The sequence below is a fragment of the Tabrizicola flagellatus genome (genome assembly GCF_008271465.1).
Classification (GTDB): Bacteria; Pseudomonadota; Alphaproteobacteria; order Rhodobacterales; family Rhodobacteraceae; genus Tabrizicola; species Tabrizicola flagellata.
The window spans coordinates 55,669-276,130 of sequence record NZ_VMDU01000002.1 but is presented as its reverse complement, the minus strand read 5'-3'; the positions used below and the strand labels follow the sequence as shown (position 1 = coordinate 276,130).

Here is a 220,462-nt window from a genome sequence, read left to right as displayed (position 1 = left end):
CGCCAAGGCGGCGGGGGTGTCGAAGATGACCGTCAGCCGGGTCTTGCGCGGCGGCACGGGGTTTTCCGACGAGACACGAGACCGGGTGGTCAAGGTCGCGGAAAGACTGGGATATGTCCCGAACAAGCTGGCGGCGGCCTTCGGTTCTTATCAGGCGAGCACGCTGGTCGGGATGTGCGTGCCGCGCCTGACATCGGGCCTGTTCGCGCATGTGCTGGACGGGGTGGACCGGGCGCTGAGCCGGCTGGGATACCAGCTGATGATCGGGGCCAACAATCATTCCACCGCCGAGGAGGAGGCCTGGGTACGCCAGATCGCCAGCTGGCGTCCGGCGGGACTGATTCTGTCGGGGCGGAACCATACGCCGGCGACGGTGGACCTGCTGCGGCAGGTGGCGGTGCCGGTGGTGGAGATCTGGGACCTGACGACCAGCCCGATCGACATGTCGGTGGGATTCTCGCACTACGACTGCGGGGTGGAGATGGGGCAGTTCCTGCTCCGCCGCGGGCGGCGGCGGGCGGGCTATGTGGGCGCCTTGGCGCGGGCCGACGTGATGGGCCAGGCGCGGCTGGAGGGGTTCCAGGCGGTGCTGGCGCAGGCGGGCGCGCCTTTGGTGGACCGCGAGGTGCTCTTGGACATGCCGGGGTTCTATGCGGGGTATTACGGGCTGGAGGTGCTGCTGACACGGACGCCGGACCTGGACGTCGTCTATTTCCACAACGACGACATGGCGGTGGGGGGCCTCGCCTATGCGCAGGCAAAGGGAATCCGGGTGCCGGAGGACCTGGGGATCGCCGGTTGGGGGGGGATGGAGGCGGCGTCGATCCTGCCGAAGCGGCTGACGACGACAGTGGTGCCGACGACGGCCATCGGGAAGGCGGCGGCCGAGGCGCTGGTGGCGCGGCTGAAGGGAGAGCCGGGGCAGGAGGTGACGGTGGTCCCGACACGGCTGGTGCCGGGCGAGACGGGGTAGCGGGGCGCGGAGTTTTCGAAAACTCCGCGACGGAGCCTTTGAAGGCTCCGGTCCGATTTCTTTGAAGAAATCGGTTACGCCTGCGCCCAGGGGCCGTGGTGGAGGTCCTTGCCGTCCAGCCGGTCGAAGCCGTGCAGGCCGAAGAAATCACGCTGCGCCTGGATCATGTTCGCTGTCCCCCGCGCGGTGCGCATCGCGTCGAACCAGGCGAGGCCCGCCGACAGCGCGGGCAATGCGTGGCCGTGCAGCGCCGCTGCCGCCACGATGCGGCGGAGGGCGGGGAGGCAGCGCTTGATCTCGGCCGTGAAGCGGGGGGCGAGGATGAGGTTGCGCGCGGGGTCTTCGGTCAGGGCTTGCGCCATGGCGTCGAGCATCGAGGACCGGATGATGCAGCCCGCGCGCCAGACCCTTGCGATGGCGGGCAGTTGCAGGTCCCAGCCGAAGGCGACCCCGGCGGCGGCGGTCATGGTGAAGCCTTGGGCGTAGCATAGGATCTTGCCGGCGGTGAGCGCATCCTGGAGGTCGGCCAGCGTCACCCCGGGCGTGGGTTCCGGCGCGGGTCCATAGACCGCCTCGCCCGCGCGGCGTTCGTCGAGCCGGGCCGAGATGTTGCGGGCGGCGACGGCGGCCTCGATCACCGGGATCGGGGCAGAGAGGTGCTGCGCCTCGATCGCGGTCCAGCGGCCGGTGCCCTTCTGCCCCGCCTTGTCGAGGATCACGTCAAGGAGTGCGGCTCCGGTGAGCGGGTCCTTCGCGGCGGCGACTTCGGCCGAGATTTCAATGAGGTAGCTTTGCAGGACGCCCCTGTTCCAGTCGGCGAAGGTCTCGGCGATGCGGTGGGCGGAAAGGTGAAGGCCGTCGCGCATGATGCCGTAGACTTCGGCGATCATCTGCATGTCGGCGTATTCGATGCCGTTGTGGACGGTCTTGACGAAATGGCCGGCTCCCGCCGGACCCATCCAGTCGGCGCAGGGCTGGTCCTTGTGTTTCGCGGCGATGGCGTGAAGGACCGGGGCGATGCGGTCCCAATCCTCGCGCGCGCCCCCTCCCATGATCGCGGGGCCGTGGCGGGCACCCTCTTCCCCGCCCGAGACGCCCATGCCGAGGAAGCGGAACGGCAGGCCGGCGGCGGCGCGGCGGTTGGTGTCGTGGAAGTTGGCGTTGCCCGCGTCGATCACCAGGTCGTCGGGGGAGAGGTGCGGCGTCAGCGCAGCGAGCATGTCGTCCACGGCGGGGCCTGCGGGGACCATCAGGATGATGGCGCGCGGCGGGGCCATGGCGGCAACGAGGTCGGCGAGGGAGTCGGCGGGGGTGATGCGGTCGGCCAGCTCTCCGGCGCCGGCCTTGAAGGCGTGGGTGACGCTGGTCGTCCGGTTCCAGACGGCGATGGGAAAGCCCTTTTCGGCGATGTTCAGCGCCAGCGCCGCGCCCATGGTGCCAAGGCCGATCAGGCCGGTCTGCGGTTTCGTCACGGCCATTGCACTCCGTTGCGGTTGAGGACGACGGAATAGAGGCTGGTCGTCGCGGTGATGAACAGCCGGTGCTTGGCCCGGCCGCCGAAGCAGATGTTGGACACGATCTCGGGCACCAGGATCTTGCCGAGGAGCCGCCCGTCCGGCGCGATGCAATGCACGCCGTCCCCGGCCGAGGACCAGACGTTGCCGTCGCTGTCCACCCGGATGCCATCGGCGCAGCCCCGGTCGATGGTGTGAAACAGGCGCCCGTTCACCGGACGGCCATTCACCATGTCGAAGACGCGAATGTGCTGCGGGTCGCTTTCATGCATCCGCCCGGTGTCGGCGACGTAGAGCCGGCTTTCGTCCGGGCTGAAGGCCAGGCCGTTCGGGCAGGCCATGTCGGTGATGACCCCCTCGATCCCGCCCGAGGGATCCACGCGATAGACCGAACAGGGCAGTTCCTGCGGCGACTTGAAGCCTTCGTAGTCGGTCATGATCCCGTAATGCGGGTCGGTGAACCAGATCGCGCCGTCGCGGGCGACGATCACGTCGTTGGGGCTGTTCAAGGGTTTGCCCTGATAGCTGTCGGCGATGACGGTGATCTGCCCGTCCCATTCCGTCCGCGTTACCCGCCGCGCGCCGTGCTCGCAGCTGACGAGCCGCCCCTGCCGGTCGCGGGTATGCCCGTTGGAATAGTTCGAGGGCTGGCGGAAGGTGGTGATCCCGTCCTCGGTCCAGCGCAGGATGCGGTTGTTGGGGATGTCCGAGAAGAGCAGGCACCCCTGGTCGCCGAACCAGACCGGCCCTTCCGCCCAGTCGAACCCGGTGGCCAGTCGCTTCAGCGGCGCGTTGAACATCACATAACGGGCGAAGGCCGGGTCGTGGGTTTCGAAGAATGACATGGGGGGCTCCTTCTTCTCTTGCTGCGCCGGTGTCGCCGGGCGACAGGGTGTGCGCGCGGCCGCGTCCCGGTCAAGCCGGGAAGTCGATCTGTGCCTTCATCGCCCGGCTGCGGTCCGAGGCGAGGCGGAAGGCGTCCTCGGCCTGCGCCAGGGGCACGGTATGGGTGATGAGCGGCTTCACGTCGATCAGGCCCTTCTGCATCAGGCCCACGCCCACGGCGAAATCTGGGTGAAAGCGGAAGGATCCGCGGAGGTCCAGTTCCTTGGCGGTTATCGCCATCATCGGCAGGGTCATATCGCCGCCGAGACCGAGTTGCAGGATCACCCCGCGCGGCCGCAGAGCGGCGATGCCCGAAGCCAGCGCGGCGGCGACCCCGGTGCATTCGTAAAGCACGTCGAAATGGCCCTTGTCGGCGCCGTAGGCGGCGAGGGCCTCCGGGTCGGTGCCGGTGTTGATGACCCGGTCGGCCCCGACGCGGGAGGCGAGGGACAGGGTGAAGTCCGACAGGTCGGTCGCCACGATTTCGGCCGCACCGGCGCGGCGGGCGGCGAGGATCGCCAGCGTGCCGATCGGGCCGCAGCCGGTGACGAGGACGCGCTTCCCCAGCATCTCTCCGGCCCGGCGGGTGGCGTGTAGCGTGACGGCGAGCGGTTCGGCCATGGCGGCCTCGCCCGGGGTCAGGCCGGTGGCATCGACGCATTGGCTGGCGTCGGCGGTCAGGATTTCTCGGAAGGCGCCCTGGATGTGGGGGAAGGGCATCGCGCTGCCGTAGAAGCGCATGTTGAGGCACTGGTTGGGCAGGCCTTCGAGGCAGAACTTGCAGGTGCCGCAGGGGCGCGAGGGGGAGACGGCGACGAGTTGGCCCTTGGCGAAGGCACTGGTGCCGGGGTCCTCGACGTAAGCCGAGACCTCGTGGCCGAGGATCATCGGTTCCTTCAGCCGCACGGCCCCGAAGCCGCCGTGGTTGTAGTAGTGCAGGTCCGAGCCGCAGACGCCCCCCGTGGCGAGGCGGAGGCGGAGTTGGCCGGGGTTCAGGGGCTCGGGGTCACGGTCCTCGATGCGCAGGTCCTTCGGGCCGTGAATGACGATGGCTTTCACGGCAGCACCGGCGTGATCAGGGGTTGGCCCGCGAAATGGGCGGTCAGGTTGTCGCGCATGAGTTTGCCCATCGCCTTGCGGGTATCGACCGTGCCCGACCCGTGGTGGGGTTGGAGGAGGACGTTCGGGGCGGACAGGAAGCGGGGGTTGAGGTTCGGCTCGCCCTCGAACACGTCCAGCGCGGCGCCGGCGATCTGGCCCTGTTCAAGCGCGTCGAGGAGGGCGGTTTCGTCCACGTTCGCGGCACGGCTGATGTTGATGACGGTGCCGTCGGGGCCAAGGGCCTTCAGCACTTCGGCGTTGACGATGTGGCGGGTCTCGGGCGTGGCGGCCAATGCGACGAACAGGTGGTCGCAATTGCGGGCAAGCTCCACGGCGTCGGGGATCCAGGTCCAGCCCTCGGGCCCCGGTTTGGGGCTGCGCGCGGAATAGGCGATCTTCATGCCGAAGCCTTCGCAACGCCGGGCGATGGCCGCCCCGATCCGCCCAAGACCCAGGATGCCCGCGCGGGTGCCCGAGACCTTGCGGGTCAGCGGGAACATGCCCTTGGCCGCCCAGTCGCCGGAGCGGACCCATTGTTCCGCAGGCCCGGTGCGCCGCACGAGCGCCAGCAGCATGGCCAGCGCGATGTCGGCCACGTCCTCGGTCAGGACGTCGGGGGTGTTCGAGACCTTGATGCCCCGCGCCTTGCAGGAGGGCAGATGGACGGCATCGTAGCCCACGCCGAAGACCGCGATCATTTCGAGGTTGGGACAGGCGGCGATCATCGCCTCGGAGGCGCCAAGGTCGCCGCGTGTGGCGATGGCGCGGATGTCGGGGCCGACCCTGGCGAGGAGGGCGTCCTTGTCGGCGGTCTCCCACCAGCGGTGGATGGTGTAGGCAGCGTCGAGAGGGGCTTGGTCCCATTCCGGGTAGGGGCCGACCTGGAGAACCTGCGGTTTGGCCATCTTGTCCTCAGCGCGCTTGACAGGGTGTGTTATCGATAACATAAACGAGTCGAAACGCGCTTGTCGAGAGCGAAGTGAGGGGACGGAAGGCATGGGACATCGGCTGTTCGATCTTACCGGGCGACGGGCGCTGATTACCGGGTCGTCGCAGGGGATCGGGTTTGCGCTGGCCGAGGGTTTGGCCGAGGCGGGGGCTTCGGTCGTGCTGAACGGCCGGGATAAGGGGAAGCTGGCGGCAGCGGCGGCGCGGATCGCGGGGGCGGAGGTGCTGGCCTTTGACGCCACGGATCATGAGGCGGTGCGGGCGGCGGTGGATGCCTTCGAGGCCCAGGGCAAGCCTATCGACATCCTGGTGAACAACGCCGGGATGCAGCATCGCGCGCCCCTGGAGGAGTTTCCGGCCGAGGCCTTCGAGCGTCTGTTGCAGACCAACATCGCGAGCGTGTTCCATGTGGGCCAGGCGGTCGCGCGGCACATGATCGCGCGGGGGCGGGGCAAGATCATCAACATCGCCAGCGTCCAGACCGCGCTGGCCCGGCCGGGAATCGCGCCCTACACCGCGACCAAGGGCGCGGTGGGGAACCTGACCAAGGGCATGGCGACGGATTGGGCGAAGCACGGGCTGAGCTGCAACGCCATCGCTCCGGGCTATTTCGACACGCCGCTGAACGCCGCGCTGGTGGCGGACCCGGCCTTCAGCGCCTGGCTGGAGAAGCGGACGCCGGCGGGGCGCTGGGGGAAGGTGGAGGAGTTGCAGGGGGCCTGCGTGTTCCTGGCCTCGGAGGCGGCGAGCTTCGTCAACGGGCATGTCCTGTATGTGGACGGCGGGATCACGGCCTCGCTATGACCTTGCGCGTCATCATCATGGGGGTGGCGGGTTGCGGCAAGTCGTCGGTGGGCGAGCGGCTGTCGGCGCGGCTGGGCATCCCCTATCGCGACGGCGACGACCTGCACAGCCCCGAGGCGGTGGAGAAGATGCGGGCAGGCATCCCGCTGACGGACGAGGACCGCTGGCCCTGGCTGGACCGGGTGGCGGGAGTGCTGGCGGCGGAAGCTCCGGTCATCGTCGGCTGTTCGGCGTTGAAGCGGGTCTATCGGGACCGGATTCGGGCTGGCGCCGGCGGGCCGGTGCGGTTCGTCCATCTGGCGGGCAGCCGCGAGGTGATCGCCGCGCGGATGGCAAGGCGGACGGGGCACTACATGCCGACCTCGCTTCTGGACAGCCAGTTCGCGGCGCTGGAGCCCCCAGGCCCGGAGGAGGCGATGACGGTGGATATCGACCAGCCTTTGGCGGCGATTGTGGATGCGGTTGCCGCAAAGCTGAGGGGAGAGACGCCATGACCGTTGCGCTGATCGGAGCGGGGGCGATGGGCGGGGCCATTGGCGCGCGGCTGCTGGCCACGGGGGCGGCGCTGCGGGTGTTCGACCTGGACCCGGTGAAGGTGACGGCTTTGGTGGACCTTGGGGCGGTGGCGGCGCCCTCGGCAGCCGAGGCGGCGCGGGGTGTGCGGGCGGTGATCCTGTCGCTGAACGCGGCGCATATCGTGCGGGCGGCGGTCTTCGGGCCGGGGGGCGTGGCCGAGGGGGCGGCGCCGGGGACGCTGGTGATCGACATGTCCTCGATCGACCCGGTGGCAACCGAGGCACTGGCGGAGGATGCGGCGGAGAAGGGGTTGCGCTGGGTGGACAGCCCCTTGTCCGGGGGTATCCCGAAGGCCGCGACGGGGGAGCTGACGCTGATGCAGGGCGGTGCGCCGGCGGACGTGGCGGAGGCTCAGGAGGTTCTGCGTGGTGTCGCGTCGAACCAGACGCGGATGGGCGGACCGGGGGCGGGGCAGACGACGAAGCTGATCAACCAGGTGCTCTGCGGGCTGGGGTTCCTCGCGGTGGCCGAAGCGACGGCGCTGGCCGAGGCGGCGGGGGTGGATGCGGCGATGATCCCGAAGGCCTTGGCCGGCGGTCGGGCGGATTCGGCGATCCTGCAGGAATACATGCCCCGCATGGCAGCGCGGGATTACCGGCGGACGGGGCGGATCGACAACATGGTCAAGGACCTGAACGGGGCGGCGGACCTCGCGCGGGCGACCGGGACGGCGATGCCCTTGACCGCGCTCTGCGCCGAAGTGCACCGGATGCTGACGGCGGCGGGGCTGGGCGGCGAGGACCAGGCGGCGCTGATGGAGTTCTTCAGGGGACCGCGAAAGGACCTGGCATGATAACCCGCTATGCCCTGTTCGAGGGCACCCTGCACGAGGGGCACGAGGAAGCCTTCCGCCGCGATGTGCTGGCGGAGATACTCCCGGTCTGGCGGCGGTTTCCGGGGGCCCTGGCGATTCATGTGACGTTCGCGGAGGACCGCGACGAGGGGGCGCCGGAATACCCGCTGATCCTGGCGATCGACTGGCCGGACATGGCGACGGTCGAGGCATTCCTGACCCACCCGATCCGCAAGGAGGGCCGCGCGGCGACGGAAGCAGTGCTGGCGCGGCATTTCACGGGCCGTATCCACCACCACGTCACCTCGGCCCACACCTTCGCGCCGACATGACGCAAGCCCGCAAGACCCCAACCATGGCCGATGTCGCCCGGATCGCCGGGGTCTCGCCCATGACGGTCAGTCGGGCCTTCAAGCGGGACACATCCGTCAGCGAGGCGACGCGGGATGCGATCCTGAAGGCGGCAGAGGAGTTGGGGTATGTGTTCGACTCGACGGCCTCGTCCCTGCGGTCGCAGCGGACGGATTTCGTCGCGGTGACGATCCCCTCGATCAACAACGCCAACTTCGCCGAGACGCTGCGGGGCCTGTCCGAGGGGCTGAAGGCGCGGGGGTTGCAGATCCTTCTGGGCTATACCGACTATGACATCCACGAAGAGGAGCGGCTGATCGAGCAGCTTCTGCGCCGGCGGCCCGAGGCGATCGTGGTGACGGGGGGCCGGCATACTCCGCGCGCAAGGCGGCTGTTGGAGAACGCGGGCCTTCCGGTGATCGAGACCTGGGACCTGCCCGCCCAGCCCATCGGGCATGTGGTGGGGTTTTCCAACGCCGATGCGGTGCGGGGGATGATCGACCATTTCGTCCGGCAGGGCGCGACGCGGATCGCGTTCATCGGCGGCGATGCCGACCGCGACACGCGCGGCACTGACCGGCGCGATGGCTTTGTCGCCGCGATGCGGGCGCATGGTCTGGACGCCAGCCGCCTGATCGCCGCCGGGGCCCCGCCGATCTCCATGCGCGAGGGGGCGGTGGCGATGGGGCGGCTTCTGGACAGCCTGCCCGATACCCAGGCGGTGATCTGCGTGTCGGACCTGTCGGCCTTCGGCGCCCTGACCGAATGCCAGCGGCGCGGCGTCCGGGTGCCGGAGGACATCTGGATCGCCGGTTTCGGCGATTACGAGATCGCCGAGGTCTCGGTCCCCGCGCTGACCACGATCAACCCCTTCCCGCGCGAGATCGGCGCAAGGGCGGCGGCGCTGATCCTCGAGGTGCTGGACGGCCGGCAGACCCAGCCCGCGACGCTGCGGATCGCGCCGGAACTGATCGTGCGGCAGTCCAGCCGCTAGGCGGTCAGAGGATGCCGGCGGTTCGCACGTCCTCGGCCGCGAAGTCGATCAGCGCGCGGATCTTGCGCGGCAGGACGCGGCCTTCCAGCCAGACCGCACTCAGCTGGCCCTCCTCGCCCGGCCAGTCGGCCAGCACCGGGACGACCGCCCCTGCCTCCAGTGCCGCACGGGCGGCAAAGCGGGGGGCATAGACCAGCCCCTGCCCCGCCGCCGCCAGTTCCACCGCCGCGCGGGCCGAGTTCACCCGGAACCGGCCCTGCACCGCGACGGGGACGGGCGGGCGCCCGAAGGCCCAGCGCCGGGGATCGCGGCGGTTGGTGTCGAGGATGCAGTCATGCGCGGCCAGGTCCTGCGGAGACGCGGGCGTCCCGCGCCGGGCGAGGTAATCGGGGCTGGCCACCAGCACAGACCCGAAGCCGCCGAGCCGGCGCACCTTCAGCGTCTGCGTGTCGGTCCGGCCCATGCGGAAGGCAAGGTCGATCCCCTCGGCCGCAAGGTCCACATGGCGGTCGTCGAGCCTCAGGTCGAAGGACAGCCCCGGATGCAGCCGGCCGAAACGGTCGAGCATCCCGGCGACATGGAGTTCGCCGAAGGTGACGGGGGCCGAAAGCCGGATCACCCCGGAGAACCCGCGCGAGCCTTCGGCGACCCCGGCGATCAGGTCGTCGAGATCGTCCAGAAGGGCCGGCGCGCGGGACAGGAGATCCTCGCCCGCCGGCGTCAGCCCGACCTTGCGCGTGGTGCGCTGCAACAGCCGCACGCCCATCCGCGCCTCGAGGCCGGCCACATATTTCGAGGTCAGGCGGTTGGAGGTGCCCAGCTGCTCTGCCGCGGCGGTGAAGGATCCGGTCTGCGCGGTGGCGACGAAGGCCTTCAACTCGTCGATCAGGTCCATCGGCGCGGCTTTCGGAATGAAATGTGGATGGTCAATCCACAATGTCGCCATTTCATTCCCAAGCGTCAAGACCTAGCTTTGCCTCATCGCATCCGCCGCCGGACGGGCGGCCCCTTGATAGGACCCCGAGATGACCCCTAACTCCGATTACGCCGCCCTGATCCTGCGCGTCGCCAGCGGCGCACTGTTCGTCGCCCATGGCCTGATGAAGGTCATGGTCTTCACCATCCCCGGCACGGTGGGCTATTTCGAAAGCCTCGGCCTGCCCGGCTTCCTCGCCTATCTGACGATCCTGGCCGAAGTCGGCGGCGGCCTTGCCCTGATCCTGGGCGTGGCCACCCGCGCGGTGTCGCTGGCGCTGATCCCGGTGCTTCTGGGCGCGACCTGGGTCCATGCCGGCAACGGCTGGGTCTTTTCCAGCGAAGGCGGCGGCTGGGAATTCCCGCTGTTCTGGGCCATCGTGCAGGGAGCCATCGCGCTGCTGGGTTCGGGCGCCTATGCGCTGAAACCCTCCACCCGCGCGCTGGCCGCGGCCTGAACCCTCCGGGCTGCCCCGACAGGGGGCGGCCCCTTCGCCGAAAGGACAGGACCATGAGCGCGATCACCGACCTCAACGCCCTCCGCGACCGGCTGAAGCCCTCGGCCCGGATGCCCGTGGTGTTCCTGGGCCACGGCAGCCCGATGAACGCGCTGGAGGATACCGCCTACAGCCGCGCCTGGAGCGCGCTGGGACAGGCCCTGCCGCAACCGCAGGCGATCCTGGTCGTCTCGGCGCACTGGATGACGCGCGGCACGACGCTGGTCGATGTCTCGGCCCTGCCGAAGACGATCCACGATTTCTACGGCTTTCCCGACGCGCTTTACGCGATGGATTACCCCGCCCCCGGCAACCCGGAGCTGGCGCGCGAGGTGGTGAGCCTCCTGGCCAGCCACCATTCCGCCGAGGACGATACCTGGGGCCTGGACCACGGCGCCTGGACGGTGCTGAAGTTCCTCTATCCGCAGGCGAAGGTGCCGGTGTTCCAGGTCTCGATCGACATGAGCCGGGGGCTGGAGCACCAGCTCGAGGTCGGGCGGACTCTTGCCGCGCTGCGCGACCGGGGCGTGCTGATCCTGGGCTCGGGCAACGTGGTCCACAACCTGCGCGCCATGCGGTTCGGCGGACAGCCGCTGGACTTTGCGCTGGAGTTCGACCGCCTGTTCGCCGACCGGCTGGAGGCGCGCGACCTGAAACCCCTGGCCGACCGCGAGGGGCTGGGCAGCCTGCTGACCATGGCGCATCCGACGGTGGATCACTACATGCCGGCGCTGACCATCGCCGGCGCCTCGGACGCCAGGGACCGGCTGACCTTCATGACCGACGCCATCGACCTCGGCTCGGTCTCGATGCGGTCCTTCGTCTTCCACGCCTGAGCCAAGCCCCCTCCCCGCCCGCGCAACCCGCGCTTGACAGAATCGGTCGAGTTGTGACACCGATGTCATGACACCGATGTCATAGCCGGACACCGCGCGGAGGGGAGGCCTCGCATGTCGACGATCTACGATGTCGCACGCCTGGCCGGCGTGTCGCCCAAGACGGTCAGCCGGGTCCTTAACGGCGACGGGCCGGTGGGCGAAAGGACGCGCGAGGTGGTCGAGGCCGCGATGCGCGAGCTGGGCTATGTCCGGTCGAACGCGGCGCGGATGATGCGTGCGCAGAAGTCGGGGATCGTCGGGCTGATCACCGGGGCGATTTCCACCAAGAACCAGCCTTCGACCCAGCAGGGCCTGCCGGACCTCTACATCGTGCAGGGCATCCAGCGGGCGCTGGATGCCTCCGGCATGACGCTGATGATCGCCGATACCGGGGGCCGGCAGGACCGTGTGCCCAAGCTAATCGACACCTTCCTGTCGCACCGGGTGGAAGGGCTGATCTATGTCGCCGAGTATCACCAGCCGGTGGACCTGCCCCCGGTGCCCGAGGATACGCCGCTGGTCCTGGCCAACTGCTATGACGACCGCGGCACCCCCGCCGTCCTGCCCGACGACCGCCGCCTGCAGGCCGACCTGGTGCGGCGCCTGATCGGCGCGGGGCACCGGCGGATCGCCATGCTGGCCCTGCGCCCCGACATGGCCGCCGGCCGGCTGCGGCCGCTGGGCTACCGCGATGCGCTGGCCGAGACCGGGATCGCCTTCGACCCCGCCCTGCTGGCGCATGTGGATTTCGACCAGCCCGAGACCGGGCCGCAGCTGCTGTGGGACACGATCGACCGCCTGCTGCGGCTGGATGCTCCACCCACGGTGCTGTGCTGCGGCAACGACCAGATGGCGCTGATGGTCTATGGCATCCTGCGCAGCATGGGCCGCAGGGTGCCCGACGAGATCGGCGTCGCCGGTTTCGACAACTATCGCGCCATCGCTGAGACGCTCTACCCGCCGCTGACCACGGTCGAGCTGCCCTACAACGCCATGGGCGTCCGGGCGGGCGAGCGTCTGTTGCAGCTGATTTCCGGCGAGGGCCGGGATGACCACCGCCCGGTCCTGGTGGCCGGGCCTGTGCACTGGCGCGGTTCGGTCAACGAGCTTCGGACCGCGACTGTCGTTTCACTGATGACCCAGAGGGAGGAAACCAAATGAAGATGTTCACCGTCGCGGCTTCGGCCGCGATCCTGGCCTGGGCCTCGGCCGCCGAGGCGCAGCAGACGCTGACCATGTGGTACCATGGCGCCGGCAACGAGGTCGAAAGCAAGATCATCAACCAGATCATCGCCGACTTCAACGGCAGCCAGTCCGACTGGAAGGTGGAACTGCAAAGCTTCCCGCAGGCGGCCTACAACGATTCCGTCGTCGCGGGCGCGCTGGCCGGCAACCTGCCCGACATCCTGGACGTGGACGGCCCGGTGATGCCGAACTGGGCCTGGGCGGGCTACATGCAGCCCCTGAAGATCGACGAGTCGAAGATCGCCGACTTCCTGCCCGGCACCAAGGGCATCTGGAACGGGCAGCTCTACTCCATCGGTCTCTGGGATGCCGCCGTGGCGCTGGTGACGCGGCAGTCCTATCTTGACGAGCTGGGCCTGCGCACGCCGACGCTGGAGCAGCCCTGGACCAAGGACGAATTCATGGCCGCCCTGGATGCGGCGAAAGCGTCGGGCAAGTTCGAATACGCCTTCGATCCCGGCATGGCCTGGACCGGCGAATGGTATCCCTATGCCTTCTCGCCCTTCCTGCAGAGCTTTGGTGGCGACATCGTGGACCGTTCCACCTACAAGACGGCGGAAGGCGCGCTGAACGGCGAGGCGGCCCTGGCCTTCGGCGAATGGTGGCAGAGCCTGTTCAAGAACGGCTATGCGCCCGCGACGCAGGACCCGGCGGATCGTGACGGCGGCTTCGCAGCGGGCAAGTATGCCTTCTCGTGGAACGGCAACTGGGCGGCGCTGAACACGCTGAAGGCCTTCCCCGACACGGTGTTCCTGCCCGCGCCCGACTTCGGCAACGGCCCGAAGATCGGTGCGGCCTCCTGGCAGTTCGGCATCTCGGCTTCGTCCAAGCATCCCGAAGGCGCCGCGGCCTTCATCGAGTTCGCCCTTCAGGACAAGTATCTGGCGGCCTTCTCGGACGGCATCGGGCTGATCCCGCCGACCAAGACGGCAGCCGCGATGACCGAGCACTACAAGCCGGGTGGCGCGATGGAAGTGTTCTTCGGCCTCTCGGCCGCCCAGGCTCTCGTCCGTCCGGTGACGCCGGGCTATGTCGTGCAGGCCAAGGTGTTCGAGAAGGCGCTGGCCGACATCGCCAGCGGAGCCGACGTGGCGGCGACGCTGGACGCGGCCGTGGACGAGATCAACGCCGACATCGAGAAGAACGGCGGTTACGGCCACTAGGCCGACTGGCCCCGGAGCGGATCCGGGGCCGGGTTCTCCCCAGAGCCCTGGCTGGCGGTTTGCGCCGCCAGCCCTTTCCCCTCTCACGCGACGAGGCGATCATGGCGTCGAAGTTCACCGTGTCGAACCGGACGGGCTGGCTGATGGCGGGCCCTGCGGTCCTCTTGATCGCCGGGTTCGTGATCCTGCCCTTCTTCCTGGCCTTCTACTTCTCGTTCACCAACCAGCGGCTGGTCTCGCCCAATCCGACCGAATGGGTGGGGCTTGCGAACTATCGCCAGCTTCTGGGCGTGACGACCCTGACGCTGGAGCCGGTGCGCGACGAGGCGGGCGCCATCGTGATGAAGGACGGCGCGCCGGAATATCCCTCGATCCGCACGCTGACCCGCAACAACCCCGACCGGCCCGACCTGGCGGGGATGCGGGAATGGTTCAGCTTCAGCCTTGGCGGGGACAGCCGGACCTATGTCCTGGCGCGCGACGTCGTGTTCATGAAGGCCATCGTCAACACCTTCATCTTCGTGCTGGTCGTCGCCCCGGTGCAGGCGGGCCTGGCGCTGGGCCTGGCGCTTCTCATCAACCAGCGCCTGAAAGGCATCAACGTCTTCCGCGCCATCTACTTCATGCCGGTCGTCGTCTCGATCGTCGTCGTCTCGCTGTTGTGGCGGCTGATCTATGACGGCCAGTCGGGCCTGCTGAACAATCTCCTGGGCGCGATCAGCTTCGGCCTGATCCCGCCGGTGGACTGGCTGGGCAACCCGTCCACGGCCCTGGGTGCCATCATCGCCATGTCGATCTGGCAGGCCGTGGGTTTTCACATGGTGATCTGGCTCTCGGGCCTCCAGACCATCAGCCCCACCCTCTACGAGGCCGCCGCCATCGAGGGCGCGTCGAAGTGGCAGGTGTTCCGCTACATCACCTGGCCGGGCCTCAGGAACACCGCCGTCCTCATCCTCATCGTCATCACCATGCAGGCCTTCGGCCTGTTCGCCCAGATCGACGTGATGACGAACGGCGGGCCGCTGGACAGCACCCAGACCATCGTCTTCCAGGCCGTCGAGCGCGGCTATGGCAAGCAGGACATCTCGGGCGGGTCGGCGATCTCGGTGATCCTGTTCGTGATCGTGCTGTCGATTTCCCTGATCCAACGCTGGCTGACGCGGGAGAAGAGCTGATGGCCATGATTTCCGCCGACAACCGCGGCCTGCGCCTGGCCACCCGCTATGCGGTGCTGGTGCTGATCGCGCTGATCTTCATCTTCCCGCTGGTCTTCATGGTGATGTCCAGCCTGAAGCCGGACCAGCAACTGTTGCAGGATTCCGGCAGCCTGCGCGCCTTCCTTCCGGTGGGCGACATCAGCCTGTCGAACTACTTCGCCGCCTTCCAGCGGGCGCCGGTGGGCACCTTCGTGTTCAACTCGGTCCTCGTCACCGGGGTGACGGTGGTCCTGTCGCTGCTGGTCTGCTCTGCCGCGGCCTTCGCCTTCGTCTTCGTCGGCTGGAAGGGGCGCGACGTGCTGCTGTCGATCCTGCTGGCCACGCTGATCCTGCCCTTCGAGACCATCGCCATCCCGCTTCTGATGATGGTGGCGCATTTGCCCTGGCTGGGGATGGACGGGCTGACCTGGGGCTGGCTGAACAGCTACCGGGTGCAGATCGTGCCCTTCATCGCCGACGGCCTGACGGTGTTCCTGTTCGTCCAGTATTTCAAGGACCTGCCGGGCGAGCTGATCGAGGCCGCGCGGGTCGAGGGTGCCTCGTGGTTCCAGATCTACCGCCGGATCGTGATGCCGCTCTCGGGGCCGATCCTGGCAACGGCGGCGATCCTGAAGTTCCTGGTGATGTACAACCAGTATCTCTGGCCGCTGATGGTGACGCAGGCGGAGGGCTACCGTCCGGTCATGGTGGGCCTGCAGTACTTCTTCCAGCTCAACGTCGCCTGGGGCGAGGTCATGGCCTACCTGAGCCTGATCACTGTCCCCGTCCTTGCCTTCTACCTTTACCTGCAGAAAGCCTTCATCGCGTCGATCGCCTCGACCGGCGTGAAGGGCTGAGGAGACGTCATGACCTTCAAGCACAAGGATCTCTGGTTCTGGGACAGCTGGTATGTCCAGGACGGCGACATCTGGCACGGCTATTTCCTGCAGGCGCCGAAATCGCTGATCGACCCCGACGCGCGGCACCTGAACGCGACCCAGCGCCATGCGGTGTCGCGCGACCTGACCAACTGGACCGACATGGGCACCACGTTCGAGCCGCAGCGGGACGGCGCGGCCTGGGACGACAGCACGACCTGGACCGGGTCGGTGGTGAAGGGCGACGACGGGCTGTGGCATCTGTTCTACACCGGCACACGGAAATCCGAGCAGTCGCTGTATCAGCGGATCGGCCATGCCACCTCGCGCGATCTGCACAACTGGACGCGGGTCGGCGACGGGCTTGCCCTGGACCTGACCGGCCCCAACGCCGACTGCTACGAGAAGGACCACGCGATCGGCCACTGGCACGACCGGGCGATGCGCGACCCCTGGGTGATGCGCGACCCGGACGGCAAGGGCTGGCTGATGTATTTCACCGCCCGCGTGCCGGGCGTGCCGGAACCCAACGCCGGCGGCGCCATCGGCTTTGCCACCTCGCCCGACCTGATGACCTGGACCCTGCAACCCCCGGTCTTCCACGGCGGCTTCGGCCAGCTGGAGGTGCCTCAGGTGTTCCAGGTGGGGAACCACTGGTACTGCCTCTTCTGCACCTCGTCGCACCACTGGTCGGAACAATACCGCCGCGACAACCCGCAATCGCCCGTCACCGGCACCCACTACCTGATCGCCGACCACCCGCGCGGCCCCTGGCGCATCGCGCCCGGCCCCTTCCTCGACGGGGCAGAGCCCTGCCGCCGCTATGCAGCCCGCATCGTCGAAGGGCCGCAGGGCCTGGTGATCCTGGGCTTTGCCGACGGCGGCAAGGCGCGTTTCGGCGGCTTCATCATGGACCCCGAGCCGGTGACCATAGGCCCCGACGGTCTTCTGCACGTTCAACCCCTCGCACAGGCGGCGGAGTAGCCCATGGCCCGGATATCGCTGAAGAACGTCAGGAAAAGCTATGGTGCCACCCATGTCATCAAGGGCGTGGACATCGAGATCGAGGACGGCGAGTTCTGCGTCTTCGTCGGCCCCTCGGGCTGCGGCAAGTCCACGCTGCTGCGCATGATCGCGGGGCTTGAGGACATCACCTCGGGCGAGTTGCGGATCGGCGAGACGCTGGTCAACGACCTGCCGCCCAAGGATCGCGGTGTCGCCATGGTGTTCCAGTCCTACGCCATCTTTCCGCACATGACTGTGTGCGAGAACGTGGCCTTCGGGCTGACCATCGCGGGCGCGTCGAAGGAGGAGAAGGAGGCCAAGGTCGCCGAGGCCGCGCGCATCCTGCAGATGGAGCACCTGCTGGACCGCCGTCCGTCGCAGCTTTCCGGCGGCCAGCGCCAGCGCGTGGCCATCGGCCGGGCCATCGTGAGGAAGCCCCAGGTGTTCCTGTTCGACGAGCCCCTGTCGAACCTCGACGCCGCCCTGCGCATGGACATGCGGATGGAGATCGGCCGGCTGCACCAGCAGCTTGGCGCCAGCATGATCTATGTGACCCACGACCAGGTCGAGGCGATGACCCTGGCCGACAAGATCGTGGTGCTGAAGGACGGGCAGGTCATGCAGATCGGCGCGCCGATGGACCTGTATCACGACCCGGCGAACCTGTTCGTCGCGGGCTTCCTCGGCGCGCCGTCGATGAACTTCGTCAAGGTGACGGTGCAGGGGGTGAACGGGAACAAGGTGCTGGTGTCGAACGCGGCGCTGGACCCGGTCGAGGTTTCGGGCAAGCGCGGGCCGTTCAAGGTGGGGGATCAGGCGATCCTGGGCCTGCGCCCGCAATATCTGTCGGTGGCCGAGGGCGCGGGGCGGCTGCACGGCTCGGTGGCGCTGACCGAACGGCTGGGGTCGGAAACCGTGGTCGAGGTCACGCTCAAGGATGGCAGCCCGCTGATCGCCGCCCTGTCGCATGACGCGGTGTTCGACATCGGGTCGCAGATGAACCTGGAGTTCGACCCTGCCCAGGCGCATCTGTTCCCCGAGGACGGGACCGCGACCTCTTCACGCCACTGAGGGACGCGAGCGCAGGAAGAGATAGAGCGGCAGCCCGCAGCTGACGCCGATGCAGAAGGTCGCCGGGATCGCCACCAGGCCCAGCCAGTCCCGGCGGCCGAGGCTTTCGGCCAGGACCCAGACCGTCAGCGCGATGGCGGCGATGGTCAGGTCCCAGGTCAGGCCCGTGGTCGAGGCGTTGACATACCAGGCGTCGATCAGGCCTGACAGGCCGGTTCCGGTTTCGCGCATGTGTTTCACGAACCAGAACATAGGATGCACCGCGCCCCAGATCGCGATTGCCAGGAAGGCAAGGCGCAGCGGGCTCATCGTGCGACGACGCCCATCTGCACCTCGCCGGTGACGGCAATCCCGCGCGACGGCGGTTCCGGCGCGCCATCGGCGCCGCAGGCGGCTAGGAAGAGCGAGGCGAGAAGCAGAAACCGGGGCATGGCAGGCCTTTCCTCAGGGGTCGATGGACACCGTGGCACCGCCGATCTCGCCGGACAAGGTGGGGTTTACCTCTACCCCGCCGGTGCCGAAGGTCAGGTTGGTGGCCAGCATGGGGTTCTTGCAGGCCGCCAGCGCAAGGACCGGGATCAGAAGCCAGAATTTCATTGGATGCTCCCCTGGAACGCTCAGCCCAGCTCCGCCTTCCAGCGGGCGAGCTGCGCCCGCACCTGATCCGGCGCGGTGCCGCCATAGGACATGCGGCTTCGCACCGAGTTTTCCACCCCCAGCACGCCGAAGACCTCGGCGGTGATGCCGGGATGGACCGATTGCATCTGGGTCAGCGTCAGGTCGGGCAGGTCGCATCCCTGCGCCTCGGCCATGGCCACCAGCGCGCCGGTGACGTGGTGCGCCTCGCGGAAGGGCAGGCCCAGCGCCCGGACCAGCCAGTCGGCGAGATCGGTCGCGGTGGAAAAGCCCGAGGCGGCGGCGGCGCGCAGGGCATCGCGGTTGGCGGTCATGTCCGCGACCATGCCGGTCATCGCGGCAAGGCCCAGCATCAGCGTATCGGCGGCGTCGAAGACCTGTTCCTTGTCCTCCTGCATGTCCTTGGAATAGGTCAGCGCGAGGCCCTTCATCACCGTGAACAGCGCGACCGTCGCCCCGAGGATCCGCCCCAGCTTGGCGCGCAGCAGTTCCGCCGCGTCGGGGTTCTTCTTCTGCGGCATGATGCTGCTGCCGGTCGTCCAGCGGTCGGACAGCCGGACAAAGCGGAACTGGGCCGAGGACCAGATCACCAGCTCTTCGGCAAAGCGCGACAGGTGCATGGCGCAGATGCTGCTGGCGGCCAGGAACTCCAGCGCGAAGTCGCGGTCGGAGACCGAGTCGAGGCTGTTCGCGGTCGGCCGGTCGAAACCCAGTGCCTTTGCCGTCATGTGCCGGTCGATGGGAAAGGAGGTCCCGGCCAACGCGGCGGCGCCGAGAGGGCATTCGTTCATCCGCCGCCGCGCGTCCTGGAACCGGGAACGGTCACGGGCGAACATCTCGACATAGGCCAGCATGTGATGGCCCCAGGTCACCGGCTGGGCGGTTTGCAGGTGGGTGAAGCCCGGCATGACCCAGTCGGCCCCGGCCTCGGCCTGGGCGAGGAAGGCGCGCATCAGGCCGGTCAGCCCCTCGATCGCCGCATCGCACTGGTCGCGCACCCAGAGCCGGAAATCGACGGCCACCTGGTCGTTGCGGGACCGCCCGGTGTGCAGCCGCTTTCCCGCCTCGCCGATGCGGTCGGTCAGACGGGCCTCGATGTTCAGGTGGATGTCTTCCAGATCGGGTGTGAATGGGAATTTCCCGGCCTCGATCTCTGACAAGATCGCGAGCAGCCCTTCCCCGATCGCCTCGGCATCCCTAGAAGAGATGATGCCCTGCGCGGCCAGCATCGCCGCATGGGCCCGGCTGCCCGCGATGTCCTGGGCGTAGAGCCGCTGGTCGAACCCGATCGAGGCGTTGATCGCCGTCATGATCGCGCTTGGACCCTCGGCAAAGCGCCCGCCCCACATCGTGTTGGCGGACTTGGGATCGGGGGCGTCTGACATGGGCGGGGCTTTCGCGGCAGGATGGGCGGGGTGGGAAACGTGCGGAAAATTCTGGTGGTCCTTTATACGGCCTTGGCCCTCGGTGCAAATCCGGTGCTCGCCGATGCGGCCAGCCTGCGCGAGGGCGACATGAAGAAGCTGGTGCTGCACGAGGCCCCGGTCGCGGTGCCCGAGGCGGTGCTGCTGGATGCCGAGGACGGCGAGCACGCGCTGGCCGATTACCGGGGCAAGTGGGTCGTGCTGAACTTCTGGGCCACCTGGTGCGCGCCCTGCCGGAAGGAGATGCCCTCGCTCGACCGGCTGCAGACGGCGATGCCGGACCTGGCGGTGGTGCCGGTCGCCACCGGACGCAACGCGGTCGAGGGGATCAGGCGGTTCTTCGAGGAGGCCGGTGTCACCGCGCTGCCCATCCTGCGCGACCCCCAGTCGCAGCTGGCGCGTGGGATGGGAGTCATGGGCCTGCCGGTCACCGTGATCCTGAACCCCGAGGGGCAGGAGGTCGCCCGGCTGATCGGCGATGCCGAATGGGACAGCGAGAGCGCCAAGGCCGTGCTGGCGGCGCTGGCCTCGGGGTCCTGACAAATTCCTTCGAAGGAATTTGCAAATCCTTTCGAAGGGATTTGCGCCTAAAGGTCAAACGTCGCAAAGACCGGGACGTGGTCCGAGGGCTGGTCCCAGCCCCGCACGGGGCGCAGGATGCGGCTGCCGTGGCCCGCACCGGCAACGTCGGGCGTGGCCCAGATGTGGTCGAGCCGGCGGCCCTTGTCGGCGGCGTCCCAGTCGGGGCTGCGATAGCTCCACCAGCTGTAGAGCCGGCCCTCGGGGATGTCCTGCCGGGTGATGTCCCGCCAGCGCCCGGCCTCCATCACCTGACCCAGATGCTCCACCTCGACCGGAGTGTGGCTGACAATCTTCAACAGCGCCTTGTGATCCCAGACATCGTCCTCGCGCGGGGCGATGTTCAGGTCGCCGACAAGGATCGACATTTCCGGCCGCTCGGAATGGAAATGGTCGCGCATCTGGGTCAGGTAGTCGAGCTTCTGGCCGAACTTGAGGTTTTGCTCGCGATCCGGAATGTCGCCGCCGGCCGGGACGTAGAAATTGTGGATCGTGACGCCGTTCTCCAGCCGGCCCGCCACATGCCGGGCATGGCCGAGTGCGGCGAAGTCCTGCCCGCCGACATCCCGGATCGGCAGTTTCGACAGGATCGCGACGCCGTTGTAGCCCTTCTGCCCCCGGGCGATGACATGGGTGTAGCCCAGCGCCCGGAACCCCTCCATCGGGATCAGCTCGACCGGGCACTTGCATTCCTGGAGACAAAGGATGTCGGGCGACTCTTCGGTCAGCAGGCGGGCGACCAGCCCCTCGCGCAGGCGGACCGAGTTGATGTTCCAGGTGGCTAGGGTGAAGGGCATGGGCGCGGCTCCGGGTTGCCGGGCGACCGTAAGACCGGGCCGCGGCGGGCTCAAGGGTGGGCTCAAGGGCCGGGCGGAAAAAGAAGGCCGGGCGCGAGGCCCGGCGCAAGGGGAACAAGGGAAGTGGGGCCAGGATGCAGGCCCCGGCAGGCCCCGCGCCTTGATCTGGCGCAAGCACAAAAAAAGGCCGGGCAAGAAGCCCGGCCAGGTCCAACAGGGAGGATGCCGCGCCATAACCCCGACGCGACCAGGGGAACTTGCTGCACAACCGGTGCATGCGAGAAAGGTAGCAAGCGAATCCGGCAACAATAAGCCCTAAGCGGCAAGATTTCGTGTTTGTTGCATGGCGGACTCATCAAAGCGTTGCCGCCACGCAACAATCCCTTCAGGCCACCAGCCGGTAGCCGCCGCTTTCCGTCACCAGGAGCCGCGCGTTCGAGGGATCGGGCTCGATCTTCTGGCGCAGGCGATAGATGTGGGTCTCCAGCGTATGCGTGGTCACGCCCGCGTTGTAGCCCCAGACCTCGTGCAGGAGCACATCCCGCGCCACCACGCCGCTGGTCGAGCGGTAGAGATATTTCAGGATGTTGGTTTCCTTCTCGGTCAGGCGGATCTTCCTGTCCTTCTCGTCCACCAGCAATTTCTGCGCGGGCTTGAAGGTGTAGGGCCCAAGCTGGAACACCGCGTCTTCCGACTGTTCGTGCGTCCGCAGCTGCGCGCGGATGCGGGCGAGGAGCACCGGGAACTTGAAGGGCTTGGTCACATAATCGTTGGCGCCCGCGTCCAGGCCAAGGATCGTGTCGCTGTCAGTGTCATGGCCGGTCAGCATCAGGATCGGGCATTTCACGCCCTGCTTGCGCATCCGGCGGCACAGCTCGCGCCCGTCGGTGTCGGGCAGTCCCACGTCGAGGATGACAAGGTCGAAGAGACCGGCCTTGACCTTCTCCATTCCCTCGGCTCCGGTTCCGGCCTCGAAGACATCGAAGTCCTCGGTCATCACCAGCTGCTCGCTCAGCGCCTCGCGCAGGTCCTCGTCGTCATCGACAAGCAGGATCTTCCGCAGTCCGGCCATGGGGTCCTCCATTGCTGATTGCGCTTCAGATGCGCCCCGATCACGAAGCCCGCAAGATTTGCAACGGAATCCTCACGCGGTCGTGTCGCCGGCGCGGGAATTGTTTCAAGCGGTCAGGTGGCGTTCTTCGTCTCCAGGTCGGACAGGACGGCGTCCAGCCGCTCCGCGCTCCAGCCTTCGCGGACCGCCTCGGTCAGGAAATCGGCCATGGTCCGGGGGGCGAGGCCGCCGATGGGAGGGTTGCGGTCGAGGTTCGTCGGGAAGGGATAGCCCTCGGCCGTGGCGGCGATGACATTGGCGACGTCGATCCCAGGCCCGCCCTGCCGCAGCACCGGAAAGACGGCGCGGCACATCCGGGCGCGGTTGACCGATTCCATCGCCCGACCAAAGGCCGAGGAGACCTGGAACAGGTTCACCATCCGGTAGCGGTCGGTGGTGCGGTTGGTTCCGGCACCGTGCATGACCGCGGGGTTGAAGAACAGCATGTCGCCCTTGTGCAAGGGCAGCTGGACATGGTGACGTGCGAAATGCTCCTGGAATTCGGGGCGCGAGAAGGCGAGGTAGCCCTCGTGGAACTGCTGCGAGAACGGCAAGAGCAGCGTCGGCCCCGTCTCGACCGGCATGTCGCAATGCGCCAGCGCGCCCTGAAGCGTCAGGACCGGCGAGATGGAATGGATATGCGCGGGAAACTGCGCCATCCGGTCGGGCGACATGAAGCCGAGGTGATAGTCGCGGTGCGGCACCTGCGCCGCCCCGCCGGGGTTCACCCGGTTGACCTGCGCGGTCATCTGGTAGGCCGGGCCGAGCCAGGCCTCGGAAGCAAGCGCCAGTGCATCGGCGCTGTAATAGGCGGCAAAGTTCGCCGGATCGGCCAGACAGTGCTTTTCCAACGAGTTCCAGATCCGGTCGTTTGCCCCTGGCTTCGCGAAATGGTCGCCGCCGCCGCGCCGGGCGGCCTTTTCCTCGGCGATGATCTCCTCGAAGATCCGGCTGGCCCGGTCGACGACCGAGGTGTCCGGCATGGCATCGCGGATGACGATTATGCCGGGGCCGTCGGCCAGCACCCAGGCCCATTCTGCGGTCAGGGCGCGGCGGGCCTGCGCGTCGCGGGCGGCGGCGGCGACGGCCTGCCCGGCGTAGATCGGGATGTTCCGCGCCACCTCGGCCGCCTGCGGCACGTCCTCGGCCTGCGTGCTCTGCCCGACCTGCTGGCGGAACAGGTCGAAATCGCCGCTGTCGGCGCGGATCCAGACCGGGCGGCGGGCGGGGCGGGCGGGGGCGTTCATGGCGACATCCTTTTCGTGGCGGTTGCCCCACCCTGCCCTGCGCGCGCCGCGCCAGACAGTTGCGTTTCACCTCAAAATCACCTCAAACTGCGCCATGTCGCGCCGTTTCGGCATCAAGGAGATCGCCTTTCAGGCGGGGCTCAGCCCGGCCACGGTGGACCGTGCCCTGCACGGGCGCGACCATGTCCGCGCCCCGACCCGCGACCGGGTGGCCGCCGCCATCGCGGAACTGGAGCGGCAGCATGCCGCCAGCCTGGCGCAGGGGCGGCGCTTTACCATCGACATCTTCATCCAGGCGCCCGAGCGCTTCACCTCGGCCGTGCGCGCCGCCTTCGAGGCGGAGCTGCCGCTGGTGCGCCCCGTCGCCTTTCGCGCCCGGTTCCATCTGGCCGAGGTGATGGAGGAGCGCGAGATCATCGCCCGCCTGACCGCCATCGCCCGGCGCGGCAGCCACGGGATCGTGCTGAAGGTGCCGGCCACCCCGGCGATCGAGGCCTGCCTTGAAGGGGTCGCGGCCAGGGGGATTCCGGTCGTGACCTATGTCACCGACATCGCCGCGCCGCTGCGGCTGGCCTATGTCGGGATGGAGAACCGCCGCGCTGGGGCCACGGCGGCCTATCTGATGCAGCACATGCAGCGGCGGGCGGGCTCGCGGGTGCTGATCACCCTGTCCTCGCAGATGTTCCGGGGCGAGGACGAACGGCGGATCGGGTTTCTCGACCATCTGGCCGGGCAAGCCCCCGCGCTGCCGACGCTGACCGTCTCGGAAGGGCTGGGCGTGGACCGGACCACCCGGCGCCTTGTGCTGGAGGCACTGCGCGATCATCCCGACATCGGCAGCGTCTATTCCATCGGCGGCGGCAACCGGGCGATCCTGGATGCCTTTGCCGAGGCCGGTCGCCCGATCGAGGTCTTCATCGCCCATGACCTTGACCGCACCAACCGGCAGCTGCTGGCGGAAGGCCGGCTGACGCTGGTCCTGCACCACGACTTCCGCCAGGACGCCCGCCGTGTGTCGCTGCATTTCCTGCGCCATCACCGGATGGTGCCGCCGGACGTGACCATCGGCCCGACCGACATCCTGATCGCCTGCCCCACCGATCTTCAGCCTTTTGGCCCGGAGCCGCAGCCGAGGCTTCCGCCCGGCGCCGATGCGGCCTAGATAGGGGGCATGTCGCTGGCCCTTTCCATCGCCGAACGTCTGACCCGCGCCCGCGGCGACCTGCGCATGGGGGTGCCCGTCGTGCTGACTGGCGCGGGCGGGGCGGCGCTGGTGGCGGCGGTCGAGACGCTGGACGGCGCGCGACTTGCGGACCTGAGGGGGTTCGGCGCGCCGGTGCTGGCGATCACCGCGCGGCGGGCCGAGACGCTGAAGGCCCGCGCCTATGACGGCGACCTGGCGCGCGTGGTGCCTCCGCCCGATGCGGGGCTCGACTGGCTGCGGGCGGTGGCCGATCCGGCGGACGACCTGCGGACGCCGATGAAGGGGCCGCTGCAATCGCTGCGCGAGGGCCCGGCCGATCTGGCGCGCGCGGCGCTGGCGCTGGCAAAGTCGGCGCATCTTCTGCCCGCCGCCCTCCTGGTGCCGGTGGGCCATGCCCTGACGCTGGCCGGGACGCATGGCCTGACGCTGCTGTCTCTGGACGAGATCGGCCCCGCGCTTGCCGCCCTGCCGCCGATGGACGAGGTGGTCTCGGCCCGCGTGCCGCTGGTGGCCGCCGCGGCAGGCCGGGTGCATGTCTTTCGCCCCGAGGATGGCGGCGAGGAGCATTACGCCATCGAGATCGGCCGCCCGGACCGGTCGCAGCCGGTGCTTGCGCGGCTCCATTCCGCCTGTTTCACCGGCGACGTGCTGGGATCGCTGAAATGCGACTGCGGCCCCCAGCTACGGGCGGCCTTGGCGCAGATGGGCGAGGAAGGCGCGGGGGTGCTCCTTTATCTCAACCAGGAGGGCCGGGGGATTGGCCTCGCCAACAAGATGCGCGCCTATTCCCTGCAGGACCAGGGCTTCGACACGGTCGAGGCCAACCATCGCCTCGGCTTCGAGGACGACGAGCGCGATTTCCGCATCGGGGCGCAGATCCTGCGCAAGCTGGGGTTTTCCAGCGTGCGGCTTCTGACCAACAACCCGAAGAAGCTGGCGATGATGGAGGGCTGCGGCCTGCATGTGACCGAGCGGGTGCCGCTGCGCGTGGGCGAGACGGCCGAGAACCGCGCCTATCTGGCGACCAAGGCCGCGAAATCGGGGCATCTGTTGTGAAGCCGACCGATCTGGTGGTCACGCCCATGGGCCTGCGCTTTCTGGGCCGGGTCTTCCCCTGCACCATCGGGCGCGGCGGCATCGTGCCGCCGGGACGGAAACGCGAGGGCGACGGGGCCACGCCTGCCGGGATGCATCGGCTGGTCGGCATGCTCTATCGCCCCGACAGGCTGACCCGGCCTGCCGACTGGGCGCTGCCGATCGGGCCGTTCGACTTCTGGTCGGACGACCCGGCAGACCCGGACTACAACCTGATGGTCCGCGCGCCGCACGGGTTCGGCCACGAGCGCCTGCGCCGGGCCGATCCGATGTATGATCTGATCCTCATTACCGACTGGAACTGGCCCCAGGCGGAACCGGGCCGCGGCTCGGCGATCTTCCTGCACCAGTGGCGCCGGCCCGGCGCCCCGACCGCCGGCTGCGTGGCCCTGTCGCGCCGCGACCTGCTGTGGATCGCCCCGCGCATCACCCATCAGACCCGGCTGATCGTGCCCGGCTGACCCCTTCCCAAAACGCTTTGGGGTCGCTATTTTGGGCCCGTTCCTGGGAGGAGGACCGCATGGCCCGGACGATCAGCGCCGATGACCGGATCTTCGACCTGCGGCTGGAGCGATCCGCCCCCGACCTGTTCCCGATGCTGGAGGCGCTTTATGGCGCGCACCCCGACTACCCGGCCTTCCGCGAGCGGCTGGTCAAGGTGCTGCGCAAGGCCTGGGCCGAGCGGCCCGAGGATCTGAAGCTTCTGGACCTGAAGCGGGATCTCGAGCCCGACTGGTTCCAGCGTCCGGACATGGCGGGCTATGTCTTCTACATCGACCGCTTTGCCGGCGACCTGAAAGGGGTTCTGGACAGGCTGGACTATCTGGAGGACCTGGGCATCACCTATGTCCACCTGATGCCCTGCCTGAAGCCGCGTCCGGGCGACAGCGACGGCGGCTATTCGGTGATGGACTATCGCCAGATCAACCCGACCTACGGCTCGATGACGGATTTTGAAGCGGTGAGCGCCGCGCTGCGTGCCCGGGGCATGTCGCTGTGTGTGGACCTGGTGCTGAACCACACGGCGAAGGAACATGCCTGGGCGAGGAAGGCCGCCAAGGGCGATCCGAAATATCAGGACTACTACCTGATGTTCGACAGCCCCGACCTGCCAAGGCTCTACGAGCAGACGCTGGTCGAGGTCTTTCCCGACAACGCTCCGGGCAACTTCACCCATTACCCCGAGATCGGCAAATGGGTCTGGACCACCTTCAACGAACATCAGTGGGACCTGAACTGGGCCAATCCGGCGGTGTTCCTGGAGATCGTCGAGGTCATGCTGTTCCTGGCCAACAAGGGCGTCGATGTCCTGCGGCTGGACGCGGTGGCCTTCATGTGGAAGCGGCTGGGCACGCGCTGCCAGTCCGAGCCCGAGGTGCACATGATCCTCCAGGCGTTGCGGGCCTGTTCGCGCATTGCCAGCGCGGCGGTGATTCACCTGGAAGAGGCGATCGTCGCGCCGGCCGAGATGCTGCCCTATCTCGGGCGCGGCAGGCATGACGGCAAGGAAGGCAACCTCGCCTACCACAACAGCCTGATGGTGCAGTTCTGGTCGGCGCTGGCCACCCGCGACACCCGGCTGATGACGCATGTGATGGGGACGCATTTTCCCGACCGGCTGACGAATGCCACCTATGCGACCTACATCCGCTGCCACGACGACATCGGCTGGGCGGTGACGGACGAGGACGCGGCGGCGGTGGGCCTGTCCGGCCACGGCCACCGGGCCTTCCTGTCCGACTTCTACGAGGGCGCGTTTCCCGGCAGCTTCGCCAGGGGCGCGCTGTTCCAGGTGAACGAGGCGACGGGGGACAAGCGGATTTCCGGGTCCTTCGCCTCGCTGGCCGGGCTGGAGCGGGCGACGGATGATGCGGGCCGCGACATGGCGGTGCAGCGCATCCTGCTGGGCCATGCCCTGATCGCGGCCTGGGGCGGGATCCCGCTGATCTACATGGGCGACGAGCTGGCGCTTCTGAACGACTGGTCATACCTTGATCACCCTGACCACGCTCATGACAGCCGCTGGCTGCACCGCCCCCGGATGGACTGGGCGCTGGCCGCCGAGCGGCACCGGGGCGAGACGCCCTCGGCCCGGGTGTTCCGGGGGACGAAGGCGATCCTCGCCCGACGGAAGGCGACCCCGGCCCTGCATGCCGCGCATCCGGTGCGGGTGGTTCCCTCGGGCAACGATGCCGTGCTGGCCGTGCAGAGGCTGGCGCCGACCGGAGTGCTGCTGGGGCTGTTCAACTTCACCGAGCATTGGCAGCACATTCCCGAAAGCTGGGTTCGCGCGCTGGGGGTGACGGCGCTTCGGGACGAGCTGTCCGACGCCACCGTCACCCCGCATGCCGGCCAGGTCGTCCTGCCGCCCTATGGACGGGTCTGGCTGACCTGATCCTGTCCACGGTGGACAATTCCGGATTGTCATTTTGTTTCAATATCTTGAACGCGGACGTTAGGGAATTGTCAACCGTGTGCGCCGGAGCCCCCCGCCCCCATCCCCTCCCCACGAGGGGGAGGGGAAGCGCCTGGCAGGGCTGTCACGCCTCAAGGACCGGGCCTGCGCCTGGGCGTGCGGTCAGAGCCTCCGGCGGGAGTATTTGACAAAGGGCAAACTGGCGGATCAGGTCTGCGGGTAGGCCCGCGCGCCGAAGATGGCGCTGCCGACGCGGACATGGGTTGCGCCATGGGCGATGGCGGTCTCGAAATCGCCGCTCATCCCCATGGACAGGCCGGAAAGCCCGTGATCGGCCGCCAGCCGCGCCAGCATGGCGAAATGTGGGGTCGCATCCTCGCCCTCGGGCGGGATGCACATCAGGCCGACTGGTGCCAGGTCCATTGACCGACAATCGCGCAGGAACCCGGGCAGGTCGCCGGGCAGCACGCCGGCCTTCTGCGGTTCCGCCCCCGTGTTCACCTGGACGAAGAGCTGCGGCAGCGCCCCGCGCGCCTGCCCCAGATTGGCGAGCTTCTGCGCCAGGGAGGGCCGGTCGAGCGTGTGGATCGCGTCGAACAGGTCCACCGCGACCTTGGCCTTGTTGGTCTGCAAGGGGCCGATCATGTGCAGGTCCACCTTGCCGAAACGGTCGCGCCAGGCGGGCCATTTCCCGGCGGCCTCCTGCACATAGTTCTCGCCGAAGACCCGGTGGCCCTGTTCCAGCACCGCCTCGACCCGTTCCGGCGGCTGGACCTTGGACACGGCGATCAGCGTCACCGAGCCGGTGGACCGCCCCGCCGCCGCCTCGGCCGCGCGAACCCGCGCAAGGATGTCTGCCAGTGCCATCACGCCCCCCTTTTGCCGGGCAACCTAACGGGACGGGCGGAAAAGAAAAGAGCGGGCGCAAGGCCCGCTCTTTCCGGTTTCGTCAATCCGCCTGGATCAGAACTTGAAGCTGAGACCGAGGTCAACGGCCGAGGTCGGGTCGGCGCCGTAGTCGATCCGGGAGTAGCCTGCCGCAACCGAAGCGCCGCCGCCCAGATCGTAGGAGGCACCAAGGCCGTAGAAGTCTGCGTCATCGCCTTCGTAGGCATCGGTGCCGCGGAAGTTCGAGTAGAAGGCGGTCAGTGTGAGCGCGTCCACCGCATAGTCAACCGACAGGGCGGTCTGATCCAAGCCCGCGTCGATGTTGTCTTCCGAGTAGCGGGCGAAACGGAGTTTGCCCGTCACCGGCCCGAAGGTTGCATCCGCGCCCAGGACGACCTGCGTCGCACCGTTGCCCCAGAAGGGGGAAAAGCCGATCTTGTCCGGCCAGGCGCTGCCGGGGGTGGAGTCATCCTCGACGCTCTCGTAGCCGATGGCGAACTTGTAGTCGCCGACCGTGTAGCTTGCGCCGAGGCCATAGTTCGAGTTGCCACCGTTCGGCTGCGCCGACAGGTAGAAGGCGAAACCGCCGGTCGAGTATTCGTAGAGCGCCGAGGTATCCTCTTCCCCGAGGATATAGGCGATCTCGTTGTAGTCGCCGAGGCCGGTCAGGCCGACGCCCGAGACCTGGCCGACAGCCGCTGCGGCGGCGCCGTCAACGTCGCCCATCGACAGCTTGCCGAAGGCGCCCGAGATGTAGACGGTCGAGTCGTCGTTCGCGGTGTTGCCCTGTCCCGACTGGTCGGCGCGCACCGAGGCGCCGAAGGACAGGCCGGTGTCAGTTTCGCCCGACATGTCGAACGTAACGCGGACGCGGCTGGTCATCAGAACGCCCACATCGCCGTAATCATCGATGAGGCCCATGCGGGCCGAGCCGGAGATCTTGACCTCAGCCGCGGCAAAGCCGGCGGTCAGGGCAAGGATCGCGGAAGATGCAAGGAACTGCTTCATGATGGATGATCCTTCTTTACCTTGAGGCAACTAGACGCCCGCAAACGCGAACTGGCAAGAGTCCGCCGATTGGCCCGAATCGGATCGGCAAGGAAAGTGTCACGAAAGTCACAGTGCCGTGCCGCAAATGAAAAGAGCGGGCACAAGGCCCGCTCTTTCCGGTTCGTCCGATCCCGAAGGATTAGAACGAGAAGGACAGACCGAGGTCGGCGATGGTGTCGTCGACCGACGGGTCGCCGACGTTCACGATACCGCCGACAACCTTTGCACCGCCGCCCAGGTCGTAGGAAGCGCCGATGCCGTAGTTGTTGACGTCGCCTTCATCGGTGGCGAACACGGTGAAGGTCGCCGCGTCAACGGTGTAGTCGAGCGACAGCGCGTACTGGGTCGCGTCGCCGGCGATGTCGGTGTCCGAAGCCACGAACTTGACGGTCGCGGCGCCGAAGGTCGCCGAGGCGCCCAGAGCGATGTGCTCCACGTCGTTGGCGGTTTCGTAGCCGAGCGCAACGCTGTAGTTCTCGGGCGCGTACTTCACCGCGATCGAGTAGGCGTCATCGTTGGCGGCAACGCCGTCCAGGTCTTCGATCTGGCCAGCCGACAGGCCGAAGGTGAAGTCGCCGGTCGAGTATTCGTACAGGGCGGCGGTCTTTTCGTGGCCGAGGTAGCGCAGTTCGTTCCAGTCGCCGAGGCCGGTGAGGCCGACGCCCGAGACGTGGCCGACGAGGGCGTTGGCAGCCGAGTCGACGTCGCCGAAGGTCAGCTTGCCGAAGGCGCCCGAAACATAGACGGTCGAGTCGTCGTTCTCGGTGTTGCCCTGGCCCGACTGGTCAGCGCGGACCGAGGCGCCGAACGAGAAGCCGGCGTCCGATTCACCCGACATGGTGAACACGACGCGAACGCGCGAGGTCAGCAGGGTGTCTTCGCCGTCGAAGATCAGACCCATGCGGGCCGAGCCCGAGACGGCCACTTCAGCGGCGGCAGCGCCGGCAACCATCACCAGGGCGCTGGTCGCGAGAAGAATCTTTTTCATGTTTCCCTCTTTCTTCAAGGTAAGCCCGCCGCAGGGGAATCCGCAGGGGAATGGACGGGTTTTCGCCGCTGGCGCCCGGGATTGCAACGCCCGCCAGCCGCCATCGGGAAATCGGCGGAAAATTGGTGCAGCAAAGTCACAGGTCGGGGGGGGGGGCATCGCCGCGGGACCAAAGGCCGCGCGCGCGGCGGCGCGATCGCGGGTCAAGGCGCCTCGCATCGAGGTGGACAGGCGCGAGGCGCGCGCGCCCGGAGTCCGGCGCGTCCTGTGACGCCGGGCCGCCGGAACGACCGATCCGCCGAAAGGCCTTGGCACGCCCCCGCCCCTCGGCTAGACAAACGGCAAGAGGTTCCAGGGGTGACCGGATGAACTTGCAGCACTTCGCACGGGTGGCACTGGCCGCTGGACTTGCACTGTCGCTTTCGGCCTGCGGTGGCGGCATCGGCAGCGGCAACCTGTTCGGCAAGCGGACCTCGATCCCCAGCGAAGAGCAGATGACCCGCAAGGAGAAGGCCGATGCGCAACGCGCGGCAATCGCCAGGGCGCGGGGAGAAGAGGAGAAGGGGTCCACCATCTGGGACCTGTTCTCGAACGCGGACAACCCGAACACCACGGTCGAGGTCAACAAGTACATCTGGCAGGCCAGCCTCGAGGTGCTGAACTTCCTGCCGATCGAATCGGTGGACCCTTTCACCGGGGTCATCGTGACCGGCTACGGCCGGCCTCCTGGGGGCGGCCGGGCGTATCGCGCAACGATCTATGTGCAGGACCCGGCGCTGGATGCGCGCAGCCTGAAGGTTGCGCTGCAGGGCCAGGGTGGCGGCGCGGTCGCGCCCGAGACGGTGCGCGCGATCGAGGACGCGATCCTGACCCGGGCGCGCCAGCTGCGGGTGCGCGACAGCAAGCTCTGATCGGCGCCGCATGGGCCGCACCCCCCGGGGCTCTGCCCCGCGTCCACGGTTTATTGAACCCGTGGCGCAACCGTGAACGCACCCGGTGTATTTCCGAAAGGGCAAGACCCCTTGCACCGCTTTACCTTGCGGTGTCAGGCGGTGTAAGCCGCCCGGGCAATTCATGTGAGGCCCCTGATGTCGCGCTATGACCCTTCGGTGATCGAACCCAGATGGCAGGCTGCCTGGGAGGAGACGGGGGCTTTCACGGCGCGGCGCGATCCCGCGAAGCCCAAGTACTATGTGCTGGAGATGTTTCCCTATCCTTCGGGGCGCATCCACATGGGCCACGTGCGCAACTACACCATGGGCGACGTGGTGGCGCGCTACAAGGCGGCGCAGGGGTTCAGCGTGCTGCACCCGATGGGCTGGGACGCCTTCGGCATGCCGGCCGAGAACGCCGCGATGGAGCGTGGCGGCCATCCGAAGGACTGGACCTACGGCAACATCGCCGACATGAAGGCGCAGATGAAGCCGCTCGGCCTGTCGATCGACTGGAGCCGGGAGCTGGCGACCTGCGACCCGGAATATTACGGCCAGCAGCAGGCCATGTTCATCGACATGATGGAGGCCGGGCTGGTCTACCGCAAGGCCGCCGTGGTCAACTGGGACCCGGTGGACATGACGGTGCTGGCCAACGAACAGGTGATCGACGGCAAGGGCTGGCGGTCGGGGGCCCCGGTCGAGCGTCGCGAGCTGACGCAGTGGTTCTTCAGGATCAGCGACTATTCCGAGGAACTGTTGGCGGCGCTGGACGGGCTGACCAACTGGCCCGAGAAGGTGCGCCTGATGCAGGCGAACTGGATCGGCAAGTCGCGCGGCCTGCAATTCGCGTTCGAGACGGTCGGTGCCCCGGAAGGCTTTGAAAGGCTTGAGGTCTATACCACTCGTCCCGACACGCTGATGGGGGCGTCCTTCGCCGCGATCAGCCCGGACCACCCGCTGGCAAAGGCGCTGGAGGCGGACCCGGAAGTGGCCGAGTTCGTCGCCCTTTGCCGCAAGGGCGGGACCAGCGCCGAGGAGATCGAGACGGCCGAGAAGATCGGCTACGACACCGGCATCCGCGTGAAGCACCCTCTGGATCCGACCTGGGAACTGCCGGTCTGGATCGCCAACTTCATCCTGATGGACTACGGCACCGGCGCCATCTTCGGCTGCCCGGCGCATGACCAGCGCGACTTCGAGTTCGCCACGAAATACCGGCTGCCGATCAAGGCCGTCTTCGTTGCCGAAGGCGCCGAGGATGCACCCCTGGCCGAGGCCTTCGTGCCGATGAAGTCGGAAAAGGTCCGCTACATCAGGGGCTTCGCCGGGGCCGAGGTGCAGACCGGTGACGAGGGCGTCGCGGCCGCCATCGCCCATGCCGAGGCGCGGGGTTATGGTCAGGGCGTCACCAAGTACCGCCTGCGCGACTGGGGCGTCAGCCGCCAGCGCTACTGGGGTTGCCCGATCCCGGTGGTGCATTGTGCGACCTGTGGCGTGGTGCCCGAGAAGAAGGAGAACCTGCCGGTCGAGCTGCCCTACGATGTCAGCTTCGACGTGCCGGGCAACCCGCTGGACCGCCACCCGACCTGGAAGCACTGCGCCTGCCCGAACTGCGGCGCACCCGCCCGGCGCGAGACGGACACGATGGACACCTTCGTCGATTCGTCCTGGTATTTCGCCCGCTTCACCGCGCCGCGCGCCACCACGCCCACCGTGCCGGAGGAAGCCGAGTACTGGATGAACGTGGACCAGTATATCGGCGGCATCGAACACGCGATCCTGCACCTGCTCTACAGCCGGTTCTTCGCCCGGGCGATGCACAGGACGGGCCACCTGCCGGCCAAGGCCATCGAGCCGTTCAACGCGCTCTTCACGCAGGGCATGGTGACGCACGAGATCTACATGACCCGCGACGATCAGGGTCGCCCGGTCTATCACCTGCCCGAGGACGTGACCGTCTTCAACGTGGCCGACCGCCGGATCGTCGTACGCGGCACCGAGCCGCCGCCCATCGACATGATCGACGATGTCGATGCCTTCATCCGGGCCCTGGCCGACGAGGGCCTGCTGGTCGAGGTCATCCCCTCGGCCAAGATGTCGAAATCCAAGAAGAACGTCGTCGATCCGATGAACATCATCGCCTCGTTCGGCGCCGACACCGCGCGCTGGTTCGTCATGTCGGACAGCCCGCCGGAACGCGACGTGGAATGGACCAGCGCCGGGGCCGAGGCCGCGTTCAAGCACCTCGGCCGCGTCTGGGCGCTGAGTTCCCGCATCGGCGAGATGCCGGAAGATCACAAGGGCGAAGGCGACGCTGACCTCGCAAAGGCAACGGCCAGGGCCATCGACGAGGTGACCAGAAGCATCGAGGGCTTTGCCTTCAACAAGGCCATCGCCACGCTTTACGGCTTCACCAATACCATCGCCAGGGCCAATGCCTCGACCCCGGTGATGAAGGAAGCCATCCGCACGCTGGCGAAGCTCATGTCGCCGATGACCCCGCATATCGCGGAGTCGATCTGGGCCGATCAGGGCGGCGCCGGTCTGTGCGCCCAGGCGCCCTGGCCCAAGGCCGACCCTGCCCTTCTGGTGGACGATACCGTCACCCTGCCGATCCAGATCAACGGCAAGCGGCGGGCGGAAATCAGCGTGCCGAAGGACATGGCCATTGCAGAGGTTGAAAAGCTCGCCTTGGCGAACGAGGATGTCGTCAGGTTCCTTGCCGGGCAGCCGGTGAAGAAGATCATCGTCGTCCCCGGCCGGATCATCAATGTCGTCGTCTGACCGTCGCCCCCCCACTCCATCCATTCCCCATGCAGGGGGGAGGGGGCCCTTCGATGGCCCCGACGTCGCAGTCCCGGCGCCTCCCTCCCCCCTCGTGGGGGAGGGATGGGGTGGGGGGGCCGCCAACGGCCACCTGTCGCGCCGCGCCATCCTGGCCGCACCCCTTGCCCTGGCCGCCTGCGGCTTCACCCCGGCCCTGGCGCCGAACGGACCGGCGACCGCCTTGCAGGGGACGGTCTATGTGCAGGACCCGACCGACAAGAACGGCTTCGACCTGGTGGAGCGGCTGGAAGAGCGGCTGGGCCGGCCTCGGACGCCGCGCTATGATCTGGCCTACACGATCGTCACCGAAACCGTGGGCGTGGGCATCACCACCGACAACAAGACCACCCGCTACAACCTGAAGGGCGTCATCGACTACACGCTGACCGACCGCGCCTCGGGATCACGGGTCACCGGCGGCCGGGTGCAGAGCTTTACCGCCTATGCCGCCACGGGATCGACCGTCGCCGGTCTTGCCGCCGAAGAGGATGCGAGCCTGCGCCTGATGCGGATCCTGGCCGACCGGATCGTCGCCCGGCTGATCGCGGCCATGGCCAATCGCCCATGATCCTGAAGGGGGCCGAGGCCGCCCGCTATTGCGCGAAGCCCGACCCGGGCCGGGCCGGCCTCTTGATCTTCGGCGCCGATCCGATGCGGGTCGCGCTGAAGCGGCAGGACGCCATCGCCGCGCTGGTGGGGCCGGAGGGCGAGGCGGAAATGCGCCTGACGCGCTTGTCCGGTGCCGATCTGCGCAAGGACGCAAGCCTGCTCTTGGATGCGATCAAGGCGGTCGGCTTCTTCCCCGGCCCTCGCGTCGTCTTCGTCGAGGAGGCGACGGACGGTCTTGCCGAAACCATTTCCGCTGCCCTGAAGGACTGGAAGCCGGGCGATGCGACGATCGTCGTCACCGCGGGCGGCCTGACCGGAAAGTCGGCGCTGAAGACGCTGTTCGAAAAGCACCCGAACGCGGTGTCGATCGGACTGTATGACGATCCGCCCGGTCGGGAAGAAATCGAGGAGGCGCTGCGCAAGGCCGGTCTCGCCGCCATCGACCGCGAGGCGATGGCGGACCTGACCACGCTGGCCCGCGCGCTGGATCCCGGCGATTTCCGTCAGACCGTCGAGAAGATCGCGCTCTACAAGTTCGGCGACGCCTCGCCCCTGACCCCGGCCGATGTCGCGGCCATGGCGCCCGCCACCATCGAGGCCGAGGTGGACGAGCTGATCGACGCGGTCGCCGAGGCGCGCGCCGCCGCCATCGGCCCCCTGGTCCGGCGGCTGGAAGGCCAGGGCGTCCTGCCGGTCACGATCTGCATCGGCGCATTGCGGCATTTCCGTATCCTGCACGCGGCGGCCACCGATCCGCAGGGGCCGGGGGTCGGCATCCAGAAGGCGCGGGTGAACTTCAAGCAGAAGGACGCCATGGCGCGGCAGGCGGGGCAATGGGGCGCGCGCAAGCTGGAGGCCGCCATCGCGATCCTGGTCGAGACCGACCTCACGCTGCGCTCGGCCAGCAAGGCCCCCGGAATGGCGCTGATGGAACGCGCGCTGATCCGCATCGCGATGTCGCGGCGCTAGGCGCCGATCCGGGGGCGAGGCCCGGCACCGACCAGGCCCGGTCCCCGTTGCCTCACGCCCGGCGGATCGTCCCGGTCAAGGGGACGGCAAGGGCGAGCGTATTGGAAATGGTGCCGTATTTCAGGATGTTGCGATGCAGAAGTTCCAGCCGCGCATCGCTTTCCGGCGTGTCGACCACGATCTCGTAGCGGATCGCCGTCAGTTTCGGCGGGGCATCCTGCCGGTCGGCGACAAGCGAGACGCTCATTCCGTCCAGCTGGAACCTCAGCGTCGGACTGACGCGCTCTGCCCCCTTGATCATGCAGGCGGCAAGGGCGGACAGCAACAGCTCTACCGGGTTCAGGGCCTCCTTGCGGCCCTCCATGTCGGTCGCAAGGCGGACCTCGGCGCCATGGCTGGTGGCAAGACTTCCGGTCGCGTCCAGCCGCCGCGCGCTGACTTCGTACTGCATGGGACGCTCCGCGATTGACAGCAGGCTTCGGGCAGGAACAATGCCGGAAATCCTCTGCCAGTCGTTGACCTGGCGCAAGTCGGGGCTGAAGGTGACCGCGTTCTCCCAACTGCATGCAGACTGTGCCGCGCTGGGCACCCGGCTGTTCACCGTGACCGCGCTGGACGAGGCTGCGGCGGTGCACCGCAGGGTCTATACCTCGCATCCGCTGGAATATCCGGTGCAGGGCACGAAGCCGATGGAGAAGGACGCCTGGCATGCCATCTGCGTCGTCGCTCGCCGGACCTTTGTCGCGAACACTCCGGCCGAGTTTGCCGAACATTTCTTCGACCACGAGCTGATCGTGTCGCTGGGCCTGGGGTCTTGCGCCAATCTGCCGGTTGTCGCCGACGGGGTCGTGCTTGGAACGGTGAACCTGCTGGCCGAGGCGGGGCATTTCACGCCGGAGAGGCTGGCCGCCTATCATGCCTTGCTCGGTCGGGCGGAACCGGCGCTCTCGGCGGCGCTGGCCGGGTTCGGACAGACGGCAAGGTCAGGGACATGACCGGCGCTACCGATGTCGAGACCTTCCTTGCGCCGCTGGCCGCCATTGCCCGCAAGCGCCGGCACCTCGAAGGGCTGGTGTTCTGGGGCGGGGCCGACGGCTGGCCGGACAGCCCGTCCGAAGCGCTGGAGGCCGAAGAGATCGCCTTCTATGCCGAGGGCCTGCTGATCGACGGATTCGGGATGCACTGGGCACTGGTCGCGGACGCCTCGGGCGAGGCGGACCACCTGCGGCTCAGCTTCTGGCAGGACGGCCCGCCGCCGCCCGCGCCGCCCCCCGGCTGGACGGTGCTGGAGCAGGGCAAAAGGCCGCCCGCGCCACCCTAGGCGCGCGACAGGATCACGCCCGCCAGCACCAGGCCCGCCGCGGCGATGCGCGTGGGAGTTACCTCGCGCACGGCGACGCCCAGCGCTCCGGTTGCGTCGATCACCATGGCCGCGGTCATCTGGCCGAGGATCAGCGCCGAGACCAGCGTCAGCACCCCCAGATGCGACACGCCCCAGACCGCTGTCAGAACATACCAGGCGCCGAGGCAGCCGCCGAGCAGCGTCCAGGCGGGAACCTTCGGCAGATCAAGGAACACCGCACCCTTGCCCTGCGCCAGGGCGATGACCAGCAGGACGACAAAGCCGACGGCGAAGGACACCGCCGCTGCCGGGACCGGCCCGCCCAGTTCCCGCGCCAGCGCGGCGTTGATCGGGGCCTGCATCGCAATCGCCGTCCCGCCCAGAACCACCGCCGCAAGGATCCACCACATTGCTGCCCCCTCGTTTTCCGGCATCAGACCACCTGCAAGACGCGGCTTCAACCCTTGCACAACGGTCTATCTCTAGGTCAGATACGCACGGTATCCTATCGCCGATTCCGATGGCATTCACCCTGCGCCAGCTTCAGTTCTTCATTGCCGCCGCCGAGGCAGGATCGGTCACGGGGGCCGCGCGCGCATTGTCGATCAGCCAGTCCTCGGTGACCGAGGCGATCCGCGGGCTGGAGGACGACCTGGGCGTCGTGCTCTTCGACCGGCAGGCGCGGGGGATCCTGCTGACGCACAAGGGCTCGGCCTTCCTGCGCCATGCGCGGCAGATCCTGGCCGACGTGGCCACCGCCCGGACCGCCTTCCAGAAGGAGGCCGAGGCCGCGAAGGGCCGGCTGTCGCTGGGGGTGACAAGCCTTGTCGCGGGCTATGTCCTGTCGGACATCCTGCAACGCTATCGCCGCGCCTTTCCGCAGGTCGATCTGAACGTGATCGAGGATTCGGGCGAATACCTGCAACACCTGCTGATCGGCGGCGAGCTGGATGTGGCGGTCCTTCTGACCAGTTCCGTCCACGACCGGATGGCGCTGAACGTCGAGACGCTGCTCGTCTCGCCCTACCGGCTGTGGCTGCCGCTGGGCCATCCGCTGGCGCAGCAGGAAAGCATTGCGCTGGAAGAGCTTGCCGGATCGCCGATGATCCAGCTGATGGTGGACGAGATCGAGGAATCCACCCGCCGCCTGACCGCCGCCCTGCCGGTCAAGCCGCAGATCGCCTTCCGCACCCGCAGCGTCGAGGCGGTGCGCAGCCTGGTGGCAACCGGCGCGGGCCTCGCGATCCTGCCCAGCCTGGTCTACCGGCCCTGGTCGCTGGAAGGCGACCGCATCGAGATCCGCGATGTCTCGGGCGACCTGCCGACGGTGCAAGTGGGCCTGGCCTGGCGCAAGGGCGCGCCGCTGACCGGGCCGGCCTCGAACTTCATCCGGTCGGCGCAAAGCACGGCCGTGGTGCGCCCGGGCTGATCCTTCGCCCTGACGCTGACGGTCAGGCTGCGGCGGGCAGCAGGTTGGTCCCCGCAATGCGGGCCAGATGTTCCATCCGGCGTCGGAACTCGGGCAGGAAGGCATGCGCCTGCGAGAAGGCCCAGGCATTGCGGCTGGCGCGAGTGATCGCATCCGGATCGCGTGCAAGAGCGACCAGGCGTTCGGCCAGCATCTCCGGCTCGCCCAGGGGCGAACCCCAGCCCGCCTGCGCCTCGCCGTTCAGCCTTTGCCACATCCGGTTGTCGTAACTGGCCACCGCGACACCGCAGCCCATCGCCTCGATATAGGTGCAGGAGGGATCGGACTGCCGGTGACAACCGAGGAACACGTCGGCCTGCGTCCGGGTGAAGGGCACCAGTTCGGTCTCGAAATCCACCGCGCCGTGCAGGCGGACCCGACCGGGATCGGCCAGGCGCCGCATGCCGGCAGCGATCTCGCCCTGCAACGAGCCGGTGCCGAAGATGTCCAGCGTGAAGTCCGTCCCGCGCCGTTCCAGGACCTGCGCCACCGGAATCAGGTCCTGCGCCCCCTTCATAGGCTCCAGCCGGCCCGAGAAGATCAGCCGCATCGGGCCACCCGCCGCCCGCCAGACCTCGCGCGCGGCCATCTCGGCCTCGGTCGCGAAGAGGTCTGGCGTCATGCGGCCATCCAGATACAGAAGAGTGTCGGAGCACAGCGGCGCATACTGGTCGTATGCCGGATAGCCGTTCGCCTGGAGCGCCGTCGCCCTGCGGAAGGCACGCTCGCGCCGCTTTTCCTGCTGACGCAGCCAGAACCGCCCGCGCAGCCGGCCCAAAAGGCTGCGGCTGCGGTCCAGATCCATGATCTGCAACCGCGTCTCGTGCGTGTATTCGATCACATAGACCAGCTTCTGCCCGGGATGAAGAAGGTCGGGCAGACCCAGACAGTGGAAGTCATCCCCTCCCGCATAGATCAGGTCGAACCCGGACAGGTGCCGCTGCGTCAAGGCCTCGTCAGGGTCCAGAAGCACAAGCTCGAAGGGAAGCTCGTCAAGGCCATAATCCCGGCCGAACGGAATCGAGGAGACCCCGCGTCGCAGGGCCGCGGTGATCCGACTGGGCCAGAGGCCCTGCTGGACACGCATCCCCTCGACGAACTTGACGTCGAGACGCAGGCGCCCGTCCGACTCGATCACCGGTGCGGGCGCAATCATCAACAAACGCGGCATCAACTCTCGACTCAACTTCCCACCCAGGTGCCATCAGGGCCGAACAATTCGCAGGAGCGCAAGAGGCTTGCATCGATCGGCCCGGAACACATCGGTAAACCCGATATCTGGCTTCAGTTTTTTGTCATTGTGAAACTTTCGTGGCAACCTAGGCTTCTTTTGAAAGTCCGAATGAACGGACCCTTTGCGCATGCAAGAGACACACCAACGGGAGTCAGCCATGAAATCCAGCCTCAGACTGATGGGAACCACGACCCTTGCCCTCTTGACCGGGCTAACCCCGGCCGTGGCCCAGGTGACCGCGATCGGCGCGCCCGAAGGCCAGGTGAACATCGTCGCCTGGCCCGGCTACATCGAGCGGGGCGAGACCGACAAGGCCTTCGACTGGGTGACGAAGTTCGAGGAAAGCTCGGGCTGCAAGGTCAACGTCAAGACGGCGAACACCTCGGACGAGATGGTGGCGCTGATGAACGAGGGCGGGTTCGACCTGGTGACCGCCTCGGGCGATGCGTCGCTGCGGCTGGTGGCCGGCGACCGGGTGCAGCCGATCAACGTGGACCTGATCCCGTCCTGGAACACGGTGGACGACCGTCTGAAGAACGCACCCTGGCACACCGTCGATGGCGTGCATTACGGCGTGCCCTACATGTGGGGACCGAACGTGCTGATGTACAACACCGAGGTCTTCAAGGAGCCGCCGACCTCGTGGAACGTGGTCTTCGAGGAAATGACCCTGCCCGACGGCAAGTCGAACAAGGGCCGGGTCCAGGCCTATGATGGGCCGATCCATGTGGCCGACGCCGCGCAATACCTGATGTTCCACAAGCCCGAGCTTGGCATCACCTCGCCCTACGAGCTGAACGAGGAGCAGTACAAGGCCGCGCTCGACCTTCTGCGCCAGCAGCGCGAGCTGGTCAGCCGCTACTGGCACGACGCCTTCATCCAGATGGACGACTTCAAGAACGAGGGCGTGGTCGCCTCGGGCTCCTGGCCGTTCCAGGTGAACCTGCTGAAATCGGAAGGCCAGCCGATCGCCTCGACGATCCCGCAGGAGGGCGCGACGGGCTGGGCCGATACCACGATGATGCATGTGAACGCCGCGAACCCGAACTGCGCCTATCTGTGGATGGAGCACACGCTGTCCTCGAACCTGCAATCGGATCTCGCGGTCTGGTTCGGCGCCAACCCCAGCGTGCCGGCCGCCTGCACCGACGGGCGCGGCATGTCCACCGCCGAAAGCTGCAAGGCGAACGGCATGGAGGATTTCGAGAAGATCCGCTTCTGGACCACGCCGGTCTCGAACTGCGCCCAGGGCGACGGGGCCTGCGTTCCCTACTATCGCTGGGTGTCGGACTACATCGGCGTGATCGGCGGTCGCTGATCCAGAGCTCGGGTGGGCCCATGGCCCACCCATCGCCACGGTTTCCCTGCACATGGTGCGCTTTAGCGCACCCTACGGATCTCTCATGACTGCTGCCGTCGAATTCCAGAACGTGTCCCGCCATTTCGGCACGGTGAAGGCCGTGGATGGCGTGGACCTGACCATCGCCGAGGGGTCATTCTTCGCCATGCTCGGGCCTTCGGGCTCGGGCAAGACCACCTGCCTGCGGCTGATCTCGGGGTTCGAGAAACCGACGGGCGGAGCGATCCGCATCTTCGGCGAGGATGTTTCCTCCGTCCCGCCGCATCTGCGCAACGTCAACACCGTGTTCCAGGACTATGCGCTGTTCCCGCACATGAACGTGCGCGACAACGTGGCCTACGGACTGATGGTCAAGGGCATGGGCCGCGCCCAGCGCCATGCGAAGGCCGAGGAGATGCTGGCGCTGGTGAAGCTTGACGGCTACGGCGACCGCAAGCCCGCGCAGCTGTCGGGCGGGCAGCGCCAGCGGGTGGCGCTGGCGCGCGCGCTGGTCAACGAGCCGCGCGTGCTTTTGCTGGATGAGCCGTTGGGTGCCCTGGACCTGAAGCTGCGCGAGGCGATGCAGGACGAGCTGAAGGCCTTGCAGCACAAGCTGGGGCTGACCTTCGTCTTCGTCACCCATGACCAGCACGAGGCCCTGTCGATGGCCGACCACCTGGCCGTGTTCAACGAGGGGAAGATCGCCCAGATCGGCACCCCACAGGATATCTACGACCGCCCCGCCACGCGCTTCGTTGCCGATTTCGTCGGTTCCTCGAACGTGCTGCCGCCCGAGCTGACCCGCGCCCTGGGCGGCCCCGCGCAATGGGCGAGCCTCAGGCCCGAGGCGACGCGGCTGGCCACCAGCGGGCCGGTCACCGGCACGGTCACCGCGCTGCGCTACCTGGGGTCGGGCACGCGGGTGGTGATCCGTGCGGGCGAGACCGAGATCGCGGCCCTTGTCCCCGCCGGGCAGCCGGTTCCGGCCGAGGGCGCGACCACCGCCATCGCCTTCGATCCGCAGGCGCTGCACCTGATGGGGGCGGCGTAATGGCTTGCGACCGGACCCGCGCCGGCAGGGGGCGCTGCCCCCTCGCGCCGTGCGTCGCTCACCCCCGGAGTATTTGGGAAAGGGCAAGCGCATGAGCCACAGCGCCGTATTGCCCGCGCGCAGCCTGGCCGACCGGCTGACCGGCACCTTCTGGCGGCGGCCGGGACTGTTGCTCGCGCTTCTGATCCTGCCGCCGCTGCTGTGGCTGGGCGTGGTCTATCTGGGATCGCTCTTCGCGCTCCTTCTCCAGTCCTTCTATTCGATCGACGAGTTCTCGGGCGTGGTGAAGGAGGAATTCACGCTCAAGACCTATGCCGAGCTGTTCCGGGCGCAGAACCTGGACATCATCCTGCGCACGGTGCTGATGGCGGCGGCGGTCACGCTGGCCTGCGCGGTCCTGGCCTTTCCCATCGCCTATTTCGCCGCGCGCTACGCCAAGGGCGGCTGGAAGGCCGCCTTCTATCTGGGCGTGATGCTGCCCCTGTGGTCGAGCTATCTGGTCAAGGTCTATGCCTGGAAGCTGATCCTCGCCAAGGAAGGCGTGCTGACCTGGGCGGCCGAGGGCACGGGCACCGGTTTCCTGATCGACGGGCTGCTGACGATCCCCGGCCTCGAGGGCTCGTCGCTGTCCACCTCGCCCTTCGGCACCTTCCTGGTCTTCGTCTACATCTGGCTGCCCTACATGATCCTGCCGATGCAGGCCGCGCTGGAGCGGGTGCCGACCTCGATGCTGGAGGCCTCGGCCGACCTGGGCGCCACACGGGGGCAGACCTTCCGCACTGTGATCCTGCCGCTGGCCATGCCGGGGGTGATCGCGGGGTCGATCTTCACCTTCTCGCTGACGCTGGGCGATTACATCATCCCGCAGATCGTGGGGAATTCCTCGCGTTTCATCGGGCTTGCTGTCTACCAGTTGCAGGGCACGGCAGGGAACATCCCGCTGGCCGCGGCCTTTGCCGTCGTGCCCATCGTCATCATGCTGATCTACCTGACGCTGGCCAAGCGGGCGGGGGCCTTCGATGCACTCTGATCGCCCGTCCCTGCTGCTGAAGATCACCGCGATCGGCGGCCTTCTGTTCCTGCACCTGCCGATCCTGTTCATCTTCCTCTACGCCTTCACCACCGAGGAACGAACCTACCAGTTCCCGCCGCCGGGGCTGACGCTGAAATGGTTCTCGGTCGCCTGGTTCGACCGGCCCGACATCTGGCCGCCGCTCTACCTGTCGCTGAAGGTCGCGGCCATCGCCACCGTCCTGGCGATGATCCTGGGCACGCTGGCCGCCGCCGCGATGAGCCGGGCGCGGTTCTTCGGGCGCGACCAGCTCTCCCTGCTCATCATCCTGCCCATCGCCCTGCCGGGCGTCATCACGGGGATGAGCCTGCGGTCGGCCTTCGGGATCATGGACATCCCGTTTTCCACCTGGACCATCGTGCTGGGTCACGCGACCTTCTGCATCGTGATCGTCTACAACAACGCGGTGGCCCGGATGCGCCGCCTGTCGGGGGGGATCATGGAGGCCAGCGCCGACCTTGGCGCCAATGCCTTCCAGACCTTCCGCTATGTGCTGCTCCCGAACCTCGGCTCGGCGTTGCTGGCCGGGGGGATGCTGGCCTTCGCGCTGTCGTTCGACGAGGTCATCGTCACCACCTTCACCGCGGGCCAGCAATCCACCCTGCCGATCTGGATGCTGAACGAGCTGGTGCGCCCGCGCCAGCGCCCCGTCACCAATGTCGTCGCCATCGTGGTCTTTGCCGCCACCTTCGTGCCGATCCTCATCGCCTACTACCTCACCCGCGGCGGCTCCGAGACCGCCGGCATGGGCAAATAGGGAGATACCCATGACCATCCAGACCAAGTTCCTCATCGGCAACAGCTTCGAGGCAGGCCAGGAAACCCCCGAGCCGATCCTGAACCCCCGCACCGGCGGGCTGATCCTCGAAGTGCCCGAGGCCTCGACCGCGCAGGTGGACCGTGCGGTTGCAGCCGCCCGCGCCGCCTTCGAGGGCTGGTCGCGGACGACGCCCGCCGAACGGTCGGCGGCGCTTCTGACCATCGCCGACCGGATCGAGGCCGAGGCGGATGCCTTCGCCCAGCTCGAGGCGCTGAACTGCGGCAAGCCGATCAACGCGGCGCGGAATGACGAGATCCCGGCCATCGTGGACTGCTTCCGCTATTTCGCGGGCGCGGTGCGCTGCATGACGGGGACGGTGGCGGGGGAATACCTGTCGGGCCATACCTCGATGATCCGTCGCGATCCGGTGGGGGTGGTGGCCAGTATCGCGCCCTGGAACTATCCATTGATGATGATGGCCTGGAAGCTGGGGCCCGCCATCGGCGGCGGGAATACCGTGGTCTTCAAGCCGTCCGAGCAGACCCCTCTCACCGCGCTGAAGCTCGCGCAGATCCTGGCCGACGTGCTGCCCGAGGGCGTGGTCAACGTGATCGCGGGGCGGGGCCAGACGGTGGGCAGCTACCTCATCAACCACCCGCAGGTGGACATGATCTCGCTGACGGGCGACGTGGCCACGGGCAAGAAGATGCTGGACGCCGCCGCCAAGACGGTGAAGCGCACCCATCTGGAACTGGGCGGCAAGGCCCCCGTGGTGGTGTTCGACGACGCCGATATCTCGGAGGTGGTCGAGGGGCTGCGCGCCTTCAGCTTCTACAACGCCGGACAGGACTGCACCGCGGCCTGCCGGGTCTATGCCGGCAAGAAGATCTACGACAACCTCGTTGCCGACCTGACGACGGCGGCCGAGTCCATCGTTCTGGGCGACGAGGACGACACGAAGAACGAGATCGGCCCGCTGATTTCTCAGCGCCAGCGCGATCGCGTCGCAAGCTTCGTCAACCGTGCGCGCGAGCTGAACCATGTCCAGATCACCACGGGCGGCGAGGCGATGGAGCAGGGCTTCTACTACAAGCCGACGGTGGTCGCCGGTGCCAAGCAGGACGACGAGATCGTCCGCCGCGAGGTGTTCGGGCCGGTCGTTTCCGTGACGCCGTTCAGCGATGTGGACGAGGCCGTGACCTGGGCCAACGACAGCGACTATGGCCTTGCGTCAAGCGTCTGGACGAAGGACGTGGGCCGCGCGATGGCCACGGCGGCGCGGCTGCGCTACGGCTGCACCTGGATCAACACCCATTTCATGCTGACCAACGAGATGCCGCATGGCGGGCTGAAGCAGTCCGGCTACGGCAAGGACATGTCGACCTACGCGCTGGAGGACTACACGGTCGTGCGGCATGTGATGGTCAAGCACGGCTGACCCCTCCTCGTGCGCCTTCGGCTCCTCGTCGGCCCTGTCCGGCGAGGAGTGACGAAGTCATCGACGAGCTTTCGCACGCGCGTTCAGAACCGCTCCGCCCGCAAGACTTCGGCATCGGTGACGCCGATCACGCCGATGTGGCGTTCCACCACGGTGAACGCCGCCTCGAGGAGCGCATCCAGCCGTTCCGGCCGGATCAGGCAGACGACCGCCACCATCCCGCTCCGCCCCACCTGCCCCTCCCGGCTCCACCGCCCCGACCGGCCCGACCCGCCAAGGACCGGCAGCACGGTAAACCCCGTCACCCCGGCTTTCTCGAGCGCGGCGGTCAGGCGGCTTTCCATCGGCGCCTCGATGATGATCTCGACCCGTTTCGCCTTGTGCGTCTGCATCGTCTCAGCCCCCCACTGCCTGCGCCACGGCCACCCAGGCCGGGATCCCCAACACCAGATTGAACGGGAAGGTCACCCCCAGGGACAGCGTCAGATAGATCGACGGGTTGGCGTCCGGCAGCGCCACCCTCATCGCCGCCGGGACGGCGATGTAACTCGCCGAGCCCGCCAGCACCATCATCAGTGCGAGGCCCCCCGCGGACAGGCCCAGCAGCATCCCCGCCGCCAGCCCGAATCCGGCCCCGACCACCGGCATCAGCAGACCGAAGGCCAGGACCCCCGCCGTCAGCACGCCCTTCGCATTGCGCATCCCCCGGCCCGCCACCAGCCCCATGTCCAGCAGGAACAGGCACAGCACCCCCTGGAAGGGCGCGACGATGAAGGCCTCGATTCGCGCCATGCCGGGCTCGCCGGTTACCAGGCCGATCAGGAAGGACCCGACCAGAAGGACGATCGACCCGTTCAGCAGGATCTCGCGCCAGAGGTCGGCATCCATCTTCTCGGCCTGCCCCCCCGACCGGCTGGCGAGGTAGAGCGCCGAGATGATCGCCGGGGCCTCCATCGCGGCGGCGACAGCGACCATGTAGCCTTCGGCCACGAGCCCCGCCCCCTGCAGAACCGACGACCCGGTGACGAAGGTCACGATCGAGATCGACCCGTAATGTGCCGCGACCGCCGCTGCGTCGGTGGCTGAAAGCCGGGTCATCACCTTCAGCAGGGCGAAGGCCGCGAAGGGGATGACGAAGGACAGCACCACCCCCGCCGCCAGCGCCGCAACCAGCCGTGCGTCAAGACCGTGATCCGCCACCGAGACCCCGCCCTTGAAGCCGATCGAGAACAGCAGGTAGATCGACATCCCCTTGGCCACCGCCTCGGGGATGGTCAGTTCGCTGCGCGCCAGGGCTGCGACCAGACCCAGCGCAAAGCACAGGATCATCGGTGTCAGAAGGTTGGCGCTGGCCAGCGCCAGGATGTCTTGCATGTCCGTCCCTCGTTTTCCGCCGGTATGACTTAGCCGCTGAAAAGCGCAAGCCCTCGGCGGACCAGTCCGGTTTCGTTCTTCCCCGACTCGGGGCCGCCTGCTACAGATGGGGGCATGACAGTTCACACCCCCAAGATAACGGGCGCTTCGGGTCGTCCGGTGATCCGGCAACTGGACGAGGCCGCGATCAACCGCATCGCGGCGGGCGAGGTGGTGGAACGTCCGGCCTCGGCGGTGAAGGAACTGGTCGAGAATGCGCTGGATGCGGGCGCGGGGCGCATCCAGGTCGACATCGCCGATGGCGGCAAGACGCTGATCCGGGTGACGGACGACGGCTGCGGCATGACGGCCGAGGACCTGCCGCTGGCGCTGTCGCGCCATGCCACGTCAAAGATCGACGGGTCGGACCTCCTCGACATCCGCAGCTTCGGCTTCCGGGGCGAGGCGCTGCCCAGCCTGGGCGCCGTGGGACGGCTGACGATCACCTCGCGCGCCGAAGGCGAAGCTGCCGCGCAGATCGCCTGCGAGGGCAGCCGCCTGTCCCCGGTCCGCCCCGCCGCGCTGACCCGGGGCACGGTGGTCGAGCTGCGCGACCTGTTCTTCGCCACCCCGGCGCGGCTGAAATTCCTGCGCTCGGACCGGGCCGAGATGCAGGCCGTGACCGAGGTGATCCGCCGCCTCGCCATGGCCGAGCCGCAGGTCGGTTTCACCTTGCGCGACGTGACCGGCGGCGACAGCCGCGTCCTCTTCCGTGCCGACCCGGCGAACGGGGACCTGTTCGATGCGCTCGGATCCCGCCTTGCCACTGTGATCGGTCGCGACTTCATCGACAACGCGCTGAAGATCGACGCCGAACGCGACGGGCTGCGCCTGCAAGGCTATGCCGCGCTGCCGACCTATTCGCGCGGGTCCTCGGCGCAGCAATACCTGTTCGTGAACGGCCGCCCGGTGCTGGACCGGATGCTGTTCGGGGCCCTCAGGGCCGCCTATTTCGACGTGCTGTCGCGGGATCGGCACCCGGCGGCGGTGCTGAACCTGATCGCCGACCCGCAGCGCGTGGACGTGAACGTCCACCCCGCCAAGGCCGAGGTCCGCTTCCGCGAACCCGACGCCGCGCGCAGCCTCATCATCACCGCGCTGAAATCGGCTCTGGCCGGCGCTGGCCACCGCGCGTCGTCCACAGTGGGCGCGGCCACGCTTGACGCCTTCCGGCCTGAGCCGCGCATCTACCAGATGGACCGGCCCAGCCAGCCGGCGCTCGCCCGCGCCTTCGCCTTCCAGGCACCCGGTTTCGCCGAGGCCCCGCAAGCCCCCGCCTTCGCGCCGCCCAGCGAGGAGAAGGCGCAGCCGCACGACGAGCATCCCCTGGGCGCCGCCCGCGCGCAGCTCCATGAAAACTACATCGTCGCCCAGACGGCGACCGGCATCGTCATCGTCGATCAGCACGCCGCGCATGAGCGTCTGGTCTATGAACGCCTGAAGCGCCAGCTGGCCGAGACCGGCATCCGCGCCCAGCCCCTCTTGATCCCGGAAATCGTCGATCTCTCACCGGCAGACGCCAGCCGCCTCCTCGACGCCGCCCCCGCGCTGGCCGAGGTCGGGCTGGTGATCGAACCCTTCGGCGGATCTGCGGTGGCCATCCGCGAGACCCCCGCCGTCCTCGGCCCGGTCAACGGCGCGGCGCTGCTCCGCGACATCCTCGACGAACTCGCCGATCAGGGCGACAGCCAACTGGTGCGTGCGAAGATCGACGCGATCCTGTCGCGCATGGCCTGTCACGGCTCGATCCGTTCCGGCCGCCAGATGCGGCCCGAGGAAATGAACGCCCTGCTGCGCGAGATGGAGGCGACGCCGCTTTCCGGCCAGTGCAACCACGGACGGCCGACCTATGTGGAATTGTCGCTTGCCGACATCGAACGGCTGTTCGGCCGCCGATGATCACGCTTTTCGGCCAGACCTATGCCTGGAACGCCCCCGAGGTCCTCGTCCTCGGCGGCCTCGTCGCGCTGCTCCTCGGCTTCCTCGTCCTGATCCTGCGCACGGCGGCACGGTCGGCCTCGGCCGCCGAACCGCTCGCGCGCGAGGTGGCCTGGCTGTCCAGCCGCATCCAGCAGATCGGCGACGGCCAGCAGCAACTGGCGGGCGGCCTCCACCATGTCTCGGAAGCGCAGGCGGTCAGCCAGACCGCGATGCTGCAGGTGATGGAACAGCGCCTCGCCGAGGTCCAGCGCCAGATGACCGAGGCGCTGCACGGCACCTCGACCCGCACGGCACGCAGCCTTGGCGAATTGCAGCAGCGGCTGGAGACGATCGACAAGGCGCAGGCGAACATCGAGAAGCTGTCGGGCAACGTCTTGTCGCTTCAGGACATCCTGTCGAACAAGCAGACGCGCGGCGCCTTCGGGGAAATCCAGCTGCACGACATCGTGCAGAAGGCCCTGCCGAAGGACGCCTACACGATGCAGGCGACCCTTTCCAACGGCCGCCGCGCCGACTGCCTGATCCACCTGCCGAACCCGCCCGGCCCCATCGTCATCGACGCCAAGTTCCCGCTCGAGGCCTATGAGGCGCTGCGCCGCGCCGACACGCCGCGCCTGGCGCAAGAGGCCGCGCAGCTGATGCGCACCGCCGTGCGTGCCCATATCCGCGCCATCGCCGAGAAATACATCCTGGAGGGCGAGACCGCCGACGGCGCGCTGATGTTTCTGCCCTCGGAAGCGGTCTACGCGGAACTCCACGCCAATTTCCCCGACCTGGTGCGCGAAGGCTTCGCCGCGAAGGTCTGGATCGTCTCGCCCACCACCTGCATGGCGACGCTGAACACGATGCGGGCCGTCCTGAAGGATGCCCGGATGCGCGAACAGGCGGGGGCGATCCGGCGGGAACTGTCGCTGCTTTATGCCGACGTCGAACGGCTGGGCGCGCGGGTGGAGAACCTGGACCGCCACTTCGGTCAGGCGGCAAAGGACATCGAGGAAATCAAGATTTCCTCCGACAAGGCGACCAAGCGCGCCCGCCGGCTGGACAACTTCGACTTCGAGGAACTGGCCCCCGACGATCCCGCGCGCGTCATCGGACCCACGGCCGCCGAATGATCCACCTCACCGCCGCCGACTATTCCCGCCAGCCCTGGAAGAACGGGCGCGGCACGACGACCGAGCTGTGGCGGCTGGAGCGGCACGGGCAGCTTCTGGTCCGCCTGTCGCGTGCGGCAGTGGTCGAGGACGGGCCCTTCTCGCTGTTTCCGGGGATCGAGCGGAACCTGACGGTCCTCTCAGGCCCCGGCTTCCGGCTGACCGGGCCGGGGATCGACCTGCGCTGCGAGCCGCTGGTGCCGGTGGCCTTTCCGGGCGACGTGCCGGTCGAGGCCAGCGAGACGCAGGCGATGCAGTCCGACGATTTCAACGTGATGACGGCCCGCAGCCTGCCGAAACCGCAGGTCGTCGTGGCGCAGAACGACAGCCTGTCCGCCGGCGGCATGCTGGCGCTTTATGCGCTTGGGCCGTGTCTGGTGAACGGTCGGGCCGTGCAGCGCGACGACCTGATCCTGACCGAAGGCGCCGCCCGGCTTCAGGGCGACTGGCCGGTGCTGGCGGTGCGGCTTGACGGTCTGACCTGAGGGCACAACGCCCGAAGCCCAAGAATTTTCGCCGAAAATTCTTGGGCCGCCCGCTCAGATCCGCAACAAGGGCTGCGCCAGCCGCGGGATCAGCCCACGGAACCGCAGCGGCGCATCGGTGGCGGCGAGGCAGATGCAGTCCTCGCCCGCCAGCGCGACCGGCGTGTGTTCCACCTCCTCGTCGGCAATCTCGATGTCGCCGCGACCGAAGCGGTCGTTCTCGTCGGCGAAGGCGCCCTGCAGGACAAGGGTCAGCTCCATTCCCCGATGCCCATGGTCCGGCACCGCCGTTCCCGCCGGGATGTAGAGCAACCGCGCCGAGGCGTCCTTGCCGGTGGGCAGGATCGCCTGCTTCACCCCGCCGCCGACCTTGCGCCAGCGCACGGCGGACAGGTCCCCGCCAACGTAATCCGCCAGCGGGGCCGGAAAGATCCCCGCGGGTTTCAGCGGCTCGGACCGGGTCGCCTGCGGCAGCCCCTCGATCCGTTCCAGCGCGCGGGTCAGGGCGTCCTCGCCCATGGCGATCTCTTCCGCCTCTTCCAGAAGCGCGCCACCCACCGCATCGAAGGACGCCGCCCGCGCCCGGCATTCGTCGCAGAGCGACACATGCGTCGCCACAACCAGGTTGAACGCCTCGGGCAGCTGGCCGGCGGCATAGGCCATCAGCAACTGGTCCGAAAGATGGTGGCGTATCGTCGTCATTCCCGTCCTGGTCCTTACCCCAACTGGTGGCGCAGTTTTTCCAGCGCCAGCCTTATCCTCGACTTGATCGTGCCCAGCGGGAGTCCCGTCTCGGCCGCGATCTCGCTGTGCGACAGCTCGCCGTAGAAGGCGCGCTCGATCAGCACCCTCTGCGATGCAGGCAGGGCCGCAAGAGCCCGCCCCAACCGCTCCGTCTCCTGCTGGGCTTCCATCACCTCGGCCTGGTCAGGCTCGGGATCCGGTCCCCAGTCCAGTTCCTCCGGCTCGGCCCGGCGCGCCTTGCGCAGCGCGTCGATCCGCCGGTTGCGGGCGATGGTAAAGACCCAGGTCGCCACGCTGGCCCGCGAAGGATCGAAGAGATGCGCCTTCTGCCACAGCGTCGCCATGACGTCCTGCGCACATTCCTCGGCCAGCGCGGCCCCCGCCCCGGACTTCATCAGGAAGGCCTTCACCCGAGGGGCGAAATGCCGGAACAGCGCCGCGAACGCCGCCCTGTCCTGATGGTCGCGTACCTTCACCAGAAGGCCGGCCCAGTCCGTCTCATCCGTCGTCGCCAACGACCCGTCCCTCATCTGGCGCGAACCGACCTTCCCACCTATGCCCGAAGGCAGCGGCGGCAAGGCCTGTTCCGTCATAGCGGCTCTCGAGGCGTCAAGCATCATGTGCCTTCTACGCCTGCAACCCGCGAACGGATCATTTTTCAGCGAACTGGAGCGCGCCAGCCACAAGTCAAGGCTTTATGTCAACTTCATTTGACAGCTTCTGCACATCTGTCACGTTAGGCCAACCTGACACGAAACTTTCTTCGATGCGGCCGCGTAGGCGCAGCGAAGGGTGATCCGATCGGGCGCCCGCTGCGTAACTGCTTCAAATCAACGAGGGAAGTCCAAGGAATGCCTTTCGAACAGTTCGGCCCCGCCCCCCGCCGCATCGCCGTGATCGGTGGCGGCATCTCCGGAATGGCCGCCGCCCACCTGCTGGCCGAACGCAACTCGGTCGTGCTGTTCGAGTCCGAGCCGCGCCTCGGTGGCCATGCCCGGACCGTGATCGCCGGCAAGCGCAAGGATCAGCCGGTCGATACCGGCTTCATCGTCTTCAACCGGGTGAACTATCCCTACCTTGTGGGCCTGTTCGAGAAACTCGCCGTCCCCGTCACCGAAAGCAACATGTCCTTCGGCGCCTCGATCCGGGGCGGCGCGCTGGAATACGGGCTGGCCTCGATCGACACCATCTTTGCCCAGCGCCGTAACGCCTTCAACCCGCGCTTCCTGCGGATGCTGTCCGACATCCTCCACTTCAACCGCAACGCCGAGGCGGTGGCCAACGACCCGGCCATGACCATCGGCGAACTACTGGGCCGCCTCGGCACCGGCGCCTGGTTCCGCGACCACTACATCACCCCCTTCTCGGGCGCGATCTGGTCCACGCCGACGCGGGGCATCCTCGACTTCCCGGCGCAGGCGCTGGTGCGCTTCTTCCGCAATCACGCGCTGATGGACTATGACGGCCAGCACCAGTGGTATACCGTAAAGGGCGGCTCGATCGAATATGTGCGCCGCCTGCAGGGCGCAATGGCCGCCCAGGGCGTGGATATCCGCACCGGCGCGCCGGTGGCCTCGGTCCGGCGCGAGGCCGGCTCGGTCTTCGTCCGCGCCCAGGGCGCGGAACCGGAGCTTTTCGACGACGTGGTCTTCGCCACCCATTCCGACATCGCGCTGAAGCTTCTGGCCGACGGCACGCCCGAGGAAACCGCCGCTCTCGCCGCGATCCGCTATCAGCCGAACGAGGCGGTGCTGCATTCCGACCCTTCGCTGATGCCGAAATCGCGCAAGGTATGGTCCTCCTGGTGCTATGTCGAACCGAAGACCGGCCCCGGCGACCGCATCGACCTGACCTACTGGATGAACTCGCTGCAACCGATCCCGCAGGACGATCCGCTCTTCGTCACCCTGAACACCACCCGCCCGATCCGCGACGCGCTGATCCACGACGTGACCACCTTCCACCACCCCGTCTTCGACGTCGCCGCCTTCGCCGCCCAGGCGCGCCTGCGCACCATGAACGGCGCGCGCAACACCTGGTTCTGCGGCGCATGGATGCGCAACGGCTTCCACGAGGACGGCTTCGCCTCGGCGGTGGATGTGGTGCAGGCGATGGCGGAACGGCACGCCTTCCGGTTGGTCGCATGAGCCAGGTGCAGCGCATCCCCGCGGAAACCTTCCACGGCCGCAAGGGCGCGGTGAAGAACGCCTTCCGCTATTCGGTGGATTACCTGCTGCTCGACCCGGCGAAGGTGCAGGGTCCGGCGCTCTTCTCCCGCAACCGGGGCAACCTGATGTCGGTCCACGACGCCGACCATGGCGGCGCTCCCGGCCAGGGGCGCGGCGCGGACTGGGCGCGCGAGGTCCTTGCCCGGCACCACCTCGCCCACGACCGCATCCTCCTCCTCGCCCAGCCGCGCCTGCTCGGCCATGTGTTCAACCCGGTCAGCTTCTGGCTGTCCTACGACCATGTGGGACACCTCCGCGCCGTGATCGCCGAAGTGACCAACACCTACGGCGATCGCCATTCCTATCTCTGCCACCGCGAGGACCGGGCCCCCATCACCCGCGAGGACACGATCACGGCGCAGAAGATCTTCCACGTCTCGCCCTTCCAGCCGGTCGCCGGCACCTACACGTTCCGCTTCGACATCAGGCCCGACCGGATCGGCATCTGGATCGATTACACCACACCGGGCGGCGGCCTCTTCACCAACCTGATCGGTCCGCGCCAGCCGCTGACCAACCTGGGCATCCTCGCCTCTGCCCTGCGCCGGCCCTTCGGCTCGCGCCGGGTCCTGGCGCTGATCCACTGGCAGGCGCTGAAGCTGTGGCTCAAGAAGGTGAAGTTCAATCACCGCCCGACGCCCCCGGCCGAAGACATCTCCCGATGATCCGGCCCCTCCGGCCCGCCCTCCTTCATCTGTCCGCAAATATCCCCGCCGGAGGCAAGCGCCCGAGCCGGTTGCGCGCGCCGCGCGCGCAGAGGCGGGACAAGAGGCTTGCGCCGACAGGCGCTCAATGTCGCAACCGCCGATGACCGCGCGCCTTCCCGCCTGGTCGCTCTTTGCCGCCCTGATCGCCATGGCCGGCCTGCCGATCTACATCCACGCACCGAAGTTCTACATCGACAGCTACGGCACGACGCTGGCCGCGATGGGCCTGACCCTCGCCGGTCTGCGCCTCGTTGACGTTGTGCAGGATCCGCTGCTCGGATGGCTTGCGGAACGGACCCGGCCGCGGCGCCGCCTGACCATCGCCGCCGCCACCGCCCTCATGGCCGCCGCGATGCTTGCCCTCTTCGCCGTCGCACCTCCCATCGCCCCTCTGGCCTGGTTCGCGCTCAGCCTGACAGCCCTCTTCTCCGCCTTCTCCTTCCTCACGATCTGCTTCTACGCCGAGGGCGTCACCAAGGCGCAGACCCTCGGCGCCCAGGGCCACATCCGCCTGGCCGGCTGGCGCGAGGGCGGATCGCTCCTCGGCGTCTGCCTTGCCGCCACCGCCCCGGTGGCGCTGGCCCCGCTCACCGCCACGCCCTTCACCGCCTTTGCCCTGATCTTCGCGGCCTTCGCCCTGGCGGCGACGCTTGCCATGCGCCAAGAATGGCAGGGGGCCGGGGCCGAACCCGCTGCGAACCCCTTCGAGCTGTTCCGCCCGGCGCTAGCCGATCCCCTGTCGCGCCGCCTGCTGCTGATCGCGCTCCTGAACGCCTCGCCGGTTGCCGTCACCTCCACCCTCTTCCTGTTCTTCGTCGAAAGCCGCCTCGCCCTGCCCGGCTGGGAGGGACCGCTGCTCCTCCTCTTCTTCCTCGCCGCCGCAGCCTCCACGCCTCTCTGGAGCCTGCTGGCCCGCCGCCACGGCCCGAAGCCCGTGCTTCTGTCGGCGATGCTGCTGGCCATCGCCAGCTTCCTCTGGACCCTCAGCCTCGGCACCGGGGACCTCGTCCCCTTTGCCCTGATCTGCGCCGCCTCGGGGGCCGCGCTCGGCGCGGACCTCACCCTCCTCCCGGCGATCTTCGCCCAGCGCCTGGCACAGACCGGCACGCCCGAGGCGGCGGCCTTCGGGCTGTGGAGCTTCGTGTCAAAGCTGTCGCTGGCCCTTGCCGCGCTCACCATCCTGCCCGCGCTTCAGACTGCGGGCTTCCGACCAGGCGCCACGAACACTGAATCGGCACTGAGGGCACTCACACTGATCTACGCCGGGCTGCCTTGCGTATTGAAGCTGACCGCCATCGCGCTGCTTGCCCGGACTCGCCTCGACATGACCCCGAAGGACGCCCCCCGATGACCCCGATCCTCTCCGCCCTGATCGGAGCGCTTGTCGTCGTCGCCCTGATCATGCTGCGAACCCGCTTCGCCTCGTTTTCCGCCCAGACCCCCGCAGACTATGCCGGCACCGGCCCCGCCTTCGACCTGCGCCGCCACCTGAACGGCCCGCTGGTCTGCGAGGGCGTGATCTTCGGCCCCACCGGCCGCGTCACCTCGCGCTTCGTGGCCGAGATGACCGGCACCTGGAACGGCTCTGCCGGCACCCTGGCCGAAGTCTTCCGCTACGACAGCGGCACCGTGCAACATCGCGCCTGGACGCTTGTGCTGGCGGCTGACGGCCGGATCACCGCGACGGCACCCGATGTCGAGGGCACCGGCACGGGCCGTGTCGAGGGCTCGGGCGTCCTGTTGCGCTATCGCATCCGGCTCACGCCCGAGGCGGGCGGACATGTGCTGGACGTGACCGACTGGATGTATCTGCTCGACAACGGCTCGATCATGAACCGCTCGCAGTTCCGCAAGTTCGGGATCAAGGTGGCCGAACTGGTCGCCACCATCCGCCCCGCCACGTCAGAGGCACGCCAGTTGGCCGCCGCCGAATGAGGGAGTTCAGGGGCAAGCGCTACTGGCTGGTCGGCGCGTCCGAAGGTCTCGGCCTGGCGCTCGCCCGCCTGATGTCGGAGGCCGGCGCCGACCTGATCCTCTCCGCCCGCAGCGAGGACGGCCTGAAGGCCGCCGCCGCAGCCCTTCCCGGACCGGCGACCATCCTGCCGATGGACGTGGGCGACAGCGCCAGCGTCGCCGCGACGGCGTCGCAACTGCCCGAACTGGACGGCATGGTCTTTCTCGCCGGCGTCTACTGGCCGATGCGCGCCCAGGACTGGGATGCCGAAAAGGCCGAAGCCATGGCGAACGTCAACTTCACCGGCTGCGTGCGCGCCATCGGCGCCGCCCTGCCGGGGATGGTGGCGCGGAACCGGGGGCATGTGGTCATCACCGGCTCGCTCTCGGGCTTCCGCGGCCTGCCGGGCGCCATAGGCTATGCCGCGTCCAAGGCCGGGACCATGGTGCTGGCCGAATCGCTCTACGCCGACCTGCGCAGGACCGGGGTCACCGTGCAGCTGGCCAACCCCGGCTTCATCCGCACCCGGCTGACGGCAAAGAACGATTTCACCATGCCCTTCATCATGGACCCGGAGGAGGCCGCCCGGATCATGTTCCGCCACATGGCGCAAGGAGGATTCAAGATCAGCTTCCCCACCCTCTTTTCCTGGCTGTTCCGGGGCGGCAACTTCCTGCCCGACTGGGCCTATTACCGGATCTTCCCGCCGCGCGGCTGAAGTCTGCCCGCCGCGCGGCCGCGCTTGGCCCTTGCGCCATGCGCCCCGCCGCGTTCAATGAGGCATGGCCGACAAGCTACCCCATCCATCGCTCTTCCTCCGCATCCGCTTTGGCGGCGACGACATGATCGGCCCCGGCAAGGCCGCGCTTCTGGACCGCATCGCCGCCACCGGCTCGATCGCCGCCGCCGCCCGCGACCTGGGGATGAGCTACAAGCGCGCCTGGATGCTGATCGAGACGCTTAACGCCATGTTCGACAGCCCGCTGGTCGAATCCTCGCGCGGGGGCACGGGCAAGGGCGGCGCAGTGCTGACCGACCGGGGCCGCGAAGTGCTGGCCGAATTCCGCGCGGTCGAACAAGCAGCGGCGGCCCATGCCGCTCCGCACCTGACCCGCCTGCAAGGCTGGCTGCGCAGCCCCGAAGAAAAGATGCGACCAAAGGATTGACGCACGCACCGGCTTCACGCGATATGTTTGAAGAAACATATCGAAGGAGCCCCCATGATCCCCCGCCGTCTTGCCCTGGCCCTCGGCCTTCTTGCGCCGCTCGCCCTGACGCTGCCGGCTGCTGCCGAGGACCCCCCGGTGATCGCCGCCGCCGCCGACCTGCAGTTCGCCGTGACCGAGATCGCCGCCGCCTTCACTGCCGAGACCGGGAAGGAGGTGAAGCTGTCCTTCGGCTCGACAGGCAACTTCGCCACCCAGATCCGCGAAGGCGCGCCGTTCCAGATGTTCATGGCCGCCGATGAGAAGTTCATCGCCGAACTCCACGCCGAGGGCCTGACCCGCGACGAGGGCACGCTTTACGCCGAAGGCCGGATCGTGCTGATGGCCCCGCACGGCTCGGCCCTGAAGCCGGACGAAGCGATGGACAACCTCGCCGCGCTGATCGACGCCGGCAAGCTGACCAGGTTCGCCATCGCCAACCCCGAACATGCGCCCTACGGCCTGCGCGCCATGGAGGCGCTTCAGCACCGCGGGCTGTGGGAGAAGATCCAGCCCTATCTCGTGCTGGGCGAGAACGTCGCCCAGACCGCGCAGTTCGCGCTGTCGGGCAATGCCGAGGGCGGGATCATCGCCCTGTCGCTCGCCCGCGCGCCCGAGGTGGCAGCACAGGGCGAATTCGCGCTTATCTCGCACGACTGGCACGAACCCCTGTTGCAGCGCATGGTGCTGCTCAAGAACGCCGGCCCCGTGGCGGAAGAATTCTACGCCTATGTCCAGTCGCACAAGGCACGCGAGGTCATGGTGAAATACGGCTTCATCCTGCCGGATGGCACCTGACCGCCGGCACCGGACCGGATGGCTTGTTCCGACCTGGCGGCGGCCTACTCTTCCCCGCGGTCGCAACCGCAAGAGACACGATCCATGCTGACCCACCTCTCCGCCCGTCTCGCTCCTGCCCTTGCCCTCCTCGGCCTGGCTTTCCCAGCGCTGGCCGAGCCGCCGAAGCTGTCGAAGGGGATCGCCACCGACATCTGGGTGGAATGGCACCGGGTGGGCGAATATCTCGCCGATCCGGCGCTGCGCTCGCCCTATCCCGACTGGCCGCAGCATGTGTCGGATGCGCGGCTGGCACAGCTTCGGGCCGAAGGCTTCGATTTCGTGCGCATGCCCGTGGATCCCGAGCCGATGCTGCTGCTAGACCCCGGCCCCACGCGCGACGCCATGATCGCCGAGATCGTCGCCCGCGTCCGGCAGCTGCATGCCGCCGGGCTGACGGTGATCGTCGATCTGCACACCATCCCGCGCAGCGAGTCCGGCGGGATCGACCGGATCGTCGGCAACCCAGGCACCTGGGCCTTCTATCTCGACCTCGTCGATGCGGTGGGCCGCGCCCTGACCGATGCCGGGCTCGACCCCGCCCGCACCCTGTTCGAGCCGATCAACGAACCCACCAACGACTGCACCGCGATCTGGGAGGGCAAGGGCCCCGCCGCCTGGCCGGCCATGCTGGCCGAGATGCACGCCGTCGCCCGTGCCGCAGCACCCGATCTGACGCTGGTCCTGTCGGGCGCCTGCTGGGGCGGGGTCGAGGGGCTTGAGGCGCTGGACCCCGCCGCCATCGCCGACGACAACGTGATCTGGAGCTTTCACAGCTATCAGCCCTACACCTTCACCCATCAGGGCGCCGACTGGTCCGAGGACCGCGTGGCCTTCCTCAGCGACCTGCCCTATCCGCCGTCGAGGCTGAAACCCGAGGCGCTGGAGCCGCTCGCCGACGCTGCGGTCGCCCGCGCGGCCGAGGCCTGGCAATGGTTCGCGCGCGACTTCACGCGGCAGGATTATGTCGCCGCGCTCGAGGAATACCGCAGCCTGCCCGAGGACTTCGGCGTGCAGGAAATCCAGCGTGCCGCAGCCTGGGCAAAGGCGCATGGCATCCCGACCTCGCGCCTGCTGATGGGCGAGTTCGGCACCATCGGCGGGCAAGACAGCAAGGCGCGGGTGCGGGCCGAGGACCGCTGGCAGCTTCTGGCCGACAAGCGCCGCGCCGCCGAAGAGGTCGGCATCGCCTGGTCGGTCTGGTCCTGGATCTCGGACTTCGGCATCGCCACCGGCCCGGACCGGACCATCGACCCCGGCGCCTGCGCGGCGCTGGGCCTGACGGGCTGCGCGGCACCTACAGGAAACTGACCCATGGACTGGACCGCGCTCACACTCTCGCTGGAGCTTTCCGCCTGGACGGTGGCGATCCTGTTGCCGGTCTCGGTCCTCGCCGGCCGCTGGCTCGCCTATGGCCGGTTCCGGGGCAAGGGCGCGGTCGAGGCGCTGGTGATGCTGCCGCTTGTCCTGCCGCCCACAGTCTTCGGCTTCTACCTGCTGGTGGCCTTCGGGCGGAACTCTCCGGTGGGCGCCTTCTGGCAGGAAACCTTCGGACACCAGTTGGTCTTTACCTTCGAGGGCCTGGTGGTCGCCTCGGTCATCTTCAACCTGCCCTTTGCGATCCAGCCCGCCCAGCGCGGCTTCGAGGCGATTGCAGTCGAGTTGCGCGAGGCCGCCGCGACTTGCGGCATGTCGCCCCTGCGCAGCTTGTGGAAGGTGGAACTGCCGCTCGCCTGGCCGGGGCTGATGACCGCCATGGTCCTGACCTTCGCCCATACGCTGGGCGAATTCGGCATCGTGTTGATGGTCGGCGGGTCCATTCCCGGCGAGACCAAGACCATCGCCATCGCCATCTACGACCGGGTGCAGGGCTTCGACATGCGGGGCGCCGGCATGATGTCGGCGGCGCTGGTCGCCATCTCCTTCTCGGCCATCGCCATCACCTACGCGCTTTCGGCGCGCATCGGGCGGAGGCTGGCATGACGCTGGAAGTCGCCCTTCGGGCCGAGGCGCCGATCCCGCTGGACGTGGCCTTCGCGGTGGCGCCGGGCGAGCTTCTGGCGCTGGTAGGCCATTCCGGGTCGGGCAAGACCACCATCCTGCGCAGCATCGCCGGGCTGTGGCGGCCGACCACGGCAAGGGTCGCGGTGGACGGGGAAACCTGGCTCGACACCGGATCCGGCATCGCCCTGCCCACCCATCGCCGCCATGTCGGCGTGGTGTTCCAGAACTACGCGCTTTTCCCGCACATGACGGCGGCGCAGAACGTCCTGGCCGCCATGGACCGCCCCGACCCGGCCGAGGCCGCGCGGCTTCTGGACCTCGTGAACCTCCACGGCCTGTCCGACCGCAAGCCCGCGCAACTGTCGGGCGGCCAGCAGCAGCGCGTGGCCCTGGCCCGCGCGCTGGCGCGGAAACCTTCGGCGCTTCTCCTGGACGAACCCTTCTCGGCCGTGGACCGGGCGACGCGGGAACGGCTGCATGCCGAGATCCTTGCCCTGCGCGGGCATCTGAAGATGCCGGTGGTGCTGGTCACCCACGACATGAACGAGGCGCAGCTGCTGGCCGACCGGATGCTGGTGATCGAAAAGGGCCGCGTCGTGAGGGAAGGCACCACCGCAGCCGTGATGGCCGACCCGGACGCCCTGCGGGCCATGGGCATCCGCGAGGTCGCGGCCCTGCTGCCCGCAACCGTCGAGGGCGCGGAAGAGGACGGCCTGACCCGCCTGACCACCGCCGCCGGGCCGCTTTACCTGCCCGGCATCGACAGCCCGCCCGGCACCAGGGTCAGGGTGCGGATCATGGCGCATGAGGTGATCCTGTCCCGCTGCCGGCCCGAGGGCCTCTCGGCGCAGAACATCCTGCCCTGCACCGTCTCCGCGATCCGCGCGGGGGAGGGTCCCGGCGTCATGGTCCACCTTGCCGTGGGGGATGACGAGATCCTCGCCCGCATCACCCGCCGCGCGGCTGGGCAACTCGACCTGCGCCCCGGCGACGCGGCCCATGCCGTGCTGAAGTCGATGTCGGTCGCGCGCGATCATATCGCGGGCGCGACCCATGACTGACCCGCGCCGGAGCCTGCCCGCCGCCTTCGCCGCCGGCGCCGGGGTTGGCAGCCTCGGGGGGCTGATCGGCCTCGGCGGGGCCGAGTTCCGCCTGCCGCTGCTCCTCGGCCTGTTCCGCTTTCCGCCGCTCGAGGCCGTGATCCTGAACAAGGCCACCAGCCTTGTCGTCGTCGCCGCCGCCCTGCCCTTCCGCGCCGGCACTGTCCCCTTCGCCGAAATCGCCGCGCACTGGCCGATGATCCTGAACCTTCTGGCCGGCAGCCTTGCCGGGGCCTGGGCCGGGGCGGGCTGGGCCACGCGGCTGTCCTCGACCACGCTCTACAAGGTCATCGCCGCGCTTCTCGTCCTGATCGCCGCCGCGCTTCTGATCGGCCACGACGCCGAAGGCGCGGGCCCCGCCCTGACCGGCCCGGCGCAGATCGTCGCGGGCGTCGCGGCGGGCTTCGGGATCGGGGTCGTCGCCTCGCTGATGGGGGTGGCGGGCGGAGAGCTGCTGATCCCCACCCTGATCCTCCTCTTCGGGGCGGATGTGAAACTCGCCGGCTCGCTCTCGCTGGCCGTCAGCCTGCCGACCATGCTGATGGGCTTCGCCCGCTATTCCCGCGACGAAAGCTTTGCGACGCTGGCCCGCAACGGCCGCTTCGTCCTGGTCATGGCGGCGGGGTCGATCCTCGGCGCCTTCCTCGGCGGGCAGCTTCTGGGGGTGGTGCCCGGAAGCCTTCTTCTGCCCATGCTTGCGGCAATCCTCGTGATTTCCGCCGTGAAAGTCTGGCGCCATGGCTGAAACGGAATTGCCTTTGCGCCCGACTTCTGGCCAAGTCAGCCCATGCAGAACGCCCTGATCTTCGCCGCCGCCGCCTTTTTCGAGATCGCCGGATGCTTTGCCGTCTGGGGCTGGTGGCGGCTGGACAAACCCGCGCTCTGGCTGATCCCCGCCGCGGTCTGCCTTGGCCTCTTCGCCTGGCTCCTGACCTTCGTCGATGTGGAACATGCCGGCCGCGCCTATGCGATCTATGGCGGGATCTACATCGTCGCCTCGCTCGCCTGGCTCTGGGCGGTGGAAGGCACCCGGCCCGACCGCTGGGACACGATCGGATCGGCCATCTGCATCATCGGCGCGGCGGTCATCCTCTACGGCCCCCGCCAGGTCTGACCCTCTCAGGCCAGTCGCCCGCGCAAGGGCAGCAGGCCCAGCGCCGCGACCAGCGCGAAGCCCGCACCCGCAAGGAAGGTCGCCTCCGACCCCAGCCCCTGCCACAACGCCCCCGCGATCACGCTGGCCAGAAGCAGCGCCGCGCCCGTCACCAGGTTGAACATGCCGAAGGCCGTGCCGCGCAGTTCCGCCGGCACCGCCTCGGCCACCAGCGCCGACAGCAGGCCCTGCGTCAGCCCCATGTGCAGCCCCCAGAGCGCGATCCCCAGGGCAAGGCCCGCGAAGCCGGGCGCCAGCGCCAGCACCAGATCGGCCGCGATCAAGAGCGCCAGCCCCGCCATGAGAAGGACAGGCCGACTCATCCGGTCCGACAGCACCCCCGCCGGCCAGGCCGAAACCGCATAGACCGCGTTCATCCCCACCAGCACCAGCGGCACCAGCATCAGCGACAGCCCAACCTCCTCGGCGCGCAGGATCAGGAAGGCCTCGGAAAACCGCGCCAGGGTGAAGACCGTGGCCACCGCCACCACTGCCCAGTAGGTGCCGCCCAGAAGCCGCAGTTCGGCCCGAGCCAGCGGATTGCGAACCTTGCGCAGCCCCTCGGGCCGGGCGGGCTCCTTCACGGCGAACAGGATCAGCCCCAGCGCGAGGAAGGCCGGGATGACGGCAACCCAGAACACCGACCGGAAGTCGTTCGCAAAGGCCCACATCAGCGCGATGGCCATGAGCGGCCCGAGGAAGGCGCCGAAGGTGTCCAGCGACTGCCGCAGCCCGAATGCCGCGCCGCGCCGCCCCTCGGGCGCAAGGTCGGCCACCAGCGCGTCGCGTGGCGCGCCGCGGATGCCCTTGCCCACCCGGTCGATGAACCGCGCCGCCACCACCCAGCCCAGCGAGGGCGCCAGGGGAAAGACGGGCTTGGTCAGCGCCGCCATCCCGTAGCCCAGCGCCGCCAGTTCCTTCCGCCGGCCGATCCGGTCGGACAGCGCGCCGGAAAAGACCTTGGTGATTGCCGCCGTGGCCTCGGCGATGCCCTCGATCACCCCAACCGCCAGGGCCGAGGCGCCCAGCCCGACCGTCAGATAGACTGGCAGAAGCGCGTGGATCATCTCGGACGAGACATCCATCAGCATCGACACGAAGCCCAGCGCCCAGATCCCGGCGGGCAGTCCCCGCCAGAGCGAGGCGGCCTTGGTCCCTGTGGTTCCTGTCATCGCGGGTCTCCGTCGAGGCGTGTCCTGGGGGTCAGTCGTGCCGCCGGGCTTCGGCGTCAGCCTCGGCGCGGGTCAGGCCGATGTCCCTCAGCATCCGGTCGTCCAGCCGCGCCAGGGCGGCGCGCTGGCGTTGCCGGTCGGCCCGGATCATCAGCTGCGACGGACCGGCCGGCAGATGCTCGGGCGGGAAATGCGGGAAGAAGGCAGTCAGGGGTCTGGTCCGGGTCATGCGGATGCTCCTCGCTCAGTCGCTTTCGCCCTTGGCGTCGAAGACGCGGCGGGCATAGTCGTCTAGCACCGCCTCGCAGCCCTTGAGCCGCCTCCGCGCCTCCTCGGCGCGGTCGGCGCCGTAGAAGTCCAGCTTGCCGATCCGGTCCAGCCAGCCCTGCAGCTTCTTCAGGTCGGCGTCGTTCTCTTCCAGTTCGGCATAGCTGTAGTGGCCGGCGGTGATCTCCTTGGCCACCTCGCGTTCGAAATCGTCGCACTTGTCGATGAACTCGGCATAGGCCTCGTCGCGGTCGGCCTTGAACCGGCCGACGACCCGCGCCTCCTGCGCGGCATCCAGCGCAATGGTCTGCAACAGCACCGCCTCGCCGCCGGCCTCGGCGATGTCGTTCTCGATCATCTTCAGCCGGCGCAGATGGTCGTCGGTGCGCGGCAGGACGCAGACCCCGTTCTGCAGATAGACCGCGCCCATGCCCTTCAGCTTGCGCCAGATGGCAATGCGCCTTGCCGAGGGTTCGGCAGGCACCTTGTAGGTCAGGAGAAGCCAGGCAAGCTCGGTCATGCGGACAAAGCTATAGTAACGACGGTTACATCTCAAGTGTCCACCTGCATCACTTCGCGCAACAACGACCCGTCCGGGCCACAGGCCGGGGATCTGATCTTTTTCCTTCGGAAGGTCGGCCGGCCTTCGGCGGGATGCCGCCGATGGCCAGCCTTGCGGGAGGACCGGGCCGCTCAGAACAACCCGTCGCCGCCCTTGTCCTGTTCCACGACCTCGTCGGCGACCACGGCCGCCGCGCCCCCCACCACCAGCGGCGCGCAGCCCGAGGCGAGAAGCCCCGCCATCAGAACCGCCAGTCCAAGCCAGGGTTTCCGCATCTTTCCGCCTCCTGCCATATCCTTGCCAAATCCCTAACGTCCGCGACCAACCTTTTGATCTTTTTGGCGTATCTGCTTTTGTCCACCGTGGACAGGGTCAGAACTCCACACCCGGCTGGCCCTTGATGCCGGCCCGGAACGGATGCTTGATCAGGGTCATCTCGGTGACCAGATCCGCCGCCTCGATCAGCTCGTCCTTCGCATTCCGCCCGGTCAGGACGACATGGGTCAAGGGGGGTTTTTCCGATCTCAGGAACGCCAGCACCTCGCCGATGTCGAGGTAGTCGTAGCGCAGCGCGATATTGATCTCGTCCAACAACACCATCCTGATTTCCGGGTTCCGGATCAGTTCCTTCGCCTTCTCCCACCCCGCCCTTGCGGCGGCGATGTCGCGGGCCTTGTCCTGCGTCTCCCAGGTGAAGCCTTCGCCCATCGCGTGAAACTGGCAGAGGTCGGCGAAATGGGTGGTCAGCAGCCGCCGCTCGCCGGTATCCCAGGCGCCCTTGATGAACTGCACGACCGCGCAGGGCATCCCATGCGCGATGCAGCGCAGGATCATCCCGAATCCGCTAGAGGACTTGCCCTTCCCTGCCCCGGTATGGACGATGACCAGACCCTTCTCCCCCTCCTTCCCCGCCATGATCCTGTCCCGCGCGGCCTTCTTCTTGGCCATCTTCTGCGCGTGGCGGGCCAGGTCATCGGGGGTGGTGGTCGCAACAGGGTCGGTCATGGTCGGTCCTATCCTTGACAAGGTGGGGGTGCTTGCCTCAGGTGGGCTGGCGCTGGTTCCTGTTTATGACAGGCGAAGAGGGAATGCGACAGGCCGGAAGTGACCTGGAAGCAGCCGCCCCCGCGACCGTGACCGGAGAGGTCCCATGGCCACTGGCGGCAGCCGGGAAGGCGGGGGCCGTGGGGCAGATGCCCCGTATCCGCAAGCCGGGAGACCTGCCAGCGCGGAAGGCAACCGGCGGACGGGGTGTTCCGCGACCGGTGATCGGCGGCCCCAGGTATCGGGCGGCCCCTCGCTGGCCCACCCCTTTCGCCTTTGGATAGGCAATGATGGGCACGACCCTTTTCGTCTGCATCACCTGCAAGGCCGGCCAGCCGGTCCCCGAGGGCGCACAGCCCCCCGGTGCGCTGCTTCATGCCGCCCTGACCGCCGGTCCCGCACCCGAAGGCGTCCGCATCGTGGGCGTCGAGTGCCTGTCCGCCTGCAACACCGGCTGCGCCGTCTCGCTGACCAGGCCCGGCGCATGGTCCTATGTCTATGGCCGGCTGACGCTTGACGACGTGCCGGCAATCCTGGAAGGCGCCGGGAAATACGCCGCCACCACGGACGGCATCGTCCCCTGGCGCGACCGCCCGACCGTCTTCCGCAAGCAGAGCATCGCCCGCATCCCCCCTCACCCCCTGCCAGAGGCCGCCGAATGACCGACCTGACCAAAATCCCCGTGACAGTGATCACCGGCTTCCTGGGCGCGGGAAAGACCACGCTGATCCGCCACCTGATGCGGAACCCGCAAGGCAAGCGCCTCGCGATCCTGGTCAACGAGTTCGGCACCGTGGGCGTGGACGGCGAGATCCTGAAATCCTGCGCGGACGAGAACTGCCCCGTCGAGAACATCGTGGAGCTTGCCAACGGTTGCATCTGCTGCACTGTCGCCGACGATTTCATCCCGACGATCGAACAGCTGATGGCCATGCCGCAGCGCCCCGACCACATCCTGATCGAGACCTCGGGTCTTGCCCTGCCGAAGCCCCTTCTGAAAGCCTTCGACTGGCCCGCGATCCGCAGCCGGATCACGGTGGACGGCGTCATCGCGCTGGCCGATGCCGAGGCTGTCGCTGCCGGCCGCTTCGCCCCGGATGTGCAGGCCGTGGAGGCCCAGCGCTCGGCCGATGCATCGCTCGACCACGAGACGCCGCTGTCGGAGGTCTTCGAGGACCAGATCTTGTGTGCCGACCTGATCCTTCTGTCGAAGGCCGACCTTGCCGGGGACGCGGGGCTCGCGGCCGCTAAAGAGGTCATCAGCGCCGAGATGACCCGCCCCGTCCCCATGCTGCCGATGACCGACGGCGTGATCGACCCGCGCGTTATCCTGGGGCTGAACGCCGCCGCCGAGGACGACCTCGCCGCCCGCCCCTCGCACCACGACGGGGCCGACGACCACGAGCATGACGATTTCGACAGCGTCGTCATCGACCTGCCCGAGGTCACCGACCCCGAGGCCCTGTCCGCCGCCATCGTCCGGCTGGCCGAGGAGTTGAAGATCCTCCGCGTCAAGGGCCATGTCGCGGTCGCGGGCAAGCCGATGCGGATGCTGGTCCAGGCTGTCGGCGCCCGCGTCCGCATGCAATACGACCGCCCCTGGGGCACCGAACCGCGCCGGTCGCAGCTGGTCGTGATCGCCGAACACGACGACATCGATGAACCCGCGATCCGCAAGGTCCTGGGGGCCTGACACGATGGCTCTGCCCAACATCGCGTGCAAATCTGACCGCGACCGGCACGCGGGGGTGGGGGCGATATATCGCGCCCGCCCCCCGGGGGCGGGTCGGGCGCGGTCAGATTTGCTTTGGGCAAATCTGACAAGGGAAGGCAACGGCTCCGTCCAGGCCACTTTCGACCCGTGGATGACGAGGGGCTGACATGCACGTCGTCTTCCGCGAAAGCCACGGGCTTGAGGAAACCGAGACCCCCTTCGACCTCGGCCAGGACCCGGCCGACCTGGTGGTGCTTTCCTTCTCCGACAGCGACCTCGGGGCCTTCACGGCGGGCTATGAGCGCGCCCGCGGGGCGGGTTTCCAACCCAGCGTCCGCCTCGCCAATCTCATCGCGCTGAAGCACCCGATCTCGGTCGACACCTACGCGGAACGCACCCTCTCCGGCGCCAGGGCCATCCTCGTCCGCCTGATCGGGGGCGAGGCCTACTGGCCCTACGGCCTCGCCACGCTACAGGACCTCGCCCGCCGCACCGGCACGGCGCTGGCCATCCTCCCCGCCGACGGTCGCCCCGACCCGCGCCTCGACGAGCTGTCCACGCTCCCCGTCTCCACCCTCCGCCGGTTGCAGGCGCTGTGTGACGAGGGGGGCGCGGTGGCCGCCCATGCCGCGCTGGCGCAGCTGGCGCTGGCCGCCGGCATCTACGCCGCGCCGGTGATGGGCGACAAGACCGTACCGCAGATGGGGTTCTACGATCCCGAGCGCGGGGTCATTCCCGTGCCGGAAGCCCCCCTCACCCCTCCCCTCCCCACGGCGGGGGAGGGGGGGCTGCCCGGAAAGGGCACCGTCCTCGTCACCTTCTACCGCAGCTACCTGACCTCCGGCGACACCGGCCCTGTGGACGCCCTGATCCATGCCCTCCGCGCGGAAGGCTTCGCCGCCCATGGCGCCTTCGCCCCCAGCCTCAAGGCTCCGGGCGTCGCGGACTGGCTGTCCGCCCATCTCGCCGCAAACCCATCCATGGCCATCGTGAACGCCACCGCCTTCTCCGCCAAGGCCGACGACGGCGCGACCCCCTTCGATGCCGCCACCTGTCCGGTCTTCCAGGTCGCCCTCTCCACCGCCCGCCGCCGCGACTGGGCGGCCTCTGACCGGGGCCTGTCGCCCGCCGACCTGGCCATGCACGTCGTCCTGCCGGAAGTCGACGGCCGTCTCTTCGCCGGCATCGTCAGCCACAAGTCCCCCGGCAAACGCCACCCGGACCTGCAATTCTCCCGCTTCGCTCACCGCGCCGACGCGGCCCGAATCGCTGCCGTCGTGGGCCGCGTCAGCCGCTGGCACCGCCTGGCCACCACTCCCGCGCCGGACCGCCAGCTGGCCGTCATCCTCTCCACCTACCCCGGCCGCCCGCACCAGATGGCCCATGCCGTCGGCCTCGACGCGCTGGCCTCCACCGACCGCCTTCTGGAAACCCTCGCCGCCGAGGGCTACCGGATCGCCAATGGCGCACCGCTGACCGAGGCCCTGACGGAAACCCTCGCCTGGCCCGTTGCCGACTATCTCGCGGCCCTCGAAACCCTCCCCGAGCCGCTTCGCACCGACCTTCACGAGGCCTGGGGCGACCCCGCCTCCGACCCCTCGGTCCGCGACGGCCAGTTCCGCTTCCCCGCCACCCGGCGCGGCCATGCGCTGATCGCGCTGCAACCCGAACGCGGCGAGGTCGCCAGCCGCGACAGCGACTATCACGACCTCTCCCGCACCCCGCGCCATGCCTATGTCGCCTTCTACCTCTGGCTCCGACGCCAAGGCCTCCACGCGCTGATCCACATGGGCGCGCACGGCACGCTGGAATGGCTGCCGGGCAAGTCCGTCGCCCTTTCCGACACCTGCTGGCCCGAGGCGCTGATCGGCCCCACCCCGGTCATCTACCCCTTCATCGTCAACGACCCCGGCGAGGCCGCCCAGGCCAAGCGCCGTATTGGCGCCGTCACCCTCGGCCACCTGCCGCCGCCGCTCACCACGGCCCAGGTCCCGCCCGAACTCCAACGCCTCGAACGCCTCCTCGACGAATACTCCACAGCCGACGGCCTCGACCCCGCCCGCCGCCGCCGCCTGATCGAGACGATCCGCGACGAGGCCGCCGCCTCCGGCGTCGCCGCCGACCTCGGCCTGTCCGCCAGCGCCACCCCGGCCGAGGCGATCACCCGGATCGACCGCTTCGTCTGCGACCTGAAGGAAAGCCAGTTCGGCCAAGGTCTCCACATCTTCGGCGACGGCCAAGGCGAGACCCAGGGCCTCCTCACCGCCCTCAACGGCCAGCGCGTCGCGCCCGGGCCCGCCGGCTCTCCCCACCGGGGCCGCAGCGACGTGCTGCCCACTGGGCGCAACCTCTTCTCCGTCGATCCCCGCGCCGTCCCCTCGCGCAATGCCCATGCCCAGGGCGTCAAGCTGGCCGAGGAACTGATCCGCCGCCACCTGCAGGACCACGGCGACTACCCGCGCGGGCTGGTCGTCGACCTCTGGGGAAGCGCCACGATGCGCACGGCGGGCGAGGAATTCGCCATGGCCCTGCACCTCGCCGGCCTTGCGCCGAAATGGGACGACGGCTCCGCCCGCGTCTCCGGCTTCGAGATCCTTCCCCTCGCCCTCCTCGGCCGCCCCCGCATCGACGTCACTCTCCGCGTCTCCGGCCTGTTCCGCGACGTGTTCCCGACGCTCGCCCAGCTATTCGAGGCCGGCGCCGAAGCCCTCAGCCAACGCGACGAAGCGCCCGAGGACAACCCCTACACCACAAGGCAATCCCGCGTCTTCGGCCCGAGACCCGGCCTCTACGGCCTCGGCATGGGAACCGCCGCCGACACCTTCACCGACGAGGCCCTCCAGGCCGCCGGCGAAGCCTGGCTCAACGCCTCCTCCTGGGCCATCGGCCCGGACGGCCAGTCGCACGAGGCCCGCGCGGCCCTCGAACAGCGCGTCCTTGCGTCAGACAGCTTCGTCCACGCCCAGGACCTCCCCGAAACCGATGTCCTGATCGCCGCCGACTACGCCGCGCACGAGGCCGGCTTCGCCGCCGCCGTGGCCAGGCTGGGCGGCGCGAAACCAACCCTCTACCACCTCGACGCGACCCGCCCGGACACGCCCCACGCGCGCACCCTCACCGAGGAAATCGCCCGCGTCGTCCGCGCCCGGGCCGCCAACCCGGCTTGGGCCGAAGGCATGATGCACCACGGCTTCCGGGGCGGGGCCGAAATCGCCGCCACTCTCGACCACATGGCGGCCTTCGCGCATCTGGCCCAGGTCGTCCCCCCGCACCTCTTCGACCTCTACCACGAGGCCACCCTGGGCCGCGACGAGGTCCGCGACTTCCTCCAACGCGAAAACCCGCAGGCCCTCGCCGCGATGGAAGACCTCTTCCGCCGCCTCCGCGACGCCGGCCTCTGGCAGACCCGCCGCAACTCCATTGCAGCCCGGCTGGACGGTGCCGCATGACCCGGCCATTTCATCTGTCTGCAAATATCCCTGCCGGAGGCCACCCGAGCCGGTTGCGCGCCCTTCGCGCGCAGAGGCGAGACAAAAGGCGCGCGCGGAACGCGCTCCTTTCAACACCCGTGCAGACCCTGGGGGCCGCCGCATGACCGCCTGGGAGATCAAGGGCTGGTGCCCCGGAGCCCTCCGCCCCATGCCCTCCGGCGACGGCCTCGTCGTGCGCATCCGTCCGCCGATGGGCCGCCTGACCCCGGCGCAGGCCGCAGCCATAGCGACAGCGTCCGAAACCCATGGCAATGGCATCATCGACCTCTCCGCCCGCGCCAACCTGCAACTGCGCGGCGTGACCGAGGCCTCGCATCCGCGCCTCATCGACGACCTCCGCGCCCATGGCCTGATCGACCCCGACATCGAGACCGAAACCCTCCGCAACCTCATCGTCACGCCCTTCCGCGAGACCGAAGGTGCAGGAGAGACGCCAAAATCTTTCGGACGAAAGATTTTGGCCGAGACCGACAGCCTCACCGCCACCCTCACCGCCGCCCTCGCCCAGATGCCGAAACTTCCGGCCAAATTCGGCTTCGCGCTGGACACCGGCCCCCGCCCGGTTCTGACCGGGGCCTCCGCCGACATTCGCGTCGAACGCAGCGCGGACGGCAGCCTGATCCTTCGCCCCGACGGCCACCCCTCCGGCCAGCCCGTCACCGACCTTGCCACAGACGCCATCGCCATGGCCGACTGGTTCGTCGCCAGCGGCGGCATCGCCAATGGCCGGGGGCGCATGGCCGCTCTCGTCGCCCGGGGCATCGTCCCCTCCGGTTGCACCCTTGCCCCCGCCGAGCCGCTCCCGACGCCCGGCCCCGGTCTCCACCCGGACGGCGCCCTCGTCGCCCTCGCCTTCGGCCAGATGCGCGCCGAAACGCTGCACGCCCTCGCCGCCCTTGGCCACGAGATCCGCCCGACACCCTGGCGCATGCTGTTCGTTGTCGGCGCACCGACACTGCCGGCCATCCCGGGCGTCATCACCGCACCCGCAGACCCGATCCTGCGGATCACCGCATGCACCGGTGCCCCCGCCTGCCCGCAGGCGCTTGGCGATACGCGCCGGCTTGCCCGCCAGCTTGCCCCGCACCTGGTGCCCGGCCAGACCCTCCACATCTCCGGCTGCGCCAAGGGTTGCGCCCATCCCGGCCCCGCGCCCCTGACAATCACCGCCACCGGCAAGGGCTACGACCTGATCCGGAACGGAACCGCCCATGACACGCCAAGCCTGACGGGCCTCTCCCGGCAGGCAATCCTCGACCACCTGAAGGCCCCGCATGCCCCACCTCTATGAAACCGATGGCGCCGCGATCTACCGGCAGAGCTTCGCCATGATCCGGGCCGAGGCCGACCTCGCCCGGTTCACGCCCGAAGAGGAAATTGTCGCCGTCCGCATGATCCATGCCGCCGGGATGGTGGAGCTTGCCCCGCACATCCGCTTCACCCCCGGCATGGCGATAGCCGCGCGCGCCGCACTCGAAGACGGCGCGCCCATCCTCTGTGACGCCCGGATGGTCAGCGAGGGTATCACCCGCGCCCGCCTGCCCAGGGACAACGCGGTGATCTGCACGCTGCACGACCCTCAGGTCCCGGCTCTGGCAAAGGAAATGGGCAACACCCGCTCCGCCGCCGCGCTGGAACTCTGGCGTCCGCACCTGGCGGGGTCCGTCGTCGCCATCGGCAACGCGCCCACGGCGCTGTTCCACCTCTTGAACATGCTGGAAGACCCCGCCTGCCCCCGCCCCGCCGCGATCATCGGCTGCCCGGTGGGCTTCGTCGGCGCCGCCGAGTCGAAGGACGCGCTGATGGAAGCACCCCCGGCCCCCAGCCTTATCGTCAAGGGACGCCTCGGTGGCAGCGCGATCACCGTGGCAGCCGTCAACGCGCTTGCCTCCCGTAAGGAATGACCATGGCCCCGCCGGTTCCACTGTCCCGTGATCTGCCCGTTCCGCCCTTGCCCTCCCCCTCGTGGGGAGGGGAGGGGGGTGGGGGGCGCCCGACGAAGATCGAAAGGGGCGCGCCATGGGCCGCGTGATCTGCGCCGGGCTCGGCCCCGGCGACCCGGACCTGATGAGCCTCAAGGCCGCCCGCACCATCGGCGCGGCGAAACATGTCGCCTATTTCCGCAAGGAGGGCCGTGCCGGGCAGGCGCGCCGGATCGTCGAGGGGATGCTTCCCCCGGACGCCGTGGAATACCCGATGGAATATCCGGTCACCACGGAACTGCCCTTCGACAGCCCGGGCTACATCGACGCGCTGGCGCATTTCTATGACGACTGGGCGAACCGCCTCGCGGCGCTGGCCGAGACCGAGGATGTCGTCGTTCTCTGCGAGGGCGACCCCTTCTTCTACGGCAGCTTCATGCACCTCCATTCCCGCCTGCAAGGCCGGGTGCCCGTGGAGGTGATCCCCGGCATCACCGGCATGACCGGATGCTGGACCGCCACCGACATGCCGATCACCTGGGGCGACGACGTGCTGACCGTGCTCATGGCCACGCTGCCCGAGGACGACCTCGTCCGCCACATGGAACAGGCGGACGCGCTGGTCATCATGAAGACCGGCCGCAACCTGCCCCGCGTCCGCCGCGCGCTGGAGCGGGCGGGGCGGCTCGACCGGGCCTGGCTCGTCGAACGCGGCACCATGCCGAACCAGCGCGTCGCGCGCCTCGCCGACGTAGATCCGAATGATTGCCCCTATTTCGCGATCGTCCTCGTCCACGGCCACGGCCGCCGCCCGGAGCTGCCGGAATGAGCGGCTGGCTGGCCATCGCGGGCCTCGGCCCCGGCGACGACCGGCTGGTCACGCCCGAGGTCTCGGCCGCCCTGGCCGAGGCGACGGATGTTGTCGGTTACATCCCCTATGTCGCCCGCGTCGCCCCACGCGACGGACTGACGCTGCACCCGTCCGACAACCGCGTCGAACTCGACCGCGCCCGCGCTGCCTTGCAGATGGCCGCCGAGGGGCGCCGCGTCGTCGTCGTCTCCTCCGGCGATCCGGGCGTCTTCGCGATGGCCTCGGCCGTGTTCGAGGCGCTGGAGGGCCGCGCGGACTGGCAGGCGCTGGACATCCGCGTCCTGCCTGGCATCACCGCCATGCTCGCCGCCGCCGCCGCCGCCGGGGCCCCCCTGGGCCACGATTTCTGCTGCATCAACCTGTCCGACAACCTGAAGCCCTGGGAGGTGATCGAGACCCGCCTCCGCCACGCCGCCCGCGCCGATTTCGCGATGGCCTTCTACAACCCTCGTTCGGCCAGCCGCCCGGAAGGGTTCGTGAAAGCCCTCGCCACCCTGCGCGAGGAATGCGGGCCGGACCGCCTTGTCACCTTCGCCCGTGCCGTCTCCACGCCCGACCAGCGCCTGACCACCGTCACCCTGGGCGAAGCGACACCCGAGATGGCCGACATGCGCACCGTGGTCATCCTCGGCAATTCCGCCACCCGCCGCGTCGGGCCGTGGGTCTACTCCCCCCGGAGCGTGAAATGAGCGCCGAAACCCTCGTCGTTCCCTTCGGTTCCTCCTCGGAGCACCCCCGCGAGGAGTGCCCGAAGGGCTCGACGAGCCGCCCGCTAGAGCCACGCCATGACTTCGGCCACCGTCCGCGCCACCGGGCGGTCGGGCACCCAGGGCCGGTCGATCAGGATGACCGGCAAGCCCAGATCCCGCGCGGCGACAAGCTTGGCCTCGGCCCCCGCGCCGCCCGCGTTCTTGGCCACGATCACCTCGATCCGGTGGTCCGAGAGCAGCGCCCGGTCGCCCGCCACCGTGAAGGGCCCCCGCGCGATCACCGCCTCGGCCAGGGGCAGGGGCAGCGGTTCGGTCGGCGGGTCCACCAGCCGCAAGAGGTAATGGTGCTGCGGCGCCGCCGCGAAGGCGTCAAGGGTCTGGCGACCGATGGCAAGGAACACCCGTTGCGGGGCCTGTCCGAGGGCCGCAACCGCCCCGGCAGGGTCGGGGACATGGGTCCAGCGGTCGCCCTCGCCGGCCTGCCAGGGCTCGCGCTCCAGCGCGATCAGCGGGGTTTGCGTCGCCGCGCAGGCTTTCACCGCATTCCGGCTCATCTGTGCCGCGAAGGGGTGGGTCGCATCGACCAGATGCGTGATGCCCTCGGCGCGGAGATAGGCCGCCAGCCCCTCGGCCCCGCCGAAGCCACCGATACGGACGGGCAGGGGCTGCGCCACCGGGGACCCGGTCCGTCCGGCGTAGGAATAGACCGCCTCCACCCCGGCCTCGGCCAGCGCGCGGGCCATGGCGGCGGCCTCGGTGGTGCCGCCGAGGAGAAGGACGCGCGGCGGAAGGAGGGGGGTCATGGCTGATCCCTGGCTGACGATCATCGGTCTGGGCGAGGATGGACCGCAGAGCCTGTCGACCGCAAGCCGCGCCTCCCTGGCAGGGGCCGAGGTCGTCTTCGGCGGCCCGCGGCATCTGGCGCTGGTCGAGGCGGGGGAGAGGGGCCGACCCTGGCCCGTGCCCTTCGACATCGCCCCGGTGCTGGAGCATCGCGGGCGACGGGTGGTCGTCCTCGCCTCGGGCGATCCGTTCTGGTTCGGGGCGGGCGGCAGCCTGATGGCGCATCTCGCCCCCGGCGACTGGGTGTCGCATCCCGCGCCGTCCAGCTTCCAGCTGGCGGCGAACCGGCTGGGCTGGCGGCTGGAGGAGGTGCAGTGCCTTGGCCTGCACGCGTCACCCTTCGACCGGCTGCGCCCGGTGCTGGGGCGGGGGGTTCGGGCAATCTGCACCCTGCGCGATGGGGCGGCGGTGGCCGAGCTTGCGGCCTGGCTGGCGGCGAACGGGCATCCGAATGCGCGGCTGACCGTGCTGGAGCGGCTGGGCGGTCCGCTGGAGCGGATAAGCCGGGGACTGCCGGATGGCCCCATAGGTGCCCCGGTCTCGGCGGCCATCGAGGCCACCGATCCCGGGCTGCCGCGGGCCGGCGGCCTGCCCGATGCCCTGTTTGACCATGACGGCCAGATCACCAAGCGCCCGGTCCGCGCGCTGACCCTGTCTGCCCTGGCGCCGAGGGTGGGCGAGTTGCTCTGGGACATCGGAGCGGGCTCGGGGTCGGTCGGCATCGAGTGGCTGCTGGCCGGAGGCGCGCGGGTCGAGGCGCTGGAGGCCGATCCGGCGCGGGCCGAGCGCGCCCGGGGCAATGTCGCGGCCTTCGGCCTGTCGCACCGCCACCGGCTGACCGAGGCCCGTGCGCCCGAGGGGCTGGAGCGCCTGCCGCCGCCCGATGCGGTCTTTGTCGGCGGCGGGGCGTCCGAGGCCTTGCTGGCCCGGCTGTGGGAGGTGATGCCCGAGGGTGCCCGGCTGGTCCTGAACGCGGTGACGCTGGAGACCGAGGCGCTGGTCCTCGACTGGTCGGCGCGGGTGGGCGGCAATCTCCTGCGTGTCGAGCTGTCCGAACCCGCCGCCATCGGGCGCAAGCGCGGCTGGCGCGCGGCGCTGCCGATCCTGCAATGGAGCGTCGTGCGATGATCGTGGCGGGCTTCGGGTTCCGGTCGGGGGCAAGTGGTGCGGCGCTGCGCGAGGCGTTGGCCCGCGCGGGGGGGGCTGCGGGCGTGACGCATCTGGCGACGGTGCAGGGCAAGGCAGGGGGGCTGGCGGATCTGGGCCGGGAGCTGGGGCTGCCCGTGATCGCGGTGCCGGACGCGGCGTTGCGCGGCCAGGAGACGGTGACGCAGTCGCAGCGGGTGGCGGCGCGGTTCGGGACCGGCTCGCTGGCCGAGGCGGCGGCGCTTGCGGCGGCGGGGCCGGGCGCGCGACTGCGGGGGCCGCGGGCGGTGTCCGCAGACGGGATGGCGACGGCGGCGATTGCCGAGGGCGCGGCATGAGACACGGGAGCCGAATGGAGCGCCTTGCGGCGCAAGCCTGTGTCTCGCCTCTGCGCGGCCCGGGGGCCGCGCAACCGGCTCGGCCGCGACATGGTATGCTCGAACCAGTGGCGCAAACCATGTCGCACCTCCGGCGGGAGTATTTGGGTAAAGGGCAAATGCCGGGGCAAGCGAGGGTTTTGACATGACCGTCCATTTCATCGGGGCGGGGCCGGGGGCGGCGGATCTGCTGACGATCCGGGGGCGCGACCTGATCGCGGCCTCGCCCGTCTGTCTGTATGCCGGGTCGCTGGTGCCGGAAGGGGTGCTGGCGCATTGTCCGCCCGGCTGCCGGATCGTTAACACCGCGCCGCTGTCGCTGGACGAGATCATGGCGGAGATCGCCACGGCGCATGCGGCGGGGCTGGACGTGGCGCGGCTGCATTCGGGGGATCTGTCGGTCTGGTCGGCGATGGGCGAGCAGCTGCGGCGCCTGCGGGACCTGGGCATCCCCTATGACGTGACGCCGGGGGTGCCGTCCTTTGCCGCCGCCGCCGCCGCGCTGGGGGCAGAGCTGACGCTGCCCGGGCTGGCGCAGTCCGTCGTGCTGACCCGGACCTCGGGCCGCGCCTCGCCGATGCCCGAGGGCGAGAGCCTGGAGGCCTTCGCCCGCACCGGGGCGACGCTGGCGATCCATCTGTCGGTGCATGTGTTGGGCGATGTGGTGGCGCGGCTGATGCCCATCTGCGGGCCGGATTGTCCGGTGGCGGTGGTGTTCCGCGCCTCCTGGCCCGAGGAGAGGGTGCTGCGGGCGACGCTGGCCACGCTGGATGCCTCGGTCGGCGAGGGCGAGCGGACGGCGCTGATCCTGGTCGGGCGAGCGCTGGCGCAGGAGGGGTTCGCGGAAAGCCGGCTTTACGCGGGCGACTACGACCGGCGCTATCGTCCCGTGGGCACCGATCCGCGGTTTCCGGAGACGGGGCGGTGATCCCGGGCCTGATGGTCTCGGCTCCGGCCAGCGGCACGGGCAAGACCACGGTTATGCTGGGGCTTCTGGCCGCGCTGCGGGAGCGCGGGCTGGTGGTGCAGCCGTTCAAGAACGGGCCGGATTACATCGATCCGGCCTTTCACCGCGCAGCCTCGGGACGGGAGTCGGTGAACCTCGACAGCTGGGCCATGCCGGGGGCGATGCTGGACGGGCTGGCGGGGCTGGCCGAGGGCGCCGACCTCGTGCTGGCCGAGGGGTCGATGGGCCTTTACGACGGGGTGGCGGCGCCGGGGGCCTGCGGCAATGGCGCGGCGGCGGATCTGGCCCTGCGCATGGGTTGGCCCGTGGTGCTGGTGATCGACGCGAGCGGGCAGGCGCAGACGGCGGCGGCGGTGGCGCAGGGTCTGGCGCGGTTCCGGTCGGGGCTGCAGCTGGCGGGGGTGATCCTGAACCGCGTCGCCTCGCCCCGGCACGAGGCGCTGCTGCGCGCCGGGATGGAGGAGGCGGGTCTGCCCGTCGTGGGTGCCCTGCCCAAGCGCGCGGCGATCGCGATGCCGGAGCGGCATCTGGGCCTGGTGCAGGCCGAGGAGTTGCCGGCGCTGACCGACCTTCTGCGCGCGGCGGGCGATCTGGTGCGCGAAGCCGTGGACCTCGACGCCCTGATCGCCGCAGCCGAAAGTGCCGTGCGTCCCGCCCCGCCCCTGCCGATCCCCCCGCCCGGCCAGCGCATCGCCCTGGCGCGGGACGCGGCCTTCAGCTTCGTCTATCCGCATCTTCTGCACGGATGGCGCCGGGCGGGGGCCGAGGTGCTGCCCTTTTCGCCCCTGGCCGACCAGGGCCCGGATCCTTCGGCCGATGTCTGCTGGCTGCCCGGCGGCTATCCCGAGCTGCACGGGGCCACGCTTGCCAGGGCCACCCGCTTTCGCGACGGGCTGCGCGGCTTTGCCGACCGCAAGCCCGTGCATGGCGAATGCGGGGGCTACATGGCCATGGGCGAGGCGATCATCGACAAGGACGGCGCCCGCTGGCCGATGGCGGGGCTGCTGGGCCTGGTCACCAGTTTCGAGAAACGCAAGATGCATCTGGGCTACCGGCTGGCGCGGCTGGCGCAGGGCATCCCCGGCCATGCGCCGGGCAGCAGCCTGCGCGGGCACGAGTTCCACTATTCCACCATCCTCGCCCAGCCCGATGCACCGCTGGCCGAGGTGACCGACGCCACCGGCGCGCCGGTCGATGAGACCGGGAGCACTCGACTCCAGCCCGGCGGCGGGCTATCGACCGGCACCTTCTTTCACCTGATCGCGCCTGCCCCATGACCGGATTCGTCCATTTCGTCTCTGCCGGACCCGGCGACCCCGAGCTGTTGACCGTCAAGGCGGTCAAGGCGCTGGAGGCGGCGGATGCGGTGCTGTTCGACGACCTGTCCTCGGGGCCGATCCTGGCTTTGGCGCGGCCGGGGGCGGACATGGTGGGCGTCGGCAAGCGCGCCGGGCGCGCCTCGCCCAGGCAGGACCACGTCAGCCGCCTTCTGGTGGACTATGCCCGGACCGGCGCCCGGGTGGTGCGGCTGAAATCGGGCGATTCGGGCATCTTCGGTCGGCTGGAGGAAGAGCTGACCGCCGTCCGCGCGGCGGGCATCCCCTGCGAGATCATCCCGGGCGTCACCTCGGCCTCGGCGGCAGCGGCGGCGGCGGGGATCCCGCTGACCCGGCGCCAGCACGCCCAGCGCATCCAGTTCATCACCGCCGCCGACGTGACCGGCAACCTGCCGCCCGGGCTGAACCTGCCCGCGCTGGCCGATCCCGGCGCGACCACGGTGGTCTACATGGGCAAGCGGACCTTCCCCGCGCTCGCCGCGGCGCTGGTCGCCCATGGTCTGCCGCCCGACACGCCGGCGCTTTTGGCCGAAGCCGTCAGCACCCCGGACCAGCGCCTGCACCGGACCACCGTCGCCGCCCTGGCCGAAGCCCTGGCCGGCGACCGTTCGCCCCTGCCCGGCCTGATCCTCTATGGCCGCCTGGCCGAAGGCGTCGCGGATTGATCGCGGCCGGTCGCCTTCCACCTTGACCGGACGCCGACAGAGGCGCAGACAGGAAGCTGCAAGGTGTCCCATCAGGCGCAAAGCGCCGGGACTGAAACGGGAATGAGGAGCGGGCCTACCCAACAGGGGGCCCGTGACATCAGCCGCCCCCGCGACTGTCAGCGGTGAGCGGGTTCCACCAAGGCCACTGTCCCCGAGGGGCGGGAAGGCAAGGAACCTGCCGCGATCCGCCAGCCAGGAGACCGGCCCTGCAAGGAAGCAAACCGCCGTCGGGTGTGACGGCAGGAGGGACAGACATGCATATCGAACCGGGCCTCGTCGACGGGGCCAAGATCGCGCTCAGCTACGCCACCGCCGCCGCGGCCGGCGGCACGGCGCTTTACCACATCGCCAAGGCCACCCGCGAAAGCGGCATCGCCTCGGTCGCGCTGCGGTCGCTGGTGGCGACCGTGGGCGTCTTCACCTTCTTCGAGATCCTGCCGCATTTCCCGGTGGGCGTGTCCGAGGTCCACTTCATCCTCGGCTCGACCCTCTTCCTGATCCTTGGCGCGGGGCCGGCGGCGATCGGGCTGGCCATGGGCCTTCTGATCCAGGGCCTGTTCTTCGCGCCCTTCGACCTGCCGCAATACGGCATGAACCTGACCACGCTCCTCGTGCCGCTCTTCGCCCTGCATGCGGTTGCCAGGCGCGTCATCGCCCCCGGCACCGCCTATGTCGATCTGGAATACCGGCAGGTTCTGGCGCTTTCGACAGTCTATCAGGGCGGCGTGGTCGCGTGGGTGGCCTTCTGGGCGATCTACGGCCAGGGCTTCGGGGCCGAGAACCTCGGCTCGATCCTGTCCTTCGGCGCGGCCTACATGCTGGTCGTGCTGATCGAGCCCATCGCCGACCTGGCCGTGCTGGCCGCGGCCAAGGCGCTGCGGGCACAGGGCTCGGCCCTGGTGACGCCGCGGCTCTATTCCGCCGCCTGACCCGATGCGGCGCGGCCTTGCACGGGGCCGCGCCCACCCGTAAAGCCCGGGCCATGACCACGCTTTCCCTGATCGGCATCGGCACCGGCAATCCCGACCATGTGACCGGACAGGCCATCCGCGCGCTGAACGCGGCGGACCTGATCCTGATCCCGCGCAAGGGGCAGGCGAAATCCGACCTCGCCGATCTGCGCCGCCAGATCCTTGCGCAGGTGCTGACCTGCCCTGTCCCCGTCGCCGAATACGACGTGCCCCAGCGCGCCGATCAGGACGACTACCTCGGCGCCGTGAACGACTGGCACGACGCCATCGCGCAGGTCTGGGCCGAGCGCATCGCCGCCCATCCCGGCGCCCGCGAGGTCGCGCTGATGGTCTGGGGCGACCCGTCGCTTTACGACAGCACGCTGCGCATCGCGGCCCGGCTTGCGGGCGTGACCGTCAGGGTCGTGCCCGGCATCACCTCGCTCCAGGCGCTGACGGCGGCGCATGCGATCCCGCTGAACATGCTCGCCGCCCCCGTCACCATCACCACCGGACGGCAGCTGCGCGACCACGGCTGGCCCGAAGGCGCGACGACGCTTGCCGTGATGCTGGACAAGGGCGGCGCCTTCACCGCGATCGACCTCGCCGACACCCATATCTGGTGGGGCGCCTATGTCGGCATGCCCGAGGAATGTCTGATCCACGGCCCCCTCGCCGAGGTGGCCGAGCGCATCCTCGCCACCCGCGCCCGGCTGCGGGCCGAGCATGGCTGGATCATGGATATCTACCTTCTGCGCCGGGGCGGCGATGTCTGACCTGATCGCCCGCGCGCTGCCGCTTTACGGCCTGCCGCCCGACACGCCGCTGACCCTGCTCAACCGGTCCGAGAACGAGACCTGGGCCGCCGGCGATCTGGTCCTGCGGCTGCACCGCGCGGGCTATCACACGAAGGCCGAGATCGCCTCGGAACTCGCCTGGCTGGGTGCGTTGCAGGATCTGCCGGGGCTGAACGCCGTCCGCCCTGTGGCGGGGCGGCAAGGTCTCGTCACCGAGATCGACGGCCGTTTCCTTGTCGCCTTCGCCCGCCTGCCGGGGCAGGAGTTGCAGCCCGGCGACGACCTGTCGCGCTGGTTCGCGCCGCTGGGAGAGATCACCGCCCGCCTGCACCTCCACGCCCGCGCCTGGACCCCGCCGCCGGGGTTCACCCGCAAGCGGTGGGATGCAGAGACAATCCTCGGCCCGCATCCGCATTGGGGCCACTGGCGGCAGGCGCAGGGGCTGGACGGCCCGGGCGCGGCGCTGCTTGCGCGCGCGACCGAAGCCCTGGCCGCGCGGCTGGCCGCCTACGGGACCGGGTCGGAGCGTTTCGGCCTGATCCATGCCGACCTGCGGCTGGCGAACCTGATGGTCGATGGCGAAAGGCTGACCGCCATCGACTTCGACGACTGCGGCTTCGGCTGGTGGGCCTACGACCTCGCCGCCGCCCTGTCGTTCATCGAGACCGATCCCCGCCTGCCCGACCTGATCGCCCGATGGCTGGAGGGCTATGCCCGTATCGCCCCGATGGGGCCCGAGGACCGGGCGATGATCCCCTCGCTGATCTTCCTGCGCCGGGTCCTCTTGACCGCCTGGCTTGCCACCCGGGCCGACAGCGACACCGCCCAGGGCTTCGGCGGGCCGGGTTATACGGCAGGAACCTTGGAACTCGCCGAAGGCTACCTGTCCGGCGGCCTAAGATTTTTCGTCGAAAAATCTTAGGCTTGCGCTATTCTTTCAGCAAGAGCCCCAGGGCCAGCACGGTCAGCCCCACACCCACCAGCACCAGGCCGGGCGGCACCGCGCCATGCAAGGCGATCTCCCACAGGATCACCCAGGAGGGGACAAGATAGGTATAGGCCATCACCTTCGCCGCCGGCAGGCGCAGGCTGGCATATTGCAGCAGGACGAAGGTCAGGGCGCTGGCGGCCACCGCGACATAGACCAGCGTGATCCAGACGATGCCCGGCAGCGCCGCCCAGTCCGTCGCCAGCACCGCCGGCCAGGCGTAAAGCGCCAGAAGCAGGGTGCCGGCCAGCATCATCCCGAAGGTGAAGACCACCGCCGGCTCGCCCCGGTTCAGCTTGCGCACCAGGGGCGCATAGGCGGCATGGGCCACGCAGCCCAGGAAATAGATCGCCTCGCCCCGCCCGATCTCGAACGCCATGAGCGCCCCGAGGTCGGCGCGGAAGATCACCCACAGCGCTCCCAGCGCCCCGATGGCCAGCGCCAGCGCCATCCGCCCCGTCAGCCGCTGGCGCAGGGTCAGCCAGCCGAACCCCGCCGCCATCAGCGGCGTCAGCGTGAACACCGCCGCCGCCGAAACCGGCTGGGCCGTCTTCAGCCCCTCGAACATCAGCACGAAATAGCTGGCCAGGAGGCCGCCCAGCACCAGATAGCGCCAGGGCGCCCGGAGCGCCTGGCGCGGGATGCCGGTCGTCGCCTGCGCTGCCGCCCCCACCAGCACCCCGGCCAGCACGAAGCGCACGACCGACAGGGCGCCGGGGTCGATATGCGGCGCGGCCAGCACCCCCAGCGAGAAGGACCCTGCAACCAGAGCCGAAAACGCCAGCATCGCCAGATGCCCGCGCGCCGGTTGCGAAAGTCGGTCAAGCATCAGGTGCAGAACTTCCAGGACTTCGCGGCCTCTTTCAGATGGGCAAGGAAGGCCTGCACCTTGCGCGTCCGATGCAGATCGACATGAGTGACGATGCGCAGCGCGGACTCCCATTCCGGGCGCGGCGGCAGGATCTCGACCAGATCCGGGTCGTCGGCCGCACGCAGCGTCATGATGAACCCCAGCCCCGCACCCTGCCGCACCGCCTCTTCCAGGGCGGCGGGCTCGGTCGCGGCATAGACGATCTGTTCCGGCGGCACGGTCGCCCGCAGCCAGCGATGGAAGGGCGCGCGCGTCGTGTCCGCATCGGTGCAGACAAAGCGGTGTCCGCCGAACTCGGCCTCCGAGGCGGGTTTCCCGTGCCGTTCCACATAGGACCGCGCGCCGTAAAGCCCCGCCTTCACCCGCACCAAGGGCTGCACCACATTGTCCGGCTCTTCCGGCCCGTTGCCGGCCCGGATCGCCACATGCGCCTCGCCGTAGTCCAGACGGAACAGCCGCATGTCGGTCAGGAAGCGCACCCGCACATCGGGCCATTTCTCCTGGAAACTGACCATCACAGGGGTCAGCAGATCGGCGATCCCGGCGATCGAGGTCACCACCAGCTCGCCCGAGACCGTCTCGCCCTGGCCCTTGATCCGGCTGACCAGATGGGCGAACTGCTCTTCGGTGGTCTGTGCGACGGCCAGGAGGTCACGGCCGGACTCGGTCGCCGTATAGCCCCGCGCGTGGCGCTGGAACAGCTTGACGCCCAGCCGTTTCTCGAGCGCGTCGATGTGCCGGATCACCGTGGCGTGATGCACCCCCAGCACCTCGGCCGCGCCCGAGACGGTGCCCAGTCGCGCCACCTGATAGGCGGTGCGGATCTCGTCCCAGTTCTCCATCTCGCCTCCGACTCCCTGTGCGCATGCGCACATCAGCGCAAATCGCCGGCCAGCACAAGCATGCGGGCGGGAACAGTCGCTGGCCCCGGATGACCCGATGCGCCGCGTTCCGCCCTGGCGGGCTTGACTCGCGGCCCTGGCAGGCGTATCCGCCCCCCAGTTTTCCCGGAGGCTTGCGCTTCCGGTCCTTTGGGCATTGCCCGGGATCGCCACCCGTCAGCGCGGATGCGCCCACGGGTGCGCTTCCGCTTTGCACCGGGGTTCCGCCGCCCCATATCGGGGCAAACGTCTGAAAGGGTGACGCGATGTTCGAAAGTCTCTCCGAACGCCTTGGCGGCGTCTTCGACCGGCTCACCAAGCAGGGCGCGCTGACCGAGGCCGATGTCGTCACCGCCCTGCGCGAGGTGCGCGTGGCGCTGCTGGAGGCCGATGTCTCGCTGCCGGTCGCACGCGACTTCATCAAGCGCGTGACGGAAAAGGCCACCGGCGCGGCCGTGACGAAGTCGGTCACCCCCGGCCAGATGGTCGTCAAGATCGTCCATGACGAGCTGATCCGCGTGCTGTCCGGCGACGGCCCGGCCGAGGCGCTCAAGATCGACAACCCGCCCGCGACGATCCTGATGGTCGGCCTGCAAGGCTCGGGCAAGACCACGACGACGGCCAAGCTCGCGAAGCGGCTGAAGGAAAAGAACGGCAAGAAGGTCCTGCTGGCGTCGCTCGACACCAACCGCCCCGCGGCGATGGAGCAGCTGGCGATCCTCGGCACGCAGATCGGCGTAGATACCCTGCCCATCGTCAAGGGCGAGTCGGCGGTGCAGATCGCAAAACGCGCCAAGACCCAGGCGAACCTTGGCGGCTATGACGTGCTGTTCCTGGATACCGCCGGTCGTCTGCACATCGACGAAGTCCTGATGGACGAGGTCCAGGCCGTCCGCGATATCGCCCAGCCGCGCGAGACGCTTCTGGTCGTCGACGGCCTCACCGGCCAGGACGCGGTGAACGTCGCCACCGAGTTCGACGGCAAGGTCGGCATCTCGGGCGTGGTCCTGACCCGGATGGACGGCGACGGCCGCGGCGGCGCCGCCCTGTCGATGCGCGCGATCACCGGCAAGCCGATCCGCTTCGTCGGCCTTGGCGAGAAGATGGACGCGATCGAGCCCTTCGAGGCCGAACGTGTCGCGGGCCGCATCCTGGGCATGGGCGACATCGTGGCGCTGGTCGAGAAGGCGCAGGAGACCTTCGAGGCCGAACAGGCCGAACGCATGGCCAAGCGTTTCGCCAAGGGCCTGTTCAACATGAACGACCTGAAGATGCAGCTTGAGCAGATGCTGAAGATGGGCGGCATGCAGGGCCTGATGGGCATGATGCCCGGCATGGGCAAGATGTCCGCCCAGGCCGAGGCCGCGGGCCTGAACGACAGGATGCTCCACCACCAGATCGCGCTGATCAATTCGATGACCAAGAAGGAACGCGCGAACCCCGACCTGCTGCAGGCCAGCCGCAAGAAGCGCATCGCCGCTGGTGCGGGCCTCGACGTCGCCGACCTGAACCGCCTGCTGAAACAGCACAAGCAGATGGCGGAGATGATGAAGAAGATGGGCAAGGGCGGCATGATGAAGAACCTCGTCAAGCAGTTCCTCGGCAAGGGCGGCATGCCCGACCCCTCCAAGATGTCGCCCGAGCAGCTTGCGGAACTGGCCAAGGGCGTCCAGCAGGGCGCGGGCGGGCTGGGCGGCGGGCTGCCCCCCGGCATCGGCGGCCTGCCGCTCGGCATCACCCTGCCTGCGGGCCTGAGCGGGCTGATGAAGAAGAAATGATCCATCCGATTGCGCGCCAGTTTGACAATGCCGTGCCGGTCCTGCGGACCGAACGGCTTGTCCTGCGCGCGCCACGGGCAGACGATTTCGACGCCTACGCAACCTACTATTCCGAAGACCGCAGCCGCTTCACCGGTGGCCCGCTCGACCGCGCCTCCGCTTGGCGCGCCTTTGCTGCACAGATCGGTCATTGGCATCTGCGCGGCTACGGCCTGTGGACCGTGACCGATGCCTCCGAAGCGCCGATCGGCCACGTCGGCTTCTGGAACCCCGAAGGCTGGCTGGAACCCGAGATCGGCTGGGCGCTGTATCCCGGCCACGAAGGCAAGGGCTATGCGTATGAGGCAGCCATTGCCGCCCGAACCCACGCCTACAATGCTCTGGGCTGGGGGCCGTTGACCTCGGTAATCGCGCCGGGCAACGAACGGTCCATGGCGCTTGCCCTGCGCATGGGGGCAACCTTCGAACGGGACTGGGTCTCGCCGACAGGCAAGCCTGCGCTGATCTACCGCCATCCCGGGCCGGGGGCCGCCGCATGACCTACGCCTTCCCGCTCCCGATCCCCACCCTGACCACCGACCGACTGATCCTGCGCGAACCGCGCGAGGCGGACTTTGCCGCGATGCTCGCCTTCAACGACAGCCCCCGGTCTGCCTTCGTCGGCGGTGGGCGCGACCGGTTCTGGGTCTGGCGCGGGCTGATGGCCAACATCGGGCACTGGGTGCTGCGCGGCTATGGGCTCTTTTCGGTCGAGACGCGGGCCGGCGAGTTCATCGGCCGCATCGGCATGATCTGCAACGACGGCTGGGACGAGCCCGAGCTTGCCTGGCATGTCTTCGACGGCTTCGAGGGCAAGGGCTATGCGCTCGAGGCCGCGCGCGCCGCGCGTGCGGACTATCACGCCCGCGTCTCGGCCCGTCCGCCGATCAGCTACATCGACCCGGCGAACCACAGGTCGCAGGCGCTCGCACGACGCCTGGGCTGCGTGCCGGAACGCGACACCGTCTTCCTGGGCGCGCCCGTCACCGTCTGGCGCCACCCGTCACCCGAGGCCGCGCCATGATCGAGACCGCCCGCCTCACCCTCCGCCGCCCGCAGGACAGCGACTGGCCCGCCTACCGCGCCTATCGCCTGTCGGCCCGCTCCACCGCGCCGATGTCAGAAGGCGCGGCCTGGACCAATTTTGCCGCCTTCTTCGGCCACTGGACCCTGCGCGGGTTCGGTCGCTTCATCGCCACGCTGCAAGGTCGGCCCATTGGCCATTTCGGTCCGTTCTTCCCCGCAGGCCACCCGGAACGCGAGCTGACCTGGACGCTCTGGGACGCGACGCTTCAAGGCCAGGGCTATGCCTTCGAGGCGGCAAGCGCCGCGCGCGACCATGCTTTCGGCCCGCTCGGCTGGACCACCGCCGTCAGCTACATCGCCCCGGACAACGCCCGCTCGCAGGCGCTGGCCGCCCGGCTGGGCGCAGCGCGCGATCCGGCGGCGGCCAACCCCTATGGCGATGCGACCCAGGTCTGGCGGCACGGCCGGGGGGTGATCGCATGACCCGCCCCTGGGAAATCGCGCCCGCCACCGGTCCGCGCTCTGTCCGGGCCGACCGCTTTGCCGCCCTGGTCCCGGTGATCGAGACCGAACGGCTGCGCCTGCGGGCGCCCCGCATCGGCGACTTCCCGGTCTTCGCCCGCTTTCTCTGCGACGACGACCTGCCTGAGGTGACCGACGACGACCGCGAGGCCGCCTGGCTCGACTTCTGCCAGCTTCTCGCCTCGTGGCCCTTGCGCGGCATCGGCCCCTGGACGGTCGAGGACCGCGAGGGCCGGGTGGTCGGCGGGGTGGCGGTGAATCACGAATACGGCGACCCCGAGGTCGAACTCGGCTGGGTCGTGGCCAAGGGCGCGGAAGGCCGGGGCATCGCCACCGAAGCCGCCCGCGCCGCCCGCGCCTGGCTCTTCGCCACGCAGGGGTTTTCCAGCCTGGTCTCCTACATCGACCCGGACAACACCGCCTCGGTCGCCGTCGCGGAACGCCTCGGCGCCAGCCGCGACCCGGTCGCCGAGGCCGCGATCGGCCACGATTGCCTTGTCTATCGCCACCTGCCGGAGACCGCCCGATGACCGACGCCATCACCCGCGCCGCCACGCTTCTGAAAGGGCACCGCGAATCCATCGACCGGCTGGACGCGATCCTGGTCTATACGCTGGCCGAGCGGTTCAAGCACACCCAGGCCGTTGGTCGGCTGAAGGCCGAGCACGGCCTGCCGCCCTCGGACCCCGATCGCGAGGCGCGGCAGATGGCGCGGCTGGAGCAGCTGGCCTCCGAGGCCGACCTCGACCCCGATCTCGCCAAGAAATTCCTGGCCTTCATCATCAGCGAAGTCATCAGGCATCACGAGAAACTGCAGAAATAACAGGGGCTTGCCCCGTCAACAGCCATCTGAAGGAGAAATGCAATGGCTATGAAGATCCGTCTCGCGCGCGGTGGTTCCAAGAAGCGCCCGTTCTACTCGATCGTCGCCGCCGATTCGCGTATGCCGCGCGACGGCCGCTTCATCGAGAAGCTGGGCACCTATAACCCGCTTCTCGCCAAGGACGACGAAAAGCGCGTCGTCATGAACATGGAGCGCGTGCAGCACTGGCTGAGCCAGGGCGCCCAGCCGACCGACCGCGTCGCCCGCTTCCTGGAAGCCGCCGGCGCCCGTCCGAAGACCGTCCGCAACAACCCCAAGGCCGGCACCCCCGGCAAGGCGATGGCCGAGCGTGCCGCCAAGAAGGCCGCCCGTTCTGCCGCCCCGGCCGCCGAACCGGCTGCCGAGTGATCCGATGCGCGGCCAGTTCAGCCCCGCCTTCCGGGACGAACTGGCCGCGCTCATGCGCTGGCGGCGCGACGTGCGCCGCTTTCGCACCGATCCGGTGCCCGAAGACCTGCTGGCCCGCGGCCTGCGGGCCTTTGGACTGGCGCCCTCGGTGGGCCTTTCGGAACCCTGGCGCCTGCTGCGGGTGGACAGCCCGGAGCGTCGCGCCGCCTGTCTGGCCAACTTCCGCGACTGCAATGCGCGGGCGCTGGAGGGCTACGAAGGCGACCGCGCCGCGACCTACGGCCGGCTGAAACTGTCAGGCATGGTCGAGGCTCCGATCCATCTGGCGGTCTTCTGCGACGAAACGACGGCTAAGGGCGCGGGCCTCGGCGCTGCGTCCATGCCCGAGACCCGCGCCTATTCAGTTGTCGGCGCGATCATCCATCTCTGGCTCGCGCTGCGGGCCGAGGGCCTCGGCCTCGGCTGGGTCTCGATCCTCGATCCGCACCGGCTGGCCCGCGATCTTGACGTGCCGGACGGCTGGCGTTTCATCGGCTATCTCTGCATCGGCTGGCCCGAAGAGGAGGATACCGTGCCCGAACTGGAACGTGCAGGGTGGGAGTCGCGATCCCCGTCCCTGCATCTGGAGATACGCTGAGATGTCCGATCGCATCTGCATCGGTGCCATTGCTGGCGCCTTCGGGGTCACCGGAGAGGTGCGGCTGAAGTCCTTCTGTTCCGAACCCAGCGACATCGCCAGCTACGGCCCCCTGTCGTCGGAGGACGGCCGGCAAGAGTTCCACATCACCCTGACCAGACCGATCACGGGCGGATTCGCCGCGCGCATCCGGGGAATCGCTACAAAGGAACAGGCCGACGCCCTGCGCGGCACCAGCCTGTTCGTGGCCCGAGACCGGCTGCCCTCGCTGCCTGACGACGAGTTCTACCATGCCGATCTGATTGGCCTTTCCGCCTTCGACACGGGCGGAGAGCTGATCGGCAAGGTCACCGCCATCTACAACCATGGGGCGGGCGACATTCTGGAAATATCGACCAACCGTCATAAATCGGCCCTGCTTTTGCCCTTTACCGCGGCAATCGTCCCCAATGTCGACTTGGCAGCAGGGCGCATTGTTGTCGATCTGCCTGACGAGTCCGAGTGATCGGTCAGCGTGGCCCAACCGGGGCCGGCACGCAGGAAAGGGTGGGACATGTTCACGCGCATGCGCCTTGTGAAGGGTGCGACGGCACTTCTCTACCTCGGGCCGCTGGTCGCCGGGCTTTGCGGCTTCGGCTGGACCATGGTTGCCCCATTCACCGCGATCTTCGTCGTCTGGCTCATGGTGCTCCGGCCGGAACAATGGCCCTCTTCGCCCGAGGAATGGCTGACCGGCAGCGCGTTGCTTGCCGCCCTCGCCCAGGTGCTGTCGCAGATCGTCCTCGTGGCGCTGCTTTTCGGCATCGGCAGCGGGCTTGGCGGGCTTGCGGGCATCAATGCCGTTGCAGTCAATCCGATCCTGCCGCTGTCGATCTCGTTCATCGCGATTCCGCTCTGCCGCATGCTGTGGGATTCGCGCGAGGCTGCCAGCTTGGGCTACTTCCTCGACGAGGAGGCCGAATCGGCCCATGCCGAGAATGCGGTGGGCATGGCGGCGATGGCGGTCATCCCGCTGCTGAACCTTCCCGACAGCGCCAGCGACGCCGAGGTCACCGAAGCCGTCGCGAAGGTCCTCGACGTGCCCACCGCCGAATTGCGGCTGGACGCGCTGACTGCGGCGCTGGCAAAGCCCGACCGCAGCCACGCCGCCCTGCGCCGAGGCTTGCTGCTTTGGGCGACCGAGCCCGAGATCGTCGCGCCGGGTCAGGTTTCGGGCTCGATGGCAAAGGCCTTCGCGATCGCCGCCGGCAATCTCGACCTGCTGCGCCTTTACGTTCCCCGCGCGATGGCCCTGATCGCTGCGTTTCCGAACCGCGCCGATGACTTCCCGTCGCCGGCCGAATTGCGCGCGGCGGCAGAGGCGGCACCGGACTCGGACCTGCCCGCGCATCTGCAAGCCGACCTGCGCGAAGGCCTGCGGGCATTGGCGCGGGCCGTCGCGGTGGCCTCCGGCACCGCGACAGACGAGGTGGACCCGCCGGCAAGGGCCGAACCCGTCCCCTTCCGCCAGCGCAGCGTGCGCCGGGCCTGATCCGGGGCTTTCGCAGACGGGCCATTCGCGCTAATTCCGGCGGATGTCCGACGACGCCCCCAACACTATGAAAAGCCATGGCCGCTACCACGTCCGGCCGACGCTGCAGCCCCGCGACCTCATGGAGGAACCGCGGCTGGTGAAGGATGCCTTCACCGCCAAGGTCATCACCCTTTTTCCCGAAGCGTTTCCGGGCACCCTTGGCCTGTCGCTGACCGGCAAGGCGCTGGATTTCGGGCTCTGGCAGCTGGAGGCGATCGACCTGCGCCAGTTCGGCGAGGGTAAGCACCGCAATGTCGATGATACCCCCGCCGGGGGCGGCGCCGGCATGGTCCTGCGCCCCGACGTGGTGGATGCCGCCTTGCGCCACGCCCGGGTCGGCACTCCCGTCGATCGGGCGCGCTGGCCGGTGATCTACCTCTCGCCCCGCGGGACGCCCTTCACGCAGGACACGGCCCGCCGACTGGCGAAGGGGGCCGGGCTGACGCTGCTTTGCGGCCGGTTCGAGGGGGTGGACCAGCGGGTCCTCGACCACCACCAGGTCGAGGAGATCAGCCTGGGCGACTTCGTCCTCACCGGGGGTGAAATTGCCGCCCAGGCCATCCTCGACGCCACCATCCGCCTGATCCCGGGCGTCCTCGGCAACGCCGCCTCGACCGAGGAGGAAAGCTTCTCGGACGGCCTCCTCGAACACCCGCAATACACCCGGCCGGCCGTGTGGGAGGGCCAGGAGATTCCCGCCGTCCTGCAATCGGGCAACCATGCCGAGATCGCCAGGTGGCGCCGCCAGAAGGCGGAAGAGCTGACGCAGGCGCGCCGCCCGGACCTTTGGGACAAGCGTAGGGTGCGCTAGAGCGCACTTCGATCCCTCCCCACCCCTTGACCCGCGCGCCCCTTGCCCCTATACGCGCCCGGTCCGGGGCCGATAGCCCGCCGGACCCGATTCCCTTTGCCTGCCTTCTTCCGCAGGGTCATCGCACGGGGACGGCAAAGCAAAAAGCAGGCGCCACCTGCGGCGGGCTTCTTGCGTCAGGCAAGGGGGACCCGGGCGAAGACCGAAAGCTCTGGCGCGGCATCACCTCTGCGGAAACCACCGCAGGCAGAACTGGAGAATGGCGCATGAACCTCATCGCGCAGCTCGAGGCCGAGCAGATCGCTTCGCTCGGCAAGACCATCCCGGATTTCAAGGCCGGCGACACCATTCGCGTCGGCTACAAGGTGACCGAAGGCTCGCGTTCGCGCGTGCAGGCGTATGAAGGTGTCTGCATCGGCCGCAAGGGCGGCCTGACGCTCGGCGCCTCGTTCACCGTGCGCAAGATTTCCTTCGGCGAAGGCGTGGAACGGGTCTTCCCGCTCTACTCGACCAACATCGACTCGATCGAGGTCGTCCGCCGCGGCAAGGTGCGTCGCGCCAAGCTGTATTACCTGCGCGCGCGCCGCGGCAAGTCGGCCCGGATCGCGGAAGTCGCGAACTACAAAGAAAAAGCCGAGTAAGGAGCGGGACGATGAAAGCCGATACCCATCCCGATTATCACACGATCACCATCAAGATGACCGATGGGACGACCTACCTGACCCGTTCGACCTGGGGCAAGGAAGGCGACACCATGTCGCTCGACATCGACCCGCTGGCGCATCCGGCCTGGACCGGCCAGCAGGCCAAGCTGATGGACACCGGCGGCCGCGTGTCGAAGTTCAAGAACAAGTACGCCGGCCTGGGGTTCTGATCCGGCTCATCCTTTCGGAACAGGGGGCGCGTGGCGACACGCGCCCTTTCCTTTTCCGGCCCGCCGATCATCGGCGAAATCCCGCTTTCCCCTGCCGTTGCCCCCGCATAGAAAGCGCCCGGAACGCAAGGCGGGGAAAAGCATGGCGCGGATCATCGTCGTCGGGAACGAAAAGGGCGGCTCGGGAAAATCCACCACCTGCATGCATGTGGCCACCGCGCTGTCGCGCCTCGGCCAGAAGGTCGGTGCACTGGATCTCGACCTGCGGCAGAAGAGCTTCGGCCGCTATATCGAGAACCGGCGCGCCTACATGGCCCAGGCAGGGCTGACCCTGCCCACGCCGGATTATCGTGAACTGCCCGAGGTCGATCCCGCCTCCATAGGCCACAGCGAGAAGGCCCAGGACCTGCGGCTGTCGCGCGCGGTGGAGGCGATGCATGCCGAGATGGACTATATCGTGATCGACTGTCCCGGCAGCCACACGCGGCTGTCCCAGCTGGCCCATACCATGGCCGATACGCTGATCACGCCTCTGAACGACAGTTTCGTGGACTTCGACCTGCTGGCGCGAATGGATGGTGTGACCGGCAGGATCAAGGGGCCATCGATCTATTCCGAGATGGTCTGGGCCGCGCGGCAGATGCGGGCGCAGGCGGGTTTGCCGCCTATCGACTGGATCGTCGTCCGCAACCGGCTTGGCACGCAGGCGATGCACAACAAGAAGAAGGTCGGCGCCGCGCTTGAAGAACTGTCGCGGCGCATCGGATTTCGCGTGCTGAACGGCTTTTCCGAGCGCGTGATCTTTCGCGAACTGTTTCCGCGCGGCCTCACGCTTCTGGATCTGAAGGACACCGGGGTCGATCAGTTGAACCTGTCGAACATCGCGGCACGACAGGAACTGCGCGATCTGATGACGGGCCTCAGATTTCCGTCTCTGGCTGTCGGCTTTTGAACACCGGTCCGCCAAGCCCCTGCTGGTTGACCACGCGGATGCGGGTCACCTTCTTCAGGCGCTTTTCGAACGGCGTATCCTCTTCGGTCTTGCGAGCACGGCCAAGACCCAGTTTCTTCAAAATGCGGATCGTCTTATCCATCTTGGGCGTCCTATGTTCGATGTCCCATAATTCATCGGCAAGCAGGGCAGGACTAAGGCAGTTTAAGTCAAATGCTGGGTCGGGTCTGTGCTCATTTGGCGACAGATTGTATCCGATTTCGCCACATATAGGGCAAGGCGCCCGGAACTGTCATAGGGATCGTTGTGCCAGCCAGCCGGCCCAGGCCTGGTGCGACCCCGCGAAGACGTTGATGTCGACCTTGCCGGCGATGCCCGGGATCAGCCCGGTCGAGGTGTATTGCCAGAAGGTCCAGGCCGTTCCGTCATAGACCCCGTGCGGATGATCCGCGACCGAGCGCAGCCAGAACTCCACCCCTTTCAGCCGCCACAGCTCGGTGTCCCGGAAGAAATCGACGGTGGTGTAGATCATCGGCCGCTGCCCGTAGTGCCGCTCGACGATGTCGAGAAAGATCCGCGCTTCCTCGCGAATCGTGGCGCCGTCCCGGCGGAGGGTGCAGGTGGGGCTGAAGGGCGTCCATTCCATGTCGAGGACGGGCGGCAGGGCGCCCGGCGTCCGCGGCACATGCCGGATGAACCAGCGCGCCTGCTCGGCCGCCGGTCTGCAATGATAGAAGAAATGATATGCCCCGCGCTTGACCCCCGCAGCACCCGCGCCGCGCCAATGGCTCTCGAACATCGGGTCCACCATGTCGCCGCCTTCGGTCGCCTTGATGAAGGCGAAGTTGACTCCATTCGCCCGCGCCGTGGGCCAGTCCACCTGGGTCTGGAACCGAGACAGATCGATGCCATGCACCGGATAGCGGTCGGGCGAGCGTCCCGGCCAGTCGGTCGGCTTGGCATCAGCGAAGTTCGACGACATCACGACAACCTCGTCGCCCTTCGGGTCGGACATCGGTGCGCGTGTGCCACCGCAGCCTGCCAGCACTACAGCCACGATCAATGCCAGACCTGCCCGCATCACTCCGCTCCGTTTTTCAGAGGAGTGTGCAGGACAAGCCCGGCCTTGTCATGCCCTTCGCAAAGCGGGTTGCGGCTGGCTGCCGATCGTCAGCGCGCGAAATCGGCCGTGGTCACGGCGCCATCGCCATCGGCGTCCATCATCGGGAACAGTTTGGCCGAGGCCGCCTCGAACTCGGCCATTGTCACCTCGCCATTGCCATCGGCATCGTTGAAGCTCGGCGTCATCGCCTCGTGCACAGCCTTGCCGGGCGCGGCCATGTTCATGCCGTGGCCCTGACCGCCGTTGCCCATCTCCAGCGCCATGTGCTCTTCCACCAGCGCCCATTCGGCCGCCGACAGGATCTGGTCGCTGTCCTGGTCGAACATCGCAAAGACATCAGACCGCTTGGACGCGACTTCCTCGGGCGTCACGCGGCCGTCGGCATCGGCATCCCACTGTTCCAGGAAGTGCTGGCCGGGATTGCCCTGCTGGGCCAGCGAGGGGCCGGCCGCAAGGAGCGCGAGAGCCGCGGCTGCAAGGATCGGTTTCATCAGGTAAACTCCTTTGAAGGTTTGCAACTGTCATACGCTCCGATGCCCGGTTTCCGTCGCGCGGTCAAGCCTTGGCCAGTTCGTCCCAGCAGGCCAGCGCATGACCGGCATACATCAGCCCCGGTCCGCCGCCCATCTGCACCGCCATGGCCAGCACGTCGCCCAGCTCCTCGCGGGTCGCGCCGGCCTTCATCAGCGCCTCGACGTGGAAGTTGATGCAGGGCTCGCAGCGCAGGATCACGGACATGCCCAGCGCGATGTATTCCTTCTCCTTCACGCTCAGCGGACCATTGTCCTTCACTGCCTTCGACAGGGTGCCGAAGCCCTTTGCCGTCTCGGGCACCAGAGCATTGAGGGCGCGCAGCTCGCGCCGCATGTCAGAGATCTTTTCGCTGTAGCTTTGCGTCATGGGGGCCTCCTTTGCCGGTGCCCCGGATGGCACCGCCCGGCATTGACCGCCTTGACGCAGGTCAACCGAACCGGGCCGGGGACAACGCCGCCACCAGATCCGCGCCGATCTCGGGCGCGCGGCCGCCGATCAGGTCCGACGCCAGCCGGCTCGCCGCCGGGCAGGTCTGGAACCCGTAGCCGCCCTGCCCCGCCAGCCAGAAGAACGAAGGCTCGCGCAGGTCCGGCCCGATCACCAGCACCCGGTCGGGCGCAAAGGTGCGCAATCCCGCCCAGCTCGCCAGAAGCCGCGTGACCGGTTCGGTCACCATTTCCTCGTAGCGCGCGAGGCCTTCGGCCAGCACCATGTCGTCGGCCCAGGCGTCGTGCGGCTCCATCGGATCCTCCTCGGCCGGGCTGACGATCAGCGCCCCGGCATCGGGCTTGGCGTACCAGTCCTCGCCCGGCCCGAACATCATCGGCCAGCGGCTGACGTCATGCCCGCCCGGCGCCGGGATCCGCGCCATCGAGCGGCGATAGGGCGTGAAGCCCAGCGGCCGGACCCCGGCCAGCGCCGCCACCTGATCGACCCAGGCCCCCGCCGCATTGACGATCATCCGCCCCGTGACCTCTCCCGCCGTGCTGGAGACGCGCCAGCCCGCCCCATCCCGGGCGATGGCCGTGACCCTTGCCTTCGTCAGCACCCGGGCGCCGCGCCCTTTCGCCTCGCGGGTGAACCCCTGCACCAGCAGGTCGGTGTCCACATCCTCGGCATGGGCGGCATAGCCCGCCATCGCCACTGTCCCGGGGTTCAGGATCGGCACGATCGCCCGCGCCTCCTCCACGCTGATCCGGTCGAAATCCATTTCCCGCAGGTCGTGTTCAAAAGCCTCGGCCCGGTCCGCCTTGCCGACCAGCAGCAGGCCCCGCGGGCTCAGCACGCCCGGGAGCTCACGGAAATGCGCCTCGGACGCCATCGACAGCCCAACCACCGCCGGCGCCCCGTAGCGCGGCTCGTAAAGCGCGGCCGAACGGCTCGAGGCATGATGCGCCAGCATGTCCTCGGCCTCCAGCAGGATGACCTGCCCCAGTTCCGACAGCCTGGCCGCCGCCGAGATCCCGGCAATGCCTCCGCCGATGATCAGGAAATCCGCGTCCAATCCTCAACCCTCCCGAAACGAAAGGGCACGGAGACCCCATGCCCTTTCATCTGTCTCCAAATATCCCACGGGGGTGCGGGGGTGTGAAACCCCCGCTCTGCCGCCTGTCACTTCGGGATCTCGCCGGTGATCCCTTCGACGTAGAAGTTCATCCCAAGAAGGTCGCCATCCGGCGCGGTCTGTCCTTCGGCCAGCCAGGGGCTGCCGTCCTGCTTGTTGATCGGGCCGGTGAACGGGTGATAGGTCCCCGCCGCGATCGCGTCGCGCATCGCCTCGGCCTCGGCCTTCACATCGGCCGGCACCTTGTCGGTGATCTCGCCGATCAGCACCTCGCCGCCGGCGATCCCTTCCCAGGCGTCGATCTGCTCGTAGGTCCCGTCCAGCAGGGCGCCGACGCGCTTCACATAGTAGGGCCCCCAGTTGTCGATGATCGAGGTCACCCGCGGCCCGTCCTTGTAGGCCGCCATGTCCGAGGCCTGGCCAAAGCCGATCACGCCCTCGACCTTCGCGGCCTCGGCCAGCGGAGCGGTCGAGTCGGTATGCGCCGCGATCACATCGACACCCTGGTCGATCAGTGCCTTGGCCGAATCGGCCTCTTTCGCCGGGTCGAACCAGGTGAAGGCCCAGACCACCGACAGCTGCACGTCCGGGTTCACCTTCTTGGCGTGCAGATAGTAGCTGTTGATCCCCATGATGACCTCGGGGATCGGGAAGGATGCGATGTAGCCGATCTTGTTCGTCTTGGTCATCTTGCCCGCGATATGGCCCTGGATCGCGCGACCCTCGTAGAAGCGGGCGTTGTAGGTGGAAACGTTCGGATGCTCTCGCTTGAAGCCGGTCGCATGTTCGAACTTCACGTTGGGGAACTTGGCGGCAACTGCGTTGGTCGCGTCCATGTAGCCGAACGAGGTAGTGAAGATGATGTTGCAGCCGCCCAGCGCCATCTGGGTCAGCACGCGCTCGGCATCCGCGCCCTCCGGCACGCTTTCCTGATACTGGATCTCGACCTTGTCGCCATAGGCGGCCTTCACCTGCATCGCGCCGTCATGGTGCTGGAAGGTCCAGCCGCCGTCGCCGATCGGGCCGACATAGACGAAGCAGGCCTTCACCTTGTCCATGCCCTGCGCGAAGGCCCCCGAGGCCAGCATCAGCCCCATCGCGGCGGTCGCCAGCAGATTTCTCCGTTTCATCCTCGTACTCCCCTTGGTGGCGGTGCCTTTTCCGGCCCCGCGGTTGTTTGCCTCAGCGCGAGGCGTGAAAGTTCTGGCCCAGGCTCGCCGGAGCCCCGCTCGCCTTGCCCTTCCGCCCGGCCGACATGATGACCAGCACGAGGATGGTTATCAGATAGGGGGCCATGGACAAGTACTCGACCGGGATCGCCGAGCCGGCGACCTGAAGGTTCAGCTGCAAGACGGTGATGCCGCCGAAAAGATAGGCGCCGATCAGCACCCGCCAGGGCTTCCAGCTGGCGAAGACCACGATCGCCAGCGCGATCCAGCCGGCACCGGCCGTGATGCCGTCCACCCATTGCGGCACCCGGGCAAGGCTCACATAGGCCCCGCCCATCCCCGCCATCGCGCCGCCGAAGGCGATGCAGGCCAGCCGGATGCGGTTGACCTTGTAGCCCAGCGCATGCGCCGCCTCGTGGCTTTCGCCCACCGCGCGGATGATCAGGCCCACGCGCGTCGCCTTCAGCACCCACCACAGGACCGCCGTCATCAGGATGCTGAAATAGACCACCCAGTCGTGGCCGAAGAGGATCGGCCCCACCACCGGCAGGTCCGCCAGCGCATCGGGCAGAAGCGGCCCGGTCGGCGGCGGCTTGATCCCGTTGTAGCCCTGCCCGCCAAGCGATGAGACCCCCAGCCCGAACAGCGTCAGCGCCAGGCCTGTCGCCACCTGGTTGGCCAGGAACACCTGGGTGAGAAGCGCGAAGATCAGGCTCAGCGCCGCCCCCGCGACCGCCCCGCCGAGGAACCCCAGCACCGGGCTTCCCGTCTGCACCGCGACGACGAATCCGCCGAGCGCCCCGATGATCATCATGCCTTCGACGCCCAGGTTCAGCACGCCCGCGCGCTCCACCACCGTCTCGCCCAGCGCCGCCAGCAGGATCGGCACGGCCGAGGCCATCAGCGTTGCGATCAGGATGACCGGATTGATGCCGCCAAAGTCCATCTCAATGCGCCCCCACAGCCAGCCGGAACCGGTAATTCGTCAGCACGTCCACAGCGAGCAGGAAGAACAAGAGCATCCCCTGGAACACCTGGATCGCCGCCGCAGGCAGGCCCAGGTTCGTTGCCGCCATCTCGCCGCCGACATAGGTCAGCGCCATCAGGAACCCCGCCAGCACGATCCCCAGCGGATTCAGCCGGCCGAGGAAGGCCACGATGATCGCCGTGAAGCCGTAGCCCGTGTTGAAGTCGATGCTGATCTGCCCGGCAGGCCCCGTCACCTCGAACAGCCCCGCCATCCCTGCCAGCGCACCCGAGATTCCCATGCACAGCACCACCAGCCGCGCCGGCGACACGCCGTGGAACCGCGCCGCCCTCGGCGCCTGTCCCGCCAGACGGATCTGAAACCCCGCCTGGTGCCGCGTCAGCAGGATCCAGGCCAACACCGCCGTCACCAGCGCCGCCACGCCGCCCCAGTGCAGCCCTGTGCCCGCGATCAGTTCGGCATTCTGCGCCGCAGGATAGCTGGAAAAGTTGCGGCTGCCGGGAAAGCCCATGCCTTCAGGGTTCTTCAGGAACCCGGTCGAGGCCTTGGCCAGGATCGTCTGCGCCACATAGACCAGCATCAGGCTGACCAGGATCTCGTTGGTGTTGAACCGGGTCTTCAGGATCGCCGGGATCATCGCCCAGGCCCAGCCGCCGAAGGCCCCGGCAATCACCATGACCGGAAAGATCAGCCGGTTCTCGGTCGGAAAGACCGCAAGCCCCACGCTCGCGCCGATGATGGCGCCCATGATGTATTGCCCCTCGGCACCGATGTTCCAGATTCCCGCCCGGAACCCCAGCGCCAGGCCGATGGCGATCAGGATCAGGGGCCCCGCCTTCACCAGAAGCTGCCCGCGCAGGTAGAAGGCGAATTCGCCGAAGACCGGGTCCCAGAAGATCGTCCGGATCACCTCGAACGGGTTCTTTCCCATCGCCGCGAAAAGGATGCCGCCCGCGATCATCGTCAGGATCACCGCGACGGGCGGGGTGGCATACAGCCAGAACCGGCTCGGCGTCGGCCGCTTTTCAAGCCTCAGCATGGTGTGCGACCTCCATCCCGTGCGCGCCGCCCATCATCAGGCCGATCTCGTCCATCGTCAGCCCCTCGGTCGGCCGCGGCTTCGTCAGCCGCCCCTCGTTCAGCACCGCAAAACTGTCCGAGACCTCCAGCAGCTCGTCGAGGTCCTGGCTGATGACCACCACGGCCGCGCCCTCTCCGGCCCGGTCGAGGATGGACTGCCGGATCTGCGCCGCCGCCGCCGCGTCCACCCCCCAGGTCGGCTGGTTGATGACGATGACCGATGCCCCCTGCATCAGCTCGCGCCCCATCAGGAACTTCTGCAGGTTCCCGCCCGACAGGGCCCGCGCCGCCACGTCCGGGCCGGGGGTGCGCACGTCATAGGCCGCGATGATCTCCTCGGCGAACCTGCGCGTCCCCGCCCAGTCCACGAATCCGTTCTTCGTCAGCCCCTTGCGGACCCCCGCCGTCAGGAAGGCATTCTCCACCAGCGACATGTCCGGCGCCGCCGCATGGCCATAGCGGTCCTCCGGCGCGGCCACCAGCCCGGCCCGGCGCCGCTCCACCGGCCCCAGATCGCCTACCGGCTGCCCGACCACCCGCACCTTGTCCGGCGCCGCGCGCAACTCTCCAGACAAGGCGAGCAAAAGCTCGTCTTGCCCATTCCCGGCCACCCCGGCGATGCCAAGAACCTCGCCCTTCGCCACCGTGAAACTGATCCCTTTCAGGCTGGTTCCGAACGGAATCGGCGAGGCCGCCGACAGGTCGCTTACCCCAAGCGCCACCTCGCCTTTCTCCGCCACCCGCCGCTCCGGCGTCTTGAGGCTGGTGCCCACCATCAGTTCAGCCATCTCTCGCGCCGTCCGCTCTCGCGGGGTGCAGGTCGCCACGACCTTCCCCCGCCGCAGGATCGTCGCCTCGTCACAGAGGCTTCTGATCTCTTCCAGCTTGTGACTGATGTACAGGATCGCTGTCCCCTCGCGCGACAACTGGCGCAGCGTCTTGAACAGGATCTCCACCTCCTGCGGGGTCAGGACCGATGTCGGCTCGTCCATGATGAGCAGTTTCGGGTCCTGCAACAGGCACCGGATGATCTCCACCCGCTGCCGTTCCCCCGCGCTCAGGTCGCCCACCATCCGGGATGGGTCCAGCGGCAGCCCATACTCCTCCGAAACCGCCCGGATCCGCGCGGCAAGCTCCCGCATCGGCGGCGGGTTCTCCATCCCCAGGGCCACGTTCTCGGCCACGTTCAGCGCCTCGAACAGGCTGAAGTGCTGGAACACCATCGCCACGCCCAGCCGCCGCGCCTCTGCCGGCTTTGACGGCTGGTAGGCCGCCCCCCGCAGCGTCATCGTCCCGCTGTCGGGGCGCACCAGGCCATAGATCATCTTGACCATGGTCGACTTGCCCGCCCCGTTCTCGCCCAGCAGGGCATGGACCTCGCCCTCGCCGATGGAGAACGACACATCCGAATTCGCCACCACCCCCGGATAGGCCTTGGTGATGCCTTCGACCCGCAACAGTTCCGGCCTGGTCATGCCCGCTTCTCCTTCGCCATCCCCTGCGGCGCGCGCAGAAGCTCCGCCACCACGCCCACCGCGATCGCCTGCGGATGCTTGCCCAGGGCCGGGTCCCCGATCGGGCAGCGGATCCGCCCGATCTGCGCCGCCTCATGCCCCAGTGCCGCCAGCCGCGACCGGAAGCGCCCCCATTTCGTCGCCGACCCGATCAGCCCGCAGGACCGGAAGCCGCGCTTGAGCAGCCGGTGGCACAGTTCCAGGTCCAGCGCGTGAGAAAAGGTCAGCACCAGATGCTCCGCGCCGACGGGCGCATGATCCGCCAGCAGCGCCGGGTCGCGGCTCGGCACCACCGTCACGCTCTCCGGCACCACGTCCGGAAACCGCTCCGGGGACACGTCCACCCAGGTCACCGCGATCCCCGGCAAGGGGGCCAGGACCGACACCAGCGCGCGGCCCACATGCCCCGCGCCCCAGACCCAGACCTGCCGCTCCGCCTCCGCGACCGGCTCCACCAGCCAGCCCGAGACCAGCCCCGGCGCCGGCTTCACTCCCTGTCCCCGCGCCGCCGCCAGCACCCGCTTCACCGCCAGCGGCATCTCGCCCGCGCCCCGCGCCACGATACCGGCCTCGGCCTCCGGCAGCGCCTCGAACAGCTCGGTCCAAAGCACCACCGCCCCGCCGCAGCACTGGCCAAGGCTCGGTCCCAGAGCAATCCGCTCGACCAGACGCGCCTCCCTCCCCCCACCGTGGAGGAGGGAGGGGGTGGGGGGCCTCCCCGCCAGCAGACCGCGCGCCTTCGCCGCCGCCTCATACTCCAGCGCCCCGCCGCCGATCGTCCCGGATTGCCCATCCGCCCATACCAGCATCGACGCCCCGACCTCGCGCGGAGACGACCCCTCCACGCCCGCGATCACCACCCGGACGACACGGCCATGCCTTGCCAGGGCCGCCGCCAATGCGTCCCGATCAAACATCCGCACCCCCAGGAATTCTCGCCGAAAGTTCCTGGGCCCCGCGTTGCGCGCGCATCATGTGCGACCCTCCACGCGGCGCACCGCCATCAGCACCCGCTCTGCCGTCGCCGGCGCATCCAGCGCGGGATAGACCGACCCGTCCCCACAGGCCGCCACCGCATCCGACAGCGCCATCAGCGCCGAGATCCCCAGCATGAACGGCGGCTCGCCCACCGCCTTCGACTTGCCGACCGAGTCCTCGCGATTGGGCTTGCCCCACAAGGCCACCCGGAAATCCCGGGGCCGGTCCGAACAGGCCGGGATCTTGTAGGTGCTGGGCGCATGCGTCGAAAGCCGCCCCTTCCCGTCCCAGACCAGTTCCTCCGTCGTCAGCCAGCCCGCGCCCTGCACATAGGCGCCCTCGACCTGCCCGATATCCAGGGCCGGGTTCAGCGAGGTCCCCGTGTCATGCAATAGGTCCGCCCGCAGGATCCGGTTCTCTCCGGTCAGCCGGTCGATCACCACCTCGGTCACCGCCGCGCCGTAGGCGAAGTAGTAGAAGGGCCGCCCCGTCCCCTTCACCCGGTCCCAGATGATCTTCGGCGTCGCGTAGTAGCCAGTGGACGACAGGCTGACCCGCGCCTGATAGGCCCAGGCCACCACCCGCGCCCAGTCATAGACCTCGCCCGCGACCTTCACCGTCCCGTCCACGAACCGCACAGAGGACGGCTTCACCTGATGCTTCTCGGCAATGAACTCCGCCAGCCGCCCGCGGATCGTCTCCGCCGCCGCCTTCGCCGCCATCCCGTTCAGGTCGCTCCCCGACGAGGCCGCCGTCGCAGACGTATTCGGCACCTTCCCGGTATCCGTCGCGGTGATCTTCACCATGCCCACATCCAGGCCAAAGACCGACGCCGTCACCTGCGCGACCTTCTGGAACAGCCCCTGTCCCATCTCGGTCCCGCCATGGTTCAGCGCGATCGACCCGTCCTGGTAGACATGCACCAGCGCCCCCGCCTGGTTCAGCCAGGTCAAGGTGAACGAGATCCCGAACTTCACCGGCGTCAGTGCGATCCCCCGCTTCAGCACCGGGCTGCGCGCGTTCCACTCCGCGATCGCCGCCTTCCGCGCCCGGTAATCCGAGGTCCGCTCCAGCTCCGCCACCAGCTCATGCCCGATGAAATCCTCAACCGGCATGTGATAGGGAGTGGTCTGCACCCGGCCGTACGCCGCTGGATCATACGACCCGACCCGGGCCGCCGCGCCAAGAGAGGTCAGGTCCACCGCGTCGCTTCCGGCTTTCATCTGTCCGGAAATATCCTCGGGGGGTCCGGGGGGCGAAGCGCCCCCGGGGGCCGCCATCCCGCGATAGAAGTTGGCCTTGCGCACCTCCAGCGGCTCGCGTCCCACGACGAAGGCCACATGATCCATGACCCGCTCGATCCCCACCATCCCCTGCGGGCCGCCGAACCCGCGATAGGCCGTGGCGCTCTGGGTATTGGTCCGCAGCCGGTGGCTCTCGATGCGGATATTGGGCAGGTGATAGCAGTTGTCCGCATGCAGCATCGCCCGGTCCGCGACCGGCAGGCTCAGGTCCTGAGACCAGCCGCAGCGGAACAGATGCGTGAATTCCAGCCCCAGGATGCGGCCCTCGTCGTCCACTCCGGCCCGGTAGAGAATTCGCAGGTCGTGCCGCTTGCCCGTGATGACCATGTCGTCATCCCGGTCGTAGCGCATCCGGCACGGCCGCCCGGTCAGGCGCGCCGCCACCGCGCAGGCAATCGCCAGGGCGTTGCCTTGCGATTCCTTGCCGCCGAACCCGCCGCCCATCCGGCGAACTTCCACCCGCACCGCACTCATCGGCAGATGCAGCGCATGCGCCACCTTGTGCTGCACCTCGGTCGGATGCTGGGTCGAGGAATGGACGACCATGTCGCCCCCCTCCTGCGGCACCGCCGCCGCGACCTGGCCTTCAAGGTAGAAATGCTCCTGCCCGCCGACCTCGAACGACCCCTCGACCAGCCGAGGGGCCTTCTCGATGGCCCGCGCCGCATCCCCCTTGGCCCAGATGACCGGCCCCTGCTCGAACCGGCTGTTCGCGGCCAGGGCGTCATCCACGGTCAGAAGCGCCGGCAACTCGCGATAGCTGATCTTGCCCAGCCGCGCCGCCTTCCGCGCCGCGAGATGGCTTTCTGCGATGACCAGAAACACCGGCTGGCCGACGTAATGCACCTTGCCCACCGCCAGAAGCGGCTCGTCATGCGCCGAAGGGCTGCAATCCGGCATGTCGTCGAAATCCGCCGCCGACAGCACGGCGACGACCCCAGGAGCCGACTTCACCGCCGACAGGTCCATCCCCGTGATCTCGCCATGCGCGACCGTGGACAGACCGAAGGCCAGATGCAGCGCATTGGCGATGGGCAGGTCATCGACATACCGCGCCTGACCCGTCACATGCAGCGGAGCCGCGTCGTGCGGCAGGGGCTTGCCCATGCTCATGGCGCCACCTCCAGCACCTGCACCGGCACGCCGTTCAGGTCATGGAAATAGCGCCGCAGCAGGTTCTGCGCCGTCAGCATCCGGTAGGCGGCCGAGGCCCGCATGTCCGACAGGGGCGTGAAATCCCCCGCCATCGCCTCCGCGGCCGCCTCCACCGTCGCTTCCGACCAGGCCCTGCCGGTCAGCGCCGCCTCGGCCAGCGTCGCCCGCTTCGGCACCCCCGCCATGCCGCCGAAGGCGATCCGGGCCGAGGTCACCACGCCCCCCTCGACGACCACGTTGAAACAGCCGCAGACGGCCGAAATGTCCTGATCGAACCGCTTGGAGATCTTGTAGCAGCGCAGGGCAGGGGCCTTCTCCGGGAAGGACACCCCCGCCACGAACTCGCCCGGCCTGCGGTCCTGCCTGCGATACTCCAGGAAGAAATCCTCCAGCGGCATCGACCGCATCTCGTCGCCGCGCCGCAGGTGGAGCGTCGCGCCCAGCGCGATCAGCGCCGGCGGCCCGTCGCCGATGGGCGAGCCGTTGGCGATGTTCCCCCCGATGGTTGCCGCATTCCGCACCTGCACCGACGCATAGCGCCGCAGCAGCTCACCGAACGACGGCAACCGCTCCGCCACCGCCTCGCGCAGGGCGCTGATCGTCACGCAGGCGCCCACATGCAGGCTGCCGCCCCGCACCTCGATCCCCTTCAGGTCCTCGACACCGTTCAGAAACGCCACCGGCCGCAACTCGCGCAGCTGTTTCGTGACCCAGAGGCCGACATCCGTCGCCCCCGCCACCAGAACCGCGTCGGGGTTGGCCAGATACCAGTCCGCCAGGGCATCGGAATCCGATGGCCGGAACACGCCCGCCTCGCCCGCAGCAAAGGCTTTCACCGCCTCGCGGTCGGCGCGCATCCACTCAGGCACCGGCTCCGACGCTGCCGCCTCCGCCGCCCGCACGATGGGCGCATAACCCGTGCAGCGGCACAGGTTGCCAGCCAGAGCATCGTCATGCGCGCGGTCGCCGTTCAGATGCGCCACCGCCATGCTGACCACGAAGCCCGGCGTGCAAAAGCCGCACTGGCTGCCATGATGCGCCACCATCGCCGCCTGCACCGGGTGCATCTCGCCCTGCGGACCCGAGATCCCCTCGACCGTCCGCACTGCCTTGCCGTGCAGTTGCGGCAGGAACAGGATGCAGGCGTTCAGCGCCCGCGAGCCCTCGGCATCCGTCACCATCACGGTGCAGGCCCCGCAGTCGCCCTCGTTGCAGCCTTCCTTGGTGCCCTTCATGCCGCGCACCTCGCGCAGCCAATCCAGCAGGGTCCGCGTCGGGGTTTCCCCCTCCACGCGAACCGGCGTTCCGTTCAACAGAAACGCTACGTTCATCCGTCTGTCCGCCGCGGTCTCCCCGTTTGGGGCAGAATGCGAGGCCGCCCGATGCGGCGTAAAGCAGTCCTCGCGCCCCTTCTTGTTGTCCATTCATCAAGCAAGCAGGGCCGATTCAAGGCAACAGTTATTTCCTTGGCAAAAGGCGAAGCTGTTTTACGGTTTTGCCGAAAATTCCAGCCGCCTCGCCGCGATTTCAGGCTGACATTGACGTAAGGTAATCCTTACTCGCTGCCGACCACGGCCCCGATTATACGCCCCTGACCATTTGATCAAGAAAACCGGATTTCACCATGGACTACATCACCTACCTCAAATTCGCACACGTTCTCGCCGCCGTCCTCTGGGTCGGCGGCGGTTTTGCGATGATCCTCGCCACGGTCCTCATGTCCCGCCACGCCGGTGCCCAAGCGCAGATGGCGGTGGTGCGCGCCACCGTCCTCATGGCCCCGCGGCTCTTCATGCCGATCAGCGTCTTCACCCTCGCCACGGGCGTCGCGCTGCTGTTCCTGGCGGGCTGGGGCTGGCAGCCCTTCACCGTCCTCGGTCTTGCCGGAGTGCTGTTCACTGCGGGCTTCGGCGCGCTCATTCTTGGCCCCTCCTGCGAGCGTGTGCTGAAACTCGAGGAAACCGCCGGCCCCGAAGCCGCGCTGCCGCTGATGCGGCGGGTCCAGCGTCTTGCGGCGATCGACTACTCCATCCAGTTCGCCATCGTCTTCCTGATGGTGACAAAACCCGGCTGGAGCGACTTCGGCGTCCTCGTGGGTCTGGCGGCGGTGCTCGTCATGGCGGCCCTGGCCACGCTGCGCCCGCTGCCGCGCCTCGCCTGAGGGGGCTTCCCCCATCGCGCCGGGCCGGGTAACTCTACCCCATGCCTGGCGCAAATCCCCGTTTCATCCACCTTCGCACCCATACCGAACATTCGCTTCTGGAAGGCGCGGTGCCGGTGAAGAAGCTGATCGGCCTCTGCACGGCACAGAACATGCCCGCCGTGGCCGTGACCGACACCAACAACATGTTCGCGGCGCTGGAGTTTTCCGTCACCGCCATGGGCGCAGGCGTCCAGCCCATCGTCGGCTGCCAGTTCAGCATCGCCCATGACCCGGCCCAACCGGGTGAAAAGCCGCGAAACCCCGCGCCCATCGTCCTTCTGGCCCAGAACGAAAAGGGCTACATGAACCTGATGCGGCTCAACACGCTCCTCTACATCGAGGGCGCGATGTGCGGCTCGGCCAATCTCCCGCAGGTCACCCTCGACGAACTCGCGCAGCACTCCGAGGGCCTGATCTGCCTGACCGGCGGCCCCGAAGGCCCGCTTGGCCGCTTCCACGCCACCGGCCAGCAGGCCAAGGCCCGCGCCATCCTCGAACGCCTCGCCGCGACCTATCCGAACCGCCTCTACGTCGAGTTGCAGCGTCACCCCGGCCCCGGTGGCGCACTGCCAGAACAGGAGGCGCTGGCCGAACGCGGCGCCATCGACCTCGCCTATGAACTCGGCCTGCCCATCGTCGCCACCAACGATGTCTATTTCCCCAAGCCCGACCTCTACGAAGCGCACGACGCCCTGCTCTGCATCGCCGAAGGCGCCTATGTCGATCAGCCGCAGCCCCGCCGCCGCCTGACCCCGCAGCACTATTTCAAATCCGAAGCCGAGATGGTCGCGCTCTTCGCCGACCTCCCCGAGGCGCTGGAGAACACCGTCGAGATCGCCCGCCGCTGCGCCTATGCCGCGACCAAGCGCAAGCCGATCCTGCCGAAATTCGCCGACGACGAGGTGCAGGAACTCCGCCGCCAGGCCAACGAGGGGCTCCAGGCCCGCCTGAAGGTCATCCCCCATTCGGCGACGCCCGAGGAATACCAGGAACGCCTCGATTTCGAGCTTGGGATCATCGAGAAGATGGGCTTCCCCGGCTACTTCCTGATCGTGGCCGACTTCATCAAATGGGCCAAGGACCATGGCATCCCGGTCGGTCCGGGCCGGGGCTCGGGCGCGGGCAGCCTTGTCGCCTATGCGCTGACGATCACCGACCTCGATCCGCTGCGCTATCAGTTGCTGTTCGAACGCTTCCTGAACCCCGAGCGGGTCTCGATGCCCGACTTCGACATCGACTTCTGCATGGATCGCCGGGAAGAGGTGATCCAATACGTGCAAGAGAAGTACGGCCGCGACAAGGTGGCCCAGATCATCACCTTCGGCGCGCTTCTGTCGAAGGCCGCCGTGCGCGACGTGGGCCGGGTCTTGCAGATGTCCTACGGCCAGGTCGACAAGCTGTCGAAGATGATCCCTGTTGAGGGCGTGAAGCCCGTCAGCATCACCAAGGCGCTCGCCGACGAGCCCCGCCTGCGCGAGGCCGCGAAAGAGGAAGTCGTCGGCCGCCTTCTGGACTACGCCGCCAAGATCGAAGGCCTCTACCGCAACGCCTCGACCCATGCCGCCGGCGTCGTGATCGGCGATCGCCCGCTGGACCAGCTGGTGCCGCTCTACCGCGACCCCCGGTCCGACATGCCCGCGACCCAATTCAACATGAAATGGGTCGAGGCGGCGGGTCTGGTGAAGTTCGACTTCCTCGGCCTCAAGACCCTGACCGTGATCCAGAACGCAATGGACCTGTTGAAGCTGCGGGGCATCGAGTTCGACATCAACCTTATCCCGCTCGACGACAAGGCGACCTACGACCTCTACGCCAGCGCGAAGACCGTCGCGGTGTTCCAGGTCGAAAGTTCGGGCATGATGGACGCGCTCAGGCGCATGAAACCCACCTGCATCGAGGACATCGTCGCCCTCGTGGCGCTCTACCGCCCCGGCCCGATGGAGAACATCCCGGTCTATTGCGAGGTCAAGAACGGCCTGCGCGAGATCGAGTCGATCCATCCCACCATCGACCACATCCTGAAGGAAACCCAGGGCATCATCGTCTATCAGGAACAGGTGATGCAGATCGCGCAGGTCATGGCGGGCTACTCGCTCGGCGGCGCCGACCTTCTCCGCCGCGCGATGGGCAAGAAGATCCCCGAGGAAATGGCGAAGGAGCGGCCCAAGTTCATCGAGGGCTGCAAGGCCACCCACGGGATCGACGCCAAGAAGGCGGGCGAGGTCTTCGACCTGCTGGAGAAATTCGCCAACTACGGCTTCAACAAGTCCCACGCCGCCGCCTACGCCGTGGTCAGCTACCAGACGGCCTACCTGAAAGCGAATTACCCGGCCGAGTTCATGGCGGCGGTGATGAACTGCGACATCCACCTCACCGACAAGCTCGCGATCTACAAGCGCGAGGTGGACAAGCTGGGGATCAGGACCGTCGCGCCCTGCGTCAACGCCTCGCTTGCCACCTTCACCGTCCGCGACGGCGCCATCGTCTATGGCCTCGGCGCGCTGAAGAATGTCGGCGTCGAGGCGATGAACCTCATCGTCCAGGCGCGCCGGTCAAGGGACGAGGGCACGACGAAAGCCGCAAGGCTTGAGGAGGGCCACGAGGACCATCCCTTCAAGACCCTCTTCGACTTCGCCCGCCGCGTGGACCTCAAACGCATCGGCAAGCGCCCGCTGGAAATGCTCGCCCGCGCCGGTGCCTTCGACCAACTCGACCCCAACCGCGCCCGCGTCTTCGAGGCGCTCGACGCCCTCGTCGCCTATTCCGCCGCCATCCACGAGGCCGCCGCTTCCGCCCAGAACTCGCTCTTCGGCAGCGCGGGCGCCGACATCCCCGAGCCGCGCCTGCCGTTCCGCGACGACTGGCTGCCCACCGAACGCCTCGCCCAGGAACACCAGGCCGTAGGCTTCTACCTCTCCGGCCACCCGCTTGACGACTACATGTCCGCGCTGCGCAAGAAGGGCGTCGAGACCCTCGCCCAGGTCACGCAGAAGGCCGAGCGCGGCCCCTGCATCGCCAAGCTCGCGGGCAGCGTCGCCTCGCGCCAGGAACGCAAGTCCGCCAAGGGCAACCGCTATGCCTTCGTCCAGCTCTCCGACCCGACCGGGCTTTACGAAGTCACCTGCTTCTCCGAGGTGCTCGAGGCTTCCCGCGATTTCCTCGATGCCGGGTCGAATGTCGTCCTGACCGTCAAGGCCGAACTGGAAGGCGACACGCTCAAGCTCCTCGCCCAGTCGGTCGCTCCCATCGACAGCGTCGCCGCCCAGGCCGGCGCGCAGGACCTGCGCATCCACCTCTCGCGCCCCGAGGCCGTGGCTTCGCTCGCCGCGCTCCTGTCCCGGGTCGAGGGCCGCAGCCGCGCCGCGATCACCCTCTGCGTCACCGATCCCGACGGGCGCGAGATCGACATCGCGCTCCCCGACAGCTATCCCGTGACCCCGCAGATCAAGGGCGCGATCAAGGCGATGCAGGGCGTCCTTGCCATCGAAGAGATCTGATCCCGCGCACCCCTCCGCCGGCAGCGCCTGCCCGGCCTTGCGGCGCCGGCCATTCCGCGTCACCTTCGCGCCATGTCCGCAACGCCCGACCTGCTTCCGCCCGGCCGCCTGACCTCGCTCGACCTGGCGCGGACCCTGGCCGTCGTCTGCATGGTGATCTTCCACTTCACCTTCGACCTGGCGCTCTTCGGCTACATCGACCGCGGCACGATGGGCCAGCCCTTCTGGTACTACTTCGCCCGGATGATCGCGGGCAGCTTCCTGTTCCTCTCGGGCATCAGCCTCTGGATCGCGCATGGCCGTGGCATCCGCTGGCCCGCCTTCTGGAAGCGCTGGATCAAGCTGGCTGCCGCCGCCGCGATCGTCACCACGGCCTCGATCTGGCTGGTGCCGGGCGGGCCGATCTGGTTCGGCATCCTGCATGCCATGGCGGCCACCGCCTTCCTCGGCCTTCTCGCCCTGCGCCTGCCCTGGCCGGTGACGCTCGCCCTCGCCCTGGCGATCTTCGCCGCCGCCTGGGGCCCGCGCTTCGCCGCGCTCGACCCGATCTGGCTGGTCTGGACCGGCCTTGCCGAAAGCCGGCCGATGATGGGCGATTACGTCCCCCTCGTCCCCTGGGCCGCCCCGGCGCTTGCGGGGCTCGCCACGGCCAAGGCCCTGCGCCTCGACCTCTGGCGCGGCGCAGCACCCTCGCCGCTCATGCGCGCGCTCACCTTCCCCGGCCGCCATTCGCTCATCATCTACCTCGTCCACCAGCCGATCCTCTTCGGCCTTTTCAACCTCTACGCCCGCCTCGCCTCCTGACGCTTCCCCTTCCCCCCGCTTTCCGCTAATCGGAAGCCCGAAGTTTGGAGGCCCGCGCGATGAAGTTCACCCTGTCCTGGCTGAAGGATCACCTCGACACCGAGGCCACCGTCGAGGCCATCGCCGAGGCGCTGACCGACCTCGGCCTCGAAGTCGAGGGCGTCGAGGACCCCGCCGTCGCGCTGGGGCCGTTCCGCATCTGCCGGGTGATCGAGGCCGTCCAGCACCCCAACGCCGACCGCCTCCGCGTCTGCCGCGTCGAAACCTTCCCCGACGGCCCCGGCGGCCGGTCGGAGGAAGTCCAGGTCGTCTGCGGTGCACCGAACGCGAAAACCGGCCTGATCGGCGTCTTCGCGCCCCCCGGAACGCATGTGCCCGGAACGGGCGTGGACCTGAAACCCGGCAACATCCGTGGCGTCGATTCCAACGGGATGCTCTGTTCCGAACGCGAACTCATGCTGTCGGACAACCATGACGGCATCATCGAACTGCCCGCCGACGCGCCCCTCGGTGTGCGCTTCATCGACTATCGCGGGCTGAACGACCCGGTGATCGAGATCAAGGTCACCCCCAACCGCCCAGATGCCCTGGGCGTGCACGGCATCGCGCGAGACCTCGCCGCGCGGGGCTTGGGCACCCTGAAACCCGTCACCGTGACCCCGGTCGCGGGTAGCTTCCCGACCCCGATCGGCGTGAAGATCGACCCCGCGCTGAAGGCGAAGGGCTGCCCGCATTTCGCCGGCCGACTGATCCGCGGCGTCAGGAATGGCCCCTCGCCCGACTGGATGCAGGCCCGCCTCAAGGCCATCGGCCTGCGCCCGATCTCGGCGCTGGTGGACATCACCAACTACTTCACCTTCGGCCTGAACCGCCCGCTGCACGTCTTCGACGCCGCGAAGGTCAAGGGCGACCTGGTGATCCGCCCCGCGAGAGCGGGCGAGAGCCTCCTCGCGCTCGACGGCAAGACCTACACCCTGTCCCCGGGCCAGATGGTCATCGCCGACGACCACGGCCCGGAATCGCTTGCCGGGATCATGGGCGGCGAGGCCTCGGGCTGCACGCCGGACACCACCGATGTCTTTCTCGAATCCGCCTTCTGGGACCCGATCACCATCGCCGCCACGGGGCGCGCGCTGAAGATCAACTCCGACGCCCGCTACCGCTTTGAACGCGGGGTGGATCCGGCCTTCACGCTCCCGGGCCTGGAACTCGCCACACGGATGATCCTCGACCTCTGCGGCGGCGAGGCCGGGACGGTGGTCCAGGACGGCGCCCCCATCGACACCGCGCGCAGCTACCAGCTGGACCCCGCCCGCGTGGTCAGCCTCGTCGGCATGGACATCCCCGAGGCCACCCAGCGCGCCACGCTTCAGGCGCTGGGCTTCACCCTGAACGGCAATGCCGTGACCCCGCCCAGCTGGCGCCCCGACATCCTCGGCGACGCCGACCTGGTCGAGGAAGTCGCCCGCATCGCGAGCCTGACGAAACTGCAGGGCGCGCCGATGGCCCGCACCCAACCGGGCGTGCCGCGTCCGGTCCTGACTCCCCTCCAGGTCCGCGAACGCACCGCCCGCCGCACCATCGCGGCCTTGGGCTACAACGAATGCGTGACCTACAGCTTCATCGACGCGAAGGCCGCCACGCTCTTCGGCGGCGGGACCGAAGCCGTCCGCGTCGAAAACCCCATCTCCTCCGAGATGACGCACCTGCGCCCCGACCTCCTTCCCGGCCTCCTTGCCGCCGCCGCCCGCAACCAGGCGCGCGGCTTCATGGACCTCGCGCTGTTCGAGATCGGGCCCGCCTTCCACGGCGGCGAACCCGGCGACCAGCACCTGCAAGCCGCCGGCCTTCTGGTCGGCGCCGCCGCCCCGCGTGACCCGCATGGGTCCCGCCGGATGGTCGATGTCTTCGACGCCAAGGCCGACGCCGAAGCGGTCCTCTCCGCCCTCGGCGCACCCGCCCGCGTCCAGATCACCCGCAAGGTCGCCGACTGGTGGCACCCCGGCCGGTCGGGCGTGATCGGCCTCGGCCCCAACACCCTGGCCACCTTCGGCGAGGTTCACCCGCGCGTCCTGCAGACCATGGACGTGAAAGGCCCCGCGGTGGCCTTCACAATCCTGATCGCCAACATCCCCGCGCCCAAGGTGAAGACTCCCACCCGCCCCGCGCTCGCGATCAGCGACCTGCAGGCGGTCGAGCGCGATTTCGCCTTCGTGGTGGATGCCCGGGTCGAGGCGCTGACCGCCGTCAATGCCGCGCAGGGGGCCGACAAGGCGCTGATCGAGTCGGTGCGCGTCTTCGACCAGTTCACCGGCGAAAAGGCCGAGGCGCAGATGGGCGCGGGCAAGAAGTCCATCGCCCTGACCGTCCGCCTGCAACCGCAGGACAAGACGCTCACCGAAGCCGAGATCGAGGCCGTGTCGGCCAAGATCATCGAGAAGGTCACCAAGGCCACCGGCGGGACGCTCCGCGCCTGACCGCTGCTCATCGCTTGCCTTCGGCCGCTCTTCGCTATCCCAGCGAGGAGCGCACGAAGTGCGACGACGAGCGGTCTCGGGGAACTACTTCTTCGCCTTCCAGGTGTTCAGCCAGGCCCCGATCCGGCCGAAGAAGCCCCGCGCCTCCTTCCTTGCGGCCTCGACCTTCGCACCCGCCGCATCGAAGGTCTCGCCCACATCGGCCAGGGCCGGATCGACCATCCGCTCGCGGAATTGCAACCACATCTTGCGGATCATGAAGGCCAGGAAGGCCAGGAAACCGAGGATGACGATGTTGACCCAGGGGATCAGCGTCACGTCCGGCCCCTCGACCGGGCGGATCGATACCGCGTTCGGAAAGATGGAAAAGATCGGCAGCCGCCAGCCGTAATGCGTCACGGCGACCCATTGCCCCGGCGTGCGCGCGGCATTGGTCGCCTCGGCCTGCAAGGTGCTGGAATTCCATTTGAAATACGGCGGCCAGAACCAGCCCGTATCCTCGTTGCGGTAGGTCATCGTCTTGCCGCCATCGAAGACCGCGTCGATGTATCGGATATCGCGCGAGGTCGTCGAGGTCTCGGCCCCGGTGCCGGTGTCCTCGATCGAATAGAACATCCAGTTGCCGCCGATCTGGGTGATGCGGTTGTAGGTGTTGATGATCTGCACCACGTCGCGCTGCGGCAGGGTGTAGTGCAGGAACAGCCCGACGATCAGCACCAGAAGGATGCGGATGCCCCACTTGACCTTGTTCCACATGGAGGCGTCCTTTCAGTACCAGTTGATGAAGTAGATCGTGACCAGAAAGCCGATGGTCGGCAGGATGTAGATAAGCCACAACAGCCGCCGTTTCAGCCCCTTGTCGTAACGCACCATCCCCGCCTCGATGAAGGCGCGGCGTTCCTGTTCGGTCAGCCCCTCGCGCGCGGGATCGGTGTCCCATTCCTTCTCCAGCTTCTCGCGCCGCACGCTGCGCGAGTAGATCGAGGTCAGGAAATAGGCGATCGTCAGGAAGACATACATGAAGAACGCAAGGCGCAGCCAACCCATCTACCGTCTCCCCGTTCCCCAGGGCCCCACCACGGGCGGCCGCACCGGCCTCGGGCCCTCGACCATCTGCGGGCGGTGCAATTCGTCCATGCTCGGCTCCGGCCCGAACAGCGCGGTGCGCGCGCCCTCGCGGTCCACCTGATACTCCCGCGCCAGGAAATCCGCCACATAGGTCTTCTTGGCCTCGGACCAGGTGGCATACTGGGCGTAGAACAGCTCCTTGTGGACGATGAACATCTGCCGCACGTCCATGGGCGAGAGCTCCGACAGAAGCATGTTCACCAGGTCCCGGTCCGGCCCCTTGCCCCTTAACGTATAGAAATAGGCCGGATGCTCCGAGGTGATCTTCGGCCAGGGCCCCCCGGCCTCGACCCAGCGGAGGAGCGCCGCCAGCCCCAGGAACTCCTCCGGCAGCGCGGTGCCCAGCCTGTAGGCGACCTTGCGCAGCTCCGTCCGCCGCGCATCCCCGACCTCGATCCCCAGCCGGTCGGCGGCATCGACCAGGATGAAATCCATCTTCTGCCGCAGGATCGCCGCCGCATCCGCCCCCCGCGCCTGCACGATGGGTTCCACCAGCCCGTTCCGCTCCAGCCAGTCGGCGATCTGGTTGCGGTGGGTCAGGTCCATGACCTGCGCGATCGGCACCTCGCCCAGGCTGAGCCAGTCCAGCGTCGAGATGGCCGCCGGATAGCGCACCCCCTGGAAGATGTAGATGCCGCCGAAATGGCTGGTCCAGAAGTTCGCCTGACTGAAGGTCATCGCCGGAAGCGAGATCGGCACCCGCGTCACGTCGCCCGTCTTCTTCGCCAGCCCGATCATCTCGGCGATCAGCACATCATCGCGCCAGCCGTCCGGCTCCTGCCGGAACCGCTCGATCAGCTTCGCCAGCTTCCCCGCATCCGCCACATGCCCGCCGATCGTATCCGCCTCGACCGTCACCTGCCGTATGTCGAACAGCTTGGCCGGCGTGTCGAAGGCGTAGACCGAGTTCTGCAACTCCCCCGCCACCGCATCCCGCGCCGTCAGGGCAAAGAGCTGCGCCTCGTTCTTCTCGATGAACTGCGTCAGGATCCCCCTGCTGGTGGAGAACTTGATGTTGAGCAGAGGCGCATCCTTCTGCGCCGTGGTCAGCAGGATGAACTGCCGGTTCGCCCCGTTGGGGTTGAGGTAGAGGTGGTCATTGAGTTCGTCGCCGATCTCGGGCGAATAGCCGGACAGGTCGATGTGGAAATCGTCGAGCTTGGTCGTCTTGCCGGTAAGGTGCTTGAGCGCCCGGTTGTAGCGTTCGACAAGGGCGGGCGAGGAGACCTCGATCAGGTTCCCGAACATGAGGCCGCGTTGGATGAGGCGTTTCATTCTTTACCTCGGCAGCATCTCAGCGACGGTTTTCTCGATCTTAAGAATTGCCGCGTCGAGCTTCACATAAATGTTGTCATGGTGGAAAATTTGAGGGTGAAAGTCCGTATGCACGCTGGCTGACTGTTTGCGCTCCAATTCCTTTGCCAGCGGACTGACTGATCCCAATCCACTGTAGAGGTATGACCGTACTGTATGAGCAACATCTCGAAGCTCCGAAAGAGGTTCGTCAAAGGACGCCTTCCAGAGTAGTTTCGCTTCCACAGTATACTGTTCAAAGTCGTCCACTGCTTCATCGAAGCTCGCGACATACTTCAGTACACGCTCTTGAAGGACGCTATGACGTTCCATTTGCGCTTGCGGTGGAACGTTCTGGTCGCGTTGAAAGAAGAATTCGGATCTTACAGCTCGTGCCTTGGTTCTTACCTTATTGGCAGACATTAGCAATGCTTTCGCCAGCCCCCGTCCCTGCTCCCATTGGATTTGAGCCTTCCATGTGCTCAAGCCCATCCATCCAATATAAACCGCTCCGACTGCCGCTAGTGTGGTGATTACCGTCGAGAAGTTTTGCAGACCTTCGCTCACCCCTTCCCCCCTTCACTATCCACCATCCGCATCCCCAACCGCCGGTTCAGCTCCTGCGCCTTCACCAGCCAGACGAACCCCAAGACCGGCCCCCACAACAGCGCGAACAGCGCCGAGCGGCCGAGGAAGAACCCCGCCCGCTCCAGCGGAGCCTTGAGGATCCCCGCCCAGACCCCCTCGTTGATCGCCGCATAAAGCCCGGCCGCCAGCACGGCCCCCACGACCAGCGCCACCACAGCCGTCACCCCCACCGCCCGCGCAAGCACCCGTTGAGACAGGTTCCCCCGCCCCACCAACCACCCCGGCAGCCACGCCACCAACGCACACAACCCCGCCAGCGGCAGGATCGAGTTCCCGAAGGTAAGGGTCAGCGGCTCGTTCACGCGGCTTGCTCCAAGGCTCTCCCGCCCCGGACCCGATCCGGGGCCTCCCTGAACCCGAGACCCCGGGTCAAGCCCGGGGTGGTGCCCGACTGTCCGCTCACCCCTTCCCCTCCAGATACCGCCGCTTCGCCTCTTCCGTCCGGCCGAAGTCGCGCACCATCGCCTCGATGGCCACCTCGTCCGACTTGTCGGCATAGCGGAACTCGGAATCGGCGTAGCGGTTGATCTCCTGGATCACCATCTCCACCGTGATCGGCGTCATCAGCCCTTTGATCATCGCCAGCTTCTCGTCATAGGGCTTGAAGAGGAAGAGGTCCGGCTCCGCCATCCACTCATCCGGCAGCTCGAAGTCCATCGCCCGGACCTTCACCGCATCGGTGATGTTCTTGATCGCGCGGCCTGTGAACCTTTCATCCGCCTCTTGGATCGCCTTCAGGTAGGCCCCGATCTTCGCCAGGGTATCAAGCTTCCCGATCTCCCGCGACACCCGGTCCCAGACCTTCAGGAGCCCCTCCTCATGCGGCTTCGAATGGCCCTCGAAGGACGCGGCAACGGCCTTCCTGATCTCCTGCGCCGCGAACAGCTGGTGATCCCCCACAGGAATGGAATGGTTCTTCCCCAGAAGCAGGCTGAGGATGTCGATGTAATCCTCCCTCGTCTGCGGCCCGTCCACCAGGAACCGCGCCCCGGCGCGCTGGCGCAGGGCGTCGTCCACGTTCTCCGGGAAGTTGCTGAACATCCCGAAGGTGCAGTTCCCCCGCACCACCGTCCCCGCCCCGGCGAAGGCCTGCATGAAGACCGCCGTCACCTCTTGCTGGCCGGCCGAGGACTGCCGGTCCCCCCGCTTCCCCGCCACCTGGTCGATGTCGTCGATGGTCCCGAAGCCGATGACCGAAGGGTCGAGGATCGCGTCGATGAAGGCCTTGGCGTTCTGCCCCGATTTGCCCTGATAGCTGTCGATCTGGTCGATGGAGAAGTTCTGATACCGAAACGGGTACCCCGCCACCTTGCAGTAATCGTTCAGCAATCCCGCCATCATCTGGATCAGCGTGGTTTTCCCCGTCCCGGGCTTGCCATCCCCCATGAAGGTGAAGATGAACCCGCCCAGTTCGGCGAACGGGTTCAGCCGCCGCTCGAAATCATAGGCCATCAGCATCTTCGCCAGCCGCAGCGACTGGTACTTGGCGATGTGGTTCCCCACCACCTCATGCGGTTTCTTGAAGGCCATGGCGATCATGCCGCCCTTCGCCGCCTTCGCCGGCTTGAACCCCGCGATGGTGAGGCCATCTGCCTCCACCTTCCACGAGGCGCCGGTAAAAACAGACACCCGCGCCCCGTTCTCCGCCCGGATCTGCACCTTCTTCATCAGGGCCTCGGCAAAGGCCGACACCACCGCCACCAGGCGCGCATCATCGGTCGCCAGAGCCCCGATGTCCTGATCAAGCTCCCACAGCGCCCCCTGCAAGGCCAGCGGAGCATTGTCGGTCAGCACCTCCTCCACCTCGCCCAGCTCCACCGTCCCCGGCCCGACGTGCGGCGCAATCAGATAGGCCAGCGCATTGGCAAAGGTGAACAGAACCACCAGCGCCTCGCCCTGCAACAGCTCTCCGAACTCGGCCCGCCGGGCATCGGGCACCCGCCCCTCCAGGTTCGCCTTCTTCAACTCGGCCAGCCCCGACTGGGCCGAGAATGTCTCCCCCATCGCCAGCGCAATCGCCAACGCCCGCCGCAGCGCATTCAGCACCGCCGCTTGCACCGGGCTGACCAGCCCATCCCCCAGCCCCTCGATCCGCTCGGCCAGCCGCACTCCGCCCGGCCGCGCCGTGGACCGCGCCGCCATCCCCGGCACAGTCGAGCGGAATGTCGGCCGCGTCCCGATGCCCGGCGACCGCTCCGCCATCGGAGCCGAAACCAAAGCCTTCGCCAACCGCGGCGCGTGATCGAAGCCGAAGACCATCCCCAGCGCCGCCTCGTACTGCGCCCGGATCGTCTCTTCCTTCAGCTCTATCGTGTCGCGCGTGCTCATCCGGCCAACCCTTTCATCTGTCCACAAATATCCCGGGGGTCCGGGGGCAGCGCCCCCGGGGGTTCAGCACTCACAACGTCGGGATGAGTCTTCCCCCGGCCCCCACCACGAATTTCCGGTAGGCCCGCAGCCCCGCCGGATTCTGCTCGACCAGCACCTGATAGGGCCGTTCCGGCAGGATGATCATCCGGTCCTGCCGCGTGGCCCCGATCTCCGCCCCGACGACCGGGTCAAGCCTGTAGACCTGCCGCAGCGACGAGGAAAACCACCCGTCCTTCACCACCTCCTCGCGGTCGCTGACCAGATCCTCCACCGTCCAGACCAGCGCCCAGTCCTCGCCCTCCGGCGCCTTCGCCCCTTCCAGGACCTTCGAGATCGGGCCGGATTGCAGCGTGAAGCTCGCCGAATACATCGGCCCCAGGATGATCCGCCGCAGCCGTTTCGGATGCAGGTCGTCGAAATCCTTGTCGAAGCCCGTGGCGATCGTCAAAAGCTTCAGCCCGCCCACCGACTGCGCCATCAGCGCCGCCTGCGCCTGCGGCCAGCGATAGGCATCGTTCAGGATCGGCCGCTTGCCCGAGTCCTCCACGTCCATCAGATAGACCACCGGCAAGTTGCTCTGCGTGTCCCAGACCGCCCAATGCACCAGGAAATGCCGCCGCTCGCCCAGGTCCTGGATCCACTGCGCATCCGGGTCGTTCCGCGCCCAGAAGATGCCGCCCGCCAGCAGCGCCTCGTAGTAATACCGCTGCGACAGCGCGAACTGCAGCGCCGTGGGGATCGTCAGGTCCCCCACGATCTGCCGCACCATCCGGTCCTTGAGTTCCGCTTCCGAGGGCATCCCGGCCAGATGCTTCGCCGCCTGCTGGGCATCGACCGCCATGGTCATCAGCTCCTGAGCCACCGGAAACCCGCTCTCATGCCGGTCGATGGTCAGGCGCGGAGCCGCCTCGCCTCGCCCGGTCATCAGATACTTGTTCGACAGCGCCCGGAACGTCCCCGCCACCGCCGCCAGATACCGCCCCAGCACCCGCGCCTCGGTTCGCGTCAGCTTCCCCTCCGTCTCCACTTCCGCCGCCACCCGGCCCAGATGCCCGGTGATCCGGTTGAACTTGGCAAAGTAGCGCCGGGCCGTGAGCGTGTCGTAGAGCTCGTGATGGTCCGAGGTGAGGACGTCCTTTACGTCGGCCACTTATTCCCCATACGCGTTCTTGTCGTGTTTCTCGACAATCGCCGCGAACCTGCGCGCAAAGCGTTCATCCGCCTTCGCCTTCTGCTCCAGGATCTGGCGCGCGAACACCATGTGCCCCTCATGCGCTTCCAGCATGTCGGCCATCTTGTCGTTCGTCGCCGCCCCGATCGCCGCCATCGCGGTCTGGGCCTCCTGGTCGGTCTTCACCCCGATCTCGTTGATCCGGTGCGCCACGTCCTGCTGCTGCGCGGTCTTCAAGCTGGAGGTCAGCGCGTCGTACAGCACCACCCGCTGCTTGGTATCCGTCTGCAGCTTGTTGATCAGCACCAGCTGCGTCGCCGCCTGGTTCTGCAGGCTGTCGACCCAGGTCTTGCCCTTCTCGATATACCGCTCCAGCGTCTGCGACTTCGCCAGCTTCACCTGCTCGTCCTGCACCAGCGCGTTGTATTTCGCATTCAGCGTCGCCAGCTCCGTCTCCAGTTTGGTCCGCGCCGCCGCGTCCTGTTCGACGCTGATCTTGTTCTCCAGCTCGATGATCTTCGGGTCCAGGGCGGCGACTTCCTTCCGCACCGCTTCCAAGGCCGCCACCGTCTCTTCCCGCTCCGTCAGGGTCGAGGCCAGGTTCCCCTCCACCCGCGTCTTCTGGGTGTTCAGCAGGTCCAGCTGCCCCTGCAACAGCTTAACGATCACGTCCGACTTGGAAATCAGGTCCTGCAACTTGTCGTCGATGGTGGCAGCGCGCATCCGCTCCTGCCGCATCGATTCCGCCTTCGCCGGCGAGAAGATGCCGATGAAGGACTCCATCCCGGTCTTCGACCGCATCTCGCTGAATTCCTTCGAGAATCCGGCAGTCACGTCGTCCAGCCCCATGATGAGTTCCGCGATGTTCGCGTTCATCAGCTCGGTGTGCTTGGCCACATCCTCAAGCGTGGCGTTCTCGACGTCCAGCTCCACACCCTGGTCCAGCTTCGACCGCGCCGCCTCGATCCGGCTGGTGATCTCGCTGATCTTCGCCTGCGCCTGCGCGACCTGAGCCTGGCTTTCCTTGATCTGCGTCTCGAAATCGGCCATCCGACCCTCCGTTGAACCACATCTGCATCACATAGTGATGTAACAGCGAATTACATCATCCCGGCCCCGATTGATCGGACCCGTCACGGGGGGAAGTCTTGCAGCAAGTTCCCCCGTCCGCCAAGCGCGGAATCCCGCCCCCTGCATTTGCCCTTTGACAAATACTCTCGGGGGGCATGGGGGGCGAAGCGCCCCCATCACCCGAGGAGGAGGCGCAGCCCGACGACGAGACAAAAGGCGCGCGCGCCAGCGCTCCTTTCAATACCCGCCCCTCAGACGGGAATGTTGTCGATCAGCCGCACCCCGTCGATCCAGGCCGCCGCCAGCATCCGGCGCGGGCGGCGCGGGTCGTCCGAGGGCATCAGCGTCTCGGCATCGCGCAACTCGATGTATTCCACCCGCTCGAACCCCGCCTTCCGCATCGTCTCGGCCGCCTCGCGGATGGCCATGCGGTCGGCATGGCCGGCGCGGATGTCCTCGGCGGCGCGGGTGATCGCGGCGTAAAGGATCGGTGCCTTGGCCCGCCCCTCCGCCGTCAGGCGCACGTTGCGGCTGGACATGGCCAGCCCGTCCGGCTCGCGGATCGTCTCGCATCCGACGACCTGCACGGGAATGTTCAGGTCGCGCACCAGCCGCAGCACCACCTGCAACTGCTGCCAGTCCTTGTGGCCGAAATAGCCCCTGTCGGCCAGGCTCATCCCGAACAGCTTGGTGACCACCGTCGCCACCCCGTCGAAGTGACCGGGCCGCATGTGCCCTTCCAGCGGCTGCGCGACGCCGCCCATGCTGACCGTGGTGATGAAGCCGTCGGGATAGACCTCCTCGACCGGCGGGGCAAAGATCGCATCGACCGGCACCGTCGCTAGCAGGGCCGCGTCGGCATCCTCGCTGCGGGGGTATTTCTTCAGGTCCTCGGGGTTGTTGAACTGCTTGGGGTTCACGAAGATCGTGGTGATGACCCGGTCGCACTCCGCCCGCGCGCGCCGGGCAAGGGACAGGTGCCCGTCGTGCAGTGCGCCCATGGTGGGGACCACGCCCACCACCTCGTTCCGCGCCTTCCAGCCGCCTGACAGGGCGCGCAGTTCGGCCACCGTCCGCAGGATCGGGATCATTTCTTCTCCTTCGACGGCAGCACGTCCGGAAAGCTGTGCTCTGCCGCAGGAAAGGCGCGCGCGCGCACCTCTGCCGCATAGGCCGCGATCGCCTCGTCCGCGGCGCGGCCCAGTTCGGCATAGCGCTTCACGAACTTCGGACGGAAATCGGTGAACAGGCCCAGCATGTCATCCACCACCAGAACCTGACCGTCGCAATCCACACCGGCGCCGATGCCGATGGTCGGAATCGCCAGCGCCCGCGTCACCTTGCCGGCCAGACCCGAAGGCACCTTCTCCAGCACGACCGAGAAGGCCCCGGCCGCTTCCACCGCCTTGGCATCGGCCATCACCTTCGCCGCCTCGGCATCGCGGCCCACCACCTTGTAGCCGCCCAGGGTGTTGACCGACTGCGGGGTCAGGCCGACATGCGCCATCACCGGCACGCCGCGCTGGGTCAGGAAGGCGATGGTCTCGGCCATGTGCTGCCCGCCCTCCAGCTTCACCGCCGGAGCGCCGGTTTCCGCCATCAGCCGACTGGCATTGCGGAAGGCCTGCTCCGGTCCCTCCTCGTAGGATCCGAAGGGCATGTCGATCACCGGCATCGCGCGCTGTGCACCCCGAACCACGGCACGGCCATGCAGGATCATCATCTCCAGCGTGACGCCCAGGGTCGAAGGCAGGCCGTGGATCACCATCCCCACGCTGTCGCCCACCAGAACGATGTCGCAATGCGCATCGACCAGCCGGGCGACAGGGGTGGAGTAGGCCGTCAGCACTACCAGCGGCGCACCGCCCTTGCGGGCGCGGATGTCGGGGGGCAGCACGGGCCTGACAGGGGACGTGGCGCTCATGGATGCCTCCGCGCAAGTCACATTCTGCCCGCCATATGGGCACAAGCGGAAGGCCGCCGCAACAAATTTGCGCCGCAGCGCAGCACCGCCGGTCGCAGCGTCACGGGGTTGACGCGCCGGTGCCGCGCGGCCTGAATGCGCCGAAAGGAGAAGCCCATGACCCTCATCCAGCGCGTCAGCCGTGACGGCATCACCCCCGAGATCGGCGGCCCGGCCCCCGACCGTCTCCTCTCGGGCAACCCGGTCCATACCACCTGGAACCTCGAGGACCGCGACGGCCTTTACTGCGGGCTTTGGCAGTCTACCCCCGGGAAGTGGCGCGTGAGCTATTCGGAATGGGAATATTTCCGCATCCTGTCGGGCTATTCGATCCTGACCGGGGCGGACGGCAGCGTCACCCAGTTGCACCCGGGCGACAGCCTGATCATCCGCCCGGGCTTCGAGGGGACCTGGGAGGTCGTGCAGACCACCCTCAAGGACTATGTGATCCGGCTTTAGCCGCGGGTTCCCACCGTCACCGAGGTGCCCGAGACCACCGGACGCGGGCATTCCTCGGGGGCGATGCCGCGGCGGTCGCAGGCGGCCAGCCGCTTGCGCTCGGCCTTCTCGGCGGCGGCGCGGTCCTTCGCCTCCTGACGGGCGATCGCAGCCAGGTCGCGTTCCTTCTTGGCGATGTTCTCCGGCGTCTCCGGCACCAGCCTGCCGTAGGCGTCGATCATCTGCGGCCCTTCCAGCGCCAGGCTTTCCGCCTCGGACCGGACCTTGACGGGGGTGCCGACCGGCACGCGGTTGTAAAGGTCGATGGCATCCTGGTTGAACAGACGGATGCAGCCCGCGCTGGTCGCATGCCCGATCGACGCCGCGTCGGACGTGCCATGGATGCGGAACATCGTGTCGCGTCCGCCGCGATAGAGATACAGCGCCCGCGCACCCAGCGGGTTCTGCAGGCCGCCCGGCAGGCCACCGGCATAGGCCGCGTAAAGGTCGGGCCGGGTGCGGATCATGTTGGCGGTCGGTTGCCACGACGGCCATTCCGCCTTGCGCCCCACGACGCCGTTGCCGCGGAACGACAGCCCCTCGCGCCCGACCGCGATCGGATAGCGGGTCGCCGTCCCGCCCTCGCCCACCAGATAGAGCTTGCGCGCATAGGTATCGACGACCACCGTCCCCGGCGCCTCGTCGCCGGCATAGGCGACCTCGGTCCGGCGGTTGCCCTCGAACAGATACTGCTCCGGCACCGGCTCGATGAAGAAGGCTCCGTCCTGGATGCCTTCATAGCCGGGCACACCCGCCGGCTCTTGCGATTTCGGGGTGCTGGCGCAGGCGGCAAGCACGGGAAGGGCGAGGATCGCAAGGATCCGGGCAGGAAGCAGGGTCACTTGGCAGACTCGGTTTCAAGGGCAGCTTCCGCCACTTGCGCCACGGTCGCGCCGATGCGTCAAGACCAAAAATGCAGGCTTTTCCGAATCTTCCCGACCGAAGCTGCCCTCGCGGCCGGGGCCTGTTCGATTCTGTGCGGTCCGCGCGGACCCGCCGGATCGCATATTCAGCGCGTGGCTCGGGAATTCGTCCATATCTAGCGGTCTGGACCGGGAACCCGGCGGATTCTCGCGCGTTGGATCTGCACCGCTCCGGAAGGAAGCGGCTGAAAAGGAGAACCGCATGGCCAGCCAGGCACTCATCGTCACGCTCGTCATCGGCGCAATCGCCGGCTGGCTGGCCGGACAGATCGTCAAGGGCTACGGCTTCGGCCTGATCGGCAACATCGTCGTCGGCATCGTCGGCGCCTTCATCGCGGGGCTGATCCTGCCCTATGCCGGCCTTTCGTTCGGCGGCGGCATTGTCGGCGCGATCATCGCCGCCACCCTCGGCGCGGTGATCCTCCTGCTCCTGATCCGTGTCATCAAGCGCGCCTGAAGCGGACGGGCCGGGGCATCCCCCGGCCCGATCCCTCAGCCCACCACGTTGAAGGCGGGGCCGTAGGGGTAATGCGTGATGTCCTCGGGCTCGTCCTCGGTCACGACAAAGATGTCGTGCTCGCGGTAGCCGCCCGCCCCCGGCATGCCCTCGGGGATCGTCAGCATCGGCTCCATGCTGATGACCATCCCAGGCTCCAGCACCGTGTCGATGTCCTCGCGCAGCTCCAGCGCCGCCTCGCGGCCATAGTAGTGCGACAGGATCCCGAAGCTGTGCCCGTAGCCGAAGGTGCGATATTGCAGCATCTGCCGCTCGGCCAGGAACTCGTTGATCTGCCGCGTGATCTCGGCGCAGGACATGCCGGGGCGCAGCAGCTTCATCCCGAATTCATGGCTGTCGATGTTGGTCTGCCAGACCTTCATGCTGGCCTCGTCCACCTCGCCCACAAAGAGCGTCCGCTCCAGCGCGGTGTAATAGCCCGAGATCATCGGAAAGCAGTTCAGGCTCAGGATGTCGCCATGCTTCAGCTTGCGGTTCGTCACCGGGTTGTGCGCGCCGTCGGTATTGATCCCCGACTGGAACCAGACCCAGGTGTCGCGGTATTCGGCGTCGGGAAAACGCTTGGCGATCTCGCGCTCCATGGCATCCCGTCCGGCGATGGACACTTCAAGCTCCGTCGCGCCGACCTTGATCGCGTCGCGGATCGCATAGCCGCCCACGTCGGCCACATTCGCCCCGTGCTTGATCAGCGCGATCTCGGCCGGAGATTTCCGCATCCGCTGGTGCATCGTCGCCGGGGCCACATCGACCCCCCGCTTCGGCTTCAGGAAGCTGTTGAACTTCTCGGCCCGCTCCAGCGTCAGATGGTCGGCCTCGCAACCCACCGCCTTGCCGGTCCCCACCACCGAGACCACCGCGCGCCAGAAATTGTCGCGGGTCCAGTCGGTATAGGTGATGTTGTCCTCGATGCTGCGGCGCCAGGGCTGGCCCGCGTCGATCCCGGCGCTGATCGTCACGCACTGGGTTTTCGTCACGACGCAGGCATAGGGCCGCCCGAAGCTGCAATAGAGGAAGCCCGAGTAATAGGCCACGTTGTGCATCGAGGTCAGGACGACCGCGTCCAGCTCGTGCATCTCCATGATCTCGCGCAGGCCCGCCAGGCGATCATGGTATTCCTGATCGGCGAAGGGCAGGGTGTCCTTCTTGCCGCCATTGTGAAAGCGGTACATCTCGGGACGGTTCAACGACATGTCCAGACCTCGTGTGCAGGGGTCCGGCCATGTGCCACGGGACCCCGGAAGGTCCCGGCGTACAGGACGGAAGCGGGGGTTACCCGCAAGCGTCGGGGTGTTCACCCCTGCGGCGACGCCATCGCCACGGCTCGCCCCCTTCCTGCGCCCGCGCGGCCTTTCGCGCAAGACCGTTTCCGACCCTTGCACGGCCGGTTTGCGACCCCATCTATCCTTCGACACAAGGATGGAGACGTGAATGCGCTGCCCGGTGGATGGCGAGACCCTGGTGATGACCGACCGTTCGGGGGTCGAGATCGACTATTGCCCGAAATGTCGTGGCGTCTGGCTGGACCGGGGGGAACTCGACAAGATCATCGACCGCTCGCTTGGCGGTTCCCATGCCGCGCCGGCCCCGACACCGCAGGCCGCCACGCAGCACCACGTCGCCCCCCAGACGGCGCCGGTCTATCAGCCCGAGCCGCGCGGCCATGACGACCGCCGTCGCTACAAGGACGACGACGACTACAAGTATGGCTACCGCAAGAAGCGCAAGGACAGCTTCCTGAGCGACCTGTTCGACTTCTGACCAAAGGCTCCTCGTCGGCTGCGCCGCTCGTCGCAGCCCCGCGACGACGCGCCGACGGCGCACGAGGAGCAGCCCCTTGCGCCCGGCCCGCAGCAGGTTAGCCTTGGGCAATGCGCCCCGGTCCCCTGAACCTCATCACCGATGTCCCCGGCCTGCGGGTCGGCAATGCCGATGATGCGCGGCTCTGTTCCGGCGTCACCGTCCTGACCGCCGACCGCCCCTTCGTGGCCGCCGTCCATGTCATGGGCGGCGCCCCCGGCACGCGCGAAACCGACCTCCTCGCCCCCGACCGCATGGTGCAGGAGGTGGACGCGATCTTCCTTTCGGGAGGCTCCGCCTTCGGGCTCGATGCGGGAACCGGCATCATGCAGGCCCTGCGCGAGGCCGGGCGCGGCTTCGTCGTCGGCCCCGTCGCCGTGCCCATCGTCCCCGGAGCCATTGTCTTCGACCTCCTGAACGGCGGCGAGAAGGACTGGCAGACCAGCCCCTACCCCGACCTGGGCCGCCGGGCCTTCGACGCAGCCGCCTGCGACTTCGCCCTCGGCACCGCCGGGGCCGGCTATGGCGCCATGACGGGCAACCTCAAGGGCGGGCTAGGGTCGGCCTCCTGCGTCCTCCCCTCCGGCCTGACCGTCGGCGCGCTGGTCGTCGTCAACGCCCTCGGCCAGGCCACCGTCGGCGAGACCCCCCACTTCTGGGCCGCGCCCTGGGAAGAGGGCGCCGAGTTCGGCGGCCTCGGCCCCGCGCCCCGCATCCCGCAGGAGGCCCCCCTGCCGCGCAAGCGGCTGGGCGAGGCGACCACCATAGCCATCGTCGCCACCGATGCCGCGCTCACCAAGGCCGAGGCGCAGCGCATGGCCACAGCCGCCCACGACGGCATGGCCCGCGCCCTTGTCCCGTCACACACGCCCCTTGACGGAGACCTCATATTCTCCGTCGCCACCGGCGCGAGACCGCTGCAAGACCCACTGACCGACAGCTTCCAGCTCGGCCACGCCGCTGCGACCTGCCTCGCCCGCGCCATCGCCCGCGCGATCTACTTCGCCCGCCCCGGCCCGCAGGACCTGCAACCGACCTGGACCACCCGCTTCGCCGGCATCCGCTGACCCGCAAGGGCGACCGCACGCCGCGCCCCGCGCTTCCCTCCCCCCTCCGTGGGGGAGGGAGAGGGTGGGTGGCACCACGGTTGACATCAGGTGAACGCCCAAAGCCAACTCATTGATTTCGCTTAAATAAAGCGACACGCCCAGCGTGGACGCTACCAGCGGTTCAGCGCGTCCTCGTCGGCATCCTTCGCTGCGACCCATTCCGCCCCGTCCGCGCCGATCTCCTTCTTCCAGAACGGCGCGCGGGATTTCAGGTAGTCCATCAGGAATTCCGCCGCCGCGAAGGCATCGGCCCGGTGCGGCGCGGCGGTGGCGACCATCATGATCGCCTCGCCCGGCTCCAGCCGCCCGTGGCGGTGGATCACCAGCGCGTCTGCCAGCGACCAGCGCCGCGCGGCCTTTTCCACGATACCGGCGATCGCCTTCTCGGTCATCCCGGGGTAATGCTCGATCTCCATCGCCGACAACCGGCCGCCCTCGTCCCGGACGAGGCCGGTAAAGCTGACCACCGCGCCCGCCCCCCGCACCTCCGCCGCGAAGGCCGAGACCTCGGCGCCCAGGTCGAAGGCCTCGGACTGGACCGCGATCCGCATCTCAGCCCCCGGTCATCGGCGGGAAGAAGGCGACCTCGCGCACCCCCGCCAGCGGCGCGTCGAAGTTGGCCAGTTCCTGATCCAGCGCAACCCGCAGCGCGGTCAGGTCGGCGAAGGCCGCGGCATAGCGGTCCTCCCGCGCGCGCAGCTCCTCGACCAGCTCGGCCACAGTGGCGGCCTGCGTCTCCACCCGCTCGCGCGGCAGGCCGATCCGTTCCCGCACCCAGGCGAAGTACAGAACTTCCATCACTTGTCCTCCCGCAGGAAGGGCAGGGACTTGACGAAGTATTCCCAGCCCGTGACCACGGTCAGCAGGGCTGCCACCCAGAGCAGCCAGATACCGACGAGGTTCGCGTACGAAGCGCAGTCGCGCTTGCCGCAGGCGCGGATCGGGTCGGCCTCGCCCGCGATCACCGCCTGCACATATTCTTCGGTGGTCATCCCCTGCATCGCCACGCCATTCAGATATTCGAAGCCGGTGCCGAGGAAGAGGACGGCAATCGCGATCATCTGCGCCGTGGTCTTCCACTTGGCCAGCTTCGTCACCCTCAGCTGGCCGCTTTTCGTGCCCAGGTATTCGCGCAGACCGCCGACGAAGACCTCGCGGAACAGGATCACGGTCGCGGGCAGGATCAGCCAGGGGTTCATCCCGTTGTAGCCGGTCAGGACCATGATCGCGATCACCACCATCGCCTTGTCGGCGATCGGGTCCAGCATGGCGCCGAATTTCGACTCCTGCTTCCACAGCCGGGCAAGGTAGCCGTCGAACCAGTCGGTGATCGCCGCACCTACGAACAGGGTCAGCGCCAGCCAGTCGGCCCAGGGGCGGTGGAAATACAGGAACATGATCGCCACGCCGGGCGCAGCCAGCAGACGAAGCACGGTCAGCGTGTTCGGGATCGTCCAGATCATGATGGATTGGTAGACCATGGGTCGGACAGGGGGAAGGGGCTTGTGCGTCCGTTTCCGCCCTGTTGGTGTCGCACTTGCGCCAGCCCTGCAGGCCCCGCGCTAAAGCCCCGTCGGCTGGCCAACCACCACGAACTGCAACTCGTCCGCCTTGAACAGCCGCTCGGCGACGCGGCGGATGTCCTCCATCGTCACTGCCTCGACCTTCGCGTTGCGAGTGGTCACATAGTCGATCGGCATCCCGTCCATCTGCATCCCCACCAGGATGCTGGCGATCGGCCCGTTGCCGTCAAAGCGCAGCGGATAGGACCCCGTGAGATAGGTCTTGGTCGCCTCCAGTTCTTCCGGCGTCACGCCCTCTCGGGCCAGGCGGCCCCATTCCTCCTTCACCACCTTGATCGCCTCGGCCACCTTGTCGTTCGAGGCGGCGAACTGGCCCAGGATCATGTCGGCATGGTCCATGTTCACGATGTAGGTGCCGATCCCGTAGGTCAGGCCGCGCTTTTCCCGCACCTCGGTCATCAGCCGCGCGGTAAAGCGGCCGCCGCCGACAAGCTCGTTCAGCACGAAGGCCGGAAAGAAATCCGGATCGTCACGCGAGATCCCGCGCTGGCCGAAGAACACCGTGGCCTGCGGGGTCGGGAAATCGACCACGGTCACGCCGCCCGACAACAGCCATGGCGCTTCGTCGGGCAACGGTGCCCCGGTCGCGGGCAGGTCGCCCAGAAGCCGGTCCATGAGCACCCCCAGATCCTCGGCCGTGATGTCGCCGCTTGCCGCGACATGGACCCGGTCCCGCGCCAGCGCCGCCTTGTGCGCGGCCACCACATCGTCGCGGGTCAGCGCCGTCACGGTCTCGATGGTGCCATCTCCTGACGAGGCATAGGGATGGTCGCCGAAGGCCATGGCGTCGAATTTCTCCGCGGCAATGGTGCCCGGGTCCTTCGCGTTCGCGCGCAGGTTCGACAACACCTGTTCGCGCACCCGGTCCACCGCGTCCTGGTCGAAGCGCGGGTTGACCAGCGCCTCGCGCAAGAGGTCGATCACCTGGTCGCGGTTCTCGGTCAGGAACTTCACCGAGACCGAAACCGAATCGCTGCCCGCGTCAAAGCGGATGTTCGCCGCCAGCGCCTCGCGCGCCTCGGCGAAGGCGCGGCTGTCCATCTCGCCCGCGCCCTCCTCCAGCGTCGCCGTCATCAGGTTGACCGCCCCGCGCTTGCCCGGAGCATCCAGCGCGGTGCCACCCTTGAACTGGATTTCCAGCGCCGCGAAGGGGATGTTGTGATCCTCGACCAGCCAGGCGGTGATGCCGCCGGGAGAGACGACCTCGCGGATCGGGATTTCGGCCCTGGCCGGCAACGCGACAGCCAGGAACGCGACAAACAGGGCGCGGATCATGGCTTGGCCTCCCCTTCCGAGGCGGGCCGCGTCAGCCAGCCCGTCACCGCGTTGCGCCGGTCCAGCACCAGACGCGCGGCCTCCATGACGTCCGCCTCGCTCACCGCGGCCAACGCGTCGTCCCAGCCCTCGATGTCCGCGACCGTCAGCCCGACACTCAGCCCCTGACCATAGCGGTGCGCCAGGTTTTCCACGCTGTCGCGAGCGTAGATCTCGCCCGCGCGAACCTGGGTGCGGATCCGCTCCAGAGCCGCAGGATCGGGGCCCGTCTCCAGGAAATCCGCCAGCACCCGGTCAAGATCGGCCTCCACCGCCTCAAGGCTGATGCCCGGGGCGGGCACCACCGCCAGACCGAAGGTAGCGTCGTCGATGCTGGTGCCGTCGTAGAAGGCCGAGGTATATACCGCCACCTTCCTGTCGAACTGCAGGGCCCGCGCCAGGACCGAGGTCTGGCCATTGCCGCCCAGAAGCTCGGCCAGGACCGTCAACGCCGCCGCCGTCTTCTGGTCGCCCGGGTCGCGTTCAGGGGCCAGGTAGGTGCGGAAGACATAAGGATCCGAAACCCTCTCGTCCGCCATCGAGATCCGGCGCTCGGCCAGGTGCGGCGGTTCCTGCGGGCGCAGGCGCGGGCCGATGCCGTCCGAGGGCTTCAGCGGGCCATAGTGGCGCTCGGCCAGTTCGCGCACCCGCTCGGGCGTCACGTCGCCGGCAACGATCAGTGTTGCGTTGTTCGGCGCATAGAAGCGTTCGTAGTGGCGCAGCGCGTCGGCGCGCGACAGGGTCTCCATCTCGTGCCGCCAGCCGATCACGGGGGTGCCGTAGGGGCTGTTCTGGAACTGCGCGGCCCGCATCTGTTCGATCAGAAGCGCGCTGGGGTCGCTGTCGGTGCGCTGGGCGCGTTCCTCGAGGATGACCTGGCGTTCGGTCGCCACGTCCTCCTCGGTCAGACGCAGGTTGCGCATCCGGTCGGCTTCCATTTCCATCACCAGGTCCAGCCGGTCGGCGGCGATGCGCTGGAAATAGGCCGTGTAATCCCAGGACGTGAATGCGTTGTCGTCGCCGCCCTGTGCCTCGACGATGCCGGAGAAGGCATTGGGCGCCACCTTCTCGGTGCCCTTGAACATCAGGTGTTCCAGGAAATGGGTGATGCCGGAATGTCCCGGCGGTTCGTCCGCCGCGCCCACGCGATACCAGATCATCTGCACCACGACCGGGGCGCGATGATCCTCGATCACCACCACGTCAAGGCCATTGTCCAGCGTGAAGGTCGTGACCGGCACCTCTGCCCTGGCTGCCAGCGCCAGGGTCAGAGCAAGGGCCAGGCCGGCGCCAATTCGTCCGAACATCGGCTACTCCAGGTCAAGTGGTGACGTCTTGCGCAGGAACCTGCGGCGCGATGCCCGGACAATCAAGCCCGGGCAGGCGCGGTCCACGCGCTTGTTACTCCTCGCCCTGCTTGCGGGGAGGGGCCGAGGGGTTGCGCACCCCAAGGGCGCGCCAGCGCTCCAGTTCGGCCTGCTGGTCAAGCCGCTGCTTGCGGTAGGCCTTGTAATAGACGTTCACATTGAACAGCCGTTCCAGAATGCGGCCGTTATTGTCGCGCCGCCATTCCAGGTCTTCCGAAGCCAGCGTGGACCGGATGGCCCGATCCACACCAAAGCGGGCGGCATGGCCATAAAGCGCCGAATCCGCCGCCGGGATGCCGCCCGCGGCCGAGGGCCGACCGCCGAGGGCGATAGCGGCTTCGGCCTCGGGGTCACGGTCGGTGCGGTTGAACCCGCCCGGGGTGGGCTCCGGCAACTCGGACAGGTTTTCCGGCATTTCCAAAGGCTTGGGCGGCACGATGGCGAATTCGTCAGGTCCGGGGCCGGACCGCAGGTTCATCAACTGGGGATCGCCCTTGCCGCCGCAGGCCGCCAGCGTGATCATCGTCGCAAACGCGATGACCGCCCTGCCTTGTCCTGCCCGCATCCCTGCCTCCGACATCGTCTCGTGCTCGTCTTAGCCTAAAGCCGTGCGGTCGTCACGCCCGATTAGCGCGCCTTGCGCTTGGGTTTGCCGTCTGTTGCTGCATCCTTCGCCTCGCCCTTGGCAAAGACCACCAGCCCGGCCGCCCCGGCGAAGATCGCGATATCGGCCACGTTGAAGGCATAGGGGTTCTCGATCCCGCAGCAGGACATGTTCAGGAAATCCGCCACCGCACCGTAAAGCGCCCGGTCAACGACATTGCCGAGGGCGCCACCGATCAGAAGCCCGCCCGAAAGCTGGGCCTTCCAGTTGCCGCCTTCGCGCCGCATCCACCAGACCACCCAGGCCGAAATCGCCAGCGCCACCGCGATAAGCCCCCAGCGCGCCAGGTCCGACCCATGCGCCAGGAGGCCGAAGTTGATGCCGTAGTTCCAGGCCATGCGGAAGTTGACGAAGGGCGGCAGCACGTCGATCTCGTGCCGGGTGATCAGGTCCAGGCCATGCACGACGGCAAGCTTCGTCAGCTGGTCCAGCCCGAAGGTCGCCGCCGCCGTGATCCAGAACCGCCGCATCATCAGTGCCGGAAATGCCGCTGGCCGGTGAAGACCATGGCGAGACCCCGCTCGTCCGCCGCCGCGATCACCTCGTCGTCGCGCATCGACCCGCCCGGCTGGATGATCGCCGTGGCCCCGGCCTCGGCGGCGGTGATCAGACCGTCGGCGAAGGGGAAGAAGGCATCCGACGCCACGACCGAGCCTTGCGTCAGCGGCCCGGGCAGGCCCAGCGCCTCGGCCATGTCCTGCGCCTTGCGCGCGGCGATGCGGGTGGAATCGACGCGGCTCATCTGCCCCGCGCCCACGCCCACCGTGGCGCCGTCCCTGACGTAGATGATCGCGTTCGACTTCACATGCTTGGCCACGGTCCAGGCGAACATCAGGTCGCGCAGTTCCGCCTCGGTCGGGGCGCGCTTCGTCACCACCTTCAGGTCGGCGGTCGAGACATTCGCGGAATCCCGGTCCTGCACCAGGAAGCCGCCCGCCACCTGCCGGAAGGCCAGGCCTTTCGCCTTCGGGTCCGGCAGCGCGCCCGTGGTCAGAAGCCGCAGGTTCTTCTTCGCGGCAAAGATCGCCTTCGCCTCGTCGGTCGCGTCGGGGGCGATGACGACCTCGGTGAAGATCTTCACGATCTCTTCCGCCGTCGCCCCGTCCAGCACCTGGTTCAGCGCCACGATCCCGCCGAAGGCCGAGGTCTGGTCGCACTGGTAGGCACGGATGTAGGCCTCGGTCAGGGTCGCTGCGGTGGCGACGCCGCAGGGGTTGGCGTGCTTGATGATCGCGCAGGCCGGGGCGCGCCCGCCGAATTCGGCCACAAGTTCGAAAGCGGCATCAGTGTCGTTGATGTTGTTGTAGGACAGCTCTTTCCCCTGCCACTGCCGCGCCGTCGCCACGCCGGGCCGGTGGCTGCCGTCCACATAGAAAGCCGCCGCCTGATGCGGATTCTCGCCATAGCGCAGGGGCTGCGCCAGTTTCCCGGCAAGGCTGCGATACCGTGGCGTCGCCTCGCCGATCTGGTCCGCAAGCCAGGTTGAAACGGCGGTGTCATAGGCAGCAGTGCGGGAATAGGCGGTCAAGGCCAGCTTCTGCCGGAAGGCCATCGTCGTCGCCCCGTCATGCGCCTTCAACTGATCAAGGAGCGCGGCGTAATCCGCCGGGTCCGTCACAACGGTGACGAACCGGTGGTTCTTCGCCGCCGCGCGGATCATCGCCGGCCCGCCGATGTCGATGTTCTCGATGCAGGTGGCGTGGTCGGCGCCCTTGGCCACCGTCTCCTCGAACGGGTAAAGGTTCACGATCAGAAGGTCGATCGGCTCGATCCCGTGCGCGGCCATCGCCACCAGATGCTCGTCATCGTCGCGCAGGGCCAGAAGCCCGCCATGCACGTTCGGATGCAGCGTCTTGACCCGGCCGTCCATCATCTCGGGGAACCCGGTCACGTCGCTGACATCCCGCACCGCCAGCCCCGCCGCCCGCAGCATGCCGCTGGTGCCACCGGTCGAGATCAGTTCCACCCCGTATCCCGCCAAGGCGCGCGCCAGGTCCAGAAGACCGGTCTTGTCGGAAACGGAAATCAGCGCGCGGCCGATGGGGACGAGGTTGGTCATGGGGCTACCCTGTCACTCTGCCAGGGGATCCTCGGGCTCGGCGGCCTCCAGATCCCGGATGGCCAGCGGAGTATCCTTTGCCTTCGCCAAGGTCCAGCCCAAGCGTGTCTCGAAGCCCCGCGCCTCGCCGCGCAGCACGATCTGCAGGCTTGGCCGGGGGTGCAAACGCCCTTTTTCCAGGTAGGCCGAAGGATCCAGCGACAGTTCGGCCGGCCCGGTGAAGCGGAAGATCCAGATCTCGCCGCTGCGCAGAACCAGCGACACCGCCGCGCCCCCCATGTCCAGCGTCGCATCGACATCGGGGTGCAGGTGGAAGCGCACCGCAAAGCGCCCCGCCTGCATGGCCGAGGCGGTCATCACATCCTCGAACCGCTTGCGCGCCTCGGCCTTCAGCGCGGTCAGCGCCTCGACCCCCGACAGCCGCCGCCCGTCATGGCTCAGCGTCAGGCTGCGGCTCGCGGTCAGCCCGTGCGTGCGCAGCCAGCCGTCATGCGCCAGGTAGAGGTCCGTGCCCTCGCTGCCCGTGGTCATGCGCGAGGCGGTGACGGCGGCGCGATGCTCCAGCGCCTCGCCGGTCGGATACAGGCGCGAGGACGAGACGCGGTCCATCGCCAGCACCGAATGGCACTCGGTCGCCCGCGCCGCCAGCCGCCACATCGGCCCGAAGGTCAGGCCCGATCCGCAGTTCACGACCACCGGCCGCCGACCCGAGGTCAGCTCGAAGGCCGCCGTCGAGGCATGCGCGGTCTCGGCCGCCCGCCCGCCCGGAGGTGTCGCGGCGTCCACGATCACCGTGGTCCGCCCACCCGCCAGACGGGCATATCCCATAGCGATCACCGGGGGTCTGTCGCCCCGGCCCCCGGCCGCCGCCAGCGCCTGGTCGAGCCGCCCCTCGGCGCCCCTGCCCCCGCCGTGAAACCGGGCCAGTTCGCCATCCGCGTGGCGCAGCGTGCGCAGCGCCGGGGCGATCCGCACGATCGCCTCCTGCACCGGTTGCGGCACGGTCAACCCGGCCTCGGTCATCGCGCTCGCCGACCAGGTCAGCAGCGTCAGCACCTCCAGCAGTTCCTCCGGGTTCCGCGACGGGATGCCGCCTTCGGCGTCGATGTCGGCATCGCAGGCCGCCGCCAGCGCCTCGGTCGCCGGGTCGGCCAGCGCCTCCATCCCGATCAGCGAGATCCCGGCATAGACGAGGCCCGTCAGCGCCTCGAACCGCGGCAGGCCCTTGGCCGCGCCCTGCCAGCGCCGGGCCAGATAGCCCGCCTGCCGCGACAACGCGCGATAGAAGGCCTCGGCCTCGGATGGCGCGCGGGCGGCCAAGAGCAGCGTGGCATGGTGGATCCAGCGGATGATCCGCCGCCCTGTCAGGTCCGGCGTCCAGCCGGGGCCGCGCCCGGCGCCGTAGCGCGCGATCCAGTCCCAGGTCCAGGCCTGGGCGCGCGCCCGCGCCTCCCTGGTGCCCAGCGCCGCCAGGTCGTCCAGCCAGGCAAACCCGTGGATCTCTTCGGCGAAGGCGCGATCGGGCACCGCCACATCCCAGATCGAACCGCCGCCGATCTCGGCCAGATGGCCTGCAAAGAGGACCGTGCCCTCCACCAGCTGCCGCCCGCGCGAGAGTGTCCCGATGGAGCGCGGCTCGGGCTGAGCGACGAAGCCGCCGGCCACCGGCGCACGCCGCGCCGCCAGGAGAGCCAGCCGGTCGGCCAGCCGGTCGAAACGTCCAGACCTGATGCCGGTGCCGCCCACGCCCTGCCTCGCCTGCCTGTCCGGTTCCCCCGGATCATGGCGGGATGATAGGCAATTGCGCCGGGCTCGTCGATGACTTCGTCACTCCTCGCCGACCCGCGACGAGGAGGCGATGCCGAACGAGGAGCTGTCAGGCCAGGTGGTCGATCCGCCGCATGAACTGCGCCAGGTGGCCGACCTGGTCCAGCCAGCGCGCCACCAGCCTCGGATCATGCGGCGCGCCATGCACCCCGGCCGGGATCTCGCGGTTCAGCACCGCCTCGATGGCCAGCGAGACCGGCACCGAGACCAGCCGCCCCATCGCCGTGCCGCGCACGTCGCCCCAGGCATCCATCGCCCAGGTCTCGTGGAACACGGGCTTGCCGTCGCGTTCGGCCTTCAGCGACACGAACAGCAGCACCCGGTCCGGCTCACCCTCGGCATAGGAATTGTCCTTCAGCAGCGCCGCCGCCCGCGCCTCGAGCGCGGCGTTGATCTCGGCCAGGGGCTTGCCCTCCAGTGCCTCGATCTCGCGGAAGATCGGCGCCCAGGCATCGGCCCAGCCGTTCAGCCGGATCGTGCCCCGGACGAAATCCTTCACCTTCCAGTGCTTCTCGAAGCGGTATTCCTCCATGAACGGATAGCTGTCGCGGTTCGGATAGACCTCGAAGCTTTCCGGCACCGGCAAGGGCGCATCATAGCGGGTGATTGCCTCCCAGGGCCGCGCCACCCGCAGTTCGGTGAAATGCCGCAGGCTGCGCGAGGGCGACCGCAGCGCCTTCAGCACCCCCGCCGGGGCCCAGCTGAACTTGTAGCGGAAGGCATTCGCCTCCTTCGGAACCCCACCGCAGTAGCTGGTGAAGCTCAGGACATTCTCGTTGTCGTAGGCCTTCGAGGCGCGATAGCGCGCCACCAGGTCATGCGCCATCAGGTGGTCGATGCCGGGGTCGAGGCCAACCTCGTTGATCGAAACCAGGCCCTTCTCGCGGAAGTGCTGATCCAGCGCCCGCATCTCGGGGGCGATGTAGCTGGAGGAACAGAAATTCGCCCCCTTTTCCAGGCACAGTTTCGCGATGGCCACATGCTGATCGGCCGGCAGCATCGACACCGTGATGTCGCCGGGCTTCAACGCCTCGGCCAGTCCCTCGAGGGTGAAGGGGCGGATGTCGTCGGTCAGGTCGCCCACTTCGGCCCGCGCCTTCTCGACCGTGCGGTTCCAGACGGTGACGGGATGCCCCGCCTCCAGAAGCCGCCGCAGCCCCGGTATCGACGACAGCCCCGTGCCGCACCAATGGATCGTCATTTCTTCATCCCCTCCGCTTGGCCCATGCGGGACCAAGAATTTTCGAAAATTCTTGGCAAATTTCTTCGAAGAAATTTGCCCCCGCTCACACGCCCGCGACGTGCCTGTCGAATTCCACCTTCGCCCGACCCCAGACGCCCGACCCCAGGTCAGTCAGCGTCAACAGCGACGGCAAAAGCTGCGCCGCATAGTCCTGCGAGGATTCCACCGGCATCAGGCTCGGCAGGTTGTCGATCGCGGTCACGTCCAGCGGCGGGTTCTCGGCCACGCGCAGCGCCGGCGCATCCCAGTCCGTCACCCGGTCATAGACCTTGATCGGCGAGAAATCACTGGTCGGATCGCAGGCGATGTCGCCGATCACCGTCAGCTTGCGCGCATCGGTCTTGGCGCTGGCCGGCACGAACACCGGGCAGCCCGGTCGCGCGAGGATGCAGTTCAGGAAGATCTCGTGTTCCAGGATCTCCGGGAACGGTCCGCCGCTCGCGGTCTCGGCCATGTCCCATTTCGTGACCGCGACGCCCATCGCCCCGCAAAGATCGGCCGCACCCGTGCCCACCCGGCCAAGCGCCCCGATGATGATCGCGCGCGGCCGGCCCAGGCCCTGAAGCTCCTTGCCCAACTCCGCCAGCAGCGCATCCTTCGACGCCACCTTGCGCACTGGCCCTGCGATCCCGCCGCGCTGTTGCGCCGCCCAGACCTTCAGTGAAACCGCCGCGCCGGCATAGCCCGCCCAGTAGCCGAAGGCGGCGACGCGCCGGCCGGTCTCGTCCACCAGATACTCCAGGTCGTAAAGCACCCCGCCCCCGCCCTTGAATCGCTGCAAAAGCACCCGCCCCGCCGGCTGGCCCTTGTAGGCATGGCCGAACATGATGTGCCGGTGGACAAGCGGCGTGCCGTCCTCGGGCAACTCCTTCAGCCCGAAGATGATCGCATCCGCCGGGGCCTGTGGCCACAGGTTCTCTCCCGCGATCTCGCAGCCCGCCGCGCGGTAGCCGTCGATCGGAATGGCGCGGACCGAGGACTCCTCGACCGTCACCCGGATCCCCGCCCGGATCAGCGCCGCCGCGCCTTCGGGGGTGATGCCCACCCGCTCCTCGTTCGGCCGTTGCTCGGCCCGCACCCAGAGATGCGTCATGGCTGTCGTCCTCTTTTCACCGGTCGGATCCAGATACCAGAACCCGTGGCCGCGACCAGACCCAAAAAGCCGACCTGCTTGCACGGGGGCGGCGAATCCGCGAACGTCACCGGCGCCATGCCCCAGAGCCCGCAAGATCCCCGCAAGTCAGGCCCGGTGATGCTCGCGCAGCCCATGCCGCCCGGCTGCGTGCTGATCCGGGACGCGATCCTGGTGGCCGGACTGGATGCCGCGGCGAACCGCGACGGCACCGACCGGCCCGACAGGATCAACCTCCGCGGCCAGGGTGTCCGCTGCGCCGACGGCAGCGGCATCAGGCATGGCGGCAGTTCGTATCGGAACAGATTGCTTCAGCCGGACACGACCGCGCCGCTTCCGCAGCCTGCCGCCACGCTGGACGGCCTGTCGATCTTCGGTGGCATCGCGGGGCCCCAGTTCGGCCATCTCGTCACCCAGTCCCTCGGGCGGCTGACGGCCTGCGACCGCTTTCCCGAGGCGCGGCTTGTATTCATTGCCGAACAGATCGGCTTCGACGCCCTGCCGGGCTATTTCCTCGAGCTTCTGGCCCATCTCGGCATCCGGAATCCGGTGCAACTCGTCGGCGCCTCGACGCGCTGCGAGGCGCTTATCCTGCCCCAGGACCTGTGCAATCTGGAACGCAGGCCCTGCGTCGCTACCGCCTACCGCCGCTGGCTCGACCGCTTCCGCGGCCAGCCCGACGCCTCAGGCGGCGAGGATCTCTACGTCAGCCGCGGCGCGTTGGGCCTCGATCTGGGCCAGTTCCTCGAGGAAAACGTCCTCGAGACAGCCCTGCGCCGCAACGGCTATTCGATCTTCCACCCGGAAACGGTCCCGATCGGCGAACAGATCCGGCGCTACCGGGCCGCCCGGCGGATCATCTTCGCCGACGGCTCCGCCGCGCATCTCTGGTCGCTCTTCGCAAGGCCGGACTCACGGGCGGCAGTGATCCTGCGTCGGCCGCCGTATCGCCATTTCCAGGCGTGGTTCCGGTCGGCCGGGTCGCCGAAGCCGGTTTTCCTCGACTTCGGCCTGGCGGACCTCAGCAGCCCCGGCAGGCCCGGCGCGACCGTCGGGGTGCTCGACATGCCCGCGGTCTGGGCCGCCCTGCGCGACGGCGGTTTCCACGATGACCCCCAGCCGGTCGGCACACCGCGCGACCGGCTGACCGGCTGGCTGTCCGCCTCGGGAGAGCGCACAGGCCGCATCCCCCGGCCCGACCTGGCGCTCGATGCCCGCTCGCTGGCCCTGATCGCGGCCCGCCGGCGCTTCACCCTGCGCGAGACCGCCTGAACCGGTGGCGCCACGCCGGCTGGGTCGGAACACCATTGCATCCGCTGCCGTCCTTCGGCATCTGTGATCCAGCGGAAGAAGGGGTGCACGCGTGATGGATCTAGTCCCGACAAGTCTGGCCGATGTCGTGATCCTGACCCCCCGCCGCTTCGGCGATGCGCGCGGCTGGTTCACCGAGACCTGGAACGCCTCCCGCATGGCCGAGGCCGGGCTGGACCTGACCTTCGTCCAGGACAACCATTCCTTCTCGGCCGCGAAAGGCACCCTGCGCGGCCTGCATTTCCAGCGTCCGCCCCGCGCGCAGGACAAGCTGATCCGCTGCTCGCGCGGGGCGATCCTCGATGTTGCGGTGGACATCCGCGACGGCTCTCCCACCTACGGCCGCTGGGTCGCGGTGGAACTGACGGCCGACAACGGCCGCCAGCTTCTGGTGCCCAAGGGCTTCCTGCACGGCTTTGTCACCCTGACCGACGACACCGAGGTGCAATACAAATGCACCGACTTCTACAGCCCCGACCATGACGGCGCCGTGCGCTGGGACGATCCGGCCCTCGGCATCGACTGGGGCATCTCGGCCCCGATCCTGTCCGACAAGGACGCCCGCGCGCCGCTCCTGGCCGAGATCGGCACCCCCTTCCGCCGGGAGGCCACATGAAACTTCTCGTCACCGGAGGCTGCGGTTTCATCGGTTCCGCCGTCGTCCGCCTGGCCGTCTCGCGCGGACATCAGGTGGTGAACCTCGATGCCCTGACCTATGCCGCGAACCCGGCCAATGTTGCCATGGTCGCGGACTCGCCGCTCTACCGCTTCGAACAGGCCGACATCCGCGACCGCGCCGCGCTGGACCGGATCTTCGCCACCCATGCCCCCGATGCGGTGATGCACCTCGCCGCCGAAAGCCATGTGGACCGGTCGATCGACGGCCCCTCGGACTTCATCGACACCAACATCACCGGCACCTTCAACCTGCTGGAAGCCGCCCGCGCCCACTGGACAAGACAGGGCAAGCCCGCGGGCTTCCGCTTTCACCACATCTCCACCGACGAGGTCTTCGGCTCGCTCGGCCCCACCGGCCAGTTCACCGAGGAAACCCCCTACGACCCGCGCTCGCCCTATTCCGCGTCCAAGGCCGCCTCCGATCACCTCGTCCGGGCCTGGCACGAAACCTACGGCCTGCCGGTGGTCCTCACCAATTGCTCGAACAACTACGGGCCCTTCCACTTCCCCGAAAAGCTGATCCCCGTCGTCATCCTGAACGCCCTCCACGGCAAGCCCATCCCGGTCTATGGCACGGGCGAGAACGTGCGGGACTGGCTCTACGTCGAGGACCACTCCGACGCCCTGCTCCTCGTCCTGGAAAAGGGCGCCCTGGGGCGCAGCTACAACATCGGAGGCGAGAACGAACGGCGCAACATCGACCTCGTCCGCACGATCTGCGCGCTGCTCGACGAGATGGCCCCCAAACCCACCCCCTACGCGGACCAGATCACTTTCGTCACCGACCGCCCCGGCCATGATGCCCGCTACGCCATCGACCCCAGCCGCATCCGGCAGGAACTCGGCTGGCGCCCCTCCGTCACCGTCGAGGAGGGCCTGCGCCGCACCGTCCGCTGGTATCTCGACAACGAATCCTGGTGGCGCCCCCTCCTCGATCGCAAAGGGGTGGGCGAACGGTTGGGCAAGGCATGAAACTCCTCGTCTTCGGCAAAACCGGCCAGGTCGCGCGCGAGCTTCAGCGCCTCGCCTCCGACGCCACCTTCCTCGGGCGTGAGGATGCCGACCTCCTCAACCCCGCCGCCTGCGCCGCCGCCATCGCGGCCCATGACGCCGACGCAATCATCAACGCCGCCGCATGGACCGCCGTCGACAAGGCGGAAACCGAGGAAGCCGCCGCCACCACCGTGAACGGCGAGGCCCCCGCCGCCATGGCGAAAGCCGCCGCCGCAAAGGGCATCCCCTTCCTGCACCTCTCCACCGATTATGTCTTCGACGGCACGGGCAGCCAGCCCTTCGCCCCCGACCACCCGACCGCGCCGCTGAACGCCTACGGCCGGTCGAAACTGGCCGGGGAGCAAGGCATCCGCGCGGCGGGCGGCCCCCACCTCATCCTGCGCACCTCCTGGGTCGTCTCCGCCCACGGCACGAATTTCGTCAAGACCATGCTCCGCCTTGGGGCCGAGCGTGAAAGCCTGAACGTCGTCGCCGACCAGATCGGCGGCCCCACCCCGGCCGCCGCGATCGCCGACGCGCTCCTCATCGCTGCCAAGGCCATGACTGACGGCGCGCCCGGCGGCACGCATCACTTCTCGGGCAGCCCCGACACCAGCTGGGCCGATTTCGCCCGCGCGATCATGGCCGAGGCCGGCCTTCCCTGCCGGATCAACGACATCCCGACCAGCGAATACCCCACCCCGGCCCAGAGACCGCTGAATTCCCGCCTCGATTGCAGTTCATTCACGGCAGCATTCGGCATCCCGCGCCCCGACTGGCGCGCGGGTCTCGCCGCCATAGTGCAGGAGTTGCGCCCATGACCCGCAAAGGCATCGTCCTCGCCGGAGGCACCGGCTCGCGCCTCTGGCCGATCACGCTGGGCGTCTCTAAGCAGCTTCTGCCGATCTACGACAAGCCGATGATCTACTATCCGATCTCGGTCCTGATGCTCGCCGGCATCCGCGACATCGCGCTGATCACCACGCCCGAGGACCAGCCGCAGTTCCAGCGCCTCCTCGGCGACGGTCGCCAGTGGGGGCTGTCCTTCACCTGGATCGTGCAGGAGAAACCCGAAGGCCTCGCCCAGGCCTATCTCCTCGCCCGCGATTTCCTCGCCGGCGCGCCCTCGGCCATGGTCCTCGGCGATAACATCTTCTTCGGCCACGGCCTGCCCGAGATGCTGAAGCGCGCCGACCAGCAGCCCACGGGCGGCACGGTCTTCGGCTACCATGTCGCCGATCCCGAGCGTTACGGCGTCGCCGCCTTCGATGCCGATGGCCGCGTCACCCAGATCATCGAAAAGCCGAAGAACCCTCCCTCCAGCTTCGCCATCACCGGCCTTTACTTCCTTGATGGCCGCGCCCCCGACATCGCCGCCCAGATCAAACCCTCCCCGAGGGGAGAGCTCGAAATCGTCGATGTCCTAGAACACTACCGCGCCGAAGGCTCGCTCCAGGTCGAACGCATGGGCCGCGGCTTTGCCTGGCTGGATACCGGCACGCCCGGCAGCCTCCTCGACGCCGGCAACTTCGTCCGCACGCTACAGGACCGCCAGGGCATGCAGGTCGGCTCCCCGGACGAGATCGCCTTCCAGATGGGCTGGATCGACCGCGCCGGGATGGAACGCCAGGCCCAGGTCTTCGGCAAGTCGAGCTACGGCATCCACCTCGCCAGCGTCCTCAAGGACCACTCCGCCCCGAAACGCTGACGCCTGGCCCAGGCACCCGCCCAGGCCATTTGCCCTTTTCCAAATACTCCCGCCGGAGGCTCCAACGCCGCGGCCGGCGCCACCGCGTCCTGTTCCGCACCGCCGCCGCGCCCCGCGCCTCCCCTCCCCCTCCGTGGGGAGGGGAAGGGGGTGGGGGCGACCTGTCACCCACGCACCCGCTCCAGCACCTGATCCAAGGCCAGGCGCAGCGCCTTGACCCCGCCGGCCTCGACGAACACCCGGAACACCTGCTCGTTCAGCCCGCCCTTCGTCGAATACTCCTTGCGCAGCGCGCCGAACGCCTTCTCCGAGTCTTCCGCCACCCGGCCCAGGTTCGCGAACAGCCCCGCCATGTAGTCCCTCGCCGTCGCCTCCGGCAGACCGCTCTCCACCAGCCAGCCCTCGGCCAGCTCCAGGAGGCCGAAGTAGCTCCCCATCAGCGCCGAGCCGACCGCCAGCAGATCGAACTCGGCCTGGCTCTGACACTACACCGCTTGCCCCAGCCGGTCGAACAGCGCCGCTACCTCCACGTCCGGCGGAATGATCGGCGTCACGCAGCGCCGGTCGGCCACGAAGGGCAGCGGGATCGCCCGGATCACCGGCAGATCAAGCCCGATCCAGCCCCGGATCACCTCGACCGGCGTTGCCGCGACCAGGCTCAGCAGCTTCTGCCCGGCCCGGAACCGCAGCGCGCGCACGACTTCCTCCGCCACCTGCGGCCGGATCGCCAGCACCACCATGTCGCTCTGATCGACGACGGCCTGATTGCTCTCGGCCACCGTCACATCGGGGAACCGCCGGGCCAGGTCCGCCGCCATCGCAGCGCCGCGCGGCGACAGGACCACCCCGCCGCCCAGCCCTTCGACCATCGCCGCGGTGATGTTTCCCGTCCCGATGAACCCCAGCCGCACGGCGCTCTCCCCCCGCTCCAGGCGCATGCTGAACGAGGTTAAGAAACCCTGAACGTCCGCGACCAAGTCATTGAAAAGTCTGGTGTCTCAGACTTTGTCCACCGTGGACAGCCTCACGCCGCCTCGGCCACCGGCCGCCGGATCGCGCTGGCCGCGTCGAGCACCAGCGGCCGCAGCCCCGCCCCGCCCGCGTCGATGATCTCGAACAGCTGCCGCCGCATCCGGGGATCCCAGAAGTCGTTGATATGGGCGGCGAGCAGGGCCGCCCCCTCGTCATGCGGCTTCGATTCCATGAACTTGGCGATGTCGTTCGCCATCCGCGTGATCTTTTCAACCGACATGCGGCACCTCCGTCAGAATCCGATCCGTATGCGAGAAGACCTCGAACCGGTCCCCCTTCGCGAGCGCCACCAGGGTGATCCCCGAGGCCTCCGCCAACTCCACCGCGGCGACCGTCGGGGCCGAGACGGCAATCACCATCGGCGCCCCCAGCATGGCGACCTTCTGCACCATGTCGGTCGAGACGCGCGAGGTCAGCACCACCGCGCCCTCCGGCCGGATGCCCTCGCGGACCATCCCGCCCACCAGCTTGTCCAGCGCGTTGTGCCGGCCAACATCCTCGCGCGAAAGCAGCACCCGCCCGTTCCAGAACGCCGCGCCATGCACCGCCCGGGTCGCATCGTGCAGCCGCTGCTCCCCCGGAAGCGCCGCCACCGCCGCCAGCACCTGCGCGGGCGTCATCCGGAACCGCGAGGGCGCCACCACCGGAACCTCACGCAGCGCCTGGTCGATCGAGTCGATGCCGCAGAGCCCGCAGCCCACCGGCCCCACCATCACCCGCCGCCGCGCCTTGAGCCGCGCCTCGGCCTCGGGACGCAGCCAGACCTGCACGTCCATGCCACGCGCGACCTCGACCACCTCGACCGACAGGATCTCCTCGGGCCGGGCGATCCCCTCCGTCAGCGCGAAACCCACCCCGAAGTCCTCCAGATCCGCCGGCGTCGCCATCATCACCGCCTGGGTCGTCCCGTTGAAGGACAGCGCGACGGCCACCTCCTCGGGCAGCACACGCTGGCCAGGTTGGGCCCCCGGAATCACCGAGGGACCGAAGACCAGCCGGGGCGTGGCCCGTGCGCCCTTCATTCCGCGGCCAGGATACGACGCGACAGGGCAGCCTGGGCCTCGTATTCCTTCTGCCACTCGGTCGGCCCGTTCGACGGGCTGACCTGCACCGCCGTCACCTTGTATTCCGGGCAGTTGGTCGCCCAGTCGGAGAAGTCCGTCGTGATGACGTTGGCTTGCGTCCCGGGGAAGTGGAAGGTCGTATAGACCACGCCCGGCGACACCTTGTCGGTGATCGTCGCGCGCAGGGTCGTCTCTCCAGACCGGCTGGCCAGCCGCACCAGGTCGCCCTCGCGGATGCCCCGGTTCTCGGCGTCGTGCGGGTGGATCTCCAGCACGTCCTCGCTGTGCCAGACCACGTTCGCCGTCCGCCGGGTCTGCGCGCCGACGTTGTATTGCGACAGTATACGCCCCGTGGTCAGCAACAGCGGGAAGCGCGGGCCGGTCTTTTCGTCCGTCGCGACATATTCGGTGCGGATGAACTTGCCCTTGCCGCGCACGAACCCGTCGATGTGCATCAGCGGAGTCCCCTCGGGCGCCTTCTCGTTGCATGGCCACTGGACCGAACCCATCGTTTCCAGCTTCTCATAGGTCACACCGGCGAAGGACGGCGTGGTCATGGCGATCTCTTCCATGATCTGCGACGGGTGGGTGTAGGACCAGTTGGCCCCCATCGCGTTCGCGAACATCTGGGTCACTTCCCAGTCGGCATAGCCCTGTTTCGGCGCCATCACCTTGCGGACCATGTTGATCCGGCGTTCGGCGTTGGTGAAGGTGCCGTCCTTCTCCAGAAAGCTGGAGCCAGGGAAGAACACATGCGCGTAGTTCGCGGTCTCGTTCAGGAACAGGTCGTGGACGATGACACATTCCATCGCTGCAAGGCCCGCCGCGACGTGGTGGGTGTCGGGGTCGGATTGCAGGATGTCCTCGCCCTGGCAGTAGAGCCCCTTGAACGTGCCCTCCACGGCGGCGTCCAGCATGTTCGGGATGCGCAGGCCGGGTTCCGGATCCAGCGTCACGCCCCAGGCCTTCTCATAGATCGCGCGGACCTCGGGGTTCTTCACATGCCGGTAGCCCGGCAGTTCATGCGGGAACGACCCCATGTCGCACGACCCCTGCACGTTGTTCTGCCCGCGCAGCGGGTTCACCCCCACGCCGCGCCGGCCGATGTTGCCGGTCAGCATGGCCAGGTTCGCAATCCCGATCACCGTGGTCGAGCCCTGCGAATGTTCGGTCACGCCCAGCCCGTAGTAGATCGCCGCGTTGCCGCCGGTGGCGTAAAGCCGGGCGGCGGCGCGGATTTCCTGGGCCGGGACACCGGTGACCATCTGCACCGCCTCGGGGCTGTGGCGCGGGTCGCTGATGAACTCGGCATAATCCTCGAACTCGTCCCAGTCGCAGCGGGTGCGGATGAAGGCCTCGTTGTAGAGCTTCTCGGTCACGATCACATGCGCCATGGCAGAGACGACGGCGACGTTCGTCCCCGGCGTCAGCGCCAGGTGATGCGCCGCCTTGAAATGCGGACCTTCCACCGTCTCGGTCCGCCGAGGATCGACGACGATCAGCTTCGCGCCCTGCCGCAGCCGCTTCTTCATCCGGCTGGCAAAGACCGGGTGGCCGGCATGCGGGTTCGCACCGATCACCATGATGACATCGGCTTCCTCGACCGAGTCGAAATCCTGCGTCCCGGCGCTGGTGCCGAAGGTCTGCCCGAGGCCATAGCCGGTGGGCGAATGGCAGACCCGCGCACAGGTATCCGTATTGTTGTTCCGGAACACCGCGCGGGCCAGTTTCTGCACGAGATAGGTTTCCTCGTTCGTGCAGCGGCTGGAGGTGATCACCCCCACCGAGTTGCGGCCGTATTTCGCCTGGATCGCCTTCATGCGGCTGGCCGCGAACTCCATCGCCTCGGCCCAGGACACCTCGCGCCACGGTTCGGTGATCGTCTCGCGGATCATCGGCTTCAGGATGCGGTCCTTGTGCGTGGCATAGCCATAAGCGAAGCGGCCCTTGACGCAGGAATGGCCCCGGTTGGCCTTGCCATGCTTGTAGGGCGTCATGCGGACAAGCTCATCGCCCCGCATTTCGGCCTTGAAACTGCAACCAACGCCGCAATAGGCGCAGGTGGTGATGATCGACCGGTCGGGCGTGCCGATCTCGATGACCGACTTCTCTTGAAGCGTCGCAGTCGGGCAGGCCTGCACGCAGGCGCCGCAGGACACGCAGTCGGACGCCAGCGCATTGTCACCCCGCGCGCCGAAGGACACCCGGCTGTCGAAGCCGCGCCCCTCGATCGTCAGGGCGAAGGTGCCCTGCACTTCCTCGCAGGCGCGCACGCAGCGGCTGCAGACGATGCACTTGGACGGATCATAGGTGAAATAAGGGTTGGAATCGTCCTTTGGCAGCCATTGCGGATTGGCCTCGCCGCTGGTGTTGCGCGGGCGGAAATGGGTTTCCACGGCCTCGTAGCGGACGTCGCGCAGGCCCACGGCGCCGGCCATGTCCTGCAATTCGCAGTCGCCGTTCGCCGCGCAGGTCAGGCAGTCCAGCGGGTGGTCCGAGATGTAGAGCTCCATCACCCCGCGGCGAAGCTGCTTGAGCTTGCCGGTCTGGGTGTGGACCTTCAGCCCCGGCGCAACCGGGGTGGTGCAGGAAGCCGGGGTGCCGGCACGGCCCTCGATCTCGACCAGGCACAGCCGGCAGGATCCGAAGGCATCCAGGCTGTCGGTGGCGCAAAGCTTCGGGACCGAGATCCCGATCTCTGCCGCCGCGCGCATGATGCTGGTGCCTTCCGGGACAGTCACGTCGAAGCCGTCGATGGTCAATGTGACCATCTGTTTCGATTTGGCGGCAGGGGTGCCGAAATCGCGGTCGGGGATGATGAAGTCCTTCATTCTGCGGCCTCCTTCGCGCGGGCGAAGTCATCGGGGAAATGGGTCAGCGCGCTCAGCACCGGATAGGGGGTGAAGCCCCCCAGCGCGCAGAGCGAGCCGAATTTCATGGTGTTGCAGAGATCGGTCAGGATCGGCAGCGCCGAAGCGTCGCCGCGGGCCAGCCGGTCGATGGTTTCGACCCCGCGGGTCGATCCGATGCGGCAGGGGGTGCACTTGCCGCAGCTTTCGATGGCGCAGAACTCCATGGCGAAGCGCGCCATTTGCAGCATGTCCACCGTGTCGTCGGCCACCGTCAGCCCGGCATGGCCGATCAGCCCGTCCTGCGCGCCGAACTCCTCATAGCCGAAGGGGGTGTCGAACAGCGCCGGCGGGAACCACGCGCCCAGAGGGCCGCCCACCTGCACCGCCTTGACCGGACGGCCCGAGGCGGTGCCACCGCCGATCTCGTTCACGATCTGGCCAAGCGTCAAACCGAACGCACATTCGTAAAGCCCGCCGAAGCGGACATTGCCGGCGATCTGCAGCGGGATCGTCCCGCGGCTCCGGCCAAGGCCGAAGTCCTTGTAGAAGGCCGCGCCCCTGGCCATGATCACCGGCACCGAGGCCAGCGAGATCACGTTGTTCACCACGGTCGGTCGACCCAGGAAGCCTTGCAGCGCCGGCAGCGGCGGCTTGGCGCGGACGATGCCGCGCTTGCCTTCCAGGCTGTTGAGGAGGCTCGTTTCCTCGCCGCAGACATAAGCCCCGGCGCCGACGCGGATTTCCATGTCGAATTCCGGGCCCAGGATGCCGGCGGCGCGGGCAATGCGCACGGCCTCGCGCATGATGCGGATCGCCACCGGGTATTCCGAGCGCAGATAGACATAGCCCTTGCTCGCCCCGCAGGCGAGCCCGGCAATCGCCATGCCCTCGATCAGGCAGAAGGGATCGCCCTCCATCAACATGCGGTCGGCGAAGGTGGCGCTGTCCCCTTCATCCGCGTTGCAGACGATGTATTTCTGCGCGCCGGGGGCCTCGGAGACCGTCTTCCACTTTATCCCGGTCGGGAAACCCGCGCCGCCCCGGCCCCGCAGGCCGGACTCCGTCACTTCGGCGACGATCTCCGCCTTGCTCATCCCCCTCGCGCGCTCCAGCCCCGCAAGCCCGCCGTGCGCGCGGTAGTCGTCCAGCGACAGCGGGTCGATGACGCCGACGCGGGCAAAGGTCAGCCGGGTCTGCCCCTTCATCCAGGGCAGATCCTCGACCAGCCCCAGCGCCCTGGGATGCGAGGCAAGATCGCCGAACAGCCCCGGCACATCAGCCGGGGTCATCGGGCCAAAGCCGATGCGGCCCGCGTCCGTCACCACCTCGACCAGCGGCTCCAGCCAGACCATGCCGCGGCTGCCGTTGCGGATGATCTCCACCGCCACCCCGCGCGCGGCGGCCTCGTCCCGGATCGCCTGGGCGATGCGGTCGGCGCCCAGCGCCACGGCGGCGCTGTCCAGCGGAACATAGAGCTTCATTTCGCCACCTCCGCCAGCACGCCCTCGTCCACCCGGCCGACCAGCCGGCCATCGACCATCGCCGCCGGCCCGCAGGCGCAGAGGCCAAGGCAGAACACCGGCTCCAGCGTCACGCGGCCATCCGGCGTGGTCTCGTGCCAGTCGATGCCCAGGGCGCGCCGGATCCGGTCGGCCACCGCATCCGCACCAACTGTCTGGCAGGCCTCGGCCCGGCAGAGCTTCAGCACATGCCGGCCGGACGGCTTGTTGCGGAAATCGTGGTAGAAGCTGATGACCCCATGCACTTCAGCCTTTGACAGCATCAGCGCCTTGGCGATCTGCGGCACGGCAGCTTCGGGGATGTAACCGAAGGACTCCTGGATCGCGTGAAGGATCGGCAAGAGCGGACCCTCCAGCCCCTGATGGGCCTGAAGGATCTCGGCGATCCGGTCGGTCTGGGCGTGGGAATCGAGCATGCGGGCATACCTCTGGCTTGCATGCACATGTATACGCCGATTGATAGGAATCTCAATTTCGATATACCGTTGCTTGATAGGCCCAGCCTATCGAAACAGCCGCACGGCCTCGTCGATCAGCGCCTGCAGCACTGGCGTCTGCGGATCACGCCGGGCGGCGATCAGGCCCACCGTATGTTCGGCTTCGGGTTCGACGATCGGGATCGAGGCCAGCCGCCCGTCGGCCACGAACATGTCGGCCAGCTTCTTCGGCACGATGGACGCCCAGCGACCGGTCAGCACATGGGCCACCAGCGCCATGGTCGAGTTCGACTCGATCATCGGCGCCGCATCCACCCCGGCCTCGCCGAGGTGCTGGTTGACGATCCGCCGGTTCTGCATGTCCGAGGTCAACAGGCACAGGGGCACCGTGGAAAGCTCCGCCCAGCTGACCTGCCGGCGATGCGCCAGTTCCGCCCCCGGTGCGATCAGAAGCCGGTAGAACTCGGTGTAGAGCGGCACCTGCGCGACGCGGCCCAGGGGTTCGTTGTCGAGGTAGGTGATCCCCGCCTCCAGATCCAGCGCCTCGATCCCGGTCAGGATCTCGACACTGGTGCGCGACAGGATCGAGACGCGGACATTCGGGTGCTTCTGGGTGAAGGGGCCGGTCAGATCTGCTACCATCGGCAGCGCCGTGGGGATAACGCCCAGGCGCAGGTTGCCCGACAGCCCGCTGCGCACCACCCGCATCTCGTCCTTCAGCGCGCGCACATCGCCGACGATGCCCAGTGCCCGGTCCAGCACCCGCTGGCCTTCCGGCGTCAGGCCCTGGAACCGGCTGCCGCGAAACACCAGCTGCACGCCCAGCTGATCCTCCAGCTGCCGGATCGCGCTGGACAGCGACGGCTGCGTCACCCCGCAGACCTCGGCCGCGCGGCCGAAATGCCGTTCCTTGGCCAGGGCGATGAACATTTCCAGCTTGTCGATCATGCGCCAGACCCTGCCGCGCGCCGCCCTTGCCCGCAAGGCCCTTACCGCTTACCTCTGGCCCATGCGCCGTTTCATTCCCTTCCTGCCGAAACCCGCCTTCGTCCCGGTGATCCGCCTTGGCGGCACCATCGGCACCGGCGCCCGCAGCCTGAACGACGAGGCTCTTGCACCCCTCATAGAGAAGGCCTTCCGCATCAAGCCCACCGCCGTGGCGCTTCAGGTCAATTCCCCCGGCGGCTCGGCTGTGCAATCCAGCCTGATCGCCGCGCGCATCCGGCGGCTCGCAGACGAGAAGAAGGTGCCCGTGCATGCCTTCGTCGAGGATGTGGCGGCCTCGGGCGGCTATTGGCTGGCCTGCGCGGCCGATGACATCTGGGTGGATCATAGCTCGATCGTGGGCAGTATCGGCGTGATCTTCGCCAGCTTCGGCTTCCCCGAACTGATGGCGCGTCACGGAATCGAACGGCGGGTGGTGACGGCCGGCCGCTCGAAAAGCTTCGCCGATCCCTTCCTGCCGCAGAAGCCCGAGGATGTCGAAAGGTTGAAGGCGCTTCAGGGGCCGATCCACCAGGCCTTCATCGACCATGTGCAGCGCAGCCGGGGTGCGCGCCTGGACCAGACGGCAGATCTGTTCAACGCCGACATCTGGGTGGGCCAGCAGTCGGTGGACCTGGGCCTGACCGATGGCGTGGCGCATCTGGTGCCCAAGCTGAAGGCGCTTTACGGCGACAAGGTCAAGCCGCTGCCCTTCGGCCGCCGCCGCAGCCTGTTCCAGCGCCTTGGCCTGTCGCTGGCCGACGAAACCCTCGGCGCACTCGAGGACCGGGCGCTCTGGGCAAGGTATGGGCTGTAGATGCTGTTCAAGATCATCCTTGTCTTCCTGGCCGCGATGGTCCTGATCGCTCTGGTCGGCCGGGCGCTGTTTCCCTCGGCCCTGCCGCGCGTGCTGCGGAAACGGCAATCTCCTCCTCGCTGCGGCACATGCGGTCGCTATCTGATCGGCCAGAGGACATGCGACTGCGGGGGCAAGGCGAAATGACGGCGCTGGTGACTGGGGCGGGCAAACGGCTGGGTCGGGCCATGGCTCTTTACCTGGCGCAGCGTGGGCATGACGTGGCCGTGCATTATTCAAGCTCGGCCGATGCGGCCGAAGCGGTTGCCGCCGAGATCCGCGCCCTGGGCCGCCGCGCCCGGACCTTCCGGGCGGATCTGCTGGTCGAGGCCGAGACCCAGGCCCTCATCCCCGCTGCCACCGAGGCCCTGGGTCCGCTGACGGTGCTTGTCAACAATGCCTCGATCTTCGAATACGACCGGATCGACACCGCGACGCGGGAAAGCTGGGACCGGCACATCGAGTCGAACCTGCGCGCGCCCTATGTGCTGACGCAGGCCTTCGCGCGCCAATGCCCCCCGGCCAGGCTCGACCCGGCGGGAGAGCCGCTTGCCCAGGGCCTGATCGTCAACATGATCGACCAGCGCATCCTGAAGCTGACGCCCGAGTTTTCCACCTACACCATCGCCAAGATGGGCCTCTGGGCACTGACGCAGACCAGCGCCCAAGGCCTTGCGCCGAACATCCGGGTGAACGCCATCGGTCCCGGTCCCACTCTGAAGGGCGGCCGTCAGACCGAGGACCACTTCGCGCGCCAACGCGCCGCGACGGTGCTGAAGCGTGGCGCCAACCCGTCCGACATCACCGCCGCGCTTGGATTCTTCCTCGACAGCCCCGGCGTGACCGGTCAGTTCATCGCCGTCGATGGCGGGCAGCATCTCGGGTGGAAGACGCCGGATGTTCTGGGCGTGGAATAGCACCGAAATCCCGAAGCCGCGGCAACTTGTCCACTTCTCACGAATCTGTCACGGCATGGTCACAATTCGTTTGGAATTTCAGAGATTTGCACGATCAGCAAAAATTCTTTTCGGCAAATCAATCACTTGCGAAACTGCCCAAAAAATAGGCAAGTTTACGAAACTGGCCGAAAACAAGGGAAAATCCGCAGTCCCGAAATCTTCTCCGCAGAGTTATCCCCAGATTCCGTGGACAGCTTTGCTCTTGCCTCCGCCCCGGTTCGGTGGCAGCCCGGACAGAGAATCGACCGACTGTAGACCATGCACGACAAACCCCGCAGCGGATACGAGGTGATCCAGGATTACCTGAAGACGCTCGATGGCTCGCCCGGCGTCTACCGGATGCTGAATGCGGCGTCCGAGGTGCTGTATGTCGGCAAGGCGCGCAACCTGAAGGCGCGGGTGGCGAACTACGCCCGGCCCTCGGGCCATTCGGCGCGGATTGCCCGGATGATCCACGAAACCGCCTCGATGATGTTCCTGACCACGCGGACGGAACTCGAGGCGCTTCTCCTCGAACAGAACCTCATCAAGCAGCTGAAGCCGCGCTACAACGTGCTTCTGCGCGACGACAAGAGCTTCCCCAACATCCTGATCTCGGCCGAGCACCCCTTTCCGCAGATCAAGAAGCACCGCGGCAAGAAGTCCGAGAAGGGCGCCTACTTCGGCCCCTTCGCCAGCGCGGGCGCGGTCAACCGGACGCTGAACCAGTTGCAGAAGGTGTTCCTTCTCCGCAACTGCTCGGACTCTATTTTCGACAGCCGCACCCGCCCCTGCCTGCAATACCAGATCAAGCGCTGCTCGGCCCCCTGCGTCGGCAAGATCAGCGCCGAGGCCTATGCGGCCCTGGTGGACGACGCCAAGCGCTTCCTCGAAGGCAAGACCACCTCCGTCCAGGCCGACCTCGCCCGCGACATGGCCGCCGCCTCGGAAGCGATGGAATTCGAACGCGCCGCCGCGCTCCGCGACCGCATCAAGGCCCTGACCCAGGTCCAGCAATCCCAGGGCATCAACCCGCAGGGCGTGGCAGAGGCCGACGTCGTCGCGCTCCACCTCGAACACGGCCAGGCCTGCGTGCAGGTCTTCTTCATCCGCGCCAACCAGTCCTGGGGCAACCGCGACTTCTACCCCAAGACCGGCGCCGGCGCCGAAGCGCCCGAAATCCTCGAAGCCTTCCTCACCCAGTTCTACGACGACAAGGACCCGCCGCGGCTGATCCTCCTTTCCCACCCGGTGGACAACCCCGACCTCGTGGCCGAGGCCCTCTCTGCCCGCGCCGGCCGCAAGGTGGAACTCGCCGTCCCCCAGCGCGGCGAGAAGGCGGAACTGGTGGAGAATGCGGTGCGAAACGCCCGCGAAAGCCTCGCCCGCCGTATGGCCGAATCCACCACGCAGAACAAGCTCCTCCAGGGCCTGGCCGAAGCCTTCGACCTCGACGCGCCCCCTCGGCGGATCGAGGTTTACGACAACTCCCACATCCAGGGTGCCCATGCCGTCGGCGGCATGATCGTCGCCGGGCCGGAAGGCTTCCTGAAATCGCAATACCGCAAGTTCAACATCCGGTCCGAGGCCGGGGCCAACTCCGACGACTTCGGCATGATGAAGGAAGTCCTGACCCGTCGCTTCGAGCGCCTGCTGAAGGAAGACCCCGAGCGCAAGACCGACATGTGGCCCGACCTCCTGCTGATCGACGGCGGGGCAGGGCAGGTGTCCGCCGTGGCCGAGATCATGTCGGAACTCGGCGTCGAGGACATCCCGATGGTCGGCGTCGCCAAGGGTATCGACCGCGATGCCGGGAAAGAGGAATTCCACCGCCCCGGCGAACGCCCCTTCGCCCTGCAACGGAACGACCCCGTCCTCTACTTCATCCAGCGCCTGCGGGACGAGGCCCACCGCTGGGCCATCGGCGCCCACCGCGCCAAGCGGGCGAAGGCCGTCAGCCTGACCCCCCTCGACGACATCCCCGGCATCGGAGCCACCCGCAAACGCGCCCTGCTCGCACATTTCGGGTCAGCGAAGGCCGTGGCGAGAGCGGGGGTCGAGGACCTGCAGGCCGTGGACGGCATCTCCCAGGCCATGGCCAAGACCATCGCGGATTACTTCTCGGCGAAGGGGTAGGTCACTTCACCACGAACCCATGCGCAAACGGGTCACGGTCATCGATGAAGATCGTGTTGATCCCCGTCTGCCGCGCCCAGCCGGCGATGGAGGGGACAATCGCGTCCCTCCCGGCAACGGTGGCCGCCGCCTCGACCCGCCCCTTGAAGATCGACCCGATGATGCTCTCATGGTGGAACACGTCCCCCACCGACAGCTTCCCCTTCGCCGCCAGCTGCGCCATCCGGGCCGAGGTCCCCGTTCCGCAGGGGCTGCGGTCAATCGCTTTTTCCCCATAAAACACGGCGTTACGCGCATGGGCCCCCGGCACCGTGGGCTTGCCCGTCCACAGGATATGGCTCAGCCCCCGGATCGCCGGATGCTCGGGATGCACGAACTCATACTTCGCATTCAGCGCGGCCCTCAGCTTCGGCGACCACCCCACCAGCTCCCCCGCCGTATGGTCTGCCATGTCGCGGAAGGCCTTCTGCGGCTCGACGATGGCGTAGAAGTTGCCGCCATAGGCCACGTCCACCACGACCTCGCCCAGACCCTCCACCTCGGCCGTAAGTCCCTCAGCATAAAGGAAACCCGGCACATTGGTCAGCCGCACTTCCTCGACGAACCGCCCGTCCTGTATATACGAAACCTCAACGCGTCCCGCCGGAGCATCCACCGCCAGCCGCCCCGGCTCGCGCGGGGTGATGAGCCCGTTCTCCAGCCCCATCGTCACCGTCCCGATCAGCCCATGCCCGCACATCGGCAGGCAGCCCGAGGTCTCGATGAACAGCACCCCCACGTCGCAATCCGCCCGCGTCGGCGGATAGAGGATCGAGCCCGACATCATGTCGTGCCCGCGCGGCTCATACATCAGGCCAGTGCGGATCCAGTCGTAGTCCCGCAGGAAATGCGCCCGGCGTTCCAGCATCGTCGCGCCTTCCAACCGGGGGCCGCCGCCCGAGACCAGCCGGACCGGGTTGCCGCAGGTGTGCCCGTCGAGGCAGGAGAACGTATATACGGCCATTTTGGAACCTCCGCGGGCGCAGGCCCGCTTCTAGAAACGGTGTGGAGAGAACGGGGTCAGGTTGATCGCGGGCGATCTGTCGGTCAACAGGTCGGCCACCAGCCGCGCGGTCCCGGCGCTTTGGGTCAGGCCCAGGTGGCCGTGGCCGAAGGCATGGACGACGTTGGGCGAGGCCCTTGACCGCCCGATGGCCGGCAGACTGTCTGGCAGCGACGGCCGAAAGCCCATCCACTGCACGCCGCCTTCTGTGTTCAGACCCGGCAGAAAGGCCTTCGCCTTCCGCAGCATGGCCTCGGACCGCCTGTAGTTCGGCGGCAGCGACAGCCCGCCCAGTTCCACAGCGCCGCCCACCCGGATACCCGTGGACAGGCGCGAGACGACAAAGCCGTGACCGCCGAAGGTGATCTGGCAGCGCAGATCCAGCGCCTCGGGCGGCAGGGTGGTGTTGTAGCCGCGTTCCGTCTCCAGCGGGATGCGCTCGCCCAGCGTGGCGGCGATCCGGTGCGAGAAGGCCCCGGCGGCAAGGACGACCTTGTCGGCGCTCATCGGCTCGTCCGTGGTCTGTATCGACACGCCCTCACCCTGAGGCGCCAAACCTGTGACCTCGGCCCGCAGGATCGTCCCGCCCTGGGCGCGGAATCGCTCGGCCAGAGCCTGTACATACAGCTTCGGGTCGGCGATGGACCACCAGCCGGGGGTGAAGGTGCCCTTGATGAAACGCGGCGAGAGGCCCGGTTGCAGCGCAGCCATCTCCTCCGGTCCCATGTGCCGGAACTCGATCCCGTGGGCAGTCCGCGCCTCCCAGCCGGGCAGCGAGGCGCGGAACTCCGCCTCGCTCTCGTAGACCTGCAGGTTGCCGTCCTTGCGCAGCATCGGCAAGGTGCCGGTGGACACGAGGAACGGCTCCAGCTCGGCGCGGCTCAGGTCCATCAGCGCGGTCTGGGCAGAGGTCGAGGCCGCGACGGCCCGGGGCGAACAGGCCCGCCAGAAGCGATACAGCCACGGGGCGATCCGCAACGCATAGGCGGGCGGGATGGTCAGTGGGCCGAGGGGATCCAGCAGCCATTTCGGCGCCTTCCGCAGGATGCCGGGCGAGGCCAGCGGCAGGATGTCGGTGAAGGCAAAGGCCCCGGCATTTCCGGCCGAGGCGCCTGCGGCGGGGCCTTCCCGGTCGACGACCGTGACCGCCAGACCCCGCGCCTGCGCCATCAGCGCGGCAGACAGGCCGATGACCCCGGCCCCGATGACGGTGACCTTCATGTCAGGCGGCGTATTTCCGCGCCTCCGGTTGCTTGGCCCAATCGGCATACCAGGCGTCGAACATCTTCAGTTGCGCCTCGATGAAGCCCTTCTGGCTGGCCGACAGTTCATCGCCCTCGTTGAAGTGGTGTAGATACGCCGTCTCGCCGCGCAGGACCATCATGTGCTTGAAGAACAGCACCAGGTCCGGGCCCGCGTCCACCTCGGACAGGACCTGCATCGCCTGATCGAGTTCATAGGCCAGCCGCCGCGCCTCGGCATCGCCCTTCTGGGCGGCGCGGCACAGCGAGACCAGATGCAGCACCTCGCGCGGGAGGACATTGCCGATCCCGGTGATCGCCCCGTCGGCGTTGCAGTTGACATAGCCGTGGTAGACCGCCGTATCGACACCGATCATCAGCTTCAGGTCCGGTGAGGCCCCGGTGATCGCATTGGCGGCATAGGACAGGTCTTCATAGCCGCCGAATTCCTTGAAGCCGACGAGGTTCGGATGCTCGGCCCGGATCTGGAAGAAGAGGTCGGCCTTGGTCGAATAACCGTAATACGGACTGTTGTAGATCACTGCGGGCAGCTCTGGCGCGGCGGACAGCACCGCCTTGAAATGCGCGCGCTGGGCGGCAACCACGGTGCCACGCGACAACAGTCTCGGGATGACCATCAGCCCATGCGCGCCCACCTTCTGGGCATGAGCCGCGATCGCCGCGGCGGTCTGCGTGTTCACCGCGCCGGTGCCGACGACGACCTTGATGCCCGCCCTCACCAGCCGTTCCACCCCCTCCATCCGCTGCTCGGTGGTCAGAAGCGGCCAGTCGCCCATGGAGCCGCAGTAGACGACCGCCGACATGCCGAGGCTGACAAGTTCTTTCGCCTTGGCGACCAGGGTGTCGAAGTCAGGCGTGCGGTCCGCCTTGCAGGGGGTCATCAGGGCCGGGATGGTGCCCGAGAAGATCTCCGAGTTCATGCGCCACTCCTCCGTTTTGCGGATGATTCCCGCCGACGTGACATTCAGCATAGGCTTTGTATTTTATTTGTCGACAAGAATCTCACAGCGGAACATCGCGCCGCAGATCGCGCGCGATCATCGCCTGGATCTGCTGCACGATCTTGTCGGCGTGGTCCTTGGCCAGGCGATCGCATGTATCTACATCGCGGGCGGCAAGGGCGGCGATGATCGCCTCGTGCTCTTGTATATACGGATGCGGCAGGCGCGGCTCGAAGGCCGGATAGTAGTAGAGGCGCAGGATCCGGCGACCTTCATCAAGAAGGCGCACGAAGAGTTGCAGGTAATAGGGATTGCGACCCGCCTCGGCGATGGCGATGTGGAAATCGCGGTTCAGCCGGATCATCCCGGCCGTGTCTCCGGACAGGACCGCCCGCGCAAAGTCGTGCTGCCGCCCGCGAATGGCGGCAAGGTCGGCATCGTCATGGAACTCGGCCGCAAGTCGGGTCGTCATGCGGTACATCAGGGTCAGGGCGTCGAAGAAGTGATGCAGGTTCGGAAAGTCGATCTGCGACACGACCGTCGAGCGGTTGGGCAGAAGCGTCACCAGCCCCTCGGAGGCCAGCCGGACCAGAGCCTCGCGAATGGGCGTGCGCGACATCGACAGCCGCTCGGCCAGTCCGATCTCGTCCACCGGCTCTCCGGGTTGCAGCACGAGATCCAGTATCTCCTCGCGCAGCCTTTCATAGACCAGGCGGGCTCCGGTCCCGCGCTTGCGCTCTTGCAGGTCGTCACTGGTCGTCATCTGGCCCCCTGATCGAGACACGAATACAGCACAGGCCCGGCAGAGCAACGGATTTGTCTGGATAGGCGCACCTTCACCGGAAACTGGCACAGGCGGATGTCAATTGATTGAAATCCATACGCTTACACACAGGGCACGATCTTCGTGCCATCCGGTTACCACAGCAGCCTAGCACAGGGCCCACACAAGGACATCCGTTACCATGACCGGGCGCAAGATTTGTTTTGATATTTCTGGAAATATCGAATTAGGTGCGGTCATGGATACGAACCTTGCCGCCGCGCGTCTTGCAGCCCTGGGCAGCCCGACCCGCCTTCGGCTTTACCGGCTGCTCGTGCGGGCGGGCGAACCCGGGCAGACCATGGGTCAGATCCAGGAGCAGCTCGGCATCCCGGGATCGACCCTGTCGCATCATTGCCGGGCGCTGGTGCAGGTCGGCCTGATCCGGCAACAGCGCGTCGGGACCTCGCTGATCTGTCATGCCAACTACCCTGTCATGCGGGCCCTGATCGAGCACCTGGCCGCCGAATGTTGCGCGGGGGCGTCCGGCGCGGGAGATCGGTCCCCGGAATGAGAGTTTCGCCTGCCCGCAAAGGCTGGATCGTCGCCGCGTTGGGCACGGCGCAGACCATCGGCTGGGCCTCCAGCTATTATGTGCCAGCCGTGCTGGCCGCGCCGATGGCGGCAAGCTTCGCGCTGTCCCCGGTCTGGGTGTTCGGCGCCTTCTCGATGGCGATGGTCGTCTCGGCGACGGTCGGACCCTGGGCCGGGGCGCGGATCGACCGGATCGGGGGGCGGGGCGTTCTGATCCTGTCCAACCTTGTCTTCGCCGCCGGTCTGGCCCTGTTGGCCGTCGCGGGCTCGCCAGGCCTGCTGTTCCTGGGCTGGGCGGTGATCGGGATGGGGATGGGGATGGGGCTATACGAAGCGGCCTTCGCCACCCTGGCCGGCATCTATGGCAAGGAGGCGCGCGGCCCGATCACCGGCATCACCCTGATCGCCGGCTTTGCCAGCACGGTAGGCTGGCCGCTGTCGGGCCTGATGCTGGCGACCTGGGGCTGGCGCGAGGCCTGTCTGGGCTGGGCGCTGATCCATCTGGCGCTCGCCCTGCCGCTGAATGCGCTCTTGCCCAAGGGGACCGAGCGGATCGTGGCAGAGGCACCCGAGGCGGTCGCAGGCCCGCCGCCCTCGCGCCGGGTGCTGTGGCTGCTGGCCTTCGTCTTTGCGGTGACCTGGTTCAACTCGACCGCGATGGCCGCGCATCTGCCGGGGCTTCTGCAGGCGGCGGGGGCGAGCAGCGCCATGGCGATCGCCGCCGGGGCGCTGATCGGCCCGGCGCAGGTGGCCGCGCGGGTGCTGGAGTTCGGGCTTCTTCGGCGGTTCCATCCGCTGATCTCGGCCCGGCTGGCGGCCTCGGCGCATCCTCTGGCCGCCGTCTGCCTGGTGGGCTTCGGGGGACCTGCCGCCTATGCCTTCGCACTCTTGCACGGGGCGGGCAACGGGATCCTGACCATCGCCAAGGGCACCCTTCCCCTGGCGCTGTTCGGCGCGGCCGGCTATGGCGCGCGGCTGGGCTGGCTGAATGCCCCGGCCCGGGTGCTGCAGGCCGCAGCGCCGCTGATCTTCGGGGCGGCGCTGGCGGCCTGGGGGCTGCATGCGATCTGGCTGACCGCGGGGATCGGGGTGCTGGCGACGCTGGCGCTTCTGGCGATCAGGCGCGGCTGAGCCTGCGGGCCGCCAGCCAGCTTGCCAGCGCCATGGCGCCCGCCGTGGCCAGGCACAGCGGCAACCCGCCGACCTGGTAGCTGAGGCCCGACAGAAGCGTCCCGATCAGCCGCCCCGCCGCATTGGCCATGTAGTAGAACCCCACGTCCCGCGTGATGCGCTCGGCCGATCCGAAGGCGAGGATCAGGTAGGAATGGACCGAGGAATTGACCGCGAAGACAAAGCCGAAGAGCAGGAGGCCCGCGATCAGCGTCGCCGTCAGCCAGGGCGCCGGCCCGCCCGCCGCCCAGGCCGCCCCGGCCAGCAGGAACGGGATCGGCACCAGCAGTCCCGCCCAGAGGATCGCCTTGCGCGTCGTCTCGGCCTCGGGCTGGCCCTTGGCACCCAGCAGGCGTGGGGCTGCGGCCTGCACCGCGCCATAGGCGATGATCCAGAGCGCGAGGAACCCGCCGATCAGGAAGAAGGCCGCGCGCCGGCCCTCGGGGGTGCCGTCGGAAAGCACCGCCTGGAAATAGACCGGGATGCCGACGACGAACCAGACGTCGCGGGCGCCGAACAGGAACATGCGTGCCAGGCTCAGCCGGTTCACCCGCGCGTCCTTCGACCGCCAGCCGCCCCAGGCCTCTTCCGATTTCATCCGGCCCGGCAGGCCCGCGGGCAGGAACAGGACGACCGCGACCAGGATCACCGCCAGCACCCCGGCCATCCCCCAGACCGCCGCCGGGAACCCCGCCAGCGCCAGAAGCGCCGCACCGAGGAAGAAGCCCAGGCCCTTCACCGCGTTCTTCGACCCGGTGAGCAGGGCAACCCAGCGGAACAGCCCGCCGTCCTCCTTCGGTGCCAGCAGCTTCACGGCCGATTTCGAAGACATCTTGGCCAGGTCCTTCGCCACGCCCGACACGCCCTGCACCGCCATCACGAAGGCGACCGAGGCCGCGATCGACCAGCCGGGGTCCAGCTGCGCCAGCGCCACCAGGGCTCCGATCTGCAAGGCGAGCCCTCCGTAAAGCGTCGCGGCCAGTCCGAAACGCGCGGCGAGCCAGCCGGCGGCGAGGTTGGTGACGATGCCGGCGACTTCATACAGCAGGAACAGCCAGGCCAGCTGGATCGGGGTGAAGCCGAGGCTGTTGAAGTGCAAGAGCACCAGCATCCGCAGCGCGCCGTCCGACAGCATGAAGGCCCAGTAGGCCGCGGTGACGGCGGCATAGGCTCGGATGGGGTTCGGTTCGGTCATCGGCGGCGCCTGTGACTGGCGGGCGGACCGGGGGTTTTCCACCCCCGGACCCCCGGAGGATATTTGCGGACAGATGAAAGGGTCAGAGGCTGGCTGCGACCATCCGCGCGATGTCGGCCAGTCGGCAGGCATATCCCCATTCGTTGTCGTACCAGGCATAGACCTTCACCTGGGTGCCGCCCGTGACCATGGTCGAGGGGCCGTCGACGATCGAGGACCGCGGGTCGTTGGTGAAATCGCAGGACACGAGCGGGCGGGTTTCGTAGCCGAGGATCCCCTTCAGCGGGCCCTCGGCGGCAGCGGCGAAGAGGGCGTTGACCTCTTCCGCCGTGGTGGGCCGTTCGACCTCGAACACGCAATCGGTCAGCGAGGCGTTCAGCAGCGGCACCCGCACGGCGTGGCCGTTCAGCCGGCCCTTCAGTTCCGGGTAGATCAGCGTGATCGCGGTGGCGCTGCCCGTGGTGGTGGGGATCAGGTTCATCAGCGCCGAGCGCGCCCGGCGCATGTCCTTGGCGGGGCGGTCCACGATGGTCTGGGTGTTGGTCACGTCATGGATCGTGGTGATCGAGCCGTGCCGGATGCCGAGGCTTTCATGGATCACCTTGACCACCGGCGCGAGGCAGTTCGTCGTGCAGGAGGCCGCCGTCACCAGCGCCTGCGACCCGTCGTAGAGGTGGTGGTTGACCCCGTAGACCAGGTTCAAGGCGCCGCCGTCCTTGACCGGGGCGGAGACGACGACCTTCTTTACCCCGGCGGCGTAATATGGCGCGACCTTTGCGCCGGTCTTGAAGACCCCGGTGCAGTCGATCACCAGATCGACGCCCAGTTCGGCCAGCGGCAGGGCCTCGATGGTCTTTTCGTGGGTCAGGCGGATCCTCTGCCCGCCCAGCACCAGTGCGCCGTCTGCCGCCGAAACCGGGGTATGCCAGCGGCCGTGGACAGAGTCGAACTCCATGAGCAGCGCGTGCTGTTCCGCATCGCCGACCGGATCGTTCAGCAGCACGATGTCGCCGCCCGCGCCGGTATCGATCAGGTCGCGGAGGGCAAGTTTTCCGATCCGGCCAAGGCCGTTGAGCGCAATCCGGGGCATCTTTCAGGCCTTCGCTTCGGTATCGGCGCCGATGGCATCCACGCGGGCCTGCAAGGACAGGCGGCTGAGGCTTTCAAAGGGGAGTTCGACGAAGGCCGCGATCCGGCGGCGCAGGGCGGCATAGGTCTGGGCGAAGACCAGCGCCTTTTCCGCATCGGTCCCGGTTGCCTTCACCGGGTCGGGAAGGCCCCAGTGGCCGGTGATCGGCTGGCCCGGCCAGGGCGGACATTCCTCGGCCGCCGCCGTGTCGCAGACCGTGAAGACGAAATCCATCACGATGGAACCGGGCTTCTGGAACTCCGAGATATGCTTGGACCGCAGGCCCGAGATGTCGTGGCCATTGCGCTTGAGGATCTCGATGGCGAAGGGGTTCAGCTCGGTGCCGGGCCTGTAGCCGGCCGAGAAGGCCTGGAACTTGCCCTTGCCCAGATCGCGCAGAAGCGCCTCGGCAAAGATCGACCGGGCCGAGTTGCCCGAGCAGATGAACAGCACGTCGAAATCGGTGTCACGCATGGCAGGGTCCTTTTGCGCGGGGAAAAGGGGGGCGATGAGCTCGGGGCGGGCGCGGCCGACATCCAGCGCGAGGTAGCCGATCAGCGCCTCGGTCGCGTCAAGGTCGGCGGCGTAGAACAGCGACCGGCCGTCGCGGGTGACATGGACAAGCCCCGCCGAGGTCAGATCGGCCAGATGGTGCGACAGGGTGTTCTGTTTCAGGCCCAGCGCCTCGGCGATCTCGGTCGGGCGCACGCCGCGCGGGGCAAAGCGCATCAGCAGCCGAAACACCGCCAGCCGGCCGGGATGGCCAAGCGTCGCAAAGGCATGGACGGCGCGATTCTGTTCCATGTTTCCAGAAATCAGGAAACATCATGCGCTGTCGAGTGAAGTTTTCATGACAGGCCGGGGCCGTCCGGCCCCGGGTCAGGGTTCGATGCCGCCCAGCCGGCAGATGATCCGCCATTCCTCGGGGCGCACGGGCTGCACCGACAGGCGGGTGTTGTTGACCAGAACCATCTGTTCCAGCCCCGGCGTGACCTTGCATTCTTCAAGGCTGATCGGGCGCTGCAAGGGCTTGACCGCCTTGATCCAGACGCAGTCCCAGCGCGGGTCGTCGGTGGTGCTGTCCGGGGCGCTTTCGCGGCAGACCTCGACGATCCCGACGATCTCCTTCCCGATGTTGGAGTGGTAGAAGAAGCCCCGGTCGCCCAGCTTCATCGCCCGCATGTTGTTGCGCGCCTGATAGTTGCGCACGCCATGCCACTCCTCGCCGGCCTCGCCCTTGGCGACCTGATGCTCCCAGCCCCAGACATCGGGTTCGGACTTGAACAGCCAGTAGTTCATCCGACCACCCGCTTCCATTCCTGCACCATCACCGACTGGAACAGGCCCGCCTTGGCATAGGGATCGCCCGCCGCCCAGGCATCGGCCTCGGCCTTGGACCCGACCGACAGGATGATGAGGCTGCCGCACATCTGGCCGGCGGCGTCGATGAAGGGGCCGGCCTGCTCGACCACGCCAGTGGCCTGTATATACTCCAGATGCGCCTGCCGGTTCTCGGTCCGGGTCTGCAGGGCGTTCGGCTTGTCGATACAGATCAGGGCATAGCGCATGGTCATTCCTGTTTCAGCGGCCGGCTCATCAGCCGGGCGACGGCATCATCCAGCGCGATCCGGCCCGAGGCAAGGGCATCGACCATCGCCGTGACCGGCATGTCGATGCCCCGGCCCTCGGCCAGCCGCAGCACGGCGCGGGCGGTGGCGATGCCCTCGACCGTCACCCAGGGATCGAAGCCCTCGCCCCGGCCAAGCGCCTGGCCATAGCGGAAGTTGCGCGATTGCGTGGAGGTGCAGGTCAGGACCAGATCGCCCAGACCCGACAGGCCGGCCAGTGTCTCGGGCCGCGCCCCCAAAGCAGCCGACAACCGCAGCATCTCGGCATAGCCCCGCGTCATCAGCGCGGCCCGGGCGCTGTCGCCCAGACCCGAGCCGATCACCACCCCGGCGGCGATGGCGATCACGTTCTTCAGTGCCCCGCCCAGTTCGGCCCCGACGATGTCGTCCGTCCGGTAGAGCCGCAGCGTCGGGGTGGACAGCAGATCCTGCAACGCCGCGCCCCGGTCGGTCGCAGCCAGCGTCAGGGCGGTCGGCAGGCCTCGGGCGATGTCGGCGGCAAAGCTCGGTCCGGTCAGGATCGCCGCGACGGCCCCCGGCCGCCGGTCCCGGATCAGCGCCACCGGGCCGCGCAGGCTGTTCAGGTCCACGCCCTTGCAGCAGGCGACCAGCGGTTGCGCCTCGCCGATCTCGGGATGGCTGGACAAGAGCGACCCCAGAGCCTGCATCGGCACGGCCAGAAGCAGCGCCTCGCCGCCTGTCGTCTCGCCGATCTCCGCATGAACCGAGACGGCGTCTGGCAGATCGACCCCTGGCAGCGCCAGGTCGTTGCGCCGTGTCCGGCGCATGTCTTCCACCTGCGCGGCATCCCGCGCCCAGAGCCGCACCTCCCGACCGGCCCGGCCGAGCGCCACGGCCAGCGCCGTCCCGAAGGCCCCCGCGCCAAGCACGCCGATCATGCCTTGGCCCCCTTCTTGCCCGAGCCGAGCAAGGCCGGCGCCGTCTGGTCCAGCGGCCAGCGCGGTCGCGCGACGAAATCGGGCGGGTTCTCCAGACCGGCGCGCATCCGTTCGATCCCCGCCCAGGCGATCATCGCCGCGTTGTCCGTGCACAGCCGTAGGGGCGGCGCGAGGAAGGGCAGCCCGGCCTGCTCCGACACGGTCTCCAGCATGGCCCGAATCGTCTTGTTTGCGGCCACCCCCCCGGCAACGGCAAGGGTGGTCGGATGCTCCCCCGCCACCATGGCCAGCGCGCGCGCCGTTTTCGCGGCCAGAACCTCGGCCACCGCCAGCTGGAACCCGGCGCAAAGGTCGCGGCGGTCCTGCACGGTGATGCCGCCCTTCTCGGCCACCAGCGCATCGCGCGCCCTGAGCAGCGCCGTCTTCAGCCCCGAGAAGGACATGTCGCAGCCCTCGCGGTCCAGGAGCGGCCTCGGGAAGCGGAACCGCGCGGGATCGCCCAGCGCCGCCTCGGCCTCGACCGACGGCCCGCCCGGCTGCGGCAGGCCCAGAAGCTTGGCCGTCTTGTCGAAGGCCTCGCCCGGAGCATCGTCGATCGTGCCGCCCAGCCGCCGGAAACTGTCGGCACCCATGACCAGCAGGAACTGGCAATGCCCGCCCGAGACCAGCAGCATGAGGTAGGGAAAGCCGATCCCGTCGGTCAGCCGCGGGGTCAGGGCGTGTCCTGCCAGATGGTTCACCGCCACCAGCGGCAGCCCGCGCGCCGCCGCAAGGCCGCGGGCCAGCATCACCCCAGAAAGGACTCCCCCGATCAACCCCGGCCCTGCCGTCACCGCGATCGCGTCGATTGCGCCCAGCCCGACCCCGGCGCGGGCGAGGGCCGTCTCGACCACCACATCCAGCCGCTCGGCATGCGCGCGCGCGGCGATCTCGGGAACCACGCCGCCATAGGCTTCGTGCAGCGCCGTCTGCCCCAGGACTTCGCTCGACAGGATCTCGGGTCCACCTTGTGCAGGTGCACGGACGACCGCGGCCGCGGTGTCGTCGCAGCTTGTCTCGATCCCCAGAAGTGTCAGCGTCCGGTCCATGGCCTGCCGTTGCGCGAAAGGTCATCGGCAGGTAACACCATGGGCATGGCGAGACAATCCGATGCGTCCCCCGATCTTTCCGGCGACCCGGTCTCGGCTGTGCCTGTGCTGGTCACCCGGCCCAGGTATCAGGCCGAATCCTTCGCGTCCCGTCTGGTCGCCCGGTTCGACAGCCGGGTGCAGCCGGTCATCGCTCCGCTCATGGCGCCGGAATACCTCTCGCCCACGGTGCCAAAGGGCCGCTTTGCCGCCGTCGTCTTCACTTCGGCGCAAGGCGTGGCCGGTGCGGTCAGGCTGGGGGCAAGCTTGCCACGGCTGGCCTGGTGCGTCGGCCGCTCCACCGCAGCCGCCGCGGCCGCAGCCGGGTTCGAGACCCGGTCCGCCGACGGCGATGCAAAGGCCCTGATTGCCGCCATCCTGAAAGATCCGCCGGATGGCAGAATTCTATATCTACACGGCGTAGATACATCAGGAGATGTAGATAACCAATTGCAAAACAACGGATTTTCGACAGTATCTTTACAGGTGTATCTACAGAAGGCCATTCCTCTTGAGGGCGAGGCGACCCAGCTTCTGCGGCGACAGGGCCCGGTGATCCTGCCCTTGTTCTCGCCCCGCAGCGCCCGATTGTTCCGCGCTGCAATGCCCGCCGACACGCGCGCCGACCTGCGGATCGCGGCGATGAGCGCCGCCGTCGCCGAAGCCTGCCTGGATATCCCCAGGTCCCGGCTGGTGATCGCCGCGCGACCGGATGCCGGGGCGATGCTGGATGCGGTCGAAAGCTTGCTTGCCGCACCCCCTCCGCCTTGAACCGACCGGCCGCCAGTGCTTAGGTTGGGACCAGCGAGGATGAAGGGCTGCAAGGGGCTGACGCATGACCAGACGCAAGGATCCCCCGCCCGAGGCAACGGCCGAACCGACCGCGCCCGAGACCATCGAACCAGAGGCAGCGACGGTCGAGGCCGTCGAGTCCACCGTGATCGAACCACCGCCCGCAGCGGTGGCGGACGCTCCTCCGCCCCGGACGCACCCGGAGCAGGCGCCGCGCCGTCCGGGCATCCTCGGCCCGCTCCTCGGCGGGGCCCTGGCAGCCGTCGGCGGCTTTGCGCTGTCGCATTTCAACCTGCTCGGCCTGACTGCGCCCGCCGTTCCGCAAGACCTTGCTGCGATCGAGAGCAGGATCGACGCTCTTGTGGTCGAACAGGCCCGATCGGCCGATGCCGTGACCGCAGAGGTCGCCGCCCTCGCCGCGCGGATTTCGGCCCTGGAGTCTGCGCCCGGCCCCGCCGCTCCCGACCTCTCCCGGCTTGACGGTCTCGAGCAGAGACTGGCCGCAATCGAGGCCGTGCCGGCAGGTGGCACCGGCAGCACTGCCGCCCTCACCGCCAAATTGGCCGAGATCGAACGCAAACTCGCCGCGCTGCCCGCGGGCGGAGCCTCGGCGGAGGTCCAGCAGCAACTGGACGAGGCTCTGGCCCGGCTGGATGCCGCAGAGTCCGAGGCCAAGGCGCGCGCCGCCGAAGCCGAGACCGCGGCGGCAGCCGCCCGCCGGGCTGCGGCGCTGGACGCCCTCAGTGCCGCTGTCAGCGGCGGGCGCCCCTTCGCCGCCGAGCTTCAGGCGCTGGACGACCCAGACCTGTCGGCCGCGCTTGGCGCCGTCGCGGAAACCGGAGTTCCCACGCTGGCCGCGCTGCAGGAAGGCTTCCCCGATGCCGCCCGCGAAGCCCTGCGAATCGCCCGCGCCACTAGTGCCGAGGATGGCTGGACCGACCGGGTCCTCGACTTCCTCGCCGCACAGACCGAGGCGCGCCCCCTGACACCGCAGGCCGGCACCACGCCGGATGCGATCCTGTCCCGGGCCGAATTCGCCTTGTCCGAGGGCCGCGTCGCGGACGCCCTGACCGAGCTTGCCGCGCTTGACCCCGCGGTGAAGGCACCACTGGAGGCCTGGATCGGCGCGGCCACCGCACATGTCGATGCCGCCGCCGCCCTGCGCTCGGCACGGGGGGAATGATGCTCTGGTCGCTGACAAAGGTCGTCCTCTTCGTGGTGCTCGTTGCCGGCCTTGCGCTGGCGGCGGGCCTTCTGGCGGAAAGCGGCGATTCGCTGCGCATCATCGTGGCCGGGTGGGAGTTCACCATCGGTCCGGTGCAGGCGCTGGTCCTGGGCCTGCTTCTGATCCTCGCGGTCTGGCTGCTGCTGAAGGCGCTGGGTCTGCTCGGCGCCATCTTCCGCTTTCTCAACGGCGACGAAACCGCGCTGTCGCGCTATTTCGACCGCAATCGCGAACGCAAGGGCTATCGTGCCCTGTCCGAGGCGATGATGGCGCTGGCCTCGGGCGAGCCGCGCCTTGCGCTCAGCCGCGCGCAGAACGCCGAGCGGCTGCTGGGCAAGCCGGAACTGACCACGCTTCTGGTGGCCCAGGCCGCCGAGGCCGCCGGCGACCGCAAGCGCGCGACCGAGGCCTACAAGACCCTGCTGGCCGACGATGCCACGCGCTTTGTCGGTGTCCGCGGCCTCCTGCAGCAGAAACTGGCCGAGGGCGACCGCGAGGTGGCACTGAAGCTGGCCGAGAAGGCGTTCCAGCTGCGGCCGAAGCACGCGGAGACGCAGGATATCCTCCTGAAGCTGCAATCGGATGCCGGCGACTGGTCCGGCGCGCGCGAGACGCTGGGTGCCAAGCTGAAATCCGGCGGTCTGCCGAAGGATGTCTATCGCCGCCGCGATGCGGTTCTGGCGCTGCAACAGGCCAGGACGGTGTTCGACGATACCGCCAGCATCGAGGCCCGCGAGGCCGCCATCGAGGCGAACCGCCTGTCCCCCGACCTGATTCCCGCCGCCGCCATGGCCGCGCGCGGCTATATCGCCAAGGGCGATCGCAAGAATGCGACCCGGGTGTTGAAGAAGGCCTGGGAGGTCATGCCGCATCCCGACCTCGCAGCCGCCTTCGCGGAGATCGAGCCGGACGAGAGTCCGCAGGACCGCCTCAAGCGGTTCCGGACCCTGACGAACCTGCGCCCGGACAACGACGAGACCCGGATGCTTCTGGCCGAGCTTCTGATTGCCGCCGAGGACTTTCCGGCGGCCCGCCGTGCGCTCGCGGATGTCGCGACCCGGGCGCCGACCCAACGGTCGCTGGCGATCCTGGCCGCCATCGCGCGCGGTGAAGGCGCTGACGATGTGATCGTGCGCGATCTTGTCGCCAAGGCTATTTCCGCTCCGCGCGGTCCGCAATGGGTTTGCGACAAGTGCCATGCGATCCATGACGGCTGGCAACCGGTCTGCGACAACTGCGGCAGCTTCGACACGCTGTCCTGGAAGACGCCGCCGGCCAGTGCCACCACCTCGCCGGCTCTGGCCGAGCTCCTGCCGCTGATGGACGCCCGCCCCGAACCCGAACCCGAACCTGCGCTGCCCGAGCCCGAGGCCCTCGCACCGGACGAGATCGCACGCCGCGCAAATTAGGGCTACACAGTGCCGGACGGCAGTGATAATAGCCGCGCGTCAGCGAAGGATGCCGGTGTAGCTCAGCTGGTAGAGCACGTCATTCGTAATGATGGGGTCGGGGGTTCGAGTCCCTTCACCGGCACCATCCTTCCCTGAAGGCAAAGGCCGCCGGTCCCTCTGGACACGGCGGCCTTGTTGTCTTCCTCGCCGGTCAGCCTAGCGTTTCGGACCCTTCGGCGGCACGAACCGCTTCGAGGTGTCGCGCGGGTCCGGCTGGGGCCTGGCCGGACGCTCCGCGCGTTCGAACGACTTCCTCCCTTGCCCCGCAGCGCCCTTGAACCCGGCCGCCTTGCCTGAACCCTCGCGCTTCACGAAGGGCCGCGACTGGTCACCCTTGGGCGCAAAGGTCCGTTTCGGGCGCTCTCCCTCCTCGCGCGGCTTGGAATCGCCCCTGGGTTTCCAGCCTTCGGCCTTCCCCGCATGGGGCTTCCGAGCCGGGCGCTCGCCGTCCTCGGACCGCTCGCGGGGTTTCCAGCCTTCCGGCTTGTTGGCATACGGCTTCTTCGGCCGATCCCCATCCTCGCGCGGATTGCCCTTGTAGCCGCCCTCGGCCGCATGGCTCTTGTAACCCGCCGCACGGCCCGGACGGTCCGCTGACCCGCCATGGCTCTTGTAGCCCGCCGACCGCGGGGCCGCCTTCTGGTCCGGCGACCAGCGCGGCTTGCGCGGACGCTCGTCCTCTACCTCTTGCCGAGGCGGGCGCTCCTCATACGCCTTCCGCACCGGACGCTCGCCCCGCTCGGGTCGGGCCTCGGATGGCGTCACTCTCGGACGCGGTTCGTATTTCGGCTTCGTCGGGGCTTCCGCAACGGCCTCACCCTCCTCCTCGACCACCCGGGGCGGCTTTGGCGTATAGGCCGGTTTCTCGGCCCGTGCCGGACGCTCAGCCCGTTCCGGTCGCAACGTACGCTCGAATCGTGGCTTGTCAAAGCGCGGACGGTCGAACTCCGGCTCGCCCTCGATCCGCTCCATCAGCAGGCCCTTGTCCAGGTCGATCTGCGACCGGAATTTGTCCGCCACGCCCTCGGCGATCTGGACGAAGGTCTCGTCCTCGCGCACCCGGATCGCGCCGATCGAATCCTTCCCGATCGACCCCGCATCGCAGATCTTCGGCAGCAGCCACCGCGCCTCGGCGCGACCGGCCCGGCCCACGTTGATGCGGAACCAGACCGAAGGCCCGAACTCCCCGCGTTCGCGCGGGGCGGCAGGTGCCGGCATCGGGTTGTCCGTGGACAAGACCTCCGGCGCCGACCGCCCCTCGCGCCACAGCCGCACGAAGGCCGCCGCCAGCGCCTCGGGGCCGAACCGCTCCAGAAGCTCCCCGGCAATCCCGGCCTCTTCGCCCAGGGGCGCCGTCAGCGCCGGATGCTCCAGGATCCGCAGGTCGTCCTTCGCCTGCACGTCATCCGCGCCCGGCGCCGCGCCCCATTCCGCCACGACCTTGGCTCCCGCCAGAAGCCGCTGCGCCTTCTTGAACTCGGCCGGGGTCACGATCAGTGCCGAGACCCCCTTCTTCCCCGCCCGCCCCGTGCGCCCCGACCGGTGCAGCAGCGTCTCGGAATTCGAGGGCAGGTCGGCATGGACCACCAGCTCCAGCCCCGGCAGGTCGATCCCCCGCGCCGCAACGTCCGTCGCGATGCAGACCCGCGCCCGCCCGTCGCGCAGCGCCTGAAGCGCATGGGTCCGCTCCTGCTGGCTCAACTCGCCGGAAAGGGCGACGACCTGGAACCCCCGGTTCCCCATCCGGGCGAGCAGGTGGTTCACGTTCACCCGCGTCTTGCAGAAGACGATGGCCGTCCGCGCCTCGTAGAAGCGCAGCACGTTGAAGATCGCATGCTCCCGGTCCCGCGGTGCCACCGAGAAGGCCTTGTACTCGATGTCCACATGCTGCTTCGCCTCGCCCTGGGCGACGATCCGCAGCGCGTCCTTCTGGAACTCACCCGCCAGCTTCTCGATTTCCTTCGGCACGGTGGCCGAGAACATCAGCGTCCGCCGATCCTCGGGCGCGGCGGCCAGGATGAACTCCAGGTCCTCGGCAAAGCCCAGGTCCAGCATCTCGTCCGCCTCGTCCAGCACCACGGCGCGGATGCCCGACAGGTCCAGCGACCCCCGCTCGATGTGGTCGCGCAGACGCCCCGGAGTGCCGACGACGATATGCGCCCCGCGCTCCAGCGCCCGGCGCTCCGTCCGGTAGTCCATCCCGCCGACGCAGGTCGCAAGTTTGGCCTGCGCGCCCGCATAAAGCCACTCCAGCTCGCGCGCGACCTGCAAGGCCAGCTCCCGCGTGGGGGCAATCGCCAGGGCAATGGGCTTGTCGGCGTAAAGCAGCACGTCCTGACCGCCCAGGATCTCCGGCGCGATGGCAAGGCCAAAGGCAACCGTCTTGCCCGACCCCGTCTGCGCCGAGACCAGCGCATCGCGCCCCGCGACGCCTTCCGCCAGCACGGCCTCCTGCACCGGGGTCAGCGTCTCATAGCCCTTCAGGGCCAAAGCCTGCGCCAGCGGCGCGGCCACGTTCTCAATCGTCATGATGTCTTTCCAAAGGGGGCGAAGCCATGCGCCCATCAAAGCCAAACGGCCTCTGTCCCTTCGGGTCGCGGGCCTCCTCGCCCGCAGTCGCAGGAATCTCGACCGTAGGGCCGCACCTATCCCAGATCGGGCAGCCTGTATAGACCTAACCCCTGAGCAGCGCCAAGGCCTCGGCATGCAGGCGGGAAGGCAGCGCCAGCACCCCCCGCGCCTGCGCAGCGGGGCTGTTGAACCGCAGCGCAGCGCCCGTCCGGTCCGTCACCACCGCCCCCGCCCGCTCTGCGATCAGGGCGCCGGCCGCGATGTCCCATTCCCAGGCGTCGCGCAACGTCAGCATCCCGTCGAACTTCCCCTCTGCCGCCAGGCACATCCGGTAAGCCAATGAGGCGCGGAAGCCGCGGATGATCTCCGGCACCCCGCCGGGCCATTTCTCGGGCGCCATGTTTGCCTTTGTCGTCAGGATGTTGGCCCCTTCCAGCCGGTCCCGCCCGCTGACCCGGATCATCTGACCGTCCTTCATCGGGGCCGAGGTCTCGGACGCCGTGTAGATACAATCCAGCGCCGGCAGATACACCACCCCCGCCGTCACCTTGCCCTTGTGCGCCACGGCCAGCGAATGGGCCCAGGTTTCCTCGCCCGCGATGAAGGCGCGCGTGCCGTCTATCGGGTCCAGGATGAACACCGTATCTACAGCCAGCCGGTCGGCGGAATCCGGCGTCTCCTCGGACAGCCAGCCATAATCCGGCCGTGCGTCCATCAGCCGCGCCTTCAGCATGTCGTTGACCGCTAGGTCCGCCTCGCTGACCGGCCCGTGCTCGCCGCCCTTGTCCCAGACCTTCGGGTCCTTGCGCCAATAGCGCAGCGCGATCCGCCCCGCCTCGCGCGCGGCCTCGGTCAGAAGGGCCAGGTCACGCGCCGGCAAGGGTCATCCCGTCCACAAGGATCGACGGCACCCGCGTCGAAAGATGCGGCCGCGCGTCATTGGCCGGGATGATCCGCAGCAGCATGTCGCGCAGGTTCCCCGCGATGGTGCATTCGTGGACCGGATAGGCGATCTCGCCGTTCTCCACCCAGAACCCGCTCGCCCCGCGCGAATAATCCCCCGTCGTCGGGTTGATCGTGGACCCGATCATCGAAGTCACCAAGAGCCCCGTTCCCATCTGCTTCAAGAGGTCCGCGCGGCTGAAATCCCCTTGCGTCAGATCGATATTCGTCGTCGAGGGCGACGGCGGCGCCGAAGTCCCGCGCGAGGCATTGGCTGTGGACGGCATCCCCAGCTTCCGCCCCGTCGCCAGGTCCAGCACCCAGCCGGTCAGCACCCCGTCGGCCACGATCTCGCGCCGCCGGGTCGCCAGCCCCTCACCGTCGAACGGCCGGGACGACCCGATCCGCACCCGATGCGGGTCCTCGATCAGCGACAGACCATTGGGCAGCACCTGCTTGCCCAAGAGATCCCGCGCCCAGCTTGACCCCCGCGCGATCGAGGTTCCGTTGATCGCCGACAACAGATGCCCGACCAGCGAGGCCGCCACCCGTTCGTCATAGACCACCGGATAGGTCCCGGTCCGCGGCTTCACCGACCCGACCCGCGCCACGGTCCGCTCTGCCGCCAGCCGCCCGATCTCCTCGGCCGAGGGCATGTCGGATGCGTATATACGCCCCTCCCCGGCATAATCGCGCTGCATCTCGGTGCCTTGTCCGGTGAAGGCCACCGCCGACAGGCTGGTCGAGGTCCGCCCATACCCGCCCGAAAACCCGTTCGTCGCCGCCAGGTGCAGCGCCCGCTGGCTGTAGCTCGCCGCCGCCTCGACCTGGGTGATACCCTTCGCCGCCAGCGCCGCCGCTTCGACCGCCCGGGCCTGCGCCTCCAGCACCGCCGCCCCCGGCTCTCCGGCCGGATCGGCCAGGTCCAGCGCGGCCGCGTCCCAGCCCTGCGCCAGTTGACCGGGGTCGGCCAGCCCGACCGTCGCATCCTCCGGCGCTTCCCGCGCCATCGCGACCGCCCGTTCGGCCAGCGCCCGGATCGTCGCCTCCGAGGTGTCGGAGGCCGATACGCAGGCCTGCCGCTGCCCGATCAGCACGCGCAGCCCGATCTCCACATTTTCCGAGCGCTCCGCCTTCTCCAGCGCGCCCTTGCGGATCTCGATCGACACCGCCGTGCCCGCCACGGCCAGCGCGTCGGCGGCATCGGCGCCGGCCTTGCGGGCGGCGTCCAGAAGGGCATGGCTCAGGTCGGCAAGGTTGGGCGTCATTGCGGGGTTCCCTGTGATCTGCGGATCAGGTAGCCCCACCCGCGACCCTTCGCAAGGTCGCGGGAGATTTCGGCACCGCTACTGCAGCCGCTGGCCGTTGGCGAACAGGCCGCCCTCCTTGAACTCGATCTCCGAGGTCAGCTCGTCCGGCCCGGCCCCCGGCCGCGCGAACATCGCCAGCCCCATGCGGAAGCCCATCGCGTCATCCTCGCTCAGGATGCCCAGCGCGATCAGGTTCTCGACCAGCTTGTTCGCCCCCTTGATCCCGATGCTGATCTTGCCATCCGGCCGCGGCATGCCGGCGAAGGTCGTCATGTCGCTGTTGTCGAAGGTCAGCCCGCCGGTCGCCGAAACCTCGGCGCCGGCCGCCTTCGCCAGCACCTGCGTCACGTCCAGGCTGTTCAGCTCGCCCGGAGGCTCGGCCCCGTCCATCTGCACCGCGGGATCCATGATGTCCTGCTTCCACTTGCCGGTGCCCTTCAGGTCCACGATCACCGTCGCCGGTTCGCGCGACAGCGTGGCACCGGGATCGACCATGGCCCAGATGTCCTCGGACACGGTGAAATCGACGAACTTGGTCAGGAAGGCGAAATCCTGCGGGCTGTCCGATTTCGATACCGGCATCAGCAGGTTGAAGCCGCTTTCGGCAAAGGCCAGCTCGACCTGCGGGAAGGGGATCTCGGGTCCCGAGACGGTGAACTTCCCGCCGTTCAGCGAGGTCCCGTAGTTCATCCTGGTCTTGTCCATAACCAGCACGAAGCCGCCACCCGTGGCAGTCGCCCCCACCTTGGTCGGGCCCGCCGCCTCCTCGACATCGACGTTCATCGTCATGGCACCGAAGTTGAACGACGAGTCCATCGTGAAGCCGGAATTCAGCGCGACCGCCATGTTGGCCATCATGTCGGCGCCCAGGAAGGTGCCCTTGGTCGCACCGCTCAGGTCCGCCAGCGTCAGCGCAAGCGTGCCGCGGCCGCCGCCCTCGTCCTCCATGTCCGCGCCCGAAAGGTTGAACTGCATCGAGTCCGCCTGGAAGCTCGAATCCAGGTTGGTCTTGTCGCCGTCCAGCGCCACCAGATAGCGGGCAGTCATCCCGGCCACCGTCAGATCGCCCTTGGTGTCCAGCACCTTGCCGTCCTCGTCGGTGATCTCGTCCAGCGTCACGGTGACACTGGGCGCGGCGAAGTCATAGCTGGTCTCGGTCGCGCTGCCCCCCGCCACGATCTTCATGCCCGGCTGCTTGACGGTCAGCTTCAGCGAGCCCGGACCGTCGCCCTCGGCCGGGAAGGCCATCTGGAGCGGGTAGCTCTCCGGCATCGTCACCGTCACCGTGCCGTCGCCATTGGCCGCGAAGCTCAGCTTGTCGAACGAGACCGAGGCGCTGCCGCCCATCTGGTCCTTGAAGGCCACCACCACCCCGGTCACGTCCACCGTGTTCCCGCTGTCGGCGGTGTTGCCGACCGTCAGCTCCTGCCCGGCAGAGGTCAGCATGGCCTGCCAGCTTGCCCAGACCTCCTGCGGGGTCACATCGGCGCCGGCCGAGGTTGCAAGGAAAACAAGACCGATCGCGGAGGAACAGGTCAGGGCGCGGGTCATGGCTTATGCCTTTCGGGTTGAATTCGCGGGCGCAACCTTTCTATCTCGTCCGGCGTGCGTCAAGGGATTCTCGAAGGCCGGGGCGCATGGGTCAGGAAAGGCGGACGGGGGACGGATGATACGGGTCGAAGACCGGGGCGGCTGCTGCACGATCACGCTCGCCCGCCCCGAAAAGGCGAACGCGCTGACCGAGCCGATGCTGCACGACATCGCCGCCGCCGTCACGCAGAGCACTGCCAGGGTCCTGATCCTGACCGGCGAGGGCAAGGTCTTCTCCGCCGGGGCCGACCTCGACGGGATGAAGGCAGGCCTTGGCCTCTCGCCCGCGTGGGAGGCCGCCTCAGGCGCCATCGCCGCATTTCCGGGCCTCTCCATCGCCGCGCTGAACGGCACGCTCGCCGGGGGCGCCATGGGGGCGGCGCTGGCCTGCGACATCCGCATCGCCGTGCCCGCGGCGACCTTCTTCTACCCCGTCATGCGGCTGGGCTACCGTCCGCAGCCCTCGGACCCCGCACGCCTTGCCGCCCTGATCGGCCCCTCCCGCGCGAAGATGATCCTCCTCGCCGGCCAAAGGATCAACGCCGAGACCGCGCTTGCCTGGGGCCTGATCGACCGGATCTGCGATGCCCACGCCCTGATCGACACCGCCATGTCGCTCGCCGAACATGCGCTTTCGGCCGATCCGGGGCATGTTGCCGCCCTGAAACGCATGACCAACGGGGATACGCCATGACCAACGCCTACGACAAAGGCCGCCTGAACCTGCCCTTCGTCGGCATCTCGACCTTCGGCAAGAACCCCTACCAGCCCGACTGGTCCGCCATCGACGCCGACTTCGCCATTCTCGGCGCGCCCTTCGACTTCGGCACCCAGTTCCGCGCCGGCGCCCGTTTCGGCCCCCGCGCCATCCGCGAGGCCTCGACCCTCTTCTCCTTCGGCCACGCCGGGGCCTACGACCACGAGGACGACGTGACCTACCTCGAAGGTGTCCGCATCCTCGACATCGGCGATGCCGACATCGTCCACACCGACACCGAAACCAGCCACGCCAACATCGAAGCCGGCGTCCGCGCCATCCTCGCCGCTGGCGCCGTCCCCGTGGTGCTGGGCGGCGACCACTCCGTCAACATCCCCTGCATCCGCGCCTTCGCGGGCCGGCCCCTGCACATCGTCCAGATCGACGCCCATCTCGATTTCGTCGATGTCCGCCACGGCGTCCGCCACGGCCACGGCAACCCGATGCGCCGCGCCGCCGAACAGGACCACGTCAAGGGCATCACCGCGCTTGGCATCCGCAACGTCTCTTCCACCGCGAAAGACGGGTATGAGGCCGCCCGCAAGATGGGGGACGATATCCTTTCGGTCCGGCAAGTCCGCAAGCTGGGCGTCGAGGCGACCCTCGCCCGCATCCCGAAGGGCGTCGACTACTACCTGACCCTCGACATCGACGGCTTCGACCCCTCGATCGCGCCCGGCACCGGCACCCCCTCGCACGGCGGGTTCCTGTATTACGAGGTGCTGGAACTGATCGACGGCCTGACGAAACAGGGCAACATCATCGGCATCGACCTGGTCGAGGTCGCCCCCGACTACGACCACACCGGCACAACCGCGATCCTTGCCGCGCAAGTCCTGCTCAACACCATCGGGCGCATCGCCCATAACCGGAGGTAAGCCTTGGACCGGTTGCAACTCTGGCTGCAAGAGGCGGTGGACATCGCGCTCGGCTGGCTCTCTTCGCCGCCCGCGCTGATGCAGTTCGGCCTTCTGATCGCCGCCTACATCCTTGCCACCCTCCTGTCCCGCCGCCTGACGCCCGCCCTCGAGCGCACCCTCACCCCGAAGGCCGAGGCGACGCACCCCATCGCCCGACTCCGCCGCTTTGCGCTGCAATTCCTGCCGCTGCTCCTGCCCCTCCTCGCCTATGCCCTGACCGCCGTGGGCGAGGGGCTGACCCGCGCCACCTTCGGCACGGGCGAGGTCATCGCCTTCGGCAAGCGGGTCTTCCTTTTTCTCGCCGCCCTCGAACTCGTCCGCCGCATCCTGCCCCCCGGCCTCCTGAAATTCATGGGCCGCTACATCCTTTTGCCCGTCATGGCGCTGAACGCGCTGGGCGTGCTGGACGAGGTCACGGCCTGGCTCGACGCCGCGCAGGTGAACCTCGGCGAGATCCGCTTCACCGCGCTTGGCCTGATCCGTGGCGTCATCGCCGGGGCGCTTCTGTTCTGGCTCGGCTCGTGGTCGAACCGGCAAAGCTCGGGCTACATCAAGGCTCAGGCCGACCTGCGCCCCGCCACCCGGGAACTGGCGATCAAGGCCTCCGAGGTCGCCATCTTCGGCGCGGCCTTCCTCCTCCTCATGTCGATCATGGGCATCGACCTGACTGCCGTCGCCGTCCTCAGCGGTGCCCTCGGCGTCGGGATCGGCCTTGGCCTGCAACAGATCGCCGCCAACTTCGTCTCCGGCATCATCCTCCTCCTCGAAGGCCAGACGACCGTGGGCGATTATGTCGAGCTCGACGGGGGCGAGAAGGGCACCATCGTCAAGATGACCGCCCGGGCCTGCGTGCTGGAAACCTTCGACGGCAAGTGGATCGTCGTCCCGAACGAACATTTCATCACCAGCCGCGTCGTCAACTACTCAGACCAGGGCAGCGCCAATCGCTACGAGGCCCTGTTTTCAGTGTCTTACGAGACCGACATCAACATCGTGCCCGATATTATCGAGCGCGCTGTATCGCAGCTTCCCTTCGTCCTGCAACAGCCCGACGGCCCCGACTGCGAGCTGCGCGGCTTCGGCGAATCCTCGGTGGACTTCGCGGTGGAATACTGGGTCTCGGGCATCGACGACGGCAAGAACAAGTATGGCTCGGCCGTCCTCTTCGCGATCTGGAACGCGCTGAAGGAGGCCGGGATCCAGATGCCCTATCCCCACCGCGTCGTCGAACTGCGCAATGCCGCCACTTGATGCCCTCGTCATCGGCGCAGGCCCCGCCGGCCTGATGGCCGCCGAGGAACTTGTGAAGTCCGGCGCACAAGTCGTTGTGATTGAGGCCAAACCCTCCGTCGCCCGCAAGTTCCTGATGGCCGGGAAATCCGGCCTGAACGTCACCAAGGACGAGGATTGGGAGACCTTCGTCTCCCGCTACGACTGCCCCCATCTCCGACCGATCCTGCAGGACTTCGGCCCAAAGGAGGTGCAGGCCTGGTGCCGCGCCCTCGGCCAGGCTGTATATACAGGCTCCTCCGGCCGCGTCTTCCCCGTGGCGATGAAGGCCTCGCCCCTTCTCCGCGCCTGGCTGCAACGCCTGACCTCGCAAGGCGTCGAGATCCGCACCCGCTGGCGCTGGACCGGGTTCGACGGCAGCGCCCTCACCTTCGACACCCCCGCCGGCCAGCAAACCCTTGCCCCCAGGGTCACGATCCTCGCCCTCGGCGGCGCCAGCTGGTCCCGCCTCGGTTCCGACGGCGCCTGGGTCCCCTGGCTGCGCGCGAAAGGCGTGCAGGTCTCCAACTGGCAACCCGCCAACATGGGCTTCCGCGTGGACTGGTCCCCCCACATGACCCCGTTCTTCGGCCAGCCCGTCAAGGGCGTCGCCCTCAGAGTCTGCTCGTCGAGGATTTCATCCACTCCTCGCACCGTCTCTCCGCGAGGAGTGCACGAAGTGCTCGACGAGCAGCGCGGAGAATTCGTCATCTCCGCCAAGGGGTTGGAGGGCGGCGGCATTTACAGTATATACAAGTATCTACGCGACGCATATACACTCGCCATCGACCTCCTCCCCGACCTCAGCCAGGACGAGATCACCCGCCGCCTGTCGAAAATAAAACCTGGCGACAGCGTCACCAACCGCTTGCGCAAGCTCGGCCTCGACCCCACCCGGATCGCCCTGGTGATGGAGTTCTCTCGCGCCGAGCCCTTCGCCCACCTGAAGAACCTGCCCATCCCGCTGCAAGGCCCCCGCCCGCTGGACGAGGCGATCAGCGTGGCGGGTGGCATCGCCTGGGACGCCCTCACCCCCGACCTCGAACTGAAGGCCATCCCGGGGATCTTCGCCGCCGGGGAAATGCTGGACTGGGAGGCCCCGACCGGCGGCTACCTCCTCACCGCCGCCTGGGCCACCGGCCGCTGGGCAGGACGGGCGGCGGCGTCACGGCTCGCCTAGCGGGCGCTTCCGAAAGTCTTGCAGATCGGGAAAATCTCCTTGCCCGTGCGCAAGCAGCCATGGCAGCGCCCGGTCGCGCAGGACCGCCAGCGGAAAGTCCATCGTCGCGGCATCGTGGTCGGCCAAGGCATAGTGGATTGTCCCATCACGGGCAAAGCGGTGCTCGCCCGTCAGCACGAAATTCGGCAGTTGCGTCCAAAGGCGGTCGGCGTGGACATGCGCAGGCCTTCTCTTGGGTACAAACGCCACGACCAGTGTCGCGTTCACTCCCCCGCTGAACCGCTGGATCGCAACCCTGGCCTGACCTGCCGGAAGGTCTCGTTCCCAGTCCGCGCCGTCCCGCACGAATCCCATCGGAAGCATCAGCCTGTCCAGCCGATCGCGCAGCGCCCGGATCACCGCTTCGCGCCGGGTCTTGCGGTCGGGACGGTTCAGAAAGGCCAGGACGACCGCCTTCTCCGCCTCTGTCGGCTCTGGCAGTTGCCAACCGGGCCTGGGTGGCACGCCGCCCGACACGCGACCGGAAGCATTGGACGTCAGCATCCGCCGCAGCCAACGGATCACGTCATGGCCTCGCCATGCAGCGCCTCGAACCAGGGCAGCACCTGCTCGCGCAGGATGTCCACCGCCCGATCCAGGCAGTCCGGCCGCTCCAGCACATCGATGAAGGCCAGCGTCCCGGGATCGTTGTCCGCCCGCTCGAAGAACTCCGCCAGCGCCACATCCTCGCCGCCCGGCCAGTCCGGATGGTCCGGCACCTCGCCATCGGGCGTCACGAACCGCAGCACGATCCGCACGTCCCAGCCATAACGGTCCCGCTGCAGATGCACCGCCGACTTCCCCGCCGCCGTCACCCTGTTCCAGGTCGTCCGCGCCAGCACATAACCCGCCGGCCCCAGCACCCCATCCAGCGCCGCCACGATCCGCCCCCAGGCCTCTTCCCGCCGCGCGGGGAAGGCCGGGTCATTGGCGGCCAGGTGCTTGCGCGCGGAAAGGTCCGGGTCGTCCATTCAGGCCGACAAGCCCCCGGCCAGGTCCGGCACGTCCAGCGCGCTGAACCCGTAATGTCGCAGCCAGCGCAGGTCGGCCTCGAAGAAGGCCCGCAGGTCCGGGATGCCGTATTTCAGCATCGCGATCCGGTCGATCCCCATCCCGAAGGCGAAGCCCTGCCACTGCGAAGGATCAACCCCCGCCGCCTGCAACACCTTGGGATGCACCATGCCCGACCCGAGGATCTCCATCCACTTGTCGCCCTCGCCGATCTTCAGCTGACCGCCGACGTTGGAATAGCGGATGTCCACCTCCGCCGACGGCTCGGTGAACGGGAAATGGCTGGCGCGGAACCGCAGTTCCACCTTGTCCACCTCGAAGAAGGCCCGGCAGAATTCCTCGAGGCACCATTTCAGGTTCGCCATGCTGATGTCGCGGTCGATCGCCAGCCCCTCGACCTGGTGGAACATCGGCGTATGCGTCTGGTCCATGTCCATCCGGTAGACCCGACCGGGAGCGATCACCCGGATCGGCGCGCCGCGCTCCTGCATCGCGCGGATCTGGACCGGCGAGGTATGCGTGCGCAGGACGTGCGGCGGGCGATTGTCGCCCTCGGCCCGGGCCATGAAGAAGGTGTCATGCTCCTGCCGCGCGGGGTGCTCGGGCGGAATGTTCAGGGCGTCGAAGTTGTACCAGTCGCTTTCGACCTGCGGCCCCTCGGCCACCGAAAAGCCCATGTCGGCGAAGATCGCCGTCAGCTCCTCCATCACCTGCGGCACCGGATGCACCGTGCCCCGGGGCCTTGGCCGCCCCGGCAAGGTCACGTCCAGCCATTCCGACTTCAACCGCTCGTCCAAAGCCGCATCCGCCAGCGCCACCTTGCGCGCGCGCAGGGCCGCGTCGATCTCGTCCTTCAATGCGTTGAGGCTCGCCCCCGCCGCCTTGCGCGCCTCGGGGTCCATCTTGCCCAGACCCGCCATCAGCGCGGAAATCTCGCCCTTCTTGCCGAGGGCAGCAACGCGGACCTCTTCCAGCCCGGCCTCATCCGCCGCGCCAGCCACCGCCGCCAGATACCTGGCCTTCAGCGTGTCGATCCCGTCCATCATCCGTCTCCTGAGAACCGACCTTCTGCTAGCGGCGAAGGTCCCGCAATGCAAGGTTCAGAAGATCGACCGCCGACCACGCACTTCGAGGATCTTTCGCGACCGCGTGACCTTCCCGTCCTGCGCCGCGATCGAGACCGGCGGCTCCTTCAACCGCTTCTCGAAGACCACCAGGCTGTCGTGGAACCGGATCGACCCGATCTCGCGCGCCAGCGGATGCAGCGGAAAGCCCGCGTCGTCCTCGGTGTACCAGGAATGCATCCGGTCGATCAGGTCCTTGGCGAATTCGATGAAACTCGCCGGCTCCCGGAACCCGCCGCCGAAGCCCGGCCAATAGCTCGTGTGCACGTCCTCGACGATATACAGGCCGCAGTCGCGCAGCCGGGGCCAGAGGTGGCGGAAACTGGTGATCTGCTGGTGCATCTTGTGCCCGCCGTCATCGACGATCAGGTCGAAAGGCCCGTGGTCCCGGGCGATCCGCTCCAGAAAGACCGGGTCTGCCTGGTCGCCGATCTCCACCACGGTCCCCGGCAGGGCCAGGTCGCGGCAGGCCGGGTCGATGTCGAGGAACACCAGGCGCGAACCCGCCCCGAGGAATCCCTGCCACATCGGCAGCGAGCCTCCCTTGTAGACCCCGATTTCCAGGAACGACACGTCGCGCCCCTGCCAGTCGGACAGAAGCTCGTCATAGACCTCCAGGTAGTGCTCCATTTTCAGAAGCATCCGGTCGCCGCTTCGCGCCGGAAAGTCGCGAAAATAGCGCGTGGTGGTCATGGCAGCCCCCGTTCGGTCCGGACCCGCCACCCAGCTATCCCGTCGGTCGGCCGGGCGGCAAGCCTACATGATCGGCGCGTCCGTCGTCTCGATAACAAGCGCGGGCAAGGCACCCTGTCCCTCTTCGGCGATATGCCGGGTCGCGATCAGCCGCCGAATCCAGATGGTCTTCTGGTTCGACCGGGCAAGCAGCCGCAGTTTCAGATGCGCGCGGTCCTCGCTCCAGGCGCCTTCGATCTGCAGGTCAAGCCCTTCCTGCAAACCGGCCGCCGATGCGCCGAAGCCGGCAGCGCGATCGCGCAGCAGATGTTCGGCTGCCAGCCGGGCAACCGCCTCGGCCAGGTCGCGGGCCACATCGGCCCCGGTCCACGCGGGCAGCGACCCGAGCCTCAGGGTGAATGGCTGGCTGTCCCGGAGCCCCGGCGCGGTCACGTCCTGCGTGCCGATCCGTTCTGCCAGACGCTGCCGTTCGTCGGCCAGCCATGCGCAGAATGCCGGATCGACGATGTCGATGCCTTCCAGGAATTCGCGCCCGTCCGCCAGGGCCAGACGCGCCGCCTCGGGATCGCTGTCGAGGTCGGTCGTGAAGCCGGTCAGCCCCACGCAGTCACGGTCGCTCTTCAGGTGCGAGGCAAGCGGACCCAGGCTCTTGCGCAACTCGGTCAGGGCCTGACGGAGACTTCCCGATGCCTGTTCCTGCCCGCGGTCCGACCAGAGCCGGCTTTCCAGCCAGCGCCGGGGTCGGCAATGGTCTGGCGTTCGGCTCAGCATCGCCAGAATGGCGCGTGCCTTCGCCCCGCGTGGCGTGTGGTCCCGTCCGGTCGCATCCTGCACCTGGAACTGCCCTATCAGCCGGATGAACATCGTCTTGGCCCTGCTTGTGCTCGCATCTCTCGATCGGGGGCCATGTTCGGAAAGCCTGCGTGAAATCTTCGTCAATCGCCGCGGAGCGTCACCGCGGACCGCGAGAAAATCGTGAAATCGCGTGAAATCTGCCCTCTCCTTTGGGGTGTCCAGACGGTCGATTCGCCGGTTCCAGGCCCTCCGGCGGGCCGCGATGTCGCGCCTTCCCGGCGTTTCACGGGGAATTAACGCGCGCTTCTCCCCCTTGATCGCAGGGTGGCACCAGAAGGCGGCAGACGAACCGCGGCCGCAGATCGAACCCGGAACTGGAAGAGGTCACGACATGCCCGGACCCGCACGCTCGGACGAGCTCCCCGGCGCCGATGCACAGGCCGTCCGTCCGCGCGATCTGATCGACGGCGGCCCGCTTCGGGATTTCAGTGCGCACACCGACGCCCGGCGCCGGCCTCGGCTCGATTTCGCCACGCGCGATCCGCTTGGGCTGGGCGGGCTTTCGGTTTCCGAACCCTTCGACCCCTGCCTGCCCGATCCGCATCCCCGTCCCGGGGCCGACCTGGCGACGGTGCAGGACGGTCCGGTCAAGGCTCTGGAACGCCGGATCGCCTCGGAACTCAGGCTTCCGGAGGCGGTGGCCTTCGCCTCGGCAGCGGATGCGATCCGCCTCGTCCTGTCGTCCGTTCTTCGCCCGGGCGATGTCTTGCTTGTCGATGCCGGCGCCGATGCCGCCTTCCTCGAGACGGGTCTTGCCTCCCGTGCCGGACTGTTCCGCTTTCCCTTCGCGTCGCTGGAAGGGGTCGAGCGTCGCCTGCGCAGGTTGGCCGGGCAACCGGATGCGGACCGGGTGTTCATCGTCGTGCCGACGGTTTCCGCCCATGGCTCGCGGGTGGCGGACCTCGCGGACCTCTGCCTGCTTGCCCGAGAGTATGGCGCACGCCTGATCGTCGATCTGGCCCAGGATTTCGGGGTCATGGGCCAGGACGGGTGCGGCGTGATGGAGATCCAGGGCTGCCTCGGCCGCGTCGATCTCGTGCTGGGCTGCTTCGCGGCGGCTTTCGGCGCGACCGGAGGCTTCGCGGCCTGGCGCGATCCTGACCTGACCCCCGCGCCATGGCGTGACAATCCCGGTCCGGCGCGCCTGTCTGCCGATCGCGCCGCGGTCATCCTTGCCGCGGCCGAGGTCGTCTTCAGCCCCGAGGGCCGCCATCGCCGGCGCAGGCTGCATGGCCTTTCGCTGCGGCTGCGCAATCACCTGATGGCCGACGGGCTGCGCGTCCCGGGCAGTTCGGCACCGTTCGTGCCGGTGCTGCTGCCGGCGGACACCGCACTGCCCAGGACCGCCCTTCTGGAAAGCGCCGGACCGAGGGTGGGCCTGCTCATGGCCCCGCAGGTGCCGATTCACGCCCCGCGCTGGCGGATCGAACTTTCCGCCCTGCACGGCCTGGCCGATATCGACGACCTCGCCGACCTGATCCGCGATGTTTCCCGCGCTTTCGACCGTCTGCCGGCGCGACGCACGGTTCCGGCCTAGGGCTTCACCGAGGCGGTGACGTAGTTGCAGCTCAGGTCGCGGTCCGACATGCCCCAGCGCCAGGTCACCGGGTTGAACACCATGCCCTTGCGGTCCACCGGCCGCAGCCCCGCCTTCTCGATCAGCGCGTAAAGCTCGTCCGGCGTGATGAACTTCGCCCAGTCATGCGTGCCCTTGGGCAGCCAGCGCATCACCCATTCCGCGCCGATGATCGCCATCAGGAAGGACTTCGGGTTCCGGTTCAGCGTGGAACAGATCATCAGGCCGCCCGGCTTCAGCAGCTCCTGGCAGGCGGTCAGATAGGCCTGCGGGTCGGCGACATGCTCGACCACTTCCATGTTCAGCACCACGTCGAACCGCTCGCCCGCCGCGGCCAGCGCCTCGGCCGTGGTGTGGCGATAGTCGATCGCCAGCCCCGACTGCTCGGCATGAACCCGCGCCACCGGAATGTTCCTCTCGGCCGCATCCGCGCCCACCACGTCGGCGCCAAGCCGCGCCATCGGCTCGGACAAGAGGCCCCCGCCGCAGCCGATGTCGAGGATCCGCAACCCCTTGAACGGCGCCGGCCCCGCCAGGTCGCGCCCGAACTCGGCGGCGATCTGGCGGGTGATATAGTCCAGCCGGCAGGGGTTCAGCATGTGCAGCGGCTTGAACTTGCCCTCCGGGTCCCACCATTCCGCGGCCATCGCCTCGAACTTGGCCACCTCTGCCGGGTCAACCGTGTCCACCGTCATCGCCGTCTCCCGTCCGTCCACCGATTGCCCTTCGACTCCGGGCCTTCCCATGGCTATATAGGTCGAACATGGATCAGAGATCAGGTCAAAAGCGCGCAGTCGAATACCTTTACCCGCCGATCGATCCCTTCGATCAGCGCGTGATCGACGTGGGCGACGGCCACCGGGTCTATGTCGAGCAATGCGGCAACCCCGAGGGCATCCCCGTCCTCGTCTTCCACGGCGGCCCCGGCGGCGGCTGCTCTCCCGCGATGCGGCGCTATTTCGACCCACGCGCCTTCCGCGTCGTCCTCTTCGACCAGCGCGGCTGCGGCCGGTCGCGTCCCCATGCCAGCGTCACCGCCAACACCACCTGGCACCTCGTCCAGGATGTCGAGACCATCCGCTCTACCCTCGGCATCGACCGCTTCATCGGCTTCGGCGGCAGCTGGGGCGCGACGCTGGCGCTGATCTATGCGATCACGCATCCCGACCGCGTCTCCCACCTGGTCCTGCGCGGCGTGTTCCTCGCCACCCGGGCCGAGCTCACCTGGTTCTACGGCGGCGGCGCCGGGGCCTTCTTCCCCGATCTCTGGTCGCGCTTTGTCGAAGTCATCCCCGAGGCCGAACGAGGCGACCTGATCGCCGCCTATCACCGCCGGCTCTTTTCCGGCAACCTGGTCGAGGAAACCCGCTTCGGCCGGATCTGGGCCAACTGGGAAAACGCCCTTGCCTCGATCCAGAACGAAGGCGCGCTGGGCGAAAGCCCCTCGGACTATGCCCGCGCCTTCGCGCGGCTGGAGAACCACTATTTCCAGAACGCGGGCTTCCTGGAATGCGACGGCTGGATCCTGCGCGAACGCCGCCGGATCGAACACATCCCGACGACCATCGTCCAGGGCCGCTATGACATGATCTGCCCGCCACAGTCGGCCTGGTCCCTGTCGCGGGGTTGGGCGAAATGCGAGCTGAAGATGGTCCCCATGGCCGGCCATGCCCTGTCCGAACCGGGGATCAGCGAGGCGCTGGTGCGGGTGATGGACGGGTTACGTCAATCGTAGGGTGTGCTACAGCGCACCATCCGCAGGTCAGGCTTTCCGCGATTGTCCCCGGGTCGGGCAAAAGGACCGGCGACTCTCCCACAGCGCGGCGGACATCACCCTTCGGGGTCGGCGAAATAGTCCTCGTCCACGCTGCGAATGACATAGGACACCCGGTCGCGCACGCCCACGCCATGCCGGATCATCAGCCGCGCCAGTTCCCGCCCGCCGATCAGCTTGACCCGGTGCTGCACCTTGGACAGGTATCCCTGCGCCTCGGCCGAGAAATCCGAGGTGGTGACGAACACCCCCTTGGTCGCGCCTTCCCCCGTCAGGCTGCCGATGAACTGCTGGATCGCCGGGCGTCCGACCTTGGTCTCGGCCTGATAGCGTTTCGCCTGGATTTAGACCGCATCCAGCCCCAGCGCGTCCTCGTGGATGATCCCGTCGATCCCTCCGTCGCCGCTGGCCTTGGTCATCTCGTGCTTGCCGAACGACCCCGCGCCGTAGCCCATGGCTTTCAGGAGATCGAGGATCAGGCGCTCGAACCGGACGGGATTCATCCGGTAAAGCCGCTGCAACAGGTCTTCGATCAGCCCGGCCTCGGCTTCCTTGGATGCCCGCTCGATCAGGTCTTCCGGGGTCTCGTCTGGCAGGTCGGCAACGTCGCGCGACAGACCGGGGGCTGCCTCTTTCGACGCGTTCCTTTCGGCGGCCTCGGCCATGGCCGCCTGATGAGCCGGGATCGACTTGATGATCCGCCAGTCCAGCGGCTTTCCCGCCGCCAGCCACGCCCGCCCCTCGGCCGAGGCACGATAAACCCCCCGCTCCGGCCGTTCGACCAGCCCCGCCTTCAGCAGATGAAACACTGCCCAGTCGGCCCGATCAAAGACGCGGGTGCGGGTGCCGCTGTTCAGCATCTCGGCCATCTCGTCGTCCGTCAGCCCGAACTCCACCCGAAGCGCAGGCAGACAATCCCGCGTGTTACGCGCATCGGCTGCCAACAGGCGCAGACAGGGCAACAGGAATTCACCCATCGTCGGAATAGGCATCTCACCCCCGGTTCAGCAGCCCTGCAAATCATCGCGGCAAGGGGTTAACACCACCTTAACAGCCGCAAGCCTTTTCAATGTAAATCAACAGTTTGGCGGATTTGTCCACCGTGGACACTCACGCCCTCTTCCCCACCACCGCGACGCCCAGCGCCTCCAGCACCCTGGCCTCGATATGCCCCGCATCCAGCCCCGCGACACGGTACATCGCCTCGGGCGAGGCCTGGTCGATGAAGATGTCCGGCAGGACCAGCGACCGGAACTTCAGCCCCCGGTCGAACACCCCTTCCTCGGCCAGAAGCTGCGCCACATGGGACCCGAAGCCCCCCACCGCGCCCTCTTCCACCGTCACCAGCGCCTCGTGCCCCCGCGCCAGTTGCAGGACCAGGTCCCGGTCCAGCGGCTTCGCAAACCGGGCATCCGCGACCGTCACCGACACGCCGCGCGAGCCCAGGGCCTCCGCCGCCTTCAGGCTTTCCGACAGCCGCGTGCCGAAGGACAGGATCGCCACCCGCGACCCCTCGCGGATCACCCGGCCCTTGCCGATCTCCAGCGGGACGCCCCGCGCGGGCATCTCCACCCCCACGCCCTCGCCCCTCGGATAGCGGAACGCGATCGGTCCCTCATCCCAGGCCGCCGCAGTGGCCACCATGTGGACCAGTTCCGCCTCGTCGGCGGCCGCCATCACCACCATCCCCGGCAGGTTCGCGAGGAAGGCCACGTCGAAGGCCCCCGCATGGGTTGCCCCGTCCGCCCCCACCAGCCCCGCCCGGTCGATCGCAAACCGAACCGGCAGGCGCTGGATCGCCACGTCATGCACGACCTGATCGTAGCCACGCTGGAGGAAGGTCGAATAGATCGCGCAGAACGGCTTCATCCCCCCCGCCGCCAGCCCCGCGCTGAAGGTCACCGCATGCTGCTCGGCGATCCCCACGTCGAAACACCGCTTCGGGAACCGCGCGGCGAAGAGGTCCAGCCCCGTCCCGTCCGGCATCGCCGCCGTCACCGCGACGATCTTCTCGTCCCGCTCCGCCTCGGCCACCAGGCTCTGCGCGAAGACCTTGGTGTAGGACGGAGCATTTGACGCCGCCTTCACCTGCACGCCCGTCAGCACGTCGAACTTGCCCGTCGCGTGCCCCTTGTCCCGTGCCGTTTCGGCCGGGGCATAGCCCTTGCCCTTCTTCGTCAGCACATGCAGCAGCACCGGCCCCGTCGCCCGCGCCTTCAGCGTCCGCAGCACCGGCAGAAGCTGGTCCAGGTCATGCCCGTCGATGGGACCGACATATTCGAACCCCAGGGACTCAAACAGCGTTCCGCCCACCGCCATGCCCTTCAGCATGTCCTTGGCCCGCTTCGCCCCCTCCTGGAACGGCGAGGGCAAAAGCCCCACGATCCCCTTCGCCACCTGCTTCAGGTCCTGCATCGGCGCGGCGGCATAGAGCCCGCTCAGATAGGCCGACAACGCTCCCACCGGCGGGGCAATCGACATCTCGTTGTCGTTCAGGATCACGAACAGCCGCTTGCCCAGATGGCCCGCGTTGTTCATCGCCTCGAAGGCCATGCCGGCGCTCATCGCGCCATCGCCGATCACCGCGATCGCGTCGCCAGGATCGCCGCCCAGATCCGCCGCCATGGCAAACCCCAGCGCCGCCGAGATCGAGGTCGAGCTATGCGCTGCCCCGAACGGGTCATAGGGGCTTTCCGACCGCTTGGTGAAGCCGCTCAGGCCCCCCTCCTGCCGCAGGGTCCTGATCCGGTCCCGCCTCCCGGTCAGGATCTTGTGCGGATAGCACTGATGGCCCACGTCCCAGATCAGCTTGTCGCGCGGCGTGTCGAAGACGGCGTGGATCGCCACCGTCAGCTCGACAACCCCGAGACCGGCCCCCAGGTGCCCGCCGGTCTGGCTGACGGCACTGATCGTCTCGGCCCGCAGCTCGTCGGCCAGTTGCCGCAGCTCGCGGTCGGACAGCGCCTTCAGGTCCGATGGCAGATGCACCCGGTCAAGCAGGGGCGTATGGGGACGGTCTTGCACGCGGAAACCCTCGGGCCGTTTCCGCAGCATCTAGACGGAATCGCCACAAGGGGCAATCGCGCAGCCGCGACCGGCGCAAGTGACGCAGGCCGCGCGGCTTGTCCACAGCCGCAAGCAACTTTGCCCAGTGCCGCCACAACCTTAGCGAATATTGGTCACAATTTCCTGCTTCCTCCGCGGCAACCCAACGGACCGCATCCGCGAGATCCCGTGCAACAGCCCAGAGGAGCCCATGCCGAACCGCACCCCGACACTCCCGCACACCCTGACCGTGGCCACCGCAGGGCGCCGCGTCGCCTGCCTCGCGCTGCTCGCCGGGCTGGCGTTGGCACCCCTGGCCCAGGCAGCTACGCCGGGCCTGGCCTTTCCTCACCCTGCGCCTGCGGATGCAAAGGCCCGGTTGCAGACCGTCAGCAACGACGTGATCGGCGTGATGGCCCAACTGGTCGGCATCCAGGGCAACCTGCTCCTCGGTCATCTGCTGCGGCAGGAAGGCGCAGCAGGCGGCGGCGCCGCCCAGTTCGAGGAAGCCTGGAAGACCGACTTTCCCCAGATCCGCGAGGCCCTGGCCCAGGCCGGCGCCCCGGACCTGGAGCCGCTGCTCGCCGCGCTGGCCCAGGGCCCTACGGATGAGACCTACATCGACGCGCTGACCGGCCTGAAGCGGGCGAAAGAGGCGCTGGCCCCCACCGAACAGGACTTGCTCCACGCCCTGATCCTGAACGCCGAAGAGGCGCTGGCGCAGCTCGATCCCTCGGGCACGACGGCGGTGCCGCAGTATCAGAAGGCGTGGAGCCTGCTGATGGCGGCCAGGGGAGAGCTGGATCTGCTGGTCTTCAGCCGCGATCCGGCGGTCAAGCAGCAGGCCACGAAGATGGCACTGGCCTTCGACGACGTGGTGATGTTCGCCCCCGATCCGGCGGCCCGCGGCCCGGTCGCCTTCGATCCGGCCCTGGTCTCGAACCTGATCGCGACGCTGAAGGGCCAGATCCAGTCGCTGTAAGGGCCTTCGACGACAGGCCGATCAGGCCTGCCGCTCGATGACAAAACGGGCGGCGGCGCGCAAATGCGCCGACCGCTCGCCATAGGGGGCCAGCGCCGCCTCTGCCTCGGCCACCAGGTCGCGCGCCTTGGCTCGCGCCGCCTCCAGCCCGAGAAGCGAGACGAAAGTCGCCTTGCCGGCCTCGGCATCCTTCTGCGCCCGCTTGCCCAGGGTCGCGCTGTCACCGGTCACGTCCAGGATGTCGTCGGCGATCTGGAAGGCGAGGCCCAGCGCCGCCGCATAGGCGCGCAGCGGGGCGCGGTCCGCCCCGGCAAGGATCGCCCCGGCCTCGGCGGCAAAGCCGATCAGCGCGCCGGTCTTGCCCGCCTGCAGCGCGGTGATCTCCTCCAGCGTCAGGCTCCGCCCCGCCGTCTCGGCCGCGATGTCCAGCGCCTGGCCCAGCACCATGCCGTCGATACCCGAGGCGACCGCCAGCCCCCGCACCAGCTCCATCCGCACCTCGGCCGAGCCAAGCGCCGGATCGCACAAGAGCTCGAAGGCCAGCGTCTGCAAGGCATCGCCCGCCAGCACCGCCGTCGCCTCGTCCCATTTCCGGTGCACCGTGGGCTGCCCGCGCCGCAGGTCGTCGTCGTCCATGCAGGGCAGATCATCGTGCACGAGCGAATAGGCATGCAGCGCCTCGATCGCCGCCGCCGCGCTGACCGCCTGCCCCTCGGGAACCCCCAGCATCCGCGCGCCTTCCAGCACCAGGAACCCGCGCAGCCGCTTACCGCCCCGCACCGCATAGCGCATCGCGTCGGTCACCGGCTGGTCCGCACGGCCCTGCAAGGCCGCCAGAAGCCGCGCCTCGCACAGCGCTGCATCCGCCGTCAGCCGCTCCTGAAAGGTCACATCCCCTCCGCCGGAGTCGTGCCCACCGCCCGGCCTTCCTGCGCCCGGATCAGTTCCACCTTCTCCTCGGCCTCGGCCAGCTTCTTCGCGCAATGCGCCTTGAGCTGCGCCCCGCGCTCATACAGCGCGATCGACTGCTCCAGCGGAACCTCGCCGCGCTCCAAAGCCCCCACGACCTGCTCCAGGGCGGCCATCGCCTCCTCGAAGCTCATCGTCTCAACTGCCTTGTCGCTCATCGGCCCCGCTCCTCCAGCACACCCACATGCGCGGCAACGCAGGCCGCCAGCGCATCGAGATCATAGCCACCCTCCAGTGAGGATACCACCCGCCCCCCGGCGAAATCGCACAGGCGCTCGGTCAGCCAGCGATAGTCATCGGCCTGCCACTCCAATCCCGCCAGCGGATCATGGGCATGGGCATCGAAGCCGGCCGATATGAGCAGCAACTCAGGTTTCCAGTCGCGCAGGGCCGGAAACACCGCGCCCTCATAAACCTCGCGCATCGCCCGTCCGCCAGATCCGGGTCGCAGCGGCAAGTTCAGGATCTGCCCCTGCGCCCCCCGCTCATCAGGCTGCCCGGTCCCCGGATAGAGCGGCATCTGGTGGCTGGAGACGAACAGGCACCTCCCCTCGTTCCACAGCAGATCCTGCGTTCCGTTGCCGTGATGCACATCGAAGTCCACGATGGCGACGCGGCCCAGCCCGTGATGATCCAGCGCCCGCTTCACCCCGATGGCCACCGTCCCGAACAGGCAGAAGCCCATCGCCGTCTCGCGCTCGGCATGGTGCCCCGGGGGCCGCCCGGCAACAAAGACGGTCCGGGCCTCGCCCGATACCACCGCATCGACCGCCGCGCAGATCCCCCCGACCGCCCGCAGCGCCGCCTCGTACGATCCCGGGGACAGGAAGGTATCTCCATCCAGCTGCACCCAGCCCTCTGCCGGCACCGCCCCCTTCACCCGCGCCAGATACCCGGCCGGATGGCAGCGCAGCACCTCCGTCTCGTCCCCCGAAGGACACTCCCGCCGCTCGACCGCGCTGCCCCGAAGCCCGCGCTCGACAGCCTCAAGACGCTCCACCCGCTCCGGATGCCCGGGCGGGGTCACATGGCGCGCGCAGTCGGGATGCGTGAAAACCAGCATGCTCTTGCCCTTTTCGAAATACTCCGGGTAGCCAATTGGTTTCGCCATCGGTTCGAGAAACCGAGTGGCTGGGGGCAGCGCCCCGGGGCCGGTCAAGCCTCAATCCGGCTGCAGCATGTAACCCTCGCCCCGCACCGTCTGGAGATAGCGCGGCACTTTCGGGTCGTCCTCGATCTTCCGCCGCAGCCGGGTGATCTGCACGTCCACCGCCCGCTCCTGCGCGGCATCCTCGCCGCCGGTCTCGCTCGCCAGCTTCTCGCGGCTCAAAGGGATTCCGGGATGCGCGGCAAAGACCCGCATCAGCTGCGCCTCGGTCGCCGTCAGGCGCACCGGAACCTCTCCGCGCCACATCTCGCCCCGGTCCTGGTCATAGCGCACCGCGCCCAGGTGCAGGACCGTCCGCGCCGGCTCGGCCGGTTTCACCTGGGGCACCCGCCGCAGGATCGCGTTGATCCGAAGCAGCAACTCCTTCGGCTCGAACGGCTTGACAAGGTAGTCGTCCGCGCCCGCTTCCAGCCCCTCGATCCGGTTCGCCGCCTCGCCCCGCGCGGTCAAGAGCAGGATCGGCGTGGTCATCCTCTTGCGGAGGTCCCGCGTCAGGGTCACCCCGTCCTCGCCGGGCATCATCACGTCAAGCACGATCAGGTCGAACTCCAGCCCGGCCAGGATCCGCCGGGCCTGAGACGCATCGCGCGCGACCGATACCAGGAAGCCGTTGCGGATCAGGAACTTCTGCAGAAGCCCCCGGATGCGCTCGTCATCGTCCACGATCAGCAAATGCGCGTCCGGGACCATCACCCACCCTCCTTCAGGCGGTTGTACTGGCGCCGCATCTCGGGATCCATCATCGCTTCCAGCACCTGCCGGAAGCCAGCCACCGCCTGCGGCCCCGCCGCCCGATAGGCCGCCCGCATCCGCGCCCGCTGCGCGTCCGACAGTTCCCGTTCCAGCATCTGTCCCTTGTCCGTCAAATGCAGATGCCGTTCCCGTGCATCCACCTTGCCCTTCTCGCTGCGAACAAGGCCATCCTCGATCAGGGTGCGCAACACACGATTCAACGACTGCTTTGTAACACCGAGGATCGACAGGAGATTGGAAACCGTCGTTCCGGGAGAGCGGTGGATGAAATGGATCGCCCGGTGATGCGCCCGCCCGTAATTCATCCCCTCCAGAATCCGGTCCGGGTCGGCGGTAAAGCCGCGATAGGCGAAGAACATCGCCTCGATCCCCTTGCGCAACTGCTCATCCGTCAGGAACAGCAGGTTCTCGCCGCCGGGTGCCTCTGCCATCACCACCTCCATTTCGGCGGAATTTACGTCAGCCTTGTTGACTTTCCAAGTATGAACCCGTAACTCTCGGCCGATTTCGCGCAAGAATCTGTCCGGAACGGACCTTTCGGGCGCAACATTCGCAAAACCGGAGGCGGAAATGGCAGGCTACGACGATCGCGACGGGTTCATCTGGATGGATGGCAAGCTGGTGGAATGGCGCTCCGCCAAGGTCCACATCCTGACCCATGCGCTGCATTACGCCTCTTCGGTGTTCGAGGGTGAACGGTGCTACAACGGCAGGATCTTCAAGAGCCACGAACATTCCCTGCGCCTCCTGCGCTCGGGTGAGCTCTTGGACATGCCGATCCCGTGGACGGCGGAACAGATCGACGCCGCCAAGGACGAGGTGCTGAAGGCCAACGGCCTGACCGACGCCTATGTCCGCGCCATCGCCTTCCGCGGCGTGGGGGACGAGATGGGCGTCGCATCCCTCGGCAACCCGGTCCGTCTTGCCATCGCCTGCTGGTCCTGGGGCGCCTATTACGGCGACGCCAAGATGAAGGGCGCCAAGCTCGACATCGCCAGGTGGAAGCGCCCCTCGCCCGAAACCATCCCGTCCGAGGCCAAGGCCGCCGGTCTCTACATGATCTGCACCATGTCCAAGCATGCCGCCATGGCCAAGGGCTGCTCGGACGCGATGATGCTGGACTATCGCGGCTATGTGGCCGAGGCGACCGGCGCCAACATCTTCTTCGTCAAGGACGGAGAGGTGCACACGCCCAAGCCGGACTGCTTCCTGAACGGCATCACCCGCCAGACCGTGATCGGGATGCTGCGCGACATGCAGATCAAGGTGCACGAACGCCACATCCTGCCGGAAGAGCTGGAGGGTTTCGAACAGTGCTGGCTGACCGGCACGGCGGCCGAGGTCACCCCGGTCGGCCAGATCGGCGATTACACGTTCGAAGTGGGCGAAATGACCCGCCGCGTGGCCACCGAATACGAACGCCTCGTCCGCGCCTGAGCGATCCGAGACAAGGAAGGCCGGGCCGCTACGCCTGGCCTTTTCTGTTCGTTCGGGGGTCAGACGATTTCCGTCACCACCTCGATGTTGCCCCTGGTCGCGTGCGAATAGGGGCAGATGAAATGGCCGCGCTCGGCGATCCGCTCCGCCACGGCGCGGTCCACCCCCGGCATCGACACCACCAGCCGCACCTTCAGACCAAAGCCGCCGTCGCTGCGACCGCCGATCCCGACATGGGCGGTGACGGTTGCCGCCTCCGGCACCGTGCCCAGCTTCTCGCTCGCCGCTGCAAACCGCATCGCCCCGAGATAGCAGGCGCTGTAACCCAGCGCGAACAGCTCCTCCGGGTTGTGACCAAGACCGGATCCGCCCAGTTCCTTCGGGCTGGCGTGCGTGATGGTCAGTTGTCCGTTCGCGAGGGTGGCAACCCCGTTGCGCCCGCCGCCAGTTGCCTTTGCTTCAGTCCAGTATTTCGCGTCCACAGTCATTTCAAGTATCCTTCACACACGATTAAATCGTCTACGATTTATAAGTCATGGTGAACTGCCCAAGTCAAGCCCGTTTGCACAAGGTTGCGTCTAGATCGCTTGCGACCTATCATTTCGCCATGACCCTGCCGCCGTCCGACATGCTCTGCTTTGCGCTGCACTCCACTGCCCACGCAGTGCATGCCGCCTACGCCCCGCTGTTGCATCCGCTGGGCCTGACCTACCCGCAATATCTGGCCATCTCGGCGCTCAGCGCCCGGGACGGAATGACCGTCAGCCAACTCGGCGCCGAATTGCGGCTGGAGTCCAACACGCTGACTCCCTTGCTCAAGCGGATGGAAGCTGCCGGCTGGCTGACCCGAAGCCGCGACAGCCGCGACGAGCGGCAGGTGCGCCTGTCCTTGACCGACGCTGGCCGCAACCTTGCCGAACGCGCGTCCGAGGTGCCCCGCGCCTTTGCGCAAAAGACAGGGCTCCAGATGTCCGAGATCGCGGACCTGCGGGACATTCTCGCCGCCCTGCGGGACAAGCTGAAGCCTGCAAAACCCTGACGAAGTGTTAACGCGGACAGGCAAGCCCTTGAAAGGACTTGCCACGGGAACTTGTCCACGCTGGACAGCTCAGACGGTTCGGCCCCGCTCGATCCGCAGGAACTGGACCAGCCGGGCGGCACCCGAAGCCCCCCTGGCGCGCAGCCAGGTGTCACGGGGCGTGCGGGACAGGCGCAGGAAATGCTTGACGCGGGCTCCGGTGGACCGGGCGCGATGGTCGGCAAGATGACGGCTCATGCTCTCCTCCCAGAAGTCTGCAGGACCGACAGCTTGCACCCGAATCGCCCAGTCGCCAACCTTTTCGAAAGGTCCGTCCGCATGATCTTGCCAGTCCACCGTCCGGGCGGCTAGCCTGCGCCCGGCATCCAGTTTTCGACCCGGACAAAGGACACGCAATGAAATTGCTGAGATACGGGCCCAAGGGCAAGGAGAAGCCCGGCCTCCTCGACGCGGCCGGCCGCATCCGCGACCTCTCGGCCCATGTCGCGGATATCGGCGGCGAGGCCCTGTCCCCTGCCAGTCTGCAACGCCTGGCGGCGCTGGATCCGGGCAGCCTCCCCCTCGTCCCGGGCATCCCGCAGAAGGATGTCCGCCTTGGCCCCTGTGTCGGCGGCACGCGGAAATTCGTCTGCATCGGCCTGAACTACGCCGACCACGCCGCCGAGACCGGCGCGGCGATCCCCAAGGAGCCTGTCGTCTTCAACAAGTGGATCACCGCCATGTGCGGCCCTGACGACGATGTCGAGATCCCGCGCGGCTCGGTCAAGACCGACTGGGAGGTCGAACTGGGCGTCGTGATCGGCACCGGAGGCAAGTATATCGACGAGGCCGACGCGCTGGACCATGTCGCCGGTTATTGCGTGGTCAACGATGTGTCCGAACGCGAATACCAGACCGAACGCGGCGGCACCTGGGACAAGGGCAAGGGCTGCGACACCTTCGGTCCGACCGGCCCCTGGCTGGTCACGAAGGACGAGGCCGGCGACATCGGAAATCTCAAGATGTGGCTCGAGGTGGACGGCCATCGCTACCAGAACGGCTCGACCGCGACGATGATCTTCGGCGTGGCCCACATCGTCTCCTATCTCTCGCAGTTCATGTCGCTGGAACCCGGCGACGTGATCTCCACCGGCACCCCGCCCGGCGTCGGCCTGGGGCAGAAACCCCCGGTCTACCTGAAGGGTGGCGAGGTCATGCGGCTGGGGATCGAGGGGCTGGGCGTGCAGACCCAGCGCGTGGTGCGGACCTAGGTCGTGGCGGCCCCGGTCAGGCGCCGCAAGGCCCAAGCCGCGGCATCCGCCACCGCGGGATCGGGGTCCTCCAGTCGTTCCGCGGCAAGGGTAGCCAGACCCGGCAAACGCGAGTTTCCGATCGCATACAGCACGTTCCGCACCAGCCGATCGCGCCCGATCCGCTTGATCGGACTGCCCGCGAACATCGCCCGGAATCCGGCATCGTCCAGCCGCGCAAGACTGGACAGTTCCGGCAATCCTACCCGGGGCTTATACCCCATGTCCCGCGCGGCGACGGCGAACTTGTTCCAGGGACAGACGGCGAGACAGTCGTCGCAGCCATAGATCCGGTTGCCCATCAACCCGCGCAACGCCTCGTCCACCGGCCCGCGATGCTCGATGGTCAGGTAGGAAATGCATCGCCGCGCATCAAGCTGATAGGGTGCGGGGAAGGCTTCCGTCGGGCAGATGTCCAGACAGGCGGTGCAACTGCCGCAATGGCTGACTTCCGCCGCGTCGGGCTCCAGCTCCAGCGTGGTGAAGATCGCGCCCAGGAACACCCAGTTCCCCAGGTCGCGGCCCAGAAGGTTGGTATGCTTGCCCTGCCAACCCAGCCCCGCCGCCTGGGCCAGCGGCTTTTCCATCACCGGTGCCGTATCGACAAAGACCTTGATCTCGCAGTCTGTCTCTTGCCGGGCCGCCTCCTGGATGAGCCAGCGCCCCAGCCGCTTCAACCGGCGCTTCACGAGGTCATGATAATCCTTCCCCTGGGCATAGACCGACACCACCCCCCGGTCGTGCTGGGACAATCCGGACAACGGGTCGGATCCGGGCGTGTACGCCTCGGCCAACATGACGACAGACCGCGCCTCAGGCCACAAAGCCTGCGGAGAGCCGCGCCAGGTCTCCCGATCCGCCATCCAGCCCATCTGCCCATGCCGACCTTCGGCGAGGAACTGGCGCAGCCGCCCGGCCGCCTCGGGGACAGCGTCGGGCCGGCAGACCCCGGCCTTCACGAACCCTTCCTCCAGCGCGCGCGCGATCAGGCGGGCCTTCAAACCCTGCATGGGCTTGCCCTTTTCCGAAATACTCCGGGGGTCCGGGGGCTGGCCCCCGGCCGACGCCAGCCCCTAGAAATCCAGGTCGGCATAATGCGGCGCCGGCGGAAAGCCCGAGATCTGGTCCGCGAGCAAGGGCCGGAACGAGGGCCGCGACTTGATCTTCGCATACCAGTCCTTCAGCACGGCATGCCGGTTCCAGTCGACATCGCTGATGTAGTCCAGACAACTCAGATGCGCCGCCGCGGTGAAATCCGCCAGCGTCATCACATCCCCCGCCAGCCAGCGCCGCTGGTCCAGGAGCCAGGCCATGTAGTCGAGATGATACTTGATCCGGGTCGAGCCCATCTTGACGTTGCGCGAATCCGGGTAGCCCTGCCCGGTGACCTTCTTGTTCACCCGTTCGTACAACAACTTCGAAGTCACCTCTTGGTGGAACTTGTCGTCGAACCAGGCGCAAAGCCGCCGCACCTCATAGCGACCCTCGGGATCCTTGGGCATCAGGGGAACCTGCGGCGCGATTTCCTCCAGGTATTCGCAGATCGCCTGGCTTTCGCTCAGCATACGGTTGCCCATCTTCAGGATCGGCACCTTGCCCGCCGGGTTCCGGCGCAGGAAGTCGGGCGAGGGCTCCCAGTACCGCTCTTCCACCAGTTCGGCCTCGATCTTCTTTTCCGCCAGCGTCAGGCGCACCTTGCGGCAGAACGGCGACAGAGGAACGTGATAAAGGCGGTTCGTGGGGCGGTTCATCGGGCGGAGATCTCCGGTCTTTCCCCTCATTGCCGCGCCGGGGGGCGGAATTCAATCCCCGCGCGGGATCAGCCCTCGAAACAGGCGGATCTGCCGTCTGCGGCGATGGTTTCGGCGCCCGACATGATCGCCCGTGTCCGGCTGCGCACAAAGGTCGACGGCTTGGAGGCGCTGCGTCCTTTCGGGTCCGGCAGGACGGCAGCAAGCCGCGCGGCCTGCAGGGCGGTCAGGTCGCGGGCATCGACACCGAAATAGTGCTGCGCCGCGGCCTGCACGCCGAACACGCCTTCGTCGAACTCGGCAACGTTCAGATAGACCTCCAGGATACGCTGCTTGGACCATGCCAGCTCGACGACGGGCGTCAGGATCGCCTCCAGAGATTTGCGGACCCAGCTGCGCCCATGCCAGAGGAACACGTTCTTCGTCACCTGCTGGCTGATGGTCGAGGCTCCGCGATTGCTGCCGGATTCGATGGCTTGTCGGATGGCCGCCATGTCGAAGCCCCAGTGATTGCAGAAGTTCGCGTCTTCGGCCGCGACCGCCGACCTGCCCATCACCGGGGCGATCTCGTCCCAGCCGACCCAGTCCTTCTCGATCCCGCCCAACCGCCAGGACTCGCCCAGTTGGTACAGATTGATCGGCGGCGGCAGAAAGGCGAACAGCAGGATCAGAACCGCGTAGAAGCCCGCCACGGTGACTCCGGCGCGGGCAAGCCACCGCAGGCCAAGTCGCAACACCGACGGCCGCGCGGGCGGCGCCTCCTTTGCGGCAGCCCTCCGCTTCCGCGCGCTTGCGGGCGGCTTGGCCGCGGTCCTGTCTGCTGATTTGTCGCTCATTCCGCCACAAGGCCGCAGGCACGACGCGCCCGTCAAGCCGTAACTCTGTCAGTCTGCGGGCAGATCGTGGGGCCGGCTCAGCGCAGCCTGCGGAATCTGGCCCATGATGTCGGTCAAGGCCTCTTCGGTCCGCGCATCAAGACGGGTCCAGTAGGTCCGGGGTGACCCTTGCAGGCTGTCCAGTTTCGCCATGACCCTTTCCTTGCCCAGAAGCCGAACGCGCATCCCGACAGCGGCTCCGCCCTTCTTCAGCGACTGCACGACGTCATCCAGAAAAGTCCGGTCCAGGCCGGCAGCCACCAATTGTGCCGCAAGCCCCTGGCTTTCGGGCTTCGGCTTGCGTCCGTCCAGGAACATCAGGCCGATCATCACGCCCCAGCCACCACCGCCCAGGGGTGCGCCGCTGGCAAGGTCGATCGACTGGTTGACGGTGATGCGACCTGCCGCGCTGCGAGATACCACGACGATGTCCTCCGGCTCGGTTCCGGCCGCCTGCTGCAAGGCCGCAAGCTGTTCGCCAGCCGCAAAGGCAGCAGCCTCACTGCGAAACACGGAAATGATCAGATCTGACACCTGGCGCTCTCGGGTTCGGGCCGCTCGGCACTTATCTAGTCGGCGCGGCGGACTCGCGACAAGCGGATTTCGGGTCGGTCTTGCGTCGCTGCCGGCTGATCGGCACGAAACCGAACCGTCCCGGCGAGAGGGGCCTTGACCCCACAGCTGGGCGGGGTTTCCCTCGGACCGATCCCGACCGGAGCGGCCGGGTCGGTGCGGGAAGCCGGCTGCCACATGGGGTCGGGTAGCCTCAGGGAGGGATATGGGATTGATTTCGCGCACGCATTCGGCAAACGGCACCGCGTCCGAGGCGGTCTATTCCGACTGCGGACGGTATCGCTATCTGCTGACGCGGACCTGGGGATCGGGGCCACGAGCGCTTTTCGTCATGCTCAATCCCTCGACCGCGACCGAGATCCAGAACGACCCGACGGTCGAGCGATGCCAGCGCCGCGCCGTGGCGCTGGGTTTCGGGTCCTTCCGGGTGACCAACATCTTCGCCTTCCGCGCCACCGATCCAAGAGAGATGCGCGCCCAGCCCGATCCGGTCGGGCCGGACAATGACTCTGCCATTGTGGACAGCGTTCCCTGGGCCGACCTGGTCCTCTGCGCCTGGGGAAACCACGGCCTTCACCTGGGCCGAGGCGCAGCGGTGAGCGCAATGTTGCGACAGGCCGGGGCGCAACTCTTCCATCTTGGGCTGACCGGTCAGAACCAGCCCCGCCACCCCCTGTATGTCGGGTATGACCAGAGGCCGCTGCCGTGGTAAGCGTCAGGAAGCCATCAGCCTGATGTCCGACACCCCGAACGGCGCTCCACTGACAACGGCAATCTTCGCACCGTCAAGATAGACTGCCTGGCCCTGACCGCCATCGTTCGGGCCAACCGTCACGACCGGATCGGCATGTACCTCGGGATCATAGATGATGACCAGGGTGTCCTCGGCCGGGTCATAATCCATGATCCGGGTGACCGAGGTCTCCGGAAGCCACTTGTCCAGAACGAATTCGTCTGCACCGCTGCCACCTGTGGCGATGTCTCCGGCGCCGAGGATCAGCCGGTCGCTGCCCGCACCGCCGTTGATGTAGTCCAGCTCCTGCCCGCCCGGCCCCGTCTCGACCCCCGAAATCCGGTCGTCACCGCTGCCGCCGTCAAGAATGTCGCTGCCCTGGCCCCCGTCCAGCGCATCGTTGCCAGCACTGCCGACCAGCCAGTCTTCGTCCTCGCCGCCATCAATCCAGTCGTCGCCCTCTCCGCCGATCAGGGTGTCACGACCGGCGCCGCCCTCCACGCTGTCATTGCCCTCGCAACCGGCAAGACTGTCGTGACCCGACCCGCCAATCAGCGCATCGTCCCCCGCTTGCCCCTGAACACTGTCGGTCCCGTCGCCACCGAGGATCGTGTCGGCGCCGTCGCCGGCCCAGACCGCGTCATTTCCGCCGCCGGCGTCGATCCAGTCATCTCCGGCTCGACCGTCGATCACGTCGTCTCCGCCGTCGGCATGAATGGCATCGTCACCAGACCCGCCAGACAGGGCATCGGCATTGTCGGTGCCATCGACCGTCAACGGATCGTCCCCCGCGTCGGGAAGGTCGTCCGACGTAGGGACGCCGGGCTCGAGGATCACGAGGTCCAGAATCTCGCTGTCGCCTTCGGGCACATCATCTTGCGGGGCCCCGTCCTCCGCCGACCCGTCCTCGGCGCCGGCAGCTTCACCACGGCCGAACAGCATGGCATCGGCCGCAAGGCCGGCCGCAAGGACCCCAAACAAACCGAGCAGTGCCAGCAACTTGTCAACTCCCTGTCTGGGCCGGCAGGACCACTTTACATCAGATCCAGCCGTTAACCTTTTGTTAACGAATGGAAAATCACCCTGACCTTACCACAATGCGCGCGGCTGCCCAAGTCTTTCCCGAAGATTCACACCCGGAGTCTGACGTCTTGGTTAAAGGGCGGTTGCCGAACTCACCGCGAAACCCCTTCCCATCGCAGGCGAATCCGCCTATACGCCCGCATCCGCCGCCGTGGCGGAACCTCCAAGGGCCCTGCTGGACGACATCCCGGCTTGCGCCATAACCCCTTTCACAGGAGACCACGATGTCGATCACCGTTGAAGAGAAGGCCCGCGTCATCAAGGAATACGCGACCAGGGAAGGCGACACCGGTTCGCCCGAAGTCCAGGTCGCCATCCTGTCCTCGCGGATCGCCACCCTGACCGAGCATTTCAAGAGCCACAAGAACGACAACCATTCGCGTCGTGGCCTTCTCATGCTCGTCGCCCAGCGCCGCAAGCTGCTGGACTACCTGAAGAGGACGGACGAAGCGCGGTACACCTCGCTGATCACCCGCCTCGGCCTGCGCCGCTGATCCGACCCGGGATTGCAAGGAACGCCCGCGCCCCCACAGCGCGGGCGTTTTCGTTTGACTTGAGCCCGGCGGTCGTCGCCGCCATATAGGGACAAACGGAGGGCGAGATGGCGGACGAAAAGTTCCCGGGCTGGCACGGAACCACGATCCTTGCGGTCCGCCGCGGCGGAGAGGTCGTCGTTGCCGGCGACGGCCAGGTCTCGCTGGGTCAGACCGTAATCAAGGGCACTGCCCGGAAGGTGCGCCGCCTGTCTCCCGGGGGGCACGACGTGGTGGCCGGCTTCGCCGGATCGACCGCGGATGCCTTCACGCTTCTGGAACGGCTGGAAAAGAAGCTCGAGGCCGCCCCCGGTCAGCTGGCCCGTGCCTGCGTCGATCTGGCGAAGGACTGGCGCATGGACAAGTATCTGCGCAACCTCGAGGCCATGCTGATCGTGACCGATGGCAGTGCGCTTTACGTCATCACCGGCGCGGGCGACGTGCTGGAGCCGGAACACGACGTGGCCGCCATCGGTTCGGGCGGGAACTTCGCGCTGGCCGCAGCCCGCGGCCTGATGGCGACCGACCTTTCCGCCGAGGAGATCGCGCGTCGCGCCATGGCCATCGCGGCCGACATCTGCGTCTATACCAACGGCAACCTGACCGTCGAACGGATCGGCCAGCCGGTCAGCCCTGGCCCATCTCCTTCTTGACCTGCATGTAGGCCTGGAGGACGGCGTTCATCCGGGTCTGGTAGCCGGGCCCTTGCGCCTTGAAGAACTCCAGGACCGCCGGATCAACCCGAAGGGAGATCAGCTTCTTGCGCGCCTGTTCGGGAACGACGGTATCGGTCCAGCGGGCGTCGCCCAGGATTTCGTCCGGCCGGTCCTCGACCTGGCTGCCGGTGCCGAGCACCAGGGTGCCGTTCAGCGCTCGCTTCTCGGCGATGCTCAACCGCTTCGGGCCTTCTTCCAACATTCACGCACTCCCACGAACGCCAACTGCAATTCTGTTATTCTTCTTTTTCAGGCTCTTGCAAGCCTGTCTGAAGGTATACACATCGTGTAACTACACTTTTCGGACGTATATACCAGAGGTAGATACCAGAATACCTGACTTGGTTTGGCGCCACAAACCCCTTATCTGTGGCTGCACGGTTTCCTGCCGAAGAGGCCCCGAATGACCCCTGAAGATCTGCGCGCCGCCGTTGCCGCCGGAATTGTCAGCGAAGCGCAGGCCGCCTCGCTTTCCGCTCTGGCCAACGAGCGTGCAGGCAAGCGCGCCACGCTACCCCAGGAAGACGAACCGTTCGAGTTCTTCCGCGGCTTCTCGGAAATCTTCATCTCGGTCGGCCTGGTGATCCTGCTGTCCGGCGTCACTGCCCTGCTCGCAGCCTTCGGAGGCTTTGCCCTCCTGACCCTGGTGCCGCTCGCGACGGCGGCGATCGCGTGGTGGTGGGCAGGCTACTTCACGCTGAAACGCCGGATGACCCTGCCCTCCATGGTCCTTGCCAGCGCGTTCGGCGCCGGAGTCATGCTCTTCGTCTTTTCTGTCCTTCGTCAGGTCGGGCTTGAGGCCCGCGCCCTCGGTATCCTGGGTTTCCTCGCCTCGGCCGTTGCGCTGATGCTGTGGTACCGGCGCTTCCGCCTGCCCTTCGCGGCCTTCCTGACCGGGGCCGCGCTGCTGGGGGCGATCTACTCCCTTACCGCATCGGCCTCCAACCTCATCGGCCTTGCCGGAGCCGAAGGCTATCGCGCCATGTTCGACCTGAGCGAAAGCCCGGCCTTTGCCACCGCAACCCTGGTCTTCGGCATCGGCGCCTTCCTCGTCGGCATGTGGTTCGACACGCGCGATCCGCATCGCCTTGGCCGCCATTCCGCCACCGCCTTCTGGTGCCACCTCCTCGCCGCGCCGGCGCTGGTGAACACTGTCGCCGTGACGCTCTTGAATGGCGGCGGAACCGGGGCACTCGCCGTCGCCCTGGTTCTGATCGCGATCCTGGCCCTCGTCATCGACCGCCGCAGCTTCCTGACCGCAGCCATCGTCTACATCGCCATCGTGATCTCCTGGCTGATGGGCGAAGGCGGCGGCACCAGCTGGATCTTCGTCCTCCTCCTGCTTGGCGCCTTCATTACGGCAATCGGCACCTGGTGGGTCCAGCTGCGCGCCAGGGTCATGCAGATGCTGCCCGATTTCCCCGGCAAATCCCGCCTGCCGCCATACGGATCCACCGAATGACCGACCTCACCCCCCGCGAAATCGTCTCGGAGCTTGACCGCTTCATCATCGGCCAGAGGGAAGCCAAGCGCGCCGTCGCCGTCGCCCTGCGCAACCGCTGGCGCCGCAAGCGCCTGGGCGACGACCTGCGCGACGAGGTCTATCCGAAGAACATCCTGATGATCGGCCCGACCGGCGTCGGCAAGACCGAGATCAGCCGCCGTCTGGCCAAGCTGGCCAAGGCGCCCTTCCTCAAGGTCGAGGCGACCAAGTTCACCGAGGTCGGCTATGTCGGCCGCGATGTCGATTCAATCGTGCGCGATCTTGTGGATGTGGCGATCAACGACACTCGCGTCCGCATGCGCGAAGAGGTGAAGGCCAAGGCACAGCGCGCGGCCGAGGACCGGGTGATCGAGGCCATTGCCGGCAAGGACGCGCGCGAACAGACGCGAGAGACCTTCCGCGGCAAGCTGAAGCGCGGCGAACTCGACGACACGATGATCGAGATCGAGGTCGCCGATGCCGCCCCCGCAATGCCGCTCGGCTTCGGGATGCCCGGCATGGAAACCCAGATGCAGGGCTTGCAGGACCTGTTCAAGGCTTTCGGGGGCCGCTCCAGCCGCAAGCGGATGACCGTCGCGCAAAGCTACGAGGTGCTGATCGGCCAGGAAGCCGACAAGCTGCTCGACGACGAGGCCGTGCGGGCCGCGGCGCTGGAGGCGGTGCAGGAAAACGGCATCGTCTTCCTCGACGAGATCGACAAGATCTGCGCCCGGTCCGACGCCCGCGGCGCCGATGTCAGCCGCGAGGGCGTCCAGCGCGACCTCCTGCCGCTGATCGAGGGCACAACCGTCAGCACCAAGCACGGCCCGGTCAAGACCGACCATATCCTGTTCATCGCCTCGGGCGCTTTCCACATCGCGAAACCCTCGGACCTCCTGCCCGAACTCCAGGGCCGGCTGCCGATCCGGGTCGAACTGGCGCCGCTGACCGAGGACGACTTCGTCCGCATCCTGACCGAGACCGACAATGCCCTGACCCGGCAATACGCCGCGCTGATGGCGACCGAGGACGTGAAGGTTGACTTCACCCCTGATGGCATCGCCGCCCTGGCCCGCATCGCCGCCGAGGTGAACCGCAGCGTGGAAAACATCGGCGCCCGGCGGCTTTACACGGTGATGGAGCGGGTGTTCGAGGAACTGTCCTTCGACGCCCCGGACCGATCCGGCGCCTCGGTCGTGGTCGATGCCGCCTTCGTCGAGACCAACATCGGCGCCCTCGCCCGCTCTGCCGACATCTCGCGCTACGTCCTCTAGCCGCTTGCCCTTTGCCCAAATACTCCCGCCGGAGGCTCCACCCGCAGCCAGATGCTGCGCCCTTTCCCACTTGCAGCGCAAAGGGTAGTCTCAGCGGACCAAGCGGAGAGCAGACGTGACCGACGACGCCGTGACGCCGATGATGGCGCAGTATCTGGAGATAAAGGCCCAGAACCCCGGCGCGTTGCTGTTCTACCGGATGGGCGATTTCTACGAGATGTTCTTCGACGACGCGGTGGCCGCCGCCGCCGCGCTCGACATCGCGCTGACCAAGCGCGGCCTGCACCTGGGCGAGCCGATCCCGATGTGCGGCGTTCCGGTCCATTCGGCCGAGGGCTATCTCCTCACCCTGATCCGCAAGGGCTTTCGCGTCGCCATCGCTGAACAGCTGGAGGACCCGGCCGAAGCGAAGAAACGCGGCTCAAAGGCCGTGGTCCGGCGTGATGTCGTCCGCCTCGTCACCCCCGGCACCCTGACCGAGGATTCGCTTCTCGAAGCCCGCCGCCACAACTTCCTTGCCGCCTTCTCCGAGGTCCGCGACCAGGGGGCGCTGGCCTGGGCCGACATCTCGACCGGCGAGTTCCGGGTCATGCAATCCTCGCTGAGCCGCCTTGGCCCGGACCTCGCGCGCATTGCCCCTCGCGAGCTTCTGCTGAACGAGGCGCGGGAAAGCGACATTGCGCCGGGCCTCGCTGATGCCGGCCTTTCGATCACCCCGCTGTCGCGCGGCAGCTTCGATTCCACCAACGCGGAACGGCGGCTCTGCGATCTCTTCGGCGTCGCCTCGCTGGACGCCTTCGGCACCTTCGAGCGTGCCGAAGTTTCGGCCATGGGCGCACTGGTCGATTACCTGCACCTCACCCAACGCGGGAAGATGCCGCGCCTCTCGCCTCCGGTGCGCGAGACGACGGGCGGGGTCATGCAGATCGACGCCGCGACACGGCGCAACCTGGAACTGACGCAGGCGCTGTCGGGCGGGCGCGAGGGTTCGCTGCTCGCAGCCATCGACCGGACCGTCACCGCCGGCGGCGCGCGCCTCCTTGAACGCCGCCTCTCCTCGCCTTCGCTCGACCTGCAGGTCATCCACGCCCGCCAGGAAGCGCTGGATTTCCTGCTGGAACGACCCGCCCTGCGCGAGCGGCTGCGCGATGCGCTGCGCCGCGTCCCCGACATCGACCGCGCGCTTTCACGCCTTGCGCTCGACCGCGACGGCCCCCGAGACATGGCGGCGATCCGCGCCGGGCTGGAACAGGCGGGGCAGATTGCCACCCTGCTGACTGACGCCCCGCCCCTCCTGGCCGAGGCCGCCCGCGCGCTGGTCGGGCACGATGCGCTGGTGCACCTCCTGACCCGCGCACTGGTGGCCGAGCCGCCCCTTCTGACCCGCGACGGCGGCTACATCGCGCCTGGCTACGACCCCGAACTCGACGAGACGCGCAGCCTGCGCGACGAAGGCCGCGGTGTCATCGCCCGGATGCAGGCCGAATATGTCGAGGCAACCGGCATCGCCAGCCTGAAGATCAAGCACAACAACGTGCTGGGCTACTTCATCGAGACGACGACGACCCACGAAGATCGCATGCGCGCCATGCCGGAGCTGTTCATCCACCGTCAGACCACCGCCGGCCAGGTCCGCTTCACCACGCTTGCCCTGTCCGACCTCGAAACCCGGATCCTGAACTCGGCCAACCACGCGCTTGAGCTTGAGAAGCGGCACTATTCTGCCCTCAAGGTCGAAATCCTCGACCACTCCGCCCCCATAGCGCTGGCCGCCCGAGCGCTGGCCGAGATCGACCTCGCCGCCGCCTTCGCCGACCTCTCCGCCGAGGAAAACTGGTGCGCCCCGGTGGTGGACGACAGCCGTGCGTTCCAGATCGCCGGCGGCCGGCATCCGGTGGTCGAGCGTGCCCTCAGGCGAGAGGGCCAGCCCTTCGTCGCCAACGACTGCGCCCTGACCGACCGGGACACGCCCGCCATCTGGCTGTTGACCGGCCCGAACATGGCCGGGAAATCCACTTTCCTGCGCCAGAACGCCCTCATCGCCCTTCTGGCGCAAGCGGGCTCCCATGTCCCCGCCACGTCAGCCCGGATCGGCCTCGTCTCGCAACTGTTCAGCCGGGTCGGCGCGTCGGACGACCTCGCCCGGCGCCGCTCCACCTTCATGGTCGAGATGGTCGAGACCGCCGCGATCCTGAACCAGGCCGACGACCGCGCGCTGGTGATCCTGGACGAGATCGGCCGCGGCACCGCCACCTACGACGGCCTCTCCATCGCCTGGGCGACGCTGGAACACCTGCACGAGGTCAACCGCTGCCGCGCGCTGTTCGCCACGCATTACCATGAGATGACGGCGCTTGCGGGCAAACTGCCGGGGGTCAGGAACGCGACCGTTGCGGTAAAGGAATGGGAAGGTGAGGTGATCTTCCTGCACGAAGTCCGCGAAGGTGCTGCCGACCGCAGCTATGGCGTGCAGGTCGCGCGGCTGGCGGGCCTGCCGCCCTCCGTCATCGAACGCGCCAAGGTCGTCCTCGATGCCCTGGAAAAGGGCGACCGCGAGGGCGGCAAGCAGGCCACGCTGATCGACGACCTGCCCCTTTTTCGTGCGGCACCGCCTGCACCCCCGCCGCAGAAACAGACGGTTTCCGCAGTGGAGGAGCGGTTGAAGGGCGTCCATCCGGATGAACTCACCCCGATGGACGCCTTGAAACTTATCTATGAACTCAAAGGCTTGTCGTAGGGTGCGCTACAGCGCACCGTCGGAAGGTGCGCTGTAGCGCACCCTACGCCTTACCCAGCCGTGTTCGACGACACCCCAACCTGCGCCGGGCGCAAGAGCCGATCGTGCAGCAGGAAGCCTTCCGTCGCCACCTGGATAATCTGACCGGCCTTCGTCCCCGGCAAGGGCGCTTCGAACATCGCCTGGTGCAGCTGCGGGTCGAACTGGTCCCCGACAGCCGGGGAAATCATCGTGATCCCGTGCTTGGTCATCACATTGGTCAGCTCGCGCAGGGTCAGCTCCACCCCTTCGATCAGCGCCGCCGAGGCCGCACGGCTTTCCTCCGGGATCGCCTGGAGCGCACGGTTCAGGTTGTCATAGACCGGCAGCAGATCGCGCGCGAGCTTCGTCCCGCCATACATCTCGGCCTCTTTCCGGTCGCGCTCGGCCCGCTTGCGGCTGTTCTCGGCATCGGCCAGCGCCCGCATGAACTTGTCGCGCAGCTCGTCGCGCTCGGCCCGGAGGGCCTCCAGCTCATCGACTTCCGGCTCATCGACTTCCGGGGTTTCAAACTGTTCCAGCTCCACCTGCGAAGCGGTGGTTTCTTCCTGCGACATCGTCACGTCCTTCTGTCACGCCTTGCCGCGGTCACTGACCAGGCGGCCCACCAGCTGGGCGGTGTAATCGACGATCGGCACGATGCGGCCATAGTTCAGCCGAGTCGGACCGATGACGCCCACCGCGCCGATGATCTTCCGATCCGCGTTCATATAGGGAGAAACGACCAGACTTGAACCGGAAAGTGAGAAAAGCTTGTTCTCCGACCCGATAAAAATCCGCACGCCCTCGCCCGCTTCGGTCAGGTCCAGGAATTCGGCGATGTCCCGCTTGCGTTCCAGATCGTCGAACAACACGCGAATCCGCTCGATCTCGGCCTGATCCGCCACATTGTCGATCAGGTTCGCCCGGCCCCGCACGATCAGCCGCTCGGAAGGCTCGCCAGCGTTTTCCCAGACGGCCAGCCCGCTTTCCACCAGCTCCCTGGCGAGCGAATCGATCTCCTGCCGGCGCCTGGCGATCTCGGTCACCATGCTGGCCCGCAGTTCCGACAGCGTCCGCCCCTCGGCCAGGGCATTCAGAAAGTTCGCCGCCTCCCGCATCGAGGATGGCGTCTGCCCCGGCGGCGGGACGAAGATGCGGTTTTCCACCTGCCCGTCGGCAAAGACCAGCACCACCAGCGCCCGCTCCGGCCCAAGGCTCACGAACTCGATATGCCGGATCGCCGCTTCCCGCTTGGGCGCCAACACGACGCTCGCCCCCCGGGTGATGACCGACAGCGCCGCCCCAACCTCATCCAGCAGCGTGGTCACGTCCTGATCGTTGACCCCCAGCGTCGCGTCGATCTTCTCCTGATCCTCCGGCGCGACCTGGCCCACCTCCAGCAGGCTGTCCACGAACATCCTGAGACCCAACTGGGTCGGCACCCGTCCGGCCGAGACATGCGGGCTGTCCAGCAATCCCAGGTATTCCAGATCCTGCATCACATTACGAACCGTCGCGGCCGAGACCTTCTCGGACAGCGTTCGGGACAGCGTGCGCGATCCGACAGGCTCGCCGGACGACAGATACCCCTCGACCACGCGCCGAAACACTTCGCGCGTCCGCTCGTTCATGTCGCTGAGCATGGGCTGGCTGGTCATGGTAATCGGGGTTGCATCCCTGGTCACTGGTTGCGTATGTGGCCGCATCCCAGCGAAAGGTCCGGCAATGCGTCCGTCAGGCAGAAACCTAAGCGATCTTCGGACGGTTTCAATCGAAACCAACGTGATGAAACATGCCGAAGGCTCTTGCCTCATCAAGATGGGCGAGACGCATGTGCTGTGTTCCGCCACGATCGAGGACAAGGCGCCTCCCTTCCTGAAGAACACCGGGCAGGGCTGGGTCACCGCCGAATACGGAATGCTGCCGCGCGCGACAAACTCGCGCACGAGGCGTGAGGCGGCGGCGGGCAAACAATTGGGCCGCACGCAAGAGATTCAACGGCTTATCGGTCGATCTTTGCGTGCAGGCGTAGACCGGCAGGCGCTTGGCGAACGCCAGATCGTCGTGGACTGCGACGTGATCCAGGCCGACGGCGGCACCCGCTGCGCCTCGATCACCGGCGGCTGGGTCGCGCTGCGACTGGCGGTGAACAGGCTCCTGACCTCCGGCGTCATCACCTCCGACCCGATCCTCGACCACGTCTCCGCCGTCTCCTGCGGCATCTATGCCGGCCAGCCCGTTCTCGACCTCGACTACGCCGAGGATTCGGCCGCCGGAACCGACGGCAATTTCGTGATGACCGGCGCCGGCAGGCTGATCGAGGTGCAGATGTCCGCCGAAGGTTCCGCCTTCAGCCAGGACGAACTCCTGCAGCTCCTCGACCTCGCCCGCCAGGGCAACGCCGCCCTGGTCGCGGCGCAACGCGCGGCGCTGGGACTGTAATGCTGCGCCGTGGGGATCGCCTTCTCGTCGCCACGCACAACCGTGGCAAGCTGGAAGAGATCGCCGATCTTCTGGCCCCCTACGACGTGACCGTCGTCGGCGCCGGCGACCTCGGCCTGGCCGAGCCCGAGGAGACCGAAACCACCTTCGTCGGCAACGCCCGCCTCAAGGCCCACGCCGCCGCGAAGGCCTCCGGCCTGGTCGCGCTGGCCGATGACTCCGGCCTCGCCGTTGACGCGCTGGGCGGCGCTCCGGGTGTATTTACAGCCGACTGGGCCACCACCGCCAAGGGCCGCGACTTCAAGGTCGGCATGGAGCGGGTCTGGCGCGAGCTGGAGGCGATCCACGCCCCCGAACCGCGCACTGCCCAGTTCTGCTGCACCCTCGTCCTCGCCAGCCCGGACGGCCAGGACCTTGTCTTTGAAGGCAAATCCCCCGGCCGCCTCGTCTGGCCCGGCCGCGGCGAACAGGGTCACGGCTTCGACCCGATCTTCCTGCCCGACGGCTATTCCCAGACTTTCGGCGAGATGGACCGCTGGGAAAAGAACCGCCTGTCCCACCGCGCCGACGCCTTCCGCAAACTCGTTGCCGCCCTGTTCCCCTGATGGAAGACTGGCGCCACGCGGGCTTCGGTCTGTATATACACTGGCCCTTCTGCCAGTCGAAGTGCCCCTACTGCGACTTCAACAGCCACGTCGCCACCCGCATCGACCAGACCCGTTGGCTCCGCGCCTTTGAACTTGAAATCGACCGCATCGGCGCGCTGACCCAGGGCCGCATCCTCAACACCGTCTTCTTCGGCGGCGGCACCCCGTCGCTGATGGAAGCAGCCACGGTCCAGGGCATCCTCGACCGCATCCGCGCTACCTGGACCCTTGCGAACGACGTCGAAATCACCCTGGAAGCCAACCCCGGCAGCGTCGAGGCCGCCCGCTTCGACGGCTACGCCAAGGCCGGCGTCAACCGGGTTTCCCTCGGAATCCAGTCGCTTGACCCGGACGATCTCCGCCGTCTCGGCCGGATGCACACGGTGGACGAGGCCGCAAAGGCCATCGCCATCGCACAGTCCACCTTCGACCGCGTCTCCATCGACCTGATCTACGCCCGGCAGAACCAGACCCTGCCGGCCTGGCGCGACGAGCTTCACCGCGCGCTGGACTTCGGTACATCGCACCTCTCGCTCTACCAGCTGACCATCGAGGACGGCACCGTCTTCGGCCAGATGCACGCGAAGAACCTCCTCAAGGGCCTGCCCGAAGAGGACCTGTCGGCCGACATGTTCGAGCTGACACAGGAAATCACCCGCAGCGCAGGCCTCCCCGCCTACGAGGTCTCGAATCACGCCCGACCCGGCGACGAATCACGCCATAACCTGATCTACTGGCGGATGGGTGACTATGCCGGGATCGGCCCCGGCGCGCATGGGCGACTCACCCTCGATTCGACCCGATTCGCGACCGAAGCCGAACGCCTGCCGACCCCGTGGCTGACCCGAACCCTTGCCACCCCAGGTTCCGCCGAAACCACTGACCGCCTGACCGCCGACGATCGCGCTAGCGAATACCTCATGTTCGCGCTCCGCCTCCGAGAAGGCGCGTCGCTCTCGCGCTTCGCCGCACTTGCCGGTCAACCGCTCTCTCCATCGGCCCTCGCCGGAGTCGAGGCCCTTGGCCTTGTTGCCCGGGACGGCGACCGCATCCGCACCACCGACCGTGGCGTGATGATGCTGAACGGGATCCTCCGCGCGCTGCTGGCTGATCGTCAGTCTGCGGACTGATCAGTCTTCATCTGGTATTTGCGAAAGGATCCGACACAACCTGTCGAGGTCATCCAGCGATCCATAGCGGATCACCAGCTCCCCGCTCTCTCCACCCGGCGAATGTTCGATGCGCACCGGCATCTTCAGGTTCGCCGAAAGATCGCCCTCCAGAGCCCGAGTGTCGGCATCCTTCTCGCTTCCCTTGATGGCCTTGGGTGCAGCCGCCTTGGCGCCGCCCTGTGCCTTCATCAGGCGCTCGACGTCCCGGACCGAAAGCCCCTTGGCCACGATCTGCGCCGCCAGCTCACTGGCTTTCGGGCTTCCGATCAGCGCCCGTGCATGGCCAGCCGAAAGCTTTCCATCGCGCACCAGATCCTGCACATCCTCGGGAAGCGTCAGCAGACGAAGCAGATTCGCCACATGGCTGCGGCTCTTCGACAGCGCTTCGGCCAGCTTCTCCTGCGTATGGCCGAATCGGGTCATCAGCTGCCGGAACCCAAGCGCCTCTTCGATGGCATTCAGGTCGGCACGCTGGATGTTCTCGATGATCGCAACCTCCAGGACCTCGCTGTCGCTAAGGTCGCGCACCACAACGGGAACTTCATGCAGCTGCGCCAGCTGCGCCGCCCGCCACCGACGCTCGCCGGCAACGATCTCATAGCTGTCCCGGCCGGGCTTCCGCCGCACGATCAGCGGCTGGATCACGCCTTTCTGGCGAATCGAATCGGCCAGGCTCTCCAACTCTTCCTGCCGGAAATCCAGCCTCGGTTGCTGCGGATTCGGTTCCAGCTTCTCCACTGGCACCAGCAACTCTGCCTTCCGCGCCGTTGCCATCTGTTCCGGACCTGCGAGGTGGACATCCGCCATCAGGGCCGACAACCCGCGGCCAAGGCCGCGCCTTTCGTTCTTGGACATGCTCAGGCCTCTGAAACTTCTGGGGTTTTCCGGCGGTCAGCAATTTCTCTCGCCAGCGCGCGATAGGCTTCCGCGCCCTTCGAGCCCGGATCGTAGGTCAGAACCGGCAGCGCATAGGACGGCGCCTCGCTGATTCGGACGTTGCGGGGAATCGTGGTTTTCATCACCAGATCGCCCATATTGGCGCGGGCATCGGCCTCCACCTGTGCTGTCAATCTGTTGCGTCGATCATGCATGGTCAACACAACACCTTCGATCCGCAGATCCGGGTTCGCTGACCGCCGGACATCCCGAATCGTCAGCATCAGCTGCGACAGACCCTCCAGCGCAAAGAACTCGCACTGCAGCGGCACCAGTACCGAGTGAGCGGCGACAAGCGCATTGACCGTCAGAAGGCTCAGGGCGGGCGGGCAATCGATCAGCAGATAATCGAAGCCGTAGGTGTCCATTTCCGGTCGGCGCAAGGCGTCGTGCAACAGGAAGCTGCGTTTCTCGCTCGCCACGATATCCAGGTCGGCCGAGGACAGGTCCGCGTTGGCGGGGATGATCATGATGTCGGGAATTCCCGTTTCAAGCACAACATCCTGTAGGTCAGCACCATCTACGATCAAATCGTAGCTTGTCTTCTTCCGCGCATCAGGGCGCACGCCCATACCGGTGGACGAATTGCCCTGAGGGTCGATGTCCACGAGGAGAACCCTCTTCCCAAGCTCGGCAAGGCCGGCGGCGAGATTGATCGCGGTAGTGGTCTTGCCGACGCCGCCCTTCTGATTGGCCAGCGCGAGGATGTAGGGTTTGTCAATCATGGCTGGCACGTTGGATGTTCCTGATCACAAGAATTGCAGCTTCGCCATCAGACAGGCTCGGCCGGGTGTCAACGTCAAAGTCCCAGGCACTCCGAGCTGCCGCCAGTTCTTCTGCAAAGCGGGCACCTTTGGGGAAGATGGCAGTTCCACCGGGCCGCAACAGCCTGGCAGCGTAGCCGACGAGGTCGGCAAGCGGCGCAAGCGCCCGGGCCGACACCACATCAGCATGCAGGTTCGGAAGAGATTCGATTCTCTGGCTGCGAACGTCGACGACAAGCCCGAGCGAATGGGCGGCCTGGCGCAGGAAGGTCGCCTTGCGCAAATCGGACTCGACCAGTGTCACATTCATCTCTGGCGACAATTCGCGCGCCAGAACGGCGACGACAAGGCCAGGGAACCCCCCGCCCGAGCCAAGATCGACCCAGGTCCGGGCGCCCTTCGGGCGGAACGCGAAGATCTGTGCTGAATCGACGACATGGCGGGACCAAAGGTCCGGCAGCGTGGTCTTGCTGACAAGGTTTATTGCAGGATTCCAGCGCCTGACCAGCGCCTCCAGCGCCTGGAGCGCGGCGAATGTTTCACGTGAAACAACGAGTCCGCCGACCGAGTCTTCAGCCACAGTCATCATCCGGCTCGTCGCTCGACAGGTTTTCGCAGGTGTGCCAGCACCAGCAGCAGCGCGGCCGGGGTGACACCCTCTATGCGCGACGCCTCCAGAATCGATTCGGGCTCAGCCCGCGAGAGCTTCTGCCTGAGCTCGTTCGACAGCCCCGAGATCATCCCATAATCAAAGCCACGCGGTATGCGTTGGGCTTCCTGTCGTCGTAGGTCCGCAACCTCCCTGGCCTGGCGTTCCGCATACTGCTCGTATGTCGAATCGATCTGAAGTTGCACAAGCACATCCTTTTCCAACATCTGGTAGGCAGGCAACGCCTGGGGGACAACATCCAGATCCATGCCAGCCAGAGACAGGACTTCATAGGCCGATCGTTTCACGCCGTCCTTGCTCACGGCAACGCCGGCCTCGTTAAGTGCCTTTGGCCCGATCATGATTTCGGAAAGCGCTCTGCGACCAGCCTCAAGCTTGCTCACCTTGCTTTCGAACGCGATTCGGCGCCATTCGCCCACGCAGCCGACGTCAATCCCGACGGGCGTCAGCCGCCGATCCGCATTGTCTGCCCGCACAGTCAGGCGGAACTCCGCCCGCGAGGTGAACATGCGATAGGGCTCGGTCACCCCGCGCGAGACCAGGTCGTCGATCATCACACCGATATAGCTGTCGGCTCGGCTGAACTCGATCGGTTCCCGATCCCTGGATGCGGCGGCCGCGTTGATGCCCGCTACTATACCTTGTGCGCCCGCCTCCTCGTAGCCGGTCGTCCCGTTGATCTGTCCGGCAAAGTACAACCCCTTCACGGCGCGCGTTTCGAGACTTTTGTGCAGGCCGCGCGGATCGAAATAGTCGTATTCGATCGCGTAGCCCGGTTGGAGAACCACTGTCTGCTCCAGACCCGGAATCGTGCGGATATAGGCGTGCTGGACCTCCTCGGGCAGCGAGGTCGACAGGCCGTTCGGATAGACCGTGTGATCGTCCAGCCCCTCCGGCTCCAGGAACACCTGGTGCGAGGCCTTGTCGGCAAAACGCACCACCTTGTCCTCGATCGACGGGCAATACCGCGGGCCGACGCCTTCAATGTGACCACCATACATGGCGGAGCGCCCAAGGTTTTCCCGCACGATCTGGTGTGTCGCCTCGGAGGTATGGGTGATCCCGCAGGACACCTGCCTTGCCTCGGGCGCCCGGCTCAGGAAGGAGAACATCGCGGGATCATCGTCTCCCGGCTGGCTCTCCATCCGGGCCCAGTCGATGGTGCGCCCGTCCAGGCGAGGAGGCGTCCCGGTCTTCAGGCGTCCCGCCGGCAGCGCCAGTTCGGCCAATTGGGCCGCCAGCAGCCTGGATGGCGAATCGCCCATCCGCCCGCCCGACATCCGCCGGTCGCCGATATGGATCACGCCGTTCAGGAAGGTCCCTGCCGTCAGCACCACGCGGCCCGAGGCAAGCTCCACGCCCGAGGCCAGCACAACGCCTGCCACGGCATCCCCAGCCATGCGCAGCCCCGCGACCTCGCCCTCGATCACGTCGAGGCCCGGAGTCGCCAGCAGCTCCGCCCGCATCGCCTCGCGGTACAAGCGCCGGTCGATCTGTGCCCTTGGGCCCTGCACGGCGGGCCCCTTCCGGCGGTTCAGCAGGCGAAACTGGATCCCCGCCCGATCCGCCATCCGACCCATCAGCCCGTCCAGCGCATCGATCTCGCGCACAAGGTGGCCCTTGCCCAATCCGCCGATCGCCGGGTTGCAGGACAT

Annotated in this window: 229 protein-coding genes, 1 tRNA gene, 2 pseudogenes and 2 riboswitches (2 of these 234 running past the window's edge); of the genes and pseudogenes, 117 read left to right on the top strand and 115 right to left on the bottom strand. The window is 67.9% G+C overall.

All coding sequences use genetic code 11. The features are described from left to right. Positions 1 to 973, top strand: partial view of a LacI family DNA-binding transcriptional regulator gene (locus tag FL625_RS04475; RefSeq protein WP_149587426.1) — the 3' portion only. Its footprint begins 23 nt before the window's first position; the window shows 973 of its 996 coding nt (coding positions 24–996); its start codon lies beyond the left edge, outside the window; its stop codon occupies positions 971 to 973. Between the two features lie 74 nt (positions 974 to 1,047). On the opposite strand, the gene gnd is transcribed toward FL625_RS04475, so the two are convergent. The 4 genes from gnd to FL625_RS04455 form a co-directional block, all read right to left on the bottom strand. Beyond that, on the bottom strand, positions 1,048 to 2,451 hold the full coding sequence (gene gnd / locus FL625_RS04470) for an NADP-dependent phosphogluconate dehydrogenase (RefSeq protein ID WP_200833880.1): 1,404 nt from the start codon (positions 2,449 to 2,451) through the stop codon (positions 1,048 to 1,050). After that, entirely contained in the window at positions 2,442 to 3,332 is an 891-nt protein-coding gene (locus tag FL625_RS04465) for an SMP-30/gluconolactonase/LRE family protein (RefSeq protein WP_149587424.1), read from the bottom strand. Before FL625_RS04465 ends, gnd begins: the two co-directional genes overlap by 10 nt. Before the next feature lie 70 nt (positions 3,333 to 3,402). After that, the gene (locus FL625_RS04460) at positions 3,403 to 4,431 is read right to left on the bottom strand and encodes an L-idonate 5-dehydrogenase (protein WP_149587423.1); all 1,029 of its coding nucleotides are present in this window, start codon (positions 4,429 to 4,431) and stop codon (positions 3,403 to 3,405) included. Continuing rightward, complete coding sequence (locus tag FL625_RS04455; RefSeq protein ID WP_149587422.1) at positions 4,428 to 5,378, bottom strand: 2-hydroxyacid dehydrogenase; 951 nt, start codon at positions 5,376 to 5,378, stop codon at positions 4,428 to 4,430. Before FL625_RS04455 ends, FL625_RS04460 begins: the two co-directional genes overlap by 4 nt. Positions 5,379 to 5,469: 91 nt before the next feature. Here FL625_RS04455 and FL625_RS04450 point away from each other — a divergent pair, with 91 nt between their 5' ends. From FL625_RS04450 to FL625_RS04430, 5 genes are read left to right on the top strand one after another with little or no spacing between them, the layout of a single operon-like run. Then, positions 5,470 to 6,225: an SDR family oxidoreductase gene (locus FL625_RS04450; RefSeq protein ID WP_149587421.1), complete on the top strand. Its 756-nt coding sequence runs from the start codon at positions 5,470 to 5,472 to the stop codon at positions 6,223 to 6,225. Further along, positions 6,222 to 6,719, top strand: a complete 498-nt coding sequence (locus FL625_RS04445) for a gluconokinase (RefSeq protein WP_149587420.1) — start codon at positions 6,222 to 6,224, stop codon at positions 6,717 to 6,719. The genes FL625_RS04450 and FL625_RS04445 overlap by 4 nt, the downstream gene beginning before the upstream one ends. Further along, the gene (locus tag FL625_RS04440; protein ID WP_149587419.1) at positions 6,716 to 7,594 is read left to right on the top strand and encodes an NAD(P)-dependent oxidoreductase; all 879 of its coding nucleotides are present in this window, start codon (positions 6,716 to 6,718) and stop codon (positions 7,592 to 7,594) included. The genes FL625_RS04445 and FL625_RS04440 overlap by 4 nt, the downstream gene beginning before the upstream one ends. Beyond that, complete coding sequence (locus FL625_RS04435; RefSeq protein WP_149587418.1) at positions 7,591 to 7,926, top strand: hypothetical protein; 336 nt, start codon at positions 7,591 to 7,593, stop codon at positions 7,924 to 7,926. The genes FL625_RS04440 and FL625_RS04435 overlap by 4 nt, the downstream gene beginning before the upstream one ends. A 23-nt stretch (positions 7,927 to 7,949) precedes the next feature. Then, positions 7,950 to 8,939 (top strand): LacI family DNA-binding transcriptional regulator, encoded by a 990-nt coding sequence (locus FL625_RS04430; protein ID WP_235019310.1) that lies wholly within the window; start codon positions 7,950 to 7,952, stop codon positions 8,937 to 8,939. A gap of 4 nt (positions 8,940 to 8,943) precedes the next feature. Here FL625_RS04430 and FL625_RS04425 read toward each other — a convergent pair whose 3' ends face one another. Beyond that, on the bottom strand, positions 8,944 to 9,834 hold the full coding sequence (locus FL625_RS04425; protein WP_149587416.1) for a LysR family transcriptional regulator: 891 nt from the start codon (positions 9,832 to 9,834) through the stop codon (positions 8,944 to 8,946). Positions 9,835 to 9,964: 130 nt separating this feature from the next. Between FL625_RS04425 and FL625_RS04420 the strand changes: the two genes are divergently transcribed. The 8 genes from FL625_RS04420 to FL625_RS04385 all read left to right on the top strand — a co-directional run bounded on the left by FL625_RS04420 (position 9,965) and on the right by FL625_RS04385 (position 17,847). Further along, positions 9,965 to 10,372 (top strand): DoxX family protein, encoded by a 408-nt coding sequence (locus tag FL625_RS04420; protein ID WP_149587415.1) that lies wholly within the window; start codon positions 9,965 to 9,967, stop codon positions 10,370 to 10,372. A gap of 53 nt (positions 10,373 to 10,425) precedes the next feature. Continuing rightward, positions 10,426 to 11,247 (top strand): 4,5-DOPA-extradiol-dioxygenase, encoded by an 822-nt coding sequence (gene ygiD / locus FL625_RS04415; protein ID WP_200833879.1) that lies wholly within the window; start codon positions 10,426 to 10,428, stop codon positions 11,245 to 11,247. 114 nt (positions 11,248 to 11,361) lie between these two features. Beyond that, positions 11,362 to 12,450, top strand: a complete 1,089-nt coding sequence (locus FL625_RS04410) for a LacI family DNA-binding transcriptional regulator (protein WP_149587414.1) — start codon at positions 11,362 to 11,364, stop codon at positions 12,448 to 12,450. After that, positions 12,447 to 13,697 (top strand): sugar ABC transporter substrate-binding protein, encoded by a 1,251-nt coding sequence (locus FL625_RS04405; RefSeq protein WP_149587413.1) that lies wholly within the window; start codon positions 12,447 to 12,449, stop codon positions 13,695 to 13,697. Before FL625_RS04410 ends, FL625_RS04405 begins: the two co-directional genes overlap by 4 nt. A 101-nt stretch (positions 13,698 to 13,798) precedes the next feature. Further along, the gene (locus tag FL625_RS04400; RefSeq protein ID WP_149587412.1) at positions 13,799 to 14,872 is read left to right on the top strand and encodes a carbohydrate ABC transporter permease; all 1,074 of its coding nucleotides are present in this window, start codon (positions 13,799 to 13,801) and stop codon (positions 14,870 to 14,872) included. Next, complete coding sequence (locus FL625_RS04395) at positions 14,872 to 15,750, top strand: carbohydrate ABC transporter permease (RefSeq protein ID WP_149587411.1); 879 nt, start codon at positions 14,872 to 14,874, stop codon at positions 15,748 to 15,750. Before FL625_RS04400 ends, FL625_RS04395 begins: the two co-directional genes overlap by 1 nt. A gap of 9 nt (positions 15,751 to 15,759) precedes the next feature. Further along, positions 15,760 to 16,755 carry a glycoside hydrolase family protein gene (locus FL625_RS04390; protein ID WP_149587410.1) on the top strand — a complete coding sequence of 332 codons (996 nt, stop codon included), beginning with the start codon at positions 15,760 to 15,762 and terminating at the stop codon, positions 16,753 to 16,755. Between the two features lie 3 nt (positions 16,756 to 16,758). Then, positions 16,759 to 17,847 (top strand): ABC transporter ATP-binding protein, encoded by a 1,089-nt coding sequence (locus FL625_RS04385; protein WP_149587409.1) that lies wholly within the window; start codon positions 16,759 to 16,761, stop codon positions 17,845 to 17,847. On the opposite strand, the gene FL625_RS04380 is transcribed toward FL625_RS04385, so the two are convergent. The 4 genes from FL625_RS04380 to argH are packed head-to-tail and all read right to left on the bottom strand — an operon-like array spanning position 17,836 to position 19,868. Beyond that, positions 17,836 to 18,156: a DUF2834 domain-containing protein gene (locus FL625_RS04380; protein WP_149587408.1), complete on the bottom strand. Its 321-nt coding sequence runs from the start codon at positions 18,154 to 18,156 to the stop codon at positions 17,836 to 17,838. The genes FL625_RS04385 and FL625_RS04380 overlap by 12 nt on opposite strands. Next, entirely contained in the window at positions 18,153 to 18,278 is a 126-nt protein-coding gene (locus tag FL625_RS18485; protein WP_268815758.1) for a hypothetical protein, read from the bottom strand. Before FL625_RS18485 ends, FL625_RS04380 begins: the two co-directional genes overlap by 4 nt. A 13-nt stretch (positions 18,279 to 18,291) precedes the next feature. Continuing rightward, positions 18,292 to 18,444 carry a hypothetical protein gene (locus tag FL625_RS18045; protein WP_160147729.1) on the bottom strand — a complete coding sequence of 51 codons (153 nt, stop codon included), beginning with the start codon at positions 18,442 to 18,444 and terminating at the stop codon, positions 18,292 to 18,294. 20 nt (positions 18,445 to 18,464) lie between these two features. After that, a complete protein-coding gene (argH, locus tag FL625_RS04375) occupies positions 18,465 to 19,868 on the bottom strand; it encodes an argininosuccinate lyase (protein ID WP_149587407.1) in 1,404 nt (467 codons plus the stop codon). 21 nt (positions 19,869 to 19,889) lie between these two features. On the opposite strand from argH, the gene FL625_RS04370 reads away from it, so the two are divergent. After that, entirely contained in the window at positions 19,890 to 20,447 is a 558-nt protein-coding gene (locus FL625_RS04370) for a TlpA family protein disulfide reductase (RefSeq protein ID WP_149587406.1), read from the top strand. Positions 20,448 to 20,494: 47 nt separating this feature from the next. On the opposite strand, the gene FL625_RS04365 is transcribed toward FL625_RS04370, so the two are convergent. The 3 genes from FL625_RS04365 to FL625_RS04355 all read right to left on the bottom strand — a co-directional run bounded on the left by FL625_RS04365 (position 20,495) and on the right by FL625_RS04355 (position 23,641). Further along, positions 20,495 to 21,283, bottom strand: coding sequence for an exodeoxyribonuclease III (locus FL625_RS04365; RefSeq protein WP_149587405.1), 789 nt, complete (start codon positions 21,281 to 21,283; stop codon positions 20,495 to 20,497). Positions 21,284 to 21,668: 385 nt separating this feature from the next. Next, the gene (locus FL625_RS04360; RefSeq protein WP_149587404.1) at positions 21,669 to 22,355 is read right to left on the bottom strand and encodes a response regulator transcription factor; all 687 of its coding nucleotides are present in this window, start codon (positions 22,353 to 22,355) and stop codon (positions 21,669 to 21,671) included. Between the two features lie 113 nt (positions 22,356 to 22,468). After that, positions 22,469 to 23,641: a phytanoyl-CoA dioxygenase family protein gene (locus FL625_RS04355; protein ID WP_149587403.1), complete on the bottom strand. Its 1,173-nt coding sequence runs from the start codon at positions 23,639 to 23,641 to the stop codon at positions 22,469 to 22,471. 94 nt (positions 23,642 to 23,735) lie between these two features. Between FL625_RS04355 and FL625_RS04350 the strand changes: the two genes are divergently transcribed. Genes FL625_RS04350 through FL625_RS04335 form a run of 4 tightly spaced genes read left to right on the top strand, consistent with a single transcriptional unit; the run spans position 23,736 to position 28,335 of the window. Further along, entirely contained in the window at positions 23,736 to 24,803 is a 1,068-nt protein-coding gene (locus FL625_RS04350; RefSeq protein WP_149587402.1) for a LacI family DNA-binding transcriptional regulator, read from the top strand. A 9-nt stretch (positions 24,804 to 24,812) separates the two neighbouring features. Then, positions 24,813 to 25,901 carry a GTP cyclohydrolase II gene (gene ribA / locus FL625_RS04345; RefSeq protein ID WP_149587401.1) on the top strand — a complete coding sequence of 363 codons (1,089 nt, stop codon included), beginning with the start codon at positions 24,813 to 24,815 and terminating at the stop codon, positions 25,899 to 25,901. Continuing rightward, the gene (locus FL625_RS04340) at positions 25,898 to 26,401 is read left to right on the top strand and encodes a L,D-transpeptidase family protein (RefSeq protein ID WP_149587400.1); all 504 of its coding nucleotides are present in this window, start codon (positions 25,898 to 25,900) and stop codon (positions 26,399 to 26,401) included. The genes ribA and FL625_RS04340 overlap by 4 nt, the downstream gene beginning before the upstream one ends. 59 nt (positions 26,402 to 26,460) lie before the next feature. Then, the gene (locus FL625_RS04335) at positions 26,461 to 28,335 is read left to right on the top strand and encodes an amylosucrase (protein WP_149587399.1); all 1,875 of its coding nucleotides are present in this window, start codon (positions 26,461 to 26,463) and stop codon (positions 28,333 to 28,335) included. A gap of 228 nt (positions 28,336 to 28,563) precedes the next feature. Here FL625_RS04335 and FL625_RS04330 read toward each other — a convergent pair whose 3' ends face one another. From FL625_RS04330 to FL625_RS04320, 3 genes are all read right to left on the bottom strand, one after another. Beyond that, the gene (locus tag FL625_RS04330) at positions 28,564 to 29,223 is read right to left on the bottom strand and encodes a YggS family pyridoxal phosphate-dependent enzyme (protein ID WP_149587398.1); all 660 of its coding nucleotides are present in this window, start codon (positions 29,221 to 29,223) and stop codon (positions 28,564 to 28,566) included. 96 nt (positions 29,224 to 29,319) lie between these two features. Further along, positions 29,320 to 30,252, bottom strand: coding sequence for a porin (locus tag FL625_RS04325; protein WP_149587397.1), 933 nt, complete (start codon positions 30,250 to 30,252; stop codon positions 29,320 to 29,322). A 181-nt stretch (positions 30,253 to 30,433) separates the two neighbouring features. Continuing rightward, the gene (locus tag FL625_RS04320) at positions 30,434 to 31,282 is read right to left on the bottom strand and encodes a porin (RefSeq protein WP_160147728.1); all 849 of its coding nucleotides are present in this window, start codon (positions 31,280 to 31,282) and stop codon (positions 30,434 to 30,436) included. A 365-nt stretch (positions 31,283 to 31,647) separates the two neighbouring features. Between FL625_RS04320 and FL625_RS04315 the strand changes: the two genes are divergently transcribed. From FL625_RS04315 to holA, 4 genes are all read left to right on the top strand, one after another. Next, complete coding sequence (locus tag FL625_RS04315; RefSeq protein ID WP_149587395.1) at positions 31,648 to 32,193, top strand: DUF3576 domain-containing protein; 546 nt, start codon at positions 31,648 to 31,650, stop codon at positions 32,191 to 32,193. A gap of 177 nt (positions 32,194 to 32,370) precedes the next feature. Then, complete coding sequence (leuS, locus tag FL625_RS04310) at positions 32,371 to 35,001, top strand: leucine--tRNA ligase (RefSeq protein WP_149587394.1); 2,631 nt, start codon at positions 32,371 to 32,373, stop codon at positions 34,999 to 35,001. Positions 35,002 to 35,095: 94 nt separating this feature from the next. Then, on the top strand, positions 35,096 to 35,611 hold the full coding sequence (lptE, locus tag FL625_RS04305; protein WP_235019309.1) for an LPS assembly lipoprotein LptE: 516 nt from the start codon (positions 35,096 to 35,098) through the stop codon (positions 35,609 to 35,611). Continuing rightward, positions 35,608 to 36,621, top strand: a complete 1,014-nt coding sequence (holA, locus tag FL625_RS04300) for a DNA polymerase III subunit delta (RefSeq protein WP_149587392.1) — start codon at positions 35,608 to 35,610, stop codon at positions 36,619 to 36,621. Before lptE ends, holA begins: the two co-directional genes overlap by 4 nt. A gap of 52 nt (positions 36,622 to 36,673) precedes the next feature. Here holA and FL625_RS04295 read toward each other — a convergent pair whose 3' ends face one another. After that, positions 36,674 to 37,072: an OsmC family protein gene (locus tag FL625_RS04295; RefSeq protein ID WP_149587391.1), complete on the bottom strand. Its 399-nt coding sequence runs from the start codon at positions 37,070 to 37,072 to the stop codon at positions 36,674 to 36,676. Between the two features lie 40 nt (positions 37,073 to 37,112). On the opposite strand from FL625_RS04295, the gene FL625_RS04290 reads away from it, so the two are divergent. Beyond that, complete coding sequence (locus FL625_RS04290) at positions 37,113 to 37,616, top strand: GAF domain-containing protein (protein WP_200833878.1); 504 nt, start codon at positions 37,113 to 37,115, stop codon at positions 37,614 to 37,616. Beyond that, entirely contained in the window at positions 37,613 to 37,942 is a 330-nt protein-coding gene (locus FL625_RS04285; protein WP_149587390.1) for a hypothetical protein, read from the top strand. The genes FL625_RS04290 and FL625_RS04285 overlap by 4 nt, the downstream gene beginning before the upstream one ends. Here FL625_RS04285 and FL625_RS04280 read toward each other — a convergent pair. Continuing rightward, on the bottom strand, positions 37,939 to 38,373 hold the full coding sequence (locus FL625_RS04280; RefSeq protein WP_235019308.1) for a DMT family transporter: 435 nt from the start codon (positions 38,371 to 38,373) through the stop codon (positions 37,939 to 37,941). The genes FL625_RS04285 and FL625_RS04280 overlap by 4 nt on opposite strands. Before the next feature lie 110 nt (positions 38,374 to 38,483). On the opposite strand from FL625_RS04280, the gene FL625_RS04275 reads away from it, so the two are divergent. Then, positions 38,484 to 39,392 (top strand): LysR family transcriptional regulator, encoded by a 909-nt coding sequence (locus tag FL625_RS04275; RefSeq protein WP_149587388.1) that lies wholly within the window; start codon positions 38,484 to 38,486, stop codon positions 39,390 to 39,392. A 22-nt stretch (positions 39,393 to 39,414) separates the two neighbouring features. Here the strand turns inward: FL625_RS04275 and FL625_RS04270 are convergent, their stop codons facing one another. Then, positions 39,415 to 40,569 carry a glycosyltransferase gene (locus FL625_RS04270; RefSeq protein ID WP_160147727.1) on the bottom strand — a complete coding sequence of 385 codons (1,155 nt, stop codon included), beginning with the start codon at positions 40,567 to 40,569 and terminating at the stop codon, positions 39,415 to 39,417. A gap of 253 nt (positions 40,570 to 40,822) precedes the next feature. Between FL625_RS04270 and FL625_RS04265 the strand changes: the two genes are divergently transcribed. The 5 genes from FL625_RS04265 (at position 40,823) to FL625_RS04245 (ending at position 46,325) form a co-directional block, all read left to right on the top strand. After that, positions 40,823 to 41,983 carry an ABC transporter substrate-binding protein gene (locus FL625_RS04265; RefSeq protein WP_149587386.1) on the top strand — a complete coding sequence of 387 codons (1,161 nt, stop codon included), beginning with the start codon at positions 40,823 to 40,825 and terminating at the stop codon, positions 41,981 to 41,983. An 85-nt stretch (positions 41,984 to 42,068) separates the two neighbouring features. Continuing rightward, a complete protein-coding gene (locus FL625_RS04260) occupies positions 42,069 to 43,055 on the top strand; it encodes an ABC transporter ATP-binding protein (RefSeq protein WP_149587385.1) in 987 nt (328 codons plus the stop codon). Positions 43,056 to 43,146: 91 nt separating this feature from the next. Then, positions 43,147 to 44,085, top strand: coding sequence for an ABC transporter permease (locus tag FL625_RS04255; protein ID WP_149587384.1), 939 nt, complete (start codon positions 43,147 to 43,149; stop codon positions 44,083 to 44,085). Then, positions 44,075 to 44,884 (top strand): ABC transporter permease, encoded by an 810-nt coding sequence (locus tag FL625_RS04250; RefSeq protein WP_149587383.1) that lies wholly within the window; start codon positions 44,075 to 44,077, stop codon positions 44,882 to 44,884. The genes FL625_RS04255 and FL625_RS04250 overlap by 11 nt, the downstream gene beginning before the upstream one ends. Before the next feature lie 16 nt (positions 44,885 to 44,900). Beyond that, the gene (locus FL625_RS04245; protein ID WP_149587699.1) at positions 44,901 to 46,325 is read left to right on the top strand and encodes a gamma-aminobutyraldehyde dehydrogenase; all 1,425 of its coding nucleotides are present in this window, start codon (positions 44,901 to 44,903) and stop codon (positions 46,323 to 46,325) included. 83 nt (positions 46,326 to 46,408) lie between these two features. Here the strand turns inward: FL625_RS04245 and FL625_RS04240 are convergent, their stop codons facing one another. Both FL625_RS04240 and FL625_RS04235 read right to left on the bottom strand, forming a co-directional pair. Next, positions 46,409 to 46,717 (bottom strand): P-II family nitrogen regulator, encoded by a 309-nt coding sequence (locus FL625_RS04240; RefSeq protein WP_149587382.1) that lies wholly within the window; start codon positions 46,715 to 46,717, stop codon positions 46,409 to 46,411. 4 nt (positions 46,718 to 46,721) lie between these two features. Next, on the bottom strand, positions 46,722 to 47,699 hold the full coding sequence (locus FL625_RS04235) for a sodium-dependent bicarbonate transport family permease (RefSeq protein ID WP_149587381.1): 978 nt from the start codon (positions 47,697 to 47,699) through the stop codon (positions 46,722 to 46,724). A gap of 114 nt (positions 47,700 to 47,813) precedes the next feature. Here FL625_RS04235 and mutL point away from each other — a divergent pair, with 114 nt between their 5' ends. The 3 genes from mutL to FL625_RS04220 are packed head-to-tail and all read left to right on the top strand — an operon-like array spanning position 47,814 to position 51,318. Further along, complete coding sequence (gene mutL / locus FL625_RS04230; RefSeq protein WP_149587380.1) at positions 47,814 to 49,637, top strand: DNA mismatch repair endonuclease MutL; 1,824 nt, start codon at positions 47,814 to 47,816, stop codon at positions 49,635 to 49,637. Continuing rightward, positions 49,634 to 50,794 (top strand): DNA recombination protein RmuC, encoded by a 1,161-nt coding sequence (locus tag FL625_RS04225; protein ID WP_149587379.1) that lies wholly within the window; start codon positions 49,634 to 49,636, stop codon positions 50,792 to 50,794. Before mutL ends, FL625_RS04225 begins: the two co-directional genes overlap by 4 nt. Then, the gene (locus FL625_RS04220) at positions 50,791 to 51,318 is read left to right on the top strand and encodes a HutD/Ves family protein (RefSeq protein ID WP_149587378.1); all 528 of its coding nucleotides are present in this window, start codon (positions 50,791 to 50,793) and stop codon (positions 51,316 to 51,318) included. Before FL625_RS04225 ends, FL625_RS04220 begins: the two co-directional genes overlap by 4 nt. 54 nt (positions 51,319 to 51,372) lie before the next feature. Here FL625_RS04220 and FL625_RS04215 read toward each other — a convergent pair whose 3' ends face one another. Both FL625_RS04215 and FL625_RS04210 read right to left on the bottom strand, forming a co-directional pair. Beyond that, entirely contained in the window at positions 51,373 to 52,020 is a 648-nt protein-coding gene (locus FL625_RS04215; protein WP_149587377.1) for a ChrR family anti-sigma-E factor, read from the bottom strand. 14 nt (positions 52,021 to 52,034) lie between these two features. Continuing rightward, the gene (locus FL625_RS04210) at positions 52,035 to 52,592 is read right to left on the bottom strand and encodes a sigma-70 family RNA polymerase sigma factor (protein WP_149587376.1); all 558 of its coding nucleotides are present in this window, start codon (positions 52,590 to 52,592) and stop codon (positions 52,035 to 52,037) included. A gap of 321 nt (positions 52,593 to 52,913) precedes the next feature. On the opposite strand from FL625_RS04210, the gene FL625_RS04205 reads away from it, so the two are divergent. From FL625_RS04205 to FL625_RS04150, 12 genes are all read left to right on the top strand, one after another. Then, positions 52,914 to 54,209 (top strand): NAD(P)/FAD-dependent oxidoreductase, encoded by a 1,296-nt coding sequence (locus tag FL625_RS04205; protein ID WP_149587375.1) that lies wholly within the window; start codon positions 52,914 to 52,916, stop codon positions 54,207 to 54,209. After that, entirely contained in the window at positions 54,206 to 54,955 is a 750-nt protein-coding gene (locus FL625_RS04200) for a DUF1365 domain-containing protein (RefSeq protein ID WP_149587374.1), read from the top strand. Before FL625_RS04205 ends, FL625_RS04200 begins: the two co-directional genes overlap by 4 nt. Next, positions 54,915 to 56,348 carry an MFS transporter gene (locus FL625_RS04195; RefSeq protein ID WP_354001245.1) on the top strand — a complete coding sequence of 478 codons (1,434 nt, stop codon included), beginning with the start codon at positions 54,915 to 54,917 and terminating at the stop codon, positions 56,346 to 56,348. The genes FL625_RS04200 and FL625_RS04195 overlap by 41 nt, the downstream gene beginning before the upstream one ends. After that, on the top strand, positions 56,345 to 56,932 hold the full coding sequence (locus tag FL625_RS04190; RefSeq protein ID WP_149587372.1) for a DUF3833 domain-containing protein: 588 nt from the start codon (positions 56,345 to 56,347) through the stop codon (positions 56,930 to 56,932). Before FL625_RS04195 ends, FL625_RS04190 begins: the two co-directional genes overlap by 4 nt. Continuing rightward, a complete protein-coding gene (locus FL625_RS04185; RefSeq protein WP_149587371.1) occupies positions 56,929 to 57,669 on the top strand; it encodes an SDR family NAD(P)-dependent oxidoreductase in 741 nt (246 codons plus the stop codon). The genes FL625_RS04190 and FL625_RS04185 overlap by 4 nt, the downstream gene beginning before the upstream one ends. Before the next feature lie 64 nt (positions 57,670 to 57,733). Next, a complete protein-coding gene (locus FL625_RS04180) occupies positions 57,734 to 58,117 on the top strand; it encodes a winged helix-turn-helix domain-containing protein (RefSeq protein WP_149587370.1) in 384 nt (127 codons plus the stop codon). Positions 58,118 to 58,171: 54 nt separating this feature from the next. Beyond that, positions 58,172 to 58,954: a molybdate ABC transporter substrate-binding protein gene (gene modA, locus FL625_RS04175; protein ID WP_149587369.1), complete on the top strand. Its 783-nt coding sequence runs from the start codon at positions 58,172 to 58,174 to the stop codon at positions 58,952 to 58,954. Positions 58,955 to 59,038: 84 nt separating this feature from the next. Next, positions 59,039 to 60,304, top strand: a complete 1,266-nt coding sequence (locus FL625_RS04170; RefSeq protein WP_160147726.1) for a glycoside hydrolase family 5 protein — start codon at positions 59,039 to 59,041, stop codon at positions 60,302 to 60,304. Between the two features lie 3 nt (positions 60,305 to 60,307). Next, complete coding sequence (gene modB, locus FL625_RS04165) at positions 60,308 to 60,976, top strand: molybdate ABC transporter permease subunit (RefSeq protein WP_149587367.1); 669 nt, start codon at positions 60,308 to 60,310, stop codon at positions 60,974 to 60,976. After that, complete coding sequence (gene modC, locus FL625_RS04160; protein ID WP_149587366.1) at positions 60,973 to 62,058, top strand: molybdenum ABC transporter ATP-binding protein; 1,086 nt, start codon at positions 60,973 to 60,975, stop codon at positions 62,056 to 62,058. The genes modB and modC overlap by 4 nt, the downstream gene beginning before the upstream one ends. After that, complete coding sequence (locus FL625_RS04155; protein ID WP_149587365.1) at positions 62,051 to 62,842, top strand: sulfite exporter TauE/SafE family protein; 792 nt, start codon at positions 62,051 to 62,053, stop codon at positions 62,840 to 62,842. The genes modC and FL625_RS04155 overlap by 8 nt, the downstream gene beginning before the upstream one ends. A 42-nt stretch (positions 62,843 to 62,884) precedes the next feature. Continuing rightward, positions 62,885 to 63,211, top strand: a complete 327-nt coding sequence (locus FL625_RS04150; protein WP_149587364.1) for a YnfA family protein — start codon at positions 62,885 to 62,887, stop codon at positions 63,209 to 63,211. Between the two features lie 5 nt (positions 63,212 to 63,216). Here FL625_RS04150 and FL625_RS04145 read toward each other — a convergent pair whose 3' ends face one another. The 5 genes from FL625_RS04145 to cobO all read right to left on the bottom strand — a co-directional run bounded on the left by FL625_RS04145 (position 63,217) and on the right by cobO (position 66,256). Beyond that, complete coding sequence (locus FL625_RS04145; RefSeq protein ID WP_149587363.1) at positions 63,217 to 64,422, bottom strand: MFS transporter; 1,206 nt, start codon at positions 64,420 to 64,422, stop codon at positions 63,217 to 63,219. Between the two features lie 31 nt (positions 64,423 to 64,453). Further along, entirely contained in the window at positions 64,454 to 64,651 is a 198-nt protein-coding gene (locus FL625_RS18215) for a DUF1127 domain-containing protein (RefSeq protein ID WP_200833876.1), read from the bottom strand. Positions 64,652 to 64,666: 15 nt separating this feature from the next. Next, on the bottom strand, positions 64,667 to 65,209 hold the full coding sequence (locus FL625_RS04135; RefSeq protein ID WP_149587362.1) for a Chromate resistance protein ChrB: 543 nt from the start codon (positions 65,207 to 65,209) through the stop codon (positions 64,667 to 64,669). A gap of 173 nt (positions 65,210 to 65,382) precedes the next feature. Next, positions 65,383 to 65,526: a hypothetical protein gene (locus tag FL625_RS18040; protein WP_160147725.1), complete on the bottom strand. Its 144-nt coding sequence runs from the start codon at positions 65,524 to 65,526 to the stop codon at positions 65,383 to 65,385. Between the two features lie 97 nt (positions 65,527 to 65,623). Continuing rightward, positions 65,624 to 66,256 (bottom strand): cob(I)yrinic acid a,c-diamide adenosyltransferase, encoded by a 633-nt coding sequence (gene cobO, locus FL625_RS04130; protein ID WP_149587361.1) that lies wholly within the window; start codon positions 66,254 to 66,256, stop codon positions 65,624 to 65,626. A gap of 36 nt (positions 66,257 to 66,292) precedes the next feature. After that, a riboswitch (cobalamin riboswitch) is annotated at positions 66,293 to 66,493 on the top strand. 92 nt (positions 66,494 to 66,585) lie between these two features. On the opposite strand from cobO, the gene FL625_RS04125 reads away from it, so the two are divergent. The 7 genes from FL625_RS04125 to cobJ all read left to right on the top strand — a co-directional run bounded on the left by FL625_RS04125 (position 66,586) and on the right by cobJ (position 74,982). Next, positions 66,586 to 66,957 carry a DUF1636 family protein gene (locus FL625_RS04125; RefSeq protein ID WP_149587360.1) on the top strand — a complete coding sequence of 124 codons (372 nt, stop codon included), beginning with the start codon at positions 66,586 to 66,588 and terminating at the stop codon, positions 66,955 to 66,957. Continuing rightward, complete coding sequence (cobW, locus tag FL625_RS04120) at positions 66,954 to 67,988, top strand: cobalamin biosynthesis protein CobW (RefSeq protein WP_149587359.1); 1,035 nt, start codon at positions 66,954 to 66,956, stop codon at positions 67,986 to 67,988. The genes FL625_RS04125 and cobW overlap by 4 nt, the downstream gene beginning before the upstream one ends. Positions 67,989 to 68,176: 188 nt before the next feature. Next, entirely contained in the window at positions 68,177 to 71,458 is a 3,282-nt protein-coding gene (cobN, locus tag FL625_RS04115) for a cobaltochelatase subunit CobN (protein ID WP_149587358.1), read from the top strand. 142 nt (positions 71,459 to 71,600) lie between these two features. After that, positions 71,601 to 72,791: a precorrin-3B synthase gene (cobG, locus tag FL625_RS04110; protein ID WP_149587357.1), complete on the top strand. Its 1,191-nt coding sequence runs from the start codon at positions 71,601 to 71,603 to the stop codon at positions 72,789 to 72,791. Next, complete coding sequence (locus tag FL625_RS04105) at positions 72,775 to 73,404, top strand: precorrin-8X methylmutase (protein ID WP_149587356.1); 630 nt, start codon at positions 72,775 to 72,777, stop codon at positions 73,402 to 73,404. The genes cobG and FL625_RS04105 overlap by 17 nt, the downstream gene beginning before the upstream one ends. 115 nt (positions 73,405 to 73,519) lie before the next feature. Next, complete coding sequence (locus FL625_RS04100) at positions 73,520 to 74,251, top strand: precorrin-2 C(20)-methyltransferase (protein ID WP_149587355.1); 732 nt, start codon at positions 73,520 to 73,522, stop codon at positions 74,249 to 74,251. After that, the gene (gene cobJ / locus FL625_RS04095) at positions 74,248 to 74,982 is read left to right on the top strand and encodes a precorrin-3B C(17)-methyltransferase (RefSeq protein WP_149587354.1); all 735 of its coding nucleotides are present in this window, start codon (positions 74,248 to 74,250) and stop codon (positions 74,980 to 74,982) included. Before FL625_RS04100 ends, cobJ begins: the two co-directional genes overlap by 4 nt. An 83-nt stretch (positions 74,983 to 75,065) precedes the next feature. On the opposite strand, the gene FL625_RS04090 is transcribed toward cobJ, so the two are convergent. Continuing rightward, entirely contained in the window at positions 75,066 to 75,806 is a 741-nt protein-coding gene (locus FL625_RS04090) for a cobalt-precorrin-6A reductase (protein ID WP_149587353.1), read from the bottom strand. Between FL625_RS04090 and cbiE the strand changes: the two genes are divergently transcribed. From cbiE to FL625_RS04050, 8 genes are all read left to right on the top strand, one after another. Next, entirely contained in the window at positions 75,805 to 76,974 is a 1,170-nt protein-coding gene (cbiE, locus tag FL625_RS04085; RefSeq protein WP_149587352.1) for a precorrin-6y C5,15-methyltransferase (decarboxylating) subunit CbiE, read from the top strand. The genes FL625_RS04090 and cbiE overlap by 2 nt on opposite strands. Further along, a complete protein-coding gene (locus tag FL625_RS04080; protein ID WP_149587697.1) occupies positions 76,971 to 77,330 on the top strand; it encodes a cobalamin biosynthesis protein in 360 nt (119 codons plus the stop codon). Before cbiE ends, FL625_RS04080 begins: the two co-directional genes overlap by 4 nt. A gap of 184 nt (positions 77,331 to 77,514) precedes the next feature. After that, on the top strand, positions 77,515 to 78,297 hold the full coding sequence (gene cobM, locus FL625_RS04075; RefSeq protein ID WP_149587351.1) for a precorrin-4 C(11)-methyltransferase: 783 nt from the start codon (positions 77,515 to 77,517) through the stop codon (positions 78,295 to 78,297). 11 nt (positions 78,298 to 78,308) lie between these two features. Further along, a complete protein-coding gene (locus FL625_RS04070) occupies positions 78,309 to 79,613 on the top strand; it encodes a cobyrinic acid a,c-diamide synthase CobB (RefSeq protein ID WP_200833890.1) in 1,305 nt (434 codons plus the stop codon). Then, entirely contained in the window at positions 79,610 to 80,338 is a 729-nt protein-coding gene (gene cobA / locus FL625_RS04065) for a uroporphyrinogen-III C-methyltransferase (protein WP_149587350.1), read from the top strand. The genes FL625_RS04070 and cobA overlap by 4 nt, the downstream gene beginning before the upstream one ends. A 44-nt stretch (positions 80,339 to 80,382) precedes the next feature. Continuing rightward, a riboswitch (cobalamin riboswitch) is annotated at positions 80,383 to 80,603 on the top strand. 31 nt (positions 80,604 to 80,634) lie between these two features. Continuing rightward, positions 80,635 to 81,309, top strand: coding sequence for an energy-coupling factor ABC transporter permease (locus FL625_RS04060; protein ID WP_149587349.1), 675 nt, complete (start codon positions 80,635 to 80,637; stop codon positions 81,307 to 81,309). Positions 81,310 to 81,362: 53 nt separating this feature from the next. Next, complete coding sequence (cobF, locus tag FL625_RS04055) at positions 81,363 to 82,106, top strand: precorrin-6A synthase (deacetylating) (protein WP_149587348.1); 744 nt, start codon at positions 81,363 to 81,365, stop codon at positions 82,104 to 82,106. Further along, entirely contained in the window at positions 82,099 to 83,049 is a 951-nt protein-coding gene (locus FL625_RS04050) for a phosphotransferase enzyme family protein (protein WP_149587347.1), read from the top strand. Before cobF ends, FL625_RS04050 begins: the two co-directional genes overlap by 8 nt. A 7-nt stretch (positions 83,050 to 83,056) precedes the next feature. Here FL625_RS04050 and FL625_RS04045 read toward each other — a convergent pair whose 3' ends face one another. Both FL625_RS04045 and FL625_RS04040 read right to left on the bottom strand, forming a co-directional pair. Beyond that, on the bottom strand, positions 83,057 to 83,944 hold the full coding sequence (locus FL625_RS04045; RefSeq protein ID WP_235019307.1) for a DMT family transporter: 888 nt from the start codon (positions 83,942 to 83,944) through the stop codon (positions 83,057 to 83,059). Then, the gene (locus FL625_RS04040; RefSeq protein ID WP_149587346.1) at positions 83,944 to 84,828 is read right to left on the bottom strand and encodes a LysR family transcriptional regulator; all 885 of its coding nucleotides are present in this window, start codon (positions 84,826 to 84,828) and stop codon (positions 83,944 to 83,946) included. Before FL625_RS04040 ends, FL625_RS04045 begins: the two co-directional genes overlap by 1 nt. Before the next feature lie 305 nt (positions 84,829 to 85,133). On the opposite strand from FL625_RS04040, the gene ffh reads away from it, so the two are divergent. The 14 genes from ffh (at position 85,134) to FL625_RS03970 (ending at position 94,310) form a co-directional block, all read left to right on the top strand. After that, entirely contained in the window at positions 85,134 to 86,645 is a 1,512-nt protein-coding gene (gene ffh, locus FL625_RS04035; RefSeq protein WP_149587345.1) for a signal recognition particle protein, read from the top strand. Further along, positions 86,642 to 87,184 carry a GNAT family N-acetyltransferase gene (locus tag FL625_RS04030; RefSeq protein ID WP_149587344.1) on the top strand — a complete coding sequence of 181 codons (543 nt, stop codon included), beginning with the start codon at positions 86,642 to 86,644 and terminating at the stop codon, positions 87,182 to 87,184. Before ffh ends, FL625_RS04030 begins: the two co-directional genes overlap by 4 nt. After that, positions 87,181 to 87,708 carry a GNAT family N-acetyltransferase gene (locus FL625_RS04025; protein WP_149587343.1) on the top strand — a complete coding sequence of 176 codons (528 nt, stop codon included), beginning with the start codon at positions 87,181 to 87,183 and terminating at the stop codon, positions 87,706 to 87,708. Before FL625_RS04030 ends, FL625_RS04025 begins: the two co-directional genes overlap by 4 nt. Further along, positions 87,705 to 88,193, top strand: a complete 489-nt coding sequence (locus FL625_RS04020) for a GNAT family N-acetyltransferase (protein WP_149587342.1) — start codon at positions 87,705 to 87,707, stop codon at positions 88,191 to 88,193. The genes FL625_RS04025 and FL625_RS04020 overlap by 4 nt, the downstream gene beginning before the upstream one ends. Further along, on the top strand, positions 88,190 to 88,762 hold the full coding sequence (locus FL625_RS04015) for a GNAT family N-acetyltransferase (RefSeq protein ID WP_149587341.1): 573 nt from the start codon (positions 88,190 to 88,192) through the stop codon (positions 88,760 to 88,762). The genes FL625_RS04020 and FL625_RS04015 overlap by 4 nt, the downstream gene beginning before the upstream one ends. After that, a complete protein-coding gene (locus FL625_RS04010) occupies positions 88,759 to 89,055 on the top strand; it encodes a chorismate mutase (protein ID WP_149587340.1) in 297 nt (98 codons plus the stop codon). The genes FL625_RS04015 and FL625_RS04010 overlap by 4 nt, the downstream gene beginning before the upstream one ends. A gap of 42 nt (positions 89,056 to 89,097) precedes the next feature. Next, positions 89,098 to 89,463 carry a 30S ribosomal protein S16 gene (gene rpsP / locus FL625_RS04005; RefSeq protein WP_149587339.1) on the top strand — a complete coding sequence of 122 codons (366 nt, stop codon included), beginning with the start codon at positions 89,098 to 89,100 and terminating at the stop codon, positions 89,461 to 89,463. Positions 89,464 to 89,467: 4 nt separating this feature from the next. After that, on the top strand, positions 89,468 to 90,100 hold the full coding sequence (gene bluB, locus FL625_RS04000; protein ID WP_149587338.1) for a 5,6-dimethylbenzimidazole synthase: 633 nt from the start codon (positions 89,468 to 89,470) through the stop codon (positions 90,098 to 90,100). Between the two features lies 1 nt (position 90,101). Next, positions 90,102 to 90,605, top strand: a complete 504-nt coding sequence (gene rimM / locus FL625_RS03995) for a ribosome maturation factor RimM (RefSeq protein ID WP_149587337.1) — start codon at positions 90,102 to 90,104, stop codon at positions 90,603 to 90,605. Positions 90,606 to 90,665: 60 nt separating this feature from the next. Then, complete coding sequence (locus FL625_RS03990) at positions 90,666 to 91,631, top strand: hypothetical protein (protein WP_149587336.1); 966 nt, start codon at positions 90,666 to 90,668, stop codon at positions 91,629 to 91,631. Positions 91,632 to 91,674: 43 nt separating this feature from the next. Continuing rightward, positions 91,675 to 92,484, top strand: coding sequence for a tRNA (guanosine(37)-N1)-methyltransferase TrmD (trmD, locus tag FL625_RS03985; RefSeq protein WP_149587335.1), 810 nt, complete (start codon positions 91,675 to 91,677; stop codon positions 92,482 to 92,484). Between the two features lie 266 nt (positions 92,485 to 92,750). Beyond that, a complete protein-coding gene (rplS, locus tag FL625_RS03980) occupies positions 92,751 to 93,125 on the top strand; it encodes a 50S ribosomal protein L19 (RefSeq protein ID WP_149587334.1) in 375 nt (124 codons plus the stop codon). Between the two features lie 11 nt (positions 93,126 to 93,136). Continuing rightward, positions 93,137 to 93,358, top strand: coding sequence for a 50S ribosomal protein L31 (gene rpmE, locus FL625_RS03975; RefSeq protein ID WP_128514821.1), 222 nt, complete (start codon positions 93,137 to 93,139; stop codon positions 93,356 to 93,358). A 142-nt stretch (positions 93,359 to 93,500) separates the two neighbouring features. Beyond that, complete coding sequence (locus FL625_RS03970) at positions 93,501 to 94,310, top strand: division plane positioning ATPase MipZ (RefSeq protein WP_149587333.1); 810 nt, start codon at positions 93,501 to 93,503, stop codon at positions 94,308 to 94,310. On the opposite strand, the gene FL625_RS18035 is transcribed toward FL625_RS03970, so the two are convergent. The 12 genes from FL625_RS18035 to xdhA all read right to left on the bottom strand — a co-directional run bounded on the left by FL625_RS18035 (position 94,279) and on the right by xdhA (position 107,050). Beyond that, positions 94,279 to 94,452: a hypothetical protein gene (locus FL625_RS18035; RefSeq protein WP_160147724.1), complete on the bottom strand. Its 174-nt coding sequence runs from the start codon at positions 94,450 to 94,452 to the stop codon at positions 94,279 to 94,281. The two genes, FL625_RS03970 and FL625_RS18035, sit on opposite strands and share 32 nt — an antisense overlap. A gap of 150 nt (positions 94,453 to 94,602) precedes the next feature. After that, on the bottom strand, positions 94,603 to 95,394 hold the full coding sequence (locus FL625_RS03965; protein WP_435532693.1) for a glycoside hydrolase family 25 protein: 792 nt from the start codon (positions 95,392 to 95,394) through the stop codon (positions 94,603 to 94,605). 86 nt (positions 95,395 to 95,480) lie between these two features. Further along, positions 95,481 to 95,924: an EF-hand domain-containing protein gene (locus FL625_RS03960; protein ID WP_149587331.1), complete on the bottom strand. Its 444-nt coding sequence runs from the start codon at positions 95,922 to 95,924 to the stop codon at positions 95,481 to 95,483. Positions 95,925 to 95,988: 64 nt separating this feature from the next. After that, on the bottom strand, positions 95,989 to 96,333 hold the full coding sequence (locus tag FL625_RS03955) for a carboxymuconolactone decarboxylase family protein (RefSeq protein WP_149587330.1): 345 nt from the start codon (positions 96,331 to 96,333) through the stop codon (positions 95,989 to 95,991). 61 nt (positions 96,334 to 96,394) lie between these two features. Beyond that, positions 96,395 to 97,471: an NAD(P)/FAD-dependent oxidoreductase gene (locus FL625_RS03950; protein ID WP_149587329.1), complete on the bottom strand. Its 1,077-nt coding sequence runs from the start codon at positions 97,469 to 97,471 to the stop codon at positions 96,395 to 96,397. Between the two features lie 107 nt (positions 97,472 to 97,578). Continuing rightward, the gene (locus FL625_RS03945; protein WP_149587328.1) at positions 97,579 to 98,661 is read right to left on the bottom strand and encodes a BMP family ABC transporter substrate-binding protein; all 1,083 of its coding nucleotides are present in this window, start codon (positions 98,659 to 98,661) and stop codon (positions 97,579 to 97,581) included. 52 nt (positions 98,662 to 98,713) lie between these two features. Continuing rightward, a complete protein-coding gene (locus FL625_RS03940) occupies positions 98,714 to 99,646 on the bottom strand; it encodes an ABC transporter permease (protein WP_149587327.1) in 933 nt (310 codons plus the stop codon). A 1-nt stretch (position 99,647) separates the two neighbouring features. Next, positions 99,648 to 100,727 (bottom strand): ABC transporter permease, encoded by a 1,080-nt coding sequence (locus FL625_RS03935; protein WP_149587326.1) that lies wholly within the window; start codon positions 100,725 to 100,727, stop codon positions 99,648 to 99,650. Further along, a complete protein-coding gene (locus tag FL625_RS03930) occupies positions 100,714 to 102,243 on the bottom strand; it encodes an ABC transporter ATP-binding protein (protein WP_149587325.1) in 1,530 nt (509 codons plus the stop codon). Before FL625_RS03930 ends, FL625_RS03935 begins: the two co-directional genes overlap by 14 nt. Continuing rightward, positions 102,240 to 103,199, bottom strand: a complete 960-nt coding sequence (xdhC, locus tag FL625_RS03925; RefSeq protein WP_149587324.1) for a xanthine dehydrogenase accessory protein XdhC — start codon at positions 103,197 to 103,199, stop codon at positions 102,240 to 102,242. The genes FL625_RS03930 and xdhC overlap by 4 nt, the downstream gene beginning before the upstream one ends. Positions 103,200 to 103,253: 54 nt before the next feature. Further along, the gene (gene xdhB, locus FL625_RS03920) at positions 103,254 to 105,677 is read right to left on the bottom strand and encodes a xanthine dehydrogenase molybdopterin binding subunit (RefSeq protein ID WP_149587323.1); all 2,424 of its coding nucleotides are present in this window, start codon (positions 105,675 to 105,677) and stop codon (positions 103,254 to 103,256) included. Beyond that, a complete protein-coding gene (gene xdhA / locus FL625_RS03915; RefSeq protein WP_149587322.1) occupies positions 105,674 to 107,050 on the bottom strand; it encodes a xanthine dehydrogenase small subunit in 1,377 nt (458 codons plus the stop codon). The genes xdhB and xdhA overlap by 4 nt, the downstream gene beginning before the upstream one ends. Positions 107,051 to 107,343: 293 nt before the next feature. On the opposite strand from xdhA, the gene FL625_RS03910 reads away from it, so the two are divergent. The 4 genes from FL625_RS03910 (at position 107,344) to pheT (ending at position 114,700) form a co-directional block, all read left to right on the top strand. Then, entirely contained in the window at positions 107,344 to 107,880 is a 537-nt protein-coding gene (locus FL625_RS03910) for a DUF2269 family protein (protein WP_149587321.1), read from the top strand. Positions 107,881 to 107,921: 41 nt separating this feature from the next. Further along, complete coding sequence (gene dnaE, locus FL625_RS03905) at positions 107,922 to 111,419, top strand: DNA polymerase III subunit alpha (RefSeq protein ID WP_149587320.1); 3,498 nt, start codon at positions 107,922 to 107,924, stop codon at positions 111,417 to 111,419. A 72-nt stretch (positions 111,420 to 111,491) separates the two neighbouring features. Beyond that, positions 111,492 to 112,223 carry a heparan-alpha-glucosaminide N-acetyltransferase gene (locus FL625_RS03900; RefSeq protein ID WP_149587319.1) on the top strand — a complete coding sequence of 244 codons (732 nt, stop codon included), beginning with the start codon at positions 111,492 to 111,494 and terminating at the stop codon, positions 112,221 to 112,223. Between the two features lie 59 nt (positions 112,224 to 112,282). Next, positions 112,283 to 114,700, top strand: coding sequence for a phenylalanine--tRNA ligase subunit beta (pheT, locus tag FL625_RS03895; RefSeq protein WP_149587318.1), 2,418 nt, complete (start codon positions 112,283 to 112,285; stop codon positions 114,698 to 114,700). Positions 114,701 to 114,784: 84 nt separating this feature from the next. Here the strand turns inward: pheT and FL625_RS03890 are convergent, their stop codons facing one another. The 10 genes from FL625_RS03890 to panB all read right to left on the bottom strand — a co-directional run bounded on the left by FL625_RS03890 (position 114,785) and on the right by panB (position 124,305). Further along, positions 114,785 to 115,456: a DUF1523 family protein gene (locus FL625_RS03890; protein WP_149587317.1), complete on the bottom strand. Its 672-nt coding sequence runs from the start codon at positions 115,454 to 115,456 to the stop codon at positions 114,785 to 114,787. 12 nt (positions 115,457 to 115,468) lie between these two features. After that, on the bottom strand, positions 115,469 to 115,747 hold the full coding sequence (locus tag FL625_RS03885) for a hypothetical protein (protein WP_149587316.1): 279 nt from the start codon (positions 115,745 to 115,747) through the stop codon (positions 115,469 to 115,471). After that, positions 115,748 to 117,103, bottom strand: a complete 1,356-nt coding sequence (locus FL625_RS03880) for a DUF6638 family protein (protein WP_149587315.1) — start codon at positions 117,101 to 117,103, stop codon at positions 115,748 to 115,750. 3 nt (positions 117,104 to 117,106) lie between these two features. Next, positions 117,107 to 117,688: a hypothetical protein gene (locus tag FL625_RS03875; RefSeq protein WP_149587314.1), complete on the bottom strand. Its 582-nt coding sequence runs from the start codon at positions 117,686 to 117,688 to the stop codon at positions 117,107 to 117,109. Continuing rightward, positions 117,685 to 118,071, bottom strand: a complete 387-nt coding sequence (locus FL625_RS18480) for a hypothetical protein (RefSeq protein ID WP_149587313.1) — start codon at positions 118,069 to 118,071, stop codon at positions 117,685 to 117,687. Before FL625_RS18480 ends, FL625_RS03875 begins: the two co-directional genes overlap by 4 nt. A 97-nt stretch (positions 118,072 to 118,168) precedes the next feature. Beyond that, complete coding sequence (locus tag FL625_RS03865) at positions 118,169 to 120,097, bottom strand: AAA family ATPase (RefSeq protein WP_149587312.1); 1,929 nt, start codon at positions 120,095 to 120,097, stop codon at positions 118,169 to 118,171. Between the two features lie 70 nt (positions 120,098 to 120,167). Next, entirely contained in the window at positions 120,168 to 121,289 is a 1,122-nt protein-coding gene (locus FL625_RS03860; protein WP_149587311.1) for a hypothetical protein, read from the bottom strand. After that, positions 121,290 to 122,360 (bottom strand): hypothetical protein, encoded by a 1,071-nt coding sequence (locus FL625_RS03855; protein ID WP_149587310.1) that lies wholly within the window; start codon positions 122,358 to 122,360, stop codon positions 121,290 to 121,292. A gap of 272 nt (positions 122,361 to 122,632) precedes the next feature. After that, complete coding sequence (gene panC, locus FL625_RS03850; RefSeq protein WP_149587309.1) at positions 122,633 to 123,472, bottom strand: pantoate--beta-alanine ligase; 840 nt, start codon at positions 123,470 to 123,472, stop codon at positions 122,633 to 122,635. After that, a complete protein-coding gene (panB, locus tag FL625_RS03845) occupies positions 123,469 to 124,305 on the bottom strand; it encodes a 3-methyl-2-oxobutanoate hydroxymethyltransferase (protein WP_149587308.1) in 837 nt (278 codons plus the stop codon). Before panB ends, panC begins: the two co-directional genes overlap by 4 nt. A gap of 156 nt (positions 124,306 to 124,461) precedes the next feature. On the opposite strand from panB, the gene FL625_RS03840 reads away from it, so the two are divergent. Further along, entirely contained in the window at positions 124,462 to 124,803 is a 342-nt protein-coding gene (locus FL625_RS03840) for a cupin domain-containing protein (protein ID WP_149587307.1), read from the top strand. Positions 124,804 to 124,955: 152 nt separating this feature from the next. Here FL625_RS03840 and FL625_RS03835 read toward each other — a convergent pair. Continuing rightward, positions 124,956 to 125,684, bottom strand: a pseudogene (locus FL625_RS03835) (L,D-transpeptidase); the annotation flags it as partial. 283 nt (positions 125,685 to 125,967) lie between these two features. Here FL625_RS03835 and FL625_RS03830 point away from each other — a divergent pair. Then, positions 125,968 to 126,222, top strand: coding sequence for a GlsB/YeaQ/YmgE family stress response membrane protein (locus tag FL625_RS03830; RefSeq protein WP_149587305.1), 255 nt, complete (start codon positions 125,968 to 125,970; stop codon positions 126,220 to 126,222). A 35-nt stretch (positions 126,223 to 126,257) separates the two neighbouring features. Here FL625_RS03830 and FL625_RS03825 read toward each other — a convergent pair whose 3' ends face one another. After that, complete coding sequence (locus FL625_RS03825) at positions 126,258 to 127,466, bottom strand: aminopeptidase P family protein (protein WP_149587694.1); 1,209 nt, start codon at positions 127,464 to 127,466, stop codon at positions 126,258 to 126,260. Positions 127,467 to 127,710: 244 nt separating this feature from the next. On the opposite strand from FL625_RS03825, the gene FL625_RS03820 reads away from it, so the two are divergent. Both FL625_RS03820 and FL625_RS03815 read left to right on the top strand, forming a co-directional pair. Continuing rightward, positions 127,711 to 128,040 (top strand): TFIIB-type zinc ribbon-containing protein, encoded by a 330-nt coding sequence (locus tag FL625_RS03820; protein ID WP_149587304.1) that lies wholly within the window; start codon positions 127,711 to 127,713, stop codon positions 128,038 to 128,040. A gap of 110 nt (positions 128,041 to 128,150) precedes the next feature. Further along, positions 128,151 to 129,146: a P1 family peptidase gene (locus FL625_RS03815; RefSeq protein WP_149587303.1), complete on the top strand. Its 996-nt coding sequence runs from the start codon at positions 128,151 to 128,153 to the stop codon at positions 129,144 to 129,146. Positions 129,147 to 129,298: 152 nt separating this feature from the next. Here the strand turns inward: FL625_RS03815 and FL625_RS03810 are convergent, their stop codons facing one another. From FL625_RS03810 to FL625_RS03760, 11 genes are all read right to left on the bottom strand, one after another. Beyond that, entirely contained in the window at positions 129,299 to 129,739 is a 441-nt protein-coding gene (locus FL625_RS03810) for a molybdenum cofactor biosynthesis protein MoaE (protein WP_149587302.1), read from the bottom strand. A gap of 1 nt (position 129,740) precedes the next feature. Then, positions 129,741 to 129,986: a molybdopterin converting factor subunit 1 gene (moaD, locus tag FL625_RS03805; RefSeq protein ID WP_149587301.1), complete on the bottom strand. Its 246-nt coding sequence runs from the start codon at positions 129,984 to 129,986 to the stop codon at positions 129,741 to 129,743. After that, positions 129,986 to 130,651, bottom strand: coding sequence for a CDP-diacylglycerol--glycerol-3-phosphate 3-phosphatidyltransferase (pgsA, locus tag FL625_RS03800; RefSeq protein ID WP_149587693.1), 666 nt, complete (start codon positions 130,649 to 130,651; stop codon positions 129,986 to 129,988). Before pgsA ends, moaD begins: the two co-directional genes overlap by 1 nt. 99 nt (positions 130,652 to 130,750) lie before the next feature. Beyond that, the gene (locus tag FL625_RS03795) at positions 130,751 to 132,046 is read right to left on the bottom strand and encodes a M16 family metallopeptidase (protein WP_149587300.1); all 1,296 of its coding nucleotides are present in this window, start codon (positions 132,044 to 132,046) and stop codon (positions 130,751 to 130,753) included. Then, positions 132,043 to 133,392, bottom strand: coding sequence for a M16 family metallopeptidase (locus FL625_RS03790; protein WP_149587299.1), 1,350 nt, complete (start codon positions 133,390 to 133,392; stop codon positions 132,043 to 132,045). The genes FL625_RS03795 and FL625_RS03790 overlap by 4 nt, the downstream gene beginning before the upstream one ends. Before the next feature lie 94 nt (positions 133,393 to 133,486). Further along, positions 133,487 to 134,017, bottom strand: coding sequence for a DUF3035 domain-containing protein (locus FL625_RS03785; protein ID WP_149587298.1), 531 nt, complete (start codon positions 134,015 to 134,017; stop codon positions 133,487 to 133,489). 62 nt (positions 134,018 to 134,079) lie between these two features. Further along, the gene (lspA, locus tag FL625_RS03780; RefSeq protein WP_149587692.1) at positions 134,080 to 134,586 is read right to left on the bottom strand and encodes a signal peptidase II; all 507 of its coding nucleotides are present in this window, start codon (positions 134,584 to 134,586) and stop codon (positions 134,080 to 134,082) included. 2 nt (positions 134,587 to 134,588) lie between these two features. Then, positions 134,589 to 136,175 (bottom strand): bifunctional phosphoribosylaminoimidazolecarboxamide formyltransferase/IMP cyclohydrolase, encoded by a 1,587-nt coding sequence (gene purH / locus FL625_RS03775; RefSeq protein ID WP_149587297.1) that lies wholly within the window; start codon positions 136,173 to 136,175, stop codon positions 134,589 to 134,591. A gap of 12 nt (positions 136,176 to 136,187) precedes the next feature. Further along, positions 136,188 to 137,921, bottom strand: coding sequence for a heparinase II/III family protein (locus FL625_RS03770; protein WP_235019305.1), 1,734 nt, complete (start codon positions 137,919 to 137,921; stop codon positions 136,188 to 136,190). A 130-nt stretch (positions 137,922 to 138,051) separates the two neighbouring features. Then, positions 138,052 to 139,203, bottom strand: a complete 1,152-nt coding sequence (locus FL625_RS03765) for a saccharopine dehydrogenase family protein (protein WP_149587296.1) — start codon at positions 139,201 to 139,203, stop codon at positions 138,052 to 138,054. 85 nt (positions 139,204 to 139,288) lie between these two features. Continuing rightward, a complete protein-coding gene (locus FL625_RS03760) occupies positions 139,289 to 140,338 on the bottom strand; it encodes a saccharopine dehydrogenase (RefSeq protein ID WP_149587295.1) in 1,050 nt (349 codons plus the stop codon). 159 nt (positions 140,339 to 140,497) lie between these two features. Here FL625_RS03760 and FL625_RS03755 point away from each other — a divergent pair, with 159 nt between their 5' ends. The 5 genes from FL625_RS03755 (at position 140,498) to rfbA (ending at position 145,067) form a co-directional block, all read left to right on the top strand. Then, complete coding sequence (locus tag FL625_RS03755) at positions 140,498 to 141,649, top strand: glycosyltransferase 61 family protein (protein ID WP_160147723.1); 1,152 nt, start codon at positions 140,498 to 140,500, stop codon at positions 141,647 to 141,649. Between the two features lie 94 nt (positions 141,650 to 141,743). Next, complete coding sequence (gene rfbC / locus FL625_RS03750; RefSeq protein WP_149587690.1) at positions 141,744 to 142,304, top strand: dTDP-4-dehydrorhamnose 3,5-epimerase; 561 nt, start codon at positions 141,744 to 141,746, stop codon at positions 142,302 to 142,304. Continuing rightward, positions 142,301 to 143,338 carry a dTDP-glucose 4,6-dehydratase gene (rfbB, locus tag FL625_RS03745; RefSeq protein WP_149587293.1) on the top strand — a complete coding sequence of 346 codons (1,038 nt, stop codon included), beginning with the start codon at positions 142,301 to 142,303 and terminating at the stop codon, positions 143,336 to 143,338. The genes rfbC and rfbB overlap by 4 nt, the downstream gene beginning before the upstream one ends. Beyond that, complete coding sequence (gene rfbD, locus FL625_RS03740) at positions 143,335 to 144,180, top strand: dTDP-4-dehydrorhamnose reductase (protein WP_149587292.1); 846 nt, start codon at positions 143,335 to 143,337, stop codon at positions 144,178 to 144,180. Before rfbB ends, rfbD begins: the two co-directional genes overlap by 4 nt. Beyond that, the gene (gene rfbA / locus FL625_RS03735; RefSeq protein ID WP_149587291.1) at positions 144,177 to 145,067 is read left to right on the top strand and encodes a glucose-1-phosphate thymidylyltransferase RfbA; all 891 of its coding nucleotides are present in this window, start codon (positions 144,177 to 144,179) and stop codon (positions 145,065 to 145,067) included. The genes rfbD and rfbA overlap by 4 nt, the downstream gene beginning before the upstream one ends. A gap of 164 nt (positions 145,068 to 145,231) precedes the next feature. On the opposite strand, the gene FL625_RS18210 is transcribed toward rfbA, so the two are convergent. From FL625_RS18210 to FL625_RS03700, 8 genes are all read right to left on the bottom strand, one after another. Further along, complete coding sequence (locus FL625_RS18210) at positions 145,232 to 145,504, bottom strand: pyrroline-5-carboxylate reductase dimerization domain-containing protein (protein WP_200833875.1); 273 nt, start codon at positions 145,502 to 145,504, stop codon at positions 145,232 to 145,234. 48 nt (positions 145,505 to 145,552) lie between these two features. Next, positions 145,553 to 145,978: an NAD(P)-binding domain-containing protein gene (locus FL625_RS18205; protein WP_200833874.1), complete on the bottom strand. Its 426-nt coding sequence runs from the start codon at positions 145,976 to 145,978 to the stop codon at positions 145,553 to 145,555. Positions 145,979 to 146,091: 113 nt separating this feature from the next. Then, positions 146,092 to 146,319 (bottom strand): formate dehydrogenase subunit delta, encoded by a 228-nt coding sequence (locus FL625_RS03725; RefSeq protein ID WP_149587290.1) that lies wholly within the window; start codon positions 146,317 to 146,319, stop codon positions 146,092 to 146,094. Then, positions 146,309 to 147,121: a formate dehydrogenase accessory sulfurtransferase FdhD gene (gene fdhD / locus FL625_RS03720; protein ID WP_149587289.1), complete on the bottom strand. Its 813-nt coding sequence runs from the start codon at positions 147,119 to 147,121 to the stop codon at positions 146,309 to 146,311. Before fdhD ends, FL625_RS03725 begins: the two co-directional genes overlap by 11 nt. Next, positions 147,118 to 149,994: a formate dehydrogenase subunit alpha gene (gene fdhF, locus FL625_RS03715; protein ID WP_149587288.1), complete on the bottom strand. Its 2,877-nt coding sequence runs from the start codon at positions 149,992 to 149,994 to the stop codon at positions 147,118 to 147,120. The genes fdhD and fdhF overlap by 4 nt, the downstream gene beginning before the upstream one ends. Next, a complete protein-coding gene (locus tag FL625_RS03710) occupies positions 149,991 to 151,496 on the bottom strand; it encodes a formate dehydrogenase beta subunit (RefSeq protein ID WP_149587287.1) in 1,506 nt (501 codons plus the stop codon). Before FL625_RS03710 ends, fdhF begins: the two co-directional genes overlap by 4 nt. Next, positions 151,493 to 151,951 (bottom strand): formate dehydrogenase subunit gamma, encoded by a 459-nt coding sequence (locus tag FL625_RS03705; protein ID WP_149587286.1) that lies wholly within the window; start codon positions 151,949 to 151,951, stop codon positions 151,493 to 151,495. The genes FL625_RS03710 and FL625_RS03705 overlap by 4 nt, the downstream gene beginning before the upstream one ends. Before the next feature lie 87 nt (positions 151,952 to 152,038). Continuing rightward, positions 152,039 to 152,920 carry a LysR family transcriptional regulator gene (locus FL625_RS03700; protein WP_149587285.1) on the bottom strand — a complete coding sequence of 294 codons (882 nt, stop codon included), beginning with the start codon at positions 152,918 to 152,920 and terminating at the stop codon, positions 152,039 to 152,041. A gap of 61 nt (positions 152,921 to 152,981) precedes the next feature. Between FL625_RS03700 and FL625_RS03695 the strand changes: the two genes are divergently transcribed. The 4 genes from FL625_RS03695 (at position 152,982) to uvrC (ending at position 156,886) form a co-directional block, all read left to right on the top strand. Beyond that, positions 152,982 to 153,773 (top strand): S49 family peptidase, encoded by a 792-nt coding sequence (locus FL625_RS03695; RefSeq protein ID WP_149587689.1) that lies wholly within the window; start codon positions 152,982 to 152,984, stop codon positions 153,771 to 153,773. Further along, positions 153,774 to 153,959 (top strand): hypothetical protein, encoded by a 186-nt coding sequence (locus FL625_RS03690; RefSeq protein WP_149587284.1) that lies wholly within the window; start codon positions 153,774 to 153,776, stop codon positions 153,957 to 153,959. Continuing rightward, complete coding sequence (locus FL625_RS03685) at positions 153,956 to 154,729, top strand: SDR family oxidoreductase (RefSeq protein ID WP_149587283.1); 774 nt, start codon at positions 153,956 to 153,958, stop codon at positions 154,727 to 154,729. The genes FL625_RS03690 and FL625_RS03685 overlap by 4 nt, the downstream gene beginning before the upstream one ends. 300 nt (positions 154,730 to 155,029) lie before the next feature. Continuing rightward, positions 155,030 to 156,886 carry an excinuclease ABC subunit UvrC gene (gene uvrC, locus FL625_RS03680; protein WP_149587282.1) on the top strand — a complete coding sequence of 619 codons (1,857 nt, stop codon included), beginning with the start codon at positions 155,030 to 155,032 and terminating at the stop codon, positions 156,884 to 156,886. Between the two features lies 1 nt (position 156,887). Here the strand turns inward: uvrC and FL625_RS03675 are convergent, their stop codons facing one another. The 4 genes from FL625_RS03675 to FL625_RS03660 form a co-directional block, all read right to left on the bottom strand. Further along, the gene (locus tag FL625_RS03675) at positions 156,888 to 157,889 is read right to left on the bottom strand and encodes a 4-hydroxyproline epimerase (RefSeq protein ID WP_149587281.1); all 1,002 of its coding nucleotides are present in this window, start codon (positions 157,887 to 157,889) and stop codon (positions 156,888 to 156,890) included. 30 nt (positions 157,890 to 157,919) lie between these two features. Then, complete coding sequence (locus FL625_RS03670) at positions 157,920 to 159,149, bottom strand: NAD(P)/FAD-dependent oxidoreductase (protein ID WP_200833873.1); 1,230 nt, start codon at positions 159,147 to 159,149, stop codon at positions 157,920 to 157,922. A gap of 1 nt (position 159,150) precedes the next feature. Further along, on the bottom strand, positions 159,151 to 160,110 hold the full coding sequence (locus tag FL625_RS03665; protein WP_149587279.1) for a dihydrodipicolinate synthase family protein: 960 nt from the start codon (positions 160,108 to 160,110) through the stop codon (positions 159,151 to 159,153). Positions 160,111 to 160,192: 82 nt separating this feature from the next. Then, positions 160,193 to 160,894: a GntR family transcriptional regulator gene (locus FL625_RS03660; RefSeq protein WP_149587278.1), complete on the bottom strand. Its 702-nt coding sequence runs from the start codon at positions 160,892 to 160,894 to the stop codon at positions 160,193 to 160,195. 202 nt (positions 160,895 to 161,096) lie between these two features. Here FL625_RS03660 and FL625_RS03655 point away from each other — a divergent pair, with 202 nt between their 5' ends. Both FL625_RS03655 and FL625_RS03650 read left to right on the top strand, forming a co-directional pair. Continuing rightward, entirely contained in the window at positions 161,097 to 161,468 is a 372-nt protein-coding gene (locus tag FL625_RS03655) for an ArsR/SmtB family transcription factor (RefSeq protein WP_235019304.1), read from the top strand. Continuing rightward, positions 161,465 to 162,619, top strand: coding sequence for an MFS transporter (locus tag FL625_RS03650; protein ID WP_149587277.1), 1,155 nt, complete (start codon positions 161,465 to 161,467; stop codon positions 162,617 to 162,619). The genes FL625_RS03655 and FL625_RS03650 overlap by 4 nt, the downstream gene beginning before the upstream one ends. Here FL625_RS03650 and arsJ read toward each other — a convergent pair. The 7 genes from arsJ to tsaD all read right to left on the bottom strand — a co-directional run bounded on the left by arsJ (position 162,606) and on the right by tsaD (position 168,597). Then, a complete protein-coding gene (gene arsJ / locus FL625_RS03645; protein ID WP_149587276.1) occupies positions 162,606 to 163,853 on the bottom strand; it encodes an organoarsenical effux MFS transporter ArsJ in 1,248 nt (415 codons plus the stop codon). The genes FL625_RS03650 and arsJ overlap by 14 nt on opposite strands. Positions 163,854 to 163,935: 82 nt before the next feature. Beyond that, positions 163,936 to 164,943: an ArsJ-associated glyceraldehyde-3-phosphate dehydrogenase gene (locus FL625_RS03640; protein WP_149587275.1), complete on the bottom strand. Its 1,008-nt coding sequence runs from the start codon at positions 164,941 to 164,943 to the stop codon at positions 163,936 to 163,938. 3 nt (positions 164,944 to 164,946) lie between these two features. Beyond that, positions 164,947 to 165,786: a metalloregulator ArsR/SmtB family transcription factor gene (locus FL625_RS03635; protein WP_149587274.1), complete on the bottom strand. Its 840-nt coding sequence runs from the start codon at positions 165,784 to 165,786 to the stop codon at positions 164,947 to 164,949. Positions 165,787 to 165,861: 75 nt separating this feature from the next. Beyond that, positions 165,862 to 166,281, bottom strand: coding sequence for an EVE domain-containing protein (locus FL625_RS03630; protein ID WP_149587273.1), 420 nt, complete (start codon positions 166,279 to 166,281; stop codon positions 165,862 to 165,864). Continuing rightward, the gene (locus FL625_RS03625; protein WP_149587687.1) at positions 166,278 to 166,550 is read right to left on the bottom strand and encodes a YciI family protein; all 273 of its coding nucleotides are present in this window, start codon (positions 166,548 to 166,550) and stop codon (positions 166,278 to 166,280) included. Before FL625_RS03625 ends, FL625_RS03630 begins: the two co-directional genes overlap by 4 nt. Positions 166,551 to 166,552: 2 nt before the next feature. Beyond that, positions 166,553 to 167,509, bottom strand: a complete 957-nt coding sequence (locus FL625_RS03620; RefSeq protein ID WP_149587272.1) for an NAD(P)H-dependent glycerol-3-phosphate dehydrogenase — start codon at positions 167,507 to 167,509, stop codon at positions 166,553 to 166,555. Then, positions 167,506 to 168,597: a tRNA (adenosine(37)-N6)-threonylcarbamoyltransferase complex transferase subunit TsaD gene (gene tsaD / locus FL625_RS03615; protein WP_149587271.1), complete on the bottom strand. Its 1,092-nt coding sequence runs from the start codon at positions 168,595 to 168,597 to the stop codon at positions 167,506 to 167,508. Before tsaD ends, FL625_RS03620 begins: the two co-directional genes overlap by 4 nt. Positions 168,598 to 168,636: 39 nt before the next feature. Between tsaD and FL625_RS03610 the strand changes: the two genes are divergently transcribed. From FL625_RS03610 to FL625_RS03595, 4 genes are all read left to right on the top strand, one after another. Then, a complete protein-coding gene (locus FL625_RS03610; RefSeq protein ID WP_149587270.1) occupies positions 168,637 to 169,407 on the top strand; it encodes a uroporphyrinogen-III synthase in 771 nt (256 codons plus the stop codon). A gap of 64 nt (positions 169,408 to 169,471) precedes the next feature. Next, the gene (locus tag FL625_RS03605; protein WP_149587269.1) at positions 169,472 to 170,611 is read left to right on the top strand and encodes a COG4223 family protein; all 1,140 of its coding nucleotides are present in this window, start codon (positions 169,472 to 169,474) and stop codon (positions 170,609 to 170,611) included. Continuing rightward, positions 170,611 to 172,062, top strand: a complete 1,452-nt coding sequence (locus FL625_RS03600; protein WP_149587268.1) for a heme biosynthesis protein HemY — start codon at positions 170,611 to 170,613, stop codon at positions 172,060 to 172,062. Before FL625_RS03605 ends, FL625_RS03600 begins: the two co-directional genes overlap by 1 nt. A gap of 51 nt (positions 172,063 to 172,113) precedes the next feature. Further along, positions 172,114 to 172,189: transfer RNA gene (locus FL625_RS03595), tRNA-Thr, on the top strand. A gap of 71 nt (positions 172,190 to 172,260) precedes the next feature. Here FL625_RS03595 and FL625_RS03590 read toward each other — a convergent pair. The 4 genes from FL625_RS03590 to FL625_RS03575 all read right to left on the bottom strand — a co-directional run bounded on the left by FL625_RS03590 (position 172,261) and on the right by FL625_RS03575 (position 178,478). Further along, entirely contained in the window at positions 172,261 to 174,633 is a 2,373-nt protein-coding gene (locus FL625_RS03590) for a DEAD/DEAH box helicase (RefSeq protein WP_149587267.1), read from the bottom strand. Between the two features lie 145 nt (positions 174,634 to 174,778). Further along, positions 174,779 to 175,555, bottom strand: coding sequence for a 3'(2'),5'-bisphosphate nucleotidase CysQ (locus FL625_RS03585; RefSeq protein ID WP_149587266.1), 777 nt, complete (start codon positions 175,553 to 175,555; stop codon positions 174,779 to 174,781). Then, positions 175,542 to 176,885 (bottom strand): TldD/PmbA family protein, encoded by a 1,344-nt coding sequence (locus FL625_RS03580; RefSeq protein ID WP_149587265.1) that lies wholly within the window; start codon positions 176,883 to 176,885, stop codon positions 175,542 to 175,544. The genes FL625_RS03585 and FL625_RS03580 overlap by 14 nt, the downstream gene beginning before the upstream one ends. Positions 176,886 to 176,963: 78 nt before the next feature. After that, entirely contained in the window at positions 176,964 to 178,478 is a 1,515-nt protein-coding gene (locus FL625_RS03575; RefSeq protein WP_149587264.1) for a DUF2125 domain-containing protein, read from the bottom strand. A gap of 115 nt (positions 178,479 to 178,593) precedes the next feature. Here FL625_RS03575 and FL625_RS03570 point away from each other — a divergent pair, with 115 nt between their 5' ends. From FL625_RS03570 to FL625_RS03555, 4 genes are read left to right on the top strand one after another with little or no spacing between them, the layout of a single operon-like run. Next, on the top strand, positions 178,594 to 179,211 hold the full coding sequence (locus FL625_RS03570) for an enoyl-CoA hydratase/isomerase family protein (protein ID WP_149587263.1): 618 nt from the start codon (positions 178,594 to 178,596) through the stop codon (positions 179,209 to 179,211). Further along, positions 179,208 to 180,152, top strand: a complete 945-nt coding sequence (speB, locus tag FL625_RS03565; RefSeq protein ID WP_149587262.1) for an agmatinase — start codon at positions 179,208 to 179,210, stop codon at positions 180,150 to 180,152. Before FL625_RS03570 ends, speB begins: the two co-directional genes overlap by 4 nt. Positions 180,153 to 180,155: 3 nt before the next feature. Continuing rightward, on the top strand, positions 180,156 to 181,445 hold the full coding sequence (locus tag FL625_RS03560; protein WP_235019303.1) for a mechanosensitive ion channel family protein: 1,290 nt from the start codon (positions 180,156 to 180,158) through the stop codon (positions 181,443 to 181,445). Continuing rightward, positions 181,432 to 182,643, top strand: a complete 1,212-nt coding sequence (locus FL625_RS03555) for a TIGR03862 family flavoprotein (RefSeq protein ID WP_149587261.1) — start codon at positions 181,432 to 181,434, stop codon at positions 182,641 to 182,643. Before FL625_RS03560 ends, FL625_RS03555 begins: the two co-directional genes overlap by 14 nt. On the opposite strand, the gene FL625_RS03550 is transcribed toward FL625_RS03555, so the two are convergent. The 5 genes from FL625_RS03550 to FL625_RS03530 form a co-directional block, all read right to left on the bottom strand. Further along, positions 182,629 to 183,159 (bottom strand): hypothetical protein, encoded by a 531-nt coding sequence (locus tag FL625_RS03550; RefSeq protein ID WP_149587260.1) that lies wholly within the window; start codon positions 183,157 to 183,159, stop codon positions 182,629 to 182,631. The genes FL625_RS03555 and FL625_RS03550 overlap by 15 nt on opposite strands. A gap of 44 nt (positions 183,160 to 183,203) precedes the next feature. Then, positions 183,204 to 183,653 (bottom strand): hypothetical protein, encoded by a 450-nt coding sequence (locus FL625_RS03545; RefSeq protein WP_149587259.1) that lies wholly within the window; start codon positions 183,651 to 183,653, stop codon positions 183,204 to 183,206. After that, a complete protein-coding gene (gene pheS / locus FL625_RS03540; RefSeq protein WP_494338360.1) occupies positions 183,654 to 184,727 on the bottom strand; it encodes a phenylalanine--tRNA ligase subunit alpha in 1,074 nt (357 codons plus the stop codon). It abuts the gene before it with no gap. A 66-nt stretch (positions 184,728 to 184,793) separates the two neighbouring features. Then, the gene (locus FL625_RS03535; RefSeq protein WP_149587257.1) at positions 184,794 to 185,510 is read right to left on the bottom strand and encodes a class I SAM-dependent methyltransferase; all 717 of its coding nucleotides are present in this window, start codon (positions 185,508 to 185,510) and stop codon (positions 184,794 to 184,796) included. A 63-nt stretch (positions 185,511 to 185,573) separates the two neighbouring features. Next, positions 185,574 to 186,167: a hypothetical protein gene (locus FL625_RS03530; RefSeq protein WP_149587256.1), complete on the bottom strand. Its 594-nt coding sequence runs from the start codon at positions 186,165 to 186,167 to the stop codon at positions 185,574 to 185,576. A 529-nt stretch (positions 186,168 to 186,696) separates the two neighbouring features. Here FL625_RS03530 and FL625_RS03525 point away from each other — a divergent pair. After that, positions 186,697 to 187,902 (top strand): aminotransferase class I/II-fold pyridoxal phosphate-dependent enzyme, encoded by a 1,206-nt coding sequence (locus tag FL625_RS03525; protein ID WP_149587255.1) that lies wholly within the window; start codon positions 186,697 to 186,699, stop codon positions 187,900 to 187,902. On the opposite strand, the gene ubiG is transcribed toward FL625_RS03525, so the two are convergent. Beyond that, entirely contained in the window at positions 187,899 to 188,636 is a 738-nt protein-coding gene (gene ubiG, locus FL625_RS03520; RefSeq protein ID WP_149587254.1) for a bifunctional 2-polyprenyl-6-hydroxyphenol methylase/3-demethylubiquinol 3-O-methyltransferase UbiG, read from the bottom strand. The genes FL625_RS03525 and ubiG overlap by 4 nt on opposite strands. Before the next feature lie 68 nt (positions 188,637 to 188,704). On the opposite strand from ubiG, the gene pip reads away from it, so the two are divergent. After that, positions 188,705 to 189,676, top strand: coding sequence for a prolyl aminopeptidase (gene pip, locus FL625_RS03515; protein ID WP_149587253.1), 972 nt, complete (start codon positions 188,705 to 188,707; stop codon positions 189,674 to 189,676). Between the two features lie 95 nt (positions 189,677 to 189,771). Here the strand turns inward: pip and FL625_RS03505 are convergent. Together FL625_RS03505 and dxs are read right to left on the bottom strand one after the other, a co-directional pair. After that, positions 189,772 to 190,692, bottom strand: a pseudogene (locus tag FL625_RS03505) (restriction endonuclease). Between the two features lie 133 nt (positions 190,693 to 190,825). After that, entirely contained in the window at positions 190,826 to 192,739 is a 1,914-nt protein-coding gene (gene dxs, locus FL625_RS03500) for a 1-deoxy-D-xylulose-5-phosphate synthase (protein WP_149587250.1), read from the bottom strand. A 232-nt stretch (positions 192,740 to 192,971) separates the two neighbouring features. Here dxs and FL625_RS03495 point away from each other — a divergent pair, with 232 nt between their 5' ends. Continuing rightward, positions 192,972 to 193,742: a hypothetical protein gene (locus FL625_RS03495; RefSeq protein ID WP_149587249.1), complete on the top strand. Its 771-nt coding sequence runs from the start codon at positions 192,972 to 192,974 to the stop codon at positions 193,740 to 193,742. Between the two features lie 21 nt (positions 193,743 to 193,763). On the opposite strand, the gene FL625_RS03490 is transcribed toward FL625_RS03495, so the two are convergent. The 5 genes from FL625_RS03490 to FL625_RS03470 all read right to left on the bottom strand — a co-directional run bounded on the left by FL625_RS03490 (position 193,764) and on the right by FL625_RS03470 (position 197,063). After that, positions 193,764 to 194,633: a polyprenyl synthetase family protein gene (locus tag FL625_RS03490; RefSeq protein ID WP_149587248.1), complete on the bottom strand. Its 870-nt coding sequence runs from the start codon at positions 194,631 to 194,633 to the stop codon at positions 193,764 to 193,766. After that, on the bottom strand, positions 194,630 to 194,869 hold the full coding sequence (locus tag FL625_RS03485) for an exodeoxyribonuclease VII small subunit (RefSeq protein WP_149587247.1): 240 nt from the start codon (positions 194,867 to 194,869) through the stop codon (positions 194,630 to 194,632). The genes FL625_RS03490 and FL625_RS03485 overlap by 4 nt, the downstream gene beginning before the upstream one ends. Next, positions 194,866 to 195,774 (bottom strand): histone deacetylase family protein, encoded by a 909-nt coding sequence (locus FL625_RS03480; RefSeq protein WP_149587685.1) that lies wholly within the window; start codon positions 195,772 to 195,774, stop codon positions 194,866 to 194,868. The genes FL625_RS03485 and FL625_RS03480 overlap by 4 nt, the downstream gene beginning before the upstream one ends. Positions 195,775 to 195,873: 99 nt before the next feature. Next, entirely contained in the window at positions 195,874 to 196,572 is a 699-nt protein-coding gene (locus tag FL625_RS03475) for a response regulator (RefSeq protein ID WP_149587246.1), read from the bottom strand. Further along, entirely contained in the window at positions 196,569 to 197,063 is a 495-nt protein-coding gene (locus FL625_RS03470) for a MarR family winged helix-turn-helix transcriptional regulator (RefSeq protein ID WP_149587245.1), read from the bottom strand. Before FL625_RS03470 ends, FL625_RS03475 begins: the two co-directional genes overlap by 4 nt. 139 nt (positions 197,064 to 197,202) lie before the next feature. Here FL625_RS03470 and FL625_RS03465 point away from each other — a divergent pair, with 139 nt between their 5' ends. Then, positions 197,203 to 198,069 (top strand): branched-chain amino acid aminotransferase, encoded by an 867-nt coding sequence (locus FL625_RS03465; protein WP_149587244.1) that lies wholly within the window; start codon positions 197,203 to 197,205, stop codon positions 198,067 to 198,069. 59 nt (positions 198,070 to 198,128) lie between these two features. Here FL625_RS03465 and FL625_RS03460 read toward each other — a convergent pair whose 3' ends face one another. Continuing rightward, a complete protein-coding gene (locus FL625_RS03460; RefSeq protein WP_149587243.1) occupies positions 198,129 to 198,557 on the bottom strand; it encodes an organic hydroperoxide resistance protein in 429 nt (142 codons plus the stop codon). Between the two features lie 119 nt (positions 198,558 to 198,676). Here FL625_RS03460 and FL625_RS03455 point away from each other — a divergent pair, with 119 nt between their 5' ends. Then, on the top strand, positions 198,677 to 199,108 hold the full coding sequence (locus FL625_RS03455; protein WP_149587242.1) for a MarR family winged helix-turn-helix transcriptional regulator: 432 nt from the start codon (positions 198,677 to 198,679) through the stop codon (positions 199,106 to 199,108). 69 nt (positions 199,109 to 199,177) lie between these two features. On the opposite strand, the gene FL625_RS18200 is transcribed toward FL625_RS03455, so the two are convergent. Continuing rightward, positions 199,178 to 199,345, bottom strand: coding sequence for a hypothetical protein (locus FL625_RS18200; RefSeq protein WP_200833871.1), 168 nt, complete (start codon positions 199,343 to 199,345; stop codon positions 199,178 to 199,180). A gap of 158 nt (positions 199,346 to 199,503) precedes the next feature. Here FL625_RS18200 and FL625_RS03450 point away from each other — a divergent pair, with 158 nt between their 5' ends. Further along, positions 199,504 to 200,358, top strand: a complete 855-nt coding sequence (locus FL625_RS03450) for a fumarylacetoacetate hydrolase family protein (RefSeq protein ID WP_149587241.1) — start codon at positions 199,504 to 199,506, stop codon at positions 200,356 to 200,358. On the opposite strand, the gene queG is transcribed toward FL625_RS03450, so the two are convergent. From queG to FL625_RS03430, 4 genes are all read right to left on the bottom strand, one after another. Further along, complete coding sequence (gene queG, locus FL625_RS03445) at positions 200,355 to 201,407, bottom strand: tRNA epoxyqueuosine(34) reductase QueG (RefSeq protein ID WP_149587240.1); 1,053 nt, start codon at positions 201,405 to 201,407, stop codon at positions 200,355 to 200,357. The two genes, FL625_RS03450 and queG, sit on opposite strands and share 4 nt — an antisense overlap. A 63-nt stretch (positions 201,408 to 201,470) precedes the next feature. Continuing rightward, positions 201,471 to 202,148: an FtsZ-binding protein FzlA gene (gene fzlA / locus FL625_RS03440; RefSeq protein ID WP_149587239.1), complete on the bottom strand. Its 678-nt coding sequence runs from the start codon at positions 202,146 to 202,148 to the stop codon at positions 201,471 to 201,473. Between the two features lie 68 nt (positions 202,149 to 202,216). After that, positions 202,217 to 202,984 (bottom strand): monofunctional biosynthetic peptidoglycan transglycosylase, encoded by a 768-nt coding sequence (gene mtgA, locus FL625_RS03435; RefSeq protein ID WP_149587684.1) that lies wholly within the window; start codon positions 202,982 to 202,984, stop codon positions 202,217 to 202,219. 48 nt (positions 202,985 to 203,032) lie between these two features. After that, positions 203,033 to 203,557 carry a DUF1269 domain-containing protein gene (locus FL625_RS03430; RefSeq protein WP_149587238.1) on the bottom strand — a complete coding sequence of 175 codons (525 nt, stop codon included), beginning with the start codon at positions 203,555 to 203,557 and terminating at the stop codon, positions 203,033 to 203,035. 244 nt (positions 203,558 to 203,801) lie between these two features. On the opposite strand from FL625_RS03430, the gene FL625_RS03425 reads away from it, so the two are divergent. After that, positions 203,802 to 204,308, top strand: a complete 507-nt coding sequence (locus tag FL625_RS03425; RefSeq protein ID WP_200833870.1) for a DUF1643 domain-containing protein — start codon at positions 203,802 to 203,804, stop codon at positions 204,306 to 204,308. Positions 204,309 to 204,311: 3 nt separating this feature from the next. Here FL625_RS03425 and FL625_RS03420 read toward each other — a convergent pair whose 3' ends face one another. Beyond that, positions 204,312 to 205,328 carry a calcium-binding protein gene (locus tag FL625_RS03420; protein WP_149587237.1) on the bottom strand — a complete coding sequence of 339 codons (1,017 nt, stop codon included), beginning with the start codon at positions 205,326 to 205,328 and terminating at the stop codon, positions 204,312 to 204,314. Positions 205,329 to 205,636: 308 nt separating this feature from the next. Between FL625_RS03420 and rpsO the strand changes: the two genes are divergently transcribed. Continuing rightward, positions 205,637 to 205,906: a 30S ribosomal protein S15 gene (gene rpsO / locus FL625_RS03415; RefSeq protein WP_149587236.1), complete on the top strand. Its 270-nt coding sequence runs from the start codon at positions 205,637 to 205,639 to the stop codon at positions 205,904 to 205,906. 107 nt (positions 205,907 to 206,013) lie between these two features. Beyond that, entirely contained in the window at positions 206,014 to 206,598 is a 585-nt protein-coding gene (gene hslV / locus FL625_RS03410; RefSeq protein WP_149587235.1) for an ATP-dependent protease subunit HslV, read from the top strand. On the opposite strand, the gene FL625_RS03405 is transcribed toward hslV, so the two are convergent. Beyond that, a complete protein-coding gene (locus tag FL625_RS03405) occupies positions 206,573 to 206,863 on the bottom strand; it encodes a BrnA antitoxin family protein (RefSeq protein ID WP_149587234.1) in 291 nt (96 codons plus the stop codon). The genes hslV and FL625_RS03405 overlap by 26 nt on opposite strands. A gap of 201 nt (positions 206,864 to 207,064) precedes the next feature. On the opposite strand from FL625_RS03405, the gene FL625_RS03400 reads away from it, so the two are divergent. From FL625_RS03400 to mutS, 3 genes are all read left to right on the top strand, one after another. Then, complete coding sequence (locus FL625_RS03400) at positions 207,065 to 208,123, top strand: hypothetical protein (protein WP_235019301.1); 1,059 nt, start codon at positions 207,065 to 207,067, stop codon at positions 208,121 to 208,123. Then, the gene (hslU, locus tag FL625_RS03395; RefSeq protein WP_149587233.1) at positions 208,120 to 209,418 is read left to right on the top strand and encodes an ATP-dependent protease ATPase subunit HslU; all 1,299 of its coding nucleotides are present in this window, start codon (positions 208,120 to 208,122) and stop codon (positions 209,416 to 209,418) included. Before FL625_RS03400 ends, hslU begins: the two co-directional genes overlap by 4 nt. Positions 209,419 to 209,533: 115 nt before the next feature. After that, positions 209,534 to 212,155, top strand: a complete 2,622-nt coding sequence (mutS, locus tag FL625_RS03390; protein WP_149587232.1) for a DNA mismatch repair protein MutS — start codon at positions 209,534 to 209,536, stop codon at positions 212,153 to 212,155. A 50-nt stretch (positions 212,156 to 212,205) separates the two neighbouring features. Here the strand turns inward: mutS and FL625_RS03385 are convergent, their stop codons facing one another. Together FL625_RS03385 and hrcA are read right to left on the bottom strand one after the other, a co-directional pair. Next, positions 212,206 to 212,751, bottom strand: coding sequence for a nucleotide exchange factor GrpE (locus FL625_RS03385; RefSeq protein WP_149587231.1), 546 nt, complete (start codon positions 212,749 to 212,751; stop codon positions 212,206 to 212,208). 15 nt (positions 212,752 to 212,766) lie between these two features. Continuing rightward, positions 212,767 to 213,834 (bottom strand): heat-inducible transcriptional repressor HrcA, encoded by a 1,068-nt coding sequence (hrcA, locus tag FL625_RS03380; RefSeq protein ID WP_149587230.1) that lies wholly within the window; start codon positions 213,832 to 213,834, stop codon positions 212,767 to 212,769. Between the two features lie 67 nt (positions 213,835 to 213,901). On the opposite strand from hrcA, the gene rph reads away from it, so the two are divergent. Genes rph through hemW form a run of 3 tightly spaced genes read left to right on the top strand, consistent with a single transcriptional unit; the run spans position 213,902 to position 216,395 of the window. Further along, the gene (rph, locus tag FL625_RS03375) at positions 213,902 to 214,618 is read left to right on the top strand and encodes a ribonuclease PH (protein ID WP_149587681.1); all 717 of its coding nucleotides are present in this window, start codon (positions 213,902 to 213,904) and stop codon (positions 214,616 to 214,618) included. Next, positions 214,618 to 215,223 carry an RdgB/HAM1 family non-canonical purine NTP pyrophosphatase gene (gene rdgB, locus FL625_RS03370; protein WP_149587229.1) on the top strand — a complete coding sequence of 202 codons (606 nt, stop codon included), beginning with the start codon at positions 214,618 to 214,620 and terminating at the stop codon, positions 215,221 to 215,223. Before rph ends, rdgB begins: the two co-directional genes overlap by 1 nt. Next, positions 215,223 to 216,395, top strand: a complete 1,173-nt coding sequence (gene hemW, locus FL625_RS03365; RefSeq protein ID WP_149587228.1) for a radical SAM family heme chaperone HemW — start codon at positions 215,223 to 215,225, stop codon at positions 216,393 to 216,395. Before rdgB ends, hemW begins: the two co-directional genes overlap by 1 nt. Here hemW and FL625_RS03360 read toward each other — a convergent pair whose 3' ends face one another. The 4 genes in view from FL625_RS03360 to mnmG are tightly spaced (at most 2 nt apart) and all read right to left on the bottom strand, a layout consistent with a single transcriptional unit that may run on beyond the window. Beyond that, positions 216,396 to 217,292, bottom strand: coding sequence for a ParB/RepB/Spo0J family partition protein (locus FL625_RS03360; protein WP_149587227.1), 897 nt, complete (start codon positions 217,290 to 217,292; stop codon positions 216,396 to 216,398). It abuts the gene before it with no gap. Between the two features lie 2 nt (positions 217,293 to 217,294). Further along, a complete protein-coding gene (locus tag FL625_RS03355) occupies positions 217,295 to 218,098 on the bottom strand; it encodes a ParA family protein (protein WP_149587226.1) in 804 nt (267 codons plus the stop codon). Beyond that, on the bottom strand, positions 218,091 to 218,723 hold the full coding sequence (gene rsmG / locus FL625_RS03350; protein ID WP_149587225.1) for a 16S rRNA (guanine(527)-N(7))-methyltransferase RsmG: 633 nt from the start codon (positions 218,721 to 218,723) through the stop codon (positions 218,091 to 218,093). Before rsmG ends, FL625_RS03355 begins: the two co-directional genes overlap by 8 nt. Further along, positions 218,723 to 220,462 carry the 3' portion of a tRNA uridine-5-carboxymethylaminomethyl(34) synthesis enzyme MnmG gene (gene mnmG, locus FL625_RS03345; RefSeq protein ID WP_200833869.1) on the bottom strand. 123 nt of this gene lie beyond the right edge of the window, so 1,740 of the gene's 1,863 nt are visible here — the last part of the coding sequence; the start codon falls outside the window, past its right edge; it ends in the stop codon at positions 218,723 to 218,725. Before mnmG ends, rsmG begins: the two co-directional genes overlap by 1 nt.

Bases quoted from the DNA above. Each gene is read 5' to 3' on its own strand.
- gnd (WP_200833880.1), bottom strand. From the start codon at position 2,451: ATGGCCGTGACGAAACCGCAGACCGGCCTGATCGGCCTTGGCACCATG.
- FL625_RS04465 (WP_149587424.1), bottom strand. From the start codon at position 3,332: ATGTCATTCTTCGAAACCCACGACCCGGCCTTCGCCCGTTATGTGATG.
- FL625_RS04455 (WP_149587422.1), bottom strand. From the start codon at position 5,378: ATGGCCAAACCGCAGGTTCTCCAGGTCGGCCCCTACCCGGAATGGGAC.
- FL625_RS04450 (WP_149587421.1), top strand. From the start codon at position 5,470: ATGGGACATCGGCTGTTCGATCTTACCGGGCGACGGGCGCTGATTACC.
- FL625_RS04445 (WP_149587420.1), top strand. From the start codon at position 6,222: ATGACCTTGCGCGTCATCATCATGGGGGTGGCGGGTTGCGGCAAGTCG.
- FL625_RS04440 (WP_149587419.1), top strand. From the start codon at position 6,716: ATGACCGTTGCGCTGATCGGAGCGGGGGCGATGGGCGGGGCCATTGGC.
- FL625_RS04435 (WP_149587418.1), top strand. From the start codon at position 7,591: ATGATAACCCGCTATGCCCTGTTCGAGGGCACCCTGCACGAGGGGCAC.
- FL625_RS04430 (WP_235019310.1), top strand. From the start codon at position 7,950: ATGGCCGATGTCGCCCGGATCGCCGGGGTCTCGCCCATGACGGTCAGT.
- FL625_RS04425 (WP_149587416.1), bottom strand. From the start codon at position 9,834: ATGGACCTGATCGACGAGTTGAAGGCCTTCGTCGCCACCGCGCAGACC.
- FL625_RS04420 (WP_149587415.1), top strand. From the start codon at position 9,965: ATGACCCCTAACTCCGATTACGCCGCCCTGATCCTGCGCGTCGCCAGC.
- ygiD (WP_200833879.1), top strand. From the start codon at position 10,426: ATGAGCGCGATCACCGACCTCAACGCCCTCCGCGACCGGCTGAAGCCC.
- FL625_RS04410 (WP_149587414.1), top strand. From the start codon at position 11,362: ATGTCGACGATCTACGATGTCGCACGCCTGGCCGGCGTGTCGCCCAAG.
- FL625_RS04405 (WP_149587413.1), top strand. From the start codon at position 12,447: ATGAAGATGTTCACCGTCGCGGCTTCGGCCGCGATCCTGGCCTGGGCC.
- FL625_RS04400 (WP_149587412.1), top strand. From the start codon at position 13,799: ATGGCGTCGAAGTTCACCGTGTCGAACCGGACGGGCTGGCTGATGGCG.
- FL625_RS04395 (WP_149587411.1), top strand. From the start codon at position 14,872: ATGGCCATGATTTCCGCCGACAACCGCGGCCTGCGCCTGGCCACCCGC.
- FL625_RS04390 (WP_149587410.1), top strand. From the start codon at position 15,760: ATGACCTTCAAGCACAAGGATCTCTGGTTCTGGGACAGCTGGTATGTC.
- FL625_RS04385 (WP_149587409.1), top strand. From the start codon at position 16,759: ATGGCCCGGATATCGCTGAAGAACGTCAGGAAAAGCTATGGTGCCACC.
- FL625_RS04380 (WP_149587408.1), bottom strand. From the start codon at position 18,156: ATGAGCCCGCTGCGCCTTGCCTTCCTGGCAATCGCGATCTGGGGCGCG.
- FL625_RS18485 (WP_268815758.1), bottom strand. From the start codon at position 18,278: ATGCCCCGGTTTCTGCTTCTCGCCTCGCTCTTCCTAGCCGCCTGCGGC.
- FL625_RS18045 (WP_160147729.1), bottom strand. From the start codon at position 18,444: ATGAAATTCTGGCTTCTGATCCCGGTCCTTGCGCTGGCGGCCTGCAAG.
- argH (WP_149587407.1), bottom strand. From the start codon at position 19,868: ATGTCAGACGCCCCCGATCCCAAGTCCGCCAACACGATGTGGGGCGGG.
- FL625_RS04370 (WP_149587406.1), top strand. From the start codon at position 19,890: ATGGGCGGGGTGGGAAACGTGCGGAAAATTCTGGTGGTCCTTTATACG.
- FL625_RS04365 (WP_149587405.1), bottom strand. From the start codon at position 21,283: ATGCCCTTCACCCTAGCCACCTGGAACATCAACTCGGTCCGCCTGCGC.
- FL625_RS04360 (WP_149587404.1), bottom strand. From the start codon at position 22,355: ATGGCCGGACTGCGGAAGATCCTGCTTGTCGATGACGACGAGGACCTG.
- FL625_RS04355 (WP_149587403.1), bottom strand. From the start codon at position 23,641: ATGAACGCCCCCGCCCGCCCCGCCCGCCGCCCGGTCTGGATCCGCGCC.
- FL625_RS04350 (WP_149587402.1), top strand. From the start codon at position 23,736: ATGTCGCGCCGTTTCGGCATCAAGGAGATCGCCTTTCAGGCGGGGCTC.
- ribA (WP_149587401.1), top strand. From the start codon at position 24,813: ATGTCGCTGGCCCTTTCCATCGCCGAACGTCTGACCCGCGCCCGCGGC.
- FL625_RS04335 (WP_149587399.1), top strand. From the start codon at position 26,461: ATGGCCCGGACGATCAGCGCCGATGACCGGATCTTCGACCTGCGGCTG.
- FL625_RS04330 (WP_149587398.1), bottom strand. From the start codon at position 29,223: ATGGCACTGGCAGACATCCTTGCGCGGGTTCGCGCGGCCGAGGCGGCG.
- FL625_RS04325 (WP_149587397.1), bottom strand. From the start codon at position 30,252: ATGAAGCAGTTCCTTGCATCTTCCGCGATCCTTGCCCTGACCGCCGGC.
- FL625_RS04320 (WP_160147728.1), bottom strand. From the start codon at position 31,282: ATGAAAAAGATTCTTCTCGCGACCAGCGCCCTGGTGATGGTTGCCGGC.
- FL625_RS04315 (WP_149587395.1), top strand. From the start codon at position 31,648: ATGAACTTGCAGCACTTCGCACGGGTGGCACTGGCCGCTGGACTTGCA.
- leuS (WP_149587394.1), top strand. From the start codon at position 32,371: ATGTCGCGCTATGACCCTTCGGTGATCGAACCCAGATGGCAGGCTGCC.
- holA (WP_149587392.1), top strand. From the start codon at position 35,608: ATGATCCTGAAGGGGGCCGAGGCCGCCCGCTATTGCGCGAAGCCCGAC.
- FL625_RS04295 (WP_149587391.1), bottom strand. From the start codon at position 37,072: ATGCAGTACGAAGTCAGCGCGCGGCGGCTGGACGCGACCGGAAGTCTT.
- FL625_RS04290 (WP_200833878.1), top strand. From the start codon at position 37,113: ATGCCGGAAATCCTCTGCCAGTCGTTGACCTGGCGCAAGTCGGGGCTG.
- FL625_RS04285 (WP_149587390.1), top strand. From the start codon at position 37,613: ATGACCGGCGCTACCGATGTCGAGACCTTCCTTGCGCCGCTGGCCGCC.
- FL625_RS04280 (WP_235019308.1), bottom strand. From the start codon at position 38,373: ATGTGGTGGATCCTTGCGGCGGTGGTTCTGGGCGGGACGGCGATTGCG.
- FL625_RS04275 (WP_149587388.1), top strand. From the start codon at position 38,484: ATGGCATTCACCCTGCGCCAGCTTCAGTTCTTCATTGCCGCCGCCGAG.
- FL625_RS04265 (WP_149587386.1), top strand. From the start codon at position 40,823: ATGAAATCCAGCCTCAGACTGATGGGAACCACGACCCTTGCCCTCTTG.
- FL625_RS04260 (WP_149587385.1), top strand. From the start codon at position 42,069: ATGACTGCTGCCGTCGAATTCCAGAACGTGTCCCGCCATTTCGGCACG.
- FL625_RS04255 (WP_149587384.1), top strand. From the start codon at position 43,147: ATGAGCCACAGCGCCGTATTGCCCGCGCGCAGCCTGGCCGACCGGCTG.
- FL625_RS04250 (WP_149587383.1), top strand. From the start codon at position 44,075: ATGCACTCTGATCGCCCGTCCCTGCTGCTGAAGATCACCGCGATCGGC.
- FL625_RS04240 (WP_149587382.1), bottom strand. From the start codon at position 46,717: ATGCAGACGCACAAGGCGAAACGGGTCGAGATCATCATCGAGGCGCCG.
- FL625_RS04235 (WP_149587381.1), bottom strand. From the start codon at position 47,699: ATGCAAGACATCCTGGCGCTGGCCAGCGCCAACCTTCTGACACCGATG.
- mutL (WP_149587380.1), top strand. From the start codon at position 47,814: ATGACAGTTCACACCCCCAAGATAACGGGCGCTTCGGGTCGTCCGGTG.
- FL625_RS04225 (WP_149587379.1), top strand. From the start codon at position 49,634: ATGATCACGCTTTTCGGCCAGACCTATGCCTGGAACGCCCCCGAGGTC.
- FL625_RS04220 (WP_149587378.1), top strand. From the start codon at position 50,791: ATGATCCACCTCACCGCCGCCGACTATTCCCGCCAGCCCTGGAAGAAC.
- FL625_RS04215 (WP_149587377.1), bottom strand. From the start codon at position 52,020: ATGACGACGATACGCCACCATCTTTCGGACCAGTTGCTGATGGCCTAT.
- FL625_RS04210 (WP_149587376.1), bottom strand. From the start codon at position 52,592: ATGAGGGACGGGTCGTTGGCGACGACGGATGAGACGGACTGGGCCGGC.
- FL625_RS04205 (WP_149587375.1), top strand. From the start codon at position 52,914: ATGCCTTTCGAACAGTTCGGCCCCGCCCCCCGCCGCATCGCCGTGATC.
- FL625_RS04200 (WP_149587374.1), top strand. From the start codon at position 54,206: ATGAGCCAGGTGCAGCGCATCCCCGCGGAAACCTTCCACGGCCGCAAG.
- FL625_RS04190 (WP_149587372.1), top strand. From the start codon at position 56,345: ATGACCCCGATCCTCTCCGCCCTGATCGGAGCGCTTGTCGTCGTCGCC.
- FL625_RS04185 (WP_149587371.1), top strand. From the start codon at position 56,929: ATGAGGGAGTTCAGGGGCAAGCGCTACTGGCTGGTCGGCGCGTCCGAA.
- FL625_RS04180 (WP_149587370.1), top strand. From the start codon at position 57,734: ATGGCCGACAAGCTACCCCATCCATCGCTCTTCCTCCGCATCCGCTTT.
- modA (WP_149587369.1), top strand. From the start codon at position 58,172: ATGATCCCCCGCCGTCTTGCCCTGGCCCTCGGCCTTCTTGCGCCGCTC.
- FL625_RS04170 (WP_160147726.1), top strand. From the start codon at position 59,039: ATGCTGACCCACCTCTCCGCCCGTCTCGCTCCTGCCCTTGCCCTCCTC.
- modB (WP_149587367.1), top strand. From the start codon at position 60,308: ATGGACTGGACCGCGCTCACACTCTCGCTGGAGCTTTCCGCCTGGACG.
- modC (WP_149587366.1), top strand. From the start codon at position 60,973: ATGACGCTGGAAGTCGCCCTTCGGGCCGAGGCGCCGATCCCGCTGGAC.
- FL625_RS04155 (WP_149587365.1), top strand. From the start codon at position 62,051: ATGACTGACCCGCGCCGGAGCCTGCCCGCCGCCTTCGCCGCCGGCGCC.
- FL625_RS04150 (WP_149587364.1), top strand. From the start codon at position 62,885: ATGCAGAACGCCCTGATCTTCGCCGCCGCCGCCTTTTTCGAGATCGCC.
- FL625_RS04145 (WP_149587363.1), bottom strand. From the start codon at position 64,422: ATGACAGGAACCACAGGGACCAAGGCCGCCTCGCTCTGGCGGGGACTG.
- FL625_RS18215 (WP_200833876.1), bottom strand. From the start codon at position 64,651: ATGACCCGGACCAGACCCCTGACTGCCTTCTTCCCGCATTTCCCGCCC.
- FL625_RS04135 (WP_149587362.1), bottom strand. From the start codon at position 65,209: ATGACCGAGCTTGCCTGGCTTCTCCTGACCTACAAGGTGCCTGCCGAA.
- FL625_RS18040 (WP_160147725.1), bottom strand. From the start codon at position 65,526: ATGCGGAAACCCTGGCTTGGACTGGCGGTTCTGATGGCGGGGCTTCTC.
- cobO (WP_149587361.1), bottom strand. From the start codon at position 66,256: ATGACCGACCCTGTTGCGACCACCACCCCCGATGACCTGGCCCGCCAC.
- FL625_RS04125 (WP_149587360.1), top strand. From the start codon at position 66,586: ATGGGCACGACCCTTTTCGTCTGCATCACCTGCAAGGCCGGCCAGCCG.
- cobW (WP_149587359.1), top strand. From the start codon at position 66,954: ATGACCGACCTGACCAAAATCCCCGTGACAGTGATCACCGGCTTCCTG.
- cobN (WP_149587358.1), top strand. From the start codon at position 68,177: ATGCACGTCGTCTTCCGCGAAAGCCACGGGCTTGAGGAAACCGAGACC.
- cobG (WP_149587357.1), top strand. From the start codon at position 71,601: ATGACCGCCTGGGAGATCAAGGGCTGGTGCCCCGGAGCCCTCCGCCCC.
- FL625_RS04105 (WP_149587356.1), top strand. From the start codon at position 72,775: ATGCCCCACCTCTATGAAACCGATGGCGCCGCGATCTACCGGCAGAGC.
- FL625_RS04100 (WP_149587355.1), top strand. From the start codon at position 73,520: ATGGGCCGCGTGATCTGCGCCGGGCTCGGCCCCGGCGACCCGGACCTG.
- cobJ (WP_149587354.1), top strand. From the start codon at position 74,248: ATGAGCGGCTGGCTGGCCATCGCGGGCCTCGGCCCCGGCGACGACCGG.
- cbiE (WP_149587352.1), top strand. From the start codon at position 75,805: ATGGCTGATCCCTGGCTGACGATCATCGGTCTGGGCGAGGATGGACCG.
- FL625_RS04090 (WP_149587353.1), bottom strand. From the start codon at position 75,806: ATGACCCCCCTCCTTCCGCCGCGCGTCCTTCTCCTCGGCGGCACCACC.
- FL625_RS04080 (WP_149587697.1), top strand. From the start codon at position 76,971: ATGATCGTGGCGGGCTTCGGGTTCCGGTCGGGGGCAAGTGGTGCGGCG.
- cobM (WP_149587351.1), top strand. From the start codon at position 77,515: ATGACCGTCCATTTCATCGGGGCGGGGCCGGGGGCGGCGGATCTGCTG.
- FL625_RS04070 (WP_200833890.1), top strand. From the start codon at position 78,309: ATGGTCTCGGCTCCGGCCAGCGGCACGGGCAAGACCACGGTTATGCTG.
- cobA (WP_149587350.1), top strand. From the start codon at position 79,610: ATGACCGGATTCGTCCATTTCGTCTCTGCCGGACCCGGCGACCCCGAG.
- FL625_RS04060 (WP_149587349.1), top strand. From the start codon at position 80,635: ATGCATATCGAACCGGGCCTCGTCGACGGGGCCAAGATCGCGCTCAGC.
- cobF (WP_149587348.1), top strand. From the start codon at position 81,363: ATGACCACGCTTTCCCTGATCGGCATCGGCACCGGCAATCCCGACCAT.
- FL625_RS04050 (WP_149587347.1), top strand. From the start codon at position 82,099: ATGTCTGACCTGATCGCCCGCGCGCTGCCGCTTTACGGCCTGCCGCCC.
- FL625_RS04045 (WP_235019307.1), bottom strand. From the start codon at position 83,944: ATGCTTGACCGACTTTCGCAACCGGCGCGCGGGCATCTGGCGATGCTG.
- FL625_RS04040 (WP_149587346.1), bottom strand. From the start codon at position 84,828: ATGGAGAACTGGGACGAGATCCGCACCGCCTATCAGGTGGCGCGACTG.
- ffh (WP_149587345.1), top strand. From the start codon at position 85,134: ATGTTCGAAAGTCTCTCCGAACGCCTTGGCGGCGTCTTCGACCGGCTC.
- FL625_RS04030 (WP_149587344.1), top strand. From the start codon at position 86,642: ATGATCCATCCGATTGCGCGCCAGTTTGACAATGCCGTGCCGGTCCTG.
- FL625_RS04025 (WP_149587343.1), top strand. From the start codon at position 87,181: ATGACCTACGCCTTCCCGCTCCCGATCCCCACCCTGACCACCGACCGA.
- FL625_RS04020 (WP_149587342.1), top strand. From the start codon at position 87,705: ATGATCGAGACCGCCCGCCTCACCCTCCGCCGCCCGCAGGACAGCGAC.
- FL625_RS04015 (WP_149587341.1), top strand. From the start codon at position 88,190: ATGACCCGCCCCTGGGAAATCGCGCCCGCCACCGGTCCGCGCTCTGTC.
- FL625_RS04010 (WP_149587340.1), top strand. From the start codon at position 88,759: ATGACCGACGCCATCACCCGCGCCGCCACGCTTCTGAAAGGGCACCGC.
- rpsP (WP_149587339.1), top strand. From the start codon at position 89,098: ATGGCTATGAAGATCCGTCTCGCGCGCGGTGGTTCCAAGAAGCGCCCG.
- bluB (WP_149587338.1), top strand. From the start codon at position 89,468: ATGCGCGGCCAGTTCAGCCCCGCCTTCCGGGACGAACTGGCCGCGCTC.
- rimM (WP_149587337.1), top strand. From the start codon at position 90,102: ATGTCCGATCGCATCTGCATCGGTGCCATTGCTGGCGCCTTCGGGGTC.
- FL625_RS03990 (WP_149587336.1), top strand. From the start codon at position 90,666: ATGCGCCTTGTGAAGGGTGCGACGGCACTTCTCTACCTCGGGCCGCTG.
- trmD (WP_149587335.1), top strand. From the start codon at position 91,675: ATGTCCGACGACGCCCCCAACACTATGAAAAGCCATGGCCGCTACCAC.
- rplS (WP_149587334.1), top strand. From the start codon at position 92,751: ATGAACCTCATCGCGCAGCTCGAGGCCGAGCAGATCGCTTCGCTCGGC.
- rpmE (WP_128514821.1), top strand. From the start codon at position 93,137: ATGAAAGCCGATACCCATCCCGATTATCACACGATCACCATCAAGATG.
- FL625_RS03970 (WP_149587333.1), top strand. From the start codon at position 93,501: ATGGCGCGGATCATCGTCGTCGGGAACGAAAAGGGCGGCTCGGGAAAA.
- FL625_RS18035 (WP_160147724.1), bottom strand. From the start codon at position 94,452: ATGGATAAGACGATCCGCATTTTGAAGAAACTGGGTCTTGGCCGTGCT.
- FL625_RS03960 (WP_149587331.1), bottom strand. From the start codon at position 95,924: ATGAAACCGATCCTTGCAGCCGCGGCTCTCGCGCTCCTTGCGGCCGGC.
- FL625_RS03955 (WP_149587330.1), bottom strand. From the start codon at position 96,333: ATGACGCAAAGCTACAGCGAAAAGATCTCTGACATGCGGCGCGAGCTG.
- FL625_RS03945 (WP_149587328.1), bottom strand. From the start codon at position 98,661: ATGAAACGGAGAAATCTGCTGGCGACCGCCGCGATGGGGCTGATGCTG.
- FL625_RS03940 (WP_149587327.1), bottom strand. From the start codon at position 99,646: ATGGACTTTGGCGGCATCAATCCGGTCATCCTGATCGCAACGCTGATG.
- FL625_RS03935 (WP_149587326.1), bottom strand. From the start codon at position 100,727: ATGCTGAGGCTTGAAAAGCGGCCGACGCCGAGCCGGTTCTGGCTGTAT.
- FL625_RS03930 (WP_149587325.1), bottom strand. From the start codon at position 102,243: ATGACCAGGCCGGAACTGTTGCGGGTCGAAGGCATCACCAAGGCCTAT.
- xdhC (WP_149587324.1), bottom strand. From the start codon at position 103,199: ATGTTTGATCGGGACGCATTGGCGGCGGCCCTGGCAAGGCATGGCCGT.
- xdhB (WP_149587323.1), bottom strand. From the start codon at position 105,677: ATGAGCATGGGCAAGCCCCTGCCGCACGACGCGGCTCCGCTGCATGTG.
- xdhA (WP_149587322.1), bottom strand. From the start codon at position 107,050: ATGAACGTAGCGTTTCTGTTGAACGGAACGCCGGTTCGCGTGGAGGGG.
- FL625_RS03910 (WP_149587321.1), top strand. From the start codon at position 107,344: ATGGACTACATCACCTACCTCAAATTCGCACACGTTCTCGCCGCCGTC.
- dnaE (WP_149587320.1), top strand. From the start codon at position 107,922: ATGCCTGGCGCAAATCCCCGTTTCATCCACCTTCGCACCCATACCGAA.
- FL625_RS03900 (WP_149587319.1), top strand. From the start codon at position 111,492: ATGTCCGCAACGCCCGACCTGCTTCCGCCCGGCCGCCTGACCTCGCTC.
- pheT (WP_149587318.1), top strand. From the start codon at position 112,283: ATGAAGTTCACCCTGTCCTGGCTGAAGGATCACCTCGACACCGAGGCC.
- FL625_RS03890 (WP_149587317.1), bottom strand. From the start codon at position 115,456: ATGTGGAACAAGGTCAAGTGGGGCATCCGCATCCTTCTGGTGCTGATC.
- FL625_RS03885 (WP_149587316.1), bottom strand. From the start codon at position 115,747: ATGGGTTGGCTGCGCCTTGCGTTCTTCATGTATGTCTTCCTGACGATC.
- FL625_RS03880 (WP_149587315.1), bottom strand. From the start codon at position 117,103: ATGAAACGCCTCATCCAACGCGGCCTCATGTTCGGGAACCTGATCGAG.
- FL625_RS03865 (WP_149587312.1), bottom strand. From the start codon at position 120,097: ATGAGCACGCGCGACACGATAGAGCTGAAGGAAGAGACGATCCGGGCG.
- FL625_RS03855 (WP_149587310.1), bottom strand. From the start codon at position 122,360: ATGGCCGATTTCGAGACGCAGATCAAGGAAAGCCAGGCTCAGGTCGCG.
- panC (WP_149587309.1), bottom strand. From the start codon at position 123,472: ATGATCCCGATCCTGCGGACGGTGGCCGAACTGCGCGCCCTGTCAGGC.
- panB (WP_149587308.1), bottom strand. From the start codon at position 124,305: ATGAGCGCCACGTCCCCTGTCAGGCCCGTGCTGCCCCCCGACATCCGC.
- FL625_RS03840 (WP_149587307.1), top strand. From the start codon at position 124,462: ATGACCCTCATCCAGCGCGTCAGCCGTGACGGCATCACCCCCGAGATC.
- FL625_RS03830 (WP_149587305.1), top strand. From the start codon at position 125,968: ATGGCCAGCCAGGCACTCATCGTCACGCTCGTCATCGGCGCAATCGCC.
- FL625_RS03820 (WP_149587304.1), top strand. From the start codon at position 127,711: ATGCGCTGCCCGGTGGATGGCGAGACCCTGGTGATGACCGACCGTTCG.
- FL625_RS03815 (WP_149587303.1), top strand. From the start codon at position 128,151: ATGCGCCCCGGTCCCCTGAACCTCATCACCGATGTCCCCGGCCTGCGG.
- FL625_RS03810 (WP_149587302.1), bottom strand. From the start codon at position 129,739: ATGCGGATCGCGGTCCAGTCCGAGGCCTTCGACCTGGGCGCCGAGGTC.
- moaD (WP_149587301.1), bottom strand. From the start codon at position 129,986: ATGGAAGTTCTGTACTTCGCCTGGGTGCGGGAACGGATCGGCCTGCCG.
- pgsA (WP_149587693.1), bottom strand. From the start codon at position 130,651: ATGATCTGGACGATCCCGAACACGCTGACCGTGCTTCGTCTGCTGGCT.
- FL625_RS03795 (WP_149587300.1), bottom strand. From the start codon at position 132,046: ATGATCCGCGCCCTGTTTGTCGCGTTCCTGGCTGTCGCGTTGCCGGCC.
- FL625_RS03790 (WP_149587299.1), bottom strand. From the start codon at position 133,392: ATGTTCGGACGAATTGGCGCCGGCCTGGCCCTTGCTCTGACCCTGGCG.
- FL625_RS03785 (WP_149587298.1), bottom strand. From the start codon at position 134,017: ATGCGGGCAGGACAAGGCAGGGCGGTCATCGCGTTTGCGACGATGATC.
- lspA (WP_149587692.1), bottom strand. From the start codon at position 134,586: ATGCGGCGGTTCTGGATCACGGCGGCGGCGACCTTCGGGCTGGACCAG.
- purH (WP_149587297.1), bottom strand. From the start codon at position 136,175: ATGACCAACCTCGTCCCCATCGGCCGCGCGCTGATTTCCGTTTCCGAC.
- FL625_RS03765 (WP_149587296.1), bottom strand. From the start codon at position 139,203: ATGACGATCCATTGGTGCGGCACGGGGCTGTCGTCGATACCGGGGCTG.
- FL625_RS03760 (WP_149587295.1), bottom strand. From the start codon at position 140,338: ATGACGCATCTCTGGGTGCGGGCCGAGCAACGGCCGAACGAGGAGCGG.
- FL625_RS03755 (WP_160147723.1), top strand. From the start codon at position 140,498: ATGCTCGCGCAGCCCATGCCGCCCGGCTGCGTGCTGATCCGGGACGCG.
- rfbC (WP_149587690.1), top strand. From the start codon at position 141,744: ATGGATCTAGTCCCGACAAGTCTGGCCGATGTCGTGATCCTGACCCCC.
- rfbB (WP_149587293.1), top strand. From the start codon at position 142,301: ATGAAACTTCTCGTCACCGGAGGCTGCGGTTTCATCGGTTCCGCCGTC.
- rfbD (WP_149587292.1), top strand. From the start codon at position 143,335: ATGAAACTCCTCGTCTTCGGCAAAACCGGCCAGGTCGCGCGCGAGCTT.
- rfbA (WP_149587291.1), top strand. From the start codon at position 144,177: ATGACCCGCAAAGGCATCGTCCTCGCCGGAGGCACCGGCTCGCGCCTC.
- FL625_RS18210 (WP_200833875.1), bottom strand. From the start codon at position 145,504: ATGGGGAGCTACTTCGGCCTCCTGGAGCTGGCCGAGGGCTGGCTGGTG.
- FL625_RS03725 (WP_149587290.1), bottom strand. From the start codon at position 146,319: ATGTCGGTTGAAAAGATCACGCGGATGGCGAACGACATCGCCAAGTTC.
- fdhD (WP_149587289.1), bottom strand. From the start codon at position 147,121: ATGAAGGGCGCACGGGCCACGCCCCGGCTGGTCTTCGGTCCCTCGGTG.
- fdhF (WP_149587288.1), bottom strand. From the start codon at position 149,994: ATGAAGGACTTCATCATCCCCGACCGCGATTTCGGCACCCCTGCCGCC.
- FL625_RS03710 (WP_149587287.1), bottom strand. From the start codon at position 151,496: ATGAAGCTCTATGTTCCGCTGGACAGCGCCGCCGTGGCGCTGGGCGCC.
- FL625_RS03705 (WP_149587286.1), bottom strand. From the start codon at position 151,951: ATGCTCGATTCCCACGCCCAGACCGACCGGATCGCCGAGATCCTTCAG.
- FL625_RS03700 (WP_149587285.1), bottom strand. From the start codon at position 152,920: ATGATCGACAAGCTGGAAATGTTCATCGCCCTGGCCAAGGAACGGCAT.
- FL625_RS03695 (WP_149587689.1), top strand. From the start codon at position 152,982: ATGCGCCGTTTCATTCCCTTCCTGCCGAAACCCGCCTTCGTCCCGGTG.
- FL625_RS03690 (WP_149587284.1), top strand. From the start codon at position 153,774: ATGCTGTTCAAGATCATCCTTGTCTTCCTGGCCGCGATGGTCCTGATC.
- FL625_RS03685 (WP_149587283.1), top strand. From the start codon at position 153,956: ATGACGGCGCTGGTGACTGGGGCGGGCAAACGGCTGGGTCGGGCCATG.
- uvrC (WP_149587282.1), top strand. From the start codon at position 155,030: ATGCACGACAAACCCCGCAGCGGATACGAGGTGATCCAGGATTACCTG.
- FL625_RS03675 (WP_149587281.1), bottom strand. From the start codon at position 157,889: ATGGCCGTATATACGTTCTCCTGCCTCGACGGGCACACCTGCGGCAAC.
- FL625_RS03670 (WP_200833873.1), bottom strand. From the start codon at position 159,149: ATGAAGGTCACCGTCATCGGGGCCGGGGTCATCGGCCTGTCTGCCGCG.
- FL625_RS03665 (WP_149587279.1), bottom strand. From the start codon at position 160,110: ATGAACTCGGAGATCTTCTCGGGCACCATCCCGGCCCTGATGACCCCC.
- FL625_RS03660 (WP_149587278.1), bottom strand. From the start codon at position 160,894: ATGACGACCAGTGACGACCTGCAAGAGCGCAAGCGCGGGACCGGAGCC.
- FL625_RS03655 (WP_235019304.1), top strand. From the start codon at position 161,097: ATGACCGGGCGCAAGATTTGTTTTGATATTTCTGGAAATATCGAATTA.
- FL625_RS03650 (WP_149587277.1), top strand. From the start codon at position 161,465: ATGAGAGTTTCGCCTGCCCGCAAAGGCTGGATCGTCGCCGCGTTGGGC.
- arsJ (WP_149587276.1), bottom strand. From the start codon at position 163,853: ATGACCGAACCGAACCCCATCCGAGCCTATGCCGCCGTCACCGCGGCC.
- FL625_RS03640 (WP_149587275.1), bottom strand. From the start codon at position 164,943: ATGCCCCGGATTGCGCTCAACGGCCTTGGCCGGATCGGAAAACTTGCC.
- FL625_RS03635 (WP_149587274.1), bottom strand. From the start codon at position 165,786: ATGGAACAGAATCGCGCCGTCCATGCCTTTGCGACGCTTGGCCATCCC.
- FL625_RS03630 (WP_149587273.1), bottom strand. From the start codon at position 166,281: ATGAACTACTGGCTGTTCAAGTCCGAACCCGATGTCTGGGGCTGGGAG.
- FL625_RS03625 (WP_149587687.1), bottom strand. From the start codon at position 166,550: ATGCGCTATGCCCTGATCTGTATCGACAAGCCGAACGCCCTGCAGACC.
- FL625_RS03620 (WP_149587272.1), bottom strand. From the start codon at position 167,509: ATGATCGGCGTGCTTGGCGCGGGGGCCTTCGGGACGGCGCTGGCCGTG.
- tsaD (WP_149587271.1), bottom strand. From the start codon at position 168,597: ATGGACCGGACGCTGACACTTCTGGGGATCGAGACAAGCTGCGACGAC.
- FL625_RS03610 (WP_149587270.1), top strand. From the start codon at position 168,637: ATGGGCATGGCGAGACAATCCGATGCGTCCCCCGATCTTTCCGGCGAC.
- FL625_RS03605 (WP_149587269.1), top strand. From the start codon at position 169,472: ATGACCAGACGCAAGGATCCCCCGCCCGAGGCAACGGCCGAACCGACC.
- FL625_RS03600 (WP_149587268.1), top strand. From the start codon at position 170,611: ATGCTCTGGTCGCTGACAAAGGTCGTCCTCTTCGTGGTGCTCGTTGCC.
- FL625_RS03590 (WP_149587267.1), bottom strand. From the start codon at position 174,633: ATGACGATTGAGAACGTGGCCGCGCCGCTGGCGCAGGCTTTGGCCCTG.
- FL625_RS03580 (WP_149587265.1), bottom strand. From the start codon at position 176,885: ATGACGCCCAACCTTGCCGACCTGAGCCATGCCCTTCTGGACGCCGCC.
- FL625_RS03575 (WP_149587264.1), bottom strand. From the start codon at position 178,478: ATGACCCGCGCCCTGACCTGTTCCTCCGCGATCGGTCTTGTTTTCCTT.
- FL625_RS03570 (WP_149587263.1), top strand. From the start codon at position 178,594: ATGATACGGGTCGAAGACCGGGGCGGCTGCTGCACGATCACGCTCGCC.
- speB (WP_149587262.1), top strand. From the start codon at position 179,208: ATGACCAACGCCTACGACAAAGGCCGCCTGAACCTGCCCTTCGTCGGC.
- FL625_RS03555 (WP_149587261.1), top strand. From the start codon at position 181,432: ATGCCGCCACTTGATGCCCTCGTCATCGGCGCAGGCCCCGCCGGCCTG.
- FL625_RS03545 (WP_149587259.1), bottom strand. From the start codon at position 183,653: ATGGACGACCCGGACCTTTCCGCGCGCAAGCACCTGGCCGCCAATGAC.
- FL625_RS03535 (WP_149587257.1), bottom strand. From the start codon at position 185,510: ATGACCACCACGCGCTATTTTCGCGACTTTCCGGCGCGAAGCGGCGAC.
- FL625_RS03525 (WP_149587255.1), top strand. From the start codon at position 186,697: ATGCCCGGACCCGCACGCTCGGACGAGCTCCCCGGCGCCGATGCACAG.
- ubiG (WP_149587254.1), bottom strand. From the start codon at position 188,636: ATGACGGTGGACACGGTTGACCCGGCAGAGGTGGCCAAGTTCGAGGCG.
- pip (WP_149587253.1), top strand. From the start codon at position 188,705: ATGGATCAGAGATCAGGTCAAAAGCGCGCAGTCGAATACCTTTACCCG.
- FL625_RS03495 (WP_149587249.1), top strand. From the start codon at position 192,972: ATGCCGAACCGCACCCCGACACTCCCGCACACCCTGACCGTGGCCACC.
- FL625_RS03485 (WP_149587247.1), bottom strand. From the start codon at position 194,869: ATGAGCGACAAGGCAGTTGAGACGATGAGCTTCGAGGAGGCGATGGCC.
- FL625_RS03480 (WP_149587685.1), bottom strand. From the start codon at position 195,774: ATGCTGGTTTTCACGCATCCCGACTGCGCGCGCCATGTGACCCCGCCC.
- FL625_RS03470 (WP_149587245.1), bottom strand. From the start codon at position 197,063: ATGGCAGAGGCACCCGGCGGCGAGAACCTGCTGTTCCTGACGGATGAG.
- FL625_RS03465 (WP_149587244.1), top strand. From the start codon at position 197,203: ATGGCAGGCTACGACGATCGCGACGGGTTCATCTGGATGGATGGCAAG.
- FL625_RS03460 (WP_149587243.1), bottom strand. From the start codon at position 198,557: ATGACTGTGGACGCGAAATACTGGACTGAAGCAAAGGCAACTGGCGGC.
- FL625_RS03455 (WP_149587242.1), top strand. From the start codon at position 198,677: ATGACCCTGCCGCCGTCCGACATGCTCTGCTTTGCGCTGCACTCCACT.
- FL625_RS18200 (WP_200833871.1), bottom strand. From the start codon at position 199,345: ATGAGCCGTCATCTTGCCGACCATCGCGCCCGGTCCACCGGAGCCCGC.
- FL625_RS03450 (WP_149587241.1), top strand. From the start codon at position 199,504: ATGAAATTGCTGAGATACGGGCCCAAGGGCAAGGAGAAGCCCGGCCTC.
- queG (WP_149587240.1), bottom strand. From the start codon at position 201,407: ATGCAGGGTTTGAAGGCCCGCCTGATCGCGCGCGCGCTGGAGGAAGGG.
- fzlA (WP_149587239.1), bottom strand. From the start codon at position 202,148: ATGAACCGCCCCACGAACCGCCTTTATCACGTTCCTCTGTCGCCGTTC.
- mtgA (WP_149587684.1), bottom strand. From the start codon at position 202,984: ATGAGCGACAAATCAGCAGACAGGACCGCGGCCAAGCCGCCCGCAAGC.
- FL625_RS03425 (WP_200833870.1), top strand. From the start codon at position 203,802: ATGGGATTGATTTCGCGCACGCATTCGGCAAACGGCACCGCGTCCGAG.
- rpsO (WP_149587236.1), top strand. From the start codon at position 205,637: ATGTCGATCACCGTTGAAGAGAAGGCCCGCGTCATCAAGGAATACGCG.
- hslV (WP_149587235.1), top strand. From the start codon at position 206,014: ATGGCGGACGAAAAGTTCCCGGGCTGGCACGGAACCACGATCCTTGCG.
- FL625_RS03405 (WP_149587234.1), bottom strand. From the start codon at position 206,863: ATGTTGGAAGAAGGCCCGAAGCGGTTGAGCATCGCCGAGAAGCGAGCG.
- FL625_RS03400 (WP_235019301.1), top strand. From the start codon at position 207,065: ATGACCCCTGAAGATCTGCGCGCCGCCGTTGCCGCCGGAATTGTCAGC.
- hslU (WP_149587233.1), top strand. From the start codon at position 208,120: ATGACCGACCTCACCCCCCGCGAAATCGTCTCGGAGCTTGACCGCTTC.
- FL625_RS03385 (WP_149587231.1), bottom strand. From the start codon at position 212,751: ATGTCGCAGGAAGAAACCACCGCTTCGCAGGTGGAGCTGGAACAGTTT.
- hrcA (WP_149587230.1), bottom strand. From the start codon at position 213,834: ATGACCAGCCAGCCCATGCTCAGCGACATGAACGAGCGGACGCGCGAA.
- rph (WP_149587681.1), top strand. From the start codon at position 213,902: ATGCGTCCGTCAGGCAGAAACCTAAGCGATCTTCGGACGGTTTCAATC.
- rdgB (WP_149587229.1), top strand. From the start codon at position 214,618: ATGCTGCGCCGTGGGGATCGCCTTCTCGTCGCCACGCACAACCGTGGC.
- hemW (WP_149587228.1), top strand. From the start codon at position 215,223: ATGGAAGACTGGCGCCACGCGGGCTTCGGTCTGTATATACACTGGCCC.
- FL625_RS03360 (WP_149587227.1), bottom strand. From the start codon at position 217,292: ATGTCCAAGAACGAAAGGCGCGGCCTTGGCCGCGGGTTGTCGGCCCTG.
- FL625_RS03355 (WP_149587226.1), bottom strand. From the start codon at position 218,098: ATGATTGACAAACCCTACATCCTCGCGCTGGCCAATCAGAAGGGCGGC.
- rsmG (WP_149587225.1), bottom strand. From the start codon at position 218,723: ATGACTGTGGCTGAAGACTCGGTCGGCGGACTCGTTGTTTCACGTGAA.